203 protein-coding genes, 5 tRNA genes, 6 pseudogenes and 2 riboswitches are annotated in these 196,097 nt (G+C 69.2%); of the genes and pseudogenes, 120 read left to right on the plus strand and 94 right to left on the minus strand.

What is annotated here, in order from left to right:
• Positions 1-395 (plus strand): IS630 family transposase (locus ASG52_RS05155; RefSeq protein ID WP_056240018.1); only part of this gene is annotated, 395 nt, incomplete at its 5' end.
• A 12-nt stretch (positions 396-407) separates the two neighbouring features.
• On the opposite strand, the pseudogene ASG52_RS05160 reads toward ASG52_RS05155, so the two are convergent.
• From ASG52_RS05160 to ASG52_RS05170, 3 genes and pseudogenes are all read right to left on the minus strand, one after another.
• Positions 408-1,263: pseudogene (locus ASG52_RS05160) on the minus strand (ABC transporter ATP-binding protein).
• Complete coding sequence (locus ASG52_RS05165; RefSeq protein WP_056240020.1) at positions 1,257-2,252, minus strand: ABC transporter permease; 996 nt, start codon at positions 2,250-2,252, stop codon at positions 1,257-1,259. The pseudogene ASG52_RS05160 and the gene ASG52_RS05165 overlap by 7 nt, the downstream one beginning before the upstream one ends.
• 11 nt (positions 2,253-2,263) lie before the next feature.
• A complete protein-coding gene (locus tag ASG52_RS05170; protein WP_056240023.1) occupies positions 2,264-3,346 on the minus strand; it encodes an ABC transporter substrate-binding protein in 1,083 nt (360 codons plus the stop codon).
• A gap of 491 nt (positions 3,347-3,837) precedes the next feature.
• On the opposite strand from ASG52_RS05170, the gene ASG52_RS05175 reads away from it, so the two are divergent.
• The 8 genes and pseudogenes from ASG52_RS05175 to ASG52_RS27800 all read left to right on the plus strand — a co-directional run bounded on the left by ASG52_RS05175 (position 3,838) and on the right by ASG52_RS27800 (position 10,566).
• A complete protein-coding gene (locus ASG52_RS05175; protein ID WP_056240026.1) occupies positions 3,838-4,971 on the plus strand; it encodes an acyl-CoA dehydrogenase family protein in 1,134 nt (377 codons plus the stop codon).
• A 13-nt stretch (positions 4,972-4,984) separates the two neighbouring features.
• Positions 4,985-6,082: an LLM class flavin-dependent oxidoreductase gene (locus tag ASG52_RS05180; RefSeq protein WP_056240029.1), complete on the plus strand. Its 1,098-nt coding sequence runs from the start codon at positions 4,985-4,987 to the stop codon at positions 6,080-6,082.
• Positions 6,082-6,638 (plus strand): ABC transporter substrate-binding protein (locus ASG52_RS28205; RefSeq protein WP_353612452.1); only part of this gene is annotated, 557 nt, incomplete at its 3' end. The genes ASG52_RS05180 and ASG52_RS28205, both read left to right, overlap by 1 nt.
• Position 6,639: 1 nt before the next feature.
• Positions 6,640-7,123, plus strand: a pseudogene (locus ASG52_RS28210) (type 2 periplasmic-binding domain-containing protein); the annotation flags it as partial.
• Positions 7,124-7,142: 19 nt separating this feature from the next.
• Positions 7,143-7,661 carry a cupin domain-containing protein gene (locus ASG52_RS05190; protein WP_056240031.1) on the plus strand — a complete coding sequence of 173 codons (519 nt, stop codon included), beginning with the start codon at positions 7,143-7,145 and terminating at the stop codon, positions 7,659-7,661.
• A 397-nt stretch (positions 7,662-8,058) separates the two neighbouring features.
• Positions 8,059-9,381, plus strand: a complete 1,323-nt coding sequence (locus tag ASG52_RS05195; protein ID WP_056240034.1) for an O-acetylhomoserine aminocarboxypropyltransferase/cysteine synthase family protein — start codon at positions 8,059-8,061, stop codon at positions 9,379-9,381.
• Position 9,382: 1 nt separating this feature from the next.
• On the plus strand, positions 9,383-10,405 hold the full coding sequence (locus ASG52_RS05200) for an isopenicillin N synthase family dioxygenase (protein WP_056240475.1): 1,023 nt from the start codon (positions 9,383-9,385) through the stop codon (positions 10,403-10,405).
• Complete coding sequence (locus ASG52_RS27800; protein WP_200945574.1) at positions 10,402-10,566, plus strand: hypothetical protein; 165 nt, start codon at positions 10,402-10,404, stop codon at positions 10,564-10,566. The genes ASG52_RS05200 and ASG52_RS27800 overlap by 4 nt, the downstream gene beginning before the upstream one ends.
• 128 nt (positions 10,567-10,694) lie before the next feature.
• Here the strand turns inward: ASG52_RS27800 and ASG52_RS05205 are convergent, their stop codons facing one another.
• From ASG52_RS05205 to groES, 3 genes are all read right to left on the minus strand, one after another.
• A complete protein-coding gene (locus tag ASG52_RS05205) occupies positions 10,695-10,967 on the minus strand; it encodes an usg protein (RefSeq protein ID WP_056240037.1) in 273 nt (90 codons plus the stop codon).
• Between the two features lie 158 nt (positions 10,968-11,125).
• Entirely contained in the window at positions 11,126-12,748 is a 1,623-nt protein-coding gene (gene groL, locus ASG52_RS05210) for a chaperonin GroEL (protein WP_056240040.1), read from the minus strand.
• 34 nt (positions 12,749-12,782) lie between these two features.
• Positions 12,783-13,073, minus strand: a complete 291-nt coding sequence (groES, locus tag ASG52_RS05215) for a co-chaperone GroES (protein ID WP_056240043.1) — start codon at positions 13,071-13,073, stop codon at positions 12,783-12,785.
• A gap of 374 nt (positions 13,074-13,447) precedes the next feature.
• Here groES and ASG52_RS05220 point away from each other — a divergent pair, with 374 nt between their 5' ends.
• A complete protein-coding gene (locus ASG52_RS05220; protein WP_056240046.1) occupies positions 13,448-14,566 on the plus strand; it encodes an MBL fold metallo-hydrolase in 1,119 nt (372 codons plus the stop codon).
• Positions 14,559-15,167, plus strand: a complete 609-nt coding sequence (locus tag ASG52_RS05225; protein ID WP_082552363.1) for an SCO family protein — start codon at positions 14,559-14,561, stop codon at positions 15,165-15,167. The genes ASG52_RS05220 and ASG52_RS05225 overlap by 8 nt, the downstream gene beginning before the upstream one ends.
• On the opposite strand, the gene ASG52_RS05230 is transcribed toward ASG52_RS05225, so the two are convergent.
• Complete coding sequence (locus tag ASG52_RS05230) at positions 15,133-17,517, minus strand: hypothetical protein (protein WP_056240049.1); 2,385 nt, start codon at positions 17,515-17,517, stop codon at positions 15,133-15,135. The genes ASG52_RS05225 and ASG52_RS05230 overlap by 35 nt on opposite strands.
• Before the next feature lie 145 nt (positions 17,518-17,662).
• Here ASG52_RS05230 and ASG52_RS05235 point away from each other — a divergent pair, with 145 nt between their 5' ends.
• Genes ASG52_RS05235 through ASG52_RS05260 form a run of 6 tightly spaced genes read left to right on the plus strand, consistent with a single transcriptional unit; the run spans position 17,663 to position 23,891 of the window.
• The gene (locus ASG52_RS05235) at positions 17,663-18,703 is read left to right on the plus strand and encodes an ABC transporter substrate-binding protein (protein WP_056240052.1); all 1,041 of its coding nucleotides are present in this window, start codon (positions 17,663-17,665) and stop codon (positions 18,701-18,703) included.
• Positions 18,704-18,715: 12 nt separating this feature from the next.
• Entirely contained in the window at positions 18,716-19,924 is a 1,209-nt protein-coding gene (gene soxC / locus ASG52_RS05240) for a sulfite dehydrogenase (RefSeq protein ID WP_056240054.1), read from the plus strand.
• Positions 19,914-20,480: a c-type cytochrome gene (locus tag ASG52_RS05245; RefSeq protein WP_056240056.1), complete on the plus strand. Its 567-nt coding sequence runs from the start codon at positions 19,914-19,916 to the stop codon at positions 20,478-20,480. The genes soxC and ASG52_RS05245 overlap by 11 nt, the downstream gene beginning before the upstream one ends.
• Complete coding sequence (locus tag ASG52_RS05250; RefSeq protein WP_056240059.1) at positions 20,477-21,433, plus strand: aliphatic sulfonate ABC transporter substrate-binding protein; 957 nt, start codon at positions 20,477-20,479, stop codon at positions 21,431-21,433. Before ASG52_RS05245 ends, ASG52_RS05250 begins: the two co-directional genes overlap by 4 nt.
• A gap of 5 nt (positions 21,434-21,438) precedes the next feature.
• The gene (locus ASG52_RS05255) at positions 21,439-22,485 is read left to right on the plus strand and encodes an LLM class flavin-dependent oxidoreductase (protein ID WP_056240060.1); all 1,047 of its coding nucleotides are present in this window, start codon (positions 21,439-21,441) and stop codon (positions 22,483-22,485) included.
• Entirely contained in the window at positions 22,482-23,891 is a 1,410-nt protein-coding gene (locus tag ASG52_RS05260) for a nucleobase:cation symporter-2 family protein (RefSeq protein WP_056240063.1), read from the plus strand. The genes ASG52_RS05255 and ASG52_RS05260 overlap by 4 nt, the downstream gene beginning before the upstream one ends.
• On the opposite strand, the gene ASG52_RS05265 is transcribed toward ASG52_RS05260, so the two are convergent.
• From ASG52_RS05265 to ASG52_RS05280, 4 genes are read right to left on the minus strand one after another with little or no spacing between them, the layout of a single operon-like run.
• Complete coding sequence (locus tag ASG52_RS05265; RefSeq protein WP_056240066.1) at positions 23,807-24,481, minus strand: 2-hydroxychromene-2-carboxylate isomerase; 675 nt, start codon at positions 24,479-24,481, stop codon at positions 23,807-23,809. The genes ASG52_RS05260 and ASG52_RS05265 overlap by 85 nt on opposite strands.
• A gap of 33 nt (positions 24,482-24,514) precedes the next feature.
• Positions 24,515-25,357, minus strand: a complete 843-nt coding sequence (locus tag ASG52_RS05270) for an ABC transporter ATP-binding protein (protein WP_056240068.1) — start codon at positions 25,355-25,357, stop codon at positions 24,515-24,517.
• Positions 25,354-26,211 (minus strand): ABC transporter permease, encoded by an 858-nt coding sequence (locus ASG52_RS05275; protein ID WP_056240071.1) that lies wholly within the window; start codon positions 26,209-26,211, stop codon positions 25,354-25,356. Before ASG52_RS05275 ends, ASG52_RS05270 begins: the two co-directional genes overlap by 4 nt.
• Positions 26,208-27,650, minus strand: a complete 1,443-nt coding sequence (locus tag ASG52_RS05280; protein WP_056240075.1) for an ABC transporter substrate-binding protein — start codon at positions 27,648-27,650, stop codon at positions 26,208-26,210. Before ASG52_RS05280 ends, ASG52_RS05275 begins: the two co-directional genes overlap by 4 nt.
• 288 nt (positions 27,651-27,938) lie before the next feature.
• Here ASG52_RS05280 and ASG52_RS05285 point away from each other — a divergent pair, with 288 nt between their 5' ends.
• Together ASG52_RS05285 and ASG52_RS05290 are read left to right on the plus strand one after the other, a co-directional pair.
• A complete protein-coding gene (locus tag ASG52_RS05285) occupies positions 27,939-28,703 on the plus strand; it encodes a Crp/Fnr family transcriptional regulator (RefSeq protein ID WP_056240077.1) in 765 nt (254 codons plus the stop codon).
• A gap of 70 nt (positions 28,704-28,773) precedes the next feature.
• Complete coding sequence (locus tag ASG52_RS05290; protein ID WP_056240080.1) at positions 28,774-29,394, plus strand: pyridoxamine 5'-phosphate oxidase family protein; 621 nt, start codon at positions 28,774-28,776, stop codon at positions 29,392-29,394.
• 6 nt (positions 29,395-29,400) lie between these two features.
• Here ASG52_RS05290 and ASG52_RS05295 read toward each other — a convergent pair whose 3' ends face one another.
• The 4 genes from ASG52_RS05295 to ASG52_RS05310 all read right to left on the minus strand — a co-directional run bounded on the left by ASG52_RS05295 (position 29,401) and on the right by ASG52_RS05310 (position 32,829).
• Positions 29,401-30,360, minus strand: a complete 960-nt coding sequence (locus tag ASG52_RS05295; protein ID WP_056240082.1) for a HEAT repeat domain-containing protein — start codon at positions 30,358-30,360, stop codon at positions 29,401-29,403.
• Positions 30,361-30,365: 5 nt separating this feature from the next.
• Positions 30,366-30,599 (minus strand): 4Fe-4S dicluster domain-containing protein, encoded by a 234-nt coding sequence (locus tag ASG52_RS05300; RefSeq protein WP_056240084.1) that lies wholly within the window; start codon positions 30,597-30,599, stop codon positions 30,366-30,368.
• A gap of 182 nt (positions 30,600-30,781) precedes the next feature.
• Positions 30,782-32,518, minus strand: a complete 1,737-nt coding sequence (locus ASG52_RS05305; RefSeq protein WP_056240087.1) for a fumarate reductase/succinate dehydrogenase flavoprotein subunit — start codon at positions 32,516-32,518, stop codon at positions 30,782-30,784.
• Between the two features lie 11 nt (positions 32,519-32,529).
• Positions 32,530-32,829, minus strand: a complete 300-nt coding sequence (locus ASG52_RS05310) for a gamma-butyrobetaine hydroxylase-like domain-containing protein (RefSeq protein WP_056240090.1) — start codon at positions 32,827-32,829, stop codon at positions 32,530-32,532.
• Positions 32,830-33,138: 309 nt separating this feature from the next.
• Here ASG52_RS05310 and ASG52_RS05315 point away from each other — a divergent pair, with 309 nt between their 5' ends.
• Genes ASG52_RS05315 through ASG52_RS05335 form a run of 5 tightly spaced genes read left to right on the plus strand, consistent with a single transcriptional unit; the run spans position 33,139 to position 37,598 of the window.
• On the plus strand, positions 33,139-33,873 hold the full coding sequence (locus ASG52_RS05315) for an ABC transporter ATP-binding protein (RefSeq protein ID WP_056240092.1): 735 nt from the start codon (positions 33,139-33,141) through the stop codon (positions 33,871-33,873).
• A 30-nt stretch (positions 33,874-33,903) separates the two neighbouring features.
• Positions 33,904-35,130, plus strand: coding sequence for an ABC transporter substrate-binding protein (locus ASG52_RS05320; protein WP_056240096.1), 1,227 nt, complete (start codon positions 33,904-33,906; stop codon positions 35,128-35,130).
• On the plus strand, positions 35,127-35,957 hold the full coding sequence (locus ASG52_RS05325; protein WP_056240098.1) for an ABC transporter permease: 831 nt from the start codon (positions 35,127-35,129) through the stop codon (positions 35,955-35,957). The genes ASG52_RS05320 and ASG52_RS05325 overlap by 4 nt, the downstream gene beginning before the upstream one ends.
• A 14-nt stretch (positions 35,958-35,971) precedes the next feature.
• Positions 35,972-36,517, plus strand: a complete 546-nt coding sequence (locus ASG52_RS05330; RefSeq protein WP_056240101.1) for an OsmC family protein — start codon at positions 35,972-35,974, stop codon at positions 36,515-36,517.
• A gap of 7 nt (positions 36,518-36,524) precedes the next feature.
• Positions 36,525-37,598 (plus strand): acyl-CoA dehydrogenase family protein, encoded by a 1,074-nt coding sequence (locus ASG52_RS05335; protein WP_056240103.1) that lies wholly within the window; start codon positions 36,525-36,527, stop codon positions 37,596-37,598.
• Positions 37,599-38,481: 883 nt separating this feature from the next.
• On the opposite strand, the gene ASG52_RS05340 is transcribed toward ASG52_RS05335, so the two are convergent.
• The 11 genes from ASG52_RS05340 to ASG52_RS05390 all read right to left on the minus strand — a co-directional run bounded on the left by ASG52_RS05340 (position 38,482) and on the right by ASG52_RS05390 (position 52,137).
• On the minus strand, positions 38,482-39,003 hold the full coding sequence (locus tag ASG52_RS05340; protein WP_056240106.1) for an AAA family ATPase: 522 nt from the start codon (positions 39,001-39,003) through the stop codon (positions 38,482-38,484).
• Positions 38,996-39,961, minus strand: coding sequence for a DUF6925 family protein (locus ASG52_RS05345; RefSeq protein WP_056240107.1), 966 nt, complete (start codon positions 39,959-39,961; stop codon positions 38,996-38,998). The genes ASG52_RS05340 and ASG52_RS05345 overlap by 8 nt, the downstream gene beginning before the upstream one ends.
• Positions 39,939-40,754 carry an ABC transporter ATP-binding protein gene (locus ASG52_RS05350; protein ID WP_056240112.1) on the minus strand — a complete coding sequence of 272 codons (816 nt, stop codon included), beginning with the start codon at positions 40,752-40,754 and terminating at the stop codon, positions 39,939-39,941. Before ASG52_RS05350 ends, ASG52_RS05345 begins: the two co-directional genes overlap by 23 nt.
• Positions 40,751-41,797 carry a FecCD family ABC transporter permease gene (locus ASG52_RS05355; protein WP_056240114.1) on the minus strand — a complete coding sequence of 349 codons (1,047 nt, stop codon included), beginning with the start codon at positions 41,795-41,797 and terminating at the stop codon, positions 40,751-40,753. The genes ASG52_RS05350 and ASG52_RS05355 overlap by 4 nt, the downstream gene beginning before the upstream one ends.
• Positions 41,794-42,639, minus strand: coding sequence for an ABC transporter substrate-binding protein (locus ASG52_RS05360; RefSeq protein ID WP_056240117.1), 846 nt, complete (start codon positions 42,637-42,639; stop codon positions 41,794-41,796). Before ASG52_RS05360 ends, ASG52_RS05355 begins: the two co-directional genes overlap by 4 nt.
• A 7-nt stretch (positions 42,640-42,646) precedes the next feature.
• On the minus strand, positions 42,647-44,566 hold the full coding sequence (locus ASG52_RS05365) for a TonB-dependent receptor plug domain-containing protein (RefSeq protein ID WP_502691030.1): 1,920 nt from the start codon (positions 44,564-44,566) through the stop codon (positions 42,647-42,649).
• A gap of 184 nt (positions 44,567-44,750) precedes the next feature.
• Positions 44,751-44,947, minus strand: a riboswitch (cobalamin riboswitch).
• 102 nt (positions 44,948-45,049) lie between these two features.
• Positions 45,050-46,183 carry an acetyltransferase domain-containing protein gene (locus tag ASG52_RS05370; protein ID WP_286158948.1) on the minus strand — a complete coding sequence of 378 codons (1,134 nt, stop codon included), beginning with the start codon at positions 46,181-46,183 and terminating at the stop codon, positions 45,050-45,052.
• 107 nt (positions 46,184-46,290) lie between these two features.
• Positions 46,291-47,778 carry an ABC transporter permease subunit gene (locus ASG52_RS05375; protein WP_056240124.1) on the minus strand — a complete coding sequence of 496 codons (1,488 nt, stop codon included), beginning with the start codon at positions 47,776-47,778 and terminating at the stop codon, positions 46,291-46,293.
• On the minus strand, positions 47,775-49,169 hold the full coding sequence (locus ASG52_RS05380; protein ID WP_056240127.1) for a DUF3526 domain-containing protein: 1,395 nt from the start codon (positions 49,167-49,169) through the stop codon (positions 47,775-47,777). Before ASG52_RS05380 ends, ASG52_RS05375 begins: the two co-directional genes overlap by 4 nt.
• Positions 49,166-49,909, minus strand: a complete 744-nt coding sequence (locus ASG52_RS05385; RefSeq protein WP_056240128.1) for an ABC transporter ATP-binding protein — start codon at positions 49,907-49,909, stop codon at positions 49,166-49,168. Before ASG52_RS05385 ends, ASG52_RS05380 begins: the two co-directional genes overlap by 4 nt.
• Positions 49,909-52,137, minus strand: coding sequence for a TonB-dependent siderophore receptor (locus tag ASG52_RS05390; protein ID WP_056240481.1), 2,229 nt, complete (start codon positions 52,135-52,137; stop codon positions 49,909-49,911). The genes ASG52_RS05385 and ASG52_RS05390 overlap by 1 nt, the downstream gene beginning before the upstream one ends.
• 106 nt (positions 52,138-52,243) lie before the next feature.
• Positions 52,244-52,450, minus strand: a riboswitch (cobalamin riboswitch).
• A 362-nt stretch (positions 52,451-52,812) separates the two neighbouring features.
• On the opposite strand from ASG52_RS05390, the gene ASG52_RS05395 reads away from it, so the two are divergent.
• The 6 genes from ASG52_RS05395 (at position 52,813) to ASG52_RS05420 (ending at position 59,321) form a co-directional block, all read left to right on the plus strand.
• Complete coding sequence (locus ASG52_RS05395; RefSeq protein WP_056240131.1) at positions 52,813-53,319, plus strand: RNA polymerase sigma factor; 507 nt, start codon at positions 52,813-52,815, stop codon at positions 53,317-53,319.
• An 87-nt stretch (positions 53,320-53,406) separates the two neighbouring features.
• On the plus strand, positions 53,407-54,357 hold the full coding sequence (locus tag ASG52_RS05400; RefSeq protein WP_056240134.1) for a FecR family protein: 951 nt from the start codon (positions 53,407-53,409) through the stop codon (positions 54,355-54,357).
• A 119-nt stretch (positions 54,358-54,476) separates the two neighbouring features.
• Positions 54,477-57,038, plus strand: a complete 2,562-nt coding sequence (locus ASG52_RS05405; RefSeq protein WP_286158949.1) for a TonB-dependent receptor — start codon at positions 54,477-54,479, stop codon at positions 57,036-57,038.
• A 62-nt stretch (positions 57,039-57,100) separates the two neighbouring features.
• A complete protein-coding gene (locus tag ASG52_RS05410; RefSeq protein ID WP_056240137.1) occupies positions 57,101-57,403 on the plus strand; it encodes a hypothetical protein in 303 nt (100 codons plus the stop codon).
• A complete protein-coding gene (locus ASG52_RS05415; RefSeq protein ID WP_056240139.1) occupies positions 57,400-58,977 on the plus strand; it encodes a PepSY-associated TM helix domain-containing protein in 1,578 nt (525 codons plus the stop codon). Before ASG52_RS05410 ends, ASG52_RS05415 begins: the two co-directional genes overlap by 4 nt.
• A complete protein-coding gene (locus tag ASG52_RS05420) occupies positions 58,974-59,321 on the plus strand; it encodes a DUF3325 domain-containing protein (RefSeq protein ID WP_056240142.1) in 348 nt (115 codons plus the stop codon). The genes ASG52_RS05415 and ASG52_RS05420 overlap by 4 nt, the downstream gene beginning before the upstream one ends.
• Positions 59,322-59,424: 103 nt before the next feature.
• On the opposite strand, the gene ASG52_RS05425 is transcribed toward ASG52_RS05420, so the two are convergent.
• A complete protein-coding gene (locus ASG52_RS05425) occupies positions 59,425-60,063 on the minus strand; it encodes a response regulator (RefSeq protein WP_082552366.1) in 639 nt (212 codons plus the stop codon).
• 391 nt (positions 60,064-60,454) lie between these two features.
• Between ASG52_RS05425 and ASG52_RS05430 the strand changes: the two genes are divergently transcribed.
• The 18 genes and pseudogenes from ASG52_RS05430 to ASG52_RS05520 all read left to right on the plus strand — a co-directional run bounded on the left by ASG52_RS05430 (position 60,455) and on the right by ASG52_RS05520 (position 74,430).
• Positions 60,455-62,395, plus strand: coding sequence for a PQQ-dependent methanol/ethanol family dehydrogenase (locus ASG52_RS05430; RefSeq protein WP_286158950.1), 1,941 nt, complete (start codon positions 60,455-60,457; stop codon positions 62,393-62,395).
• Positions 62,396-62,501: 106 nt separating this feature from the next.
• Entirely contained in the window at positions 62,502-63,191 is a 690-nt protein-coding gene (locus ASG52_RS05435; protein ID WP_056240151.1) for a pentapeptide repeat-containing protein, read from the plus strand.
• Positions 63,188-63,610 (plus strand): hypothetical protein, encoded by a 423-nt coding sequence (locus ASG52_RS05440; protein WP_286158951.1) that lies wholly within the window; start codon positions 63,188-63,190, stop codon positions 63,608-63,610. The genes ASG52_RS05435 and ASG52_RS05440 overlap by 4 nt, the downstream gene beginning before the upstream one ends.
• 55 nt (positions 63,611-63,665) lie before the next feature.
• A complete protein-coding gene (pedF, locus tag ASG52_RS05445; protein ID WP_210170404.1) occupies positions 63,666-64,106 on the plus strand; it encodes a cytochrome c-550 PedF in 441 nt (146 codons plus the stop codon).
• Between the two features lie 8 nt (positions 64,107-64,114).
• On the plus strand, positions 64,115-64,429 hold the full coding sequence (locus ASG52_RS05450) for a hypothetical protein (protein ID WP_056240158.1): 315 nt from the start codon (positions 64,115-64,117) through the stop codon (positions 64,427-64,429).
• Positions 64,426-64,983 (plus strand): cytochrome b, encoded by a 558-nt coding sequence (locus tag ASG52_RS05455; protein WP_056240161.1) that lies wholly within the window; start codon positions 64,426-64,428, stop codon positions 64,981-64,983. Before ASG52_RS05450 ends, ASG52_RS05455 begins: the two co-directional genes overlap by 4 nt.
• A complete protein-coding gene (locus ASG52_RS05460; RefSeq protein WP_056240164.1) occupies positions 64,980-65,552 on the plus strand; it encodes a rhodanese-like domain-containing protein in 573 nt (190 codons plus the stop codon). Before ASG52_RS05455 ends, ASG52_RS05460 begins: the two co-directional genes overlap by 4 nt.
• 14 nt (positions 65,553-65,566) lie before the next feature.
• Positions 65,567-66,382 (plus strand): quinoprotein dehydrogenase-associated SoxYZ-like carrier, encoded by an 816-nt coding sequence (locus ASG52_RS05465; protein ID WP_082552367.1) that lies wholly within the window; start codon positions 65,567-65,569, stop codon positions 66,380-66,382.
• On the plus strand, positions 66,382-67,344 hold the full coding sequence (locus tag ASG52_RS05470) for a quinoprotein relay system zinc metallohydrolase 1 (RefSeq protein ID WP_056240166.1): 963 nt from the start codon (positions 66,382-66,384) through the stop codon (positions 67,342-67,344). The genes ASG52_RS05465 and ASG52_RS05470 overlap by 1 nt, the downstream gene beginning before the upstream one ends.
• 142 nt (positions 67,345-67,486) lie before the next feature.
• Positions 67,487-68,092: pseudogene (locus ASG52_RS05475) on the plus strand (ATP-binding cassette domain-containing protein); the annotation flags it as partial.
• Between the two features lie 116 nt (positions 68,093-68,208).
• Complete coding sequence (locus ASG52_RS05480) at positions 68,209-69,843, plus strand: ATP-binding cassette domain-containing protein (protein ID WP_056240167.1); 1,635 nt, start codon at positions 68,209-68,211, stop codon at positions 69,841-69,843.
• 82 nt (positions 69,844-69,925) lie between these two features.
• Positions 69,926-70,294 carry an SPW repeat domain-containing protein gene (locus ASG52_RS05485; RefSeq protein ID WP_056240169.1) on the plus strand — a complete coding sequence of 123 codons (369 nt, stop codon included), beginning with the start codon at positions 69,926-69,928 and terminating at the stop codon, positions 70,292-70,294.
• A gap of 22 nt (positions 70,295-70,316) precedes the next feature.
• Positions 70,317-70,547, plus strand: a complete 231-nt coding sequence (locus tag ASG52_RS05490) for a hypothetical protein (RefSeq protein ID WP_056240171.1) — start codon at positions 70,317-70,319, stop codon at positions 70,545-70,547.
• A 93-nt stretch (positions 70,548-70,640) separates the two neighbouring features.
• Entirely contained in the window at positions 70,641-70,853 is a 213-nt protein-coding gene (locus ASG52_RS05495; RefSeq protein ID WP_082552369.1) for a hypothetical protein, read from the plus strand.
• 27 nt (positions 70,854-70,880) lie between these two features.
• A pseudogene (locus ASG52_RS25975) lies at positions 70,881-71,593 on the plus strand (alcohol dehydrogenase catalytic domain-containing protein); the annotation flags it as partial.
• A gap of 332 nt (positions 71,594-71,925) precedes the next feature.
• Entirely contained in the window at positions 71,926-72,168 is a 243-nt protein-coding gene (locus ASG52_RS05510) for a hypothetical protein (protein ID WP_056240182.1), read from the plus strand.
• Positions 72,165-73,490, plus strand: a pseudogene (locus ASG52_RS05515) (NRAMP family divalent metal transporter); the annotation flags it as partial. The gene ASG52_RS05510 and the pseudogene ASG52_RS05515, both read left to right, overlap by 4 nt.
• A gap of 208 nt (positions 73,491-73,698) precedes the next feature.
• Positions 73,699-74,430 (plus strand): Crp/Fnr family transcriptional regulator, encoded by a 732-nt coding sequence (locus ASG52_RS05520; RefSeq protein ID WP_056240486.1) that lies wholly within the window; start codon positions 73,699-73,701, stop codon positions 74,428-74,430.
• Between the two features lie 8 nt (positions 74,431-74,438).
• On the opposite strand, the gene ASG52_RS05525 is transcribed toward ASG52_RS05520, so the two are convergent.
• The 14 genes from ASG52_RS05525 to ASG52_RS05590 form a co-directional block, all read right to left on the minus strand.
• Positions 74,439-74,747 carry a c-type cytochrome gene (locus tag ASG52_RS05525; RefSeq protein ID WP_056240184.1) on the minus strand — a complete coding sequence of 103 codons (309 nt, stop codon included), beginning with the start codon at positions 74,745-74,747 and terminating at the stop codon, positions 74,439-74,441.
• Positions 74,747-75,559 (minus strand): universal stress protein, encoded by an 813-nt coding sequence (locus ASG52_RS05530; protein WP_056240185.1) that lies wholly within the window; start codon positions 75,557-75,559, stop codon positions 74,747-74,749. Before ASG52_RS05530 ends, ASG52_RS05525 begins: the two co-directional genes overlap by 1 nt.
• Positions 75,560-75,676: 117 nt before the next feature.
• Positions 75,677-76,927, minus strand: a complete 1,251-nt coding sequence (locus tag ASG52_RS05535) for an acyltransferase family protein (protein ID WP_056240188.1) — start codon at positions 76,925-76,927, stop codon at positions 75,677-75,679.
• Positions 76,924-77,787, minus strand: coding sequence for a glycoside hydrolase family 16 protein (locus tag ASG52_RS05540; protein ID WP_056240190.1), 864 nt, complete (start codon positions 77,785-77,787; stop codon positions 76,924-76,926). The genes ASG52_RS05535 and ASG52_RS05540 overlap by 4 nt, the downstream gene beginning before the upstream one ends.
• On the minus strand, positions 77,784-79,190 hold the full coding sequence (locus ASG52_RS05545; protein ID WP_056240192.1) for an O-antigen ligase family protein: 1,407 nt from the start codon (positions 79,188-79,190) through the stop codon (positions 77,784-77,786). Before ASG52_RS05545 ends, ASG52_RS05540 begins: the two co-directional genes overlap by 4 nt.
• Positions 79,177-80,400 (minus strand): polysaccharide biosynthesis/export family protein, encoded by a 1,224-nt coding sequence (locus tag ASG52_RS05550; RefSeq protein ID WP_162249972.1) that lies wholly within the window; start codon positions 80,398-80,400, stop codon positions 79,177-79,179. Before ASG52_RS05550 ends, ASG52_RS05545 begins: the two co-directional genes overlap by 14 nt.
• Before the next feature lie 98 nt (positions 80,401-80,498).
• A complete protein-coding gene (locus ASG52_RS05555; protein WP_056240197.1) occupies positions 80,499-81,866 on the minus strand; it encodes a polysaccharide biosynthesis protein in 1,368 nt (455 codons plus the stop codon).
• Positions 81,863-82,951: a glycosyltransferase family 2 protein gene (locus ASG52_RS05560; RefSeq protein ID WP_056240198.1), complete on the minus strand. Its 1,089-nt coding sequence runs from the start codon at positions 82,949-82,951 to the stop codon at positions 81,863-81,865. The genes ASG52_RS05555 and ASG52_RS05560 overlap by 4 nt, the downstream gene beginning before the upstream one ends.
• A gap of 22 nt (positions 82,952-82,973) precedes the next feature.
• Positions 82,974-84,320 (minus strand): GumC family protein, encoded by a 1,347-nt coding sequence (locus tag ASG52_RS05565; protein ID WP_056240201.1) that lies wholly within the window; start codon positions 84,318-84,320, stop codon positions 82,974-82,976.
• A 37-nt stretch (positions 84,321-84,357) separates the two neighbouring features.
• Positions 84,358-85,209, minus strand: coding sequence for a glycosyltransferase (locus ASG52_RS05570; RefSeq protein ID WP_082552371.1), 852 nt, complete (start codon positions 85,207-85,209; stop codon positions 84,358-84,360).
• Positions 85,210-85,220: 11 nt separating this feature from the next.
• Complete coding sequence (locus ASG52_RS05575) at positions 85,221-85,961, minus strand: sugar transferase (RefSeq protein WP_082552372.1); 741 nt, start codon at positions 85,959-85,961, stop codon at positions 85,221-85,223.
• 459 nt (positions 85,962-86,420) lie between these two features.
• Entirely contained in the window at positions 86,421-88,046 is a 1,626-nt protein-coding gene (locus tag ASG52_RS05580) for a family 16 glycosylhydrolase (protein WP_056240204.1), read from the minus strand.
• Between the two features lie 331 nt (positions 88,047-88,377).
• Entirely contained in the window at positions 88,378-89,724 is a 1,347-nt protein-coding gene (locus ASG52_RS05585; RefSeq protein WP_286158952.1) for an HlyD family type I secretion periplasmic adaptor subunit, read from the minus strand.
• Positions 89,721-91,556: a type I secretion system permease/ATPase gene (locus tag ASG52_RS05590; RefSeq protein ID WP_082552374.1), complete on the minus strand. Its 1,836-nt coding sequence runs from the start codon at positions 91,554-91,556 to the stop codon at positions 89,721-89,723. Before ASG52_RS05590 ends, ASG52_RS05585 begins: the two co-directional genes overlap by 4 nt.
• Positions 91,557-91,907: 351 nt before the next feature.
• On the opposite strand from ASG52_RS05590, the gene ASG52_RS05595 reads away from it, so the two are divergent.
• From ASG52_RS05595 to ASG52_RS05645, 11 genes are all read left to right on the plus strand, one after another.
• Entirely contained in the window at positions 91,908-92,936 is a 1,029-nt protein-coding gene (locus ASG52_RS05595) for an AraC family transcriptional regulator (protein WP_156383798.1), read from the plus strand.
• Positions 92,937-93,132: 196 nt separating this feature from the next.
• The gene (gene asnB / locus ASG52_RS05600) at positions 93,133-95,094 is read left to right on the plus strand and encodes an asparagine synthase (glutamine-hydrolyzing) (protein WP_056240211.1); all 1,962 of its coding nucleotides are present in this window, start codon (positions 93,133-93,135) and stop codon (positions 95,092-95,094) included.
• Positions 95,095-95,159: 65 nt separating this feature from the next.
• Positions 95,160-95,426, plus strand: a complete 267-nt coding sequence (locus tag ASG52_RS05605) for an acyl carrier protein (protein ID WP_200945580.1) — start codon at positions 95,160-95,162, stop codon at positions 95,424-95,426.
• An 11-nt stretch (positions 95,427-95,437) separates the two neighbouring features.
• Entirely contained in the window at positions 95,438-96,970 is a 1,533-nt protein-coding gene (locus ASG52_RS05610; RefSeq protein ID WP_056240215.1) for a class I adenylate-forming enzyme family protein, read from the plus strand.
• 2 nt (positions 96,971-96,972) lie between these two features.
• A complete protein-coding gene (gene nadE, locus ASG52_RS05615; protein ID WP_056240217.1) occupies positions 96,973-97,971 on the plus strand; it encodes an NAD(+) synthase in 999 nt (332 codons plus the stop codon).
• 28 nt (positions 97,972-97,999) lie between these two features.
• A complete protein-coding gene (locus ASG52_RS05620) occupies positions 98,000-99,058 on the plus strand; it encodes a thioesterase domain-containing protein (protein WP_082552375.1) in 1,059 nt (352 codons plus the stop codon).
• A gap of 75 nt (positions 99,059-99,133) precedes the next feature.
• On the plus strand, positions 99,134-100,333 hold the full coding sequence (locus ASG52_RS27605; protein ID WP_056240221.1) for a hypothetical protein: 1,200 nt from the start codon (positions 99,134-99,136) through the stop codon (positions 100,331-100,333).
• A gap of 26 nt (positions 100,334-100,359) precedes the next feature.
• Positions 100,360-101,427: a class I SAM-dependent methyltransferase gene (locus tag ASG52_RS27610; RefSeq protein ID WP_162249973.1), complete on the plus strand. Its 1,068-nt coding sequence runs from the start codon at positions 100,360-100,362 to the stop codon at positions 101,425-101,427.
• 571 nt (positions 101,428-101,998) lie between these two features.
• The gene (locus tag ASG52_RS05635) at positions 101,999-102,862 is read left to right on the plus strand and encodes a response regulator transcription factor (RefSeq protein ID WP_156383799.1); all 864 of its coding nucleotides are present in this window, start codon (positions 101,999-102,001) and stop codon (positions 102,860-102,862) included.
• A 413-nt stretch (positions 102,863-103,275) separates the two neighbouring features.
• Positions 103,276-104,094 (plus strand): universal stress protein, encoded by an 819-nt coding sequence (locus ASG52_RS05640; protein WP_056240229.1) that lies wholly within the window; start codon positions 103,276-103,278, stop codon positions 104,092-104,094.
• Positions 104,095-104,186: 92 nt separating this feature from the next.
• Positions 104,187-104,546 carry a host attachment protein gene (locus ASG52_RS05645; protein ID WP_286158953.1) on the plus strand — a complete coding sequence of 120 codons (360 nt, stop codon included), beginning with the start codon at positions 104,187-104,189 and terminating at the stop codon, positions 104,544-104,546.
• A gap of 115 nt (positions 104,547-104,661) precedes the next feature.
• On the opposite strand, the gene ASG52_RS05650 is transcribed toward ASG52_RS05645, so the two are convergent.
• Positions 104,662-105,522 carry a universal stress protein gene (locus tag ASG52_RS05650; protein ID WP_056240239.1) on the minus strand — a complete coding sequence of 287 codons (861 nt, stop codon included), beginning with the start codon at positions 105,520-105,522 and terminating at the stop codon, positions 104,662-104,664.
• Positions 105,523-105,651: 129 nt separating this feature from the next.
• On the opposite strand from ASG52_RS05650, the gene ASG52_RS05655 reads away from it, so the two are divergent.
• From ASG52_RS05655 to ASG52_RS05670, 4 genes are all read left to right on the plus strand, one after another.
• Positions 105,652-107,574, plus strand: coding sequence for a heavy metal translocating P-type ATPase (locus ASG52_RS05655; protein WP_082552376.1), 1,923 nt, complete (start codon positions 105,652-105,654; stop codon positions 107,572-107,574).
• 164 nt (positions 107,575-107,738) lie between these two features.
• Positions 107,739-108,005, plus strand: coding sequence for a c-type cytochrome (locus tag ASG52_RS05660; RefSeq protein ID WP_286158954.1), 267 nt, complete (start codon positions 107,739-107,741; stop codon positions 108,003-108,005).
• A gap of 46 nt (positions 108,006-108,051) precedes the next feature.
• The gene (locus ASG52_RS05665) at positions 108,052-108,453 is read left to right on the plus strand and encodes a BLUF domain-containing protein (RefSeq protein ID WP_056240244.1); all 402 of its coding nucleotides are present in this window, start codon (positions 108,052-108,054) and stop codon (positions 108,451-108,453) included.
• 342 nt (positions 108,454-108,795) lie between these two features.
• Complete coding sequence (locus tag ASG52_RS05670) at positions 108,796-109,557, plus strand: tyrosine-type recombinase/integrase (RefSeq protein WP_056240247.1); 762 nt, start codon at positions 108,796-108,798, stop codon at positions 109,555-109,557.
• A 55-nt stretch (positions 109,558-109,612) separates the two neighbouring features.
• Here ASG52_RS05670 and ASG52_RS05675 read toward each other — a convergent pair.
• From ASG52_RS05675 to ASG52_RS05690, 4 genes are all read right to left on the minus strand, one after another.
• Positions 109,613-109,688, minus strand: a tRNA-Phe gene (locus tag ASG52_RS05675).
• A gap of 113 nt (positions 109,689-109,801) precedes the next feature.
• Complete coding sequence (yacG, locus tag ASG52_RS05680; protein ID WP_056240250.1) at positions 109,802-110,005, minus strand: DNA gyrase inhibitor YacG; 204 nt, start codon at positions 110,003-110,005, stop codon at positions 109,802-109,804.
• On the minus strand, positions 110,002-110,694 hold the full coding sequence (locus tag ASG52_RS05685; protein WP_082552377.1) for a Maf-like protein: 693 nt from the start codon (positions 110,692-110,694) through the stop codon (positions 110,002-110,004). The genes yacG and ASG52_RS05685 overlap by 4 nt, the downstream gene beginning before the upstream one ends.
• Positions 110,695-111,029: 335 nt before the next feature.
• Positions 111,030-111,260 (minus strand): hypothetical protein, encoded by a 231-nt coding sequence (locus ASG52_RS05690; RefSeq protein ID WP_056240253.1) that lies wholly within the window; start codon positions 111,258-111,260, stop codon positions 111,030-111,032.
• Positions 111,261-111,319: 59 nt separating this feature from the next.
• On the opposite strand from ASG52_RS05690, the gene ASG52_RS26900 reads away from it, so the two are divergent.
• Entirely contained in the window at positions 111,320-111,433 is a 114-nt protein-coding gene (locus ASG52_RS26900; protein WP_162249974.1) for a bacteriocin, read from the plus strand.
• A gap of 115 nt (positions 111,434-111,548) precedes the next feature.
• On the opposite strand, the gene ASG52_RS26905 is transcribed toward ASG52_RS26900, so the two are convergent.
• On the minus strand, positions 111,549-111,716 hold the full coding sequence (locus ASG52_RS26905) for a hypothetical protein (protein ID WP_156383801.1): 168 nt from the start codon (positions 111,714-111,716) through the stop codon (positions 111,549-111,551).
• A 102-nt stretch (positions 111,717-111,818) separates the two neighbouring features.
• Here ASG52_RS26905 and ASG52_RS05695 point away from each other — a divergent pair, with 102 nt between their 5' ends.
• From ASG52_RS05695 to ASG52_RS05705, 3 genes are read left to right on the plus strand one after another with little or no spacing between them, the layout of a single operon-like run.
• A complete protein-coding gene (locus ASG52_RS05695) occupies positions 111,819-112,778 on the plus strand; it encodes a lysophospholipid acyltransferase family protein (RefSeq protein WP_056240256.1) in 960 nt (319 codons plus the stop codon).
• 49 nt (positions 112,779-112,827) lie between these two features.
• Positions 112,828-114,141: an HlyD family secretion protein gene (locus ASG52_RS05700; RefSeq protein WP_056240259.1), complete on the plus strand. Its 1,314-nt coding sequence runs from the start codon at positions 112,828-112,830 to the stop codon at positions 114,139-114,141.
• A 46-nt stretch (positions 114,142-114,187) separates the two neighbouring features.
• Positions 114,188-116,332 carry a peptidase domain-containing ABC transporter gene (locus tag ASG52_RS05705; protein ID WP_056240262.1) on the plus strand — a complete coding sequence of 715 codons (2,145 nt, stop codon included), beginning with the start codon at positions 114,188-114,190 and terminating at the stop codon, positions 116,330-116,332.
• On the opposite strand, the gene ASG52_RS05710 is transcribed toward ASG52_RS05705, so the two are convergent.
• A complete protein-coding gene (locus ASG52_RS05710) occupies positions 116,292-117,785 on the minus strand; it encodes a TolC family protein (RefSeq protein ID WP_056240264.1) in 1,494 nt (497 codons plus the stop codon). The genes ASG52_RS05705 and ASG52_RS05710 overlap by 41 nt on opposite strands.
• A gap of 339 nt (positions 117,786-118,124) precedes the next feature.
• Here ASG52_RS05710 and ASG52_RS05715 point away from each other — a divergent pair, with 339 nt between their 5' ends.
• Both ASG52_RS05715 and ASG52_RS05720 read left to right on the plus strand, forming a co-directional pair.
• A complete protein-coding gene (locus ASG52_RS05715) occupies positions 118,125-118,379 on the plus strand; it encodes a hypothetical protein (protein ID WP_286158955.1) in 255 nt (84 codons plus the stop codon).
• Positions 118,380-118,887: 508 nt separating this feature from the next.
• Entirely contained in the window at positions 118,888-121,035 is a 2,148-nt protein-coding gene (locus ASG52_RS05720) for a helicase-related protein (RefSeq protein WP_056240266.1), read from the plus strand.
• Between the two features lie 219 nt (positions 121,036-121,254).
• Here the strand turns inward: ASG52_RS05720 and ASG52_RS05725 are convergent.
• Positions 121,255-121,329 (minus strand) — tRNA-Glu (locus ASG52_RS05725).
• A gap of 194 nt (positions 121,330-121,523) precedes the next feature.
• Here ASG52_RS05725 and panE point away from each other — a divergent pair.
• Positions 121,524-122,456, plus strand: coding sequence for a 2-dehydropantoate 2-reductase (gene panE / locus ASG52_RS05730; protein ID WP_056240269.1), 933 nt, complete (start codon positions 121,524-121,526; stop codon positions 122,454-122,456).
• Between the two features lie 6 nt (positions 122,457-122,462).
• Here the strand turns inward: panE and ASG52_RS27805 are convergent, their stop codons facing one another.
• Complete coding sequence (locus ASG52_RS27805; protein ID WP_200945576.1) at positions 122,463-122,639, minus strand: hypothetical protein; 177 nt, start codon at positions 122,637-122,639, stop codon at positions 122,463-122,465.
• Positions 122,640-122,803: 164 nt separating this feature from the next.
• Between ASG52_RS27805 and ASG52_RS05735 the strand changes: the two genes are divergently transcribed.
• Together ASG52_RS05735 and ASG52_RS05740 are read left to right on the plus strand one after the other, a co-directional pair.
• Entirely contained in the window at positions 122,804-124,096 is a 1,293-nt protein-coding gene (locus ASG52_RS05735; RefSeq protein WP_056240508.1) for an RsmB/NOP family class I SAM-dependent RNA methyltransferase, read from the plus strand.
• Between the two features lie 115 nt (positions 124,097-124,211).
• Positions 124,212-125,228, plus strand: a complete 1,017-nt coding sequence (locus ASG52_RS05740; protein WP_056240272.1) for an alpha/beta hydrolase — start codon at positions 124,212-124,214, stop codon at positions 125,226-125,228.
• Positions 125,229-125,272: 44 nt separating this feature from the next.
• On the opposite strand, the gene ASG52_RS05745 is transcribed toward ASG52_RS05740, so the two are convergent.
• Positions 125,273-125,503, minus strand: a complete 231-nt coding sequence (locus tag ASG52_RS05745; protein ID WP_056240274.1) for a hypothetical protein — start codon at positions 125,501-125,503, stop codon at positions 125,273-125,275.
• 169 nt (positions 125,504-125,672) lie between these two features.
• On the opposite strand from ASG52_RS05745, the gene guaA reads away from it, so the two are divergent.
• The 4 genes from guaA (at position 125,673) to ASG52_RS05765 (ending at position 130,474) form a co-directional block, all read left to right on the plus strand.
• On the plus strand, positions 125,673-127,253 hold the full coding sequence (guaA, locus tag ASG52_RS05750; RefSeq protein ID WP_056240276.1) for a glutamine-hydrolyzing GMP synthase: 1,581 nt from the start codon (positions 125,673-125,675) through the stop codon (positions 127,251-127,253).
• A 338-nt stretch (positions 127,254-127,591) separates the two neighbouring features.
• A complete protein-coding gene (locus ASG52_RS05755; RefSeq protein WP_056240279.1) occupies positions 127,592-127,921 on the plus strand; it encodes a hypothetical protein in 330 nt (109 codons plus the stop codon).
• A 40-nt stretch (positions 127,922-127,961) separates the two neighbouring features.
• Positions 127,962-129,140 carry a S1C family serine protease gene (locus ASG52_RS05760; RefSeq protein WP_056240280.1) on the plus strand — a complete coding sequence of 393 codons (1,179 nt, stop codon included), beginning with the start codon at positions 127,962-127,964 and terminating at the stop codon, positions 129,138-129,140.
• Between the two features lie 218 nt (positions 129,141-129,358).
• Positions 129,359-130,474 carry a hypothetical protein gene (locus ASG52_RS05765; RefSeq protein ID WP_056240283.1) on the plus strand — a complete coding sequence of 372 codons (1,116 nt, stop codon included), beginning with the start codon at positions 129,359-129,361 and terminating at the stop codon, positions 130,472-130,474.
• A 59-nt stretch (positions 130,475-130,533) separates the two neighbouring features.
• Here ASG52_RS05765 and ASG52_RS05770 read toward each other — a convergent pair.
• The 5 genes from ASG52_RS05770 to ASG52_RS05790 all read right to left on the minus strand — a co-directional run bounded on the left by ASG52_RS05770 (position 130,534) and on the right by ASG52_RS05790 (position 134,696).
• Positions 130,534-130,609 (minus strand) — tRNA-Thr (locus ASG52_RS05770).
• Between the two features lie 99 nt (positions 130,610-130,708).
• Positions 130,709-131,215, minus strand: a complete 507-nt coding sequence (locus tag ASG52_RS05775) for an ureidoglycolate lyase (RefSeq protein WP_056240287.1) — start codon at positions 131,213-131,215, stop codon at positions 130,709-130,711.
• Positions 131,212-132,051 carry a bifunctional allantoicase/(S)-ureidoglycine aminohydrolase gene (locus ASG52_RS05780; RefSeq protein WP_056240290.1) on the minus strand — a complete coding sequence of 280 codons (840 nt, stop codon included), beginning with the start codon at positions 132,049-132,051 and terminating at the stop codon, positions 131,212-131,214. Before ASG52_RS05780 ends, ASG52_RS05775 begins: the two co-directional genes overlap by 4 nt.
• A 24-nt stretch (positions 132,052-132,075) precedes the next feature.
• Entirely contained in the window at positions 132,076-133,437 is a 1,362-nt protein-coding gene (locus ASG52_RS05785) for an 8-oxoguanine deaminase (RefSeq protein ID WP_056240294.1), read from the minus strand.
• A complete protein-coding gene (locus ASG52_RS05790) occupies positions 133,434-134,696 on the minus strand; it encodes a urate hydroxylase PuuD (protein ID WP_056240299.1) in 1,263 nt (420 codons plus the stop codon). Before ASG52_RS05790 ends, ASG52_RS05785 begins: the two co-directional genes overlap by 4 nt.
• A gap of 173 nt (positions 134,697-134,869) precedes the next feature.
• On the opposite strand from ASG52_RS05790, the gene ASG52_RS05795 reads away from it, so the two are divergent.
• From ASG52_RS05795 to ASG52_RS26915, 3 genes are all read left to right on the plus strand, one after another.
• Positions 134,870-135,802 carry a LysR family transcriptional regulator gene (locus tag ASG52_RS05795; RefSeq protein WP_056240302.1) on the plus strand — a complete coding sequence of 311 codons (933 nt, stop codon included), beginning with the start codon at positions 134,870-134,872 and terminating at the stop codon, positions 135,800-135,802.
• A 243-nt stretch (positions 135,803-136,045) separates the two neighbouring features.
• The gene (locus ASG52_RS26910; RefSeq protein ID WP_156383803.1) at positions 136,046-136,402 is read left to right on the plus strand and encodes an effector-associated constant component EACC1; all 357 of its coding nucleotides are present in this window, start codon (positions 136,046-136,048) and stop codon (positions 136,400-136,402) included.
• A 2-nt stretch (positions 136,403-136,404) separates the two neighbouring features.
• A complete protein-coding gene (locus ASG52_RS26915; protein WP_156383804.1) occupies positions 136,405-137,469 on the plus strand; it encodes a M48 family metalloprotease in 1,065 nt (354 codons plus the stop codon).
• A gap of 199 nt (positions 137,470-137,668) precedes the next feature.
• Here ASG52_RS26915 and puuE read toward each other — a convergent pair whose 3' ends face one another.
• Positions 137,669-139,093, minus strand: coding sequence for an allantoinase PuuE (puuE, locus tag ASG52_RS05800; RefSeq protein WP_056240305.1), 1,425 nt, complete (start codon positions 139,091-139,093; stop codon positions 137,669-137,671).
• A 214-nt stretch (positions 139,094-139,307) separates the two neighbouring features.
• Between puuE and uraH the strand changes: the two genes are divergently transcribed.
• The 11 genes from uraH to pyk all read left to right on the plus strand — a co-directional run bounded on the left by uraH (position 139,308) and on the right by pyk (position 153,431).
• Positions 139,308-139,679, plus strand: a complete 372-nt coding sequence (uraH, locus tag ASG52_RS05805; RefSeq protein ID WP_056240311.1) for a hydroxyisourate hydrolase — start codon at positions 139,308-139,310, stop codon at positions 139,677-139,679.
• Positions 139,680-139,798: 119 nt separating this feature from the next.
• Entirely contained in the window at positions 139,799-141,208 is a 1,410-nt protein-coding gene (locus tag ASG52_RS05810; protein ID WP_056240313.1) for a nucleobase:cation symporter-2 family protein, read from the plus strand.
• A 12-nt stretch (positions 141,209-141,220) separates the two neighbouring features.
• Positions 141,221-144,052, plus strand: a complete 2,832-nt coding sequence (locus ASG52_RS05815) for a xanthine dehydrogenase family protein molybdopterin-binding subunit (RefSeq protein WP_056240315.1) — start codon at positions 141,221-141,223, stop codon at positions 144,050-144,052.
• The gene (locus ASG52_RS05820; RefSeq protein WP_056240318.1) at positions 144,049-144,594 is read left to right on the plus strand and encodes a (2Fe-2S)-binding protein; all 546 of its coding nucleotides are present in this window, start codon (positions 144,049-144,051) and stop codon (positions 144,592-144,594) included. Before ASG52_RS05815 ends, ASG52_RS05820 begins: the two co-directional genes overlap by 4 nt.
• 8 nt (positions 144,595-144,602) lie before the next feature.
• Complete coding sequence (locus ASG52_RS05825) at positions 144,603-145,907, plus strand: c-type cytochrome (protein ID WP_056240320.1); 1,305 nt, start codon at positions 144,603-144,605, stop codon at positions 145,905-145,907.
• 102 nt (positions 145,908-146,009) lie between these two features.
• On the plus strand, positions 146,010-146,987 hold the full coding sequence (locus ASG52_RS05830; RefSeq protein WP_082552378.1) for a LysR family transcriptional regulator: 978 nt from the start codon (positions 146,010-146,012) through the stop codon (positions 146,985-146,987).
• A 39-nt stretch (positions 146,988-147,026) separates the two neighbouring features.
• The gene (gcl, locus tag ASG52_RS05835) at positions 147,027-148,832 is read left to right on the plus strand and encodes a glyoxylate carboligase (protein WP_056240322.1); all 1,806 of its coding nucleotides are present in this window, start codon (positions 147,027-147,029) and stop codon (positions 148,830-148,832) included.
• Positions 148,833-148,978: 146 nt separating this feature from the next.
• Complete coding sequence (hyi, locus tag ASG52_RS05840; RefSeq protein ID WP_056240325.1) at positions 148,979-149,758, plus strand: hydroxypyruvate isomerase; 780 nt, start codon at positions 148,979-148,981, stop codon at positions 149,756-149,758.
• A 193-nt stretch (positions 149,759-149,951) separates the two neighbouring features.
• Positions 149,952-150,875, plus strand: coding sequence for a 2-hydroxy-3-oxopropionate reductase (locus tag ASG52_RS05845; RefSeq protein ID WP_353612459.1), 924 nt, complete (start codon positions 149,952-149,954; stop codon positions 150,873-150,875).
• Positions 150,876-150,958: 83 nt separating this feature from the next.
• Positions 150,959-151,966 carry a hypothetical protein gene (locus ASG52_RS05850; protein ID WP_056240331.1) on the plus strand — a complete coding sequence of 336 codons (1,008 nt, stop codon included), beginning with the start codon at positions 150,959-150,961 and terminating at the stop codon, positions 151,964-151,966.
• A 52-nt stretch (positions 151,967-152,018) separates the two neighbouring features.
• On the plus strand, positions 152,019-153,431 hold the full coding sequence (pyk, locus tag ASG52_RS05855) for a pyruvate kinase (RefSeq protein ID WP_056240334.1): 1,413 nt from the start codon (positions 152,019-152,021) through the stop codon (positions 153,429-153,431).
• A gap of 158 nt (positions 153,432-153,589) precedes the next feature.
• Here the strand turns inward: pyk and ASG52_RS05860 are convergent, their stop codons facing one another.
• Together ASG52_RS05860 and ASG52_RS05865 are read right to left on the minus strand one after the other, a co-directional pair.
• Positions 153,590-154,576 (minus strand): DUF808 domain-containing protein, encoded by a 987-nt coding sequence (locus ASG52_RS05860; RefSeq protein ID WP_056240336.1) that lies wholly within the window; start codon positions 154,574-154,576, stop codon positions 153,590-153,592.
• A gap of 81 nt (positions 154,577-154,657) precedes the next feature.
• Entirely contained in the window at positions 154,658-154,900 is a 243-nt protein-coding gene (locus ASG52_RS05865) for a DUF6894 family protein (protein ID WP_056240338.1), read from the minus strand.
• 198 nt (positions 154,901-155,098) lie between these two features.
• On the opposite strand from ASG52_RS05865, the gene ASG52_RS05870 reads away from it, so the two are divergent.
• Complete coding sequence (locus ASG52_RS05870; protein WP_056240341.1) at positions 155,099-155,890, plus strand: TSUP family transporter; 792 nt, start codon at positions 155,099-155,101, stop codon at positions 155,888-155,890.
• 107 nt (positions 155,891-155,997) lie between these two features.
• Positions 155,998-156,276: a hypothetical protein gene (locus ASG52_RS05875; protein WP_056240343.1), complete on the plus strand. Its 279-nt coding sequence runs from the start codon at positions 155,998-156,000 to the stop codon at positions 156,274-156,276.
• A 127-nt stretch (positions 156,277-156,403) separates the two neighbouring features.
• Here the strand turns inward: ASG52_RS05875 and ASG52_RS05880 are convergent.
• Positions 156,404-156,479 (minus strand) — tRNA-Asn (locus ASG52_RS05880).
• Positions 156,480-156,717: 238 nt separating this feature from the next.
• Here ASG52_RS05880 and ASG52_RS05885 point away from each other — a divergent pair.
• Positions 156,718-156,791, plus strand: a tRNA-Cys gene (locus tag ASG52_RS05885).
• A 29-nt stretch (positions 156,792-156,820) separates the two neighbouring features.
• On the opposite strand, the gene ASG52_RS05890 is transcribed toward ASG52_RS05885, so the two are convergent.
• The 11 genes from ASG52_RS05890 to ASG52_RS05935 form a co-directional block, all read right to left on the minus strand.
• Complete coding sequence (locus tag ASG52_RS05890; protein WP_056240346.1) at positions 156,821-157,870, minus strand: tyrosine-type recombinase/integrase; 1,050 nt, start codon at positions 157,868-157,870, stop codon at positions 156,821-156,823.
• Positions 157,871-157,890: 20 nt separating this feature from the next.
• Positions 157,891-158,049 (minus strand): hypothetical protein, encoded by a 159-nt coding sequence (locus tag ASG52_RS28215; RefSeq protein ID WP_286158956.1) that lies wholly within the window; start codon positions 158,047-158,049, stop codon positions 157,891-157,893.
• A 106-nt stretch (positions 158,050-158,155) separates the two neighbouring features.
• Positions 158,156-158,584, minus strand: coding sequence for a hypothetical protein (locus tag ASG52_RS05900; protein WP_056240351.1), 429 nt, complete (start codon positions 158,582-158,584; stop codon positions 158,156-158,158).
• The gene (locus tag ASG52_RS05905) at positions 158,577-158,915 is read right to left on the minus strand and encodes a hypothetical protein (RefSeq protein ID WP_056240352.1); all 339 of its coding nucleotides are present in this window, start codon (positions 158,913-158,915) and stop codon (positions 158,577-158,579) included. The genes ASG52_RS05900 and ASG52_RS05905 overlap by 8 nt, the downstream gene beginning before the upstream one ends.
• Positions 158,905-159,174, minus strand: a complete 270-nt coding sequence (locus ASG52_RS05910) for a hypothetical protein (RefSeq protein ID WP_056240355.1) — start codon at positions 159,172-159,174, stop codon at positions 158,905-158,907. The genes ASG52_RS05905 and ASG52_RS05910 overlap by 11 nt, the downstream gene beginning before the upstream one ends.
• Positions 159,171-159,326: a hypothetical protein gene (locus tag ASG52_RS26920; RefSeq protein ID WP_156383805.1), complete on the minus strand. Its 156-nt coding sequence runs from the start codon at positions 159,324-159,326 to the stop codon at positions 159,171-159,173. The genes ASG52_RS05910 and ASG52_RS26920 overlap by 4 nt, the downstream gene beginning before the upstream one ends.
• Positions 159,323-159,694 (minus strand): hypothetical protein, encoded by a 372-nt coding sequence (locus ASG52_RS05915; RefSeq protein ID WP_056240357.1) that lies wholly within the window; start codon positions 159,692-159,694, stop codon positions 159,323-159,325. Before ASG52_RS05915 ends, ASG52_RS26920 begins: the two co-directional genes overlap by 4 nt.
• Positions 159,691-160,044, minus strand: coding sequence for a hypothetical protein (locus tag ASG52_RS05920; RefSeq protein ID WP_056240360.1), 354 nt, complete (start codon positions 160,042-160,044; stop codon positions 159,691-159,693). The genes ASG52_RS05915 and ASG52_RS05920 overlap by 4 nt, the downstream gene beginning before the upstream one ends.
• A 3-nt stretch (positions 160,045-160,047) precedes the next feature.
• Positions 160,048-161,202 carry a Thoeris anti-defense Tad2 family protein gene (locus ASG52_RS05925; protein ID WP_056240363.1) on the minus strand — a complete coding sequence of 385 codons (1,155 nt, stop codon included), beginning with the start codon at positions 161,200-161,202 and terminating at the stop codon, positions 160,048-160,050.
• On the minus strand, positions 161,199-161,489 hold the full coding sequence (locus tag ASG52_RS05930; protein WP_056240367.1) for a hypothetical protein: 291 nt from the start codon (positions 161,487-161,489) through the stop codon (positions 161,199-161,201). Before ASG52_RS05930 ends, ASG52_RS05925 begins: the two co-directional genes overlap by 4 nt.
• Position 161,490: 1 nt before the next feature.
• Entirely contained in the window at positions 161,491-161,886 is a 396-nt protein-coding gene (locus ASG52_RS05935; protein WP_056240369.1) for a hypothetical protein, read from the minus strand.
• Between the two features lie 621 nt (positions 161,887-162,507).
• Between ASG52_RS05935 and ASG52_RS05940 the strand changes: the two genes are divergently transcribed.
• On the plus strand, positions 162,508-162,873 hold the full coding sequence (locus ASG52_RS05940; protein WP_056240372.1) for a hypothetical protein: 366 nt from the start codon (positions 162,508-162,510) through the stop codon (positions 162,871-162,873).
• A gap of 56 nt (positions 162,874-162,929) precedes the next feature.
• Here the strand turns inward: ASG52_RS05940 and ASG52_RS05945 are convergent, their stop codons facing one another.
• The 9 genes from ASG52_RS05945 to ASG52_RS27615 all read right to left on the minus strand — a co-directional run bounded on the left by ASG52_RS05945 (position 162,930) and on the right by ASG52_RS27615 (position 165,975).
• Positions 162,930-163,298 (minus strand): hypothetical protein, encoded by a 369-nt coding sequence (locus ASG52_RS05945; protein ID WP_056240373.1) that lies wholly within the window; start codon positions 163,296-163,298, stop codon positions 162,930-162,932.
• The gene (locus tag ASG52_RS05950; RefSeq protein ID WP_056240375.1) at positions 163,292-163,636 is read right to left on the minus strand and encodes a helix-turn-helix domain-containing protein; all 345 of its coding nucleotides are present in this window, start codon (positions 163,634-163,636) and stop codon (positions 163,292-163,294) included. Before ASG52_RS05950 ends, ASG52_RS05945 begins: the two co-directional genes overlap by 7 nt.
• Positions 163,637-163,667: 31 nt before the next feature.
• Entirely contained in the window at positions 163,668-164,060 is a 393-nt protein-coding gene (locus ASG52_RS05955) for a hypothetical protein (RefSeq protein ID WP_056240377.1), read from the minus strand.
• Positions 164,057-164,266 (minus strand): hypothetical protein, encoded by a 210-nt coding sequence (locus ASG52_RS25990; RefSeq protein ID WP_082552379.1) that lies wholly within the window; start codon positions 164,264-164,266, stop codon positions 164,057-164,059. The genes ASG52_RS05955 and ASG52_RS25990 overlap by 4 nt, the downstream gene beginning before the upstream one ends.
• Positions 164,263-164,562 (minus strand): hypothetical protein, encoded by a 300-nt coding sequence (locus tag ASG52_RS05960; protein ID WP_056240378.1) that lies wholly within the window; start codon positions 164,560-164,562, stop codon positions 164,263-164,265. Before ASG52_RS05960 ends, ASG52_RS25990 begins: the two co-directional genes overlap by 4 nt.
• A gap of 2 nt (positions 164,563-164,564) precedes the next feature.
• A complete protein-coding gene (locus tag ASG52_RS05965) occupies positions 164,565-164,936 on the minus strand; it encodes an XkdD/Y8K6 family phage-associated protein (protein WP_156383806.1) in 372 nt (123 codons plus the stop codon).
• Between the two features lie 111 nt (positions 164,937-165,047).
• Positions 165,048-165,242 (minus strand): hypothetical protein, encoded by a 195-nt coding sequence (locus tag ASG52_RS05970; RefSeq protein WP_056240384.1) that lies wholly within the window; start codon positions 165,240-165,242, stop codon positions 165,048-165,050.
• Complete coding sequence (locus tag ASG52_RS05975) at positions 165,239-165,592, minus strand: hypothetical protein (protein WP_056240386.1); 354 nt, start codon at positions 165,590-165,592, stop codon at positions 165,239-165,241. Before ASG52_RS05975 ends, ASG52_RS05970 begins: the two co-directional genes overlap by 4 nt.
• A gap of 5 nt (positions 165,593-165,597) precedes the next feature.
• Positions 165,598-165,975: a hypothetical protein gene (locus ASG52_RS27615; protein WP_056240389.1), complete on the minus strand. Its 378-nt coding sequence runs from the start codon at positions 165,973-165,975 to the stop codon at positions 165,598-165,600.
• On the opposite strand from ASG52_RS27615, the pseudogene ASG52_RS05985 reads away from it, so the two are divergent.
• The 6 genes and pseudogenes from ASG52_RS05985 to ASG52_RS06010 all read left to right on the plus strand — a co-directional run.
• A pseudogene (locus ASG52_RS05985) lies at positions 165,920-166,282 on the plus strand (terminase TerL endonuclease subunit); the annotation flags it as partial. The gene ASG52_RS27615 and the pseudogene ASG52_RS05985 overlap by 56 nt on opposite strands.
• Positions 166,283-166,291: 9 nt before the next feature.
• Complete coding sequence (locus tag ASG52_RS05990; RefSeq protein WP_056240393.1) at positions 166,292-166,492, plus strand: hypothetical protein; 201 nt, start codon at positions 166,292-166,294, stop codon at positions 166,490-166,492.
• A complete protein-coding gene (locus ASG52_RS05995; RefSeq protein WP_056240395.1) occupies positions 166,492-167,406 on the plus strand; it encodes a phage portal protein in 915 nt (304 codons plus the stop codon). The genes ASG52_RS05990 and ASG52_RS05995 overlap by 1 nt, the downstream gene beginning before the upstream one ends.
• A gap of 166 nt (positions 167,407-167,572) precedes the next feature.
• Positions 167,573-167,785, plus strand: a complete 213-nt coding sequence (locus ASG52_RS06000; protein WP_056240397.1) for a hypothetical protein — start codon at positions 167,573-167,575, stop codon at positions 167,783-167,785.
• Positions 167,785-168,006: a hypothetical protein gene (locus ASG52_RS06005; protein WP_056240399.1), complete on the plus strand. Its 222-nt coding sequence runs from the start codon at positions 167,785-167,787 to the stop codon at positions 168,004-168,006. Before ASG52_RS06000 ends, ASG52_RS06005 begins: the two co-directional genes overlap by 1 nt.
• Positions 167,999-168,268 carry a hypothetical protein gene (locus ASG52_RS06010; RefSeq protein ID WP_056240401.1) on the plus strand — a complete coding sequence of 90 codons (270 nt, stop codon included), beginning with the start codon at positions 167,999-168,001 and terminating at the stop codon, positions 168,266-168,268. Before ASG52_RS06005 ends, ASG52_RS06010 begins: the two co-directional genes overlap by 8 nt.
• Before the next feature lie 38 nt (positions 168,269-168,306).
• Here ASG52_RS06010 and ASG52_RS26930 read toward each other — a convergent pair whose 3' ends face one another.
• Positions 168,307-168,717 carry a hypothetical protein gene (locus ASG52_RS26930; protein ID WP_156383809.1) on the minus strand — a complete coding sequence of 137 codons (411 nt, stop codon included), beginning with the start codon at positions 168,715-168,717 and terminating at the stop codon, positions 168,307-168,309.
• Positions 168,718-168,987: 270 nt separating this feature from the next.
• On the opposite strand from ASG52_RS26930, the gene ASG52_RS06020 reads away from it, so the two are divergent.
• Entirely contained in the window at positions 168,988-169,731 is a 744-nt protein-coding gene (locus ASG52_RS06020) for a phage antirepressor KilAC domain-containing protein (RefSeq protein ID WP_056240405.1), read from the plus strand.
• Here ASG52_RS06020 and ASG52_RS26935 read toward each other — a convergent pair.
• Positions 169,711-170,295, minus strand: a complete 585-nt coding sequence (locus tag ASG52_RS26935; protein WP_156383810.1) for a hypothetical protein — start codon at positions 170,293-170,295, stop codon at positions 169,711-169,713. The two genes, ASG52_RS06020 and ASG52_RS26935, sit on opposite strands and share 21 nt — an antisense overlap.
• A gap of 95 nt (positions 170,296-170,390) precedes the next feature.
• Between ASG52_RS26935 and ASG52_RS06025 the strand changes: the two genes are divergently transcribed.
• Positions 170,391-170,648, plus strand: coding sequence for a hypothetical protein (locus ASG52_RS06025; protein WP_056240406.1), 258 nt, complete (start codon positions 170,391-170,393; stop codon positions 170,646-170,648).
• 9 nt (positions 170,649-170,657) lie between these two features.
• On the plus strand, positions 170,658-170,993 hold the full coding sequence (locus ASG52_RS06030) for an HNH endonuclease signature motif containing protein (RefSeq protein ID WP_056240408.1): 336 nt from the start codon (positions 170,658-170,660) through the stop codon (positions 170,991-170,993).
• A gap of 17 nt (positions 170,994-171,010) precedes the next feature.
• On the opposite strand, the gene ASG52_RS26940 is transcribed toward ASG52_RS06030, so the two are convergent.
• Complete coding sequence (locus ASG52_RS26940; RefSeq protein ID WP_156383811.1) at positions 171,011-171,370, minus strand: hypothetical protein; 360 nt, start codon at positions 171,368-171,370, stop codon at positions 171,011-171,013.
• Between the two features lie 473 nt (positions 171,371-171,843).
• On the opposite strand from ASG52_RS26940, the gene ASG52_RS06035 reads away from it, so the two are divergent.
• The 7 genes from ASG52_RS06035 to ASG52_RS06065 all read left to right on the plus strand — a co-directional run bounded on the left by ASG52_RS06035 (position 171,844) and on the right by ASG52_RS06065 (position 178,282).
• A complete protein-coding gene (locus ASG52_RS06035; RefSeq protein ID WP_056240411.1) occupies positions 171,844-172,275 on the plus strand; it encodes a hypothetical protein in 432 nt (143 codons plus the stop codon).
• Positions 172,276-172,331: 56 nt separating this feature from the next.
• Positions 172,332-173,009: a hypothetical protein gene (locus ASG52_RS06040; protein WP_056240412.1), complete on the plus strand. Its 678-nt coding sequence runs from the start codon at positions 172,332-172,334 to the stop codon at positions 173,007-173,009.
• Positions 173,009-173,971: a signal peptide peptidase SppA gene (gene sppA, locus ASG52_RS06045; RefSeq protein ID WP_056240415.1), complete on the plus strand. Its 963-nt coding sequence runs from the start codon at positions 173,009-173,011 to the stop codon at positions 173,969-173,971. The genes ASG52_RS06040 and sppA overlap by 1 nt, the downstream gene beginning before the upstream one ends.
• A 2-nt stretch (positions 173,972-173,973) precedes the next feature.
• Entirely contained in the window at positions 173,974-174,297 is a 324-nt protein-coding gene (locus ASG52_RS26945) for a DUF6074 family protein (protein WP_056240416.1), read from the plus strand.
• Between the two features lie 34 nt (positions 174,298-174,331).
• Positions 174,332-174,952 (plus strand): hypothetical protein, encoded by a 621-nt coding sequence (locus ASG52_RS06055; protein ID WP_056240419.1) that lies wholly within the window; start codon positions 174,332-174,334, stop codon positions 174,950-174,952.
• Positions 174,953-175,106: 154 nt separating this feature from the next.
• Positions 175,107-175,616 carry a hypothetical protein gene (locus tag ASG52_RS06060; protein WP_056240422.1) on the plus strand — a complete coding sequence of 170 codons (510 nt, stop codon included), beginning with the start codon at positions 175,107-175,109 and terminating at the stop codon, positions 175,614-175,616.
• Between the two features lie 32 nt (positions 175,617-175,648).
• Entirely contained in the window at positions 175,649-178,282 is a 2,634-nt protein-coding gene (locus ASG52_RS06065; RefSeq protein ID WP_056240424.1) for a pectate lyase family protein, read from the plus strand.
• Positions 178,283-178,315: 33 nt separating this feature from the next.
• Here ASG52_RS06065 and ASG52_RS06070 read toward each other — a convergent pair whose 3' ends face one another.
• On the minus strand, positions 178,316-178,630 hold the full coding sequence (locus ASG52_RS06070; RefSeq protein WP_056240428.1) for a hypothetical protein: 315 nt from the start codon (positions 178,628-178,630) through the stop codon (positions 178,316-178,318).
• 173 nt (positions 178,631-178,803) lie between these two features.
• On the opposite strand from ASG52_RS06070, the gene ASG52_RS06075 reads away from it, so the two are divergent.
• From ASG52_RS06075 to ASG52_RS06105, 7 genes are all read left to right on the plus strand, one after another.
• Positions 178,804-179,463, plus strand: a complete 660-nt coding sequence (locus ASG52_RS06075; RefSeq protein ID WP_056240429.1) for a lysozyme — start codon at positions 178,804-178,806, stop codon at positions 179,461-179,463.
• A gap of 77 nt (positions 179,464-179,540) precedes the next feature.
• Positions 179,541-179,783, plus strand: coding sequence for a hypothetical protein (locus ASG52_RS06080; protein ID WP_056240431.1), 243 nt, complete (start codon positions 179,541-179,543; stop codon positions 179,781-179,783).
• A gap of 13 nt (positions 179,784-179,796) precedes the next feature.
• A complete protein-coding gene (locus ASG52_RS06085) occupies positions 179,797-180,162 on the plus strand; it encodes a DUF3307 domain-containing protein (RefSeq protein WP_056240433.1) in 366 nt (121 codons plus the stop codon).
• A 55-nt stretch (positions 180,163-180,217) separates the two neighbouring features.
• Positions 180,218-180,976, plus strand: a complete 759-nt coding sequence (locus ASG52_RS06090) for a hypothetical protein (protein WP_286158957.1) — start codon at positions 180,218-180,220, stop codon at positions 180,974-180,976.
• Between the two features lie 4 nt (positions 180,977-180,980).
• Entirely contained in the window at positions 180,981-181,409 is a 429-nt protein-coding gene (locus tag ASG52_RS06095) for a hypothetical protein (RefSeq protein WP_056240435.1), read from the plus strand.
• 14 nt (positions 181,410-181,423) lie between these two features.
• Positions 181,424-181,723, plus strand: a complete 300-nt coding sequence (locus tag ASG52_RS06100; RefSeq protein ID WP_056240438.1) for a hypothetical protein — start codon at positions 181,424-181,426, stop codon at positions 181,721-181,723.
• On the plus strand, positions 181,720-182,313 hold the full coding sequence (locus tag ASG52_RS06105) for a hypothetical protein (protein ID WP_162249975.1): 594 nt from the start codon (positions 181,720-181,722) through the stop codon (positions 182,311-182,313). Before ASG52_RS06100 ends, ASG52_RS06105 begins: the two co-directional genes overlap by 4 nt.
• Positions 182,314-182,389: 76 nt before the next feature.
• Here the strand turns inward: ASG52_RS06105 and ASG52_RS26000 are convergent, their stop codons facing one another.
• The 10 genes from ASG52_RS26000 to ASG52_RS06155 all read right to left on the minus strand — a co-directional run bounded on the left by ASG52_RS26000 (position 182,390) and on the right by ASG52_RS06155 (position 192,106).
• Positions 182,390-183,064, minus strand: a complete 675-nt coding sequence (locus ASG52_RS26000) for an FkbM family methyltransferase (protein WP_082552382.1) — start codon at positions 183,062-183,064, stop codon at positions 182,390-182,392.
• 246 nt (positions 183,065-183,310) lie between these two features.
• Positions 183,311-186,205 (minus strand): AMP-binding protein, encoded by a 2,895-nt coding sequence (locus ASG52_RS06115; RefSeq protein WP_156383812.1) that lies wholly within the window; start codon positions 186,203-186,205, stop codon positions 183,311-183,313.
• Between the two features lie 419 nt (positions 186,206-186,624).
• Positions 186,625-187,326 carry a class I SAM-dependent methyltransferase gene (locus tag ASG52_RS06120; RefSeq protein ID WP_056240448.1) on the minus strand — a complete coding sequence of 234 codons (702 nt, stop codon included), beginning with the start codon at positions 187,324-187,326 and terminating at the stop codon, positions 186,625-186,627.
• A gap of 103 nt (positions 187,327-187,429) precedes the next feature.
• The gene (locus ASG52_RS06125; protein WP_056240451.1) at positions 187,430-187,693 is read right to left on the minus strand and encodes a hypothetical protein; all 264 of its coding nucleotides are present in this window, start codon (positions 187,691-187,693) and stop codon (positions 187,430-187,432) included.
• Between the two features lie 390 nt (positions 187,694-188,083).
• Positions 188,084-188,404 carry a hypothetical protein gene (locus ASG52_RS06130; RefSeq protein WP_056240454.1) on the minus strand — a complete coding sequence of 107 codons (321 nt, stop codon included), beginning with the start codon at positions 188,402-188,404 and terminating at the stop codon, positions 188,084-188,086.
• Positions 188,405-188,698: 294 nt separating this feature from the next.
• Positions 188,699-189,580, minus strand: coding sequence for a hypothetical protein (locus ASG52_RS06135; protein WP_156383813.1), 882 nt, complete (start codon positions 189,578-189,580; stop codon positions 188,699-188,701).
• Positions 189,581-189,832: 252 nt separating this feature from the next.
• Positions 189,833-190,237, minus strand: a complete 405-nt coding sequence (locus ASG52_RS06140) for a hypothetical protein (RefSeq protein WP_056240459.1) — start codon at positions 190,235-190,237, stop codon at positions 189,833-189,835.
• Positions 190,230-190,679, minus strand: a complete 450-nt coding sequence (locus ASG52_RS06145) for a hypothetical protein (RefSeq protein WP_156383814.1) — start codon at positions 190,677-190,679, stop codon at positions 190,230-190,232. The genes ASG52_RS06140 and ASG52_RS06145 overlap by 8 nt, the downstream gene beginning before the upstream one ends.
• Entirely contained in the window at positions 190,679-191,653 is a 975-nt protein-coding gene (locus ASG52_RS06150; protein ID WP_082552384.1) for a DUF5131 family protein, read from the minus strand. The genes ASG52_RS06145 and ASG52_RS06150 overlap by 1 nt, the downstream gene beginning before the upstream one ends.
• A gap of 3 nt (positions 191,654-191,656) precedes the next feature.
• Positions 191,657-192,106: a hypothetical protein gene (locus ASG52_RS06155; protein WP_156383815.1), complete on the minus strand. Its 450-nt coding sequence runs from the start codon at positions 192,104-192,106 to the stop codon at positions 191,657-191,659.
• A gap of 452 nt (positions 192,107-192,558) precedes the next feature.
• Between ASG52_RS06155 and ASG52_RS06160 the strand changes: the two genes are divergently transcribed.
• The 3 genes from ASG52_RS06160 to ASG52_RS06170 all read left to right on the plus strand — a co-directional run bounded on the left by ASG52_RS06160 (position 192,559) and on the right by ASG52_RS06170 (position 195,823).
• Complete coding sequence (locus ASG52_RS06160) at positions 192,559-193,209, plus strand: protein-L-isoaspartate O-methyltransferase family protein (protein WP_056240467.1); 651 nt, start codon at positions 192,559-192,561, stop codon at positions 193,207-193,209.
• A 480-nt stretch (positions 193,210-193,689) separates the two neighbouring features.
• Positions 193,690-195,087, plus strand: a complete 1,398-nt coding sequence (locus ASG52_RS06165; protein ID WP_056240470.1) for a TolC family outer membrane protein — start codon at positions 193,690-193,692, stop codon at positions 195,085-195,087.
• Between the two features lie 118 nt (positions 195,088-195,205).
• Positions 195,206-195,823, plus strand: coding sequence for a PopZ family protein (locus tag ASG52_RS06170; RefSeq protein ID WP_286158958.1), 618 nt, complete (start codon positions 195,206-195,208; stop codon positions 195,821-195,823).
• Positions 195,824-196,097 lie beyond the last annotated feature (274 nt).

Here is a 196,097-nt window from a genome sequence, read left to right on the forward strand (position 1 = left end):
CCGCCCTGCGCACGAGCGGGATGGCGGCCATGGCCCTGTTCGACGGAGCCACCAACGGCCAGCGCTTCCGGGCCTATGTCACCGACACCTTGGTGCCCGYGCTGAAACGGGGTGACACGGTGATTATGGACAACCTCGCTGCTCACAAGGTGGCCGGCGTGCGCGAAGCCATTCAGGCGGTGGGCGCCAAGCTGCTCTACCTTCCGCCCTACTCGCCGGACCTCAACCCAATCGAGCAAGTCTTTGCCAAGCTGAAGGCTGACTTGCGCAAAGCCGCCGCGCGGACGCTTCCAGATCTGAGGGCGGCAATCCGATCCGCCTTCGACAGCCTCACCCCAAAGGCCTGCCGCAACTGCCTCACAGCGGCCGGATACGACGCATACGATCCAACCTGATCGGCAATAGCTCTAGATCGGTTGGCCGAGGATGCCGAGGATCGTGCGGCGCAGGCGCACCAGTTCGGGGTCGTCGCGGTGGCGCGGATAGGGGAGATCGACGGGCAGGTCCGCGCGGATCGCAGCCGGACGGTCGGAGAGCACGATGACGCGTTCGGCCAGCACCAGGGCTTCCTCCACGTCGTGGGTGACGAGGAGCGCGGTGAAGCGCGTCTCCTGCCACAGCCGCAGGATTTCGGCCTGGAGCGCGAGCCGGGTCAGGGCGTCGAGCTTGCCGAGCGGCTCGTCGAGCAGCAGCAGGCGCGGCGCGTTCACCAGCGCGCGGGCGAGCGCCGCGCGCTGCGCCATGCCGCCGGAGAGCTGGTGCGGGAACACCTCAGCGAAGCCGTCGAGCCCGACGAGGCGGAGCGCCGCCCGGACTCTTTCCGCGCGCTCGAGCCGTGGGACACGGCGCGCCTCCAGCCCGAGCATCACGTTCCCGCGCACCGTCCGCCAGGGATAGAGCGTCGGGTCCTGGAACATCCAGCCCGAGCATCACGTTCCCGCGCACCGTCCGCCAGGGATAGAGCGTCGGGTCCTGGAACACGAGGAGGCGCGACGGGTCGGGGCCTTCGACCCGGCGTCCATCGACGGCGATGCGGCCCGCGCCCGGCGGCTCCAGCCCGGCGACGAGGCGCAGCAGAGTGGACTTGCCGCAGCCGGAAGGGCCGAGGAGCGCCACGAAGCCGCCCGGCGCCACGTCCAGCGAGATGCGGTCGAGGACGGGCAGGGCCGTGCCACGGATGTCGAAGGCGTGGGAGACGGCCTCGACCGCGAGGCGCGATCCGGCCGCAGCCGTGGCGGGGCGTTCGAGGATCGCGGCTACCATTGCACCAGACCCTTCTGCCAAGAGAGCACCCGGTCGCGTAAGCGAAACAGCAGGGAGATGAGCCCGGAGCACATCAGCGCCATCACGATCAGCGCGGCGTAGAGGTTGGCGTAGGCCGCCCACCCTTGCGCCCATTGCAGGTACCAACCGAGGCCGGCCTTCACGCCGAGCATCTTGGCCACCACCAGCACGGCGAACGCGCCGCCGAGCCCCATGAACAGCCCGACGAAGACGTGCGGCAGCGCCGCCGGCACTGCCACCCGCAGCACGAGGAAGGCGGGCGAGGCGCCCAGCGTGCGCGCCACATCGAAATAGGCCTTGTTGACGCCGGCAACGCCGGACCACGTCAGCACCGTCACGGGAAAGCCGGTGGCGAGCGCGATCAGGAAGGTGCTGGCCGACCACGACGAGGGGAACACGAAGAAGGCGAGCGGCAACCACGCGGTCGCGGGCAACGGCCCGACGAAGCGCAGGATCGGATGGGCCCAGTAGCCCACCGCCTTCGACCAGCCGATGGCGACGCCGAGCACGAAGCCGAGCCCGGCGCCAATCAGGTAGCCGCCGGCCAGCAGCTTCAGCGAGGCCAGGATGGAGCCGCCGAGCCGGGGCCAGTCGTCGAGGAAGACTTCCAGGATCGCCTGGGGCGGGGGGAAGAACGGCATCGGCAGGAGCGCGAACTTCGCGGTGATCAGCTCCCAGGCGAGGAAGCCCAGCGCCACGAGCGTGAGCCACGGCGCCCAGTGTGCGAGGGCGGCCCCGGCCCGGCCGAGGCGGGCCGAGAGGGCAGCGAGCGGCGCCAGGGCGAGACCGAGGACGAGCTCACCGCCCGCGAAGGTCACGGTGTAAGGAAAGTCGCCTTCCTCTGGCAGGGCGTAGGTCGCACCCGCCAGCGCGAGCCACGCCGCCCCGAGGGCGAGCGCCCGCAGCGGCGGGCCGGGCAGACGCATCGCCCTCGGCAGGGTACCGGCGAATCCGGTGAGATGGGTCATGGGGGGCGCCCTCAGCTCAGTACATCGGCGTAGACGCGCTCGGCGAACTTCGCCGTATCGGTCGAGCGCTTGAGGACGTTCACCTGTTTCAGCTCGTCGCCGTAGAGCACGAGCTGGCGCTTGAGGTCGGCGCCGACCGGGCGGTCACCGTGGTGCTGACTCCTCAGCATCGCAGCGAGATCCTCGACCGAGCCCCGTCCACCGTAACTGGAGAAGATGCGGGCGGCGTCCTCCGGGTCCGCGTGGACGCGGTGACCGGCCTCCAGCACGGCGCGAGTGAGCGCGCCCGCCGCCGCGCGATCCCCCCGGATCAGGCTGCCGCGCACGGCGACCACGCAGCAGGTGCGGTCGCCGTAGTCACCCGACAGGTTGGTCGCGACCTCCGTGAATTTCGGGTCCTTCAACCAGATCCACGTGCGGGGATCGGAATCGGCCAGCGCCTGCGCCTCGCCCTTCTCGACCGCGAGGTTGAGGAGGTCGGCCGGGTATTGGCGCCACTCGACGCCGGTCTCCGGATCGATGCCGGCCTTGGCGAGCAGGAGCGCGAAGAAGTTCTTGGCGGGGCTCGCGTGGTCGCTGATCGCGATCGTTCTGCCCTTGAGCGACGCGATGTCGGTGATGCCGGCGGATTTGGCCGCCAGCAGGCGCAGGCAGCCGCCGTGCAGGCCGGCGGTGATCTTCACGTCGAAGCCCTGCTCCAGGGGCTTGAGCCAGCGGAGCGCCATGCCGATGCCGGCATCCGCCTTGCCGGTGGCGATGGCCTCCAGCAGCGCCTCGGTCGAGCCGCCGAAATTGACGAACTCCACGTCGAGGCCGTGGGCGGCGAAAATTCCGCGCTCCTTGGCGAGAGGCGCGGCGGCGGTGCAGATCGCGGTGGCGTTCCAGGCGAGCTTGATTGGTTTCAGCGGGCCCGTGGCGGCCCCCGCGGCAGTGGGGCGGCAGATCGGGCCGGGATCGAACGGCACCGGGCCGGGCCCCCAGGCGCGCACGCCACCCATCCCGAACCCGAGCGGCAGGGCCGCCGCCGCGGCGCCTGCGCGCAGCAGGGACCGGCGCGACGGCAGGAGGCCGGGGCGCGGGGGCTCGTCGGTCATGGTCGTCTCCAAGAAGGGGCACGCGCGCAGGCCTCCGCCCGGTGAGCCGGGACGGCGTGGCGCATCGAAAGGGGGGACGGTCTCGTTGGTCGGGCCGATGTATTCAATCTTCAATCGCGCAGCGATGAAGTCAATCGAAGTATATTTCTAAGATGCGGCGCATCCTGCGATAAAACTTCCTGAGACCAGCCCGGACGAGAAGATTTTCCATCCGGCAGCTCGGCTCGTCGAATATCGGCGACGATCGGAAGGATTTCGGCGAACTCCTATCGCATCTGCGTATGCAGCAGATGTCCTGCGCGTACGCAACAGAGCAGAGCGTGATCTTCCGACAATCCGAGGTGGGCGGGCAGAACCTCCTTCCGGCGGCCTCGACTTTGGAAACACGTTTCGTTGACCGCGCGAGGCCGCGCCCCGAGCATAGGGACGCCGCCTGCCGATCGTCCACGCACGCCGCCCGGCACTTCTCAACCGCACCCCATGCCCCCTCGATGAATACGGCCGCCGCGCCCCTCGACACCGCCCACACCATCGCCGAACGCTTCGCCGCCGGCGCGGCGGAGCGCGATCACACAGCCGCCTTCCCGCACGCGCCCCTCGCGGCCCTGCGCGAGGCCGGCCTGATCGGGATCAGTGTGCCGGAGCGGCTCGGCGGCGGCGGGGCCGGGCTGGCGCGGGCGGCGCAGGTGGTGGGGGCCATCGGTGCGGGCGATCCGGCGGTCGCGCTCGTCCTGGCGATGACGCTGCTCCAGCACGGGTTGATTCATCGCGAGGGCACGCCCTGGCCGCGCGCGCTCGCCGACCGGATCGGGCGCGAGGCCGCGACGGACGGCGCCCTCATCAACGCGCTCCGGGTCGAGCCCGATCTCGGCACGCCGGCCCGCGGCGGGCTGCCGGCCACCGTCGCCCGACGCGACCGCCTCACGGGGCGCAAGATCTATTCGACCGGCGCGCCGGGGCTCGCCTACGGCCTCGTCTTCGCCCGCACCGACGAGGCCGAGCCGCGGATCGGCAACTTCCTGGTGCCGATGTCGTCCTCCGGACTGCGCATCGAGGAGACCTGGGACCATCTGGGCCTGCGCGCCTCGGGCAGCCACGACGTGGTGTTCGAGGATGTGCGCGTGCCGGATGCGTACGCGGTCGATCTGCGACGGCCGGAGGAATGGCGCAGGCCCGATCCGCTGCAGCAGGCCTGGAGCTGCGCGCTGCTCGCCGCCCTCTACGACGGCGTCGCGCGGGCGGCGCAAGCGTGGTTCGCGACCTTCCTGCACGAGCGCGTCCCCGGCAGCCTGGGGGCGCCGCTCGCGAGCCTGCCACGATTCCACGAGGCGGTTGGCGAGAACGAGCGGCTGCTCTCGGTCAACGCCCGGCTCGTGGCGAGCTTGGCTGCCGAGACCGACGCGGGCGCGCCGCCCGCGCCGCAGGAGGCGGGCTTCGTCAAGCTGACTGTAACCGAGAACGCGATCCAGGCGGTGCAGCGGGTGTCCGAACTCTGCGGCAACGCCGCGCTCTCGCGAAAGAATCCGCTGGAGCGGCACCTGCGCGACGTCCTATGCGCGCGCATCCACTGGCCGCAGGGCGACGCGGTGCGGGTCGCCGCCGGCCGCGTCGCGCTCGGCCTTTGACAAGGAGAACCCCATGAGCCCGCTGCCGCCGGACGCCACCGAGTTCATCGGCTTCGTCGCCCCGCACGAGGTCTCCGAGTCGCGCGCACCGCGCGGCCCCGCGATCGAGCCGGACTATCTCCGCCTCCTGGCGCAGGCGCACGAGCGCGGCGGGTTCGACCGGGTGCTGGTGGCCTTCTACGCGACCGCGCCCGACCCGCTGCCGATCGCCGCCGAGATCGCCGCCGCGACGCACCAGATCGGGCTGATGATCGCCCACCGCACCGGCTTCACCGCGCCCACCGTCGCGGCGCGCCAGTTCGCGACGCTGGACCGGCTCACCGGCGGGCGGGTGGCGATCCACGCGATCAGCGGCGGCGACGACCGCGATCTCGCCCGCGACGGCGACCACCTCACCAAGGACGAGCGCTACGCCCGCACGAGCGAGTTTCTCGACATCCTGCGCCTGTCGTGGACTTCGGACACACCGTTCGACTACGCAGGGACACATTACCGGATCGCGGGCGGCTTCTCCGAGGTGAAGCCGGTGGGGGCGATCCCGGTCTATTTCGGCGGCGCCTCGCCCGCCGCGCTCGCGGTGGCGGGCCGGCACGCCGACACCTACGCGCTCTGGGGCGAGACCCATGCGCAGGTGCGCGAGCTGATCGGCCGGGTGCGCGCGGCGGCCGCCCCGCACGGGCGCGCGCCGCGCTTCAGCCTGTCGCTGCGGCCGATCCTGGCCGAGACCGAGGAGCGGGCCTGGGCGCGGGCGGAGGCCATCCTCGCCGAGACCCGGCGGCTGCGGGCCGCCCGCGGCGTCGGGCCGGCCGCGGCACCGCAGAACGAGGGTTCGCGCCGGCTGCTGGCCGCGGCGGCGCAAGGCTCGCGCCTCGACAAGCGGCTCTACACGGCCATCGCCGCCGAGACAGGCGCCTCGGGCAACTCGACGGCGCTGGTCGGCACGCCCGAGCAGGTCGCCGACGCACTGCTCGACTATCACGATCTGGGCGTACGCACCTTCCTGATCCGCGGCTTCGACCCGCTGGAGGATGCGATCCAGTACGGGCGCGAGCTGCTGCCCGCCTTCAAGGATCTGCTCGCCCGCCGCTCCGCCGCGGCGGAGGCCGCCTGATGGCCCGCCTCCTCGTCCTGATCCTGCTCGCGCTCGCCGCCCTCGCGCCGGCCCGCGCACAAGAGACCCTGCGCGTCGGCGACCAGCGCGGCAACGCCCGCGCCCTGATGGAGGCCGCGGGCGTACTCGACGGCCTGCCCTACCGGCTCGAATGGAGCGAGTTCCCCGCCGCCGCCCCGCTGCTGGAGGCGCTGAACGCGGGCGCGATCGACGCAGGTGGCGTGGGCGACGCGCCCCTCACGTTTGCCGCCGCCGCGGGCGTACCGGTCAAGGCTTTCCTCGCCTTCCGCAACCGGCAGGACGGGCTTGCCATCCTGGTGCGGCCCGATTCCGCGATCCGCAGCGTGAGCGACCTCGTGGGCAAGCGCATCGCCACCAACCGCGGCTCGATCGGCCATCAGGTCGTGCTCGCCGACCTGGAAGAGGCGGGTTTGCCCGCCGACGGCGTGCAGTTCCGCTTCCTGCCGCCCGCCGACGCCAAGCTGGCGCTGACCTCCGGCGCGGTCGATGCGTGGTCGACCTGGGAGCCCTACACCTCCGCGGCCGAACTCGCCGGNCTTCCTGCCGCCCGCCGACGCCAAGCTGGCGCTGACCTCCGGCGCGGTCGATGCGTGGTCGACCTGGGAGCCCTACACCTCCGCGGCCGAACTCGCCGGGCTCGTGCGGGTGGTCCGCGACGGCAACGGCATCACGCCGGGCCTCAGCTACGCGGTGGCGAACGAGAGCGCGCTCAAATCGAAGCGCGCGCTGCTCGCCGACTACGCCGCCCGCCTCGCCAAGGCCCGGGCCTGGGCCCTGACCGACCCGGCGCCCTACGCGGCCGCGTGGTCGCGGCTGATCGGCCTGCCCGAGGCAGTGCCCCTGCGCTGGTTCGGGCGGGCGCAGTACCGCACCGTGCCGATCGACGAGAGCGTCATCGCCGACGAGCAGCGCATCATCGACCTCTACGTGCGTGCCGGCCTGATCCCGGCGGCCCGCGCCCCGCGCGCCGAGGCGATCCTCGACGCGGGGTTTTCCGACGCGCTCGCCGTCATGCGATGATCGGGCAGGAGATTTTTTCATGCACGACGACGGCCCAAACCACGACCACGCGCACGATCATGATCACGACGAGGACGCCGCCGCGCGCTGGAAGCACGACGGCGTGCGGGTGATCCCCGGCGACCGGCTCGACCCCAACACGGCTCAGACGCCGGGGATGTTCCGGCAGGCGGCGGTCAACGCCGCCCGCGTCGGTGCCCAGAAGATCTGGGCCGGCACCGTGGCGATCGAGCCCGACGCCAAGACCGGCGTGCACCATCACGGTGCCCTGGAGAGCGTGATCTACATCGTCTCCGGCCGCGCCCGAATGCGCTGGGGTGAGCGGCTCGAATACGTCGCCGAGGCCGGCCCCGGCGACTTCATCTTCGTGCCCCCTTACGTGCCGCATCAGGAGATCAACGCCTCGACCGACGAGCCCCTGCACTGCGTGCTGGTGCGCTCGGACAACGAGGCCGTCGTGGTCAACCTGCCCGACGTCGAGGCGGCGGAGGCTCCCGAGACGGTCTACTGGGTCGATCCGATCCACAAGCAGCCGTGAGGCTCCAAGGCTCTCAATCCGAGCAACGAAGCAGTCACCCACGATCCCCCATTCTGCACCGTCATTCCGGGGCCGCGCAGCGGAACCCGGAATCCACCCGTGATGCGACGCCGCACGATGCGTCACGGCCAGTCGAGGATTGCACGCCGCTGGCGCGCCCCTTCGGGTCTGGGTTCGCCTTCTGCGCCCCGGAATGACGATGGGGGATGTGCGGTCGGTCGAAGCTTTCGGATCGAGGGGCTCTCGCGGCGATTAGAAATTTCGTGAATGAATTTCGCCAATCGATCCCCTATTGCGAATAAAATTATCCAACTCCTACAAACAACGAAATCCGCTTTCATTGACTTAGTGCTGGATCCGCCGATCATCTTGGACTGTTCTTCCAAGGGAGCCGCCGATGTCGAGCCAGACCCCCGCCTCCATCCACGCCGAGACGCTGGCGCTGCATGCCGGCTGGCGGGCCGATCCGCAGACCGGGTCGGTTGCGGTGCCGATCCACCAGACGACCTCCTACCAGTTCCGCGACACCGATCACGCCGAGAGCCTGTTCGCGCTCCAAGAGCTCGGCAACATATACACCCGCGTCACCAACCCGACCGTCGACGTGCTGGAGCAGCGGCTCGCCGCGCTCGAAGGGGGCGCCGCAGCGCTGGCCCTCGCCTCGGGGCAAGCGGCGTCCGCGCTCAGCGTGCAGAACCTTGCGCGCGCCGGCGACAACATCGTCTCCTCGACCGACCTCTACGGCGGCACGTGGAACCTGTTCGCCCACACGCTGAGGGAGCAGGGCATCGAGGTCCGCTTCGTCGACCCCACCGACTCGCACAATTTTTCCCGCGCGACCGATGGGCGGACACGGGCCTACTACGCCGAGACCCTGCCGAACCCGAAGCTCACGGTCTTTCCCATCGCGGAAGTCGCGGCGATCGGCCGGCCGCTCGGCATCCCGCTCATCGTCGACAACACCGCCGCGCCCCTGCTGGCGCGGCCGCTCGACCACGGCGCGGCGGTCGTCGTCTACTCGACCACGAAGTATCTCGGCGGCCACGGCATCGCCATCGGCGGGGCGATCGTCGATGGCGGGCGCTTCGACTGGGCGGCCCATCCCCACCGCCAGCCGGCGCTCAACACGCCGGACGACAGCTATCACGGCGCGGTCTGGACCGAGGCCGCGCGGCCGATCGGCCCGGTCGCCTATGCGCTGCGCGCCCGCGTGCGGCTGCTGCGCGATCTCGGCCCCGCGGTCTCGCCGCTCAACGCTTTCCTGACGCTTCAGGGCATCGAGACGCTGCCTTTGCGCATCGAGCGCCACAGCCGCAACGCGCAAAGCGTCGCCGACTGGCTCGGGCGGCGCCCCGAGGTCGCGCGGGTGATCCACCCGTCCGTCCAGGCCGGCGCCGCGCGCGAGCGGGCCGACCGCACCCTGAAGGGCGGCTATGGCGGCCTCGTCGGGTTCGAGTTGGCGGCGGGCCGCGCCGCCGGGCGGCGCTTCATCGACGCGCTCCGGCTGTTCTATCACGTCGCCAATATCGGCGACGCCCGCAGCCTCGCGATCCATCCGGCCTCGACCACGCACTCGCAGCTGACGCCCGAGGAGCAGCGGGCCACCGGCGTCACCGACGGCTATGTCCGCCTCGCGGTCGGACTGGAGCACATCGACGACATCCTGGCCGATCTCGATCAGGCGCTTGCCGCCGCCGGCTCCCTGGCGCGGGCGGCCTGAGATGACGGCGTCGCTCCCGATCCTCGACCTCGCCCGGCTCGATGCGGGCGAGACGGAAAGAAGAAGCTTCCTCGAAGACCTGAGACGTGCGGCCCGCGAGGTCGGCTTCTTTTATCTCGTCGGCCACGGCATCCCGGAATCGCAGATCGCAGGCGTGCAGACGCAGGCGCGGCGCTTCTTCGCCCTGCCCGCGGAGGAGAAGCGGGCGGTCGCGATGGTGAAGTCACCGCATTTCCGCGGCTACACCGAGGCCGGCGCCGAGATCACCCGCGGTCGGGCCGATTGGCGCGAGCAGTTCGACATCGGCGCCGAGCGCCCCGCGCTCCCGCGCGAGCCCGGCGCCCCGGCCTGGACCCGCTTGCAGGGCCCGAACCTCTGGCCCGCGGCGCTGCCGGAACTGCGGCCCGAATTACTGGCGTGGCAGGAGGCGGTGACGCGGGTCGGCATCCGCCTGCTCGAAGCCTTCGCCTTGGCGCTCGGCCAGCCAGCCGAGGCCTTTGCGCCGATCTACGCGGGCGCGCCCAACCAGCACATCAAGATCATCCGCTATCCCGGCCGCGAGGCGACCGACGACGACCAGGGCGTCGGCGCTCACAAGGACAGCGGCTTCCTCACGCTCCTCGTGCAGGACGGCGAGGGCGGACTCGAAGTGGCCGACGATGCCGGCGGCTGGATCGCGGCGAGCCCGGTGCCGGGCGCCTTCGTGGTCAATGTCGGCGAACTGCTCGAACTCGCCTCGAACGGGTATCTGCGCGCCACGATCCACCGGGTGGTGACGCCGCGGGCCGGGCGCGACCGGCTCTCGGTCGCCTTCTTCCTCGGCGCCCGCCACGACGCCACCGTGCCGCTCCTCGACCTGCCGACGGACCTCGCCGCGCAGGCGCGGGGGGCGGCCGGCGACCCGGACAACCCGCTCTTCCGCGAGGTCGGCCGCAACTATCTCAAGGGCCGCCTGCGCTCGCACCCGGACGTGGCGGCCGCTCACTACGCCGATCTGCTCGCCAAAGAGGCGAGGGCCGCATGAAAGACGTTCTCGGTCGTATCCGCGCCCTCCTGCGCGCCATCGAACTCCCCGCCGAGGCCGGCCCGCTCCCGCTCGCCGCGGGCACGATGCTCGGCAACGAGTGGCTGGCCCCGCATCTCGCCCGCCTGCCGGTCCGGACGCGGGGAATGGAGCGGTGCTGAATCCCGGGTTCGAAGGGCAAGCCCTTCGCGGGTCCAGGGCGGAGCCGTGGTCGGCGAAGCCATTCATGGGGCTCCGCCCCAAACCCCGCCAAAGGGATGATCCCTTTGGGATCTCGGGACTCGCCGCCTCAGTGCAGGTGGAACTCGCCGGAGACCGTTTTCAGCTCGGCCGGCTTGATCAGACGGCTATGCATGACCCGCACCGAGTGTAGCGGCCCGTCCAGCCGCTCCTGCCAGAAGGCCAGGAAGCGTTTCAGCTCGGGGAAGCGCGGGAAGAGGTCGAGCTGCTGCCAGACGAAGGTCTGGAGCAGATGCGGGTGATCGGGCAGGTGATACAGGATCTCAGCCGTGGTCAGGCTGTAGCCTTCGAGCCTGCGGCGAAACTCCGATGACAGGGCCATGCATCCACCTCGTCGAAGCAGGGTGACCCGACGCAACTCCGACCGGGGCCGCGTCGTGACGCGCCCGACCCTGAGCGGATCGGGCAAGATCGCTGAGCAACAACGGTGCCGCCAAGCTTGCCGGGCGGCGGATCGGGCCGCCGCCCGGCGAGCGCCGGTCAGAAGTCCGGGCCGCCGGGGAGGGCCGGCTGCGCTTTCTCCTTCGGCCGGTCGGCCACCAGCGCCTCCGTCGTCACCAGAAGTCCCGCGACCGAGGCGGCGTCCTGGAGCGCGGTGCGCACCACCTTGGCGGGATCGACGATGCCGGCCTCGACGAGGTCGCGGTAGGTCTCGGTCTGCGCGTCGAAACCGAAGGTCTCGGACGGATTCTCGAGGACCTTGGACACCACGATCGAGCCCTCGACGCCGGCATTGGCCACGATCTGGCGGATCGGCGCTTCGAGGGCCTTGAGCACGATGTTGATGCCGGCCCGCACGTCGGCATTGTCGGTCGTGAGCCCCGCCACCACCGCCTTGGCCCGCAGCAGCGCGGTGCCGCCGCCCGGCACGATGCCCTCCTCGATCGCCGCGCGGGTGGCGTTGAGCGCGTCGTCGACCCGGTCCTTCTTCTCCTTCACCTCGACCTCGGTCGCCCCGCCGACCCGCAGGACCGCGACGCCGCCCGCGAGCTTGGCGAGGCGCTCCTGCAGCTTCTCGCGGTCGTAATCCGAGGTCGTGTCCTCGATCTGCGCCTTGATCTGGCCGACGCGGGCGTCGATCTGCGCCTTCTCGCCCGCGCCGTCGACGACCGTGGTGCTCTCCTTGTCGATGCGCACGCGCTTGGCCTGCCCCAGCAGCGGGATCGAGACGTTCTCCAGCTTGATCCCGAGATCCTCGGAGATGACCTGCCCGTTCGTCAGGATGGCGATGTCTTCCAGGATCGCCTTGCGCCGGTCGCCGAAGCCCGGCGCCTTGACCGCCGCGATCTTCAGGCCGCCGCGCAGCTTGTTCACCACGAGGGTGGCCAGCGCCTCGCCCTCGACGTCCTCGGCGATGATGAGCAGCGGCCGGCTCGACTGCACCACCGCCTCCAGCACCGGCAGCAGCGGCTGGAGCGAGGACAGCTTCTTCTCGTGGATGAGGATGTAGGGATCGTCGAGTTCGGCGATCAGTTTTTCCGTGTTCGTCACGAAGTACGGCGAGAGGTAGCCGCGGTCGAATTGCAGGCCCTCGACCACGTCGAGTTCGGTCTCGGCGGTCTTGGCCTCCTCGACAGTAATGACGCCTTCCTTGCCGACCCGCTCGACGGCTTCCGCGATGAGCCGGCCGATCTCGGCGTCGCCGTTGGCCGAGATGGTTCCGACCTGGGCGATGGCGTCGGAGGCCGTCACCTTGCGGGCGCGGCCGGTGATGTCCTTCACCGCCGCCGCCGTCGCGAGGTCGATGCCGCGCTTGAGGTCGAGCGGGTTGAAGTTCGCCGCCACCGCCTTGGCGCCCTCGCGCACGATCGCCTGGGCCAGCACCGTCGCGGTGGTGGTACCGTCTCCCGCGAGATCGTTGGTCTTGGAGGCGACCTCGCGCACGAGCTGGGCGCCGAGATTCTCGAACCGGTCCTCCAGTTCGATCTCCTTGGCGACCGTCACGCCGTCCTTGGTGATGCGAGGCGCCCCGAAGCTCTTCTCGATGACGACGTTGCGGCCCTTCGGCCCCAGCGTCACCTTCACGGCATCCGCGAGGATGTCGACGCCGCGCAGCAGACGCTCGCGCGCGTCGCCGGAGAATTTCACGTCTTTCGCAGCCATTCCAGTCTCCCGATGTCGTTGCGGTGGTGTCGTGTCAGGCGGCGATCACGCCCAAAATGTCGGATTCCTTGAGGATCAGGAGGTCCTGACCATCGACCTTGACCTCGGTGCCGGACCATTTGCCGAACAGCACCCGGTCGCCGGCCCGCACGTCGAGGGCGTTGACGCGGCCCTGCTCGTCGCGGGCGCCGGGGCCGACGGCGACGACCTCGCCCTCCTGCGGCTTCTCCTTGGCGGTGTCGGGGATGATGATGCCGCCCTTGGTCCGCTCGTCACTCTCGACGCGGCGCAGCAGGACGCGGTCGTGCAGGGGTCGAAACGCCATGGTTTGGGCCGTCCTCTCTCCGTCGAGGGCCGGGTGAAAGCCCGACCGATGCCGTCAGGGTGTCAACGAGCGTTCGTCAAGTCAACGGGATTGTTCTTTTTAAAGAACGGCACGCGAGAGTGTCGGTGATGCTTTGCGACGAGCTTCGAGAGAAGATTTGCGCAGAGCCGCGTCGGCTTATCGGCTTGTAAGGGCGGGGAATCGCATTGGACGATCTTCGGCAGGTTTCAGGGCTCCGGGTGGGTCCGGCGAAAACCTTCCGCGTCGCAGCGTGATCTGCGAAGTTCCTTCTCACCAGCCTCAGAAAGAAAGAAATCCGTTTCGGCCAAGCTCCGCTATAGGTTGGATACGATATCCAACGGCGGAGGCATGCGATGACCGGGGCTCTCGACAGGCGCGGTTTCCTCAAACTGTCGGCCGCGCTCGCCGCGGGCTCGGCGGCCGGGTTCTCGTGCATCGAGGTGGCGCGCGCCGCCCCCGTCGAAGTTCCGACCGTCGATACGTTGTCCCTGCGCGTGCTGATCGATTCCGCGCACGACCAGTTCCTGAAGCCCGCCACCGTCCAGGGCGTGCGCCACCAGCCGCCGGGCAATGGCCGCGGCGCCGACTATCGCAAGGTGCTACACAACCAGTGGGGCCTCTCGCTCTTTGCCGAGTCGAAGGCCGGCGAGGAGGCCCGCACCATCCTACTCGATTTCGGCTACAGCCCCGAGGCTCTGCTCAACAATATCGAGATCCTGAAGGTCGATCCGACCAAGGTCGATGCCCTGATCGTCAGCCACGGCCATCACGACCATTACGGTGGGCTCACCGGCTTCCTCGACAGCTACCGCGACCGGCTCCAGCCCGAGCTGAAGCTCTATGCCGGCGGCGAGGACAATTTCTGCCACCGGCTGTCGCCCAGCGGCGTGCAGGGTCAGTTCACCGATTTCGGCCAGCTCGACCGGCGCGAATTGACCGCGCGCCGGATCAGCACCGTGCTGTGCGAGGCGCCGACGGTGGTCGCCGGCCATGCCTTCACCACGGGCCAGATCAAGCGCACTTCGTCCGAGCGCATCCTGCCCAACACCTTCGTCGAGCGCGGCATCAAGGACGGGCTCGGCTGCGACGCCAGCCACTATTCGCCGGCCGAGCTACAGGGGAAGATCATCGCGGACGAGCACGTCCACGAGCACGCCACCTGCTACCACGTGCGCGGCAAGGGCCTCGTGGTGATCTCGTCCTGCGGCCATGTCGGCATCGTCAACTCGGTGCGGCAGGCACAGGAAGTCTCCGGCGTGGAGAAGGTGCATGCCATCGTCGGCGGCTTCCATCTCGGACCGGCGCCGAAGGACTACCTGACCCAGGTCGTGGCCGAGATCGGCGCGCTGAAGCCCGACGTGGTGATCCCGATGCATTGCAGCGGCCTGAACTTCGCCCTCGAAGCCCAGGCGCAGCTGCCCGACCACGTCATCGTGCCGACCACCGGCAGCCGGCTCACCTTCGGTGCGTAGGCGCCTCGCAGCGGCGTGCCTGCTCGGCCTCGCGCTCCCCGGGCCCTTGTGCGGCCCCTTGCGGGCCGAGGAGGCGCCGCGCCGGTCGGCCGCCGAGCTGATGGACATGCTGATGTGGAACCGCGAGCCGGTCGGCGGGCCGTTCGCGCTGATCGATCAGGATGGGCGCCCCCGCACCGACGCGGATTTCCGCAGCAAGCTCGTCCTTCTCACGTTCGGCTATACCGGCTGCCCCGATGTCTGCCCGACCGACCTGATGCAGGTCGCCCGCGCGCTCGATCTCCTCGGCGCGGCGGGCGAGGCGATCCAGCCGGTCTTCGTCACCCTCGACCCGGCCCGCGACACGCCGGCCGTGCTCGCGGAGTTCGTGCCGAGCTTCCATCCGCGCCTGATCGGGCTCACCGGCAGCGAGGCCGCGATCCGGCAGACGGCGGACGCCTTCAAGGTGTTCTATCGGCGGGCCGAGGACGCCATCGAGCACTCGGCCTTCGTTTACCTGCTGGACCGTCAGGGCCGCTATCTCGGCTTCTTCCCGCCCGGCACCTCGGCCGAGCGGATGCTGACGATCATCCGGCCTCACCTCGCGCCCCTTCAAAGGTGATGAACTGCGCCGAGGACCAGACGCGGCTGCCGTCGCGCTGGCGCCCGGAGAAGTACACGGGGCGGAAGCCGAAACCTGCGTTCTCCGGCTCGACCGTGATGTGGCCGGCGACATCGCGCGGCAGCGCCGCCTCGGTCATCCGCTCCAGCGCGAGAAAAAGCCCGGCCCCGCCGAGGTCGCGCCGCAGGGCGCCCGCCTCGATCAGTTCGCGGCCGGTGATGTCCCACAAGAAGTCGGGCGCGTGGACGAAGGGCGCGGGCCGCCGCGGATCGCCGACCTTCACGAAGCCGCCGATCGTCCCCTCGACGCGGATACGGCACGCATCGAGATCGCCGATGTCGATCTCGATGGCGTCGCTGTCGCCGTAGGTCTCGGAGCGGAAGGCGATCTCGGTCGGGCCGGCGCGCCACGCGGTCTCTTCCGGGTGCTCGAAGCCCTCGGTCGCGACCCGGCGGATCGTGCCGTTGAGGATGCGGATGCGCCCCTCCCAGGCGGCCCAGCGGTAACGGTCGCGGATGCGCGCGCCGCCGAAGCGCAGGCGCACCAACCGTTGCGAGAACCCGAGTTCGGCATGGAGATCGCGGCGCCAGATCTCGCCCGTGTGGTCGTGGGCGCTCAGTTCCTCGAAGCCGGCCTCGCCGAGGAAGCGGTAATCGAGCCGGGCCGGGCCCTCGTGGGCGAAGGCGTCGCCCTGGCGGTGGGGGCCGCAGGTGACGAGGAGCGCGCTGCGCTCGCCCGTGGTCGCGAAAGTGTGGCGCGCCCGCAGGGCCCGGCCGACCGCGCGGCGGTCGAGCGTGTCGGCGAGGATGCCGGTGAGGCCGCCGCGCACGCCGAACACCTGGACGCCGGGCGCGCCGCCGCCGGGCCGCCCGCGATGCTCGTCGCCGTTGGCGCAGACGCCGAGCCGATAGCCGCGGGCGATCACGTCGCGGTAGAGCCACTCGAACTGGCCCCAGGCCGAGGCGATCTCGACGAGGCGCTCCAACTCGGGATGGTGCCAGTCCGGGATGTAGCGGCGCCCGCCGACATGCGGGATGACGAGGTGGTTCTCCGGATCGTGCGCGTAGGCCGCCCACAGATCCTCGACCGGCCAGCGCCCGACCTCGACGCCGGTACTCCCCATGCTCTCGTTCCACAGGAAGGTGCGGTTGTGCTCACCCCGCTCGTCGAAGGGGAAGCCCGGCGGGTCGTCGCCGAGGAACAGCACCTGATGGTCGCCGCCCGCGGTCGAGCTGCCGCACCATTCCTGCACCGCGTAGGCGACGAAGCGGCCGGGCGCATCGAAGCCGGCGGTGACCCTGACGCCTTCGCGCCAGCCCTCGTCGGTGATCTGGAAGTCGTTTACGGTGTAGCCGTAGACATCGACGCCCGCCACGTCGCGGGCATAGGCCGCGTTGTAGGCCGGGCTGTTGGTGCCGACCGTGTCGTGGGCGTGGACGTGCAGGTCGCCGTAGATGGCACGGGGGACGGGGGCATCGGGTAGGCCCGTGACGAAGGCGACGCCTTGCGCGCCCTCGTGGGCGGCGGCGATGCGCAGCTCGCCGGAGAAGGCCGGCCAATCCTCGATCCTCAGGCGCGCCCAGCCCTCCACGGGCAGTTCGTGCCGGCGGGCGTAGACCTCGCGCTCGCTCGAGAAGGCCGTGAGATCGAGCGCCCCGCCGCAATCGCGGGCGACGTTGCCCCAGCGGTCGAGGAGTGCCACCGTCACGGGCGGCGCGACGCCCTCCGCGACGAAGCGGGGCGCGCCGATCTGGACCCGCTCCGGCGGCCCGGCGACGAGCGCGATCACCGGGTCGTTCGGCACCGCGACGTAGCGCGAGGTGCCGAGCGGATCGACGTAGCAGCGGAAGCGGAAGCCGTCCTCGACGAAGGTCTGGACGCGGGTGCCCGGTCCCCCGGCCCGCCGGTCGCCCAGCCGGATGACGATGCGGTCGCCCGCATTCAGGTAGCCGTCGATGACATCGACGATCACGGCCTTCTGGAACGGGCGCTCGTGGCCCTTCTGGTCGAAGCGCACGCTGAGCGACTGCACCGTGGCGGGCGATTGGCCGGGCAGCAGCGGGCCGGCCTCGTACTCGGCACTGACGTAGTTGGCGGCACTCGGGTCGGCGGTCTGGAACAGGGCCCAGTCGGAGTAAAATTTGAAGGTCGCCTTGAAGGTGGCCCCGTCGGCGATGCCGCAGGCGCCGACCTCGTAGATCAGCACGATCTCGTGCCAGCTGCCCGCCACCAGCCGGTCGTGGCTGCACTGCACGGTGCCGAGGAAGGGCCGCGCCTTGATCGCCGCGTAGAGCCCCTCCGGCGCCACGTGCGCGCCCAGCCGCCTCCGGCGCTCGCTCTCGTCCTGCATCGCCCGTTCGTCCCGCTCTCGCCCGCTTATCGGCGGAGGCTATAGCTTTGATTTCGCAAGATGTCTTGCGCGTCCGCATGATCTGTACATAATACAAATGGATCTAGATAGATCTACTTGCGATCTCTCAAATAAAAGAACGATCATGTCGTCGCGCATAATTCGGTGGGCTATTCTTCTCTTCGCTCTTCTCGCTGCCTCCGCCGCCGCCCGGGCACAAGGCCAGGGCCAGCCCTTGCCTGTGCGGATCGGGGCGATTCCGGTGCTCGGCGCCGCGCCGCTGTTCGTGGCCGAGCGGGAGGGCTGGCTGTCCGCGGGCGGCCTGAAGCCGGTCGTCGCGCTCTACGATTCCGGACCGAACGCCGTGCAGGCGGCGGCGAGCGGCACGCTGGACGTCTACGTCGCCGGGATCACGCCGGTGGCGATCGGGCGGACCCGCGGGGTCGATCTCAGGGTCGTGGCCGCGACCGCCATCGGCGAGAACGTGCTGGTGGCGGGCCCCAAACTCGCCGGGCCGCTCACCGGCGGCACCGCGCCGGCGGAGGTGTTTCGGCGCTTCCGCGCGGAGACCGGACGGCCCGCCAAGATCGCGACCCAGCCGCCGGGCTCGATCCCCTACACCAACCTGTCCTACTGGCTGCGCGAGGTGCACCGGGTCGATCCCGCCGACGTGCAGATCCTGACGCTCGGCATCGACGCGGCGCAGCAGGCGATCCTGGCCGGCGCGGTCGAGGCCGCGACGGTGCGCGAGCCGGGCCTGACCATAATCCGCGAGCGCAACCCGCAGATCCGCCTCGTCGCGGGCGGCAGCGACCTGTTTCCGGGCCAGCCGGGCACCGTGGTGGCGGTGCGCGGCACCTTCCTCGAACAGAACCCGGAGGCGGTGCGCACCCTCGTCTCAGGCATCGTGCGCGCCGTCGATCTGATCAAGCGCGAGCCCGAGCAGGCGCTGCCCGCCGTCGAGGCCGCGCTCGGTAAGGGCATCGTCACCGCGGCGACGCTCCGGGCGGCGCTCGCCTCGCCCGCCACCCAATACGTCGCCGATCCACGCACCCTCGTGGCGGCGACGCGGGCGATGCTCGCCTTCCAGACCACGCTCGGCATCAGCGAGACGCCCCCGCCGACGGACGGCCTGTTCGATCCCCGCTTCTTCGAGGCCGTCCAGGCCGAGGCGAGCGCGAAGTAGATGAGCCAACGAATGGAAAACCGCCGCAGCTTCCTGCGCCTCGCCGGGGTCGGCGCGGCGACAGGTGCCGCCACGGGTGCCCTCGCGGAGGCAAACGCCCTCAATGTGCCGCCCTGGACCCGCGAGCAGGGCGCCACCGCCCCCGGCTACGGTCGACCTGCGCCCGAGGAAAAACTTGCGCGTTATCCGCGGCTGCCGCCGCGCTTTCCCGGGGCGACCTCCACGGTGACGCCGCTTCAGGGGCTACACGGCATCGTCACACCGAACGGCCTGCATTTCGAGCGCCACCACGCCGGTATTCCGGCCATCGACCCGGACCGGCACCGCCTTGCTATCCACGGCCTCGTCGAGCGCCCGCTGATCCTGACCATGGACGACATCGTCCGCTTCCCCGCGGTGTCGCGGCTGCACGTCCTCGAATGCTCGGGCAACACGCCCTGGCTCGGGGCCAAGCCCGACTGGACGGTACAGGACAGCCACGGCCTGATCTCCTGCGCCGAGTGGACCGGCGTCGAACTCGCGACCGTGCTGGCCGAGGTCGGCGTGAAGCCCGGCGCCGCCTGGCTTCTCGCGGAAGGGGCGGATGCATGCGCCATGACCCGCTCGATCCCGCTCGATTCCCTCGACGGGGCGATCCTCGCCTACGCCCAGAACGGCGAGAGGCTGCGGCCGGAGCAAGGCTATCCGCTGCGGCTGTTCCTACCGGGATTGGAGGGCAACCTCAGCATCAAGTGGCTGCGCCGCATCAAGCTCGGAGACCGGCCGTTCCAGACGCGGGAAGAGACCTCGAAATACACCGACCTGATGCCGGACGGCACGGCGCGCCAGTTCACCTTCGTGATGGAGGCCAAATCCGTCATCACCGCGCCCTCGGGCGGTCAGCATTTGCGCGAGCCCGGCTTCCACGAGATCCGCGGGCTGGCCTGGACCGGGCGCGGGCGGATCGCGGGCGTCGAGGTCTCGACCGACGGCGGCGCCTCCTGGCGGGAGGCGCGGCTGGAGGGGCCGGTTCTGCCGCGCTGCTTCACCCGCTTCCGCCTGCCCTGGCACTGGGAGGGCGGGCCCGCACGGCTGCTGAGCCGGGCGCGGGACGAGACCGGCTACGTCCAGCCCTCGCGCGAGGCGCTGGTCGCGGTGCGCGGCACCCGCTCGTTCTACCACAACAACGCGGTGTTCGGCTGGAGCGTCGGAGCGAACGGGGCGGTGACCTATGCGGCGTGAAGCTCTTTTTTCGCTCACCCTTAGCGTCGGTCTCGTCGCTCCCGTCGCTGCCCAACCGCTCGGCATCGGCCGCCCGGCCACGCCGGAGGTCGTTGTCGCCTGGGACATCGACGTGCGGCCCGACGGCCAGGGTCTGCCGCCCGGCCACGGCAGCGTGCGCGACGGCGCGGCGCTCTACGCCGCGCGCTGCGCCGGCTGCCACGGGGCCCGCGGCGAGGGCGCCGCCGCCGAGGCGCTCGCGGGCGGGCAGGGCAGTCTGGCGAGCGCAAAACCCTTGCGCACGGTCGGCAGCTACTGGCCCTACGCCACGACCCTGTTCGACTACGTGCGTCGCGCCATGCCGTTCGACGCGCCGCAATCGCTCTCGGCGGACGAGACCTACGCGGTCAGCGCCTACGTGCTGCACCTCAACGGCCTGCTGCCGGAAGAGGCGAGCCTCGATGCCGCCGCACTGCCGCAGGTCGCCATGCCGAACCGCGACGGCTTCACCGCCGATCCGCGACCGGACGTCCCGGCGCCCGCGGCCCGCCCCACCGATCGCACGGAGGCCCGATGAGTCTCACCCGCCGCCATCTCGCCGGGGCGCTCGCCGCCGGTCTCGTCCTCGGCCGATCCGGCCCGGCCCGCGCCGGGCGGACGGTGCGCCTGAGCTACCAGCGCTCCTCGACGCTGCTCACCGTGCTGAAAGCCAAGGGGACCCTGGAAGAACGGCTCGGCCGCCAGGGGCTTGGGGTGAGCTGGCACCTGTTCACCAAGGTGCTGGAGCCGATGAACACCGGCGCGGTCGATCTCCACGCGGATGTGGCCGACGCGGTGCCGATCTTCACCCAATCGGCGGGCGCACCCCTGACCTTCTACGCCATGGAGGCCGGCTCGCCGCGGGCCGAGGCGATCATCGTGCCCGAGGAATCATCGATCCGCACGGTCGCGGACCTGAAGGGCCGCAGCGTCGGCGTGTCGAAGGGCTCGGGCTGCCACTTCATCCTCGCGGGCGCGCTCAAGCGCGAGGGCCTGCGCTTTTCCGACATCCGCCCGGCCTATCTGGAGGCGCCCGACGGGCTCGCGGCGTTCGAGCGGGGCGGCATCGAGGCGTGGGCGATCTGGGATCCCTTCCTCGCCATCGTCGGGGCCAAGCGCCCGGTGCGGGTGCTGGCCGACGCCACTGGCCTGTCGAGCTACAACCGATACTACACGGTCAACGACAGTTTTGCCGCCGAGCAGCCAGAGGTGATCGCCACCGTCTTCGCCGCGCTGGTCGAGGCCGGGCAATGGGTGAAGGGCAATCCCGAGGAGGCCGTGGCGCTGCTCGCGCCGATCTGGGGCGACCTGCCGCCGGACGTCGTCGCCACCGTCAACGCGCGGCGCTCCTACGCGGTCGGGGCGGTCGAGCGGGCGGCGCTCTCCGAGCAGCAGGCCATCGCCGACACCTTCTTCGAGGCCGGGCTGATCCCGCGCCGGCTCGACGCCACCGCGGTGCGGCTGTGGCAGCCGCCGGGCGGGCGGGGTTGAGACCGATGGCACATCCGCTCCGCTTCGGCGTCTGGGCCCCGGTCCACGGCTCGCGCGCCGCCCGCCACGATCCGGACGAGCCGCACGACGCCTCCTGGGCCCGCAACCGCGCGCTCGTGCTGGAGGCCGAGCGGCTCGGCTACGACAGCGTCCTCGTCGCGCAGCACACGGTGAACCCCTACGACGAGACCCGCGACCAGCTGGAGGCCTGGACGGCGTCGGCCGCGCTCGCGGCGCTCACCAGCCGGATCGAGATCATCGCGGCGATCAAGCCGGGGCTCTACCACCCGGTCGTGCTGGCCAAGATGGCGCTGCAGATCGAGTATGTCAGCGGGGGCCGGTTCGCGCTCAACCTCGTCAACGCCTGGAACCGCGCCGAATTCGAGCGGGCGGGCCTGCCGTTTCCGGCGCACGACGAGCGCTACGCCTACGGTCGCGAGTGGATCACGCTGGTGGACCGGCTGTTGCGGGGCGAGCGGGTCACCCACGAGGGTCGCCACTTCCGCGTCAAGGATTACCAACTCAAGCCCGCCGGCACTTTTCGGGCGCGACCGACGCTTTATGTGGGCGGCGAGTCCGAGCCGGCCCGCGCGCTGGTCGCCGACCACGGCGATGTCTGGTTCATCAACGGCCAGCCGCTCGACGCGGTCGCCGGCCTCATCGCCGACGTGGCGCGCCGCCCAAATGCTGCGAGCCGCCTGCGCTATGGCCTCTCGGCCTTCGTGATCGCGCGGGAAACGGAAGCCGAGGCCCAGGCCGAGTTCGCCCGCCTGCTCGATTTGAGCCGCAGCGACGAGGCCATCCGCGCCGACACCCGCGCCCGCACCGACGCGGCCAGCGTGATGTTCGCCAAGACCGATGCGGCGGCCTCGCACCATGTCGGCACCAACGGCGGCACCGCGGCCGGACTCGTCGGCAGCTACGATGGGGTCGCGCAGCGCATCCACGCCTTCCACGCGGCCGGCATCGAGCTGTTCATGCTGCAATTCCAGCCGTTCGAGGCCGAGATGGCTCGGTTTGCCCAAAACGTCGTTCCGCGGGTGAGAGGATGAGGCCGGTCGATCCGATCTCCGGCGCCGCGCTCCGCGACGGCGTCGATGCGGTCCCGCCCGCACCGCGGCTGTTCGTGCTGGGGCTCCAGCACGTGCTCGTCATGTACGCCAACGCCATCGCGGTGCCGCTCATCGTCGGCGGGGCGCTGCAATTACCCAAGGACCAGATCGCATTCCTCGTGAACGCCGACCTGTTCGCCTGCGGCATCGCCACGCTGATCCAGACAGTCAGCATCGGCCCGTTCGGCATCCGGCTCCCCGTCATCATGGGCGTGACCGCGGTGGCGATCCAGCCGCTCTTGGCCATCGCGGCGATACCCGGCGTCGGGCTCACCGGCATCTACGGCGCGGTAATCGTCGGCGGCCTCTACGGGCTCCTCGTCACGCCCTTCATCGGCCGGGTGATGCGCTTCTTCCCGCCCGTCGTGACCGGTACGATCCTCCTGATGATCGGCATTGCCTTGACCCGCGTCGCCGTCGGCTGGGCGGGCGGGGGCGCGGGCAAGCCGGACTTCGGCGCGCCCGCCACGATCGCGGTGGCGGCCTTCGTGCTCGCCGCGACCCTACTGATCGCCCGGTTCGGACCGGGCTTTCTCGGGCGCATCGCCGTGCTACTCGGAATCGGGCTCGGCACCGTCGTCACCGTGACGCTCGGCTGGACGAGCTTCGACGGGCTTGCCGCCGAGCCGTGGCTGCGGGTGGTATGGCCGCTGCAATTCGGCGCCCCGACCTTCCACCTTGTGCCCTGTCTGATCCTGTGTCTCGTGATGACCGTCGTGTTCATCGAGGCGACCGGCATGTTCCTGGCGCTCGGCGTCATGACCGGGCGTCCGGTCGGGACGGAGGACATCCGCCGGGGCCTGCGCGCCGACGCCCTGGGCACGCTGATCGGCGGCCTGCTCAACACCTTCCCCTACCTGTCGTATTCGCAGAATGTCGGCCTCGTCGGGCTCACCGGCGAGCACAGCCGCTGGGTCTGTGCCATGGCCGGCGCGATCATGCTGGTGCTCGGCCTCGTGCCGAAGGTGGCCTTCCTCGCGGCCTCGATCCCGCAGGCCGTGCTCGGCGGGGCGGCACTGGTGATGTTCGGGATGGTCGCGGCGACCGGCATCCGCATCCTGGCGCAGGTCGACTACGCTCGGCCCGGCAGCCGCGACGCGCTAATCATCGCCGCCTCGCTCGGGATCGGCCTGATCCCGATCGTGCAGCCGCAATTCTTCCGCGCGGTGCCGGACGCCTTCGGTCCGATCGTCAAGGACCCGATCCTGCTCACCGCGATCGCGGCCATCGCCCTTAACGCGCTCCTCGGGGAGACGCGGGCTCAGCCGGAACCGGAGAGATCCGGCAGCGGGATCGGCGCCTCCGAGCCCGAGATCGCCGCCTCCAGTAGGTCGAGCCTGTCCTGACCCCAGAACGGCTCGTCCCGAAAGAAATAGAACGGTGCCCCGAACACCTGCCGCCCAATCGCCTCGCGGGTCAGCGCCGCCTCCCGCTCGCGCAAGGACGGCTCGTCGGTGCGGGCGATCAATCGTGCCCCGTCGAGCCCGGCGGCCTCGGCGAGGCGGATGATGGTGGCGGGATCGGCAATGTCGAACTCGTCCGCCCAGACGGCGCCGAGGCCCGCATGGACGAAGTCGGCGACGTCGGCGCCCTCGTCGAGGGCGGCGAGCAGGACGCGGTGGGCGAGGGAGGGATCGGCCGGGTAGAACTTCGGATGCAGATTGAGCGGGATGCCGCGGATGCGGCGCCAGCGCTGCATCTCGACGAGGCGGTATGCCTGCCGCTGCAGCGGCCGCTCCTTGACCGGCTTGCCGCCGCCCGCCGCGAAGACGGCGAGCAGATCGACCGGCTTGTAGACGATCTCCGCACCGGTGCGCTCGGCCAGCGCCCGGAAGGCGCGGCTGCCGACATAGGACCACAGCGACAGGAAGCTGAAATAGTAGGTGACGCTCGGCGTCGAGGAACCCTGCGCGACCACGGGCGGCACCTCCGGCATGCGACAATCCTTACGGCGCAGAAACGGAGCGATTTATACGCCGATGGGGCTCAGCCGCGCGAGCGGCACACCGCCCGGCGTGCCCCGCAGCAGCGTGAGGCAGCGATGCTTGATCGCCGTGAAGCGCGGTTCGGTGATCAGCCCGCGCTCTCGCGGGCGGCCGAACTCGAGGGGGATGTCGTCGAGGATGCGCCCCGGGCGCGGCGTCATCACGATGAGCCGGTCGGCCAGGAACAGCGCCTCGTCGATGTCGTGCGTCACGAACAGGATCGTGGTGCGGTGGCGCGTCCAGATGTCGAGGAGCAGTTCCTGCATTGTCAGCCGGGTCTGCGCATCGAGCGCCCCGAACGGCTCGTCCATCAGCAGGACGCGCGGCCGGTTGATCAGCGCGCGGGCGATCTCGACGCGCTGCTGCATCCCGCCCGATAGCTCCGCCGGGTAAGCCTCCAGGAAGTCGGACAGTCCCACCTGGGCCAGCAGCGACCGGGCGCGCTCCCGGCGCTCGGCACGGCTGACGCCCTTCATCTTCGGGCCGAAGGCGACGTTGTCGAGGACTCTGAGCCAGGGAAACAGCGTGTGCTGCTGGAAGACGATGCCGCGATCCGGGTGCGGGCCTGTCACCGCCCTCCCATCGAGGCTGACGCTACCGCGCGACAGCGCGAGATGGCCGGCGACCGCGCCGAGCAGGGTCGACTTCCCGCAGCCCGAGGGCCCGAGAATGCAGACGAACTGGCGAGCCGGAATGTCCAGGTCGATACCCTCGACGACATCGAAGGCCGAAGCGCCCTGCCCGAGGCGGATCGCGCCGCCGCGGATGGCCACGTGGCCGTCATCCGCCCTGTCGTCCACTTGGAGTTCGGCGAGTGCGGCGCTCATCGTTGGACTCCCGCGCCGGCCCACGGCGTCGCCCAGGCGCCGAGCCGGCGCACCACGAGGCTCGATCCCATTCCGAGCAAGCCGATCAGCAGCATGCCGACGACGATGTCGTCGTAGTTCTGCAGGGTGTAGGATTCCCAAGTGAAGTAGCCGATCCCGTACTGGCCGGAGATCATCTCAGCGGTGATCAGGCAGAACCACGCCGTGCCCATGCCGATCGCCGTGCCCGTGACGATGCTGGGCGCCGCACCCGGCAGGATCACCTCACGCAGGATCGCGGCGTCCCCCGCCCCGAGGCTGCGGGCGGCGGCGACCAGCCGCGGATGGACCGATTCCACCCCGTGCACGGTGTTGAGTAGGATCGGAAACAGCGCCCCCGTGAAGGTGATGAAGGCCATCGACACCTCGGAGGACGGGAACATCAGGATCGCCAGTGGAATCCAGGCGACGGCGGGGATCGGCCGCAAAACTTCGAGCGGCGGCAGCAGCAGGTCGTGGGCGCGCTTCGAGCGGCCGATGGCCAGTCCCAGGACGACGCCGACGCCGAGCGCGGCAAGGAAGCCCGACAGCACCCGGGCGAGGCTTGCCGCCAGATGCGTCGGCAGCGCGGGCGCGTGTAGCAAGGCCCAGGCGGCCTGCGCGGCCGCCGTCGGTGTCGGCACATTGCGGAAGGTGACGACGCCGAGATCGAGCCGGTAGGTGGCCGCGAGATGCCACGCGGCGAGGCTGAGTGCCAGGGCGAGGGCGCGGAGCGCGAGGCGCCCGAGTGGCAGCGCCCGCAGGCTCCGGGCCCGGACCGTGGACCGGCGCGCCGCGCGCAGGGCCGGCGCCGTCTCGATCGCGGAGGCGCTCATCGGGCGGACAGCTTCGGATGGCCGGCTCGCGCGCCGGCGAAGTCGAGCACCTCGCCGCCCTGGGCCGCGGCGTAGCCCTGCGCGTCGCCCTTGAGCAGGAAGGCGCTCAGGCCGCCCTGTCCGTCGCGCACGTACCAGGCCTGCGTCGCGAACAGCTTGATGCCGGTGCCCCGGTCCTGCGCGTAGACCGCGCGGGCCTCGCGGCCCTGGCGTTCGATCTCGGCGAGCGCCGCGAAGGCGGCCTCCGGCGCGGCGTAGTGGCGGACATGGGCCTCGCCGCGCACCCAGACCTGCGCCACGCGGGACGGATCGGTGATCGGCTGCCCCGTGGCGGCGTCGTCGGCCTTGAGCGCCAGCGGCGCCTCGTCGGTCAGCCGTGCCTCGTAGTTGAGCCCGGCCTGGGCGCTCGCCGCGCGGATGAAGCGGTCGTCGACGAAGCGGTCGAGATCGATGTCGGAATCGGCCTTCTTCAGGAGTTTCAGCGTCTCGAACGAGGTCTTCACCGCCTGCCGGTAGGCGGGCTTCCACGTCACGTCGCGGGTCTGGAGGCCAAGCGGCCCGTGGAACAGGTAGGCGACCTCCGCCTCGATCCCGGTCACCCGCTCGATCAGCTCGGCATACTTCTCGGGCTCGGCCGCGATCAGCCGGTCGGCCTCGATCGCCGCGCGCAGGTAGGCGGTGACGATCTCCGGGTACTTGTCGGCGTAGTCGCCGTCCGCGAGCGCGCCGTGGAAGGTCGGGGCGTTCGCCTGCGCCCCGTCGTAGATCTTGCGGGCGAAGCCGCGCCACGGAAACAGCTCGGCGAAGGGCACGAAGTCGGCATGCGCCTCGATCTTGTTGGCGAGCAACGCCGCGCCCGCGACTTCCGGCGCCTGGGTGATGATGGTGACGTCGCGGCCCGGCTCCCAGCCTTGCGCCCTCACCGCCCGCAGGAGCAGTCCGTGCGCCGTCGAGGCGAACGGCACCGAGATCGTCTTGCCCTTCAGGTCACTGAAGGATTGTACGGGCGACTTTCTCGGCACGACGATGCCGTTGCCGCTGCCGCGCAGGCTTCCCGAGAGCACCGAGATGAACAGCGAGCGGCGCCCGGCCTTGGCGAAGGCGTAGCCGTTGAGCGAGCCGGGGAAATCGGCCATCGCCCCGAGATCGAGCTTGCCCGCCACCATCTCGTTGGTGAGTGGCGCCCCGCTGCTGAAGTTGCGCCACTGGATGTCGTAGGTCGCGTCCTTGTACTTGCCGTCCCGCGGCAGGAACTTTTCCAAGAGCTTCAACTCGCGGATCAGCAGCCCGCCGGTGGCGCAGTTGATCGTGGTGTCCTGCGTGCCGACGGCGACCCGGATGGTCTCGGCCCGTACCGAGACGGGCGCCGCCGCGCCGAGCGCGGTCGCTGCCAGCAGGAGGGTGGCGAGGCGGCGGGTGAGCGGGAAGCGTTGAGGCACCGGGGGCTCCGTGGACGGTTTTCGTCGGCCGCTCGGAAAGACGGCGACGCCTCCGGTGTGCCCTCCGCACGGTCGCCGCAGCGAGCAATTAATTTCGTCGGTGGGATGGGAATTGTTCGGTCCTGCTGTTGTTGTTGCCAATTAAAAAATATCTTCCCGCAAAATTCTGCGCCGGAGAAGAATGCGTTCAATCGAGCCCCTAATTTGGAATTGCTCTCAAGTACGCCGCGCCGACAATCGAACCGGGAGACGGGCCGAAGACCGGACGTCGCCCCGAGGTCTCTCCCCATGTCATCGGCCCCCCTCGCGCTTCCCGAACCCCGCCGCCCGGCGCCGCTGATCGCGAGCGCGCTGTTCCTCAGCGAGACGGTCGAGGGGCTGGACGACGGCGCGAGCTTCCTCGACGGACTGACGCCGGCCGAGATCGCCCGCGTGCGCGCCGCCGGCCGCTCGGTGAGCCTTGCGCCCGGCGAGAGCGTGTTCACGCAAGGCGCGCCACACGAGGGCATCTTCCTGATCGAGGAGGGCCGCGTGCGGGTGTTCTATTCCGGCCCGTCCGGGCGGCAGGTGACGCTCGCTTACTGGACGCCCGGCCACTTCATCGGCGGGCCAAGCATCCATGGCGGCGGCTGCCATCAATGGTCGGGGGTGGCGATCGAGCCGGTACGGGTCACCGTGCTGTCGAGCGCGACGCTGCGGGGCCTGATCCGTCAGATGCCGGCCTTCGCCCTCTGCCTCATCGCCGCCTTGGAGGCCAAGGGCCGGTGCTACACCGCGATGGCGCAGATGCTCGGCACCCGTTCCGTCATCGAGCGGCTGGCGCAGTTGCTCCTCAACCTCGGCGACCTCTACGGCACCCCGGAGAACGGAACCGTCGTCATCCGCCGCCGCATCACCCACGACGAACTCGCGGCGCTGGTCGGCTCGACCCGGCAATGGGTGACGATGATGCTCAAACGCTTCCAGCGCGAGGGCATTGTGGCGATCGACGCCGCGCATATCCGGCTGGTGCGGCCGGGGCGGTTGCAGGAGATCGTGCTGACGGAGGGGTGAGGCCGGCCCCACCCTCGGATTTGCGGCCGTGCCCGCATCGGCTAAGCCGGTCCGTCACGGGGGATGGGTGATGGCGGCGATCCGGACTATTGCGGAGTTGGAGCGCATCTACGGCGCGCTCGGTGAGGTTGCCGTGCCATCGACCACGAAGGTCGTCGACCACGTCACGCCGCATTACCGCCGCCTGATCGAGGCCTCGCCGTTCTTGGCACTCGCCACTGCCGGTCCCGGCGGGCTCGATTGCTCGCCGCGCGGCGACGTGCCGGGCTTCGTGCGCGTGGCCGATCCCCGCACGCTCCTGCTGCCCGACCGGCGCGGCAACAACCGGATCGACAGCCTGCGCAACGTGATCGAGGACCCGCGCGTCGGCTTGATGTTCCTGATCCCCGGCCTCGGCCATGCGCTGCGCGTCAACGGGCTCGCCACCATCGACGGCGACCCGGACCTCTGCGCGTCCTTCGCCGTGGAGGGCAAGGCGCCGCGGACCGTGATGGTGATCGCGGTGCGCGAGGTCTATTTCCAGTGCGCCCGCGCCCTGATCCGCTCCGGCCTGTGGCGGGCCGGGAGCCAGGTCGATCCGAAGACCCTCCCGACCCCAGGGCAAATTCTCGCCGAATTGAGCGCCGGGAGCATCGGCGGCGAGGCCTACGACGCAGCCTGGGCCGAGCGGGCGCGCCGGACGATGTGGTGAAGGGTCCTATGCCGCCAACCGGTCGAGGGCCCAGCGCGCGGTCTTGCGCACGTCCGGGTCTGGGTCGTTCGCAATCCCCTCCAGCCCCGCCCGCGCCGCCGGGTCGGCGATCTCGCCGAGCGCGGCCGCCGCCTCCTTGCGCAAGCCCGCCATCGCGTCGGAGAGTGCGACGAGCACCATCGGCACCGCGCGGCGCGCCTTGAGCCGGCCGAGGCTGCGCAGCGTCTTCTGGCGGACCTGCCACGCGGCGTCCCCCAGAGCCGCGATCAGCACCTCGGCGGCCTCCGTATTTCCCGCCCGGCCGAGCGCCTCGGCGGCGGTCTCGCGCACGCTCCATTCGGGATCGCGCAACGCGCCGGCGATGGCCTCGACCGCGCTGGCGTAGCGCGAGAAGGCGAGGCCGCCGATGGCGGCACGCCGCACCTCGGAATCGGCGTCGCGGGTCGCCGCGACGAGCGAGGGCAGCGTCTCCTCCCGCTTCAGATAGGCGATGACGCCGACGCCCTGCGCCCGCACCGCCGGCTCCACGTCGCCGAGCGCGGCGACCGCCGGGCCCAGCGCCTCGGGCAGGCGCAGGCCTCGCAACGCCCGCAGGGCGGCGGCTCGCACGAAGGCGTCGGCATGGCCCACAAGCGGCAGCAGCGGCACGCCGGCCGACGAGTCCTTCAGCTCGGTCAGGCTCTCGGCGGCGGCGGCCGCGACCGACCGGTCGGGATCGGTCAGCGCACCAGCCAGCGCGGCGGCGGTGTCGGGCCCGTCGAAGCCGCCGAGCGAGAGGGCTACTTGGCGCCGCACGTCCGGGTCGGCGTCCGCTGCGGCGCGCGCCAGATGCGGCACCGCCTCCGGGTCGGCGGTCTCGGCGAGCGCCAGCACCGCGACGCGGCGCACCGCCGGGTCCGCGTCGGCGAGGCCCTCGGCGATCTCGGCGACGTCGCCGAAATCCTCGAACGGATCGGTGATGGGCATCGGGCTCACCGCAGCAGGTAGGGGATCTGGACGGTGACCGCGCCGGTCGGGCAGTCGGTCTCGCAGGGCATGCAGTACCAGCACTCGTCGTATTTCATGTGGGCCTTGCCGGTGAGGTCGCTGATCCGCAGCACGTCGAGCGGGCAGACATCGACGCAGACCGTGCAGCCCTTGTCGGCGATGCATTTGTCCGGGTCGACGGTAACCGGGACCGTGCTGGGCTGGTGGGCGAGGGGCATCGGTGTCTCCTGAAACGGGTGCCTTCCTTCCATCCCCACCCTCATCCTGAGGTGCCCGCCTCGGCGGGCCTCGAAGGAGGGCTCCAGAAGTCGCGCGATACGCTGGAGCCCTCCTTCGAGGCCTCCGCTTCGCTCCGGCACCTCTGGATGAGGGTGTTGGGGGGAATGAGGCGTGTCGCTCTTCAAGCCTGCTTGCGGACGCGCTGGCGGTCGTAGGCGCCGCGCTCGCCTGCCTCGATCGGCACGATGTACGGGGTGATCGGGCGCTTCTCGCTCACCATGCGCCCGTCCACCTTCCGCAGGAGAGTGTGGCAGAACCACTCCGCGTCGTTCTTGCTCGGATAGTCGGTGCGGTTGTGGTAGAGGCCCCAGCGACTCTCGGTGCGGAACAGCGAGGCGTGGGCGGCCATCTCGGCGCAATCGAGGATCGAAGCGGCCTCCAGCGCCCGCATCAACTCGTGGCTGTCGCGGGCCACCATGCGGGTCTCCAGATCCTCGCGGATTTCACCGAAGCGGCGCTGGCCGATCTCCATCTTGGCCGTCACCTTGGGCGGCTGGAGGTAATCGTTGACGAAGCGGCGGGTCTTGTACTCGATCTGGTTCGGCGGAATGCCGTCCTCGCGCTTCGTCGGGGCAAGCACCCGCTCGCGCTCGTAGGCGACCTGCTCGGCGTCGATCGCCGGGAGATCGATCTCGCCCGCGAAATCGATGGCGTGCTCGCCCGCCACTGCGCCGTTGGTGAAGGCGCCGAGCATGTAGTTGTGGGGAACGTTGGCCATGTCGCCGGCCGAATAGAGCCCCGGCACGGTGGTGCGGGCGAATTCATCGACGAACACGCCCGACGCGCTGTGGCCGGAGCAGAAGCCGACCTCCGAGATGTGCATCTCGACCATGCGCTCGCGGTAATCCGTGCCGCGGTTCTCGTGGAAGCGCCCGCGCGAGGGCCGCTCGACCTTGTGCAGGATCGTCTCGATCTCCGACACGGTGTCGGCGTGCAGGTGATCGAGCTTGAGGAAGACCGGGCCGTTGCCGCTCTGAAGCTCGTTGTAGAATTCCTGCATCATCTGGCCCGACCAGTAGTCGCACTCGATGAAGCGGTTGCCGGCGCTGTTGGCGGTATAGGCCCCGAACGGGCCGGCGACGTAGGCGCATGCGGGGCCGTTATAGTCCTTGATCAGCGGGTTGATCTGGAAGCATTCGAGGTTCGCGAGCCCCGCGCCCGAGTGGTAGGCCATCGAATAGCCGTCGCCGGAATTGGCGGCGTTCTCGTAGGTGCCCCAGAGATAGCCCGAATGCGGCAGGCCGAGCCGCCCGGCCGCCCCCAGGCACAGGATCACGGCCTTGGCGCGGATGGTCAGGAACTCGGCGGTGCGGGTGTTGACCGCGACCGCACCCGCCACCGCGCCGTCGGGCGCGTTGAGCAGGCGGGTCGCCATGAAGCGGTTCGAGATCAGCACCTGCGCCTTGCGCAATTGCCGGTAGAGCGCCTTCTTGACCGTGTCGCCGTTCGGCATCGGCAGGACGTAGGTGCCGAGATGATGCACCTTCTTGACGTCGTAATCGCCGTTGTGATCTCGCTGGAAGCGGATGCCGAACCGGTCAAGTTCCTGGATGATCTCGAAGCAGCGCTCGGCGTACCTGTAGACCGGCGCCTGATCGCAGATACCGTCGTTGGCGATGGTAATTTCCTTGGTGTACTGCTCCGGCGTGGCGTAGCCGGGGATGACGGCGTTGTTCAGCCCGTCCATGCCCATGCTGATCGCGCCCGAGCGCTTCACGTTGGCTTTCTCCAGCAGCACCACGCGGGCCGCCGGGTTGCGCAGCTTGGCCTTCAGCGCCGCCATCGGCCCGGCGGTGCCGCCGCCGATCACCAGCACGTCGCAGGCGACCTCGGAGGTCGCGTCGCGAATCTCGTCCATAGCCAAGGCCCTCAAGCCGCCGTGCCGTCGGAGAGCGCCCGCAGGTACGGCCAGGGGAAGATCCCGCGGTCGTGCCCGTCGGAGAAGGCGAGGTTGACCGCGTAAGTGCCGACCGGCTCGACCGCGGTGATGGCGAGGTCGTCGGGCAGCGCGGGCGGCAGCCCGTCGATCCCGGCCCGGACGGTCTCGGCGCTGCGGCTGTGCGCCCGCAGGGTGGCGGCCGCGAGGTGCGAGGCCGAGCCGTCCTCCCAGATCACGTCGAGGCGGCGGCGCCCCTCGGTGAGCCTGATCTCGCGCGGGATCGCCGCCATGTCCGTCCTCCTCGACCAAACGTCTCGACCAGCGCGGTTAGACCGCCGGGCGGAGGGCGATTGAAGCAAGGAATTGCCTTCCGGCACCGGAAGGGGGGGCCTGCGAGGCTTGTCGAGCCCATAAGGACGAAACGCATCATCGCTGCGTCGTTGCGCGGAAAAATCTCCCCGGAGCTGAGCAATATTTGGATTCTGCATTCATTGATCTTGCCGCCGTCGATCGGTCATCTTGACCACACGCGGCCCACGGTGCCGACCGCAGGCCTTCGAGGCCGGGGAGGTGCGGGCTGCGCCCAGTTTCCGGAACCGATGACGCGTCTCATACCCCATCTCGCCCTCGCTTCGGTCGCCTACCACTACGGCCCGGCACCGGTGTTCGAGCGCGTCGATCTCGCGGTCGACGCCGGCGAGCGCGTCGGCATCCTCGGCCGCTCGGGCGTCGGCAAGTCGACGCTGCTGCAGGTCCTCGCCGGGCTCGCCGCCCCGTACTCCGGCACGGTGCGGGTCGATGGCGCGGATGTGCGCGGCCCGGTGCCCGGCTGCACCGTGATGTTCCAGCGGCCAGCGCTGCTGCCCTGGGCCACCGTCCTCGACAACGTGCTGCTGCCGGCCCGCTTCGGCAGGCGGCTCGGGCGCACCGACGCCGTGGCGGAGGCCCGCCGCTTGCTCGACGATCTCGGCTTGAGCGAGCGGGCAGGGGCCAAGCCACACCAGCTCTCCGGCGGCCAGCAGCAGCGCGTGGCGCTCGCCCGCGCACTGGCGAGCCGGCCGCGCATCCTGCTCCTCGACGAACCGTTCTCGGCGCTCGATCCCGAGATGCGCGCGAGCCTGCGCGCCGACGTGCTGCGGCTGGCTGAAATCCGCGGGCTGACCCTGATCGTCGTCACCCACGATCTCGCCGACGTGGCGGCGCTCGCCCGCCGCGTCGTGGTGCTCGCCGGCCGCCCGGCCCGCATCGCCGACGATTTCTTGTTGGGTCACGACGCCGAGGCCGAACTTCGCCGCCGCCTCGGCCCGACCACGCCTCAGCGCGCCGCCGCCTGACCTCCCAAAAAGTAAAAAAAACGAGACCCGATGAGCGCCCCCGACGATCTCTCCGCCCTGTGGACGCACGAATGGACGCGGGCCGACTGGACCCGGCGCGACACCCTCGACGCGCTCGCCCGCGGCGGGCTGGCCGCCCTCCTCGGCGGCGGGACGCTCGGCCTGTCGGGCCGGGCAGCGCATGCGGCCGACGACGAGACCGTGCGCATCGGCTACCTGCCGATCACCGATGCCACGGCACTGCTGGTGGCCCACGCCAAGGGTTACTTCGAGGAGGCCGGCCTCAAGGTCGCCGAGCCGACGCCGGTGCGCTCGTGGTCGGCCCTGGTCGAGGGGTTCGCGGCGGGCAAGTTCAACCTCGCCCACCTCTTGAAGCCCATTCCGGTCTGGATGCGATACAACAACAAGTTCCCGGTCAAGGTGCTCGCTTGGGCCCACACCAACGGCTCCGGCATCGTCGTCGGGGGAAAGAGCGGGATCGAGGACTTCAAGGGCCTCGCGGGCAAGCGCGTCGCGGTGCCGTACTGGTACTCGATGCACAACGTCGTGCTGCAATACGCGCTGCGGGAATCCGGCGTGACGCCGGTGATCCGCGGCGAGGCGGCTGCAGGCGAGTGCGCCCTGCAGATCCTGCCGCCGCCGGAGATGCCGGCGGCGCTGGCGGCGGGCAAGATCGACGGCTACATCGTCGCCGAGCCGTTCAATGCGCTGGGCGAACTCAAGGCCGGGGCGCGGATGCTGCGCTTCACCGGCGATATCTGGAAGAACCACCCCTGCTGCGTCGTCGTCGCCCACGAGCGGCAGGTGACGGCCAACCCCGAATGGACTGGCAAGGCGGTCGAGGCCATCGTCCGCGCGCAGGCCTATTGCGTGAAGAACCGCGAGGAAGTCGCCCGCCTCATCTCCAAGGAGGGCCGCGGCTACCTGCCGATGCCGGCCGACGTGGTGATCAAGGCCACCACCGATTACGGGCCCGCCTACGAGCGGAGCGGCGCAATCCGCCATCCCGATTGGGCGGCACGCCGCATCGACTTCCAGCCCTGGCCCTACCGCTCCGCGACGAAGCTCATCGTCGAGGCAATGGGCCAAACCGTGGTCGAGGGCGACGCCACCTTCCTCAAAGGCCTCGATCCGGACTTCGTCGCGCGCGATCTCGTGGACGACCGCTTCGTCGCCGCCGCGCTCAAGCGCTATCCCGAATGGCCGGGGGCGAGCGATCCGGCCGCGCTCACCCGCCAGGAGACCTTGAGCCTGTGAGCGGGGGCGTTACCCTCGCCGCCGAGGCCGCGACCGTGCCGCCACGTCGTCCGGCCCGGATCGGCCCCGCGCTCGACCGGCTGGCGACGCTCCTCGGGCTCGCCGGGCTCGGCCTCGTGTGGTTCGTCGCCGGGCTCGTGCTGGAGAGCGTGCCGGGCTACGCGGCCTTTGCCGGCTTCGCGCCCGGCCCGGCACTGGCCTCCTTCGCCGAACTCCTCACGTCCGGCGAGGCGTGGCGCGCCGCCGCCCCGAGCCTCTTACGGATCGGCCAGGGGCTCGGCGTCGCCTTCGGGCTCGGCGCGCCGCTCGGGCTGCTGATGGGCTCGTCACCACTCGCCGAGCGCATCCTCCAGCCGCCGTTTCAGCTCCTGCGGATGATCTCGCCGCTCGCCTGGATGCCGGTGGCGGTGCTGGCCTTCCCGAGCTGGGACGGGGCGATCGTCTTCCTGATCGCGGCGGCCGCGATCTGGCCGATCCTGTTCGCCACGACCGCCGGGGTGAAGCGGGTCGATCCGGTCTGGCTCGCCATGGCGCGCAACCTCGGCGCCGGCCGCCTCGCCACGTTGCGCACCGTCGTGGTGCCCGCCGTGCTGCAGGATATCCTAACCGGACTGCGCCTCGCGCTCGGCGTCGCCTGGATCGTCTTGGTGCCGGCCGAATATCTCGGGGTCACGAGCGGGCTCGGCTACGCCATCAACGACGCCCGCGACACCCTCTCCTACGACCGGCTCGCCGCCCTCGTCCTGCTGATCGGACTGATCGGCTTCGCCCTCGACAGCGGGCTCGGACGGCTCGCCGCCCGCGCCCGCTGGACTCCCGCCACCTGAAGGATTTTTTCGAGATGACCGTGAATGCCGTGAGAGAGATCGTTCAGACCTTCGAGACAATCGACCGCGACAGGCTTCAGGCGCTGTCCGAGCGGGGCCGCGCCGACCCGTCCGTGGTGAAGACCGTGCGGGCCAAAACCATCGCGGAGGGGCGCCGCTTCCGCCATCTCAACTACGTCCGCAACCTCGACGCTCACGTCGTCGACGAGCCGCCGGCGCTTCTGGGCGACGACACCGCCCCGAATCCGACCGAGGCGCTGCTCGCCGCGCTCGGCACCTGCGTCGCGGTCGGCCTCCAGGCCAATGCGGTGGCCCGCGGCTGGACCGTGCGCGGCATCACGATCGAGTCGGAAGGCGACATCAACATCACCTCGGTCTGGGGCACGGGCGACCTCTCGGAGAAGCCGGTCGGGCTCACCACTGTCCGGCTCAAGGCTCATCTCGACATCGACGGCGCGAGCCCGGAGGAACTCGACGCCCTGGTGGCGCATGCCGCGCAATGGTCGCCGGTGCTCAACACGGTGCAGAACCCGGTCTCCGTCACCCTGGCCCGGGCCTGACCCCGCCATGGTGGCAAGTGCCCGTATCGCGCCCTCGCCCCGCACGGTCGCGGAGATCGTGCGCGAGGACCTGCGCCCCCGCCTCGCGGCGATCGATGCCGGGCGATACCCGGACGACGTGCTGCGGTCGCTCGGGGCAGCGGGCGCCTACGCCCACCATATCGAGGGCTCGCCCGCGGGCCTGCGCGCGGCGATCGATGCGATGGCGCAGGCCGGTGAAGCCTGCCTCTCCACCGCCTTCTGCATGTGGTGCCAGGATGCGCTGGTCTGGTATCTCGCCCGCTCCGAGGAGGCCGGCGCGCGCCGCCACCTCGCCGCCTTCGCTGAGGGCGCGGGCCTCGGCGGCACCGGGCTGTCGAACCCAATGAAGGCGTTTTCCGGCATCGAGCCGCTGGCGCTGCGCGGTGAGCGCGAGGGCGCCGGCTACCGGGTGCGCGGGCGCCTGCCCTGGGTCTCGAACCTCGCCCCCGGCCACCTTTTCGCCGGCATCTTTTCGTTGCCCGACGGCCAGAGGGTAATGGGCCTGTTCGAGGCGGGCAGCGAGGCGGTCGCGATCACCGCCAACGCCCGCTTCGTGGCGTTGGAGGGCACCGGCACCGTCACGGTGATGGTGCGCGACGCATACCTGCCCGACGCCGACGTGATCGCCCACGACGCGGGCGCCTTCGTGCCGCGCATCCGCAACGGCTTCGTCCTGCTCCAGACCGGCATGGGGCTCGGCCTCGCCCGCGGCGTCGCCCGCCTGATGCGCGAGGACGCCCGCGGCCGCCACGACGGCCGATCCCTGCCGCTCGGGCCCGAGGCCATCGAAGCGCGGGCCGAGGCACTCCGCGAAAGAATCGCCGCGGCGGCCGAGCGTCATGCCGAGACCGACCGCGCGACCTTCCTCGACACCCTGCGACTTCGCCTCGACGTGTCGTTCCTGACGCTGGAGGCGGCGCAGACCGCCATGCTCCAGTTCGGCGCCCGCGGCTATCTCGAAGGTTCGGAGCCGTTCCGCCGCCTGCGCGAAGCTCAGTTCGTCGCGCTGATAACGCCTTCGGTGAAGCACATCACGACGGAACTCGCGAGGGTGGCCTGACTCGCCGGGACCGTGTCTGACCCGTACCCGGTAGCGGTGCCATCGCGGAACCCGTGTCGCATGTTCCGACGCGATCTCGGCCCCTGGACCACTCCCTCACGTCAACGCGCGGTCACGAGCGAATACTCCGCCCCCTCGCCCAAAGCGGCGCTGATACGCCGATGCTGGTGCGTTTCCCTCCACGTCGACTTGCGTATCCATCTGCCGGCTAAGCCGCCAGCCTTTGTCGATTGCGGGGTGAGGTGTTCAAGGCGGAACAGCTGGCAGAGCGGTTCTTCAGCAGCCTGGAATGACTTATCGGACCACCGACCTGGCCGGCGAAGATTAAGAAACACAAGCAGCTTATTTGTGCGAACCTGCTGATATTATGAGTGTCGTCAATAGATCTGCTTCTTGCTCTATCAAAGACATCTTAATCGGCTAAGCTGATAGTCCGCTTGGGGCGAAAGCGGCGGTTCGGCGCATGTCAGTCCAAGGTCGGCTAATGGCGCGTAGCCGACCAGTCGGCATGCGAACTCCTGACCCTTTGCAGACTTAGCGGCTGGACGGATGCGGCGTCTGCTTCGCGGAAAGAAGCGGACCTCCCCGCGTCGGTCACGATATCAGCGTGTCGTGGCCCACTTTCGTGAAATACGATTCCGGGAGGAATTCGCTGCAATCCAAGGGATACACGCCGCCCAAATCCCTCCCCACTTGACGGCTCGGAGGCGCTGTACGGAAGCCGCGATGACGCCAAACCGTGGCATGCTCCGCAGCGCTCTCGGAGCCGCAGCCAGTCCCAGGTCGGGCCATTCCCTCCGGCGGCCGCGATATGACCCGGCACGATCGAACATCCGTTGCGCCTGCCATTCTCAGATTTAGCCCCGGCGGCGTGGTTCGACGGCTACGTTTCGATAAATTCGACCTGATCGGGGGGAAGCGCCCGCCACCAGGCGTCCGGCGCATGGAACGCATCGTAAGTGAACCTCAGCACGTTCTCGGGCTGGACATGCAACGGGTCTGTAGCTCCTCGCGCCGCGTTGCGAGCAACAAGCACCTCCCATGGCACATCGAACACCTTCCACTCGACGGTAAGGCCGTGTCGTTCGACAACATCAAGCTCGTCCTCGAACAGGTCGCGCGTCAGATGGGTGTCGGCCATCACAACGCTGAAGCCCTGGGCGAGGGCGGTGTCGAGGGCGGCGACCTTCACGGCATGGAGGAGTCGATGGGCTTGGCCGTCCAGGCCACCGCCGCGCACAGCCCAGTAGACTTGCCGGTCCGGTGGCCAGAGCGACTGACGGAGGTCGTCCAGGGTCAGATGCACCCAGCCGTCCAGCGGGCCGAACTGACGCGCGTAGGTTGTCTTGCCCGCTCCGGGACAGCCGATCAGCCCGACCACCCGCTGACGAACAGGCTCAGGCATGGTCGGCGGCGGCCTCGTCCTCGTCGGCCACGGGATCGGCCTCGATGGCCTCGCCCCGGAGAATGCGGGCCTGGACCTCGGCGACGCGCCGGGCGCCCTGCGCGTGACGGCTCGACACCGGGCCGTCCGGGCGATGCTCGCCGCCCCGCTTGATCGCGAGCAGGTCCGGATCGCCCCAGCGATCGAGCAGGACCTGGAAGGCTTCGTACCGGGCGGCGTCGAAGGCGATCCGTTGGCCCATCATGTCCTTGTAGGGATGGGCCGGATGGAGGGCGGCGAAGGGCACCCAGCCCGCCGGGATCGGTGTCGCCGCCGCATGCGTGCGCCCGCTGCGCAGGAGCTTGGGCAGGACGTGGGTGTGCGGACCCTCCGGACTCGTGCCGCCGGGGCCCGGAATCGGGGCGTAGACCTCGATGCGCCCGACCCGGGCGAGGAACACGCGATGCGGGCGCATCGCGACGAGGTGCCGACCGATCGGGTTGGCGTGGTCGAACAGGGGCTGCCCGACGCCAGAGCGAAGGCAGGCGATGGCCTCCGGGTCGCTCGTGCGCACGCAGGCATCGACCGCGAGCAAGTCGAGCCCGAGGTCGAACAGGACGGCGTCCCGGTCCCGCTCGCGTGCGGCCTCCCGGTCCGGACCGAGTTCGGTGACCACGCCGCGCCGGCTCATGGCGCAGGCCGCCTCCGGCAGGCAGAGGGCGACCGCATGGTTCCAGCCGGAGGCGACCGCGGTCTCGTAGGCCACGGGGCGTAAGGCAGGGCAGGCGCTCAGGGCGATGGCGCCGCGCCCGGTCGCCATGCCGAGGCGGTCGTCCGGCAGGCCCGCGACCGCCTCGTCCGGGTCGCGCATGAACTCGGCGATGGCACCGAAGCTGCCGAGGCTCCAGGCGGTGCCCACGTCCTCCAAGGCGTCGCGCAGCAAGGCCGAGACTGCCTCAACTTGGGATGATGACGCCATCGTTCGTCTCCGTCAGCGCCCCGGACCGCGCCCAGGGCAGGATGTATCGGGTTCCGTCCGCGGCCTGCCCCCGCTCCACCGTCACGCCGAACACGCGGGCGAGCAGGGAGTCGGTCAGCGCCTCCTCCGGCTGGCCGTCCGTGACGAGCCGGCCGCCGGACAGCACGACGATCCGGTCGCAGAACCGCGCGGCCAGCGCTAGGTCGTGCAGGACGGCGACCACGCCGGTGCCGTCACGCGAGGCGGCGTGCAGCAGCGCCATGGCGTCGAGGCCGTGGGCGGGGTCGAGGGCGGTGACCGGCTCGTCGGCCAGCAGCCAATCGGCCTCGACCGCGAGCGCTCGGGCGAGCAGCGCGCGCATGCGCTCGCCCGAGGACAGGGTCGGCTCGGTCCGGCCGGCGAGGTGCCCGACATCGGTGCGCGCCATCGCCCGCGCGACCGCGTCCTGATCGGCGTCCGAGAGCCCCGCGAAGGCGCGACGGTGCGGCAGGCGACCGAGCGCCACGATCTCGCGCACCGTCATCGGCCACTCGACCCCGGCGCCCTGGAACAGGGCCGCGATGCGTCGCGCCCGCTCGTCACGGCTCAGGCTGGACAGCGCATGGCCTTTGAGGGTGACGCGGCCTCGTGCAGGCGCGATCAACGCCGCTAGGACGCGCAGCAGCGTGGTCTTGCCGGCTCCGTTCGGCCCGACGAGTCCAACGAACCGTCCGCGCTCCAGGACGAGGTCGATGTCCGACAGGATCGTTCGGCCACCCAGCGTTACCCGGACTTCGTGGAGGGCGAGGCTCATGCCCGTCCCCCGCGGTTGCGTAGCAGGAGGACGATCAGGAACGGGGCCCCGACGAGCGCGGTGACCACGCCGAGCTTCAGCTCGGGGCGGGTGGCGAGGAGGCGGACGCCGATGTCTGCGGCGAGCACGAGGACCGCGCCGGCGAGCCCGCTCGGCAGAAGGACGGCGCCGGGACGGGCTCCGACGAGCGGGCGCATCAGGTGCGGCACCACGAGGCCGACGAAGCCGATGGCGCCGGAGACCGCCACCCCGCTTCCCACCGCGAGCGCAGCGCCGGTGACGAGCCGTAGCCGCAAGGAGACGAGATTGACCCCGAGGCTCGCGGCGGTGTCCTCGCCGAGCGTCAGGGCGTCGAGCGCGGAACCGGTCGAGAGCATCAGGCCCCAGCCCAACACCATCAGCGGCAGGCAGAGGAGGACGTGGTCCATGCTGCGGTCGCTGAGCGATCCCATCAGCCAGAATACGATCTCCAGGGCAGCGTACGGGTTGGGCGAGAGGTTGAGTGCCAGGGCGGTCAGCGCGCCCGCAAGGCTCGACAGGGCGACGCCGGCCAGGATCAATCCGAGCGTGGAGCTGCCGCGGGCGGCGAGCGCGTTGAGGAGCAGCGCCGCCACGCCTGCGCCGGCGATGCCGCCGAGCGGCAGGGCGAGGCTCAGCGAGGCGGCGAGCCCGCCGTAGAAGACCAGCACCGCGCCCAGGGCCGCAGCCGAGGAGATGCCGAGGATGCCGGGATCGGCCAGCGGGTTGCGCAGGTAGCCCTGCATCGCCGCCCCGGTCAGGCCGAGGCTGAACCCGACGAGGCCACCGAGGAGCGCACGCGGGATGCGCAACTCCCACAGCACCATCGCCGGTAGCGTGGCCTGACCCGCGACGATGTCCGCGAAGGCGGCCGGCACATCGAAGCGCGCGTAGCCGATGGCGACCGACGCGAGCGTCAGGGCGATGACCGCGACGGCGAGGAAGGCGACGGCAACACGGTGGAGGCGCGGCGTGTCCACGCGCCGCAAGACGGGATCGGCGATGGCTCGAACCGGTGCGTTCATGGCCGAGGCGCCCGCGCGTTCGCGGCGGCCGCCAGCCGAGCCACGACCTCGGCGACCTGGGGGCCCGGGCAGGTCCAGAAGCGGTTCGGGATGGCGACCGTCCGGCCCTTGGCCGCGAGCGCCCGGAAGACGGGATGGTGCAGGAGCGTGTCGGCAAGCGAGGGCATGCCCGGCGCGCCTTCGTCCACCACGATGAGGTCCGCGTTCGCGAGCGCGGCGGCTTCGAGCGGAACCTGCCCGAACCGGTCGCGTCCGATCTCGGCTGCGACGTTGACGAGGCCGGCGGCCCTGATGAGCGCATCGCCGAGGCCGCCGGGTGCGACCGTAAAGGCGTTCGGGCGCATGACGAGGGCCCGCAACGGCCGGGTCGACGGGGTGAACGATGCGAGCCTGGCATCGAGATCCGCGACCAAGGCTTCCCCCCGCTCAGGGTGCCCGAGTGCTTGCGCGACCTGCCGGATCTGGGCACGCACGCCGTCGAGGTCGGCCGGCACGCCGAGTTCGAGCACGGGCGAGCCAACGTGCTTGAGCATGCCGACGGTCGTGCGCGTCGTGAAGGCGCCCGCAATGACCAGGTCAGGGCGAAGCGCGACGACCTCCTCGGTCAGGCCGCGGGTGACCGGAACTCCAGCGGCCTTGGACGCGACCGTCGATCCGCGAGGGTCACTTGCGAGATAGGTGACGGCCATCACCTGAGCGCGGTCGGCGAGCCGCAGGACGAGCTCGTCCGCGCACAGGTTCATCGAGACCACGCGCACGGGCGCCTCGTTCGTGCCCGCAGCGCCGGCTGCGGGCACGAAGGACAGGATGGCCCAGAATGCGAGGATGGCCCGTGGTGGCATCGTCACCTCAGAACGTGGTCATGCGCACGCCGCCGTAGACGGCGAGCCCTGGTCCAAGGAACCCCGTGGGGTTCTCGTAGCGGCGGTCGAACAGGTTATCGATGCGACCGAAAACGCTGACGGTCTCGCTGACGTCGTAGTTGACCGCGAGGTTGACGAGGGTGAAGCCAGGGTTCTTCAAGCGCGGGACGGAGAAGTCCCGGTTGCCGTCGACGAAGGAGCCGAGCACGACCACCGTGCCGCTGAAGGTCAGGCCCGGCAGCGGGTTCCAGAACGCCGTGGCGCTGCCCTTGTGTCGCGGCCGGCGCAGAAGCTCCTGGTTGGTGATCTCGTTCTTGGTGACGGTGTTGGTGTAGTCGACGCGGCCCGACAGCGTCTCCGAGAGTCGCACTGAGACGAACGCCTCCGCGCCGTAGGATACGGCCTTGCCGACGTTCTCGTTCGAGGTGAAGCTGGCGTTGGTGTTGATGAGGTTGGTGAAGTCGTTGCGGTAATAGGTGGCTCCGACCAGGACCCGGTCGCCGAGCGGCTGCTCGAACCCTACATCGTAGCCGAGGCTCTCCTCAGGCTTGAGGTTCGGGTTGGCGAAGAAGTTGAACGTCGGGAAGCTCTGGTAGAGTTGGCTCAGCGTCGGCGCCTTGAAGCCGGTCCCGACGCTGCCCTTCAGGCGCGTGTCGGTGAAGGGCAGTATGTAGCTCGGCGCGACCCGGAAGGTGGTGGCCGGGCCGAACTGGTCGTTCTCGTCATGGCGTAAATTGGCGACGAGGAAGGCGCGGTCGAACGGTGTAAGCTGCACCTCGCCGTAACCCGCGGTGTTGCCGTTCCTCGCGCGCAGGGAGTCGGGAACGGAGCCTGGTGAGGTCGTGAAGAGGCTCTCCTCGTCCCGCTGGGCGCCGAACAACACGATGTTGCCGGGGGAGAGCTGGTAGTCGCCGCGATACTCGAAGCGTGTCCGTTCGCCCAGGCCCGTGGTGGCGTCGGGCGTCGCCAGCGGGTCGAGCGGTCCCTGCTGCCGGTTGAACAGGTTCGAGTAGTTGATCGCCAGGATGTTGTGGAAGCCGGCGAACGGTGTCCACTCGGCCTCGTTGCGGGTGAAGACCTGCTGGACCGCCGCCTCGCTGCGGAAGGCCGCCGGTGCCGCCGGGAAGGTGCTGAAGTCGTCGCCCGTCAGCAGCAGCCGCGAGTTGATGAAGCGGGTGACCGAGTTGATGCGGAACGTGTCGGTGAACTGGTAGCCGAATTTCGCCGAGACGGTCTCGTTGTCGTAGAAGTTAGGATGGATCGGGCGTCCGAACGGCACGAGGTCGGGCGGTGTGACCGGTGTTGCGGCCGCCCGGAAATGGGAGACCGAGACCGAATAGTCGAAGCCGTTCTCGGAACCGCTGATCCGGCCCGACTGGTTGAAGGTCCCGAACGAGCCGCCCTCCAGGCGCAGCGACGCCCGCACCGGCCCTTCGCCGCGCTTGGTCGTGAAGGCGATCACTCCGCCGATGGCGTCCGAGCCGTAGAGACCGCTCTGGGGGCCACGCAGCACCTCGATGCGGGCAAGGTCGTCCGTCAGGAGTTGGCCGAAGTCGAAGGACCCGTTGCCGTTCGACGGGTCGGTGGCGTCGATGCCGTCGATCAGCACCTTCGTGTGGTTGGAGTTGGCGCCGCGGATGAAAACGGAGGTCTGGCCGCCGGGGCCACCCGTCTGTACGACGTTGAGGCCCGGCACCTGCTGGAGCGCATCCGGGACGGTGCGGCGCTGCTGCTGTTCGAGCGTGCGCTCGGTCAGGACGGTCACGCTTGATCCGACCTGTGTGGTCGGCGTCGGCACGCCGGTCGCCGCGACCGAGATCTCGTCGAGGGTGGTCTCGACGCCGGCTGGGGCGGCGGCGAAGGGCGCCGCGGTCTGTTGGGCGTTGGCGAAGGTTGCTGTGAGCAAGGCCGATCCGGCGCAGGATAGCGCCAGCACGCTCCGGAGAGCGGAACCAGGGGAATGGGGCACGGGAGACAAGCCTCGGGCGACGGCAGTGGCACGTCACCGCGAACGAGGCCTCGGCGCTCGCGTCCTCACGGGATCACGGCGCTTCGACACCCACCAGGACACCCCGCCCGATGCGTTTCGCGTGTGACCACGACTGACGGCAGGTCTCCTGGCTCGCGGGTCACTGCCCTCTCACCGTCTTCCCGGGCGAGGCTGCCCAGTGACATGGTGGCGGAAGGCTCGCCGCTTACAGTTGCGGGGGCAGCCGCGGCATCGAGCTTGCGCCCTCACCGCGTTCCCTTTTGATCCCCGAGGGGAACCGTCAAGCTCACGTTATTTCAGGGCCGCGCGTCGAGTCAATGTAATCGAAACCCCAGACTCCCTCCGACTTCGTGCCGAGGCGCCGATGAACAGCCATCGGCTCCAGTCCCGCCATCCGAGCTACAGATACTTGAGCCAAGCGATGTCGCGCCTCGACGCCTTGAAGCGCGAGAACCACGCCGTCGGCCAGTAGAGGGGCACGATCAGCCCGACGTACCAAACGAGAACCCACCCGTAATCGGCGACGCCGAACACAGCGCCCTGCGTCGCGCCCCAGGTGGCGAACGCGCCATGGAAGAGCAGCCTCAGCACCGTCAGGTGGAACAGGTAAAAAAACATCGGCGCGCCGCCGAACACCGCCAGCGCCGTCACGAGCGGGCGGTCGCCGATCCGCTCCAGCGCGACGATCAGCAGCGCCCCGGTCCCGAGCGTCAGCAGCAGGAACAGGAGCGAAGGCGGATATTTCGTCAGGGCGAAGAAACTCATCGCGGTCCGCAGGGCGCTGTCGTCCACGACGAACCAAGGCTTGTCGCCGTAGCCGTTCGCCAGACGCAGCAGCGCGAAGGCGACCAGCATCGCGCAACCGAGTACCGCGAAACGGCGCTGTCGCGTCTGGGTGTCGACACCCGGCAGGAACCACGGGCCGATGGCGTAGCCGAGCACGATGACGCCGATCCACGGCAGCACCGGATAGGTCGTCTTGGCGACCAGCCCGAGGGGAAGCGCGATGACGTCGCGCTGGTGCAGCAGGGCCCAGATGAAAAACAGCGGCTGGTCGGGTCGGAGCTGGATCGGGTCGAGGAGGTTGTGACCGCACACGGTCAGAAGCCCGACCGCGAGGAGACCTGAGCGCGGCAGGCCGATTAGCGCCGCCAGGACGATCATGCATACGCCGATGCACCAGATCACCTGAAGCCAGAGCGTCGGGCTGGCCACGCCCCAGTACAGTTCGGAGAGGTAGAACACCTCGAAGGCCATCAGCACGAGACCGCGCTTCACCAGATAGGCGCGCGTCTCTGCCAGCGTATGCCGGGTGCCGAACAGGTACGCGGCCACGCCCGTCAGCACGATGAAGATCGGCGCGCACAGGCTGACCGCGAGACGGGCCAGATACAGGGCCGGCAGGGCGGTCCTGGCGTCGATCGGATCGGCGACCGGCACGTGCAGGAACCAGGTTTCGCGCAGGTGGTCGAGGAGCATCAGCACCATCACCAGCCCGCGCAGGGCATCGATCGAGACGATGCGGGCCTGCACGGCCGGCGATGCGGCCTCGCACCCGGCATCCCCGCGGCCGGCGCCGGGATCCATTGGATTCGTTGCGGTGGACGACGGTCGGGAAATCGGTTCGGCGTGCGGGGCGATCATGCCGGCCATTGCTTGAGGCGCCGCACGGCAAGCGCCGCGAGGAGGAAAGCCGCCGCTCCGAGGCAAACCAGGGTCAGGAGCGCCTGACGCGCGGCGGCCGCGCGCGCGTCGGCGGGCGCGAAGGCCGGTACGGCGTCGTAGGCGTCGAAGTCGAGCCGTGCCGGGCAACCCGCGCAGACGGGTGCCGGATCGACGGCCTGAGCGAGGATGCGCGGTTCGAAGAAGGCGCGCAGGCTTCGCCGGTAGGCGGCGGCATCAGTGAGGAAGGCCGCATGCCGCCCGGCATCGGTGCCGGATGCGGTCTCCAGGGCGAGCGTGAGGGCGGTGGCGGGCGAGAGCAGGGCGAGGCGCCGGCTCCAGGCCGAGGCCGCGAGCGCCTGCGCGCCCGCCGCCCTGTGATGATCGGCCAGGGCCTCGTCGTAGTAGTCATCGCGGGCGAGGCGCTTCAGTTCGGGCGCGTCGGCGAGTTCGGGCCGGCGCGCGTCCTCCGGGCGTTTTGTGGCGAGCCACGCGGCCGTGACCCTCGGGGCCTCTTCCCCGGCGTAGAAGCGCGCCTGCGCCTGCCGGCTCGCGTCGATCGCGGCGATCCGCGACGGGACCGGTGCCAGGGCATCGACCGCGAGGCCGAGCGCGGTGGGCAGGGCGATCGTGAGGCAGGCCCAGGCCAGCACGAGGCCGGCCAGCGCCGTCACCGCCCCGCGCCACAGGCTCGCCGCGAGCGCGCAGGCCGCGACCCAGAAGACGACGTAGGCCGCAAGCGCCGCCGCGAGCAGCGCCGCCGCGCCCGACCAGTCGGCGAGATCGCCGAGACCGCCCGAGAGCAGGAGGGCGAGCATCGTCCCGCCGAGCGTCGCAGTGAGGGCGACAAGGGCGGCGGCGCCGAACTTGGCGCCGGCCACGCGGCGCGGACGCGCGGGCTGCGCCGCGATCATCCGCAGGATGCCGCTGTCGTGCTCCGAGGAGAGCCGCGTGCCGGCGAGCGCGATGATCGCGAGCGGAACGAGGACGACCAGGACGAAGGCGAGATCGAACGGGCCGAGCCGCAGGGCGGCCGCCGAGCCGATCTCGGTGGCGGTGTCGTCGAACACCGTGCTGAAGCCGAAGCCGACCTTCGTCACCGCCGGCTGCACGTCGGACTGGCCGGCGGCGAGCACGGCCAGCGGCGTCGGCGGCTTCACCGCGTAGGCCGCCATGAAGTAGGTCATGTAACCGAAGGCGTCGGTCGGGTCCTGCCAGTAATTCACCTTGATCGCCGCCGGCCGGCCGTAGCGGAGATGCGCGGCCTTCGCCTCGCGGACGGCGCGTTCGCCGTCGGCGGCGGCCGCCGCCAGGGCCGTCCGCGCGGCGGCGACACGCCCGGCGCCGGTCCAAGCGGCGAGGCAGAGCGCCGCGACGAGGGCGGCGAGGATAGCCCAGGTGAGGCGCTCGCGCAGGATCAGGCGGAGTTCGGCCGCGAGCAGCAGGGGAAAGCGGGCGGCGCTCACGGCTTCAGCCTCCGGACCAGGGGCACGCACAGCCCGGCGAGCCCGGCGAGCCAGAGGGCGAGCACCAGGGCCGGCACGACAGCATCGGCCAGTCCGCGGCTGAGCGGCAGCGGCGCGTGAGCGAAGGGCGGGATTTCCCGCCACAGCTCGGGTCCGGCCACGAGCGTCGCGCCCCCGCGCTGCGGACGGTCGCGGATCTCGGCGTTCATCCGCTCGGAGATCGCGCGGCGATAGGCCTCCGCGGTCCAGACGAAGTGGGCGTGCTGGGCGAAGTCGGTGCCGGCGAGCGTCTGCGACAAGGCTTGCAGGGCGACGCGCGGCGAGAGGAGGCCGGCCCAGGCGAAGGCCCGTTCCCGCGCCGCGAGACCGTCGAACAGGGCGCCGAACTCGCGGTCGTAGAGGTCGAAATGGTGCTCGTCGTTCTCGACCATCATCAGTCCGCGCAGGTCGACGGGCAGCGCGTCGGCCTCGCTCACGCCGTAGCGCGCCAGGACCTCGCGGGTGCGGCTGTCGTTGGCCTCCGCCGTCCTGTGGGGGCGCAGTTTCGCGTCGATGCGCGCGCGGACCTCGCGGTGCGACACGGCCGGCACCGAAATCTCAACCGCGGCGGGGGCGAGGCGGGGCGCGGCGATGCACAGCCCGACCCAGATCGCGAGCGCGGCGGCGAGCGCGTGGCGGGCCGTGCGGGCGACGAGCGACACGAGCATCGCGACGAGAAGGAACACGGCGGCGTAGGCGAGCTGCACCGCGATCCAGGCGAGCAGGCGCGGCCAGGCCTGCCATCCCGCAGCGTCCCGGCTCAGGGCCGCCAACGCGCCGATGCCGAGGAGCGGCAGGCCAACGACGAGAACGAGAGCGAGCAGCAGCGCGGAGAACCGCCCGGCGAAGAGCGGTCCCGGCGCGATGCCGTTGCCCAGCGCGAGACGCAGCGTGCCGCGCTCCCGGTCGGCCGCGAAGGCCGAGAAGCCCAGCAGGATCGCGGCGAGCGGCACCACGAGCCCGACGATGTCGGCGACGCTGCCGAGGCCGGCGCGGGCGAGCGGGCCGGCATCCTGCACGGCGCGGTAGACCGCGTCGTTGAAGACGTGGGCCTCCACCCGCACCATCCGGCCGGTATAGGGCTCGCTGCCGGGATCGAGCACGGCGAGCGGCGACGAAGGCTTGAACACCCACAGGCCGAAATGGTCGGCCGAATGCGGGTTCTTGGCATCCTGCCCGAGCCAGCGCGCGCGCTCGGCGGCGGTGACCGCATCGACTTGGTGCCCGTAGCGCACGGCGTCGCGCCACGCGCCGAGCCCGGCGACGCCGAGCAGCAGGACGAGCACCGCGCCGATCCAGCGCAGCCGCGCGTCGTGCAGGCACAGCGCGAGTTCCGCCCCGATCCGCCTCACGCCGCGCGCTCCGCGAGCCGGTCGATGTAGAGCCGCTCCAGGGCGACGTGGTCGAGGGTTCGGGGGTCGATCTCCTCGACGATCCGCCCGCCGCTGAGCACGCCGACGCGGCCGGCCATCTCGCGCACCCGGTAGAGGTCGTGGGTCGCCATCAGGACCGCGGTGCCCCGCCCGGCCGCCGCGCGGATGGTGGCGGAAAAGTCCGCCGCCGCGCTCGGATCGAGGCCGGAGGTCGGCTCGTCGAGGAGGAGGAGCTGGGCGCGACGGGCGAGCGCCACCGCGATGCCGACCTTCTGGCGCATGCCCTTCGAGTAGGCGCCGGCCTTCCGCCCATAGGCCTCCGGGGCGAGCCCGGCCTCGGTGAGCAGGGCGCGCGCCTCGTCCTTCGATAGTTCGAGGCCGGCGAGCGTCGCGAAATAGCGCAGGTTTTCCACGCCCGAGAGGCCGGGATAGAGCGCGACCTGTTCGGGGATGTAGGCCACGTGCCGGCGCGCGCCGACGGGGTCGGCGCCGGCATCGATCCCGCAGACCCGGATCGTCCCAGAATCCGCCCGGAGGAAGCCGAGGATCAGGTTGATCGTCGTGGTCTTGCCCGCGCCGTTGGGTCCGAGCAGCGCGAACACCTCGCCGGCGTCGAGGCGCAGGTCGAGCCCGCTCAGAGCCGTGCGGGCCCCGAAGCGTTTGACCGCGCCGCCGATCGCCAGGACCGGCTCGTCGGCCGGAAGAACGGAAGCGCCCATCAGAACCGCACCGTCATCGTGCCGGTGAAGCGGCGCGGCGCGCCCGGATAGACCCGGAACCGGTTGAGCGAGCTTTCGTAATACTCGCTGTCGAACACGTTCTCGACGTTCAACCCGAAGCGGAAGTTTTCGTAGCGCCAATAAGCCAGGGCATCGACGGCGACGTAGGCCGGCAGGCTGAAGCTGTTGGTCGAATCCGCCGCCCGCTCGCCGACGCCGCGGATGCCGCCGCCGATGCCGAACCCTTTCCACGGCCCGGCCTGCACCTCGTGGACGGCGAGCAGGCTGCCCGAATGGCGCGGTACGTTGATGAGCGGCGTACCGACCGGCAAGGACGGGTCCTCGGTTACTACGGCGTCGGCGTAGACGTAGCCTGCCAGAATCTTGACCTCCGGGGTGAGCTGGCCCGCCGCCGTTAGTTCGATGCCCTGGCTGCGCACGCCACCGACCGCCACGGAGATGCCGCTGCCGCTCGCTTGCGGCGTCAGCACGTTCTGCCGATCGACCCGGAACAGGGCGGCGGTCAGGCCGAGCGCGCCGTCGAACAGGTCGAACTTGGCGCCGACGTCGTAGCCGATGCCGGTCTCCGGCGCGAAAGGACCGGATGCCGAGGAGGCGGCCGCATCGGGGCCGATATTCGGCCGGAAGCTCGTGCCGACATTGGCGTAGAGGGCGAGTTCGGGCGTCGGCTGGTAGACGAGGCCGGCGCGGGGCGTGGCCGCGAAATAGGTCTGATCGACCTGGGAGCGCGGGGTGCGCTCGCGGAACGACTGCTCGAAGAAGTCGAAGCGCGCGCCGACCAGCGCCTTCCATTCCGGGCTTAGCGCGATCTGGTCCTGCACGTAGAGGGCGGTGTTGGTGATCCGCTCCAGGTTGTTGCGGAAGCGGTCGATCGGCGGCAGCGCCTGCCCGTATTGCGGATTGTAGATGTCGATTTCGTAGGTCGAACCCGGTCGGATCGTGGCGCGGTTGTAGACCGTCCGGCTGTCGGTGCTCTCGCGCTCGAAGCCGAGGAGCAGGGTATGGCCGATCCCCGCCGACTCGAAGCGGCCGACGAGTTCCGCCTGTCCGATCGCCACGTCCCAGCGGTAGTCGCGCACGTTGCGGTCGCGCGACGCGACGCCTCTGTCGGTGATGGCGCGGATCTCGGCGGACTCGCCCTCCAGCGAACCGGTGTTGAAGTAGGTAGCGAGCCGCATCTGCCAGTCGGCGTCGAAGCGGTGATCGACCCGCACCTGCATCGCGTTGTTGGTCTGGTAGGTGCTCTGCCCCGGCTCGCCGAGGAAGCGCGAGATCGGGAGGGCGCCGAGCCGTCCGTTCACCGCGACGACGCCGCGGTCGAACACGATGCGGTTGCGCAGGAACTCGGTCTCGACGGTGATCTTGGTGTCGGGCGTGACCTGCCAGGAGATCACGGGGGCGACGAGCAAGCGATCGCCATCCACAAAGTCGCGAAAACTGTTCTGGCGGCCCGCCGCGAGGTTGAAGCGGTAGAGCAGCGTGCCGTCCTCGTTCAAGGCGCCGCCGGAATCGACGGTGCCGCGGACCTGCTCGAACGAGCCCCAAAGGCCGCCCATCTCGACGAAGCGCTCACGTGTGGGCTGCTTGGTGATGATGTTGACGAGCCCACCCGGATCGCTGCGCCCGAACAGGCCGCCGCCGGGGCCTTTGAGCACCTCGATGCGCTCGACGTTCTGGGCGTCGGGCGGGGGCGGCGTGCCGCGGTTGAGCGGGAAGCCGTTCTTGTAGATCTCCGAGGTGGTGGTGCCGCGGATGGCATAGCTGAAGATCGACAGGCCGCCGAAATTGTTCTGCTGGGCGAGGCCGGGCGTGTAGTTGAAGACGCGATCGACGCGGGTGGCGGCGAGATCGGTGATGACCTCGCGCGGCGCGACGGTGACGATCTGGGGCACGTCGCGCTGGGGCGTGTCGGTCTTGGTCGAGCTGACCGCCCGGTCGGCGCGGTAGCCCGGCGTCGGCCCGATCAGGCCGATCGCGCCGGGGGCCATTGTCCGTCCGGAGGGAGGAGCGTTGTCGGCCGCTCGACCCGAGCCCTCTCCGGCGACCGAAATCTCGTCGAGCGTCGTGCTCTCCTGCGCGCGGGCCTCGAAGCCGGATGCGCCGGCCGAGAGGATCGCGGCCAGGGCGAGGCGTGGGACGCGGCGGCGTCCGGCGGAGGCCGCGGCCGGCACGGAGTCCGGGGCAATCGGGTTCGAACGAACGGTCACCAAGACGCTCAAGGTTGTCGAGCGGCGGCCGTGCGGGTGCCCTCGCGGGCGCCGGCATGTTCAGCCGGGCCCGCTCGTGCGCTCCGCCGGGACACCCCGCCCGAGAGACGTTTCGTTGCCCAAGGCAGGTCTCCTGGCTCGCGGGTCCGCACCCCGGCCTGGCCTTCCCGGTGCGTGGCACCAGTGACCCGGACGGCAGGGGCTCGCCGCTCACAGTTGCGGGGGCAGCTTCGGCCTCGCTCCGGAGAGCCCACCGAATTCCCTCTTCGCCCACGGACCGAAACCCGCGGGAACCTTGGCCCTTCCAACCTTGCCGATGGAGCCGGTCCGGTCAATGCACTGCGACGCACAATGCAACAATGTTACATCTTTTGTGTCCATCGAGACACAGGCGGCTCGGCTCGCTGGGCAACCGGCGTCAAGCGATGGCTCACCCTTCCTGTCACATCGATGCAACAGTGATGCGATTTGAATTCATCATTTTAATTATTCCAAATCCTGCCTCCCCGCCATGCCAAGTTTTTATTCGAAATACCAACATCTTGGCTAGCCAGGAAGAACAGTTTGGAAGCCGTATAAACTATCCGAGCATCTGCACAAGTCTTGCTCCATCGCTCCCGCGACCGCAGGAGAACGGCAGCGACGCGAGGGGCCGTGAGCGACAGGACTTGGGGAATGGACGGCGTATCAGTCGATGCTCTTCATCGCCGCGAGGGATCGAAGCTGCAGCGTTTCCTTCTGCGCAGGCTCGGCAACCCGGCCGACGCCGCCGACGCGACGCAAGAAACCTATCTGCGCATGCTCGCGGCCCTGTCGCGTACGCGCGTCGAGCATCCGACCGCGCTCCTGTTCCGGATCGCCCACAACGTCGCCCTGCGCACCCGCAACCGCCGCCGGCTCGAGCACCGGCTGTTCGCCGACGAGGGCGAGGTGGACCTGGCGGATGCCATCGACGGCTTCGCGCTGCCCGAGCGGCAGCTGATCGCGCGGCAGGAGCTGAAGCGCCTCGCCGCGGCCGTCGATGAATTGCCGCCGCGCTGCCGCGAGGTGTTTCTGCTGACCCGGTTCGATGGTCTCGCGAACGGGGAGATCGCGACGCGTCTCGGCATCTCGCGCAACATGGTCGAGAAGCACATCATCAAGGCGCTGCTGCATTGCCGCCGCCGGCTCGACGATTTTTGAGACCACGACCTCAGGATGTCGGCGCCTCGTTGATCTAAAGGACGGAGCACATCGCCGGGCACACGGCGAGATCCGGGGGAAGACGGCGTGGCCGGCAGCGAACAGACCGACGCGGGCGACGACCCGATCCTCGAGGCCGCCGCGGGCTGGGTCGCCCGTCTGTCCTCCTCCGACGCCACCGAGGCCGACCGGGCCGCGTTCGAGGCTTGGCGGGCCGCCGACCCGGCCCATGCTAGAGCCCATGCCGAGATGGAGAGCCTGTGGCGCCGGCTCGGGCAGTTGCCCGACCGCCGCCCGGTGCCGTCCGAGACACGGCGCGGGCGGACCTCCAAGATCGTGCCGGGCCTTGCCGCCGCGGCACTCCTGGCATCCGCCCTGTCCTACCAGTACGGCCTGATGGATCGCCTGCGGGCGGACCTGTGGAGCGGCGTCGGCGACATCACCCACGCGACGCTGCCCGACGGCAGCCGCGTCGATCTCAACACCGACACCGCCCTGGCGCTGCGCTTCACCGCGGGCGAGCGCCGGATCGAGTTGCTGCGCGGCGAGGCGAGCTTCGACGTGGTACCGGACCCGAGCCGGCCGTTCACCGTCGAGGCCGGGGGGTTGAGCGCGCGGGCGGTCGGAACCCGCTTCTTCGTGCGCGCCGACGGGACCGACAGCCCGGTCGGTGTCACGGAAGGCCGCGTCGATGTCGCAGAGGCGGGCCGCCGGGCCCTGGTCTCGGCGGGGCAAGCCGTCCACCGCGGCGAGGATTCTTCGCTCACCGCCACAGCGGCGAACGTGGAGCGCAGCATGGCTTGGCGCGAGGGCCGGCTTCTGTTTGCCGGCCAGACGCTCGCGACGGTGCTGACCGAACTCGGCCGCTACCGCCACGGCCGCATCCTCCTGCTCGACCGCCGCCTCGGCGAGCGGCGCGTGACCGGCGCGTTCGACACCCGCGACACCGATGAGGCGCTGGACGTCATCGCCGCCACCATGGGCGCACGCATCGGGCGTGTCTCGCCCCTGCTGGTCCTCGTCGGATCGCCGCTTTGAGAACTTGCGAAAAAAATCGGCGTGCGACGTCAGGAGATACCGCCCCCGTTGATCTTGATCGGTGAAGGGGGAGAGAGCGCGAAGCGCGCCGCCCCTCGACGGATCGATGGGGCACGAACATGGCGTTTCGCGGCGGCAAGGTTTTTTCACGGGGTCGGATCGCGGGGATCGCGCTGGCGGGCGTATCGTGCGCGGTGATGATGCAGGCCGCCGCCGCGCAGACGACCGCGCCGGCCATGCGCTCCGTGACGGAAGGGACCAGCGTCCGGCTCGCCATCCCGAGGGGGTCGCTGGAGAGCGGCCTCGTCGCCTTCACCGAGCAGGCCGGGGTCAAGCTGGTCTATCCGACCGAGCTGACCGCGATGCTGGAGACCGGCGGCATCGAGGGCGAGTTCTCTCCGATCGAGGCCCTGACCAAGCTGCTGGAGGGCACCGGCCTGATCCATCGGCCGGCGGGTGCCTCGACGATCACCCTGATCAACCCGCGCTACGTCCAGCTCGGCCCGGAGCCGACGACGGCCGTGCGCCTCGACGAGCTCAGCGTCGCGGGCGAAGGCCGGGGAACGGTGATAGCCGCGGCCGGCCTGCCGCCCCGCTCCGGCACCGTCGGCCAGCCCCCGGTGCCCTATGCCGGCGGGCAGGTCGCGACCGGAACCCGGATCGGCCTTCTCGGCAACCGCTCCGTCATGAAGACGCCGTTCAGCACGACCGGCTTCACCGAAAAGCTCATCCGCAACCAGGAGGGGCGCTCGGCGGCCGACATCGTCACCAACGACCCCTCCGTGCGTTCGGACGCGCCGGTCTTCAGCGACCGCGACTCGTTCTTCATCCGCGGCTTCTCGGTCACCAGCGTCGACACCGCTTTCGACGGCCTGTTCTACCTCGCGAACCCACGCCGGATGCAGCTCGACGGCATCGAGCGCGTCGAACTCCTCAAGGGGCCGACGGCGCTGCTCACCGGCGGCGTCGGCCGCGTCGGCGGCACGATCAACCTCATCCCCAAGCGCGCCTACGACGAGCCGCTGACGCGGATCACCAACTCCTACTTCAGCAACGCCAATTTCGGGACGCATCTCGACATCGGTCGTCGCTACGGCGACTTCAAGGAATGGGGCGTGCGCTTCAACGGCGCCTATCGCGCGGGCGACACGGCGCTGGACAACCACGCCCTCGAAGTGAGCAATGCGACGCTCGGGCTCGACTATCGCGGCGAGCGCTTCCGCGCCTCGCTCGACATGAGCCATCAGCGGCAGAACGTCACCGCGCCGGCCTCGCTGTTCAGCGCGGTCGCGCCCGGCATCGTCATCCCCCGCGCCCCGAACGGCCGGATCAACACGGCGAGCCGGTTCGAGTACAACGACAGCGTCTACGACATGGTCGCCGGCCGGGTGGAGTACGACATCCTGCCCGAGACGACGGTCTACATCGCGGGCGGCGTCAGCCGCTTCCGCGAGAACTCGCTGTCCTCGTTCTTCACGATCACCAACCCGAACGGTAGCGCTCTCAACTCCTACGCGATCGCGCCGACCGGGATCGAGGGTTACACTGGCGATGTCGGGATCCGCAGCCGCTTCGAGACCGGCTTCATAGGACATTATCTCACGGTCTCGGCCGTCGAGGCCAACAACAAGATCTTCCGGAACGGCTTCATCCCGGGAGCCTTGGGCTTGCCGCGGGATGTGCCGACCAACATCTACGATCCGGCCTACCTGCCGTTCGGCAGCATTCCGAACGTCTTCCCGCGCGCCGGCGCGCAACCGCTTCAGGCCGACGGCCTGTACCGCAGCGTGGGCATTTCCGACACCCTGTCCTTCATCGACGATCGCATCCTGCTGACGCTCGGCGGTCGCTTCCAGGAAATCGTCTCGAAGGCATTCCAGACCCGGCCGGGTGGTTCCGACCCCGTGGGGACGCAGACGTATGGCTACGCCGAGAGCCGCTTCAGCCCCGCCATCGCACTGGCGGTGCAGCCGTTCGACAATCTCACGCTCTACGGCAACTATATCGAGGCGCTCCTCGAGGGGCCGACCGCGCCCGGCGTCGGCGTGGACAACCCCGGCGCGGTCTTCGCCCCGATCGTGAGCAAACAGAAGGAGGTCGGCGTCAAGATCGACTTCGGCACGGCCATGCTTACGACCGGTCTGTTCGAGATCGAACTGCCCAATGCCTTCGCTGCCCCCTCCGCCGTTCCCCAGCAGCTGCCAATCTTCGGGGTGAACGGTCTGCAGCGCAACCGTGGCGTCGAGGTCAACCTTTACGGTGAACCCCTGGAAGGCGTGCGCCTGCTCGGCGGCGTCTCCTTCATCGATGCGAAGCTCGCCAAGACGGCAGGTGGCACCTTCGACGGCAACGACGTGCCCGGTGTGCCGGACACGTCGATCAGCCTCTATGGGGAGATCGATCTGCCGCCGTGGATGCTTCCGGGACTGACCCTGACCGGCCGCGTCCTCTATTCCAGCAGCGTGTTCTACGATCAGGGAAACACGCAGGCCGTGCCGGGCTGGGCCCGGTTCGACGCGGGGGTGCGCTATGCCTTCGAGGGCTATGCCGGCAGGCCCGTCCTGCTCAGGGCCACAGTCCAGAACCTGTTCGACGAGGCGTATTATGCCTCGGCCGCGCGGGGCTTTCTCGGTATCGGCGCGCCGCGCACCTTCATCCTGTCCGCATCGGTCGATTTCTGATGTCACCTGCGGATCGCCGGACATGATCGGCGCGACGCTGCACGCGCGCCGGTAGGAGACCGATGGCCACACGAGCCAGACCGACATCCCTCCGCGAGCGGGCCTCCGTCGCCAGCCGCGTCGTGCTGGCGGCGGGCGGCGGCTACGGGATCGCGGCGCTCGCCACCGCGCTCCTGTCGCTGACGCTGCCGCTGGCGCGCCCCGAAGCGGTGGCCGTAGCGACGCTCGTCAGCTTTCTCCTGATGCCCGCCATCGCCGTCGCCGTCTTCGCGATGCGCTCGCTCCGGCGGGCGGCGCTCTCGCTGGCGGGTGTGGCCCTCGTGCTCGGCGGCCTGCTCGGGCTGGCGATGCGGGGCGCGCCGTGAAGGGCCGTTTCCGCACGTCGATGGCGTGGCTGCACGTGTGGTCCGGCCTCGTGGTCGGCTGGGTGCTGTTTGCGATCTTCGTCACCGGCACCGCGAGCTACTACCGCGCCGACATCACCCGCTGGATGCGGCCCGAGTTGGCGCAGGCCCCGCCCGTCGCGGCAGCCGATCTGCCGAAGGTGGCCGAGCGGGCGGTCGCCTATCTCGAACGGCATGCCTCGAAGGCCAAGACGTGGTTCATCGGGATGCCGCAGCCAGAGCGGCCGCTCCTCGACCTGTTCTGGCGCACCCGCCCCGGCGCGCCGCCCGGCCACGTGCTGCTCGACCCGCGGACCGGTGCCGAGGCGATGGTGCGCGATACCGAAGGCGGCGATTTCCTTCACCGCTTCCACTACGAGCTGCACATACCGCCGCTCTGGGGGCGCTGGATCGTCGGCATCTGCGCGATGATCATGCTGGTGGCGCTGATCTCCGGCATCGTCACCCACAAGCGGATTTTCGCCGACTTCTTCACCTTCCGCCGGGACAAGGCGGCGCGGCGCAGCTTCCTCGACGCCCACAACGTCACCGGCGTGCTGGCGCTGCCGTTCCACCTGATGATCACCTATACCGGTGTCGTCGCGCTCGCGACGTTCTACATGCCCTGGGGCGTCACGACCGCCTACAAGGGCGACACCCGCGCCTTTTTCAGGGAAGCTAACTGGATCACGGCGCCGCGCCCGCCGATCGGCCGAACCGCTCCGCTCGCGCCCCTTGGGCCGATGATAGAAGAGGCGCTGGCGACCGTGCCGGAGCGGCTCGAACGGCTGACCGTCACGAATTTCGGCGACGCCGGGGCCACCGTCGTCGCGATGTTCGAGGAGCCGCACGGCCTCGCCCACACGCCGACCCACATCGCCTTCGATGGCGCGAGCGGAGCTTTGCTGGAGATCCGCGGCGGCGATCTCAAGCCCGCGGCCAAAACGATCTCCACCCTGATCGGCCTGCACGTGGCGCACTTCGCCGAACCCGGCCTGCGGCTGCTGTTCTTCCTCTGCGGCGTGATGGGCTCCGCCATGGTGGCGACTGGCCTCGTGCTGTGGTCGCTCGCCCGGCTGCCGAAGCTGGACGTGACACCGTCCTTCGGTCTGCGCCTCGTCCAGGCGCTCAACGTCGGCAGCATCATTGGCCTGCCCGCGGCGGTCGCGGTCTACTTCCTCGCCAACCGGCTGCTGCCCCTCGGGCTCGCCGACCGCGGGGAGTGGGAAATCCGTGCCTTCTTCGCCGCCTGGATCGTGGCGGCCCTGATCCCGCTTGCCCGGCCGCATCGCCGGGCCTGGAACGAGATGTCGATGCTGGTCTCCGGCCTCTGCCTCGCCGTCGTGGCGGCCGACCTCGCCATGATCGAGGCGCATCCCTTACGCCGGCTCGGCGAGGGCGAGGCCCTTTTCCTGTGGTTCGACGGGGCGATGCTGGCGCTCGCCGCGCTGTTCGCGTTCGCCGCCCGCAGGATCGCGCAGTACCGCGGCCCGTCCCGCACTGACCGTTGGCACGAGCCGGTGCTCGCGGCCCCGGCGGAGCGGGCCCGCGCATGACGCCCGCCATCCTCGCGCTCAATCTCGGCCTGAGCTTCGCCGCGCTCGTCGCGCTCTGCCTCAGCCTGAACCGCCACCATGCGGAGATTTTCGGGACCAAGCCGAGCGGGCGACGGGTCGTGCTGCTGCGCGTCCTCGGCTGGGGCGGCCTCGTGCTTTGCCTGCTCGTCGCCGGGGAGGCGGAGGGCTGGGGCTTCGGGCCGGTGCAGTGGGTCGGCGCGGTGTCGGGCGCCGGCGCCGGCCTCGTCCTGCTGCTGTCCTACCGCCCCCGCCTCGTCGCGCCCGCCGGCGTCGCTGCCGTCGGTCTCGCGATGACGGCAGGCCTGCTCCTGCACGTCGCTTGACCGCGGGTCCCGCAGCGGCGTCCCGCCTTCCTATGCGTGACAGTTGTTTTTCACCGCGTGCAGCGCATTTGCCCATCACGAGATGCGCCGCGACGATGGCGGATCACATCCCGACGCGGTCGAAATCCAGCGCCGAGGCGCAGAGCGCCACCTGGGTCCGGTTGCGCACGCCGAGCTTGCGCATGATCTCGGAGACGTGGGCCTTCACCATCGAATCGCCGATGCCGAGTTCGAACGCGATCTGCTTGTTGAGCTTGCCCCGCTTGATCATCGACAGCACGTTCATCTGCGCAGGCGTCAGCGCGGCGATCCGGGCGGAGGCATCCGCGGTCTCGCTCGCCTCGTCGTGGGCATGAGCGAGGTCGGGCACATAGATCGAGCCGCGCATGATGCTGTCGAGCGCCTCCATGTAGGTCGCCCGCGTCGCCGATTTCGGCACGAAGCCCGCCGCCCCGAGCCGCAGCGCCTCGCGCACGATCCGCCCCTCTTCCAACCCGGAGCAGACCAGGATCGGGATGCGGGGGAAGCGGATGCGCAGGGACATCATCCCATCGAAGCCGGTCACGCCCTTCATCGACAGGTCGAGGACGATCACGTCGATGCCGGGGCGCTCGGCCAGCACGGCTTTCGCCGCCCCGATCGAGTCCGCCTCCTCGATGCGGGCATGCGGCAGCCCGAGGCGGATCGTGCTGCGCAGCGCCTCGCGGAACAGCGGATGGTCGTCCACCAAGATGATGTGCATCGCGCCAACTCGTTCGGGCGCAACCCGCGGCGCCTCGACCGTAAAAGTGATGATCGCCCCGCAAGACGAGCGTCAAGGGCGCGATTTCAAACAAATTCATTATGGTCATCGAGCGAGATCGCAATTCTGATGTGGCAAATTCGTTCGGGACGAACTTGCAATTCTAAGACTTCCCTATGAGGCATGGACGAAAGTTAGCGTGCGGCGGGCAATCTTTCCCGCCATACCTCCATTCGAGCCCGGCTTCGGGACGCCAAGCTCTCACGAAGTATTCTGGTCGCCCGCTCGCCGCGGCGGATCGTCGGATGCTTGTCGTGAGGCTCCCGCCGACTGGCTCCCTATCAGAATCGAAAGACGCGGCGCGGCCCACGCGACCGCCAGGGAGAGACGCATGGCCAGGAAGACAGCGGGGCACGGCCCCCGCACGCTGATGCTCGCCACCGCTTCGTCGCTGATCCTGTCCGGCCTGCTCATGGCGGCGCCCGCCTCGGCCCAGAAAGCCGAGACCAAGGATGCCCCCAAGGCCGAGAAGGCCTCGACCGGCGCAGCGGTGACCTGGGAGGACATCCTCAACGACCAGAACACCGACAAGGACGTACTCATGTACGGCATGGGCATCAAGGCCCAGCGCTATTCGGGCCTCGACAAGATCAACACCAAGAACGTCAGCCTCCTGAAGCCGCGCTGGTCGTTCTCCTTCGGCGACGAGAAGCAGCGCGGCCAGGAGGGCCAGGCGCTGGTGCATGACGGCGTGATCTACATCACCGCCTCCTACTCGCGCATCTTCGCGCTGGACGGCAAGACCGGCAAGAAGCTGTGGTCGTTCTCGGCCCGCCTGCCCGACGACATCCGCCCGTGCTGCGACGTGGTGAGCCGGGGTGCGGCGATCTACAACGGCAAGATCTACTTCGGCGCGCTCGATGCCTCGATGTATGCCCTCGACGCCAAGACCGGAAAGGTGGTTTGGAGTAAGAAGTTCGACGACCACGCCGCCGGCTACGCCTATACCGGCGCGCCGAACATCATCAAGGACAAGAAGACCGGCAAGGTCGTCCTCATCCACGGCAACTCGGGCGACGAGTTCGGCGCGCAGGGCAAGCTCTACGGCCGCGATCCCGAGACCGGCGAGGAAATCTGGATGCGGCCGCTGGTCGAGGGCCATATGGGCCGCCTCGCGGGCAAGGACTCGACGCCGACGGGCGACGCCAAGGCGCCGTCCTGGCCCAACGACAAGGACGGCAAGAAGGTCGAGGCGTGGAACCACGGCGGCGGCGCCCCCTGGCAGACCGGGGTCTACGACGAGAAGACCAACACCTTCGTCATCGGCACCGGCAACCCGGCCCCGTGGAACCACCATTACCGCTCCGGCCCCGGCGGCGACTGGAAGCCCTACGACAGCCTCTACACCTCGGGCCAGATCTACATCGACCCGTCGAACGGCGAGCCGGTGGGCTTCTTCCAGCACACCCCGAACGACGCGTGGGATTACTCGGGCAACAACGAGATCATCCTGTTCGACATGGAGAAGGACGGCAAGACCATGCGCCTCGGGGCGCACGCCGACCGCAACGGCTTCTTCTTCCTCACCGACACCGACAAGCTCACGGCCCGCGACGGCAAGATCAGCAAGCAGACCGCTTTGGTCGCCGCCTATCCCTTCGTCAAGGACATCACCTGGGCGACGGGCTGGGACCTGAAGACCGGCCGTCCGATGGAGGTCGAGGGCCAGCGCCCGCCCGCGCCCGAGGAGGGTCAGGCCAAGGGCAAGTCGATCAAGGTGACGCCGAACTTCCTCGGCGGCAAGAACTGGAACCCGATGTCCTACTCGCAGCAGACGGGTTTGTTCTACATCCCGTCGAACGACTGGACCGAGGATTACTGGACCGAGAACGTCACCTACAAGGCCGGCTCGGCCTATCTCGGCCAGGGCTTCCGCATCCAGCGCAAGTTCGACACCCATGTCGGCGCGCTGCGTGCCCTCGATCCGAAGACCGGCAAGATCGTGTGGGAGCACCTGGAGGCGATGCCGCTCTGGGCCGGCACCATGACGACGAAGGGCGGGCTGGTCTTCACCGGCACCTCGGACGGCTTCGTGAAGGCGTTCGACGCCAAGACCGGCAAGCAGCTCTGGGCGTTCCAGACCGGCTCGGGCGTGGTCTCGGTGCCGAGTACCTGGGAGATGGACGGCAAGCAGTACATCGGCATCTCCTCGGGCTACGGCGGCGCGGTGCCGCTGTGGGGCGGCGACATGGCCGACCAGACCAAGCTCGTCTCGCAGGGCGGCTCGTTCTGGGTGTTCGAGCTGCCGACCGATACCGCCTCGGCGCAGTGACCCAATGTGCGGGAAGGCTTGACCTTCCTGCCACCACGGCCGGGCCGGCGCCACTGCGCCGGCCCGATGCGCCACATCCAAGAATCGGAAGAAGGGAGCTGACCCGATGTCGGCCCGGACCCGCGGCGCGCGGCGCGCCCTCCTGATCGCCGGCCTGCTCGCGCACGCCCTGCCGGCGGCGGCGCAGACGGTGGTTCACAACAAGGACGAGCGGCCCGATCCCTGGGTGGTCGGGACCTGCACCATCGCCCCTGGCGCGAAATGCGCGGGCGCCGACCTGCGCCACGCCGACCTTAAGAACGCTGACCTCGGAGGCGCCGACCTCACCGGTGCCAACCTCGCCCGCGCGGACCTGCGCGGGGCGAACCTGCGCGGCGCCATATTGGAAAAGGCCAATCTCAGCGGCGCCCAGCTCCAGATCGCCTTCATGCAGGGCGTGAAGGCCAAGGATGCCCGCTTCGTCGGGGCCAACCTCGACCATGCCCGCATCGTCGGCGGCGATTTCAGCGGCGGCGACTTCACGGTGGCCGACCTCGAAATGGTCCAGGCCAAGCGCGCCCAGTTCGTCGGCGCCCGCTTCATCGACACCGACCTGCAGGAAGCGAAGTTCTACGAGGTGAATCTCACCGGCGCGGTGATGGAGGGCGCCAAGATCCGCTTCGCGATCTTCCAAGATGCTTGGATGCAGGATTGCAAGGGCTGCCCGGTCCACTGGCAGACCGACAAGCCGGTCTGGGAGGCCTATCCGGCCGCGACCGCCCTGAAGCACGAGGACGAACCGCAGGCGGGCAAGTGACGGCGCGGCCGATGGCGCTGGCGATGCTCGGCACGGCCTTCTCTCTGCCGGCGCTGGCCGCGGGCGAGGCGGAGGCCGGGATGCGCGCGGCCTTCGCCAAGTGCCGCGCCACAGCCGAGGGCACCGAGCGGCTCGCCTGCTACGACCGGCTCGCCGCGCACCTCGCCCCGCCCCGCTTCCAGGGCCGCCTGACTGCGCAGACCGAGCCATTCGAGATCACCGCGCCGACGCTGCTGCGCTACGAGAGCGATGGCCCGATCTTCGTCCTGTACCTTAAGGACGCGGACGGCGGCATCGACCAGAACCTCCACATCGGCGGCGGCGGCAGCGCCACCCACCGCATCGACGCGCCCGGAACCTACTCGCTGCAGGTCAGCGGGTCGGAGACGTGGCGCATCTGGCTAGACCCGACCCCGTGAGCCGCTCGGCCGAAAACTTCCCCATCGAGACGAAAGGCATCCGCCGATGATCCGCATGCTCCGGGCCGCCGCCCTCGCCCTGCCACTGGCGCTCGCCGCGACCGCGCTCGTCCAGGCCCACGGCGACGGCGCGCCCTCGGCCATCGACACGACCGGCCTTGAGCCGCTCGGCGAGAACGACCGCGACAAGAACCCCTATGTCGGCAACGCCAAGGCGATCGAGATCGGCGCGTCCGGCTACAACAAGAACTGCGCCCGCTGCCACGGCATCGACGCCAAGTCCGGCGGCATGGCCCCGGACCTGCGCGAACTCGACAAGACCGAAGCCTCCGACATCTACTTCCTCACCCGCGTCCGCGGCGGCGCCCAGCGCGATGGCCGCTACCGCATGCCCCCCTTCGCCGACATCCTGAGCCAGGAGGCGATCTGGGCGATCCGCACCTACATCGAGAGCGAGGCCGGCAAGGATCCGGCCATCGCGGCCAAGATCAATTGATTCCGCGGATGCTCGCGCATTCGGCCTCGGCGCTCGCGCTGGCGGGGGGATTGCTCCTGCCCGCGCCCGCGTATGCCGAGGTCAAGGAATACCAGATCCGGCGCATGCTGATGCTGAAGACGGAGTGCACGGTGACCGGGCTCGACACCGCCCGGATCGCCGACGATCCGCGCCTGCGCGAGCGCTTCCTCGCGACCTGCGAGAACGTCAGCCACTATCCCGACGGGGTCGAGATCGTCTGCCCCGACACCGAGGACGAGCGCGACTGCACCCTGCTCACCGCCAAGCGCGAGTTTCCCCACCTGAGGCTGCTCGCGCGATGACGGCCCCCGCGCCCTGGCCCGGCCGCCTCTCGCTCGGCCTGCACTGGGGCGTCGGCGTGGGCGTGCTCGGATTGATCGCCTTCGGCTTCTGGCTGCGCACCGTGCCGGGCGGGCCGGACAAAACCGCGCTCGTCCAGATCCACAAATCCGTCGGCGTGCTCGTCTTTGCCGCCGCGCTCGCCCGCGTGGCGTGGCGGATGCGCGAGGGTTTTCCCGCGCCCGCCGGGCCGCACGCGCCCTGGGAGCGGCGCGGGGCGATCGCGCTCCACGTCTTCCTCATCGTGGCGACGCTGCTGATGCCGCTCTCCGGCATCCTGCGCTCGCTCGCCTATGCCCGCCCGGTCTCGGTGTTCGGGCTGCCGGTGATCCCGAAGCTGTTCGAGGCCAAGCACGAGACGCTCTACGCGGTGGCCTCTAACCTCCACGACGGGCTGGCGCTCGCCTTGAGTGCGGCGCTCGCGCTCCACGTCGCGGCGGCCCTCAAGCATCACTGGATCGACCGCGACGCCACGCTCACCCGCATCCTCGGCCTCGCCCGGAGGACCGGGCGATGAGGCGCGCCGCTCTCGCCGCCGCGTTCGGTCTCGCCGTCCTCGCGGGCGCCGCCCGGGCCGATGCCGCGTCCGACTTCGACAGCGACGAGACCACCGGCTACCGGGTGCAGAACTACCGCGCCCCGGTGACCCGCCCGGTCGAGGGCGGGACGCGAATCGATCTTCCCGCCCTCGACCGCCTGCGCGACGAGGGCGCGGTGCTGATCGACACCATGCCCCAGCGCGGCGGCTTCGACCCCGCCACCGGCGCGTGGCGCATCGTCGATCGGCGCGAGACGATACCCGGCGCGACGTGGCTGCCCGAGACCGGCCGCGGCCGGCTCGAACCGCGGCTCGCCGCCTACTTCGCCCGCCATCTTGCCCGCCTGACCGGTGGCGACCGGGGGCGCGCAATCGTGTTCTTCTGCCTCGCCGATTGCTGGATGTCGTGGAACGCGGTCAAGCGCGCCGCCGCGCTGGGCTACACCCGCCTCTCCTGGTTCGCCGACGGCACCGACGGCTGGACGGATGCCGAGCGCTCGCTGGTCGAGGCCGTCCCACCGCCCGTCCTACCCCTCGAAGACCGCTGAGCCGAGGCCCCGCGATGCCGTTCCTGTCCCCCTTCAGGCCCTTCATCGACCGGCCGCTCGCCCGCGCGGCGGCCCCATCCAGCGGCAGCCGCGACCCGCTCGATTCGCCGCTCTGGCCGATCATGGCCGAGCGCTATCTCGGCCGGCGCCGCGCCGTGTTCGACGACGCGGTGCAGGTGGTGCTGCCCCCCGTGACCGAGGACCAGACCCAGGTGCCGGTGACCGTCGATGCCCGCGCGCTGGGAAGCGCCGACGAGGTGCTCGTTATCGCCGACCTCAACCCGTTCCCGCTGACCCTGCGGCTGGAGCCGGTGGCGGCCAAGCCCTTCGTGGCGTTCCGCATGAAGATCGAGCAGGGCACGCCGATCCGCGCCGCCGTGCGCCGGGGCGACGTGTGGCACGTCGGCGGTCGCTATCTCGATGCGGCGGGCGGCGGCTGCTCGGTGCCGCCGGTGGTGGAGAAGAAGGTCGATTGGAAGAGCCTCGGCGAGACCCGCGCCCGGGTCTGGAGCGAGGCCGACGACCTTCGCCTGCGCCTTCGCATGACGCACCCGATGGACACCGGCATGCTCGCCAACATCCCGCTCTTCCTGATCGAGGAACTGAGCGTGGCCGATGCCGCGGGCGCGGTGCTGGCCCGCCTCACCCTGCAGGAGCCGGTGGCCGACAACCCGACCCTGACGCTCCTGCCGGACCGGCCGGCGGCTGGCGAGGCGCTGACACTGAAGGCGCGCAACACCAACGGCACGGTGTTCACGGCGCGGGTGCCGATCCCGCCGAATACGGCTTCCGCGGCCGCTCCGGCCGCCGGGCAGAAGGGACGGCTGTGATGCGCGAGACCACGCTCACCCGCCGCGCTGGCCTCGCCCTCGGGCTCTGCGCCACGGCCCTGCCCTGGCTCCCGGCCGAGGCCGCGCCGCTCGCCTACCCGCTCGCCCCGGTCGAGATCGCCCCCCGCGTCTGGACGATCTACGGCGCGCCGGAACCGATCACCCGCGCCAATGGCGGGGCGATCGCCAACATCACCGTGCTCGACACGAGCGACGGCGCGGTCCTGATCGATGCCGGCCCTTCGCATCGATACGGCACAGCGCTGAAGGCGCTGGCCGAGCGTCTGACCGGCAAGCCGGTCGTGCGGGTCTACCTCACCCACATCCACGCCGACCACGTGCTCGGCGCGACCGCCTTCGCCCCCGGCACGGTGAGCGGCGGCCCGGCGCTCCGCGGCGACCTGAAACGCGCCGGCACCGACCTTACCAACGGCATGTACCGGGTCGCGGGCGACTGGATGCGCGGCACCGGCGTGCCCGAACCCGGTCGGGTCGCGGAGGCAGGCGTCGAGATCATCGGCGAGCGCCGCTTCCGCATCCTGCCGCTCGCCGGCCACACCCGCGAGGACCTGTGCCTGTTCGAGGAATCGTCCGGCCTGCTGTTTCCAGGCGACCTCGTCTTCCTCGACCGTGCCGCCACCACCCCCGATGCCGATCCCGAGCGCTGGCGCGGCGCGCTGGCGAGCCTCGCCGAGATCGATCACCGCCTGCTGATCCCCGGCCACGGTCCGGTTGAGGCCGGGCGCCGCGGCATCGATCAGACGCGGCGCTGGCTCGACACGGTCGAGGCGCGCATCGGCGACGGCTTCTCACACGGGCTCGATGTGACCGAACTGATGGAAACACCCCTGCCGGACTGGACCGCCGGGCTCGCCGTGGCGCGCTACGAGTTCGCCCGTTCGGTGATGCATCTCCTGCCGGCCCTGGAACGCCGCGACCTGCCGCGACTGACTCCAGCTTGATCTGCGGCTCTGTCAGCCTGCCATACCCCTGCGAGGGGGAGCGCCTCAACTGCTGACGATATCTGAGGCTGTCACCAGGGGAATCGCGCTGCTTCGTCCAAAGGTCCGGTTAGCTCTGAGAACGGCAATTTAGTGTTGGCAAGCAGAATGTCTGCTCCTGGCGCACAGCCGAACAAGCCGGGGGCGAACTCCTGATTTCGACCTGCCGCCGACGGGTCTCTTCGCGCTGACGGGGCCGAGCGGAGCCGGAAAGTCGACCCTGCTGCGGGTTCTTGCCGGGATCGAGGCGCCGCTCGCCGGTACGGTACGATGGCCCGCGGACGGGCCGCCGACATGGGTCTCCGTCGAGAATCCGGTTCCGGCCGGAACGCTGCGCCGGGCGCTGGCGGAAGGTTCGCAGGCGACGCCCGAGGCGGTGGCGCGTGCCGCCGCGCGGCTCGGCCTCAGAGACGATCCGCACTGGCCCGGCGGCCTCGACGCCCCGATCCGGGCGGGTGCCGAGAACCTCTCCGGTGGACAGCGGGTGCGGATCGCGGTCGCCCGCCTGCTGCTGCGGCCGGGCCTCGCCTTCTGCGACGAGCCGACCGCCAAGCTCGATCCCGTGAACGCGGCCCGCGTCCGGCAGGCCCTGTGGGAGGCATCCCGCACCCGCCTCGTGATCGTCGCGACACACGATCCCGCGCTGGCGGCGCTCGCCGACCGGCGCGTGAATCTCGGGGACGCCCCTGCCGAGAGGCAAGCCGCATGACCCGTGTCCAGGTGGCTGCTCCGGAGAAGTCCGGGTGTCGAGAGGGCGAGCCCTCTCGCGGGTCCAGGGCGGAGCCCTGGAAGATCCGGGGCGCTGCCCCGGTCCCCGCCGAAGGGATGATCCCTTCGGGATCCCGTGACACGGCCCACCCCTGGCGCCTCGCCTTCGGTCTGGCCGCCTTGGCGGTCGCGGCCAACCTCGCGCTCGCCGGCACGGCCGCGTCCTTCCTGGCGGCGGTGGCGCTGGCCGGCGCCGGCCCGGCTGCGCTGGCCTTCAACATCCACCATCCGGCCGGGCTGGTGCGCCTGTTCGCACTGCTGCGCACCGGCGCGCGCTACGGCGAGCGCATGGCCGGCCATCGGGCGGCGCTCGCCGATCAGGTCCGCCGCCGGTCGCGCCTGTTCGCCGCCCTGGCGCGCGCACCGGAAAGCCGTGGCGCCGGCTGGCAGCTCGGCCGCCCGGAGCGGCTGGCCGATTACATCGACGACGTGGCCGACATCGATTTCGCCCGGCTGCGCGTCGGCTTCCCCCTCGCGACGACCGGCACGGCGCTGCTGGCGCTCGCGGTTGCCACGGCCTGGCTCGCCCCGCTCGCCCTCGTGCCGCTTGCCGGGTTGGCCGTGGCCGGCCTCGCCCGCGCCCGCGTCACCGCCCGCCGTCTGGCTGCGGGCGAGGTGCGGGTCCGGGCTGCCCGGCGGCGGGGTGCGGCGGATCTCGGCGCGGTGCTCGCCGGCGCCGTACCGCTGACCGCAGAGGGCCGGCGCGGGGCCGCCCTGAAGGCGGCCCTCGATCCCCTTCGCGACGCGGAGCGGGAGACGGCCGACGGGCGCCGGGCGCTCGCGCGGTTCGAGGCCCTGCTGGGGCTCGCCGGCCCTGGCACCGCCCTCGCCGTGCTGCTGGCGGCCTGGGCCGCGGGCCAGCGCGGCACGGGGCTGCTGCCGGCGACGTTCCTGGCCTTCGCGTGGCTCGGGATCGCCGAGCCGGTGCTCGCGCTGGCCCGCTCGCTCCTCGGCGCCGTTCGGGCCCGCGCCGCCCGCGCGGCCCTCGGAGACGGGGAGGGCGCACCGCCCAAACCGGAGTCGCCGCCCGTCACGGCTGCAGGGGCGCTCGCCCTGCGCGGCGTCCGCCTGCGGGCCCCCGGCGGGCGCGACCTCGGCCCCGCGCCGGACCTGACGATCGCCCCCGGCCGCCAGCTGGTGCTCGTCGGCGCCAGCGGATGCGGCAAGACCAGCCTGCTCAAGACCCTCGCGGGCTGGAGCGACGACCGGCCGGGCGAGGCGATCCGGCTCGGCGGCGTGTCGCTTCCGGCGCTCGGGCGACGGGCCGCGACGCATCTCGCCCTGCACGACGCGGCGATCCTCGCCGACACCGTCCGCGAGAACCTGTTCGCGCCGGGCGCGGCCGATTGCGACCTCTGGGCGGCGCTGGCCATGGTCGAACTCGCTGGCCGCATCCGCGCGGGCGGCGGCCTCGACGCCTGGATCGGGGAGGGCGACCTGTCGCTCGGCGAGGCCCAGCGCCTCGCTCTCGCCCGCGCGGCGCTCAGCCCGGCCCCCGTGATCCTGCTCGACGAGCCGGCCGAGCATCTCGGTGACGATCAGGCGGCGCGCATTCTCGCGCGCCTGCTGGCGGCCTGGGCCGATCGCGCCGTCGTGCTGACGAGCCATCGCCCCGATCTCGCGCTGCCCGCGCGGATCGTGTCGTTGGACGCAAGGCGCGACGCTGCCGACCGAGCCGTGAGCGCGGTTTGATCCATCGCAAGGGCCCGCGCCCGGAGACGGCGCACCGTTCGGACACGGCGATGTCGGCGCCGGAGTTCGGAGGGAGGCCAGCATGCGCACCATCTCCAACGGAGCCGAGGAAGCCTTCCTCGGCGTCTGGAACCTGTGTCTCGCCGCAGGGATGATGCTCGCTCCCTGGGCGCTGAGCTTCCTCGATCAGGCGCAAGCCACCTGGAACCTGTGGCTCTGCGCAGGCGCCGTCCTCGGGCTGGCGGTGCTGTCCCTGCTTCAGACCTACGACGTGGAGGAAGTTCTCCTCGCCCTCATCGGCGTCTGGGTCTGCGCGGGCCCGTGGGTCATGGGCTTCGACGACGCGCAGGTTCCCCTGATCATCCATCTCGGCTTCGGCCTCGCCCTCGTGGTCTCGGCGCTCGCCGAATTGTGGCGCCTGCGCGAGGCGCCGGACGCACGCTCGTTCTGACGATCTGGAGCCGGCCCGGACGATGACCCCGCCCAGCGATCTCCTGAACCTCGTCCTGGCGCTGGTCTTCGTCGCGGGCTGCCTCGGCATCCATGCCGGGCGCCATCGGCCGGGCGACGTCACCCTCCTCCTCGTGCTGGCCTTGATCGGGACCGTGAACCTGTTCGGCGTGGCGGTGCTGTCCCGGCTGGGGCCGGCGATGGACCCGCATCAAGCCGCCCTGATCGCGAGCGTTCGCCCGCGACACGACTGATCCGCGGCCTCGGATCGAAGCCTTGCGCTGGATCAAAGCCGGCCTCGCCCGTCGCCCTCACCATGGCCATGCGTGAAATTTGGAGGGACGACGATGACATCGGTCGCGAGAGCCGTGTCGGGGATGACGGTGCGGGCCGTCGGGATGCCGCGGGGAGCCGGCCGCTGGGCGCCTCCGCGGGCGGCGAACGCCCAGGACACGATCGAGGACGGATACCGGCATGAGAGCATCGGCAGCCTGCAGGCGCTCGGCCTCGCCGTCGCCGCCTCGATCCTGCTGACCGGCCTGCTCTGGGTCGCCCTCTGATCCGGGCCGGCGAACCGCGGCGCGCTTGTTCCGATGCAGGCCAAGGTGCTCCGCCGGGTCGAGGCCTGCGCCGTCTGCCGGACGGAACGCCACCTTATCGAAGGCGAACTGCCTCAGGCGGTCTATCCCGCCGTCACAGGGCACGAAATCGTCGGCACGGTCGAGGTCCTCGCACCCAGCGTGCGGGAGCCGCGGCTCGGTGTGCCGGGCTGATCGGATGGCGCACCCTGGGGATGGCGGGCGAGGCCCGCACGGTCGGGCTCTACGGCTTCGGCGCCGCAGCCTACATCGTCGCCCCGCTCTGCCGCCGGCAGGGCTGCCGGGTCTTCCCCTTTCCCCGTCCGGGCGACGGCTCGACGCAGGACTTCGCCCGCGCGCTCGGTGCCGAATAGGCCGGCGGCGCGGACAAGGCGGCGCCCGAGCCCCTGGACGCGGCACAGATCTTCGCCCCCGACGGCCGGCTGGTGCCGGTGGCCGTTGCAGCGGGGCGCAAAGGGGACCGGGTCGTCTGCGGCGGCATCCACATGAGCGCGATCCCCTCCTTCCCCTCCGCGCGGCGGTGGGGTGAGCGCGCGCTGCTCTCGGTCGCCAACCTCACCCGGGCCGACGCCCGCCCCTTCTTCGCTGCCGCGACGGCCGGGATCGTCACCCGCACCCATCCCTTCCCGCTGGCGCGGGCGAACGAGGCCATCGCCGGCCACCGCGCCGGTTCGCTCAACGGCACCGCAGTGCTCGTGCCGTTGCCGAGGGCCTTGCGCTGGATCAAGGCCGCGTCATTGCCCCGCGCCCAGGCTGTGGCCATCGTCAGCAGCGGAGGCCACGCGATGCGCCAGTACCTCGTCAACTTCTACAAAGTCGTCACCGACGACCATGGCCACGACCGCAGCATCCTCCAGCATCAAGCCCTCGTCAGGGCCCGGTCGGAGGTGTCGGCCCTGTTCGAGGCGAAGGCGATGTTCCGCGAGGCGATGGGCGTCGCCGATTGGCGCTTGCGCGCCGATGCCTGCGAGGCCGTCACGCTGGCGGACGTCGCCGCCTGAAGCGGCGGGAGGAGGAAGATGAGGAGGGAGACATGGACCGCGAACTCACCGAACCGGTTCATTGGCGCGGGCGGCATTGGGCGGTGACCGGCTACGGCATCGAGGCCCTCGACGGCCTCTACCACGTGCCGGCCTCCGACATCTGGCCCGAGGGGGCGCCGCCGCCGGACTGGATTCAGGCGCTGCGCCGCCGCTACGGGACCGATTGCGACGATCTGGACGAGGCCGTCCGCGTCGCCCGTCTCGTCTTCGCGCCGGAGGCCGGCACACCGTGAGCGACGCGCGTCTCGACAGCCCGGCCGGGGAGGGCGACGCGCTCGCGGGCGAGGACGACGATGCGGAGGAGAGCCCGGTCGTTGGCCCGTCGAAGCCGCGCCTGCTGCGCGTCCTCGGCCCCGGCCTGATCACCAGCGCCTCCGACGACGACCCCAGCGGAATCGCGACCTACGGCCAGGCCGGGGCCCAGCTCGGCTACGGCCTGTGCTGGACCCTGCTCTACAGTCTCCCCCTGATGGTGGCGGTACAGATGATCTCCGCCCGGATCGGACGCACCACCGGCCACGGCATCGCGGGCGTGCTGGCGCGTCACCATCCGGGCGCCGTGCTGCAAGGCGTCGTCCTGCTGCTCTTGGCGGCCAACGTCCTCAACCTCGGGGCCGATCTCGGCGCCATGGCCGACGCCGTGACCCTGCTGCTGCCGGGGCCGCGCTGGGCCTACGTCGTCGCCTTCGCGCTCGGCTGCACGCTGATGCAGGTGGGCCTGCGCTACGCACGCTATGTCGCCGTGCTCAAATGGTTGACGCTGAGCCTGTTCGCCTATCCGGCGGTGCTGGCCGTCGCCCACGTCTCGTGGCGCGACCTCGCCCTCGGCGTGCTGCTGCCGCGGCTCGACGCCAGCCGGGAGACGCTGACCACCCTGGTCGCGCTGTTCGGCACCACCATCAGCCCGTACCTGTTCTTCTGGCAGGCGGCCGAAGAGGCCGAGGACCTCGTCGCCTATCCGCGGCGGAGCGACCTGCTCCACGCACCGGACCAGGGTGGGCCGGCGCTGCGGCGCATCGAGATCGACACCCTCGTCGGCATGGGTTTCTCCAACCTCGTGGCGCTCGCCATCATGGCGACCACCGCCGCCGTCCTGCACGCAAACGGCGTCGCCGACATCCGCACCTCCGCCGACGCCGCCGAGGCGCTGCGGCCGCTCGCCGGACCGTTCGCCTCCGGTCTGTTCGCGCTGGGCATCGTCGGCACCGGTCTGCTGGCGGTGCCGGTGCTCGCGGGGTCCGCGGCCTACGCGATCGGCGAGGCCCGGCGCTGGCCGGTCGGCTTCGGCCGGCGTGTCCTGGAGGCGCGCGCCTTCTACGCCACGGTCGCCCTCGCCACCGGATTCGGCATGGCGGTGAGCCTCGGCGCCATCGATCCGATCCGGGCGCTGTATTGGAGCGCTGTGGTCAACGGCGTGGTCGCGGTGCCGATCATGGCGGTGATGATGCGGATCGCGGCCCGGACCGGCATCATGGGCGCCTTCGCGATCCGCGGTCCCCTGCGGGCGCTGGGCTGGATCGCGACCGTCCTCATGCTCGGTGCCGTCCTCGCGATGTTCGGGATGGTCTGGCTGAACCGAGTGGTTGCCTGCTCAGGATGTCTACAGTCGCCACCAATGGGACTCCGAGCAGATCATCTTGTCGGCAACGTAGATAGACCAAATGGCCTAATCTTTTTGTGGTGTATGATTCTCGATACTTCTCACAGATTGGAAGTCGGGATAGGTATTTGCATGGGGGCGACCCCGATTCGGGAGGTGAGACGTGTTGAGTTCGACCGGACCATCCACGCGCCCCTGCCTCCATGATCATACGGACGGCGGTTGCGCCACCTGCAAGGTCCGCCTCCTCAGCGTCTGCGGGGCGCTGACGGGCGAGGATCTCGACGATTTGGAGGCGCTGAGTCAGTCCCTCCATCTGGCACCGCATCAGGCACTGTTCCGGCAGGGTGACCCGGTTGACGCGGTCTACAACGTGACGGAGGGCATAGTGCGGGTGTCGCGCCTGCTCCCGGACGGGCGCCGTCACGTCATGGGCTTCGCCATGGTGGGCGACTTCCTCGGTCTCGCACTGCCGGAGCGCTACACCGTCACCGCCGAGGCGCTCGGCCCCACCAGCCTGTGCCGGTTCGAGAAGCGCGCCTTCGCCGGCCTCGTGGCGGGCAAGCCCCGCCTCCTCCAGCGCCTGCACGAGCGGGCGGGCTACGAACTCACCCTGGCGCAGGACCACATGACCCTGCTCAGCCGCCGCACCGCCGAGGAGAAGGTCGCGAGCTTCCTTCTCGCGCTCCGCGAGCGCTACATCCGCATCGGGCAGACCTCGGTGACCGTCGCCCTGCCGATGGGCCGGCAGGACATCGCCGACCACCTGGGTCTCACCATCGAGACGGTCAGCCGCCTGCTGACCCGGCTCGATCGCGAGAAGGCGGTGCTGATCGTGCCCGGCGGGGTGCGCCTCGTCGATTTCGGCCGACTCGAACGCCTCGCCGCCGCCTGAAGGAGGCGTCATCGTTCGAGGGTCTTCAGATAGGCGATGAGATTCTGCGCCTCGTCCGGGTCGAGCCGGAACTCCGGCATGGTCGGGTGCCCGGTGACGATGCCCTCGGCCAACGCCTCGGCCAGATCCTCGACGGGATATCGCCGGTGCAGGTCACGGAAGGGGGGCGCTTCCGTGAGCGGGCTGACGCCGACGCGTCCCACGGCGTGGCAGCGGGCGCAAGTCGCGAGCGCGATGCTTTCGCCGCGCCGCGTGCTCGGCCCGGCCTGCGCGGCAAGTGGCAGCAGCGCAAGCGCGATGGCGAGGACACGGCGCATCAGTGGCACATCAGGCAGCAGACGGTGCTGCTCCGCAGGACGTCGCGGGTGACGCCGCCGAACACCCATTCCCTCAGGCGGGAATGGCCGTAGGCACCCATCACGAGGAGGTCGGCGTCCTGAGCCCGCGCGAAGCGCAGGATCTCGGCGGCGTCGGTGTCGACCGTGCGCAGGAAATGGGTGGTGACGGCGGCGCCGTGCCGGGCGAGATGGGCGGCCACGTGCTCGCCGCCTTCCAGCCGGGCATCCGCTCCGGTGGTCACGACATGGACCTGATCGGCGTTGCGGATGAAGGGCAGGACCGCCGAGACGGCGCGGCGCGGCGCCGGACCGTCCTTCCACGCCACCACGATGCGGGCGCCCTTGAGGTGCTCGAGCCCCGGCGGGACGACGAGCACCGGACGGCCGGCCTCCATCATCACCGGCCCGGGCGGCACGTCGAGCTGGCGCGGTGTCTCGTCCTCCGGGCCCCGGCGGCCGAGAACGACGAGGTCGGCCGCCCGCGCCTCGGCCACGAGATGGATCACCGGGCCGGCCAGCGCCGGATGCCACTCGCTCCGCACCCCCTCGCCGAGGTTGCCGGAGAAGATCTTTCCGGCCTGGTCCAGCACCGCGCGGATCTTCGCGGCGTTCTCCTCTTCCTGGCGCTGGGCATCGTAGATGTCGTGGACGAGCAGCGGCGCCGGCACCTTCCCGGCAGCGGCCCCGGTCAGCATGGCCTCGAACCGCCGCGCGAGCCCCGCGGCGAGCCGGATCCGACCCGCCGCCGCCTCCGTGAGATCGACCGAGACGAGGATGTTCGCGTAGCTCATGACGGTCTCTCCCAGGGCCGCTCGACCGATCCCGCGGACGATCCTCGCCGTCGAGGAGCGACCGGGCCTTGATCCAGCGCAAACGCTCCGGTCCCGTCTCAGGCCGAGAGGGGCCTCTCAAGCCTTCGGCGCGGCCGGCTCCGCCGGGACGGCGCCGGATCCGACCGCGGTCGCCGACGGAGGAACCGGTGCCGCCGAGCCGGCCCGGCGGCGCAGGCGCAGCATCGGCCGCTCGATCGCGAACCAACCGAGCGCCGACAGCAGCCCCGTCAGGGCGAGGTAGGCCGTGACTTGGAGAAGGGGCGTCGGTGCGAAGGCATAGGCGGCGATCATCCCGGCGAGCCAGTGCCAGAGATAGATCGAGTAGCTGAGGCGTCCGATCAGGACCGGAATCCGCCGCTCCAGCATGCGGCGCAGGCCCGAGGTGCCGACGAGGAGCGCGGGGACCAAGATCAGGAAGGCGAGGCCCTGGACGGTGTAGCGGGAGACGTCGCGGAACGTCTCGTCGCGCACGAGAAACCCCGCGGCGAGGAGACCGAGCGCGGCCGCCTGCGCGCTGCGGGCGCGCAGGATCAACAGGAAGCGCCGCGTCTCGCTCTGGACGACGAGCAGAGCGGCGAGCGCGCCGAAGGCGAGGGAATCGAAGCGCGTGTCGGTGGCGGCGTAGATGCGCAGCTCCGGCGCGGCCCCGCAGGCGGTCGCCGGCTGTGGGTCCTGGCAGAGCGCGTGGAGATGGGCGCGCCAGGCCGGCTCCACGAGGCAGACGACGACGAGGAACCCGGCGGAGGCCCGCCATCCCCCCCAGCGCAGCAGCGCGAGCAGGGTGAGCGGCCAGACCAGATAGAAATGCTCCTCGACGGCGAGCGACCACAGGATGCTGAAAGGGTGCGCCACCGCCACCGGGCCGTGGGCGCCTGCGACCGTCAGGTCCGAGCGGTAGCCGGCGACGATGTCGTAGTAGTTCGCCCCGTAGAGCAGCGCCGAGGCCCATTCGGCGGCGGTGAGCGATCCGCCCATCGCCCGGAAGACCGCGCCGGTGACGACGATGAAGACGAGGGCGGCGGGCAGGAGCCGCAACATGCGCCGCAGGTAGAAGCCGAAGAAATCGATGCGGCCGGTGCGGAGATACTCGTCGGCGAGCTGCCCGGTCAGCAGGTAGCCGCTGATGAAGAAGAACAGCGTCACGCCGAACCCGCCGGGCACGATATGGGCGGGTGCCGCGTGCGAGGCCACGACGAGGAGCACGGCCACCGCCCGCAAGCCGTCGAGCGCCGGAAGGTAGCGGGTCGGCAGCAGGGCCGCCCGGTCCCGCTCGGGCTCGGTGGCGGCGGCGATCCCGGCCGGGAGAATGATGTCGGCCCCGCTCATCGCCGTGCCTCCTCCGCCTCGCCCGGTGGAACGAAGACGCGGATGCGGTCGATCTCGAGCTGCGCCGGGAACGACGTCGTCGCGTCGGGGCTGCCGGTCCACGTGCCGCCCACCGCGAGGTTGAGGAGCAGGAACATCGGCTGGTGCAGGTCGGCGGGGGTCGCCGCCGCGAAGACCGGCGCGCCGTCGAAGGACCAGACGATGCTCTCAGAGGTCCACGTCACCGCGTAGGTGTGGAACGCCTCCGACAGGTCGGGCACCGGCACCTTGCGCTGTTCCTGCCGGTGGCGCCCGCCCTCGTTCGTGTGCAGCGTGACGTCGAGCGTGGTGGTGCGGTCCCCGTAGACCTCGAGGACGTCGATCTCCGGCGGCCATCCGCCCGCCCGCGCGAGCAGCCAGAAGGCCGGCCATAGGCCCTTCCCGCGCGGCATCCTGGCCCGGATCTCGGCATAGCCGTAGCGGAAGGCGAAGCTCCCGTGCGTCGTCAGCATGCCGGACGCGTAGGACAGGCCCTGGGCCGCGCGGCGCTCCGGGACCGAGAGCGGCCACGCCCGGATCGTCAGCACGCCGTCTGTAACCGAGAACGGGTTCGCGCCCGCGAGCGGCACCATCTCCCGGTCGGGGCGGGGATCGACGTAGTATTCCAGCTCCCGGTTGCCGCGGTTGGTCCGCCAGCCGTCGGGATAGGCGAAGGCGAAGCGGCCGGGCGCCATCACCGATGTGTCGAGGCTGTCGAACGCCTCCGAGAAGGCGAGGCGCCAGCCCGCGGGCGGGCCCGGCGCCTCCGCGGCCGGCAGCGGCCCACCCGCAAGGAGCGCGACGAGGGCGAACGCACCGATTTCCCGACATCTCGCGCTCATGGGACTGCGCCCTCCCGGCCCGCCTGCGGGGGAGGCCGCACCCGCCACGAGGCGTCGCGCGCCAGCACCGAGAACACGACGAGGTTCTGCAGGGCCGGCATGATGAAGATCGGCGCCTCGCTCAGGCCCGAGACGGCCATCAGCAGGGTCACCTGATCGCGGGTCGGGTCGGGCGAGCGGACGAGGCGCCACAGCAGGCCGGCGACGAAGCCGAGGCCGGGCAGCGCGCCGAGGAAGCCGAGGCCGAGCACGAGCTGGACGCTCATGTTGTGGGTGTTGACGTGGCTTCCGTAGAAGGTGGTCGGAACGCTGTCGGCGATGAGCTGCTCGGTGCCGTTGTAGCCCCAGCCCAGCAGCGGGCGCTGCGCGATCAGGTCGGCGGCGACCGCCCATATCTCGGTGCGCCCGGTCAGCGTTGTCAGCTCGCTCGCCGACCCGCTGCGGGTGAGGCCCCCGAACAGCCCGTCGAACCCGGCGAGGCCGCCGAGCGAGACGACGAGCAGGGCGAGCGCCGCCGCGACGGCGACCGGAACAGCCAGTACCTGCAGGCGCCCGCGCTCGCGCAGGGCCACCAGCGCCCAGGCGAGCAGGCAGGCGAGCAGCGTGGTGCGGCTGTTCGACAGCAGGATCGCGGCGACCGCCACGACGAGGCAGGCCAGGAAGGCGCCGCGGGTCAGGTGCCGCTCGCGGCGGGCACAGACGGCGAGCGTCAGCAGGTAGCCGGCCTGCTGCGCGCAGACGTTCGGCTGGCCGGACACGCCCTGGAAGCGCCATTGCGGCTCCCCGTGCGAGGGCGGAATCCAGCCCATGTCCGGCACGAGGTTGCCCACCACGAGGCCGCCGCCGATGAGCGCGAACAGGCTGCCGGTCATCACCCGCAGGGCCGTCCGCTCGGGCAGGCGGACGGCGACGAGGCAGGCGAGACCGAGATAGCCGATCAGCCCGATCCCGTTGACGAAGGTGTAGAGTGGCGCGAGCGACCACGCGGCCGAGACCGTGGCGAGGACGACGTGCAGACCGGCCAGCGCCAGCACGGGATCGCGCAGCAACCAAAGGAAGCGGCGGGCCTGGAGCAGCGTGACGGCGGCGAGGAACAGCCACGCCATCAGCTTCAGGGCGTTCTGCGGGGTGAGGCCGACCTCGCCCTCCTCACGCTGGTCGAACGCGACGTTGAGGCCGGCGAGCACGATCACGAGCACGAGGGCGAGGCCCACGGGCCGCGCCGCCGCGGCTCCGGCGAGCACCAGCGTCAGGACGGCCAGCAGCGCGGCGAGCGCGGGCGCGGCGTAGACCGCGGACCCGAGACGGGGCCCGAGGGCGACCGCGCCGGCCCAGGCCGCGCCGATGAGGAGCGGGATCAGGAGGAGGCTGCGGTCGAGGGAGGCCGCGTCAGCGCGCGGCATCGGCGACCGCTCCCGCTCTCGCGCCGACGACGAGCTGATCCGGCCGGATCACGATCTCGATCACGTCGTCGGGCAGGATCGCCGTGTCCTCCTCGGCGGCGAGGCGGACGGTCCCGTCCGGGCCCTTGCGGTGGATCAGGATGTCGGGGGCGCGGCCGGTGCCGCGCAGCTGCGCCTTGAGGGCGCCGGTATAGATCAGGCGCTCGCCCGCCGAGCGAACCTGCGCGCGCTCCCGCTCCATCTCGACCACGGTCGCCTGGAGGTTCTGGAGCAGGGCGGAGCGGTGCTCGTCCGCCGTGCGGTCGAGGCGGCGCTCCAGCTCGGCGAGTTCGCGCCGCGCCTGCGCCAGACGGGTGGTCGCGTCGGTCTGCTGGCCTTTCAGCATGGCGACCGCGCGCCGTTCGTCCTCCAGGCGGTAGGTCGGCGAGATGCCGCGGGCGGCGTTGGCCGCGGTCCGCTCGATCGCCAGGACCTGCTGCTCGACAGTCGCCTGGCTCTCGCGCAGCGACCTCTCGAGGCCGGCGACGGTCGACTTGGCCTGTCCGATCAGCGCCTCGATGGACTGGCGTTCCTTGCGGAAGTTGGAGACGCGGGTGGCGAGGTCGCGGCTCTCCAGGCTGGCGATCTGCTCGATGACGCGGGGCTCGACCGGGGCCTGCTTCAGGACGGCGAGATCGATGCTGTCGCGCCCGTCGATCTCGGCCTGGAGGCTCAGCACCCGCGCTTGGCGGCGGACGAACTCGACCCAGTGCGAGTCGTATTGGCTCTGCATCTCGGGGGCGGCGAGAAGCGGGTTCTCGGCGCGGAAGCGCAGCGCGTCGTAGCCGCCCGCGACCGTCACCGCGTGGCGCACCGTCATGCCGGGTCGGTAGGGCAGGGCGCCGGGGCGGGCGACGTCGCCGCCGATGTAGAACGGGCGGTGCTCGACGAGTTCCACCGTGACGTCCGGGTTGCGCACGGTCCCGCTCGCCTCCAGCCCGGCGGTCACCGCCCTGCGCAGCTCCGCGAGGCTGAGGCCCGCGGCCCGCGCCTCGCCGAGGAAGGGCAGGGAGACGCTGCCGTCAATGTTGACGGTGACGCGGCGGCGGTAGTCGGCCATGCCGAAGATCGCCACCTCGACGATGTCCCCGGTCCCGAGCCGGTACTGCGCCAAGGCGCCGTTGATGCCGAACGGCATCAGAAGAGCCGCGAGCCAGATCCGGGTTCCCAAAGGGATCATCCCTTTGGCGGGGTGTGGGGCGGAGCCCCATGACCGACCAGGGCTCCGCCCTGGACCCGCGAAGGGCTTGCCCTTCGAACCCGGACTTTTCATGGGGTGGCCTCCCAGACCGTGAGAGCGAGCGCGAGAGCGGCGAGCAGGGTCGTCTGAGTCAGGACCGCGCGGCGCGCGGCCTCCGGCGACAGGATGTCGGCACGGCGGAACAGGCCGATCAGGCCGGCGAACAGGAAAAGGCCGGCGCCCGCGCAGGCCGCGCCCTGCCCGGTGATGCCGGCGAGCGCGTCGCCGGCCGCCATGCCTAAGGCGAGCAGGGCGAGGCTCGACCCGAAGACGCGGAGCGCCTCGCGCAGGGGCGAGGCCGTCAGCACCAGGGCCATCGGGACGATCCAGGCGGCGGTGCCGAGCGGCACGCAGGCCAACGCCAGCCAGACCGTCGCGCCCGCGGCCCCCTCGTAGCCGGGAAACAGCAGCGCGATGACCGGCGCGGTCAGGGGAATGGCGGCGAGCGCGACCGCGGCCAGCGCGAGGCCCGCCCGGCGAATCTCGCCCGCCAGCAGCGCACTGCGCCCCTCCGGCGCGAGGGCCATCGCGCCCAGAAGCTTCGGATAGCGCACCTGCGCCACGGTGCCGACGATGGCGAGCCCGACCATGGCGAGGTTCGCCCCGAAGGCGAACAGCCCGAGCTGGTCCGGCGCCGAGAGCAAAGCCGCGATCCAGCGGTTGGCCGTCGTCGTGACGAGCCAGAGGGTGTTGAAGGCAAACAGCGGCAGCGCCGCCCGCACCATCGGCAGAACGATGGCGGGGCGCCACGCCCACGCATGGCGCGGCTGCGCGAAGGCCGCGGCCAGCAGCCCCGACCAGAGAGTGAGGGCGGCGAAGCAGCCGGTCACGCCACCGAGGAGCAGGCCGGCGAGCCGCGGGGCGGTGAGGCCGGCCTGCTGCAACAGGGCGAGCAGGGCGAAGTCCCAGTGCTGGCTGGCCGCCCGGTAGATCGAGGTCGGGGCATGAGCCACCATGCCGAGCACGCCCGCGACCACCGCGAGCGCGGCGTCGCCCGGCGCGAACCGGCCGCTCAGCACAGCCCCCAAAACGGCGAGCGGGGTGAGGATCAGGAGCGCCCCGAGGCCGAGCGCCCAGGAGGCGCGCAGCAGCTCGACGCCGCGGGCCGCCGCATCGGGCGCGCCGCCCGCCAGATCGCGGTCGGCGAGTTGCGACAGGCCGAGATCGGCCCGCGCCGCGTACTGGAACAGCGTGCCGAGCAGAGCGAAGGCGCCGAAGGCGACCGGGTCGAGCAGGCGCGGCACGATCAGCGTGGTGGCCATGCTGAGCAGGCTGACGAAGCAGACGCCGACCGCGTAGGCGGATGGATGCCCGAGGAAGGAGAGACCGATCCGCCGCCGTACGCCCCGTAGTGCAGCGGAGCGGGGCAGGTCGACGCATTCGAGGTCCGTGCTCACCGGGCCGCTCCCCGCGACAGGGCGCTTGGCAGCGAAAGGGAGGCCGGCTCGGCGGCCACCGCCTCGGGGAAGCCCGGAGGAGCGTAGAGATGACCCAAGGCGAGGAGCTGGGTGGAGGAGCGATAGGTTTCGCTGTCCTCGTAGAAGAAGCTCAGATCGGGCTGCGCCTCGGCGATGGCGCAGTAGCGGGCGTATTCGGCCGCCCCGTCCCAGTGCTGGCCGCGCTGCGCCTCCACCATCGCCCGGGCGTGGAAGTCGGAGAAGAACTTGAAGTGGAGGAGCGCAGCGGTGACCGGCGCGGGCCGGAACGGCGTCGTGGCGTGGTTGCCGGTCCAGTGGAGGCCCGGCCGCACCTTCAGCAGCGCTACCTTGCGCAGTTCGGGCGGGAGCGCCCGGCCCCAGGGCAGGCGCGAGAGGCCGAGCCGCTCGCCCAGCGGATGCAGGCGGGCCATCCGCCACGCACGGCGCGCCAGGAGCCCGGCCCGGCCGACCTCCCGCAGTTCGGGGTAGAACACCCGCAGCCGCGGGCCGCCGACATACTCGACCGGCGCGGTGCGCGAGCCGAGGCGGCGGCTTCGCGCGTAGGCGCGGTCGAAATGCGGGCAGACGGCGAGAAAGGGCAGGCCCGCCGCGTAATGCGCCCGATGGACCGGGCCGCGGCTGTACATGTCGAGCATCAGCGTCTCGACGCCCTCGCTGCCCGTGGCGTCGAGGAAGGCGCAGAACCGGGACAGCCGCAGGGTCTCGCAGAACGGGTAGACCAGGAGTTCGTCGGCATCGACGAACAGGCACCAGCTTCCGACCGTCAGGAAGGCCAGGAGCGCGTTGATCCACGCCATGCCGCAGCCGGCCTCGCGAAAGCTGTCCCCCGTCGCGAAGACGTGGCAGTCCGGTTGGGCGAGGAGCCAGTCGCGGCTGCCGTCGGTCGAGCCGTTGTCGACGACGAAGAAGCGGTCGATCCCGAGGCCGCGGTGATGGTCGAACACGTGCGGAAGCCGGATCGCCTCGTTGCGCACGACCATCAGGGCGGACACGGCCGAGCGGGCCGGTGAGATCGGTTTCCGGTCGAGGCGCGTGAGCGGCATGGCACTCCTCCGGGCGGCGCTGTCAGAGTTCGAGGAAGCGGCGGGCGCGACCCAGGAGCCGGCGCCCGTTCATCGCCGCGCCCGCGAGGCAGGCGGCGAGCAGGGTGCCGAGGCCGTAGAGCGGCAGGCTCGGGAAGGCGGGATCCCGCGGCGTCTCGGGGCGGGACACCACCTCGACGTCGGTGCGCTGCGCGCCGCCGCTGGCGGTCTGCCCCTTCATCCGCGTCAGGGCGTCGGCCAGCGCGGTGCGGTCGCTGGCGGCCTCCTGCTGCAGGCGCTCCAGCACCATCGTGGCCCGTTGCCGCTCGGTCAGCGTGGCGCGGATCGCCCGGATCTGCCCCTGGAGCGCGGCCTCGCGCCGGTTCCAGTTCTCGGCCTCGGCCGCGGCGCTGCGGACGATGCGGTTCGATTCCGCCGCGATCTGCTCGGTGACGGCGCGCTGCTCGGGCGACATCACCACGGTGCGGCCGAGCGCGTTGCTGAGGCTCTGCTTGAGCGCCTGGATCGTGGTGGAGGCCAGCACCTCCGGGGCGCCGTCGAGGCCGTTCGCGGCTTGCAGCGCGGCGAGCGTACCGGCCCGCGTCGTCAGTTCGATCGCGCGCGCCTTGGCGAGCGCCGCCTCCTGGCTCAGCGTGACGAGCTGCGCGTCGAGCGAGATCTGGTCGCCGCGGTCCACGAGGCCGGAGCGGGCCATGTAGTCCTCGACCGCCTGGGTGCTCGCCTGCTGCCGGGCGCGGATCAGCCCGACGCGCAGCTCCAGCCACTGGAACAGGGCCTCCGCCGCCCGGCGTTTGCGGGCGACCTGATCGGACAGGTAGGTCGAGACCAGGGTCTGCGCGATCGCCTCGGCCTTGGCCGGGTCGGCGGACCAGAACCCGACCCGCAATGTGTAGGAGCGCCGGTCGCGCGCCACGACGAGGTGGCGCCGCACAGCCTCGCGCAGTTCGGCGTCCGTGGGCGCAACGGGATCGGGCACCCAGCCGAGCCGCGCGAGGAGCGGGGGACGCGCGAATTCCGGGTCGTCCGCGATGGCGTGGCGCGCGATGACCGCGTCGAGTACCGAGGTCGCCGAGACGAGGTCCATCTCCGACTGCACGGCGTTGTCGTCGAGCGGCTGGCGCATGCTGAGCGCCGAATCGGACTGCCCCTCCCGGTCGGTCGGGCGCAGGATGACGCTGCCGGCCGCCTCGTAGCGGCGCGGCAGGAACGGCCACGCGACCGCCGCCACGCACAGGACGAGGAAGAAGCCGGCGAGGAAGCGCCGCACGATCGCCGAGGCCGGCGCCATGCGCTGGGGCAGATCGCCCGGCAGGAAGCGGACGGTCTGCCCGAACGGCGGCGGAATGCGGCGCGAAGTCAGGTCGTCCACGGGGGTTGCCCTTCGGGTCGGAGGGGGAAGCGGTTGGTCAGGTCCGCGCCAGGGCGTAGAGACGGTTGCGCAGGCCCCCCGAGATCAGCCGGAACACCGTGTAGAGCGCGGTGATCACGAGGAACTGTCGGGTGTCGAGGAAGCCGGCGCGCAGGCAGTCGCGCCGGAACCGCAGCTCGTTGAGGGCGTAGCGCAGCCCGCCGCGGCGGCGGCGCTGGTCGATGCTGGCGCGGATGTGAACCAGCACCTTGGGGATCACCCGGAAGCGCGCGCCGTAAAGGGCGAGGCGCACGAACAGGTCGTAATCCTCCAGCAGGCCGTACTTGGCCCGGTAGCCGCCGACCGCGCGCAGGGTGGCCGTGCGCACGAAGATCGTCGAGTGTTGGATGACGTTGCGCCAGCGAAGCGCCGCGATCAGCGCCTCGTGCGTCACCGGGGCGACCTTGAGGCGGACGGGGCCGCCGGCATCGAAGAACTCGTCGTTCCACGAGCAGAGGAAGTCGCGGTCCGGGGTCTGCATCGCGCAAGCGCCCTGCAGCTCGATCCGGTCGGGCAGGCAGAGGTCGTCGCTGTCCATCCGGGCGGTGAAATCGCCGGTGCAGCGGTCGAGCCCGGCATTGAGCGCGTGGGCGAGGCCGACATTCTCGGGCAGACGGATCACGTCGAGCCGGGCGCCGTGCGGGCCGACCGCGTGGCGGGCGATCACCGCCTCCTGCTCGTCGCCGACGGGGCCGTCGAGGACGAGCACCACCTGATCGGGCAGCACGGTCTGCGCCCACAGGCTGTCCAGCGAGGCCTCGAGGTTGGCCGCGGTCTCGCGGGCATAGGTGGACATCAGCACGCTGACGCTGGGGCGCTCGGGGAGGGCAGCCGGGATCGGGGGCGACATGGGCATCGCCCTCACTTGGCGCCGCAGCGGCGCAGCACCGCCCGAGGGGTGGCCAGCAGGATCCTGAGATCGAGGCGCAGGCTCCAGCCCTCGATATAGGCGCGGTCGAGGGCGACGCGGCGGTCGTAGCCGAGGCTGCTCCGCCCGCTGACCTGCCACAGCCCGGTCATGCCCGGCACGACGGCGGTGTAGAGGCTGGCCACCGGCCCGTAATGGGTCATCTCCGGCCGCGTCACGGGCCGCGGGCCGACGAGGCTCATCTCGCCGCGCAGGACGTTCACGAGTTGCGGCAGCTCGTCGAGGCTCCATCGCCGCAGGAAGGCGCCGACCGGCGTCACGCGGGGGTCGCGGTCGAGCTTCTGGCTGAGGCGCCACTCGTCGTTGGCGTGCGGGTGATACGAGAGGTACTCAGGTAAGCATTCCGCGGCGCCGGGGATCATGGTGCGGAACTTCAGACAGTCGAAGCCCCGCCCGCCCTGGCCGATGCGGCGGTGGCCGTAGAACACGCTGCCGCCGTCGAGAGAGACCAGGGCGGCGATGACGAGGAAGAGCGGCGACAGCAGGACGAGCAGGCAGGCCGCCCCGCCGACATCGAGCGCCCGCTTCGCGCCTTGGGCGAGCTGATGCGCGGTCGGATGGACCCGCGGCGCGATCAGGCCGACGGCCGCGGGACCGCCAAGCGTGTTGCCAAGAATGTCCGCCCCGGACACCGGGTCGAGATCGATCTTCGTGCGTGCTGAACCCTTGTCCATCCCACGTCCTCCCGGTTTACGGAGAGGTCAGGGCGCGCGACCGCCGATCGAAAGCGGACGTCCGGTCGGACTCAACGAACACGGTGCGTCCAGCACGTCCGGCGTGCATCGTCCATGCTCGAAACTCTGAAGAACGGCCCTGCGAACGATCGAAGATCGCACCGGATCGTCTGAAGAGGCGCCCTGTATCCCGGTCCCTGACCTACGCCAATGCAGGCAAGCAGGACCGGTCTGGCGGCGATTCACAATCTATGCTGAAGCGGTAATTCCGACGTGCCGACGTGTTCGAATGATCGTGGCGGTTCCGCCTCGCGATGACGGGGTGAAGCGGAGCCCGAGGGGGGCGGCCGGAGGCCGTGCACGGCTCTTTGCCCTCCCGTCCGAACCGAGGCTAGCCCGTCGGGATGAGCGCATGGGGCCCGGAGCGGTGTCCCGCGCCGGGCCGTCGTTCGTCGGGGATCAGGCGAACATCCAATCCCCGTGGTGGAGCTGCGTGGGCTGGACGTGGTCGAGCGTGGTCAGCGGGGTCGGGCCGCTGCCCCAGGCGTCGAAGGCGACGTCGGTGCCGCCCGCCGCGTTCTGCGTCAGCGTCAGGTGACCGTCGGCGAGCGGGTCGCCACCGGTGTAGCCCGTCGCCTTCAGCAGGTTGCGCAGGTCGATGACGTCGGTGCCGGACTGGAAGTCGGTGACGTGGCCGGCCTGCCAGGGCAGTTCGTCGAAGCGGAAGCTGTCGCCCCCCGCGCCGCCGGTCATCGTCGCTGGGCCGTGCTTGGCCACCAGCGAATCGTCGCCCGCCCCGCCCGACAGGTGCGCCTCGTTCCAGGCCGAGGCTAGGAGGTAGTTGTTGCCGGCGTTCCCCGTGGCCGTCTGCGGGCCGCTGCCGTTGAGCTGCAGGTTCTCGACGTTGTCCGCGAGGGTGTAGTCCGACAGGGTGGTGCGCACGAGATCGACGCCGCCGCCCTTGGCCTCGGTCACGTGAGCTGACGCGTTGGTCACCATGTAGGTGTCGTCGCCGGCCGCCCCCGTCATCGTGGCGGCCTTTCCGCCATCGACGAGCAGGTCGTTGTCGGCGCTACCGCCGAGCGTGGACCCCGAGGCGGTGAACGTTTGGGTGGGGTCGGCGGTCCACGGCAGGTCCGTGTGGGACGCGGCCGGCTGGGTCGTGGGCGTCGGCGTCTCGGGCGTCGTCGTCTCGGGCGCCGTCGGCGTCGTGGCGGGCTGGGTGGTGGCTGGCGGCGTGCTGGGCTGCGTGGCGGGCTCGGACGACGGCGTGGTCGTGGCCGGCTGCGAGGCGCCGGTCCCGGTGTCGGCGGGCGGAGGCGTGCCGCCGCCGGGCATCTCGGAATAGGCCCGGATGTAGTCGATCAGCATGTGGTTGGTGCTGCCGTCCGGCTGACCGGCCCACTGGCCGCCCGCCGCGAGGTTGGCCAGCATGTACATCGGCTGGTGCATGTCGGCGGGCGTCGGCGCCTCGTAGACCTGCTTGCCGTCGAGGTACCACGTGATCGTATCGGGCTGCCAATCGACGCCGTAGGTGTGCATGCCGCCGCTCGACAGGCCCGGCACCTCGGTCGCCTTGTTGACGAATTGATGCCCGTTCTGGTCCCAGTGGACGGTGGTGACCAGCGAGTTGGGGGACGAGCCGACGACTTCCATCACGTCGAGCTCGGGCGGCCACGCGCCGCCGCCCTGCAGCAGCCAGAAGGCCGGCCACATGCCCGCTCCGTCCGGGATGTCGGCGCGCATCTCGAAGTAGCCGTAGGTCTGGCTGAACGACTTCTCGGAGTTCACCATCCCGGAGGTGTACTGGTAGCCGTTGACCAGCGACTGCGTCGCCGCGTCGGCGGGCGCCTCCTTGATGTCGAGGACGCCGTTGGCGACCGTGTAGGTCCCGAGATGCGCCGTCGGGGCGTAGTCGGCGTTGATGTACCACTCTGCCTCGCCCTGCGAGGTGTTGGTGCTGCCGTTGGCAGCCCCCCAGGGGTAGCCAGTCCCCCATTTGGTCGTGTCGAGCGTCTGACCGCTGAACTCGTCCGAGAAGGTCAGCGAGGCGGTGCCGGCGAGGTTGTTGGGATCGATAGCCATGAATCTCCTCATGCGGCCTCGTTCCCGGCGGGACGCCGAGGCCGGATCGTTCGTGTGGGAAAGGTTTTCGGAATGCCGGACGGCGGCGGGACGCCGAGGTCGAGAAGGGACGCAGGGTTCGGCCGCGTCGGATCGGAGCGCATCGCGTCGGATGCGCTTCAGGGCATCGGTCCGAAAGCAGGAGGGAGGCCGCGCGATCCGGGGCGGATCGGCGGGACGGGAATCGCGTTTCAGGCCAGCCGCATGAGCACCTCCTTCGATGGTGGCAAGGGGCCGCGCGCGCGGCGGCGTCCTCGGAAGAGGGCGCGGCGCGCGGGCGGATGGGGGGCGGTCACTTCTCCCGGAAGGCCCGGGCGACCTGATCGGCGAAGGGTTTGGTGACGTAGGAGAGCACGGTGCGGGCTTGCGTCTGGACGAAGACCTCCACCGGCATGCCGGGCTGGACCTTCACGTCGCCGAGCCGGGCGAATTGCTCCTCCGGCACCGAAATGCGGGTGGTGTAGTAGACTTGTCCGGTCTTGGGATCGGTCGTCACGTCGGCCGAAATCATCGCCACGCTGCCCTCGATCTCCGGCGTGGTGCGTTGGTTGAGCGCCGAGAACCGCAGGATCGCCCGCTGGCCCGGATGGGTCTGGTCGCGCTCCTGCGGCGGCAGCCGCGCCTCCACGGTGAGGCGGTCCTGCGCCGGCACGACCCGCATCAGGGTCTCGCCCGCCGCGATGACGCCGCCGACGGTGTGAACGGACAACCCATCGACGATGCCGTCCTGCGGCGCGCGGATCTCGACCCGGCTCAACTGGTCCTGCGCCGAGACCTTGCGCTCGACGAGTTCGGCGACGCGGTTCCAGGTCTCGCTGAGGTCCTGGCCGACCTTGGTGCGCAGGTCCTGATCGAGCTGGATCAGCTGGAGCTGCGTCTCGCTGATGCGCCCGCGGCTCTGGGCGACCTCGGAGACGAGGGCGCCGCGCTCGCCGCGGATGCGCACGAGGTCGCGCTCGAGCGCCGTCACCCGCTGGATCGGGATCAGCTTCTTCTCCCAGAGTTCGCGCACGCCCTTGATCTCGCTCTCGATCAGCTCGACCTCGCGGCCCTTGGCCTCGATCTGCTCGGACAGGCCTTTGATCTGCTCTTGCGACTGGGCGATCCGCTCGGTGAGCTGCGCCTTCTGGCCGTCGAGGGCCGCGCGCCGGATCGCCATCAGGTTCTCCTCCGCCTCGATCACGCGGCCCGCCTCCTCCTTCCGGGCGAGGAGTTCGGCCGGGAAGGCGATGGTGTTTGCGCCCGCCTGCTCGGCCTGGAGCCGGGCGCGGCGCGCCAGCGCCTCGTCGAGCGCCTTCGAGACGATGGCGAAGTTCGCCTGAAGCAGGGTCGCGTCGAGGCGCACCAGCACGTCGCCCGCATGCACCGCGCTGCCGTCGCGCACCCGCAATTCGCCGACGACGCCGCCGGAGGGGTGCTGGACCTTCTTGACCTGCGATTCGACGACGAGGAGGCCCGAGGTGACGACCGCGCCCGAGAACTCGACCCGCGTCGCCCACAGGCCGAGGCCGAAGACGAGCGCCGCGAGCCCCGCCGAGGCGGCCGCGACTTGCGTGCGCAACCGCCGCGCGATGGCCGGGCTGAGCCCGTCCGACACGGGCGAAGGCAAGGGCAAGAGGAGGGTGCCGAGACCGATCACGAGGCGGCTCCCGCGGCTTGAGGATGGGGCATCGGTGCAGCGGCTTGCGAAGCGGCTTGGCCCGCGGGCGGGACCGCCTTGAGGGTGTGGGCGAAGATCGTCTCCTTCGGACCCACCGTGAGCATGCGCCCCTCGCCCATGACCAGCACCCGATCGACCGCGGCGAGCGCGCTCGGGCGGTGGGCGACGACGACGACGATGCCGCCGCGGCGGCGCACCGCCATCAGGGCGTCGGTGAGCGCCTGCTCGCCCTCGCCGTCGAGGTTCGAGTTCGGCTCGTCGAGGACGACGAGGAACGGGTTGCCGAACAGGGCGCGGGCAAGCGCGATGCGCTGGCGCTGCCCCGCCGAGAGGTCGGTGCCGCGCTCGCCGATCCGGGTCTGGTAGCCCGAAGGGAGAGCCTGGATCATCGCGTGGACGTTGGCGGCTTGTGCCGCCGCGATGATCGCCTCGGCGCTGGCGTCGGTGCGGAAGCGGGCGATGTTGGCCGCGACCGTGCCGGGCAGAAGCTCGGATTCCTGGGGCATGTAGCCGACATGGCGGCCGAGCTGATCCGGGTCCCAGTCGCCGAGCGCCGAGCCGTCGAGGCGCACCGCGCCCCGCACGGGGGTCCAGAGGCCGACGAGCAGGCGGGCGAGGCTCGACTTACCCGAGGCGCTGGGGCCGACGATGCCGAGACCTTGGCCCGCTTCCAGGGTGAAGCGGATGTCGGCGGCCGTCAGCCGCGCCGCGCCGGGGGGCGCCACGCTGGCATTCTCGACGCTCAAGCTCGTCCGCGGCGCCGGCAGCGCCATCCGCGGCGGCGCCTCGGGGGTCGCGAGCACGGCCGCCAGGCGCCGGGCGCTCTGGCGGGCCATGGCAAAACCCTTCCAGTGGCCGATCGCCTGATCGACCGGCGCCAGCGCGCGGGTCGCCAGGATCGAACTCGCCACGATCACGCCGCCGGTGGCGTCGCCCCGCAGCACGAGGCAGGCGCCGAGCCCGAGGACGAGGGACTGGATCAGCATCCGCAGGACGCGCGACAGCGCGCCGAGGCCGGCGGTCGTGGCGGCGGCGCGCTCCTGATAGAGGCGGTGGGGCCGGTTGGCCCGGTCCCAGACGCGGGTCAGCTCGGGCAGCATCCCCATCGCCCGGACAGCCTCGGCGTTGCGGTTGAGGCAGGCGACGACGTGGAGCCGCACGCTTCCCGCCGCCGTGGCCTGTCGCGCGGGGCCGCGCACCGCGGCCTCGGCCGCGAGCGTCAGCCCGATCATCAGGAGCGCGCCGACCAGCACCGCCGCCCCGATCCAGACGTGGAACAGGAAGCACAGGGCCAGATAGACCGGCAGCCACGGCAAGTCGAAGAACATCGCCGGACCGCCGCCGGTGAGGAAGCTGCGAACCTGATCGAGGTCGCGCACGAGCTGCGCCCCGTCGCTGCCGACGGAGGCCTCTCCCGGTCGCAGCACGGTGGCGCGGAAGACGCGTTCGCTCAGCGCCTCGTCCACATGCGTGCCGACCGTCAGCAGCAGCCTTCCGCGGATGAGGTCGAACAGGCCGTGGAAGGCGTAGAGCAGGACGATCAGGGTGGTGAGCCCCATCAGCGTCGGCAGGCTGTGGCTCGGCAAGACCCGGTCGTAGACCTCCAGCATGTAGAACGAGCCGCTCAAGGCCAGCAGGTTCAGCACGCCGCTCAAGAGGCCGACGAAGAGAAGCGCGCCGCGGCAGGGGCTGATCGTCTCGATCAGGGCATGGCCGCGGACGCGGTGGAACCCGTGCCCGACCCGGTCGAAGGCCCTGGCGACACGCTCGGATATTCCGTCGGCGGTCGGATATGGCGCCCTGATCTGCATTGACCCTCGTCCATCAGGATTTTAATTCCCACCTCTGTGAGAAATACTGAAATCTTACTTGAGAATTAACCAAGATCAGCATCGCGAACTTCGGTTCGGAACATGGCGAGGCTTGGGCTCGGCCGTAGGCCAGGATCGGGATTTCCCGCCAAAATCCCGGCAAAGGCGGCCAAGCCGGCTGCTGCGTGCGCCCACGTGCGGCGGCGATAGCCCGAAGGGCGTAGACAGCCTTGGCGATTGCGCCGGTGCGGGCCGGACATCGATCATGCCGCCCTGAAATCGGTCGTGCGCCGACCCCGCCTTGGCCGGCGCGAGGACGGTGCAGCCCGTCCGCACCGGCAAGAGGGCACCATGGTCGAGACCCCGTTCGGCCCCTCGCCGCTCACGGATTCCACGCTCGCCCGGCTCGCCTGCGATCACTTGCTGAAGGAGGGGCGCCCGGCCCGCACGCTGCTGCGCGCGTCAGACCTGCCGCTCTCGGTCATGGAGCGGCCGGAGGTCGTCGGCGCGGTGCAGCAGGCGAGCTTCCTCGAACGCGCCGCGCGCGAACTCGACGACGACCTGCTCGGATTCCATCTCGCCAGCGGCATCGACGGCCGGGTGTTCGGGCCGTTCTTCCATCTCCTGGCCTCCTGCGCCGATCTCGGCGAGGCCTTGTCCAAGCAGGCGCGCTACCTCACCACAGTGAACCGGGCGCTCCGCTGTCACGTGAGCGAGGGCGCCTCGCCGTTCACCCTCAGCCTTGGCCTGGAGGGGGTCGATCGGGCGCTTGCCGGGCAGGAAATGGCGTTCTGGATCACCTTCGTGGTGCAGATGGCCCGCACCCTGACGACGCTGAACCTCGTGCCGACGGGCGTGTCGTTCGCGCAAGGCGCCCCGGTCGGCGGCTTCGCGATGGACGACTACTTCCGGTGCGAACCGGTCTTCGGCGCGGCCGTCGACGGCGTGGCCTTCGAGCGTCAGGTGCTCGCCCTGCCGCTGATGCGCAGCGATCCCTACCTCAACGCTTTCCTGACCGCGTTCCACGAGGAACGGCTGGCGCGCGACGTTTCCGCCGCGCCCGTCCTGGCGGCCCGCGTCAGCGACGTGCTCACCTCGCTGCTAGCGCAGGGGCAGGCGCGGCTGATGACGGTGGCGGGCGAGTTCGGCATGAGCGCGCGAACCCTCGGGCGGCGGCTCGCCGAGGAGGGCGTGACCTTCCGGGCGATCCTCGACCGCCTGCGCGCCGACCTCGCGACCCGCTACGTGCGGGACACGTCGATGCCGCTGTCCCAGATCGCGTGGCGGCTCGGCTACAAGGACCCAAGCGCCTTCATCGTCGCCTTCAAGCGCTGGACCGGAAAGACCCCCTCGGCCCTGCGGCGGGAATACCGCCCCTGACCGTAGCGGGCGGGCTCGCCGGAGGGACTACCCCTTGCGGGGGAATTGCGAGCCGCACGAACCCCTTGCCACTCTGCAACCGTCGAAGCGGGGCGGCACTCAGCAAATCCGCCTCGCACCGAAGCGTCCTGAGGGAGTCCGCCTTCGGGTTCCGACAGACGATCTCCCGGAACGACGGCAGCAGGAGGCGGCCCCGATGTGCGGAGTGGTCGGCTACGTGGGCGATCCCGGTCCGGAGGAAAGCTCGGCTCTCCTGCGCGGCATGTGTGAAGCCCTGCGCCACCGGGGGCCGGACGATGAGGGCGTCATGGTCCTCGACGGCGCCGGCCTCGGCCACACGCGGCTCTCCATCGTCGACCTCGCGGGCGGGCACCAGCCCATGGGGTCCGAAGACGGGCAGGTCGTCGTCAGCTTCAACGGCGAGGTGTTCAACTTCGTCGAGCTGCGCCGCGAGCTGGAGGCCAGGGGCCGGCGCTTCCGCACCACGTCGGACACCGAAGTCCTGCTGCAGCTGTACGAGGAATTCGGCCCGGACTGCGTGGAAAAACTCAACGGCGACTTCGCCTTCGCAATCTGGGACGCGCGGCATCGCCGGATGGTGCTGGCCCGCGACCGGATCGGCGTCCGGCCGCTGTTCCTCACGCGGCACCGCGGCCTCCTCCTGTTCGCCTCGGAGATCAAGGCGCTGCTGAGCGTGCCGGGCGTCGAGGCCGAGATCGATCCGGTCGCCCTCGACCAGACCTTCACCCTCTGGGCGCCGATCCCGCCGCGCACCGCCTTCAAGGGCATCGAGGAGCTGCCGCCCGCCCACATGCTGATCGTCGAGGACGGCCGGGAGAGTCTTCGGAGCTACTGGGACCTCGCCTTCCCGCCGCAGGGCGTGCCGGCGCCGGCCCGGCCCGAAAGGGAACTGCGGGCGGAGGTCCGCCTGCTCCTCGAAGACGCCACCGCGATCCGGATGCGCTCGGACGTGCCGGTCGGCGCCTACCTCTCGGGCGGGCTCGATTCCTCGGCGGTGGCGGCGCTCGCCGCGCGCCGGGCGCCCGCGGGACTGAACACCTTCTCGGTCACCTTCGACTCGGCCGAGCACGACGAGAGCGCGTTCCAGGCCGTGATGGCCAAAAACCTCGGCACCCGCCACCACGCGGTCGCCTGCGACGGCGGCGCGATCGCGGACGCCTTCCCGGCCGTGGTCGCCCATGCCGAGCGGCCGATCCTGCGCACCGCGCCCGCGCCGCTGTTCCTGCTGTCGCGGCTCGTGCGCGAGAGCGGCATGAAGGTCGTGTTGACCGGTGAGGGGGCGGACGAGGTCTTCGCCGGCTACGACCTGTTCAAGGAAGCCAAGCTCCGCCGGTTCTGCGCCCGCCAGCCGGAATCGCGGCGGCGCCCGCAGCTCCTGCGCCGCCTCTATCCCTACCTGCCCGGCCTGCAGCAGCAGACGCCGGAATCCCTCGCCGCCTTCTTCGGCTCCGGGGCGGACCCGCTCGACGATCCGCTCTATTCCCACCGCCCGCGCCTGCGCGGGACGGCGGCGGCCAAGATGTTCTTCGGCGCCGACCTGCGGGCGAGCCTCGGCGGCTACGACGCGGCCGAGGAACTCGTCTCGCGCCTGCCGGACGCCTTCCGGGCCTGGCACCCGCTGCATCAGGCGCAGTATCTCGAAACCCGCTTCCTCCTGCCGGGCTACATCCTGTCGAGCCAGGGCGACCGGATGGCGATGGCCCACGGCGTCGAGGGCCGCTTTCCCTTCCTCGATCACCGCCTGATCGAGCTGGCCGCGACGATCCCGCCGGCGATGAAGCTCAGGGGCCTGCGGGAGAAGCACATCCTGCGCGAGGCCGTGCGCGACTGCGTGCCGGCCGCGATCCTGGACCGGCCCAAGCAGCCCTATCGGGCCCCCGACAGCGCCGCCTTCTTCAGCCCCGGAGCGCCCGACACGGTGAGCGCCCTGATGGAGCCGGACGCCGTGCGCCGCACCGGCCTGTTCAACCCGGCCGCCGTCGCGCGGCTCGCCGACAAGTGCCGCGGGGGCAAGAGCGGCGGCTTCCGGGACAACGTTGCCTTCGTCGGCATCCTCTCGACCCAGCTCTGGCACCGCGCCTTCGTCGAGCGCCGGGCGAGCGAGGCCCCGCCGCGCAGCCGCGCGAGCGCGATCTGACCACACCGGCCGTCAGCGGCCGTCTTTCAGCACCGCCACCGAGGAGGGGGACCATGCCGAACGGTATCCAAGATCAGGTTCGCGATCAGGTTCGTGCCTTCGTCGTCGAGACCTTCCTGTTCGGCGACGCCGCGACCGACCTGCCCGAGCAGGGCTCGTTCATCGAGCAGGGCATCATCGACTCGACCGGCATCCTCGAACTCGTGGCCTTCGTCGAGGACACCTTCGGCCTCGTGGTGGCCGACGCCGAGATCCTGCCCGCCAACTTCGACTCGGTCGCCCGCGTCGCGGATTTCGTCGCGCGCAAGCGCATGACGGCGCAGGCCGCGTGAAGGGGCATCCGATGCGCATCGAAACGTACCTCCGCGACAGCGCCCGCCGGCTCGGCGACAAGGTCGCCCTCGTGACTCCCGAGCGGCGGCTGACCTACACCGAGCTCGACGCGCTGTCGGATTCCCTCGCGGCGGCGCTCCAGGCCCGCGGCGTCGAGCGCGACGACCGCGTGGTCGTCCAGATGGGGAACGGCTGGCAGGCGGTGGTGTCGCTGTTCGCGATCCTGAAGGCCGGCGCGGCGCTCAGCCTCGTCAATCCGACGGTCAAGCCGGACAAGCTCGGCTACATCCTCGACAATTGCGAGGCCCGCGCGCTGCTGATCGAGGGATCGCTCGCGGCGGCCGCCGCCGAGCGCATCGCCGCCAGCCTCAGCCTCGCCGTGACGATCGCGGACGGCGCGGTCGCCGACTTGCCCGGGGCCGTCGCGTTCGAATCCTGCCTGGAGCCGGCGCGACCGGGCCCGCATGGCGGCATCGATTCCGATCTGGCGATGCTCGTCTACACCTCCGGTTCCACCGGCCGGCCCAAGGGCGTGATGATGACCCACCGCAACGTCGATGCGGCAGCGGGTTCGATCACCACCTACCTTCGAAGCGATGAGGACGACGTGGTCCTCTCGGTCCTGCCGCTCGCCTTCGATTACGGCCTGTATCAGGTGCTGATGGCGGTCCGCGTCGGCGCCCGGCTCGTGCTGGAGCCCTCCTTCGCCTATCCGCAGGCGATCTTGGCGCGGATGCGGGAGGAGGGGGTGACGGGCCTGCCCCTCGTGCCGACCATGGCCGCGCTGCTGCTGCGGATGCGCTCGCTCGAACCAGGCAGCGTGCCGACGCTCCGCACCCTCACCAACACCGCCGCCGCGCTCCCCGTGCCGCATATCGAGCGGCTGCGGCAGCTGTTTCCGGGCGCGGCGCTCTACTCGATGTACGGCCTGACCGAGTGCAAGCGCTGCACCTACCTGCCCCCCGAACATCTCGACGGCCGGGCCGGCTCGGTCGGCATCGCGATCCCGAACACGGAGGCGCGGGTCGTCGATGACGACGGGCAACCGGTCCCGCCGCACGTCGTCGGCGAACTCGTGATCCGCGGCCCCCACGTGATGCAGGGCTACTGGCGCGACGAGGCCGCGACCCGCGCGGCGCTCCGCCCCGGCTGGAACCCGTGGGAGCGGGTGCTGCACACCGGCGACCTGTTCTTCTCCGACGCCGGCGGGTTCCTCTACTTCGTCGGCCGCAAGGACGACATCATCAAGACCCGCGGCGAGAAGGTCGCGCCGAAGGAGGTCGAGGCCGTCCTGCACGCCCTGCCGGGCATCGCCGAGGCGGTCGTCGTCGGCCTGTCCGACGCCGTGCTCGGGCAATCGATCCTGGCGCTCGTCGTCGCCTCCGATGCGAGCCTGACCGCAGCCGACGTGCTGCGCCACTGCCGCGGGCATCTTGAGGACTTCATGGTCCCGCATGCGGTCGAGTTCCGGACCGAATTGCCGAAGACCGACACCGGCAAGATCAGCCGCCGGCTCGCCGCCGAAATCCTGATGGAGGCCTGATCATGACGCCGGCTCTCGCCCTCAAAGCCGTCACGCCACCCTTCACGGCCGAAGCGCTCCGGCTCGACGCCGAAGCCGCCGTGGCACAGATCACCGACAGCCTGCGCCGACAGGTGCGCGGACGGTTGCGCAAGCGCGGCCTCGTGCTCGGCCTGTCGGGGGGCGTCGATTCGAGCCTGTGCGCGGCGCTCGCCGCCCACGCCTTCGGGCCGGGCCGGGTGCTCGGGCTGATGATGCCCGAGCACGATTCCGACGACGACAGCCTGACGCTCGCCCAAGCCGTCGCGGATGCCTTCCGGATTCCCTGGCTGATCGAGGATATCGGCCCGATGCTGGACGCCATGGGCTGCTACGCGCGGCGCGACGCGGCGATCCGCAGCGTCGTGCCTGAATACGGCGCGGGCTGGACCTCGAAGGTCGTGATCGCCGATCCGTTGGCCGGCGCCGAATACGGCATCTCCTCCCTCGTCGTGCGCGCGCCGGACGGGGCGACCCATCGGCTGCGGCTGCGGGCGGAGGCCTATCAGGCGCTCATCGCCGCGACCAACATGAAGCAGCGCACCCGAAAGCTGATCGAGTACACCCATGCCGATCGGCTGAACTATGCCGTCGTCGGCACGCCGAACCGGCTTGAATACGACCAGGGCTTCTTCGTCCGGAACGGCGACGGGGCCGCCGACGTCAAGCCGATCGCCCACCTCTACAAGACCCAGGTCTACCAGTTGGCCCGCCATCTCGGCGTGCCGGACGCGGTGCTGCAACGCCCGCCGACGACGGACACGTGGTCGCTGCCGCAGACGCAGGAGGAGTTCTACTTCGCGCTGCCCTGGCCGACGATGGACCTATGCCTCGCCGGCCTCGCAGCAGGGGCGCCGCCCCACGAGATCGCCGCCTGCACCGGGCTCACCGAGGCGCAGGTGGCGCAGGTCGCACGCGACATCGCGGCCAAGCGCCGGGCCACGGCTCCCCTTCACCTGCCACCGCTCCTCGTTGGCGATTGAGGTGCGCACCGCCGGGGGAGGGCCCATCATGGAACCGGACGGCCTGGAATCGGACCGAGCGCGGGAGCACATTCGCGCCCGACGCTTGGAGAAGCTGCGCTTCTGGCGCACGGCCTGCGCCGACGGCATGCCGGTGGCGACGCGCCACAACGACGAATCCGGGGCGGCGCCGCTGTTCTTCTTCCACGGCGACTGGGACAACGGCGGCCTCTACATGGCCCGGCTCGCCGCCGAGCTGCCCTGCCCGGTGATCGGGCTCGCCCCCCATCTCGACCCGGTGCCGCCGACCGTGCGCGCCATGGCGCAGGACCGGCTGCCCGCGATCCTGGCCGCGCAGCCGGACGGCCCCATCCGGATCGGCGGCTTCTGCAACGGAGCGCTCGTCGCCTACGAGGCCGCGCGCCTCCTGATCGCGCAGGGCCGGGCGGTCGAGGCGGTGCTGCTGGTGGCCCCGCCTTCCCTCAATGCCCGGCGGCGCTATCGCGGCCTCCTCGCCGGGGCCGAACGATGGCTCGGGGCAGGGCCGGACGCGGCGCCCGCGCGGCGGCACCGCCTCGTGCAACTCATGGGCCGCCTGATTCAGCTGTGGCGTCTGAGCGGATACTCGCCCGCCGCGTTCGGGACGGTGCTGACCCGCAAGCGGCGGCTGCGCGCGGCGGCTCGCGCCCGGCTCCACCCGCGGCAGGTGCGCAAGCCGAACGAGATCGCCGCGGAGGCCGCGATCCTCCACCGCCGCCGGGCGCTGCTCGCGGCCTACGAGTCGGCGGTCTACCCCTACGCGCCCGCACCGATCCCGGCCCGGCTCGTCGTGTTCGGGACCGGCCTCGACGCGGCGGGCCGCCCCGCCCCCGGCTACGATGCCGCCTATGACGGGCGCGCCTGGTCCGAACTGTGCCCGCAGGCCGTCTGCGTCCCGGTCGCGGGCGATCACTACACCTGCATCGCCGACCACGTGTCCGACCTCACGCGGGCCATGAGCCTGGCTCTACGCGCTGGCCCTGACGCGGAGACCGAGACGGCGCGCCGCGGTGCGTGGCTCGGCCCCGTCCTGGCGCCCGTGCCGGAACGGGCGCGGTTCTCGGGCTGAAGCCCGCCGCCATCACACGAGGGCCGCCACGGCCGACATCCGGGGACCGATAGCGAAGGGTAGGGGAGCGAAACAATGATCGGCACCGTCGCCAACGACGCCTATGGGCGCGTGATCCGCCTGCTGCGGGCGGGCGGCCCGCCCTTCGCCGAGGGTCCCCTGAAGCCAACCGCCGCGCCCGCCCGCGCCGGACCGGACGAGGCGAGGCCCCCGGAGGGCCTCCTCGTCGCGCCGAGCACGGCCTCGGCGCGGGAGTGGGACGCGTTCGCGCAGGACTGCGACGCCTCGTTCTGGAGCAGTTGGGGCGGAGCTTGGATGTGGCAGCTCAAGCTCCATACGCGCTTCCGGCTGCGGCGCTTCGATCTGATCCTGACCGGGCCGACGGGCGAGAGCCGCAAGATCGGTCAATGCGCCGTCGGCCTCGGGACCCGCCTTCGCGTGGTCTCGGACGGCCTCGTCCTGCAACCCGAACACGCCGACCTGTGGCCGGCGGCGATGGAGGGCCTGCTGCGGCATCTCGGCCCCGGCCGCACCGTCTATGGATCGTTCTGGAGCCTGGAGCCGCCGCGCCACGAGGCGATCATCGCGTTGCCGGACATCCGGGTCGTCGCCGTTCGGCGCCTCGTCGTCGAGGCGATCGATCTGCGGCCGGCCGATCCCTGGCCCGACTTTTTACGACGGATCAGCCGCAACGTCGTGCGCAACGCCAAAAGCTTCGGTCAGGCCCATGCCGACCGGATTTTCGTGACCCGGCACGGGGTGCGCTGCCTCACGCTTCTGCCGGCCATGATCGAGCTGCGGGCCAGGATGTACGACCGCAAGCAGGTCGGCTTCAGCCGGACGCGGGCGGTGGTCAACTACGCGCTCCGCGGCCTGCTGCTGCGGTCCTACGTGGCGATGCGCGTGTCGGCGGTGCGCCGGCGCCCCCTCGCCGCCGTCGGCACGGTCGCATTCGGACAATCCGTCGCCTTCCTCGACGGAGCCTCGGCCTCGCACCCGGCAGGCGCCGGATGGGACGTCCTGCTCCACGTCATGGAGGATGCCCACCGCGCCGGCCGGACCCGCTTCCTCCTCGGCTACACCGACGTGCCGGAGGATTACGCCGGGCCGGCCTGGGAGAGCCCAGTGCGCTATCGGCGGGACTGCCGGGCGCGAGGCATCGAGACCAGCCTGTTCGCCTTCGACTACGCCGTCGCGGGCGGCGGCGACCGCACCCTTCCCCCGATCCTGCACGAGCGTACCGACCCGTGCTGGACGGGCGGGGCGCAGACCTGAAGCGGCGGCCGACGGAGATAGCGACGATGGAACACCTTCACCGCTTGCAAGCCGTCGCCGCGGCTCCGCCCACTCCCGAAACCTTTTCAGCCAGCGGCGAGAGCCCGCTCTTCGTCGCGCGAAAACACTGCCCGGTCTGCGACGGCGACCGTCTCACGACCCTCTACGAGTCGACCTACGACAGCCCCCCGATCCGGGGGCATGTCGAGAGCCATTATCGGAGTCAGGGCCAAGTCGATCACGCCCTGCTGCGGGGCGTCGATTTCACGATCCTCGAATGCCGGGACTGCGCGCTGATCTTCCAGAAGATGGTCCCGACGCCGGAGATGATGCACCACCTCTACGACCGCTTCATCGATCCGGAGAAGCTCAAGGCTTACGAGCAGTCCCGCCTGACGCTCGACAACCACCACGACGTCGCCGCCCGGCTCGGCCGCTTGCTGCTGCGCATCGGCAAGGAGCCGAAGGACACGACCCTGCTCGATTTCGGCTTCGGCTACGGCCGCTGGGCGCGGGTCGCGGTGGGGATGGGCATGAAGGTGTTCGCCACCGAGATCTCGCCGGAAAAGATCGCCTTCGCCCGCTCCATCGGCGTCACCATCCTCGACGAGGCCGAGTTGGAGCGGCGGCGCTTCGACATCGTCCACACCGAGCAGGTGTTCGAGCACCTGACCGATCCGGCGGCGGTGTTCGCGATGCTGGCGCGCTGCATCGCCCCCGGCGGCGTGCTGAAGCTGGCGATGCCGCGGCAGGGCCGCATCCGGCAACTCATCGCCCGCCACGGCTTCATCGACTGGTCGCCCTACGAGCGGGATTTCCGGTGCGGGGCGTTCAACGACTACAACGCGATGCTGCCGCTCGAACACCTGAACGCGTTCTGCCGGCGCTCGGTCGAGTTGCTGGCGGATCGCCACGGCCTCGTCGTCGAGACCGGAAGCTACGGCGGCAGCGCCGTCCTCCTCGACGCGGCGGACCGGGGCCGCCTCCTCGCCTCCGCCCGGCACTCCGCCCGGCGCCTCCTCAAGGATATTTACGTCCGGCTCGGGCCGGGACGGGCCGACACCGGCAGCTACGTGCTCGCCCGCAAGCCCTGAGCGGCGGTCGATCCGCCGGATTTTGGTGGCGCATCGGCTTCCTTCGACGAGCCGGCGGCTCCCTTTCGGTCCGATGCTCGAGCCGGTGGACCGAGCTCCGGGCCGGCTCCAACCGAGCCGCTCCTCCCTCTCGTCCTGCCGGTCGTGGCGCCGGCCCTCGTCTCGCGCCGATCCATCGTCGTCATAGATGTCGGGTCGGAGGCAGCTCGATCCGAACCGTCCCTACGCATTCAAAAGCGCTTATGCGAAAGCCACCATGCAAAAGCGCCCCGGCCGGGCCGCCTCATTCTTTCGGGCTATGCATAAAATCCGCCAAATTGATGTGGATCAAATTCCAATGGAAAGATAAATATCAAATATGCTTGTTGAACTTGGAGGAAGCAAATTAGATGCAGACGAAATATATCCAATGATAGAATATCAAAAATCTATTAAATGATAAAATCGTCCATGTCCATCTCGCTCATCGTCGTCAACAGAATCTCCGCATTCGATTTTCCATCGCCGCATCTCACGAAGCCCGCGGCTCAGAAGCCTCGAATCGAAGATTGCAGAATAGGAAGCGACCGACATGACCGCCAAACCCAAACTACCCGCATCGGACAAGACCAGAAGCCAGTCACAGCGGCGTGATTGGGACCCGATCCGCAAGGACACGTGCAGCGTGCTGCTGGCGACGTCGAACGCGATCCTCCGCGAAGGGCTGCGCAGCATGATCGCGCAGTGCGGCTTTCGCGTCTTCGAGTGCCCGGTCACCGAGCGCGGGCTCACCCTCGACGAGGCGAGCGTGCGGAAATGCCGGATCTTCGTCATCGATGGATCGGAGGACGCCGATTTCAGCCGCACCAAGGCGTTTGTGGCGCAGATCCGCGAGCGGAACGCGCTCGGGCATATCGTCGTCCTGATCCCGCCGCACCTCGTCCCCGATCCGGTGATCGTCGTGGAGGCGAGCGCGATCGTGACCACCGATGTCACGGCCTACGCGTTCGGCAACCTGCTGCAACTCGTATCGCAGAACTACGTGATACGCTCAGGCAACGTGGCCGTCGCGCCCGTTGCGGACCCGGCGAAGACCATCAACGCCGCGGTCCCGACGCTTCGCATCGGACCACTGCCCCCAATCGACACCAGGACGGTCACGGGATTGTCCGGTCGCGAGAGCGAGATCCTGCTCCACGTGATCCGCGGCTCCTCGAACAAGGTCATCGCCCGCGCCCTCGGGATCGCGGAGGCCACCGTCAAGATCCACGTCAAGGGCATCTTCCGGAAGATCGGCGTCGCCAATCGGACGCAGGCCGCCTTCCATGTCTTCAATCAAGGCTGGCTCGGCGCAGACGAGGCGAGCCGACGGGAGGCCGTCGTCCCGTCGGCGCAGAAGAACAACTGCTTCCCGACCGGACTGGACATCATCGTCCCGCACGACCTGCTGCGGTGACGGCGGTCAACGGCCGCAGGGGCCGGTAGGCGTCGTTGTAGAGGAACGTCAGGCGCTCGCCCCAGGCGGCCAGCGCCATGTTCGCCGCCCCGAGCATGATCTCGACGGCGGTCTTCAGGCTCTACGGCCATGATCGCGTCGGCCCGAGCGGAGAGTTCGTCCAATCGTACGCATGGATGGCTGCGGCCATCGGGCCGTTTCCGACAGGCGCGTGCAGCATCGAATCAGAACACCTGTAGTTCCGCGCGAACTATGTCCGCCCGCATCCTGAACGGCAATGCGTCGTCAGGGCCGAGCGTCCGAACGTTCGTTTCCGTACGATCGGCCGGTAGAGCGACGACACTTGATTCAGGTCAAAGCGCGCCGCCCCCGCCGCTCCAGTCTCGCCGACCGCCACGGGCCGGAGCGTTCCCATGACCTATGCGAGCATCATGGTCGCCGTCGATCTCACCGCGCCCTCGCGGGAGCGCGTACGGCTCGCCGGGCACCTCGCCGACGATTTCGGGGCGGGCCTGATCGGCGTGGCGGCGGAGGAGCCGGCTTTCGCGCTCGCTCCGGTCGGCCCGACCCCGGCCAGCGCCTACGCGCTCGCCGCCGCGAGCGAGAGCGTGCTCACCGATCTCAAGGCCGCCCACGCCGCCTTCCTAGAGGCGGCCGGCCCGCGCAGCGGCGTCGAATGGCGCTCCAACCTCGACTTCCCGCTGCCCTACCTGATCGCGCAGGCGGCCTGCGCCGACCTCGTCGTGGTGAGGCGCCGGAGCGAGACCGGTCCGCCGGCCTTCACGCTCGATCCCGGCGACCTCGTGATGCGGCTCGGCCGGCCGATGCTGCTGGTGCCGCCGGGGACCGACCATCTGGAGGCCAAGCGCGTCGCCATCGCCTGGAAGAACACCCGCGAGGCACGCCGGGCGATGCGGGATGCGCTGCCTTTCCTCCTGCGTGCCTCCCACGTCGCCGTGATCACCGTCGACGAAGGCAAGGGGCGGGACGACGAGGACGGCCGGGACACCGTCCGCCTCCTCCAGGCCCACGGCATCGAGGCCAGCGCGGTGCAGGGCGGCAGCGGCGACGCCACCACAGCGGAGGCGCTCCTCGACGCCGTCGGCGAGCAGGGCGCCGACCTGATCGTCGCGGGCGCCTACGGCCACGGCCGCCTGCGCGAATGGGCCTTCGGCGGCGTGACCCGCGACCTGCTGCACGGCGCGCCCGTCTGCTGCCTGCTGAGCCACTGACGCGGCGAGAGCATCGTCACGAAAGGTGGTTTCCGGCTTCCGGAAAAAGACGATGCTCGGGGAGCCTTCCGATGCCGGGCAAGCGGCCTTTCTTGATACCGCACGCGGCCGACATCCTCGTCTGCGACGGAAGCCGGGCGCTGGTCCTGCGCAATGCGGGCACGCCTCAGTCCCTGGACATCCAGGTCCGGCTGACGTTCGATGCGCCGCCCAACCCGCCTACCCGCGAGCAGGGCGCCGACCGGCCGCCGCGGGTCCGCTCCGGCGACCGGCGCAGCGCCATCGATCAGACCGACCGGCACGATCTGGCCGAGCCCCGGTTCGCCGAACAGGTCGTGGGTGCGTTGGAGCGCCTCGGCGCGCCCTGCCCGAGCGTCTGCGGCGGGCGGTGGTGGCCGAGATCGACAAGGATCTCACCCGGCACACGGTCGGGGAGATCGGCCGCTGCCTGAGCCATGCCTGACGCCTCGCCGAGCTGAGACCGCCGAGCGAGGGAGCCATCAACCCAGGACCGTCGGCTTGCCGGGGTACCCGACGAGCGTCGGCCGGGCGATCAGGAAGCGGCGGTCAGTGGGCCATGAACAGCGGCAGGTCGCAGCGAGCGAGCAGCGACTGGGTCACGCCGCCCAGGATCCATTCCCGCAGCCGCGAATGCCGGAAGGCCCCCATCACGATCAGGTCGGCCCGGAACCCGGCCGCCGCGCGGCGCAAAGCCTCGGCGGCGTCTCCGTCCGCGGGCCGGTCCTCGACCGTGACGGTGACGCCGTGGCGGGCAAGGTGGGGCGCGAACTCCACCCCCGGCACGCGGTCCTGCAGCCGCTCGGGCTCGTCCACGCAGACGAGCGCGACCGCCTCCGCCGCCCGCAGGAAGGGGAGGGCGTCGTTCGCGGCGCGCGCCGCCTGGGCGCTGCCGTCCCAGGCCACGATGATCCGGCGCGCCTGGAACGTGTCGCCGCCGGGGGGAACGACGATCAAGGGGCGCCCGCTTTCGAACAGCAAGCCCTCGATCACGTCGCGGTCGGGCAGCACCGCCAGCGGCTCGGCGTCGAGGATCGTCAGGTCGTGAAGCCGCGCCAGCGCCGAGAGGCGGGCCACCAGGCGGTCGTACTGGAGGCTCGGCGACTCGGTCGTACAGACGACGCCCGCTCGGGCCGCATCCTGCGCGATCCGCTCCGCGGTGCTGCGCGCGAGGGAGGCCATGCGCCGGTTCTCGGCCCCGACGAGTTCGTCGACGAAGTTGCCCAGCACCAATCCGGTGGTCACGAAGCGGATGGACGCGGATTCCACGGTGAGGTGGGCGCCGGCGTCTCGCGCGAGCGTCAGGCCGTAGCCGAGCGAGGACGCGACTTCGTCTCCGCGCCCTTCTTCCGTGAGGGCGACCATGACGTCCCGGACGCCCGTGAGGACAGGAGAGGAGGAGGCGGGCATGGTGAACTCCGTTGGACCGACCGTCCGACTTGTCACCCGTCACCGCCGCTCCGCCTTGATCCAGCGCAAGGCCCGGCGGCCTGTCGGCCTGATGTTGGACCCCGCGAGAGAGACGCGGAAGCGACCGAGATGACGACGAGCGTCCACCCAGTTCCGGCCGCGCGGGAGGCGGGCCAGCCGACGTTCGCCCACCTGGCGGAGCAGGTGCGGGGATGGCTGGCCCTGCTGCCGCTCTCCGGGCTCGGCATCGGCCTGTCGGCGCAGGCGCTCGGGCGGCCCGACCTCGCCTTCCTCGCCTTCGCGGTGCCGACGCTGGCGGTGCTCACGGTGCTCGCCGTCCAGATCGCCGCGCACCTCGCCCGCGGCGATGTCGGGCTCGATCTCGTCGCCCTGCTGTCGATGGGCGGGGCGCTCGCCCTGTCGCAGCCGCTGGCCGGCGTCGTCATCGCGCTGATGTATGCCGGCGGCCAGTCGCTGGAGGCCTATGCCGCGGGCCGGGCGGGCGCGGCGATGACGGCGCTGATCGCCCGCCAGCCGCGCACCGCCCTGCGGGCGGAGGACGGCACGATCCGCGAGGTGCCGCTCGCCGCCGTGATGCCGGACGACCGCATCCTCGTGCGCGCGGGCGACGTCGTCCCGGTGGACGGGCGCGTCGCGGCCGGGCGCGCCGTCCTCGACGCCTCGAGCCTGACCGGCGAGGCCTTGCCGGTCACGGTCGACCCGGGCGCGGAGGTGCTCAGCGGAACGCTGAACGTCGGCGCGCCCTTCACGCTGATCGCGCAACGGCGGGCCGACGAGAGCACCTATGCGGGCGTCGTCCGACTGGTCGAGGCCGCCCGGTCGAGCAAGGCGCCGATGGCCCGGATGGCGGACCGCTACGGCCTCGCCTTCCTCGCGCTGACGCTGCTCGTCGCCGGCACCGCCTGGGCCGCCACGGGCGATCCGTTGCGGGCGCTCGCCGTGCTCGTCGTCGCCACGCCCTGCCCGTTGATCCTGGCGGTGCCGGTCGCCCTCGTCTCCGGCCTGTCGTCGGCGGCCGGCCTCGGCGTCCTCATCAAAGGGGGCGGCGCCCTCGAAGCGCTCGCCCGCATGCGCGTCCTCGTGATCGACAAGACCGGGACGCTCACCCACGGACGGGCGTGCCTGAGCCGAGTCCGCACCGTTCCCCCCTTCGCCGAGACCGAGGTGATGCGGCTCGCCGCCTCCCTCGATCAGGCCTCGGGCCATCCGATCGCGCGAGCCCTGGTGGCGCTGGCGCGCGCGCGCGGCCTGACGCTCGCCCAGCCGTCGGACGCGGTCGAGGAGGCCGGTGAGGGCCTCGTCGGCTGGGTCGAGGGCCGCCAGGTCCGGGTCGGCGGCCCGCGCCTGATGCACCGACACGGCCTCACTTTCCCTCCCTCTGAAGCCGGGCCGGAGGGGGCGGCCGTCGCGACGGTGCTGATCGCCGTCGATGGTCGGCCCGCGGCAATCCTGGACTTCGCCGACCCGCTGCGGACCGACGGGGGCCGAACGCTCGCGGCGTTGCGCGCCTGCGGCATCGAGCGGGTGGTGCTCGCCACCGGCGACCGGCGCGCCGTCGCGGAGGCTCTCGTCGCCGGCCTTCCCATCGACGATCTGACGGCCGACCTCGACCCGTCCGGCAAGACCGCGATCGTGGCCCGCGAGCGCCGCCACGGCCCGGTGATGATGGTCGGCGACGGGATCAACGACGCGCCCGCCCTCGCCGCCGCCGATCTCGGCGTGGCGCTCGGGGCGCGGGGCGCGGCGGCGGCGGCGGAGGCCGCGGACATCGTCCTGCTCGTCGATACGCTCGATCCGCTGCCGCAGGCCATGCGCATCGCCCGGCGGGTCCGCGCCATCGCGCTGCAAAGCGTGCTGGCCGGGCTCGGGCTGTCGCTCGCCGGCATGGTCGCGGCGGCGCTCGGCCATCTCACCCCGCTCCAGGGCGCATTGCTCCAAGAGGCCATCGATGTCGCCGTCGTGCTGAACGCGATGCGGGCGCTCGGCGGCGCGCCCCGTCCGGCGGCGCAGGAGGGGCCGCCTGTTCCGTAACGGGCGATCCGGTCTCCGTTGCGGTGGATCAAGGTGCGTCCGGCGGCGGTGGAGCACGATGCAGACAGGCCGGTGCGGCGGGCTCCGGCGTTCCTCGCGGGTCAAGGCCGATGCGTACGACCACATTCGTCCTCGCCCTACTCCCGGCAGCGTGCCGTCCCGCCATGGCGGCCGGTGAGGCGTCGGCGCCACGCGGCCATGCCTTTGCCCAGGCTCACTGCGCGCGTTGCCATGCCCTCGGTCTCCGTGGGGCGAGCCCGTTGCATGCGGCACCGCCGTTCCGGGGTCTCGCCCGGACCTTTCCCATCGACGACCTCGCCGACGTACTGGTCGAGGGCGTCGAGCGGCGTCATCCGGCCATGCCCGATATCCGGCTCGACCCGACAGCGGCCGCGGATCTCTCGGCCTATTTCCGCTCGTTGCGGCCATGAGCGCCGACATCGCAACGGCGGCCGTGGCTGCGCCGGGGAGGACGCCATGGACGGTTCGTTGCTCTATGTCAGCCGCCGGATGTGCACCGAGGCCGAGATCGGCGACATCGTCGCCGTGTCCCGCGTCAGGAACGCCAGCCTCGGCGTCAGTGGCGCCCTTATCGCCTCCCGGACACGGTTCGCGCAGTTCTTCGAAGGGCCGCCGGCCGGCATCGCTACGTTGATGGACAGCATCCGCCGCGACGACCGACACACGGGAATCGACGTCGCCCTCGAGGCAACCACGGAACGCCGCCGTTTCTCCGGATGGGCGCTGGCCTATATCGGCAGCTCGGTCTTCATCGACGGGCTGATCGTGACCATCGCGGAGCGCGCCACACCTTGCCCGGATCCGGGCCATCTCGAGCGCCTGATCCGGGCGATGCAGGAATTCGCGCAGGGTCGGTAGAGCGCATCCCGACGAGGTGGAAACCGGTTCGCCGCAAGAATGCACGGCTAAAGCACCGTCCCGAAAGGTGGTTTCCGGCTTTCGGAAAAAACGATGCGGCACAACACCATGGAGCATCGTCCTGGATCCCATATCTAGCCTGCCGACGACGCCCGCAGCACGTCCTCCGGCGCAGCCGGGCACGTGGCGCTGGCTCTGCGAGCGCTACTTCGCTGCCCCTGAGTTCACGGAGGGCTGGATCCGCGCACGAAGAAGGTCCGCCGAGCCCTCCTGGAGGCGACGTTCGCAGAGCCGATCGCTCCGGACTCGTCTAAGGTCTTCGCTGATCTTCCACTCTCCCGGATGAGCGCCAAGGCCATCCGCGTCCTGAGCGATCGCCGCGCCGACAAGCGCGAGGCGGCCAACGGCAGGCTGAAGGCGGTGCGTCAGGTGTTCGCTTACGGGGTCGAGGCGCAGCTCACCGACGCCAACCCGGCTCGGGATGTACCGTACCTGCGTGGCAAGACGGACGGGTTTCATACCTGGAGCGTCGAGGAGGTGGCGCAGTATGTCGCCCGCCATCCGCCCGGCTCGAAAGTCTATCTCGCCCTGGCACTTCTGCTCTTCGTAGGCTGCCGCCGCGCCGACGTGGTGGCCCTGGGCCGACAGCACGTCCGCAAGGGGTGGCTGCGCTACACCCAGCACAAGAACCGCAACCGCGCGCCGGTCACCTTGGAGCTGCCGGTGCTGCCGATCCTGCAGCGGTCGATCGACGCCTTACCTGTGCCGGCGACCGAAACGATCGGTCTGACCTTCCTGGAAACCGAGTGGGGGAAGCCATTCACGGCGAACGGCTTCGGCAATTGGTTCCGCAAGCGCTGTACCGAAGCCGGCTTGCCTCACTGCACCGCCCACGGTCTGCGCAAGGCAGGCGCGTCGCTCGCAGCCGAGAACGGCGCGACGGAGAGCCAGCTCATGGCAATCTACGGCTGGACCAACCCGAAACAGGCGGCGCTCTACACCCGAAAAGCGCGCCAAAAGGTGCTCGTTGGGAACGCCATGCACCTGATTAATCTGGCTGGATCGGGAGAGGAGAGTGCCCCACCGAAAGCAGCGGTAGGATGAAGTGGGACTTTTGAGGGGACTAAGTGCTTGTAAGTATTGAGCTCTGAAAAGCTTATGGTGCCCAGGGACGGAGTCGAACCGCCGACACTGCGATTTTCAGTCGCATGCTCTACCAACTGAGCTACCTGGGCATCAGCCGCTGCGCTGTGCGCTGCGACGAGCGGGGGTATAAGGAAGGCTCCCGATCCTGTCCAGCCTGGTTTTGCATCGGCGCCGCGGGTTTTTTGACGTTCCTGCGATGGCCTCAGCGGGAGCGGTCGTCGTCGCTCTCCGGCCGCGGGGGAGGGGTATTTTCGTCGGGCGGGCCGGGGATGACGTAGCGCTCGCCGAGCCAGCGGCCGAGGTCGATGTCGGCGCAGCGGGGCGAGCAGAACGGCTTGGCCTCGGGCGTCGCCGGGCGGCCGCAGATCGGGCAGGGCGGCGCCTTCTTCGCGGGGGCCGCGCTCACGCCGCCGCCCCCCAGGCGCCTCGCACCGGAAAGCCTTCGCCTTCGAGCAGGCTCAGGGTCTCGTTCAGCGGCAAGCCGACGACGGCGCTGTAGGAACCGACGAGCTTCACCGCGAAGGCGCCAGCCAATCCCTGGATGGCGTAGCCGCCGGCCTTGCCGCGCCACTCGCCCGAGGAGAGGTAGCCCTCGATCTCGCGGTTGGAGAGGCGCTTGAAGCGCACCCGCGTCTCGACCATGCGCTCGCGCAGGCGGTCCTTGGCCGAGAGCACGCAGACGCCGGTATAGACCCGGTGCGCCCGGCCCGAGAGCAGGCGCAGGCAATCGGCGGCCTCGTCCAGCGTCTCGGCCTTCGGTAGCACGCGCCGGCCCACCGCCACCACCGTGTCGGCGGAGACGAGGTAGGCGCTGCGCAGGTCCTCCCGCCGCCGGGCCGCGGCCTGGGCCGCTTCCAGCTTCTCGCGGGCAAGGCGCCGGGCGAGTTCGCGGGGCGATTCCGACTTGCGCGGTGTCTCGTCGATGTCGGCGGGCAGGAGCGCGTCCGGCTCGATCCCGACCTGCTGGAGCAAGGCCAGCCGCCTCGGTGAGGCCGAAGCCAGCACGAGGAGCGGGCGGGCCAAGGAGCCGGAAAGGGGGCTGGCCGGGGCGCCGGAGATCGGCGGCTGGCCTTTAAGGGTCGGATGGTCGGTCATCGCCGTGGTCTTACGCGCAAGCCCGCCGACACCGCAACGCGGGCCGATGCGTCGGCAGATTTCAGGCCGAGTGCGGCCGGGCAGGGCGCCGTCCCGTGTTCGCGCCGGACGACGATACGAATTTTCCACAGATCGGCGGAGGAAAGCAAAAACGTCCTAGATCGGGAAGCTTCGACCCGAACCAGGACAGGCCGCACTTCCGCGACAAGCCGATCGACTGAAAATAGCACAAAAATATCTGACAACGAGCAAATAATGCCAGAATTGTTGCACTGAATGACAGGATCGACATTAACTTTTATTGGACTTCAGTAGTTAATACCGTTACGAACCTCCTAATCACCCGTAGACAGCGCGGTCGAAAAACGAGACAGATTGGGGGCGAGACGGCGACCGGCCGGCTCACAACAACGGACGACAGCCATGAAGAAGCTCGACACCAAGACCCTCAAGACGGTTTCCGGCGGCACCTTCTGCTTCACGGTCAAGACCAGCTGCAACAGCCCGTGCAGCAGCAAGAAGTCTTCCAAGTGCTGATGCTCTGAGAACTTCGCCTTGAGGGCCACTGCCGGCTCTCGGCGATGTTCTCGGTTTCAAAATTTCCTCTCGAACCAGGATGACGATCATGAAGAAGCTCGACACCAAGGCCCTCAAGACGATTTCCGGCGGCACCTTCTGCTTCACCGTGAAGACCGGCTGCAACAGCCCGTGCAGCAGCAAGAAGTCCTCCAAGTGCTGATCGCGCGAGAGCCGTGATCGGCTCTCTGCACGCTCCCTTCCTCTCGACCAAGGATGACGACCATGAAGAAGCTCGACACCAAGTCCCTCAAGACCGTTTCCGGCGGCACCTCCTGCTACACCCCGAAGAACAGCTGCCACAGCCCGTGCAGCAGCAAGAAGTCCTCGAAGTGCTGATGCACTGAGAGCCGCGCCGCGCCGACCCAGAACGGTCGGCCGCGACGACGCTCCGAGAGGCCCGCCCGGCTGCCGCCGGCGGGCTTTTTGCTGTTCTGGGCTCGCATCGGCCGGATCCGCGCGACTTTTCGATTCGCGCCTTAAGTCCTCCTTCGCATCCCATCCGTCACATCGTGGGCGGGGAGACCGATCGGGCGAGGGAGGCCGGCATGGCGGGGGACGCGTTCGGACTGGGCATGGCGGGCCGCAGCCTCGTGCGCCTGCCCCTGCCGCTGCGCCGCCGCGCGGTCCTGCTGGTTCATCACTGGACCGACGCCGTCGAACGGCTCCGGGGCCGCGACACCGGGACCGGCCACGCCGCGCTGTTCATGCGGATCCTGCGGATGCCCCGCGCCGAGGCCCTGCGCCTGGAGCGCGCCGCCGCGCTGCACGACCGCATGACCGAGACCGAGTGGGCCGCTTTGCTGCTGCGCGACATCCGGGCGAGCCAGCGCGACCTGCGCCACATCCGCGTCGAGGAACCCGAGACTCTGACGCGCCTCGCCGAGACCGGGCGCCCGGTCATCCTCGCGCCGCTGCATATGGGCGCCTACGTCGCCGGCCTCGCCCACACCATGCTGAGCTACTTTCCTGGTCGTCCGATGCTCGTCCTGCGCCAGCGCGACGACATGCCGATGGAAACCGCGGTGATCGAGCGCATCCGCGAGGTCGGCGTCGAGATGCGCTTCCTCCAGGTCGGCAACCGCAAGGATTTCCTCTCAGCGGTGCGATTCGCCCGAAAGGGCGCGGTGATCGTCGTGTTCTGCGACCTCGACCCGAGCTACGGCGCGCCGGCAGCCATGCCGATCTTCGGGATGCCGACGCGATTCGCCTTCGGCACCGACACGCTGGCGCGGCTCACCGACGCCGTGGTCGTGCCCTGGGTGACCGAGATGGAGCCGGGGGGCGACACGGTCCGCATCGGCACGCCGTTCGAGGTCTACGCCGACACGGCCGAGGAGCGCGCTCGCGCCGCCGGGCTGATGCGCCGCCACATCGAGGATGCCCTGCGGCGGCGCCCGGAGCAGTGGCATCTGTGGCCGATGCTGTCCGATTATTTACCCCCTTCCGACATCCTGCCCGGCGCCGCCTCATCGGCCGTGCCGGACCCCGTCCGGGACGCGGCGTGAGCCTGGGTCGGCACGCCCCGTGCCGACGAGCGATGCCCGAATCGATCCCATGAGCGACCCCGACACCGACACGCAAGATACCGACTTGCAAGAGGCTCAGCCCGCGAGCCCGACCGCCGCGTTCCAGAAGCGGCGCCCCGGCGCCACGATCCACCTGCGCCAGGACCGCGGCGCGGTGTGGATGACGTGGTTCTTCGGGGCGATCATCGTCTCCGTGGTGGCGGCCCTGTTCCTCGGCCGCTTCGCCCGCACCGAATCGGTGCGCGGCTACGTCTCGGCCTCGTCCGGCCTCACCCGTCTCGACGCGCAGGCACCCGGCATCGTCCAGACCATCGACGTGCGCCAGGGCGATCGGGTCCGCCAGGGCCAGCGCATCATGCAGATTCAGCTGCGCGAGCAGACCACCGGCGGCGTCTCCACCGTCTCGGCCAATCAGCGCAGCCTGCGCGAGCGGCAGGCCAACCTGAAGCGCGAGCAGGCGCGGCTCTCGGCCTATCTCGACTCGACCCGCGACGACGAGCGCGACACCGAGGCGAACGTCGCGGGCGTGGTCCGCTCCTTCGACGAGCAGGAGAAGGTTCTGCGTGAGGGCCTGCGCCAGCAGGAGGACATGGTCCGGCGCATCCAGAAGTATCTCGACCAGGGCTACGCCACCCGCGAATCGCTCAACAGCCAGCAGCGCATCGCCCTTGACTACGCCCGCCAGCTCAGCGAGCTGCGCGCCCGCCGGGCCGAGCTGAAGCAGGAGACCGCCGAGCGCCTGCGGGCGCAGCGCACCAACGTCACCGAGAAGGCGGCGCAGCTCGCCTCGGCCGAGAACGATCTCAGCGCCGTCGAGGCGCAGTTGACCGGCGTCAATGCCCAGTCGCGCCTCGACATCGTCGCGCCGGCCGACGGTCAGATCGCCGGCCTGTTCGTCGAGCCGGGCGCCTCGGTCTCGGGCGATCAGGTGGTGGCGATCGTCGGCGAGGCCGGGGCCGAGCCGCTGATTGTGCTCGAAGTGCCGGCCCGCGCCATTGGTCTCGCCAAGGTCGGGCAGGACGTGGTGCTGAAATACGACGCCTTCCCGTTCAAGACCTTCGGCATCGCCCACGGCACCATCACGGTGATCTCGGACACGCCGCTGCGCTCGCCCACCGTCGCGGTGGCCGCGGCGGGCGACGTGTCGATCAGCCCCGAGAGCCTGAGCCGCCAGTCGAGCTACCGCGTCGAGGTGCGCCCCAACGCCCGCACGGTCCGGGCCTACGGCGTGGACGAGCCGATCCGCGTCGGCTCGACGCTCTCGGCCGACATCGTGGTCGAGAAGCGAAGGCTGATCGACTGGATGCTCGACCCGATCCAGGCGATGCGGGGAAGAGGTTGATGAACACCCGCCGCACCATCCCGATCCTGATTGCGAGCAGCCACCCATGAACGACTGGCTGAAAGGCATCCTTACCGGGCGGCGGCGGGTCCGCACCCTGGTGCAGAGCGAGACCAACGAGTGCGGGCTGACCTGCCTCGCCATGGTGGCGAACTATCACCGCCACGACATCGACCTCAGCTACCTGCGCGCCCTGTTCCCACTCTCGCGCACCGGCATGACGCTGGGCGACATCGTCGAACTCGCCGACGGCTTGGGGCTGGACGCCGGCGGCTACGCGCTCTCGAACGTCACGGAACTCGCCAACGTCGCGCTGCCCGCGATCCTGCACTGGAACGGCAACCACTTCGTGGTGCTCGAATCGATCAAGGGCGGGCGCTACCGCGTCCACGATCCCGAATTCGGCCTGCGGCTCTACGATCAGGCCGACATGGAGCGGATGTTCTCCGGCATCGTGCTGGAATTCGCGCCCCGGATGGACATCAAGCAGTTCAAGTCCGAGCGCAAGCTGACCCTGATCGAGCTGGTGCGCGCCACCCGCGGGCTCGGCAGCACGCTTTGGCAGATCGCGCTCGTCTCCGCGGCCATCGCGCTCCTCGGCCTCGCCACCCCGGTGCTGCTGCAGGTCGCCCTCGACGTCGTGATTCCGCAGGTCGATCTCGACCTGTTGCAGGTGCTCGCCGCGGGGCTCGCGCTGATGATGGTGTTCGAGGCGCTCGGGCGCTGGCTGCGCGATTTCGTGACCCTGCGGGCTTCGACGCTGCTCGAGTTGCAATTCACCCGCAACGTCGTCGGCCACGCCTTCCGCCTGCCGCTCACCTATTTCGAGCTACGCCATCCCGGCGACTTCGTCGCCCGCGTCGACTCGATCGACCACGTCAAGACCTACCTCGTCGGCGGCCTCGTCACGGCGTTCGCCGACAGCCTGACCTCGGTCCTGCTCGTCGGGATGATGTTCTACTACGCGCCGCCGATGGCCTTCGCGACGCTGCTGACCCTCGCCGCCATCTTGGCGATGCGCTTCCTCACCTTCCCGAAGCTGAATCAGGCCACCGCCGGCTCTCTCGAAGCGCGCTCGGAGGAGCGCGGGCGCCTGCTCGACGGCCTACGCCGGGTCGACAGCCTCAAGGCCCACAACGGCACGGAACTGTTCGCGCTGCGCTGGTTCGAGAGCTTCACCCGCTTCGCCAACCTCGATTTCCGCGCCCGCAAGGCCGGCCTCGACGCCGAGCTGATGATGCACGTCGTCATCGCCTTCAGCACCGTAACGACCCTCTACATGGGCATCACCGGCGTGCTCTCGAACGCGCTGACGATCGGCACGCTCTACGCCTTCTTCGCGCTCCGCACCGACTTCTTCGAGCGGGTCAACCTGCTGACCCACAGCCTGATGCAGCTTTCGGCGCTCAAGGTGCATCTCCAGCGCCTCGACGACGTGGTCGGCCAGGACCCGGAGCCGGGCGTCGAGGATTCGAAGTTCCAGCGCCAGCTCCGCAAGGAGGTGCGGCTGGAGGACGTGACGGTGCAGTTCGGCCGCGGCGACGAGCCGATCCTGACGGGCGCCAGCCTCACCATCGACATCGAGCGGGCCGAGACCATCGCGATCATCGGCACCTCCGGCTCGGGCAAGTCTTCGCTGATGAAAATCCTGGCGAGCCTGCATGAGCCGGCCCACGGCCGCGTCGTGGTGGACGGCCTGCCGCTCGACCAGTTCGGCCGTCGCGCCTTCCGGGACAATCTCGGCGTGGTCTTCGCCGATGACGGGCTTTTTTCCGGCACGGTCGCCGACAACCTCTCGCTGTTCGACCCCTCGGTGTCGCGGGCCGAGATGGAGGCGGCTCTGGTCCGCGTCGGGCTGGCCGACGAGATCGAGCGGCTGCCCCAGGGTTTCGCCACGCAGATCTCGGAGGAGAACGGCCTGCTCTCGACCGGCCAGCGCCGCCGTCTGGTCCTCGCCCGCGCGCTGTGCCGCCGCCCGCGCCTGCTGCTGCTCGACGAGGTGACCGCCAACCTCGATCCTACCACCGAGGCCGCCCTGGTGGAGAGCCTGCGCTCGGTGCGCGCCGCCAAGGTGTTCGTCACCCACAGCGAGCGGCTGCTCGATCAGGTCGATCGGGTGCTGCGCATCGAGGACCGCCGCCTCGTCGAGGTCACGGCTCCGCCCGCGACACGCGCAGCGCTCCGGGGTTGATCCCGCCGGCGCGGGGCACGACCGGCAGCGCCGCGCGCCGGGCCGGCTCGGTCCGCGAGCCGCGCAGCGCCGGCACTGCGGCCTCCCGCGGGACCGGGCCGACATCGGTCATGACAGGGGCGCTGCCGCTGCCGCGCAGAGCCAGCGGGGCAGGGCGCTCCGGCACCGGAATCGGATCGAACCGGCGGGAAGCCGGCACGCTCGTGCCGACGTCGAGCTGTCCGACCGCGGCCGCGAGTTGCAGGCTCAACACGTCGCGCTCGGTCGTCACCGCCGCCGCGGCGACCTCCGCATCGGCGAGTTCGGCCCGGATGTTCAATTCGTCGAGGACAGTCCGAAAACCCGCGCCGCGCTCGATGGCGAAGCCCCGCATGGTCGCCCGCAGGTAGCCGACCCGCTCGGTCAGCCGGGCGAGCTGCGCGCCGATGCCCGCGCGCTTGGCGTAGGCCGTGCGGGCGGCGGTGACGCGGGTCAGCTCCTCGTCCTGCACCTCGTAGCCACGCTGGCGGGCCACCGCCGAAGCCTCGGCGAGCTTCGGGAAGGCGCCGGGCTCGTAGAGCGGCATCCGGGCGACGACGCGGGTGGTGGTGTCGGCGAGCCGGTCGAGCGCTGGGCTGTAGCGCGACTGCGCCGTATGGCCGAACTGGAGGTCGACCCGCGGCAGCAGCGCGCCGACGCTCGCCTGCGCCTGCTCCTGCGCCGATTGCGCGTCGAGCCGGGCGGCGGCGAGTGCCGGATTGCTGGCCAGCACGAGGTCGGCATAGGCGTCCTCGCTGCGGGGCAATTGATCGGGCAGGCGCGGCGGCACCATCCGCTCGGGCTCGATCCGGGTCAGCCGCTTCAGCTCCAGCCGCGCGGCGGCGAGCTCGATCCGGGCGCGCTCGCGGACGGCCTCCGCCTCCTGTACCCGTGAGAGGGTCAGGGCCACGTCGGTGCGGGTCGCGTCGTTGAACTCGAATTGGCGCGTCGTCGCTTCGTTGATGCGCCGGATCGCTGCGACCTGCGCCTCGCGCGCCGCGAGGATGCGGCTATCGCGCAGGACCGCGATGTAGGCGACTGCGGTGTCGAGCAGCACCTGCTGGCGCTGGCTCAAGGTGATGAAACGCCCGGCCTCGCTGAGCGTGCGGGCGGATTTCAGGTTGTTCCAGCGCTGGAACCCATCGAACAGCGGCAGCTCGGCGGTGAGGCCGAACTGGTCGGGCGCGCGCCGCGGCGTCGCGTCGAGGCCGACCTGGATCGGTTCGATCTGCGGCGAATAGGTGTAGCGGCTGTCCAGCGGCCGGTCGATGACGACGCCGACCTTGGGCATGAACGCGTCGATCGCGCCCCGCAGCCGCGCGTCGGTCGCATCCTGCCGCGCCTTGTCGGCCCGCAGGACGAAGCTCTGCTCCAGCGCGGAAGCCGAGGCCTCCTCCAGGCTCTGCGCCGCAGCGGGACCGCTGAGCACCGGCATCAGGCACAGCCACGCGGCGGATCGAACCGATATCGGACGCTTCGATGCCACAGCCGCCGGCCGCCCCCCGCACCGCGTCCGAATCCGGCGCGGCAACGGGATGGTTATCGGCGGGTTATGCTTAACATTAATTTACGCGAGGCACCGATCTCGGCGGACGACGCGCCACCCTCGATGTCGAGACGAGCGCGCGTGGCATGGTCGGCGTACTGGAATCCCGACTCGGCCAGCGCGGCTGCGTCTACCTCGACGACACCGGGGAAACGGTGCCCAGGTGAGGCCGCCCGGCTGCGGCATCGGAGCCCGCGAACCCGAGCGAAACCCACCGGTTGATCGCGCATGAGCGCATCAGACCCGACCCAAACCCCCTCCGACACCGCCGAGGTGATCGACGCCCGCCGCCGCGAGATGGCGGTGGAGCACATCCTGTTCGGCGCCCTGCGCCATCTCGCCGGCCGCCATCCCGAGATGCTGGACGAACTCGACGCCAGCCTCGACCATCTCTGGGACCGATCGGAGGGCACGGCGCGCGACGACGAGGCGGTGCGTGAGATCGCCCGACGCTTCATCAAGAGCCTGCGGGCCGAGACATGACGCCTTCGCAATTCGTTCGTCATCGAGCTGAAAAATCGGACGAATCGCCGAAGGCACGGCATTGAGGGGCGATCCGAGAGGACCGCCCCTGACAGAGCCTCACACCACGAGGAAGTCGCCCGCGCTCAGCGCCGCCTTGGTGTCGAGAACCGCGAACGTCACCGCGGCCCTGCGGCCCGAGCCGTCCGCGTCGTAGAGTAGCTCGCCGGTCGTCTGCTTGTAGAGGAGGCGGTCGTCGGCATCCGCACCACCCGCGTCGAGGTTCTTGAACGCGCTCTCGGCCAGCTGCCCCGGGGCCAGCGCCGTATGTCGGACCGGGCGATGTCGTGATCTTCGCCGAGGGCAACGAGCACGAGCCGGTGGCGGATCACAACGCCACCGACATCGACGAGCGCTGCTGTAGGAGCCAGAGTGGAGGCCATGCGCCGAACCCTGAGCCGGTCGTACCCGTTGCTCGCCTGACCCGGGCCGATCGTCCCGCCTTCCGTTTCAGCCGAGACCCGCCTTCATGGCCCGCAAGCGCCTGCGCCCCACGATCGAGAGCCTGGCCGAGTCCGTCGCGAGGCTCGGCCTGCCCGCTCGCAGCGTCGATCTCGAAGCGCTGCGGACCCATCTCGAACTGCCGGAATTCGGGGCGGAGGTCGAGGACGAGCGCGTCGCCGGCGCCTTGCGCGAGAGGGCGGCGGCGCGCGCCTTCGTCGAGACTGGCATCCCCGCGCTCAAGCGCGCCATTCCCGCCCTGAGGGCCTCGGTCGCGAAGGACGGCGGGGTCGGTTGGACCATCCGCGTCGCGATCCCGCTGTTGGACGCCGGCCGGATGGATCTGCGGGTGGAGGCGGCGCCGGAAGGCGAGGCGGCCGAAATCCTGGCGGAGATCGCCGCGCGCAACGATCCGACCCACCGCCTCGACGCCCTTCGGGCCGCCCTGACGGGGGCCGAGGCCGAGATCGTCGGCGCTCTGCGCAAGCCCATCGACCGGCTGAGGGGCCAGATCCTCGCCGACCTGCGCGAGGTCGGCGCCGACGCAGCCGCCTATCTCGAACACATGGACCGCTCGCTGCGCTCCCGCGCCTTCCGCTTCGGTCCCCGGCTCGCCCGCTCGCTTGCGGACGCCCTGACGCCGGTACGCCAGCGGGCCAAGGCGGTCGCGCGCGAGGGCTCGCGCCTGCGGCGCCTGCGCGATCAGGTCGGGTTCGGGGCCTACATCGAGAAGTTCGGCGCGGCGCGGCGCCTGAACCGGCGCATCCTGTTCCACATGGGGCCGACCAATTCGGGCAAGACCTATGCGGCGCTCCAGGCGCTGACGGATGCGCCAACCGGCGCCTACCTCGCGCCGCTGCGGCTGCTGGCCCTGGAGAACTACGAGGCCCTGCGCGAGCGCGGGCTGCGGGCCGGCATGGTCACCGGCGAGGAAGTTTTGGGCGAGATCGACCCGACCCACACGGCCCGCACCATCGAGACCGCCGACCTGACCCGACCGATCGACGTCGCCGTGATCGACGAGATTCAGATGCTCGCGGACCCGGACCGGGGCTGGGCCTGGACGAACGCCCTGTTCGGTGTGCCGGCCCGGACCGTCATCGTCTGCGGCTCGGACGACGCTCTCGCCTATGTGCGCCGCGCGGCGGAAGCGGCCGACGAGTCGCTGGAGGTGATCGCCTTCGAGCGCAAGTCGCCGCTGTTGCTGCAGGACGAGGCGGTACCGCTGGAGACGGTGGAGCCGGGCGACGCCGTGGTCGCCTTCTCCCGCCGCGCCGTGCACGAGAACCGCGAGATCCTGGTCACCCGCGGGCACCGGGTCGCGACGATCTACGGCGCGCTCTCGCCCGAGGTCCGCCGTGCCGAGGCCGCGCGGTTCCGCTCGGGCGAGGCCAACGTCCTCGTCACCACCGATGCGGTCGGAATGGGTCTCAATCTCGGGCCGCTGAAACGGATCGTGTTCTCGGCGGTGCGCAAGTGGGACGGCACCAGGGAGCGGGCGCTCACGAATTCAGAAATCCGCCAGATCGCCGGCCGGGCCGGGCGCTACGGGCATCAGGAGGTCGGCTACGTCGCGGCGACCGAGCCGACCGCGCTCGAACCGATCCGCCTCGCGCTGTCGGGCGCGCCGACGGCGCCGGCGGCCGACACCCGCTTCTTCGTGCGCCCCGACCTGACCGCGATCCGCTCCGTGGCGGAGGAGATGCGCACGAACAGCCTCACCGAGGTGATGACGCATTTCGCCCGCGCCACCTTCTACGCCGGCTCGCCGTTCCAGCCCTCGGCCCTGGAGGAAATTCTGGACGTCGCGCGCACGATCGACCGCGCCCGCCTGCCGATCGAGGAGAAGTTCGTGTTCTCGGTCTGCCCGATCAACCGGCGCGACGAGATCGCCATGGGGATGCTGGAGCGCTGGAGCCAGGCCCGCGCCCTCGGCGCGAGCGTCCCGGCCCTGCGCGCCAACATGGCGGGCGAACTCGATTATCAGGAGCGTACGGTGAAGCTCGCCAGCGCCTATCTCTGGCTCGCCCGGCGCTTTCCCGAGACCTTCGACGACGTCGAGGCGATCCGGCAGATGCGGGGGCGCGCCAACGACGCGATCGAGCATCACCTACGGGAGACGGCGACGCGCAAGGCGGAGCGCCGGACGCGCCGCGTCGTCGAGGCACGAAACTGAACGGAACCATAAGGGGAGGCGTGCCAGGGTTCGATGGCTGGCAGCCCGCTCGATGTCGCGGAACGCCACCGTCTCGTGCTCAGGGTAAAGGCGGTGGCCTGAAGGCCGTCTCGCTCGGGCAGGTGGCCCGTGTGCACACATCTTGAGAAGCCACAGACACGCGTTCGACAACGAAGTTCGTGTCGCGCCAGCCGATCAATGCAAGGTGATTGATGGGACTGGCGCGCCCTGCGGGAATCGAACCCGCCTTTTCAGCGTGAAAGGCTGACGTCCTAACCGATAGACGAAGGGCGCTGGCGCTGGGCCTGCGGCTCTATAATCGGCTCAGGCCTCGGGGGCAACGGCCGTGTTGCGGTCTTTCCGACGTCGGATGCGGAAATCCGGGGGGCCGCGCCCTTGCGCACCCTCGCACCCTTGCGCCGGACCCGTCCCGGCGCGCAGATGCCGCATGAACCCGCGGGCGGCGGGGCGAAGGGCGGGGAGGAACCATGCGGATACTCGTGGTCGGGGCCGGGGCGACCGGCGGCTATTTCGGGGCGCGGCTCGCCGAGATCGGGCGCGACGTGACGTTCCTGGTGCGTCCGGCGCGCGCCGAAAAACTCGCCGCCGAGGGTCTGCGGGTGAAGAGCCCGGTCGGCGACGTGCACATCGCCGCCCCGAAGACCGTCACGGCGGACACGCTGAGCGAGCCGTTCGATCTCGTGATCCTCTCGGCCAAGGCCTACGACCTCGACGGAGCGGTGGCCGACCTGCGTCCTGCCGTCGGGCCGCGGACGGCGGTGCTGCCGATCCTCAACGGGATGCGCCATCTCGACGTGCTCGACGCCGCCTTCGGGACGGAGCGGGTGCTCGGCGGCACCTGCTCGATCGTGGCGACGCTGACGAAGGCCGGCGAGATCCGCCAGATGAGCGAGTTGCACAGCTTCACCTACGGCGAGCGCGACGGCGCGCGCTCTGAGCGCATCGCGGCCATCGAGGCGCAGATGGAGGGCGTGCGCTTCCAGGCCCGGTCCAGCGACAAGGTGGTGCTGGAGATGTGGGAGAAGTGGGTGTTTCTGGCGACGCTGGCCGGCGCGACCACGCTGATGCGCGCGAGCATCGGCGACGTCGTCGCAGCACCCGGTGGGCCGGCCTTCATCGAAGGGCTGCTCGACGAGTGCCAGGCGGTGGCCACGGCCAACGGGTATGGATCGCGTGAAAAAGTGCTGGCGGGGGCGCGCAAGATCCTGACGGCGGAACGCTCGCCGATGACCGCCTCGATGCTGCGCGACATCGAGGGTGGTGCGCGCATCGAGGCCGACCACATCGTCGGCGACCTGATCGAACGCGGGCGGAAGGCCGGCATCGAGACGCCGATCCTCGCCCGCGTCCTCACCGGGCTGAAGGCCTACGAGAGCCGCAGGGCGCGCGAGGCGGCCTGAGCCGCTTCAGTAGCGGCCCGGCGGGGGCGGCGGCGGGTTGCCGTATTCGAGCTGGGTCTTGGCATCGGGGCGCCGCGCCGGGGGCGGGGCCGGATCGTAGGCCGGCGCGGCCGGCGCCGTCGCGCAGGCGGCGGTGGTGACGGCGAGCAGGGCGGCGCCCACGAGCAGTTTCAGGGTCGGCATCGGCGTTGTCTCCAGGGGCGTCCCGACAGGCTCTGCTTGACGGACGGCGCCATCCTGCCGTTCTGAGGGGCCAACCCGCCGGAAGCTCGGCCGTATCGTGACGGCCTTCGGGTCGAAGCGTGGCCGTACGGTGGCATGTTAAACGCAATGTTTCGGAGCCGATCCTGACCCCCTCCGCCCGCATCTCCGCCGCCATCGAAATTCTGGACGACATCCTCGCGCGCCGCCGCCCGGCCGCGGATGCGCTGAAGGATTGGGGCCTCGCCCACCGCTTCGCCGGCTCGGGCGACCGGGCGGCGATCGCCAGCCTCGTATATGACGGGTTGCGGCGGCGCGCCTCCGCCGCCTTCGTGATGGGGGCCGAGACTGGGCGCGCCGTGACGATCGGCATGCTGCGACTGCAGCGCGGCTTGGCCGAGCCGACGATTTCGAGCCTGTTCGACGGCGCCCGCTTCGCCCCCGAGCCGCTGACTGAGGACGAGCGCGCCCGGCTGAAGGAAGGCGGCCTTGGCGAGGCCCCGCCGGAGGTGGCGGGCGATGCCCCGGCCTTCGTGCTGCCCTCGCTCCGGGCGGCCTTCGGCGACGCCCTGATGGAGGAATTGAAGGCCTTGGGGCGGCGGGCGCCCCTCGACATCCGCGTCAACGCCCTGAAGCAGACCCGGGAGGCGGCGACCGCCGCGCTCGCCGATCTCGGTGCCGAAGCGACGCCGCTCTCGCCGCTCGGCTTGCGCGTGCCGATGGGCGAGGACGGGCGGGGCCCGGCGCTCCACGTCGATCCGCTTTTTCTGGAAGGCGGCTTCGAGATTCAGGACGAGGGCTCACAGCTCGCGAGCCTGCTGGCCGGCGTGAAGGCCGGCGAGACCGTGGTCGATCTCTGCGCGGGCGGCGGCGGGAAGGCGCTGGCGCTGGCGAGCCTCACCGGCAACGGCGCCCGGCTCATCGCGACCGATGCCGACCCGCGCCGGCTCGCCCCGATCCACGAACGCCTGCGCCGCTCGGGCGCCGAGGTGGAAGTCCGGACGCCGCGGACCGGTAAGGCGCGGGCCGACGTGCTGGTCGATCTCGACGGCACGGTCGATCGCGTGCTGGTCGATGCCCCCTGCACCGGCACCGGCACGTGGCGCCGCAACCCCGACGCCAAGTGGCGGCTGCGCCCCGGGAGTCTGGCGAACCGCATCGCCGAGCAGGCCGAGGTGCTCGACCGCGCGGCCCGGCTCGTCCGGCCCGGCGGCACCATCGTGTACGTCACCTGCTCGGTCCTGCCCGAGGAGAACGACGCGGCCGTCGATGGCGTGCTCGCCCGCAGTGGCGGCGCCGTCGCCTCGGTCGCGACCGATCTGTCGAGCGTGCCGGGCCTCTCCGAAAAAGTCCGGCGGACGGGGCGGGGCGTGCAGATGAGTCCGGCGCTCACCGGCACCGACGGCTTCTATGTCGCGACGATGACACGCATTTCGTGATCGTCGCACCGGGATCGGCCCGGCGCTTGCCTCGTTGATGGCGTGACTGCACGTCGCGCGGACGATCCCGCGCGGCTGCCGCCGAGACGGGACCGACCATGACGAGGCACCTTCCATGACGTTGCACCGGCGCGCGCTGCTCGCGGGCACGGCGGCGGTGCTCACCGGCGAGCGGGCGCTCGCCCAAGGCACCATCCAGGCGCGACCGCCCGTGCGCGTCTCCGACGACGTGGTCCAGCCCCTGCCGAAATCGGCGCCGGGCTCGGACCTCGAAGTCATCGATCTCTGGCCCGAGCTGCCGCCGGGCGGGGGCGGGCCCTTTCGCTCCGAATACCGCTTCGACGAGACCCTGACCGGCGTCGTCACCGGCGTGGTGCGGCCCTGCCTGCTGGTGATTCGCCCGGAACGCCCCAACGGTGCCGCGATGGTCGTGGCGGCGGGCGGCGGCTATCGGCGGATCGATATCGGCAACGAGGGCCTGCCCGTCGGGCAATGGCTCGCCAAAGCCGGCATCACCGCCTTCGTGCTGATCTACCGGCTGCCGGTGGAGGGCTGGCGCGACGGCGCCGACGCCCCGCGCCAGGATGCGCAGCGGGCCATGCGGCTGGTGCGCTGGCGGGCGGAAGAGTTCGGGCTCGATCCCGACCGCATCGGCGTGCTGGGTTTCTCCGCGGGCGGTCATCTCGCGGGCACCACCGCCACGGACGCCGAACAGGATCTCTACGACGACCTCGACGAGGCCGACGGCCTCAGCGCGCGGCCGAGCTTTGCCGGGTTGATCTATCCGATCATCACCATGCGGGCGCCCTACGACCGCACCATCTCCAGCCGCAAGGTGCTGGTGGGCGACGATCCGCCGGATGCGCGCCGCCGGGCCTATTCGGTGGAGGTGCAGGTGAACGCGCGCACGCCGCCGATCTTCATGGTCCAGGCCTCCGACGACAGAATCGCGGTGACCGACCATCCGCTGCTGATGCACGCGGCGCTCCGTCAGGCGGGCGTGCCGGTGGAGATGCACCTGTTCGAGCGCGGCGGCCACGGTTTCGGCCTCGGCGTGCCGGGAAGCCCGGCCTCGGCCTGGCCCGGCTTGTTCATGGCGTGGATGCGCGGCCACGGCTTGCTCAAGTCATGAAAAAGGGCGGCCCCGCGGGGCCGCCCTCTTCGTGTCGGATGGGATCAGAAGCAGCGGCGCTTGCGCACCACGGTCACGCGGCCGAAAGGACCGCGGCGCTTGGTGATTACGGTCTTGCAGCGGGGCCCGCGGATCACCTCCCGGCGAACGACGCGAGCCTGCTGGAACAGCCCGTCCGAGACCGGAGCGGCGCCGGCGAGGGGGAGGGCGGAAGCCGGCGCGGCGGCGCCGAGGCCTGCGAGCGTGACGGCAAGTCCGAAGAGAGCGGCTCTCATGGTCGGAAGTGACTCCTGTCCGTTTCGAGGGGCGGTGGGTGTCGCCCCGGCGGCGTGAACGTCCGATTAACCGGATGGGTGCCGCACGAACCGCACGGGGGACACGACGCCGCACGCGTTGCGCCGCCGGGATGCGTCGTCTAACCGGGTCGCAAAGGGCTTGGATCGCATGACCAACGACATTCCCGCCGTCGACACCTCCCACCACGACAAGATCCTGATCGTGGATTTCGGCTCACAGGTGACGCAACTCATCGCTCGCCGGGTGCGCGAGGAGGGGGTCTATTGCGAGATCGTACCCTTCACCAAGGCGGAGGCCGCCTTCGAGGCGCACCGGCCCAAGGGCGTGATCCTGTCGGGCGGGCCTGAATCGGTCACGACCGATCTCTCTCCGCGAGCCCCGCAGAAGATCTTCGAGGCCGGCGTGCCGGTCTTCGGCATCTGCTACGGTCAGCAGACCATGGCGGCGCAGCTCGGTGGGCAGGTCGAGGGCGGTCACCATGCCGAGTTCGGCCGCGCCGAGGTCGAGATCCTCTCCGACTCTCCGCTCTTCAAGGGCGTCTGGCACGTCGGAGAAAAATACCCGGTGTGGATGAGCCACGGCGATCGGGTGACGAAGCTGCCCGACGGTTTCACCACGGTCGCGATGTCGCGCAACGCGCCGTTCGCCGCCGTCGCGGACGAAGCGCGGAGATATTACGCAGTCCAGTTCCACCCGGAGGTGCACCACACCCCCCACGGCGCGCTGCTGATCCGCAACTTCGTGCGCGACATCGCCGGCTGCTCCGGCGACTGGACCATGGGCACCTACCGCGAGGAGGCCATCGCAAAGATTCGTGCGCAGGTCGGCAAGGAGAAGGTGATCTGTGGCCTGTCCGGCGGCGTCGATTCGTCGGTCGCCGCCGTGCTGATCCACGAGGCGATCGGCGACCAGCTCACATGCGTCTTCGTCGATCACGGCCTGATGCGGATGGCCGAGGGCGAAGAGGTCGTGCGCCTGTTCCGCGACCACTACAACATCCCCCTCGTCCACGTGGAGGCGCAGGACCTGTTCATCGGTGCGCTGGAGGGTGTCGACGACCCAGAGGTGAAGCGCAAGACGATCGGACGGCTGTTCATCGACGTGTTCGAGGCCGAGGCGAAGAAGATCGGCGGTGCCGCGTTCCTGGCGCAGGGCACGCTCTACCCCGACGTGATCGAGAGCGTGTCGTTCTCCGGCGGCCCCTCGGTGACGATCAAGAGCCACCACAATGTCGGCGGCCTGCCCGAGCGCATGAACATGCGCCTCGTCGAGCCGCTGCGCGAACTGTTCAAGGACGAGGTGCGCCTGCTCGGCCGCGAACTCGGCCTGCCCGAGAGTTTCGTCGGTCGCCATCCCTTCCCCGGCCCCGGCCTCGCGATCCGCTGCCCCGGCGTGATCACCCGCGAGAAGCTGGAGGCCCTGCGCAAGGCCGACGCGATCTACCTCGACGAGATTCGCCAAGCCGGTCTCTACGACACGATCTGGCAGGCCTTCGCGGTGATCCTCCCCGTCAAGACCGTCGGCGTGATGGGGGACGGGCGCACCTACGACCACGTCTGCGCGCTGCGCGCCGTCACCTCGGTCGACGGCATGACCGCCGACTTCTACCCCTTCGACATGGCCTTCCTCGGCCGCGTGGCGACGCGGATCATCAACGAGGTGAAGGGCATCAACCGCGTAACCTACGACATCACCTCGAAGCCCCCCGGCACGATCGAGTGGGAGTGAGCGCGCAGCGCTCGGGCGAGACATTTCGCGATCGAACGAAGCCCCGCCGACCGGCGGCGGTTTCGATGCAAGGGCCTGCGGCGATCCCCGCAGCCCGCGATCCCGCACGCGTTGCAACCACCGGAACACACACGCTCAACCTTAATCGCGGCGAGCTTGGCCGGATTACGAAAAAAATGTGGCACGACGCTTCACAAGCCTGACGCTTCAAGTAAGCTCGATTCCGCGCCAAGGTTGAATCGGCCGCGAGCGAATCGACCAGACCCCGTTTCAAGCGGGCGAATGAATTCGCGCGATGCTGCGGCTCCTCGGCATTTCCCATATCTGGAAAAGCCACCATGAGCATCGTGTCGAAGTCTCTCTTCGCCGTCGCGGCAGTCCTGCTCGTCGGTATCGGGACAATGCCGCGCGCGGCGGCCGGGCCTCTGGACGGACTTGCCGGCGCCGCCGTCGGGTTTGCGCTCGGCGCGATGGTGGCTGCACCGCGCCCGCAATACTATTCGGTCCGACCCAGAACGGTCGTCGTCTACCGCAACAGGCGCGCGCGAGGCACTTATGCTTCCGCGTCGGCGCGGCGTCAGAGCGGCAGCGTGATCCCGGCGCGCATCAACACCGCGTCCGACCCGTTCTCGGGCTCAGCCCAGCCGATCCCGGTGCGCGGCAACTGAACCTCGCCCCCCGCAACCCCGCTCACGGGCACCCGCACGCATGCGCAGCGCACTCGCCGCCGCCTTCGGCCTCCTGTTCGCGGGCGCCGCGCAGGCGGGCCCGATCCTGAACATCGACAAATCGATCGAGAAGGTCGCCGGCTGGTCGATCGGCGTCAGCAAGGCGCTGAACGGCTGCCTCGCCTCCGCCACCTACCAGGACCAGACGACGGTCTGGATGGGATTCGACGGGGACAAGAACGAGGACTTCCTCGCCTTCACCAACCCGCGCTGGAAGTCGATCGAGCCCGACCGCGTCTACCGTCTCGCGATGATGACGGGGCGCGGCCGGTGGAAGGGCCCGTTCACCGGCGTCGAGCGAACGAACGAGCGCGGCCTGTACGCCTCCGGCCTCAAGAAGGGCTTCGTCCTCGACATTGCCCGGGCGGGCGCCATCGATGTGATCTTCGAGCAGAAATCAATCGCGCGCCTGTCCCTGTCCGGCTCGTCCGACGCGATCGATGCGATGCACGATTGCCAGAAGGCCGTGGTGGAGGCGAAGGCGTCCGCCGGCAAGGAGGGCGCCAAGGCCGAGGCCTCGCCGAAGAAGGGCGGCGGCTCGTCCGGCACGGGCTTCTTCGTGTCCGATGTCGGGCACATCCTGACCAACCACCACGTGATCGAGAATTGCAGAGAATTCTACGTGGCGAAGTTCGGGGTGCCGTCGATACCCGCGCGCTTGGTCGCGAGCGACGCGCAGAACGATCTGGCCGTGCTCGGCACGGGCATCGAGAAGCCCGTGGTGCCGGCGATGTCGCTGCGTCCGCGGATCGGCGAGAGTGTCTACGCCTACGGCTTTCCGATGCTGCATCTGCTCGCGGCGTCGGGCAACTTCACCGTCGGAAACATCACGGCGTCGGCGGGTGTCGGGGACGACACGCGCATGCTGCAGATCTCGACGCCGATCCAGCCCGGCAACAGCGGCGGCCCGCTCCTCGATCAGTACGGGGCGGTCGTGGGCGTCATCAACTCGAAGCTGAACGCCCTGAACGTCGCGCTGGCGGGCAAGGGCGATATCCCGCAGAACATCAACTTCGCGATCAAGACGATGATCGCCCTCAACTTCCTCGACGCCAATGGCATCCCGCCCGCGGTCGGCACCAAGAGCCCGACCCCGCTCGACGCCGCCAGCGTCGCCGAACAGGCCAAGCTCTTCACGGTCCACGTCACCTGCCGCTGAGAGGTACCGGCGAGCGTTCCGACGTTCGGACCACGTCTCTCTGGATCTGCTCGACCGTGCCGGAAGCGCCGACGCTCGACCGCGCGGTGGCAGCGACGACACCGATCAGGTGATCGCCGACTGCCAGGCACCATCGCCCTGCTCGATCGCTGCGGCTACAAGGAGAGCGGCAAGCCCCTGACGTCGAACGACAGCGTCCGCTCGATGAGACCCGCCCGATGATCGTCGCCGGTTCGGCACCCCTGCGTCTCGCAGCGATGGGCGTTCTCCTGGCTGCCGTGATCGTGGGCGGCGCGTTGACCCTGCCGGAGGCCGCCTCGAGCGTCGGCCTTCTACAGGCCGCCGACGACCCGGCCCGCCTCTCGACGCTTCGCCTCGCCTCCGTCGCCACCGAACAGCGGATCGCTTCCGAGATCGACGACGCCGTGAGCCGAGGCGATGGCGATCTCGCGCGGAGCTTCCTCGATCTCGCGGCCGCTCAAGGCTCGACGGTCGATGCGGATCGCCGTGCCAGGGGCGCGGCTCTGGCCGTGCCGCCGGAAGGCAGCCCCGGAGCGGCATTTCTCGACGGTGCCACGACCGGCGCCTCCGACACATGGATGGGGGTGGCGGGGTCGCTCTCGGCCGACCTCCTCGGGATCGGCGACGTGCGCGACCTCTGGCAAGAGGGTGGCAAGCTGATCCAGGGCGAGCCCTACGACACCGTCATTCTTGGGCTCTCAACGGCGGGTCTTGCCCTGACCGGTCTGACGGTGGCCGCCTTGGTGCCGAGCGGCGGCACCAGCATCGTGGCCAAGGCGCCCGTGACACGGGGCTTGAGCTTGCTCAAGGGCGCTCGTCGAGCAGGCTTTCTTTCGCGTGAGTTGATCGAGAAGGTGGGTGGGATGGCGGTCGGGGCCCTGGACAAGGCCGCTCTCAGGCAAGCCGTTGCAGGCGCTCGCGCCTTTGACCTTCCCGCGGTGCGGTCGGCGGCTCAGCGGGTGCTCCGGCCGGGCGCCGTTCGTACGATCTCCGGCATGGGGCAGGATGTCGTCGCGCTGGAAGCGCGGATCGGCCAGCGCGGCACGGCTCAGGTTCTCGGTATCGCGCGGAATGCGGGAGAGCTTGGACGCGCCCGCCGTCTGGCCGACGCCATGGGCGGGAGAACACGGGCGACGCTCAAGCTGCTCGGAACGGCCGCGCTCGTTCTCGGGGACGTCGTGGGGCTGCTTCTTCAAACCGTCTGGCTTGCGGTCGGCTGGATGGTGGTGGCCGCACTGGCCGCGCGCAGGCTGGGGCTGACGCTTGGACGCATGATATGGGGCCCAGCCCCGGCTCGCCGATCAGCAGTGTGATCCACCGCGCATTCCAGCCCGCAAGCCGCTGGGAGAAACAACGATCTTCGAAGAGGAAATGGTGCCGCAAGAGGGATTCGAACCCCCGACCCCCTCATTACGAATGAGGTGCTCTACCAGCTGAGCTATTGCGGCGTCGATGGCGGGACGGGCGTGTTAAGCGGTCCGCGATCGTGGCTGGGTCTTAGACGGATGGGGTGATCTTGGCAAGCCTCAGCGTGGCGTTCGAAGCGTTCAAGCGGCGTCCGGCGGGGCGATGGTCCAGGGCACTTCGAAGACATGTTCTTCGAGATTCGGGCCGCGTCCGCCGCGGTCGATCACGAGGAAGTTCTGGGGGGCACCGAGTGGGGTGAGGACGCCGTGCCAGATGCCCAGACCGTAGCAGACGCCCTGGCCCGCCGCGGTGACGAAGGCGAGCGGCCTGCCCGGACGGCCGTCCTCGTCGGGGCAGACCACCACGAGGAACGGGGCGGGGCTCAGCGGCACGAAAGCCTGAGCGCCGAGCGGGTGGCGTTCGACGAGTCCGAGCGACAAGGGCAGTGCGTAGGGCTCGGCCTCGACATGGCCGATCACCACGCGGCTTCCCTCGCCCGAGACCGGGATCTCGGCGAGGTCGTGGTAGCGGCGCGCCTTACCGGCGTTCATCGGGCGCGGCGCGACCGCCGCCTTGTCGATCACCGTGCCGAACGGGGCGAAGGCCTCCGTGGTCAGCGGCGCGACGAAAATCGTGCGTGCGCTCATCGGGCCGACCGGACGATGCTGAGGGCAGGGTGGCGGTTCACGTCCTTGTAGAGCAGGTAGCGGAACGGGCCGGGGCCGGCGGCGTAGCAGGCCTGCGGGCAGAAGGCGCGCAGCCACATATAGTCCCCGGCCTCGACCTCGACCCAGTCGCGGTTGAGCCGGTAGACCGCCTTGCCCTCCAGCACGAACAGGCCGTGCTCCATCACGTGCGTCTCCTCGAACGGGATCGAGCCGCCCGGCTGGAAGGTGACGATGTTGACGTGCATGTCGTGGCGCACATCGTCGGGCGAGACGAAGCGTGTGGTGGCCCAGGCGCCGTCCGTGCCCGGCATCGCGACGGGGGCGCTGGTGCGCTCATCGGCGACGAAGGCGGGCGGCACCTCGATGCCCGGCACGCGCTCGTAGGCCTTACGGACCCAGTGGAAGCGGGCGGGCTCAGACCCATCGTTGCGCAGGCTCCAGGCAGCGCCCGGCGGCAGGTAGACGTAGCTGCCGGGATGCAGCGCGTGCGCCTTGCCGTCGAGCACGAGGCGCAAAGCCCCGCCGACCACGAACAGCACGCCTTCGGCTTGCGAATCGGGCTCCGGCCGCTCGCTGCCGCCGTTCGGCGCCACTTCCATCAGGTATTGCGAAAAAGTCTCGGAGAAGCCCGAGAGGGGGCGCGACAGCATCCAGGCCCGCGTGCCCTCCCAGAACGGAAGCACGCTGGTGACGATGTCGCTCATCACGCCCTTGGGGATCACCGCGTAGGCCTCGGTGAACACGGCGCGGCCGGTCATCAGCGCGGTCTGGGGCGGGAGGCCGCCGCAGGGCGGGTTGTAGGGAGAGGCGGTCATCGGAAGGGCTCCGGGGGAGGGGGCTTACCGGGCCTCGTCACGCACGAGGTCGGCGGCGAGCGCGTTGTGGCGGGCTGCGAGCGCGCGGGTATCGACGGTGGTCAGCCGCCCTTCGCGCACGACCACGCGGCCGTTGATGATACTCCAGGCGACCCGCTGCGGCGCGCAGAAGACTAGAGCGGCGACCGGATCGTGCAGGGCGCCTGCGGTCTCCAGCCCGCGCATGTCGAAGGCGACCACGTCCGCCGCCATGCCGGGGGCGAGCGCGCCGATGTCGTCGCGGTCGAGCACCTGCGCGCCGCCGCGCGTGGCGATCTCCAGCGCCTCGCGGCCGGTCATCGCGGCGGGGCCGAAGCCGACGCGGGCGAGCAGCATGGCTTGGCGCGCCTCGCCCAGCATGTGGGAGCCGTCGTTGGAGGCCGAGCCGTCGACGCCGAGGCCCACGCTGACGCCTTCGCAGCGCATTTGTCCCACCGGGGCGATGCCCGAGGCGAGCCGCATGTTCGAGCAGGGGCAGTGGGCGACACCCGTGCGGGTACGCCCGAACAGCTTGATCCCCGCGTTGTCCAGCTTGACGCAGTGGGCGTGCCAGACGTCGCGCCCGGTCCAGCCGAGTTCGGCCGCGTATTCGGCCGGCGTCATCCCGAATTTCTCGCGGCTATAGGCGACGTCGTCGGCGGTCTCGGCCAGATGCGTGTGCAGGCCGACGCCGTAGGCGCGGGCGAGGATGGCGGATTCGCGCATCAGGTCGCGGCTGACCGAGAAGGGCGAGCACGGCGCCACAACGATGCGGCGCATGGAGTAGCGCTCGGCATCATGCCAGCGCTCGATCAGCCGGCGAGTCTCGGTCAGGATCGCGCCCTCGTCCTCGACGACCGCATCCGGCGGCAGGCCGCCCTTGCTCTCGCCGACGCTCATGGAACCGCGCGCCGCGTGGAAGCGCATGCCGATGCCCTCGGCGGCCTCGATCGAATCGTCGAGCCGGCAGCCGTTCGGGTAGATGTAGAGATGGTCGCTGGACGTCGTGCAGCCGGACAGGATCAGTTCGGCCATCGCGGTCTGGGTCGAGACCCGGATCATCTCCGGCGTCAGCCGCGCCCAGATCGGGTAGAGGGCCTTGAGCCAGCCGAACAGCTCGGCGTCCTGCGCGCCTGGCACCGCGCGGGTCAGGGTCTGGTACATGTGGTGGTGGGTGTTGACGAGGCCGGGCATCACCACGTGGCCGGCCATGTCGATCACTTCGTCCGCCGTCTCCGGCAGGGTGTCCATGGCACCGACCGCGACGATGCGGTTGTCCTCGATGTAGACCCCGCCGCCGCGGATCTCGCGACGCCCCTCGTCCATCGTCGCGACGATGTCGGCGTTCTTCAGAAGCAGCGCGCTCATCGCGTGGTGTCCTTCAGCCAGTCGGCGAGAACCTGTCGTTCGTCCGCGGTCATTTCGGTGATGTTGTTGGGCGGCATGTTGTGGGTCAGCACCGCGTGGCGGCGGATCGCCTCGGCCTGACGGCCGATGGCGGGGCCGGTATCGAGCAGGACGCCCTTCGGAGCGACGCCGATCCCCTCCCAGGCCGGCTCGGCGGAGTGACACATGGCGCAGCGCCCGGCCACCAGCTCGACCACGTGGTCGGGCGGGCTCGCCTTCGCCAGCGAGAGGGCGGCGTCGGCTGAGGCGAGCTTCACCTGCGCGGGCGCTTCCGCCTGCGGCGGCAGGCCCAGCATCGAGCGGCCCCCGGCGGTGCCGGCGAGCGCGACTGCGAAGGCGGCCCCGAGGCCCGCGGTCGCCGCGGCCCAGGCCCACCAGGGCGAGCGGGCGTGGTCGGCATGCCGCACGTTGTAGAAGAAGCGGATCACCGCGCCCGAGGCCGTGATGAGGGCGACGATCAGCGGGATCGTCGCGTTCGCGCCGAACAGCATCGGGTAGTGGTTGGAGATCATCAGCAGCACGACCGGCAGGGTCAGGTAGTTGTTCTGCGCCGAGCGCTGCTTGGCCTGCTTGCCCAAGTTCGGGTCAGGCCGCTCGCCCTTCATCAGCGCGGCCACGACCTTGCGCTGGTTCGGGATGATGACGAGGAAGACGTTGCCGGCCATCCACGTCGCCATCAGGGCACCGGTATGGATCAGCGCGCCGCGCCCGCTGAACACCTGAGCGAAGCCGAAGGCCGCCGCCGTGATGACAAGGAGGCCGACCGCGGCAAGGCCGGATTCGCTTTGGCCGATGGGCGAGCGGCAGATGCGGTCATAGACCAGCCAGCCGAGCGCGAGCGCACCGATGCCGACCGCGGTTGCGGCCGGGGCGGAGAGGTCCATCACCGCCGGATCGACCAGATAGAGCTTCGACTGGGCGTAGTAGATCCAGGCGAGCAGCACGAAGCCCGACAGCCACGTCGTGTAGGCCTGCCACTTGTGCCACGTGAGATCGGGCGAGAGGTGCTCGGGCGCGACGAAATACTTGCGCATCTCGTAGAAGCCGCCGCCATGCACTTGCCACGCGGCCGCGCCTTCGCCGGCCGGGATGTCGGGCGTGCGCTTCAGCGAGGCATCGAGATGCATGAAGAAAAACGACGAGCCGATCCAGGCCATCGCCGCCACGATGTGCAGCCAGCGCAGCAGCAGGCTGCCCCACTCCCAGACGAAGCTCTCCATGGCCGTCCCCTCCGAATGCTTTCCCCGATCCTAGCGATGCCGGGCCGCTTGTATGCCCGCCGAATTCCTTGTCAGTTTTCGAATTTTTCGTAAGCTGACACGGGGCCAGGATCGTCCGACCATGCGATTGTCCTGCCACGGCGCGTCGCCGTCCGACTCTCCGGAGCCTCGCGATGTTGTCGCTGGAATCGATCCGCATTTTTATGCGCGCGGCCGATACGGGCAGTTTCTCGGCGGCCGGGCGCTCGCTGCGGCTGTCGCCGTCCGTGATCAGCTACCGCATCCAGACGTTGGAGGAGCATCTCGGCTGCCTGCTGCTGACGCGTACCACCCGGCGGATGAACCTGACCGAGGCCGGCCGCGTCTTCTACGACCGCTGCCTCGATGTCGCCGCCTCGGTCGAGCGCGCCGAGAAGAGCGTCGAGACGCAAGGCGCCGCCCCCCGCGGCACCCTGAAGGTCACCGCCCCCCTGAGCCTCGGGCGGCGCGTCGTGGCGCCGCTGATCCCGGCCTTCCGCGAGCGCCATGCCGAGGCCGACGTGCACCTGCGCCTGTCCGACCATCTGCTCGACCTCGTGCAGGAGGCGGTGGACGTGGCGGTGCGCCTGTCGCAGATGCGCGATTCGACCTTCACGCTGCGCAAGGTCGCCGATGTCGAGCGGATGCTGTGCGTGTCACCCGGTTATCTCGACGCGCACCCGGCGCCAGAGACCCCGGCCGACCTCCTCGACCATTCCTGCCTGCTCCTGCGCTTCCCCGGCTCGGAGCAGTTCCGCTGGACCCTGCTCGACGGCGACGAAGCGGTGACGATCCCGGTCTCCGGCCGCATCGACGCCGACGACAGCGACGTGCTGACCGAATGGGCGCTCCAGGGCCAGGGCATCGTGCTCAAACCGGTCTACGAGGTGGCGCCCTACCTTGCCGACGGGCGGCTCGTGCCGGTTTTGGCGGACACGCCGCCGACTTCCGTGACGCTTGGGGTGGTGTATCCCTCGCGAAAAATGCTGCCGAACCGGGCGAAGACGTTTGTCGAGATGACGACGGAGGCTTTGCGGGGGTATGTTGGGGGGCAGTTAGGGTTGGTGGGGAAGCGGGTGGTGCGGTAAGTTTCAGTATCCAGGCGGCTTGACCGAGTGAATAACCGCGGAGTAAAAACAGGCTTAGATTTCTTGATGTAAGATAGACGACCGGTTGCGGCCCCATCCAGGAACCGGTGCCGTTATTATTTCTGATCAATTCATAATCGAAAAAATGTTCGTTTTGACGTCCTATGCAAGGCGTTTTAGGAATCTATATTGTCTCTTTTGCGTTAGCTAAACGTCCACCATGGCATGCCAGGAGAAATTATTATGAGCGATGGACAAAGCAAGATTCTTGCTTCTTTAGAATTCACCGATGATTCCGAAAAATTGAAGGAAGATTTGAGTAAGTGCCTCGACGGCGAAAGCAAATTAATCAGTGGGGCAACCGCTGAATTGATGGGCACTGGTGCCGACACAATCATTCTTATCCTAGGAACTAGTGGAGCGATTGCTGCAGTGAGCCGGACCATCATTGCGTGGATTACCGCCAATAAGGCACGAACAGTCAAAATCAACGGATCTCAATTTAATGGATATTCTGCTGAAGACGTGGCAAAAATGTTATCGGCAACTCCGCAACTAAATCAGTCGCAGAGCAAGGCAAAAGAGGAGAAAAACCCGTGATAATGAACGACGCCGATATAGCTCGTTTGTTTGCAGCACGCGTCGCTCAGCCGTTGCTGATGACAAAAGAAGATCAAACATCAGAAAACATAATCAACTCCACACGGCTTCAGCATTATCGTAAGGCGGGGCTTTTTGCAAGCCACCTTCTTGACAAGGAAATCGCTGACCAGATAGCGGCCTATGCTGTGCCTGGTCTATCAGGATGGCTTGGAAAACTACGCCAAATGCTTGTAGACGCCAATCCAACTTTGTCAAACGCGTCACGTCAAGCGCCTATAATAATAGTCGAGTCATATGATCGATATACATCAGTGAAAAAATTCACAACAGATGAGGCCTACATATTTGTCGATAATGGTCTAATACTTTTTCTTTGGCAGATGAATAAAGCATATTTATCAATAGAGCCGTCGGGAGTTCATTCAACGCATGCGTTAGCAACTGCAACTCTTGCGCATCACGCTGTACAATTGAAACCACCGGCGTGGGCAGAAGCCAGAAGGAATACGCAGCGTCTATTCCCTCCTCCTCCATACAGACCACCACAGAATCGAGATTCATTCGATCTACTTCTTGGACTGACGATACATCACGAGCTATTTGTAATGGCTCACGAGATTGCACACATTGAACTAGGACATCTAGATCCAAATTGGAAACCAAGTGCAAAGATTGAGCTACCTTTAACTGCTAGCACATTTCTCGAAAATGGATTAGATTTGAATGCAATTAAAGAATTCGAGGCTGATGAACTCGCATTGGATTTAGTTGTGAAATTTCTCGGACAAGGACTTGATTACAATATCGAAGCAACCATTGTATATTTGTTCCAATTTTCTCGTTACCTTCTATATCTTGAAATGGTATTGCGCGAGTGCAATGATATTGGCGGCAGCTTTGTTTGGGCAGCTCGCCACTTCTATCTGCGTGATCGAATGAGTAAATATGACAAAAACATTGGAAGTGCGATCGTAAATCACTCGGAATTTCTCGAAGAAAAGCTTGAGCCTGCGATGTATGAAGCAACAGAATTATATTGCGATATTCTCAATAAAGATCCTTAACACGCTCGAGATTAAATTTACTTTCATCGCGTCTTTATTTATATAATAACAAATTCGGTAAATTATATCAACTATGGTTGTTGCGCCTGACGATTAAACGCATTGATTTACTTCAGAACTGTTGCGCCTGAATTGCTTCGGCCTCGCCTCGCGATGACAGCGTGAGGCGAAAGCCGAAGCGTTCAACCAAAACAAAAAATCACCCCGCCGCCGGCAACCGATCCTTCAACCGCAGCCAAGCGATCCGCTCGATCTGCCGCAGCGCCTCCGCCAGCTCCTGCTCCGCGTCGTTGCGCAAACGATCCTCGAACGCCGCCAGAATTTCTTCACGCGAGCGACCCTTGATCGCCATGACGAAGGGCAGGCCGAAGCGGTCGCGGTAGGCGGCGTTCAGGCGCTCGAACTGGGCGAGTTGCTCCGGCGTCAGCGCGCCGAGGCCCGCGCTGCTCTGTTCGGCGGTGGAGGCGTCCGTGAGGCCGCCCGATTGGGCGAGGCGGCCGGCGAGTTCGGGGTGGGCGAGCACCAGGGCGCGCTGGTTCTCGGCCGGCTGGTGGCGGAGTGACTGGACCAGAGCGGCGTGCAGGCCTTCCGCCGTGTCCTCGCGGGCGGTGAGGCCGGAGGCCCAAGCCTGGAGCGCGATCTCCGGCGTGTCCTCGAAAATGTCGCCGAAGCAGGTGACGAACTGCGATGCGCTCATCGTGCTAGGCTTGAGAACCGGGGCCGGGTGGCGCTCGGCCCAGTGGCGGGCGATGTCGATGCGGCGGGTCAGCCACACGCCGTCGTGCGCCGCGACGTGGTCGAGGAAGCGGGCGATGGCCGCGATTCGCCCCGGCCGGCCGACGAGCCGGCAATGGAGGCCGACCGACATCATCTTCGGCGCGGTGGCGCCCTCGGCGTAGAGCGCGTCGAACGTGTCGCGCAGGTAGGTGAAGAAGTGCTCGCCGGTGTTGAAGCCCTGGGGCGTGGCGAAGCGCATGTCGTTGGCGTCGAGCGTGTAGGGCACCACGAGCCCGGTGCCGGCCTTGCCGTGCAGCCAGTAGGGCAGGTCGTCGGCATAAGCGTCGGAGAGGTAGGCGAAGCCCCGCTCCAGGCCGAGTTCGAGCGTGTTGACCGAGGAGCGGCCGGTGTACCAGCCGAGCGGGGCCGAACCGGTGACCTCCTCGTGGAGCCGGATCGCCGCGTCCATCTGCGCGGCTTCCTCAGGCCGCGTCATGTCGCGGTGGTCGATCCACTTGAGGCCGTGGCTGGCGATCTCCCAATCAGCCTCGCGCATGGCGGCCACAACCTCCGGGTTGCGGGCCAGCGCGGTGGCGACGCCGAACACGGTGACCGGCACCTTGCGCTCGGTGAAGAGCCGCCACAGCCGCCAGAAGCCGGCGCGGGAGCCGTACTCGTAGAGCGATTCCATGTTCATGTGGCGCATCCCCGGCCAGGGCTGCGCGCCGACGATCTCGGACAGGAACGCCTCGGAGGCCGCGTCGCCGTGCAGGAGGCAGTTCTCGCCGCCCTCCTCGTAGTTGAGCACGATCTGCACCGCGATCCGCGCGCCGCCGGGCCAGTCCGCCTGCGGGACGGTGCGGCCGTAGCCGATCATGTCGCGGGTGGTGTGAAGCGATGGGTTCATGACGGGCCCCCGTGTTGCAGCCGGCGGAACGGTTCGTGCAAGCACGATACCGCCGCCGGCGCGGACGCATTGTTCGGAGTTTTTCGAAGCTGTTCCCGAAAAGCCGGGATGGTGCGCGCGGCCCGATCTGCAAGTGTCGCAGGGCAGGTTCGCCGAAACCGCATGCCTGCCAAGCTTGCCGCCGCCGGGCGGCCACCACGAGGGGAACCGGCCGATGACCCAAGCATCGCATGAGACGCAAAGTCCGCCCCGCCGGCTCACGACCCACGTGCTCGACACCTCGACCGGCCGCCCGGCCGCGGGGCTTACGCTGCATCTCACCCGCATCGAGGGCGAGACGAGGCACCACCTCAAGACGGTGGCGACCAACGCGGACGGGCGCTGCGACGCGCCGCTGCTCGCTGGCAAGGAGATGGCGCCCGGCGCCTACGAGATCGCCTTCGAGGTCCAGAACTACTTCGGCGGCGATGACGCCTTCCTCGACATCGTGCCGGTGCGCTTCCGCATCGCCGCGCAGGGGCCGGCCCACCTGCACGTGCCGCTCCTGATCTCCCCCTACGGCTACAGCACCTATCGCGGGAGCTGAGCTGCCTGCCGGATCGCCAGAGGCGCGGACGAAAAGACGCCCGACGATCCACCGCGCATCCCGAGGGATGCACACAGCCAAGACGCCACAAGACCTTGGCCCACAGCGAGGAACGTCCCATGACTGACGCCCCCAAGGCGGCAGCGGAGACCAATGCGGTCGACGCGATGCTGCCGATCCCCAAACTCGCCGCCTACGGCATGCAGCACGTGCTGGTGATGAGCGCGGGCGCGGTGGCGCCGCCGCTGATCATCGGCGCGGCGCTCAACCTCTCGGCCGAGACGGTCGCCTTCCTGATCAATTGCGATCTCTTCGTCACCGGGCTCGCGATCCTGATCCAGAGCCTCGGGATTCCGGGCTTCGGCGTGCGCCTGCCGATCATCATGGGCGTCAGCTTCGCCTCGGTCGGGCCGATGGTGGCCATGGCCCAGGACCCGACGATCGGGCTGCCGGGCATCTTCGGCGCCACCATCGCCGCCGGCCTGTTCGGCCTCGCCATGCGGCCGTTCTTCTATCGCCTCGCGGCGTTCTTCCCGCAGCTCGTGACCGGCACGGTGATCCTGATCATCGGCGTCACGCTGCTGCCGGTCGGCATCAAGTGGGCCGGCGGCGGCGCGGCTGCCACCGATTTCGGCGCGCCGGTGCATCTCGCCGTCGCCGGTCTCGTGCTCGGCGTGATCCTTCTGGTCAGCCGCTACGCCAGCGGGTTCGTGGCCAACATCGCCGTGCTGATCGGCCTCGTCGCCGGGCTTCTGGTCGCGTGGCCGCTCGGGCTGTTCAACCTCGAAGGCCTCGCCGCGCGCCCCGTCATCGAGCTCGTCGCGCCGTTCAAGTTCGGCTGGCCGACCTTCCACCTCTCGGCGGTGGTGGCGATGTGCATCGTCATGATGGTCACGCTGGTGGAATCGACCGGCATGTTCCTCGCGGTCGGCGACATCGTCGGCAAGCCGGTCGACAAGCCGACGCTGACCCGCGGCCTCATGGCCGATTCGCTCTCGACGCTGATCGCGGGGGTGTTCAACACCTTCCCGCACACCTCGTTCTCGCAGAACGTCGGCCTCGTGAACATGACGCGGGTGCGCAGCCGCTACGTCACCGCGGCCTCGGGCTTCATCATCCTGGCCGTCAGCCTGTTTCCGAAGCTCGCCTTCGTCGTCGCCTCGATCCCGCCGGCCGTGCTGGGCGGCGCCGGCATCGTGATCTTCGGCATGGTGGCCTCGGCCGGGCTCAAGATCGTCGGCGAGGCCGACCTCGGCGACCGCCGCAACCAGATCGTCGTGGCGGTCTCGATCGGCCTGTCGCTGATCCCGATGGCCGCGCCGAACTTCTTTTCCGCCACCATGCCGGACTGGACCGGGCCGATCCTGCACAGCGGCATCACGCTCGGCTGCATCAGCGCGATCCTGCTGAACCTGTTCCTCAATTCCGACCGCCTCGGCCAGCCGGGCAAGACCCACGACGCCGACGCCGCACCCACGCCCGCGAACTCGGCGACGCCGGGCCCGGCCGCGCTCGGCCGCGCGGCCTGAGGGGAGGGGACGATGGAAGCCTCGACCCCCAACCTGTCGCGCCGGGGCTTCCTGCGGGGAAGCGCGGCGGCCGGCATCGCCATCAAGGTGTCGCTGCTGCGCGGCACCGCGGAGGCCCGCCTCGTCGAGGCGTCGCCCGGCCCCGGCTGGATCGCGGGTGGCAAGCCCCGCACCCGGCTCGACGCCGTCGCGAAGGTCACCGGCGCCAAGACCTTCACCCGCGATTACCGCGCCCGCGACATCGCCGGCTGGCCCGACAATCAGGCCCACGCCTTCCTGATCGCCGCGACCAAGGCGGATCGACGCTTCGAGGGGCTCGACCTCTCGAGGCTCGGCGAAGGGCTCCAGCCCGACCGGCTGGTGCTGCACGAGGATCTCGTCGCCGACGGGCTCGCCGTGCCGCCGCATGCCGACTTCTTCGGCGACCGCTTCCTGGTGCCCAAGGGCGAGACCCCGCGGCTGCTCGGCCAGCCGGTGGCGCTGCTGATCTACCACGACTACCCGCGCTGCGCGGCGGCCAAGCGCGCTTTGCGCTTCAACGAGGACGTGGTGCGCTACGGCGAGACCACCGCCTACGCCGCACCTGCGCATTACGGCGCGACGCGCTGGGTGCGGATCGAGGGCGAGAGTCCCGAGGCCGAGGACCGCTTCTCGCCGTTTCGCGATGCCCCCATCTTCACCGGTTTCAAGGGCGACGAGCCGGCTTGGCCCGCCGCTGGCACCGAGGGTCCGGCGGCCCGCGGCATGGCGGCGGCTGAAAGCATCGCCGCCGAGATCGCAGCGGCGGGGGACGACGCGCTCGTCCTCAAACGCTCCTACTTCTCGCAATCCGTCGATGCCTCGGCGATGGAGGCCGACAACGGCAACGTCTGGTACGACGCGAACAGCGGCACGCTCCACCTGATGATGGCGACGCAAGGCCCCTACGAGGTGGCCGAGCAGGCCGCCGCGCTGGTGAAGGCCTCGCGCTTCGCCGTCTCCGAGATCGACCTGAAGGCCGGATACACCGTCGGCTACGGCACGAAGGACCACCACCTCCATCCTCTGCTCTGCGTGCTCGCCGGGCTCTACGGCGGGGGACGGCCGGTGCGGCTCGCCAACGACCGGTTCGAGCAGTTCCAAAACGGCCTGAAGCGCCACAGCTTCACCATGGACACCGCCCTGATGATCGACCGCGCCAGCGGCCGGTTCCGGGCGATGACCGGGCGTTACGTGTGCGACGGGGGCGGGCGCCCCAACTTCTCGATGTCGGTGTCGTTCGTCGGCGCCACCGCGGCGCAGTCGATCTACTATCTGCCGAAATCCGACTTCCAGGCGGTGGCGCTCGCCTCGCGCGCCGTCGAGGCCGGCTCGACGCGGGGCTACGGCACGCTTCAGACCATGTCGGCCACCGAGATGCTGGTGGACGAGGCGGCCGAGCTGCTGGGCCGCGACGCGATCGAATTGCGGCTCGCCAACGTGTTCCGCTCGGGCCAGCGCAACAGCCAGGGCGCGGTGCCGGCGGGTGCGCTCCGCAACGACGAAATCCTCGAAAAAGCCGCCGCGCATCCGCTCTGGCGCGAGCGGCAGGCGAAGAAGGCGGCCTACGAGGCCGCGCATCCGGGCAAGCGCTACGGCGTCGGCTTCGCCCAGGTCCACAAGGATTACGGCACCGGCGCCGAAGCCGCGCTCGCCTCGCTCGAGATCGACGGCCAAGGCCGGCTGACGCTCCGCCACGTCGCCCACGAGATGGGGCCGGGCGTCACCACCTCGCAGGCCGTGATGGTCGGTGAGATTCTGGGTCGCGTGCCGGAGACGACCGAGTTCGGCGTCGTGCGCTGGCCGCAGATGCCGCTGGAGACCACCGACCAGCCCTACACCACGCCGCAGGCCGAAGAGGACCGGCTCTCGAAGAACCCGCGCTGGACGCCGCGCTTCACCTCGCCGATGAGCGCGACCAACTCGGCCTACTACCTCGGCCACGCCACGCGCAGCGCCGCCCGCATCTTGCGCGATCACGCCCTCTGGCCGGCCGCCCGCTCGCTCTGGGGCCAAGGCTTCGGCGGTGGGGCGCTCGCCTCGTACCACACCATGCGCCCGGACGAGCTTCGGCTCGCCGATGGCAAAGTCTCGGGCGCGGGCCTGCCGCCGCTGAAGCTTGAGGCAGTGGCGGCGGAGGCCCACCGGCTCGGCCTGCCGGTCGGGGTCACGCTCCACACCTTCAACCGCTGGCAATGGACGGAAGCCGAGTTCGAGCTTCCGGGGACGGGCCGTACCCGGCTGCCCATCGACGCCCTGGCGCTGCGCTACGGCGCAGGCGCCTCGCCGGAGCGGCAGGCCCTGATGACCACCGGCGGCTGGCATTTCGTCGAGCGGTCGGCGGTGTTCTATCCGCCGACCCAGCGCAACAACGTCGGCACCACCTACTACGCGCCGATGGCGACGCTGGCCGAGGTTGCCGTCGATACCGGCAGCGGCACGGTGACGATCCTCTCGCACCACTCGATCCTCGAATGCGGGCGTCAGATCGTGCCCGAACTGGTCTCGGGCCAGATTCAGGGCGGGCTCGCCATGGGCATCGGCCACGCGCTGAAGGAGTTCCTGCCGCTCTACGAAGACGGGCCCGGCGACGGAACGTGGAACTGGAACCGCTACGAGCTGCCGCGCGCGAAGGACGTCGCGGTCTGGAACCAGACCGTCGAGATCCTCCCCCCGCTCTCCGAGACCGATCCGCCGAAGGGCATCGCCGAGGTGGTGATGATCGCGGTCGTGCCCGCGCTCGCCAACGCGGTGGCGCACGCCATCGGTTACCGCTTCCACGACCTGCCCATCCGCCCCGAGCACATCCGCGAGGTGCTGGCATGACCGCCCTGCCGAAACCCCAGACTCTCTCGCTCACCGTCAACAGCAAGCCGGTCTCGATGCCGGTGCCGCAAGGCGTCTCGATGCAGGAATTCCTGCACGAGTGGCTCGGCCTCACCGGGGCCCGCATGGGCTGCGGCCAGGGCATCTGCAACGCCTGCACCGTGATGGTCGAGGAACCGGGCAAGCTGCCGCGGGAAGTCCGCACCTGTATCACCGGCGCCCACTGGTTCGAGGGCAAGACGGTCCGCACCGTCGAGGGCCATGCCCGGCAGAACGCCGACGGCAGCCTCACGCTCTCGCCGGTGCAGCAGGCCTTCGTCGAAGGCTTCGCGTTCCAGTGCGGCTACTGCACGCCGGGCTTCGTCACGGCCGCGACCGTGCTGATCGAGCGGCTGAGGGCGGCACCCGTGCCGCGCGAGGCGGTGGAACGCGTCGTCAGCGAAGCGCTCGACCCGCACATCTGCCGCTGCACCGGCTACGTCCGCTACCATACGGCGGTGCGCGACCTCGTGCTCGCCACCCCCGGCCTCGTGACCGCGTGAGGCCGCCGATGCGCACATTTCTTCTGACTCTCGCCGGCCTCGCCATCGGCGGCACCGCGCTCGCCGGCCTCGTCTTCTCCGGCGCGCTCAACCGCAGCGTCGTCTCCCGCACCGTCGAGACGCCGCTGACCGCCGAACAGATCAAGGCCCTGGCGCCCCAAGGCGCAAAGGTCGCCGCGGCGGCCGATTGCTATGCCTGCCATACGGCCCGCGGCGGGGCACCCTGGGCCGGCGGCATGCCGTTCGAGACGCCCTTCGGCGTGATCCACGCCACCAACATCTCGCCGAGCCGCGAGGGCATCGGCGGCTGGAGTCGGGCCGAATTCCACCGGGCGCTGCGCGACGGCATCGCGCCGGGCGGGCGCCATCTCTACCCGGCGATGCCCTACACCTCGTATCGCGGCATGACCGAGGGCGACGTCGATGCGCTCTTCGCCTACATGACCACCCGCACACCGATGCCGGTGGGCAACGCCAAGAACGGCCTCGCCTTCCCGTTCGACCAGCGCTGGACGCTGGCCGCCTGGAATTTCTTGAACCTTCCCGCCTCAGTCGCAGAGCCCAATCCTGAACGCTCCGAACTGTGGAACCGAGGTCGTTACGTCACGGAAGCGCTCGGCCATTGCGGCGAGTGTCACACCCCGCGCGACCTCACCCAGGGCTTGCGCACCAGCAAGGCGCTGACCGGCGCGGTGATCGAGGGGCTGGAAGCGCCCGACATCACCCCCGCCGGCCTGACCCACATGGGCTTTTCAGCCGCGAGCCTCGCGACCTTCATGGGCTCGGGCCTCTCGGCGCAGGGCGCGGCCACGCACCAGATGTTCGACGTGGTGCATTTTTCGACCCGCCACATGGACCGGGCCGACCTCCTGGCGATGGCCGCCTACTTCTTCGACCGCGATGCTTTGACTGACGAAGCACCCGCCGTTCTGCCCGAACCAGCACCGGTGGCGGCGGATGTCGCGGCGCGGGCGCAGGCGACCTATGCCGGCCTCTGCGCCGGCTGCCACGGCGCGATGGGGGAGGGCATTCCCCACGTCTCGGTGGCGATGCGCGGCAACGCCTCGCTGCGGACTGCCAGCCCCTCAGGGTTCGTCCGCGCCGTGCTCGCCGGCCTGCCGGCCCAGAGTTTTCCCGACGGCGAGCGCATGGAGGCGATGCCGAGCTTTGCCGCCGACCTCGACGACGCCGCGATGGCCGACCTGACGAACTGGATGCGGGCGGAGTGGGGCGGACAGGCGCCGACGGTGCAGACGCGGGACGTGGCGGCGGTGCGGGCGACGCTGACCACGCGGCATGCGGCGGGTGATTAGGGCGATGCCGGTCCCAAACGCTTCAACCCGACCGGTGCGCATCCCCTCTCCCCACGTGCGGGGAGAGGGGGGCGCCCGCCCGTTCACGCTGGAGCCCGCGCCATGGACCAACTGACCGGCATGCGCGTCTTCGTCCGCGTGGCGGAGCTGAACAGCTTCTCCCGCGCCGCCGAGGATCTGGAGATCGCCCAATCCACCGTCACCAAGACGGTGGCATGGCTGGAAAATCGGCTCGGCACCCGGCTGATCAACCGCAACACCCGCGGCCTCACCCTCAACGAGGCGGGCAAGCTCTATTACGAGACCTGCCGCGCCATCCTGCGCCAGATCGAGGAGGCCGAAGGGCTGGTGCGGCGCCACGACGCCGAACTCGACGGCACCCTGCGCATCTCCACTTCCGTCGCCTTCGGCGAGGCGGTGCTCGGGCCGATGCTGCTGCCGTTCATCGCGGCCAACCCGCGCCTCAAGGTCGATCTCACCTGCGAGGATTCCTACGTCGATCTCATCGCGCGGGGCATCGACGTGGCGCTCCGCATGGGTCGGCTCACCGATTCCTCGCTCGGCGGGCGCTATCTCGGCGCCAACCCGTGGGTGATGGTGGCCGCCCCCGCCTACCTCGCCCGCGCCAAGCCGCTCACCACGCCGGACGATCTCGGCGGACACGATTGCATCGTCTATTCGAGCGTCCAGGGCGACGCCGTCTGGCAGATGCGCAGTACCGACGGGCGCACCCATGCGGCGAGCGTGCGCGGCTGCCTACGCTCCAACAACCTGCCGACGCTGCTCTCGGCGACGCGCTCCGGCCTCGGCGTGGCGATCCTGCCCCGCTACGTCGCGCAGGGCGCGCTCCAGGCCAGCGAACTCGCCGAGTGCCTGCCTGGATACGTCCTGCCCGATCAGGAACTCTACGCGGTGTTCCCCTCGCCCAAGCTCGTGCCGCGCAAGGTCACCGCGCTGATCCGCCACCTCGCGCCGCGCCTGCGCGGGGCGTGGTGGCAGGAGCGGGACGGCAATACTCAGATATTCTCAGGCGGAATAAATCAAATCGAACTACCGGTCTTCAGCGATCAATCCAATTAGAGTAAAAACAAACCGTCACAAAAAACTCTGGAGGACACCGTGCCCAAGATGCGCGCGATCGATGCCGCGGTTCTCGTCCTGGAACGCGAGGGCGTGACCTGTGCCTTCGGCGTTCCCGGCGCCGCGATCAACCCGCTCTATTCGGCGCTGCGGGCGCGGGGCACGATCCGGCACGTGCTCGCCCGCCACGTCGAGGGCGCCTCGCACATGGCCGAAGGCTACACGCGGGCCAAGGCCGGCAATATCGGCCTGTGCATCGGCACGTCCGGGCCGGCCGGCACCGACATGATCACCGGGCTCTACTCGGCCTCGGCCGACTCGATCCCGATCCTGTGCATCACCGGACAGGCCCCGCGGGCGAAGCTCCACAAGGAGGATTTTCAGGCCGTCGACATCGAGTCGATCGCCAAGCCCGTCACCAAGTGGGCCGTCACGGTCCGCGAGCCTGCGCTGGTCCCGCAGGTCTTCAGCCAAGCGTTCCACCTGATGCGCTCCGGGCGCCCCGGCCCGGTTCTGATCGATTTGCCGATCGACGTTCAGGTCGCCGAGATCGAGTTCGACGCGGAGGCTTACGAGCCGCTGACGCCCTACAAGCCCGCCTGCTCGCGCCGTCAGGCCGAGCGCGCGATCGCCATGCTCCAGGCGGCGGAGCGCCCGCTGATCGTCGCCGGCGGCGGCATCGTCAACGCGGATGCCTGCGAACTCCTGGTCGAGTTCGCCGAGTTGACGGGCGTGCCCGTCATCCCGACCCTGATGGGCTGGGGCGCGATCCCCGACGATCATCCGCTCATGGCCGGCATGGTCGGGCTTCAGACAAGCCACCGCTACGGCAACCGCACCTTCCTCGAATCCGATTTCGTGCTCGGCATCGGCAACCGCTGGGCCAACCGCCACACCGGCTCGGTCGAGGTCTACACCAAGGGCCGCACCTTCGTTCACGTCGATATCGAGCCGACCCAGATCGGCCGCGTGTTCGGCCCCGATCTGGGTATCGTCTCGGATGCCGGCGCGGCGCTCCGCGAGTTCATCGCGGTGGCCCGCGACCTGAAGGCTCGCGAAGAGCTGCGCGACCGCGCCGTCTGGGCGTCTTCCTGCGCTCATCGCAAGCGGGCGATGCTGCGCAAGTCACACTTCGATCAGGTGCCGCTGAAGCCCCAGCGGGTCTATCAGGAGATGAACGAGGCGCTCGGGCGCGACGTCTGCTACGTCACCACTATCGGCCTGTCGCAGATCGCGGGCGCGCAGTTCCTGCACGTCCACCATCCGCGCCATTGGATCAATTGCGGGCAGGCCGGCCCGCTCGGCTGGACGCTGCCCGCGGCGCTCGGCGTCCGCGCCGCCGACCCGGACCGCAAGATCGTCGCGCTGTCGGGCGATTACGACTTCCAGTTCCTGATCGAGGAGCTGGCGGTCGGGGCGCAGCACAAGCTGCCCTACCTCCACGTCGTCGTGAACAACTCGTATCTCGGCCTGATCCGGCAGTCGCAGCGCGGCTTCGGGATGGATTTCGAGGTGAGCCTCGCCTTCGACAACATCAACGCGCGGCCCGAGGGCGATGCGGTGCCCGGCTACGGCGTCGATCACGTCGCGGTCGCGGAAGGGCTCGGCTGCAAGGCGATCCGGGTGAAGAGCCCCAACGAGTTCAAGGACGCCTTCGCCCGCGCCGAGGCACTGATGGCGGAGCATCAGGTCCCGGTCGTGCTCGAATTCATCTTGGAGCGCGTCACCAACATCAGCATGGGCACCGAGGTCGACGGCATCAACGAGTTCGAGGAGATTCTATGCCTCGACCCCGAGCTGTCGCTGAAGTCCAGCCAGATGCTTCCCGCGCCCGTCGCGGCCTAAAAACCCACCACCGTCATTCCGGGGCCGCGAAGCGGAATCCGGAATCCATGATTGGGCGTAGCGCTGGACCTTGGATTCCAGGTTCTCGCCTGCGGCGAGCCCCGGAATGACGGCGCCAGTGCGACGAAGACAACGAGAGCCGAACCATGCCCAATTTCGCTGCCAACCTCACCTTGCTCTTCAACGAGCACGCCTTCCTCGACCGCTTCGAACAGGCCGCCCGCGCCGGCTTTCGCGGCGTCGAGTTCCTGTTCCCCTATGACTTCGGCAAAGAAGCGATCCACGAACGCCTCGTGCGCCACGAACTCACGCTCGCGCTACACAACTTACCCGCGGGCGACTGGGCGGCGGGCGAGCGCGGCATCGCCGTGCTGGCCGAGCGCCGGGCGGAGTTCCGCGAGGGCGTGGCCCGGGCCATCGACTATGCCGGCACGCTCGGCTGCGCGCAGATCAACTGCCTCGCCGGCATCGCGCCGGAAGACATCGAGCGCGCCCGCCTGCACGATACTTTCCGAGAAAACCTCGCCTTCGCGGCAGGGGAGCTGAAGAAGGCCGGCATCCGCCTCTTGATCGAGCCGATCAACACCCGCGACATTCCCGGCTTCTTCCTGACGAATACAGCTCAGGCCGCGGCGCTGATCGAGGAAGTCGGCTCCGACAACCTGTTCGTGCAGTACGATATCTATCACATGCAGATCATGGAGGGCGACCTCGCCCGAACCATCGAAGCGAACCTGCCGCGCATCGCCCACATCCAGCTCGCCGACAATCCCGGCCGCCACGAGCCCGGCACCGGCGAGATCAACTATCCGTTCCTGTTCAACCACCTCGACGCCATCGGCTACCGCGGCTGGATCGGCTGCGAATACCGCCCGGCCACCACCACGAGCGACGGCCTGAGCTGGTTCGCGCCGTATCGAGGCTGAGCGCCCTTTCCACCGGCTCTTCCCCGCCCACTCCCCCTCATCCTGAGGTGCGCAGCGAAGCGAAGCCTCGAAGGAGGGCTCCAGCGTAGCGCGCGCGTTCAGGAGTTCTCCTTCGAGGCCGCTCCGCGGCACCTCAGGATGAGGGAAGTGGGTGGGAGAAGCCGCCGCATTGCACGGCTGGCCTCGACGCGGCCTGGAGCCGCCCCTCACTCCAAGGACACATCACATGGCGACCATCGGATTCATCGGACTCGGCATCATGGGCCGGCCCATGGCAGAGAACCTGATCAAGACCGGGCACACGCTTTTCCTCAAGAGCCGCCGTGAGGTGCCGGCCGAGCTGATCGCGGCCGGCGGCACAGCCTGCACCTCCGCCCGTGAAGTCGCCGAGCGGGCCGACATCGTCATCACCATGCTGCCCGACACGCCGCAGGTGGCCGAGGTGCTGTTTGGCGCCGACGGCATCGCCGAGGGCCTGAGCGGCTCAAAGATCGTGATCGACATGAGCTCGATCGACCCGATCGCCACGCGGGGCTTCGCTCAGCGCATCAACGAACTGGGCGCGGCTTATCTCGACGCGCCGGTCTCCGGCGGCGAGGTCGGGGCAAAGGCCGGCAGCCTCACCATCATGGTTGGCGGGCCGGAAGACGCCTTCGCGCGGGCCAAACCCCTGTTCGAAGCGATGGGCAAGAACATCACGCTGGTGGGCGGCAATGGCGACGGCCAGACCACCAAGGTCGCCAACCAGATCATCGTCGCGCTCACCATCGAGGCGGTCGGCGAGGCGCTGGTCTTCGCCTCCAAGGCGGGCGCCGATCCGGCCCGCGTCCGCGAGGCCTTGATGGGGGGCTTTGCCGCCTCGCGCATCCTCGAAGTCCACGGCGAGCGGATGGTGAAGCGGACCTTCGATCCGGGCTTCCGGATCGACCTGCACCGCAAGGATCTCGGACTTGCGCTCCAGGGCGGGCGCACCCTCGGCGTGGCCCTGCCCAACACCGCGACCGCGCTGGAGCTGTTCAACGCCTGCGCGGCGAACGGCGGCGGCGATCAGGACCATTCGGCGATGGTGCGCGCACTGGAGCGGATGGCCGCGCACGAAATCGGCCAAGGCAAGTGATCGAGACCCATCGGGCGGCGTGACGACGCCGCTCGATGGGGGAGGGGGACCGGCAAAAGCCGGCGCAAACGAGGGGGGATTTCATGCTCGCACGATGGCTCGTCGCCGCTTCGCTCGCGCTTCTACCGGTCTGGCACGGCGTGACAGGTCAGGCCTGGGCCGCCGATCTCCCCTCAGGAATCGTGCCGCCCGACGCGCGGCCGGTGAAGGAAATCCCGTTCTTCGTCTTCAGCGACACGCAGATCAGCTACCGTTATCAGTACCCCTCGGCCAATCCCGGCAGCCAGGTGCGCGAGGCCGACGGGAGTTTTCGCAACCGGGACGCGCCCAAGCACATCCTCGGGATCGCCCATGCCGACGCCTGGGCCTACGGCACCAACTTCTTCGCCCTCGACATCCTGAAATCGGGCTCGCAATTCCCGGCCGGCACCACCAATGCGCCGGGGGGCTTCGCGGCCTACGATTACGGCAACACCGAAGCCTACGGCCTCTACCGCGGCACGCTCAGCCTCAACGCGCTCTCAGGCACCAAGGCCTTCACGATCCCCGGGATCGTGAAGGACGTGTCGCTGTCCTACGGCTTCGACGCCAACGCCCAGAACTCGCCGTTCGGCCCGAAGAAGCGCGACGTGGTCGGCGGGCTGAACTTCGCCTTCGACGTGCCCGCGGGCTTCCTCAACCTGTCGGTCCACGCCTACAAGGAATGGAACCGCAACGGCTTCAACCTCGGCACCGACCGCTCGGTGAGCTTCGACACGGTGCCGGAGTTCGAACTCGTCTACAGCTTCCCGCTGACCTTCACCGGCCTGCCATTGCGGATCGCGGGCTTCAACAACGTCGTCCTGCCAAAGGGCCGCGGCGTGACCAATCCAGCGGCCTTCGCCTTCAACCCGAAGACCGGCCTCGAATTCCTGTCGCGCACCAACCTCGTGCTCGATCTCGGCCAACTGTTCTACGATCAGCCCAACCGGGTCGATGCCTTCATCGGCTTCCAGTACTGGCACAACAAGTTCGGCAACATCGAGCGCGTCGACTTCAAGGGCACGGAAGAGAAGAGCTTTTTGGCGGGCGTGTCGTTTCACGTGTTCTGAGACGCCCGACCACGTCATCATCGCGAGAGGCGGCCCACCGGCCGAGCGAACCATGCGCCGTCACCGCTACGCCAAGATCGTCGCCACCGTCGGCCCGGCGACCCACTCGCCGGAGATGCTGAAAGCCTTGTTCCTGGCCGGCGTCGACACCTTCCGCCTCAACTTCAGCCACGGCGTCCAGGCCGACCACGCCAGGGTTCACGCCGCCATCCGTGCGTTGGAGGCCGAGGTCGGGCGCCCCATCGGCATCCTGCAGGATCTGCAGGGCCCAAAAATCCGCGTCGGCACGGTGCGCGACGGACGGCTCGACCTGAATGCGGGCGAGCGGGTGCGCTTCGTCCTCGAAGGGAATGAGGGCGGCAAGGACGCGATCCCACTGCACCACCCCGAGATCTTCGCCGCCGTGGTGCCGGGCCAGGATCTGCTGATCGACGACGGCCGGGTGCGGGTACGCGTCGTCGGCGTCGAGGCGCAGGCGATCGAGGCCGAGGTCGTCACCGCGGGGGTGATCTCGAACCGCAAGGGCGTGAACCTGCCGGGCACGCTCCTCGACCTCTCGCCGCTCACGGAAAAGGACCGCGCCGACCTCGCCTTCGGCCTCGAACTCGGCGTCGATTGGGTGGCGCTCTCCTTCGTGCAGACGCCCTCCGACGTGCTGGAGGCGCGCGGCCTGATCGGCGACCGGGCCGGCATCATGTCGAAGATCGAGAAGCCGCAGGCGCTCGACCGGATCGAAGACATCATCCGCCTGTCGGATGCCGTGATGGTCGCCCGCGGCGATCTCGGCGTCGAGATTCCGCACGAGGATGTGCCCGGCCGCCAGAAGGAGTTGATCCGCGCCTGCCGGCTCGCGGTGAAGCCTGTGGTTGTGGCGACCCAGATGCTCGACTCGATGGTCGCCGCCCCCGCGCCCACCCGCGCCGAGGCCTCGGACGTGGCGACCGCGATCTACGACGGGGCGGACGCGGTGATGCTCTCGGCGGAATCGGCCACCGGCCGCTATCCGGTCGAGGCGGTGGCGATGATGGACCGCATCATCCGATCAGTAGAGGGGCACAAGCTCTATCGCTCCATCGTCGCGGCCTCCGAGCCCGGCGAGGAGGAGACCCCGCCCCACGCCGTCGCGACCGCGACCGCGGTCCTCGCCGAGGCGATCCAGGCCCGCGCGATCGCCGCCTACACCACCAGCGGCACGACCGCGGCGCGGGTGGCCCGCAAGCGCCCGGCGGTTCCGATCCTGGCGCTGACCCCGAGCCGCGCCACCTCGCGGCGCCTCAGCCTGCTCTGGGGCACGCACAGCGTCCACACGGCCGACGTCGATTCCTATGAGGAGATGACGAACGAGGCCGCCCGCCACGCTCGCGAGGAGGGTTTTGCGAAGGAGCACGACATGATCGTGGCGGCGGCCGGCATCCCGTTCCACACGGTCGGCAACACCAACAACATCCGGGTGATTCAGGTCTGAGGAACGCCCCCGCTCCAACCCTCACCCTCATCCTGAGGTGCGGAGCCGAAGGCGCAGCCTCAAGGGAGGGCTTCTCCGATCGCTGAGCGAGCTGGAGCCATCCTTCGAAGTCCGCTTGCGCGGGCACCTCAGGATGAGGGGGGTTGGAATGGGAAGGATCAGGCCGCCTTCTGCCGCAGCCCCGCCACGGCATTCCACGTCGGCGCGATGACGTAGCTCGTCACCGGGATCAGCAGCGCACCGACGGCGAGGCCGACGAGGCCGGAAGCGGCGGCGGTCACGAGCCATTCGACGAAGCCGTGAGCCGCCGGGACGAGGCCCGCCACCGAGGCCGCCGCGTCGTGGATCACGTGGGCCGGCGCCTTCACGCCGTACTCTTCGAGGCCGTGGATCAGGATGCCGCCGCCGACCCAGATCATCGCCGCGGTGCCGACCACGGCCAGAACTTTCAACAGATACGGCATGCCCTTCACCACCGCCCGGCCGATGCCGCGGCCGAGGCCTCCCACGAAGGACTGGTTGGTGTTGGCGGCGAGCGCCATGCCGGCATCGTCCGCCTTCACGATGAGCGCGACCGCGCCGTAGACCGCCACGGTGATGCCGATGGCCACGACGGCGAGCACCGCCGCCTTGGACCAGAAACTGCCCTCGGGTATCGCGGCGAGCGTGATCGCCATGATCTCGGCGGACAGGATGAAGTCGGTCTTGATGGCGCTGGCGACCCGGCGGTCCTCCATCGCGCTGTCCGGTCCGCTCGTCACCTCTTCCTCGTGGCCGTGGGCCTTGTGAGGAAACAGCGCCTCGTAGACCTTCTCGGTGCCCTCGTAGCAGAGGTAGGCGCCACCGAGCATGAGCAGCGGCGTGATCGCCCAGGGGGCGAAGGCGCTGAGCGCCAGCGCGCCGGGCAGCAGGAACAGCAGCTTGTTGCGCAGCGACCCCAGCGCGATCCGGCCGACGATCGGCAGTTCCCGCTCGGCGGCGAAACCGACGACGTAGCGCGGCGTCACCGCGGCGTCGTCGATCACCACGCCCGCGGCCTTCGCCCCGGCCTTGGCGGCTTGGCCCGCGACGTCGTCCAGCGAGGCCGAGGCCATCTTGGCGAGCGCCGCGACATCGTCCAGCAGCGCGATCAGTCCAATACTCAACGATGGCTCCCCGGCACGGCTCCGCTCTGAAGACGAGCGAGCGGGCGATTTGATCCGCGGCTCTTACGCGAATCGCGGGCCTCAGGCGCTTTCCACCGCCTCCATGTCCAGGGACAGGTGGGCGCGAAACAGCACCCGGCCCTCCTCGTCGCGGGCAATGGCGAAAAAGTCCTGGCGGTCGTCGGAGGCCGTCACCCCGCGCACGACCTTGGTCATGATCCGGGCGAGCCGCTCGCGCACGGCGTCGGGGCCTTCCAGGTCGAAGCCCTCCTCGTCCTTGACGAAGTTCGTGCCGTCATGAAGATCGAAAAAATATAGGGGCATGTGACGCTAGGTTGTGGGATTATGTCCCACATTAACACTCCTCGCGCGCGCGTCGCCAGAGCCGGCGAGGTCGCAGGATGGCCTAGGCCGGCCAGGATGGTGCCGGCTCAAGCGAACCGCTAGGGACGGGCGCCCACCTGATACTCCGCAACAGGCGCTCCCGATGTCCGCAATTTCTTCGACCACCCCGCGGCGCGCGTGGTGATCGATCCCGAGACGATCGCCGGCCTGTTCGGCGTCGCGGTGGTGGCCGGCGCGGTCGATGCCATCGCGGGCGGCGGCGGGCTGATGACGCTCCCCGCGCTCCTGCTCGCCGGGCTCGATCCGGTGAGCGCGATCGCCACCAACAAGCTCCAGGGCACCGCCGGCTCGACCTCGGCGACGCTCGCCTTCGCCCGGCGCGGCCTGATCCGCTGGCGGGAGGCCGGCCCGGCCGCGCTCGCCGCGGGCCTTGCCGCCATCGGCGGCTCGCTCTGCGTCAGCCTGCTGCCGCGCCCGGTGCTCGACGCGATGGTGCCGGTGCTGCTCGTGGGCATCGCGCTCTACTTCGCCACCGCCCGGCGGATGAGCAGCGAGGACGCGACCGCGCGGATCGGCCCCGGCCTGTTCGCCCTGACGCTCGCCCCGGCGGTCGGCTTCTACGACGGCGTGTTCGGTCCCGGAGCGGGCTCGTTCTACATGATCGGCTTCGTGACCCTGCTCGGCCTCGGCGTGGTGCGGGCGACCGCGCACACCAAGCTGTCGAACGCCGCGAGCAACATCGGCAGCCTCGCCCTGTTCACCATCCAGGGCGTGGTGGTCTGGCCCGTCGGCCTCGCCATGGCGGTGGGTGCCTTCATCGGGGCGCAGGTCGGCTCGGCGCTCGCCGTGCGCCTCGGCGCCCGGCTGATCCGCCCGCTCCTCGTCGTGATCGCCTGCGCGATGGCCCTGCGGCTGCTGTCGAACCCGGCCAATCCCCTGCGGCAGGCCGTGGCCGGGTTCTTTGGCTGATCGCCGGGGCTGCGACGCGGCGCGGACTCGCGCCGACCGTCTTCCAGAACTAGAACAAAAATAGTACGAATGGACCGGGGCGCGATCGGCCCGAACAGGAGAACCCCATGGCCTTCAAGCCGAAATCCGCCGCCGAGACCAAGGCCCGCGACCTCGGTCTGGCGCTTGCCCGCCTCGCCGAGAACGAGGGCGTGCCGGCCAGCATCGGCATCGACGCCCTGCGTCGCGCGAGCCCGCGCCTGACGCCGCTGGCGATCGAGCAGATGGTGCGCAAGCAGCGCGACACGGTGGAGGCGACGCTGGCCGAGCGCGGGCTGGCGCTCACCGACTACGCCGACCAGGGGCCGAGCCGAGGCATGGAATTCACGATCGAGTCGGCGGCCTGAACGCAGGCGAAGTGCGCCGACCAAGGGCCGGCGCGACGATCCGAACGTCTGGCCGTGAGACGGACCGACGACGACACACGGCGCAGCTCTGCACCTGATCGACCGTTCGTCCAATTGTGGAAAGGTTTGGCTCCCCGAGCAGGACTCGAACCTGCGACAAAGCGATTAACAGTCGCTTGCTCTACCAACTGAGCTATCGGGGATCACCCGGCCGCCTCGGCGGCGCTGGGGGGTCATTAGCCTCGCTCGATTGCCGGCGCAAGGGTCTCGGGCGATTCCGGCGGCGCTTTTTTGCGAATGGCCGCGGTTGCCTCGCCGCACGACGGTTCCGTGACGATCGCGCCGGAAAGGGCGTTGCCGAACGGCCCGCGGCTCTGCTAAGGACGCCTCGCTCCGGGCCGGCCGCCCCGCCGGAGCTTCGCGCTTTCGAGCCGCGAACGAGGCCTCGTGGCGGAGTGGTTACGCAGAGGACTGCAAATCCTTGCACCCCGGTTCGATTCCGGGCGAGGCCTCCAACTTACACCTAAACTGCTTGAAAACATAGCTAAATCTCCTCAGTTTGGGTGCCCGATCCGATTTGGGTTGGAACCTTGCGCGGCGCGAGCTTGGAATTTGCCACGCTGTTGAGGTGCCGCTGCTCAACCGCACGGGTGTATCGCTCGACCTCGGCCAGCGATTTGTGCCCCGTGATGCTCGCGATTTCGTGAGGACTGCATCCGGCCTCGGCGAGGCGACGGGCGGCCGCCTTTCGTAGCCCATGGGCCACACAGTCGTCCGAGAGACCCGCTGCGTCGATGGCGTCCGCCATCTTGTTGCCGAGCCCCTTGGTCGAAAAGGCCTTGCCGTGCGCGGTCGCGACGATGGGGCCGTTGTTTTTCGGCCACGCAGCCAGCACCTCGAGCAAATCGGGGTGAAGCTGTAGCTCGAGCTTCGTGCCAGTCTTCTCTTGCTGGACGTGGATCCATCTGCCGTCCAGGCTCACGTCGCGCCACGCCATGCGCGCGACATCGACCACGCGTTGGCCGGTGTAGAGGAACAGGGCGAACAGGGTCCGCTGCTGCGTGCCGAGGGGCCAGCGGGCTTCGAAGGCCGCGACCTCCTGCTCGGTCCAGGTGTGGTGCTCGCCCTCCTTGAGCTTTTTGATGTGGAGGGTCGGGTCGTCCTTCCGGTAGCCCCGGTTGATAGCGAACTTGACGAGGATGCGCAGCTTCTTGAGCGCATCGTTGGCCGCCGACGGCCGATCCACCCGCTTCGCCATGATCCGCTCGACCACGACGCGCTGCATCCCAGCGACCGGCCGGCGACCGATGTCCTCGAGCAAGAACAGGCGCTCGTAGGCCAGCCGATAGGCTCGGCGGGTCGGCGCCTTGAGCGAGATGAACTGCGCGCTCTCGAAATACTCGGCCAGCAGCCGGTCGAAGGTGCCGGGCCCGCCGCGCTCCTTCACCTTCTCGACCGTCGTCATGGCCAGCGCCGCCTGATACGCGACCATGAACGGCTCGGAGCCGGGCAGGCCGGGCAGCGGCGTGCGTTTGCCGCCGGGGCGGCGGAAATAGTATCGCACCGTCCCGTGCCCGTCGCGGAAGTGATCCACGTATCGCAGTCGCAAGCGGGTCACTGCCAGTCTTCCCAGCCGTCTTGCTCCGCGGGGTTTATGCCGCGCTCGGGCAGGGCGGCGAAGAACGCCTCGATCTTGCGCCGATCCCACAGGATGCGCGTGTTGACGACCTTCGGCTGCGGCATGCGCCCGTCCCGGACCATCTCGTCGTACATGGCGGGAGAGACCCCGACGTAATGGGCTGCCTCGACTCTCGAGAGGCCGAGAGGCAGGAAAGCCAGTTCGGCGCTCGTGTCTCGAGGCGTGGGAGAGGTTTTTACCCTACCCATCCCGACCCCCTCCGTCCTCGTCTCTTCCGCATCCCTGGGTGAGGGCGGTACGGCGAGCGTGTACGGCCGCGCGGCGCCGGATTTCGCAATCATCACAGTGCAGCGTTCGCTTGGCGGCGACCATGTGCGCCTCGCAGGCGAAGCAGCGACCGGAATACATGCCGGGATGCAGGACGCTGATGCGCGGCGCGGTGAAGGCGGCCCCGAGCGCGTCGGGCCCTGGCCTGGCAGGCTCCCACTCAACGGGCTCCAGCCACATCCTGTCGGTCGCTCTGGCGACCTCGCCGATGAACCGGGCGAGCGTCTCGTCGGGCATCGGTTGATCCGGCTCGTCCAGCGTTTCGCCGGCCCATCGGCTGATGTTCGCGGCGAGAAGAGTGGCGCGCTTCGCAAACAGTCGGTTCGTCAGCTTCTCACGCATCCCGCCCCTCCTGCTCTTCGAGAGCGGCGCGGCCGGCGTTCAGAAGGGCGACCAGTTCGGCCGCCTCCGCTTCGGTCCTGGCCATGAAGATCCCATCGTCGCCGCGGTAGACGTTGCGGAGCATGCTGTGACCGACGCGGAACTCGGGTTCCTCCCGCGCCCCGTCCTCGCGCTCGCGGTCCTTCGACCGGAGGGCGGCGATAGCGGCGGCGGCTTCGGGGATGCCGGTGACGCCGTTCTCCAGTGTGTCGGCGAGATAGATCGTGCAGGGCTTGATGTGCTCCCGCAGGATCGCCTCGATCTCGGCGATGGTCTCGCGCTCACTGGCCATGGCTAGTCTCCGCGGGCGTGACCTCAGCAGGCTTCGGCGCCGCCGGTCGGAGCACCAACATCGTGCTGTGATTGTCGTGCGGCCTCTCAATGCCGAAGTCGCGGAGCCAGCCGCCGCGCGTTTCGGCGAACTGGCCCTTGCAGACCGTGATTTCGCGCAGGCCGTCGTGCAGCGTATCGAGGATCGCAGTCTCGGCCTTGGTCTCAGGCGTGAGCACCACCTGAGTGAGGCCATCCGCGAGGTAGAAAGCGCATTTCATGGCTGGTCCTTCACGAGAGCGAGCGCATCTTTCAGCGCCTTGATGCGGATGGCACAGGCGAGGGCGTCGATGCCCCGCCCGGCGGCGACGTGCTGGATGCGCCAGCCCTCGGCCTGCTCGATGAGCTTGCGGATGCCGGCTTGGGGGCTCATCGCGTCTGCCCCTCCTGCGTCGAGGCATCGGCGGATGCGGGCGCTTCCGTGGTGGCGGGCTGGGCTGTGGCTGCGGCGTACCGGCCCTGCTTCAGGCGTCGGATCGCGTGGCGGCGGGTGAGGTAGCCCAGCGCGTTGTAGACCTGCTTTTGCGTGACGGTCGGGTCGCGTTCCTGTGCCGCCGCCACGATGTCGCCGACCCGCAGGTCTGCACCTGGGCTGAAGAGGCCGCCGACGAAGCGCAGCAGATCGCTCGCCAGCGGCAGTGGGGCGGCCCTTTGGCTCGCGAGATGGGCGGCGACTGCCTCTCGCTCGTCGTGGTTCATCGCGTCGATCAGGAGCGCGCAGGCTCGAACGATGCTGCTCACCGCTTCCCCTCCGTGCTGTCGGGCTGGGTGGCGGCGAGGGCGGCGCGGACTTGCTCGGCAATCAGCCTCGCCAAGCCTTCGCGCAGGTTGTCAGCTTCCTCCCGCGCCTCGTCCCGCTCCTTCTCCGCGGCATCGACCCGCCCGGCCTTGGCGATGAGATCGGCGACTTGCGGAAGATCGAGCGCGGCGCCCGCCATTCTTCGGGCGACGCGGACCCGAGCGCTTGGGGCGGACAGGATTGGTTCTGGGCCGTAGTACTCCGGCCTGCCAAGATGGTGTGCGTCCGGATCGATGATGCGGGCGATCTGATCGACCAGCCCCTCCCGCAGGGCGTCGAGATCAATCGCCATGGCCTACTTCCCCTCTGCGGGAGTGGAGGACGTGGCGGGGGTGGGCAGAACGATCCAATCTTCCTCAAGCTGATCGCAGCGCGTCGGAGTCCAAGGGGTGATAACGCCACTGTCATAGACCAGTGCAAGGTAGGAGAGCGCTGGAGATTTTGGCCTAGTCAGCCGAACGCTCTTGCCGGGCTTCCAAGCTTTTCGCCGGCAGGATGCGCCCCGCTTAATCGCCGCAAGAGCGAATTCGTAGCCCTCGCCGCCCGCGCTTCCGTGTGCCGGGGCGGCGAGGAATTCGGACGATCTGCCGGCTATCCCGGCGCCGGCAGCCATCAGCGCCAGCCAGGTCTCCTCAAACGTCGCCAGCGCGCCTTCCATCTCCTCCGGCAACTCGGGCGCACGTTCCCAGCGAACGATCAGAACTCGCCCCGCTTCGTACAAGTCGTTCCACGCCGGTCGGACGATCTCCCGCCCGCCGCCCGCCGCGGGCTCGGGTGCGGCGGCTGTTTTCCAGCCGTGATGCCAGCAGAAAGCGGCGTAGGCGGCCACGTCGAGCGGATCGCCCTTGCCGACGTGGCGCAACAGATCGCGTTGGCAGTCGGTGGCCCAATCGTCCTTGAGCCAGCCGTTCTGCCAGCCGTACTTTGCCTCGGACGCGCGTAGCTTCGACTTCAGCGCCGCCGCAAAACGGTCAACGAGATCGTCAGTAGCGATCTGCTCCGCCGCCCCGCCCCCGGCCGGAGGGGTGTCTGGTCGCCCGGACGGGGTGGCGAGGAGGCGTTCAACGTGCGGCAAGATTTGCCACAGAGCTTCGGCGCCATCGTCGGCAGTCCCAGGGTATTTATCCCAAACCTCAATGGTGTCCTTGATCGTCTTGACCAAGCTCTCAACATTTCGCCGCATCTCATCCGGCACCGGCCCTGCGGACGACGCGAGGGCGGCGGAAGCTTCCGACAACGTGCCAACCCAGGCCCGCAGCGCGCCATGACTCGGCCATGACGGGGGCGCGATCAGGTGAGTGTCGCGTGTGGTTTCTAGACCCTCACGAGAGCGCTGCTCGGTGTCGAAGTCCAGCCAGTATTCTATCAGCTTCGCGATGACCCGGAGCTGGCTAGCGATCGTCACCGGATCGGAGGCGCCGGCCTCCAGGGTGTGGGGCTCGGACATCATGCCAGCACCCCTTCGCGACGGGCGATGGCCATGTATTTCGTGATCTTCGCTTCTTTCGCCGCGACGGTCTCGGCGGCCGGGATCGGGTTGCCGATGTCGCCGTGATTGTGGAGGATCCGCGCCACCGCGATCAGGTCATGCAGCTCTTCGACGATCCGCTCCGCGTTGGTGAGCGGCTGGCCCGCCTGGACCTCGGCAAGGCCGAAGCGCAGCGCCTTCATCACGCGCTGGCCGACCTCGTCGCATTCCTCGGCGAGGCACAGGAATAGGTGCTCGGTCTCGGTCATCTCAGCGCGCTCCAGTTGAGAGCGCCTGAGCGCTCAGGCGTGACGGGTCGTTCGGTGAAGTCGTGTCCCGACCCCCATCCGCATCGCTCTTCGTGGGGCGGGGGGTGTCGCAGACGATGGGGCGATGGCTGTGGTTGGCGAAGCCCCAGTTGCCGTTCGGCTGAGTCGCGTCGGTGAAGCCTTCGCAGGCGTCGCAGAGCGGCGTGCCGCAGACGAACTGTCCGGTGTGGCTGCACTCGGTCACGGCCTGCTCGCCGCACACACCGCAGCGGATGCCCCGATGCTTCTCGCAGAACTGGCCTTCGACCACGGGCGCGCCGCAGCGGCTCTGGTAGGCGGGGACATATCGGCAGGAGGGCACCACCCCCTCACCCGCCTCTTGGATGCGCGAGGTCATGGGGTGTCTCCGAGCTGCGATAAATCTGGTCGGAAGAAGCCGTGCAAACTCTTGCATGAGGCAAAGGGAACTGAATTAGAATTTGAGCCCTTGTTATTGTATGTGGAAGGTAAATCCCGTGCCCGGGCGCATCTTAATGTCCTTTGTATATTTTGGATTAGCCGTAGGTCCCGCGCTGTCACAAGCGCCTGACATGCATCAGCATAGTCGTTCACAGGCGCCGAATATGCCTCCTGTGCGTGAGACGGTGCCGGATAGTGTCCGTCCAAGCACTCCATGGACAGATCCAGAAACAACGCGCGACCTTGGAGAGAATCGGCAACGAGGTGCTGTCCCCGAAGCTGATAAATAGCTTTACCTGCAAATCTTTCGATGGCCAGAGGGCTAGTCATGTCTCTTGGCCTCCACGCTGGCCGGATGGCCGGGCGATGAGACAGGGCGGGCGGAGAGGACGGCGCTCATGGGCAGAATTGAACGTTCCGCCAAGCAGTTAACATCTGATAGTCGGCAATTTTCCGGCAAGCTCCACGCAAGCAATTTATGATTGCTGCTATTCGTGTGCTGGACCCAACTCCTGTGACTGCCAGGACGAGATGATCCGCTGTACGGGAAGCTGCGCCGATGACCGACCTGTCCGCCGACGACAAGAACGCACTCAACGAGCTTGCCTTCTACATGCTCAAAGAGGCCTACACCGCCTCTGTGCAGGCGTTCGTTCGAAGTGATGCAGAAGCCGCGCGCAAGCTTATCGATGGTGTCGAAACGATCCTGACGGCGGCTGTGCAGGCCATGCACAGCGCTGAGACTGAAGGGCCGCGCTCGCGTGAGATCGCCTTGGCGCTCGGATCGAAGCTGATGGGCGTCTTCGAGAGCGCGCATCATCTGCCGGCGGTCGTCCGAACACCTGAAGCAGTAGCGTCGGCGCCGACGGACCTGCTGGCCGGACGGCAGGCCTTTGCCTTCTTCGCGACGCTGAAGGCTGCCTGAGGCGCAGGCCACTTGCGGCAGGCCGCCCGCGAAGCTATCGATGACGAGCGAGCGCATCAGATCGCTCCCCGAGTCGGAGAGGTCTCTCGGATGAGGGTGCGGCAGTGACGGGCGGGCGGGGCGCCGGAGATCGCGGCCAGGGCTCTCGCTACGAGGCTGCCGGCCGAGGGTGAAGCCGGTGCGGGCCGCGCCGCATTCTCGTCGGCGGCGAACAGGCGGACCGTGAGGACCAATCGCTCCAGCTCGGCGAGCACGGCGGCATCACGCTCGGCCGCCTGAACGAGGCTGTAGGTCTCGGGGCAGTCGGGGCGAACACCGATGCTGACCGCCTCACGGCGATAGCGGTCCTGACGCACCACCATACTCTGGAGGCCGGAGGATAAGCCGGAGAGGTCGAAGTCGGCGAGGTCGGACGCGCTCAGCATGTGCGCGCCTCCGGGCAATCGACAATGCGCTCCAGGGCTTCGCGGCGGCCGGGCGTGAGCCGGCGGTAGTTCTCGACCAGCCTGACCTCGCGGGGCGAGAAGGCGCCGCGGCCCGCGACGCCGGTCAGGAGGAAGCCGGGATCGATGTCGAAGAAGCGGGCGACCTTCGCGACTTCGGCCGCGCTGAGGGATTGCGTGCCGCGCTCGACCTCGCTGAGAAGAAACGGCGCCCATTCGAGCGCGACGGAGGCCTCCCGCTGCGGCAGGCCCTTCCGCTTCCGAGCTGCGTAGATGCGCCGACCGATGGCGCGATCGTCAGGGTTAACAGGCCGGGGCATCGATGCGCGCCTTTCCTGATGCGAGACTGGTTCATCGGCGGGTGACGCGGCCGTCGAAGCCGCGCTTGAGGCCGGAGGCTTTGGAGCCCGGCATGGGCCGGCCCTTGGGCCGCTCGAAGCCGAGGATGGAGCGCTTTTGCGCTTTGGCGTCGGCGATCACCGCGAGGTCGCCGGTCGGTCCGTGCGTCTTGGTCTGGGCGCACAGCTCGTGGACGATCGCCCGGTTGCCGAAGTCGTTGGTGCCGCCGAGGCCGAGCGCGCGCAGGTGCTCGTCGATCAGCCTCTTGCCCGGCCGCATGAAGAGGCCGCACAGCGGGCAGATGCCCTTCTGCTGCTCGTAGAGCTCGAGCTTTTGCGAGGGCGTGAGGGGCCGGCGCGCGGTGGTGCCGACGTCCTCGTAGGTGACGGCGTCGCAGCGGATCATAGCGCGCTCGCCTCCTGTGGCGTGCGGCAAGCGGTCCACCAGCGCCTCACGTATTCCTGCAGGAAGACCTCGCGCTCGCACTTCGGGCAGTCGAGGCAGGTGATCCGCTCCTGGCCCCAATAGGTGACGTGGCCTTGAAGAACCTCGCCGTCCGTCATCGGGATTTCGTGCCGACAGTGCGGGCAGGTGACGCTGTCGCCGCTCACGACCGACTCCCCATCGCAGCAAGGGCGACCTCGACGGACTCGCAGGCAGCGTTTGGCAGGACGCAATGCGCGTCCGGATCGCGGTAACTGCTGCGGACGGCTTCCAGGCCGGCGCCGGCCGGGCCGAAGGCGTTCACGGCGCGGCAGATGTCGGCGGCGGCCTTCGCGCTGAGCGGGCCGTCAATCTGCATGTGCTGGCCCTTGGCGGGATCGCCGAAGCTGATCCACGTCGTGCCGTCGGGGCGCTGGCCGAAGGTGGCCGGGAGCGGGAGATGGGCGAGGCGGGCAGCGGCCATAATCAGCGACCCTCCGCCTTGGCGACGGCGGCCTCGCTGCGCTCCAGCAGGAGCGCGAGCGGCACTTCGGCGACGGACTCCCCTCGGTTCTTGAGGACGACCTTCGTCTGGTCCGCGTCGATGTTGAGCCCCGAGACGATGAAGCGGGCGAAGCCGAGCAGGCCCTTGAGCTGCACCAGCATCTCGGGCGCCGCCGCCAGCACGCGACCGTTCGCCTCGCACTCGGCAGCGAACGCCCCGTCCTTCTCCTGATCGCGGCAGAGGAAGTCGTCGGGCGCGCTGACCCGGGCGATTACCATGCTGCTTTCGTCGTGCTGGACGTCGTGGTTCTCGACGTCGAACACCCACGGTCCTGCTGTGTGCTGCGCGCTCATCACAGCCACCCGAGCGTGCGAGCGCAGAGGACGGCGCCGACCGCGGCGGCGACCCACGCGCCCGGCCCGGCGATCACGACGGCCAGGACAGTGCTCGGGTTCAAGCGCGGCTCAACAGCCGCCGACGGACGCGGATTCATCGTAGACCTCGGGGCAGGGGGTGTTGCCGTTGGCGGCGACCGGGCGGCGGCGCTCGGCCGCGTCCAGCAGATGCGTTTGCGAGACGACGAAGAAGGTGACCGTCGCGAGCACGAAGGCGGCGCAGGCGACGGCCAGGGCGAGGCCAGCCATGAACTCGGCGGTCATGACGCCCGAGCCTCGGTCAGCTCGGCCCGCAGCGCCCGGATCGTGGCGTCGCGCTCGCCGACGATGGCGGCGTAGCGGTTGGCCAGCGCCCGCTCATCGTCCCGCTCCTGCGCGATGTCCTCGACCTGCTTGGCGGCAGAGAACTTCGGCGGGAACAGTGCGGCGCGGAACAGCTCCTTCGCCGCCTCGGGAAGGGCGTCGTACTGCCCTTCCCGGTCGACGATCTCCAAGCCGCGCCGCAGCAGGATCGCGACGGCGACGGGGTCGGTGAGGCCGTCCGGAACCTCGGTACGCACCGGCGGCGACAGGTCGATCGAGCCCTGCACGATGGCGATTGCAGCGGAGCCCATGGCGGTCAGGCCGCGGCGGGGCTGACGAACCCGGTCTCGTAGGCGCCGCGGGCGAACGAGGCGTCCGCAGCAGCACCCGACCGGCCGTAGGCGAACTGCTCCTCCGCACGGGCGAGATCGGCACAGGGCGCGGTTTCCGTGGTGCCGTAGAGAGCGGCGGTGACGGCGGCGCCGCGGTCGTGGGCGGCAGCGGTCAGCGCGGCGTCGGCGGCCTCGGCCGTGTCGGCCCGGCGCATGGCGGTCGAGAGGATCGCCCGGTTGTTGCGCTCGATGCGGGTCTTCAGGGCGTCGGCGAGATCGGTCTCGCTGGCGTAGGTGGTCGAGGTTGTCGATCCGGCGGGCTTGGGCGAGCTGATCGAGGCCTTCGCCGAGGTCGGAATCACTCAGGACGACAAGCTGCTGATCGGCGTGAGCCAAGGCTATGGCCTGATGAACGCGATCAAGACGGCGGAGCGGAAGTTGGCGTCCGGCACGCTCCGGCACTCGGGCTCCGGCCTTGCGGCGTGGTGCGTGTCGAACCTCAAGATCGAGCCGACCGCGACCGCGATCCGAGCGACGAAGCAGAACGCGGGCGACGCCAAAATCGACGCCATCATGGCGGTATTCAATGCGGTGGCGCTGATGGCGACCAACCCCGAGCCGGCCAACACCCGCTCCGTCTACGAAACGCGCGGCCTGCGGGTCGCCTGAGGAGGCGACATGGCCCCACAGGACGAGCGGCCCGCCAAGGCGCCGCCGATCACCATCAGCATCCAGGTGTTTCGCGAGATCGTCGGCGCGCTCGGTGCTGGACTTGCGGGATACGGCGCATGGCTGCACTACCCGCCGGCCGGGTTCATGGTGGGCGGCGGCGTGCTCGTCGGCCTCGCCATCGTCGGGACACTGCGCGGTAGCGCGTGATGGCAGGCCTGTTTGCGACCATGCTCGGCGGCGGAATGCGCGCGGCTGAGCGCGAGGTCACATCGTGGTCGCCGGACGACGACCGGTGGTACGGCGACCCGGGCGGTGCGGCGACCTTCGCCGGTCGGCGCGTGACCCCGGACATCGCGCTTCAGTTCTCGGCCTTCTATGCCGGCACGCACCTGCTCGCGAAGACGGTCGCCTCGCTGCCGCTGCGCATCTACCGAAAGGACCCGGCGACCGGGAAGAGCTACGAGGCGCCCGAGCACCCGCTCAACGACCTGCTGGAGTACCAGCCGAACGGGTGGCAGACGGCGTGGGATTTCCGGGCCATGCTGATGATGCACCTCGTCATGCGCGGGAACGCGTATGCCGAGATCATCGCCGGCCCCCGCGGATTCGCCGACCGGCTGGAGCCGATCCATCCCGACCGGGTCGCTGTTGACCGGCTGCCCGACCGGACGCTGCGTTACACGATCTCGGACGAGATCGGCGGCACGCGGCGCCTGCTGCAGGATGAGGTGCTGCACCTGCGCACCGCCTTCGCGCCGGGCTTGGTCGGCATCGGGCCGATCGCCTACGCTCGACAGACGGTCGGCCTAGCGCTCGCGACTGAGGAGCACGGCGCCCGCCTGTTCTCGAATGGCGCGCGCCCGTCCGGCGTCGTCACGGTGCCGAAAGCCTGGAGCGACGAGGCGTTCCAGCGCTTTAAGGAGGACTGGCGCCGGACCTACAATGGGCTCGCCAACGCGGGTGGAACGCCGATCCTCGAAGAGGGCGCTAAGTTTGAGGCGATCAGCCTGACCGCCGAGGACGCGCAGTTTCTCGCGACGCGCCAGCATCAGATCGAAGAGGTGTGTCGCTGGCTCGACGTTCGAACGGCACAGTCAGCCTACAGCTTCATAAGACATTGATTTGACTTGCGATTGGCCGCCTCTGAGCGGCCTTTTGCTTGGCCGGCAGGGCGTTCCCTGATCGGCGTCTAAGTACCTGAAAAGATTAGGAACGGCGCCATTGGGCGGCGAGCGGCGGCGGGCGAACGCGACATGAAGCGCGACATGGATGCGACGAGAGGCGAGCATGAGCAACGAGCAAAATTCCGATCTGCTGCAAGGCTATGAGGCCATCGGCAAGCATCTTCACATGAGTCCCGATGCGACAAGGCACCGGGTGAAGTCGGAGGGCATCCCGGTCTTCCGGATGGGCCGCATCGTCTGCGCCCGCCGCTCGACGCTGAATGCGTGGCTCGTCGAACGCGAGGCCAGGGCCGGCAAGCCGGAGGTCCGCCCCTAATGCGCGCGCCCTCAGTCCAGCATTTCGAGGTGGTGGTGAATGGGACCGCCATCGGGTCCGTCACGCAGCTCCCGTCCGGCGACTGGTTCGGGGACGTGGGCGGCGAGCGCCGGCTTGGGCCGTATCGGACGCCTACCGAGGCGCGGGCCGCGGTGGTGGCGCGAAGCGAGGCGCAGGCCGCCGCCCGCGACACGAAGCCGGGGACCGGCCCCGATGCGTGACCTCGGCGCCGTCGATGCCCTGTGGTTCGCCTCGCACCCGGAGGAGACCCACCGCATCCGCCCAGCGACCGAGGAGGAGGCCGCCGCCTTCCGAGTCGTGCGGCTGGCCTTCCCGAAGCTTATGACGGTGGTGCGCCGATCGGACGGGGCGAGCACGAGCGTCGCGGTCCCGGCCGGCGACGACATCGAGCGGGCGGCGGATTTCGAGCTGGCCGGCTGGTTCGATGCCGACCTCGACGCCGCGGCGGACCTTCCCCCTTAAGGCACCGCCTTAGAGCGCGAGCAACAGTTACCCCGCGGTCAGACCCTACCGAAATACTTCTCGGCCTCTTTGAAGATGACCGCGACGGCCAAATCCGAGGCAGGGGGGCCAAAACTCGCAATTTCCTCGCCGGCAGTAGTAGTTGTATTAATTATCCCGTGATCCGGATATAAGGTAATCACCAACTCAAAGATATCTGAGGGAGCCCTGCGAAACATGAGACGTTGAGCCCAAAACTTTCCTGTTAGATCTGATCTGATATGATATAGACCTGTCTCGTAATCCTTAGATAAAGATCGAACTTCGGCATCGATCTGCTGAACTGCCTCAAAGATTGGCTTATACAAATTCCTTAGCCGCTGAATCAGCATGGCCTCGGTTTCAACATCAGGTCTAATTGCTTGTGACGCGCTCGCGCGAAGCGAGGCAAGGCGGCTTTCGTTTGACATGGCTCGGTCCCCATTATTTGAGGTGGGCGGTCTGATCCTCGAAGAACGGGCGGTCAATCCCCTCCGTTTGAACTCGGGCGAAACTTACCGCTCGTTGGATGTCATGACCTATCGCGCAACCAAAGCGTGACAAGGCATGGTTTACCCGCATTTAGAGCGATGCACCGCCTACGGCTCGAGGGCCTTGAGGCGACGCCAAAATTTCGGCCCCGCGCGCCGGCACCGGCTCCTACGCGACGCGCCAGCGACGCACTCCCCGAGGAATTGGCCATGTCCGACCGCGAACCACCCCACCGTGGGGCGCTCGTGCCGCTCACCTATGGCGGCAAGCCCATCCACGACCGCGGCGAGATGGTCAGCCTCACCGACATGTGGCGGGCGGCCGGGGCGGACCCGAGCAAGCAGCCGGCAAAGTGGCGCGAACTGCCATCGACGCGGGATTTCGCGGCCCACCTCGCGGACGTAATTCTCCGAAAATCGGAGGATGGGCTGTTCGAGAGCCGGCGCGGCGTCGGCGGCGGCACCTGGGCGCACTGGCAGCTCGCCTTGGCCTATGCCCGATACCTGAACCACGACTTCCACGCCTGGGCCAACAAGGTGGTGCGGGAGCGGATGCAGGAGATGCACGAGGCGCCGCGGCTCGCAGCCAAACCCAGCGACCCTGAGATGGTCCTGCAGGTGATCCAGCACCTTCAGGCGCAGATCGCGGCGCAGAACCCCCGCGTCGCCGCGCTCGACCGGCTGGAAGGCGCCGAGGGCTCGCGCTGCATCACCGACACGGCGAAGCTGCTCAAGATGTCCAGGGACGCGCTGACGCGCTGGCTCGTGGCGAACCGCTGGATTTACCGGCGGCCCGGAACCGAGACGTGGTTGCCCTACCGGGACAAGGAGCAGGCACTGCTGCTTGAGAGCGTGCCCTACCACTTCACCGGCACGGACGGGACCGCGCGGGTGCGGATGCGCCTCCTTGTGACGCCGAAGGGGTTGGCGAAGCTAGCGATTTTGCTTGATTAGAACCGCAACAAGCCAGTCGCCTACCCAATTAAATTTTTGTCTCAATACCTTCCACTTCAGAGTGAATTTTAACCTCGGCAGCTTGGCATCCATCCGCATGTATGGGGCGACTAATTCGTCGAACACATCATTGAACTTGACAATTTCTAACGTAAATTTGTCTTCATCGTCTAACAGCTCTTGGGTTGCAAGATCGAAGCCTAAGAGTGCCTGCCTGCGGCCATTACTAGATAATCTGTTGGCCGCCCTCCAAGCTCGCTCAATTGCGATGATTACTTCTGGACCGAATAAAAATTTTGATTTCAAGCTACCTTGAGCTAGCCGACTTAGCACCGTGGAGTCGGCACCACCTGTGCCTCTCTGTATAATTTCCATTGTGGCGCTATTTACTAAGTCGTAAACCTCTAATCTTTGCTTAAATAAGTCTAGCACAACCTTTTCTTTTGCGGTCTGCCATTGCCGATATGCAATAAGACTAGCTATGCCGCCCGCCACTAAGGCGACAAACGGCGTTCCAATAGCCTGAACATAAGCTGTCCAATGGGGCTCTAAGGGCGGGCACATGCTGCTCTTGGTCCTGGGCTCGATGCCCACACCTTAGCCTTTATGGGCAAACCTAACCAAGCGACCATCTATGCGAGCAGCCCGGAGACGCGCCGATGCCGAACGCCAAAGGCGATCTAAGCCCCGAGGAAGAGGCCGAGATCGAGACGGTCTATGTCGAGGCCAAGGCGTGGGCGCTGGCCGCCGCCGAGCGAGCGGACCCGAATGCGGTCGCCTCCGCCCTGCTTCTGGTGGGGATGCACGTCTACGAAGATAGTTTGGGGACCGTGGCCATTGCCGAGCTACTGACCGAACTCGCCGAGGGCGCCCGAGCCAAGGCCGATGCCGGACCCTCCGGCAAGCACCGACACTGAGGCCCCGCCATGCCGATCAAGACGCTCGCGCCGAGACTGCGCGCCGCGGATCTCAGGACCGCCAAGCCGCCGGCCTACACATGGGCGACTCGCAAGGCGACGGAGGCCAATCAGGAGTTCTACCAGACGCCCGAGTGGAAGGCGCTGAGAACCCGCCTGACCCGAGAGCGCGGCAAGCGGTGCGAGGACTGCGGTCGCACAGGAACCCGCATCTACTGCGACCACGTGGTGGAGCTGAGGGACGGCGGCGCGGGGCTGGACCCGAGCAACATCCATCTGCGGTGCGGATCGTGCCACGTGAAGAAGACGGCGGACGCCCGCGCGAGACGACTCGGCCTTCGATAGCTACGCGCGCCTAGTCGCTAGTCTTCGCCCGTGTAGCTTCTAAGCGTGATAATGCCCTCCGGTGTTATGTTCGCGTCCATACGCTCAGCGGTAAATTCCACGAGCTTACCGTCAAGCCGATATGTAAGCCGCACCTCTCCTCCGTTCGCGAAACGGATATGATGGCTGCGAACTTTCTCAGTGCTATCGATGTTGTGATACAGCACTTCAGTAAGATCACCGATGACTACCGATTTTATTTTATCTAATTTCATTTTAACGGTGCCGAATTCATCGACGCTTATAGCTCCTGCAGTGGTTTGTAGCTCGACGGAGCCGTCCTCGCGCTCAACGCCGGTCACGTGCGGGCCGCTAATCTTCTTGTCGCCGTCTGACATTCGGGTCACTCCTCCGATGATTCGCTCTGCACTCTAGGATGGTGCGCATAAGAGGGCGAGCGCTCGTCGCATGGGGGAGAGGGGCAAAACTCGAACGGGTGAGGGGGTCGGCATCGCAGGGGTATCCATTCGCAGATTTTTTTGCTGTGGGGCGCGTGATGGGTGCGGAGTTGCTGCGGATTTGCCAATGCCGCGAGCGGTTTAGCCCTTTTGAAATCAGCGATTTTAATCAATTCGGGCAGCGGCTTAGGTCTGCTTTGACGCACCCAAGTTTGGCTAAGGTCTGCTAACTCTCAACTCCGCAGCAACTCCGCAGGGTACGCACCCGGTACGCGCCGGCTGAGCACTGCTTACTGGCGGCCTCGGTTCGCCCTCAACCGACCCCCCCCTTCCAAAATTGCATCGCAGTGCGCACGGACCTCCCCATCCGGTCCCGGTCCCTGATGCCTGCGAGATTGGACCCGCCCGCACCCATGACAGACATCGGCCTGCTCCGGCGGGTCGCCGAGCGCCGAGAGTCGGAGGCCGACCGCGAGGCGCTGGCCGACCGCCTTCGCTCCTACCTCGACGGCGCTTCCGCCGGGCTCAGCCTGGACGCGGCTTTCGGGCTCGTCCCTGGCGCGGGGTGCATTGCGTGGTGGCGCGTCGAGGCGCTGGCGAAGCGAGACGCCGCGCTCCGGGCGCTGGCCGCTCGCCACTACGACAGCCTGACGGTGCGGGCGCAAGCATCCGCGATCCGAGCCACGCTCAGTGCCTACGCCTCGGGGTGCTGGCGCTTCGATAGGGCCAGCCTATCGGCACCCATCACGTACATCGGCACCGAGCGCGAGATGCTCTTCGACGTGATGAAGGCGCGAGCCGCGGTTCCGAGCGCACGTCAAATCCGGCGCGTCCTCAGTCCCTAAGCGTGGGCCATCAACCCCCGCTTTTCATGGCCCACGCAGGCACTCAGGTTCGCAGCATGTACCAGCCGCCCCACCTCGCGCCCTACAGCATCCTCGACCGAACCGCCGTGACGGCGAGGGGGGTGATTGCCCGGCTGCGCGGCATTGCCGGGATGGGAGAGGCGCCCGAAACGACGGAGCAGGCCGCAGAGCGCCGCAGGTCGCAGCGGAGTGCGGCCGGGGCCGAGATAGCCCGGATCGAGGCCGAGCGCGACGCCGAGTTGCCCCGCCTCGCAGCCGCTGAGGAAAGGGCTCGGAAGCATCTCGAAAAGCTGACGCCCGGCTATCAGCAGGCCGTCGCGGACTTCGATCGTGCGCAGGCCGTGCATAGCCGCCGAGCCCACGATTTCGCCTATGCGCGCGAGCTGGCCGGCCGGCGGATCGTGGCGAACGCCGATCCGGTCATCGATGAGTTCCGGCAGGATCTCTTCGCGCTGTTGGAGGCCAACAGGCTCACGCCCATCGACCGCGACATCCGCCGCACGGATCGCTGGGACGTGAAGGCGCAGAAGTACGACTGCGAGGAGTGGAGCAACGTGCCCGCGATGAATGCCCGGCGCATCGCCATCCTCGACGCGATCAACGAGGCCGAAGGCATGAAGGGCGAACCGGATCAGACGGGCATCCGCGACCGGCTGGTGAAGCTCGTGGAGGCGCTGCCGGACAACACCGTTCTCACGAAGGTCGCAGGCTGATGAGCATTGATCGCATCCTCGCCGCCGCCGCCGCACAGCCTTGGGCGCTGATGCCCGAGAAACTGGCCGAAATCCGCGCCTTCTTGGAGCTGCGCAGCGAGGGCGTGCGCTTCACCGCCGCCGAGATCGAGGCTCGGGTCGGGCCCGGCCGGACGGGCGAGAGCGGTGTGACGGGGCCCGGCGCCGTCGCGGTCATTCCGATCATCGGCATCATGACTCAGCGCGCCAACATGCTCGACGCGATCAGCGGGCCCGGCGGCACCTCGACCGAGATGGTGGGGGCGCAACTCCGGCGGGCCATCGCCAACCCCGACGTCAAGTCGATCCTCTTAGAGATCGATAGCCCCGGCGGCTCGACCTACGGGGTGCAGGAGCTGGCCGACGAGGTGCATCGAGCGCGGGATCGCAAGACCGTCGTCGCGCAGGTCAACAGCCTCGCGGCCTCCGCCGCCTACTGGGTTGCATCCGCCGCGAGCGAGGTGGTGATGACGCCGGGCGGCGACGTGGGTTCGATCGGCGTCTACGGCACGCACAGCGACATGTCGGGTGCGATGGAGAAGGCCGGCATCCGCAAGACCTTCATCTCGGCCGGGAAATACAAGACCGAGGGGCATCCGTTCGAGCCGCTGACCGATGAGGCCAGGGACTACGCGCAGCGGCGGGTGAATGAGGCCTACGAGACCTTCGTCGGCAGCGTCGCCCGCGGGCGCGGCACGACCTCGGCGCAGGTCAAGGCCGAGTTCGGGCAGGGCCGGACGGTCGGCGCGCGCGAGGCGGTGCGGCTCGGCATGGTCGATCGCATCGGCACCATGCAGGACACCTTCCGGCGGCTGAGCACGGCCGCGCCCGTCGGCTCGCCGTCACGTGCGCTCGCACCCGCCGGGATGCTGGCCGCCGATGCCCTGGCCGCCTCCGGGCGCGACGAACTGCGCCGCCGCCGCCACCGCCTAAGGACGCTGTGACCATGCGTGAGGTCCATCTGTTCCCCGGCCACGCCCGCCGCGCAGAGGTGCTGACGACCGCGCAGGCCGCCGCGGCGCTGCCCCTCGCCGAGGGTTTCCACCACGTCCGCGAGGCTGCTGCCCGGCACGCTGCCGAGGTGCGCACCTTCGGCGACCACGAGGCGGTGATTGCGGCCGACGCCGCGGGGTTTGAGCGCGCCGTGACCGCCGCCGTTGCCGACCTGCGCGTCGATGCCCTGATCGCCGATCCAGAGGAGCTGCGGGCAGCCCGCGGGATCGTGGGCGACCTGTTCGCTGTGATGCGAGGCCGACGCCATGCCGAATGAGCCCAGGGGGGTCCATCTGGCTCTCGAAAGCCTCATGGCGCCCGAGCCGCGCCGCCGCCTCATCCAGGCCGTGGCCGACAACATGCTCGAGCGCACGAAGCGCGAAATCCGCGCCGCCGGGGTCAACCCCGACCGCTACAAGACCTTCCTCGACGGGCGACAGGTTCAGAACCTCGACGGGCTCAATCCCGACCACTGCACGATCACCTACCAGTTTCAGGCAGGGGTGCCGCCGGAGGTGGTGCATGGCTGCCTCGACCTGCTGCGCGCCAACTCGCCCGCCGTGACCGGCCGTTACCGCGAGTCGCACCGGGTCTATGCCGACAAGGCGGACGTGACCGACGCGCTGCCGCTCGCCGACGACAAGGCAGAGGCCGTCAAAGAATACGTCATCATGCCGACCGTCCCCTATGCTCGAAAGGTCGAGAAGTGGGATGGCGTCTATGAGGGCGTGACGGTCATGGCGCAGCGCCGCTACGGGAACTCGGCCGAAGTTTACTTCGAATTCCGCTCGCCGATACTGCCCTACGTTCCCGGCGCCTGGGGTAAGGCCGACCGCGCCGCACTGCGCGAGCAACCGAACCGCATCAAGACGATGCAGCGCGAGCGCGAGACGCGGCTGCCCTGCATCTTCATCCGACCCTTGGGGGCGTAACCATGTCAGGCGTTCGCGTCGAACAGCTTCGTCTCGAAGTCGAGACCCACGGCTACGACGAAGCAAAGCGGCAGTCGGACGGCCTCGCGAAGTCGCAGGACGGCCTCGCCAAGTCGAGCGTCTGGTCACGGGGGGTGTCGACAACACCTACACCGTGCTCACGAATGGCCGGCTGACCGAGTTCGGGCCCGGCCTCGCGCTCCTCCTGAAGGTAGACCGCGGCAACACCGGCCCGGCTTTTCTCGCGCCTGACGGCCTTGCGGCGCGCCCCTGGCTCGATGCGGCCGGCACTCCCTTCGCCGAGGGCCAGCTACAGGCGGGCCGCTTCGTCTGGGCGATCCCCGACCCGGACCGTAACGCGTGGATCTCCGACCTGTTCGGCGGTCTCACCGTGGCGCTGTTCGATGCCGTGATGCGGAGTTGGTGGATCTCGCTGTCCGATGACCCGCGCGGCATCGGCCCGAACGCGCCCTGGCGCAACGGCGGCACCGTTGGCTGGACCGGCGAGGATAACCCGGCCTTCACGATCACAAGCCCCGAGGGTCGCCGCCTGACCCTTCAGCTGATCCGCGAGGCGCTGCCGACCTCACCCGATGGGTTGCGACCCGGCGAGCCCTGGCTCAACGGCGAGACCATCGCCTTCGTCCCCGACCCGAACGCCTGACACCGTCGAACGCTCGCACCGAGGAAGCCCCCATGCGATCCATTCTCTTGCGCGCCCTGGTGGTCGGCGCGATCCCGCTGGCCTTGACGCCAGCCGTCGCGTTCGACCCGGCGAAGCTGCCGTCCCCGACCTACAACCGCCTCGGCGTGGATCGTCTGACGATCCAGGGCCCCGGTTCGACCGGCGACGCATCGAGCCTCAGCGTCCGCCCGCCGAACACGATCACCGCGGCGCCGCTGTCGGACCTGCTGAAGAACGTGCCCCGCGTCGGCGACGACGGTGCGGTCTCAATCCTCAACGGACCGACCCTCGGTACCTTCCTCAACGGGCGGTTCACGGCGCAGCCTGGCGCGTTGGTTCTGCCGCCAACGGACCAGGGGTCCAGCGGCGACGTGTCGGCCATGAGCGTGGTGCCGAACCCGGCGGCCCCCGACGCCAGCCTTGCCAAGCGGCTCCACACGCCGATCTTCGGCGGCCCCGTCACCGCGCCCAGCCTCACGCTGAGCGCGCCCGGCTCGACGGGCGATGTCTCGGCAATGAGCGTCGCCCCGAGCGCGACCGCGCCCGACGGCAGCCTCGCCAAGCGACTGCATACGCCGACCTTCACCGGCCGGGTGACGGCGCCGGCCCTGTCGCTGACGGCGCCCGGCTCGACCGGCGATGTCTCAAGCATGACGGTGGCGCCGAAGCTCGGCCCGCCCGCGGCTCCCCTCGACACGCTGCTCAGCGCCGTGCCGGTGCCGTTCTCGAAATACGGCCCCGGCGGGCAGCCCGGCGTCGATGCCACCGCGACGTTCGCCGCGATCCGCGCCGACACGACTTCGCCGACCGTGTTCCTGCCGCCGGGGCAGTACGAGGTCAGCGAGTGTCCAACGGATCATTACTTCCGCTCCAACACTACCCTGGTCGGTGCCGGCATGGGCCGGACCCGGATCAAGTTCACGGGCACGAGCTGCGCCATCAATCTGTTCGCCTGGGGTGGCGGGCGAGCGGACTTCGGCGCCCGCGACCTGACCATCGACTGGAACGGCGCCACCTGCGCGAACACGGGCGGCGTGTGCGGCGCCTTCTACATCACCGACAACACCCGCGCCCGGATCGAGAACGTCGAAATCGTCGGAACCACGGGCGACCGGTGGTTCCACGCCCAGGTCGTGGGCTCGACCAACGGCGTGCTCCGCAACAACCGCATCCAGCCGCGCGACTGCGTCGCCGACTGGCTCTCGAATACCGGCATCTTTATCGGCGGCAGCTACTCGCTGTCGTCCTATCGAACCGCCTCGATCTCGGGTAACACGCTGACCGTGGCGGACCCGCCCGACCCGACGAAGCCGCCCCACGCCATTAAGGTCGGGCAGGCCGTCGTGGGCGGCCCGTCCCTGCCGCGCGATCTCTACGTCACCGCTCTCGGCACCGGCACGGGCCAGGGCGGCACCTACATCCTCAGCAAGGCCGTGCCGGCCCCCGTGGCGAGCGGCACGCTTCACCTCACCTCGACCTACGGCTGGACGATCGAGAACAACCGCATCGTCAACACCAACATGAGCATCGACTCGCCGATGCACACGACCCGGAACAACGAGATCGGGCCGTTCTGCACCGGGCCGGGCATGAACACCTCGAAGCAGGCGACCTACCACACCAGCATCGGCGATTTCATTCATGACGGCCCGTCCGATGCGGGCGGCGACAGCCTCTACGACACCGGGCTGGAGTTCCACGGCGCGAACACGCTGATCGCCGACTCGCGGGTGTCCAACGTCTCCAGCGCGTGCCTGTCCTATTCCGGAGGGCGCACCATCGTCCGGGGCGGCAGCTGCGAGCGCTTCAACACCGGCGCGATCGAGGACTCGGCCTTCACGGGCTCGATCTCGGGCAGCACCCTGACGGTCACGAGCGTCGCAAGTGGCAAGATCCAGCGTGGCCAGAACGTCACCGGCTCAGGCGTGGTCGCGAGCACGATCAAGGCCGGGGGCACCGGTACGGGCGGCGTCGGCACCTACACGCTCGACAAGGAGCAGGCCGATGTCGCCAGCACCGCCATGACGGGGACGCTCACCGGCAACGGCGGGGCGCTCTACGCCTCCAACGGCGACGAGAACGGCTCCAACGCCTACATCTCGAACTACACCGTCCGCGGCAGCGGCACCGCGGGCGAGAAGGCTTGCTTTGCCGACAACGTCGGCGCCACGAACATCCGCATCCAAGGGCTCCAGTGCTCCGGCACCTCCGGCACCTCGCCCTACCGCATCTTCGGCGGGACGACGGTGGCGAACATCGGCACGATGTCGGCCCGAGGCCTGACAGTCTACGATGGCAACCCCTTCACCACCTCGCCGAAATACGCCGCGGGCATCGCGACCGAAAACGGCGGCGACCGACTGGTAATCGGCATCAACGACAGCCGCGTCGGCACGCAAATTACGGCGGATCAAGGGTCGTATATGCTGATGCAGCCGGGGTTCCTTCCCTTCCAATTGTATACCCGTGCGGCAGGGGCCGCCACCGCATCGTCTGTCCTAAACTTTACGCTGACAGGCGGTATCTATGCGAGCGACAATATCACGGCTTCCCGCTTCACTGCGGGATCGTCGGCCGGCGTCTCCTGCAACGGTCCGCCAACGGCGAATTTTCAAGTCACGGGCGGTATCGTGACCCGCTGCTGACAACACCTAGGTGCTGGCCCGCCCTCCCAGCGCCTAGTCCCTCCGCTTCGTCACCACGTATCCGCGCCGGCCCAAGCACTCGATCATCTCGGACAGCGCAGCCGGATCGATCTCGCCTGCCTCGCAGGCTCTCACCGCCCCGGCTTTCCCAACGATGACGACCTGGGTCTGGTCGGCCGGGCCCTGCCAGATGAGACGGCCATAGCCGGTCTCCAGCACGGTCGGATCTTGGTCACGCACGGGCCACATCTGCACCGCGTCGGCGATCCGGTGACCGAGGGTTCCGCCCTCAAGTCGCAATTCGCCGACCTGCTTAATATTCAATGAGATAAGAGAGATTTCCGTCATAAATTATTCTCCGTCCCATGCCGGGGGCGGATCTCATATCACAGAGTAGGTCGGGCGTCCTGCCGCAGCTTGCTCTGATCTCGCCTGCCGTCACCACCGGAGAGCACCACCATGTACGTCGCTGCAATCCAGCGCGCTCTGATCGCGCGCGGGTATGACGGGGAGGGCCGCTGATGGCCGCCTCCTCCATCATGACGCCCCTCGGCATCGCCGCCCTGAAATCCCGCGAGGGCGTCCGGCTGAAGGCCTACCTCGACAGCGTCGGGGTGCCGACCATCGGCTACGGGCACATCAAGGGCGTGGCGCTCGGGCAGAGGATCACCCAGGCGCAGGCGGATGCCTTCTTCCTCGACGATCTGGCGAGCCACGCCCTGCCGATCCTGTCGAGCATCAAAGTGCCCGTCGCGGATCACGAGCGGGATGCCCTGATCTCGATCGCCTTCAACATCGGTGTCAGCGGCTTCCGCGGATCGACCTTCCTCAAGCGGTTGAACGCGGGCGACCGCAGGGGCTGCGCCGAGGCGATCATGATGTGGCGCAAGCCGCCGGAGATCGTCAGCCGCCGCACCGCCGAGCGGGACCAGTTCCTTACGCCCTACAGCAAGGCCGCGCCCAAGGCCCGCAGCGTGGACGCCCGGCCGGTTAGCGTGCCGCTCTCGACGCTGACGCCGATGGACATGCCGCCGGTTTCCGGCCCCGTCTTCGCCCCCGCGCCGCGCAACCCTGGCGCGCCGGCTCCGATGCCGCCCTTGCCCCCAGCCATCGTCCAGCCAGCGCGGCCGTCTTGGAGCGACCGGCTCGTATCGTGGCTGAGCCGTCCGTGGTTCGGGTGATCCCCGCCCCGCACACGCTGCCGACGACGATCGCCGGGGCGCGGTCGGGGGTGAGCGAAGCCTGAGAGGAGATCACCATGCCGAAATTTCGCAAGAAGCCCGTGGAGATTGAGGCCGTTCTGTATTGCGGCCAGTTCAACACCGAGATCAGGCCGTGGCTCATCAGCGCGAATGTCCAATGCAAAAGCGATCACGCGATCATCCGCACCCTCGAAGGCGACATGAGATGCGAGGTCGGGGACTGGATCATCCGCGGCGTGAAGGGTGAACTGTACCCCTGCAAGCCGGACATCTTCGCCGCGACCTACGATCCGGTGTGAGCAGGGCTCGGTCATGTTCACCGCCGACCAGATCGTCGCCCATCTCGTCGGCGACTACCTCCTGCAAAGCCACTGGATGGCGACGGAGAAGACGAAGCGCAGCCTCGCCGCGGCGATCCACGCCGTCGCCTATACGGTGCCCTTCGCCTTCATCACACTTGACCCGCTGGCCCTCACGCTCATCGCGGCCCTTCACTTCCCGATCGACCGCTGGCGCCTCGCCCGCTTCGTCGTCTGGCTGAAGAACGGTGCCCGCGGCCCAGTGACGGCGACCGGCTACACCGACGACGTGCCGCCGTGGCTGGCCGTCTGGCTGCTCATCATCGCCGACAACGTGCTGCACATCCTCATCAACGGCGCCGTCCTCGCGCTCGTCTGATCCCCGCCGCCGGCCGGACCAGCCGCGCACCCCTCCCACATCGAGAGACACCCCCATGATCCGCGCGCTTCTTCTCGCGGCGCTGGCGCTCGCCTGCGTCGGTTCTCCGGCTATGGCTGGAGCCATCGGCGTCAGTACCAGCGAGCGCCTGTACGCCTATGCCGTGCCCGCCTCTGTCATCTTCGCGCTCGCCTGCTGCGGCATGATCCTGCGCGCGCATTTCCGCGGTCGCGTCCCGCCGCCCGACGCGCGCATCTGGCTCGTCCCGCTCGCCTTCATGCTGACCATGCTGGTGGGGCCGGCGCTCGCAGAGACCGTCACGGTCAACGGCCAGCCCGTGGTCATCCTGCCCTGGGGCGATCAGATCGCAGCCTTCGCCGTCGCTCTGCGTGAGCCGATCCTGACCGTGCTCCTGCCGATCGTCGCGGCCTACGCCGTCCAGGCCATCCGCCGGGTTTACCCGTGGGCCGCGCTGTTTCTGTCGCAGAAGCGGGTGGAGATGATGCTGGAGGCCGCCGTTGGCTACGGTCTCAACGCCGTCCAGGGCGCCGCCAAGGGCAAGACGCTCTCGGTCGAGGTCGCGGTGCCCGTCATCGCCAAGGGCACGCAGTACGTCATCGACACGGCCCCGGCGGCGGTCATCAAGGCGGCCGGCGGCAGGGACGGCATCGCCGCCCGCATGTTCCGCAAGCTCGATCTGGACGAGGGCGGCAGCGAGGCGACCGTGCTGGCGCCGGCTGTTGAGCGGATGGACCGGTTCCCGCCGCCCACCGCCGAGGAACTGCGCGACGCGGAGCTCATGACGCGAGGCTGATCCGGTGCTCGTCTCCGAGGCCGCCGCCCAAGCCCCGAACCCGCAGGCGGTCATCGATCAGACCGCCTCGTTCTACCTGAATCAGGGCGTGCTGGGCGCGACGTGCCTCGTCTTCATCGGCCTGTTCATCGGCGCGTGCCTCGTCATCCGGGCCCTCTACAAGGATCTGAAGAGCAGCCACGCCTCCGCGCTCGCGGCGCAGATCGCCGATCGCGAGAAGCTGGTGCTCGCCCTGAACGCGGCGGCTTCGGCTGCCGAGAAGGCGGCCACGGCGCAGGCCAGCCTCGCCTCCGCGCTCGAGACCAACAAGGACGCCAGCGAAGACCTCACGAAGCAGGTGGAGCTCGCGGCACAGGAGACCCGGCACGCCGTCGGCAACATCCTGGCCGCCATCAACGGCCTTGCCACGCAGGCCGCTCGGGGGCGCCCATGATCTGGAGGCGCGTCATGCTGTGGTTGTTCCCAAGGCCGCCCGCGCCCCCCGATCCGGCTGTGCTCGACGCGCTGCTGGCGCAGACCATCGAGGCGCAGCGGCGGGCTGGCGACGCGGCCGAGGACGTCACGCAGGCCGCCGACGACAACCGCGAGCATGTCGGGGCCGCGGTCGGCGCCCTTAAGGAGCGGTCGGCCGAGCGTCTGCGCCACCGCGGGCGCGGGCACCTGTCCAGCGATGTGCGCGCCGTCGTCGAGGCTACCCTTCAGCAGATGGACGAGCGCGCCCGCCACGGGCAGGAGAGATCGCGGTGATGGTCTACAACGAGGGGCCGACCGGTATTCGGCAGCTGCTCTACCTGACGGCTTTCGTGCTGTTCATCGGCTACCAGTGCGTCAACATTTTCGTGCCCAACGCCGACATGATCGTGGCGACGCGCATCCTCGCCGCGGCTTTCTACAGCGTCGTCGTCTACGCCTATCTCGGCGACGCCTGGGCCGCCGTGCGCCGGCCCGTGCCGACCAAGGCCGACTTCCTCATCGTCGGCATCTGGCTCTCGTTCCTGTCGCACCTGATGCAGACGGTCTACGCGGCAATCTACCGGCTCGCGGACGCGCCGCAGTGGCTCCTCAACGCTGAGATCGTGCCGGTGATCGTGCTGCTCTCGATGCTCGGCGCGGTGTGCCACGTCGCAGCGACCGGCTCGGTCAACGGCGAGGTGCCGCGCCGCAGCCGGATCGCCCTCGGGATCGGCGTCGGAGCGGCCGTGCTGATCGTCGGCGCCGTGGTGGCGACCCGTCCGGATATCGGCCCGGCGGTCGAGCGGGCGCGCCCGTGGATCGGCGACTGGTGGCGCACCGGGTTCGTGCCGGGCGGCATCCCGACCGGGCCGCCGCCGGCCTAATCCGCCCCACCCCTCCGCCCACCACAAGGCGCCCAGCTTCGGCCGAGGCGCCTTTTTCGCGTTCAGGCACAATCGCCTATCTGCGCACCGCGGCTTCCCGCATGAAAATCACGTCGGCAGAGCGCAAATATGGAATGTGAGAAGACGTTTGATTCTTGATCGAGTCCAATTTATATCCGAGCGGATAAAAGAAGTCCTCGAACTTCCAAATATTAATATGGTCCGTGGCATCCTTCGATATTCCCGCTTCGACCTGAATAAAGTCGATTGCGCCTGCGCTCAACATCGGGCCAAAGCCGATGAGGGCCTGGAAGTCGTCTCCTTTGGTGTCAATCTTTAAATAGTCGATATGAGAGACGCCGTTATCCGCGCAAAAGCTGTCGCCGCGAACCATGCCCACCTCAATTGAGTCGGGGGTCCCTGGCGGAACTAGTTTGTTGTTGGCAGAGTCTGGGCCAGAAATGGTTGTAATAAAAGCTCTCTTGTTCTCGGAACCAAGAGCTAGGTCGTAAAACTTCACGCGATCAGGCTCGCTGGATCTAGCAATATTTCCTTTCATTTCAACGAGTGTGCTCGGCACAGGTTCGAACGCCCAAACCTTTGCCTCTCTAAAAGCGCTCAGAAAGTTAGCCGTTACCAGCCCGACGTGCGCGCCGACATCAAAAACATTTTTGATTTTTAGCCTCGGCCACTTCTTCTTGACATATGCAGCAACATTGTCGTCAAGATCGCTATTTTGCAGTTGCGCCATGTTCGAACCTGCCAAGGATTTAGCCGCCGATTTAGCCGACGATGAAGCATTCCCGTCGGGTTACCGAGGGCCGCGCCACGGGGCAAGTCCGGTCGCGCTGGCTGCATTAGGCGCATCGCGGCTTCGTTGCCGCCGGGCGCCCGCGCGCAGCCTTCAATACGATCCACCGACGGAGACGCGCCATGACGGCGCTGGCTCCCCCTCGCGCTCTGATCGTACGGCTGCATAACGGGGGGCGTCAGGCCGTCACGTCGGGCCCCACGTGCTCTCCAGCCACTTTCGCTTGCTCTCCTCCCGTGCGATCTTCCCGCTCGTCGACTTGATCAGGAAGCCGCGCGGTAGGACCGCGACGTAGGTCGGGGCGATGCCGCAGATCGCCAGGACAGCGTCGCGTAGGGCGCTCTTGAGGGCGTTTTCGTCTGCATCCTCACTTGGCTCGGCCAGCAGCGACAGTCGGCCCGACCCGACCGCCTGATCGTGGGGCGCGCAGAGCAAGACACGACCGGGGGCGATGCCGGGCAGGCGGGACACCTCGTCCTCGACCTCGTGGGCGATGATGTTGCGGCCGTTGACGATCAGCATGTCGTCGTTACGGCCGTAAACGGTGAGCTGCCCGTCCTTCACCCGGCCGATGTCGCGGGTGTCGTACCAGCCATCGCGGATGCGTTCGGCGGTCAGGTCGGGCTGGGCGTGGTAGCCCTCGAACAGGAACGGGCCGCGCAGATAGATCGTACCGACCCCGCCCTCCGCCATGGGGCTCCCGTCCTCTCCGCGGACCTCGATCTCGACGCCTGGCAGCAGCGTGCCGGACGAGAGATAGGGCGAGTCGGCATCGCGCGCCGTCGGTGCCCCGAGATCGGTCTGGGTTACAGCGAAGACGTTCTCGGCCATGGCATAGCTGACGCCGAGTTTGTCCGGGCCGCAGCCCATCGCGGCGTAGCGCCCAGCGAAGGCATCGAAGCTCGCGCTGCGCGCCGGCTCCGAGCAACTGATCACCCCCCGCAGCGAGGTCAGGTCGAAGGTCCGCGCGCCGTTATCGGCCCGAACGATGTGGTGGAACGCGAAGTTCGGCAGCCAGACGAAGGCCGCGCGCTGTTGCTCGATAAGGTGCAGCAGCAGGGTTGGGTTGGCGACCCATTCCATGGCGTCGAGGCTAACGATCGGGTTGCCCATGATCGTTGGCATCAGGAAGCTCGTGATGAGGCCCATGTCGTGATAGAGCGGCAACCATGAGGCGATCCCGTCGCCCGGCTTCAATCCGATGCTGCTCGCATAAGCTTCCACGTGCCGCCGCACGGTGGCGTGGCTCAGCATCACCCCCTTCTTGTGGCCCGTCGTGCCCGAGCTGTGCTGAAGGAAGGCGGTCGCGGTCGGAACGGTCGCGGGCAGAGCGTTGACGGACTCCGCCAGCGTCTCGGCGGTGACGGGCTCGATCTCCTCGATCCGCTGGACCGGCACGGAATCCGGCAAGGTTCCCTCGAGCGCCCGCGTCGTGAAGACGGCGCCGGGGCGGACGCGCTGGAGCAGGACGTCCATCGAACGCCGAAACACCTCCGGGTCCTGCTTCGACGTGAGCGGCGGCAGGATCGTCGGGACGAGCCCGGCCAGAACGCAACCGATGAAGGTGGTGTAGATGTGCTCGGAATGCGGGAGCATGATGCCGACGATCGCGCCGCGCGGCAGGTGATCGAGGCGGCGGGCGGCACCGAGCGCGTGGCGCAGCATCCAGCCGCAATCCAGGGTCCGCTCGGCGCCGCGGCTCACGAACAGCGCGAAGCGTGCGTCGGGCGTGCACAGGGCCCGATCGACGAAATCGGCGAACAGGTTGGTCGCGGGCAGCTTCACCTGGGACAGGTCGACCGGGGGCATATTGGCCTCTGGATCGGGCGTGACCGCCGGCTCGGCCAGGGCCTGCGCGACCGCAGGCGCGCTCGACGCCGCATCGGGCGGCGTGTCCGGCTCATCCGAGGCGACGAGGCCGAGATGGCGCAATGCCGCGCGGATGGCCCCGACGGTTCTGGCATCGGCCGTGTCGTCGAAGGAGAACTGGATGCCGAAGACGGTTTCCAGATGGGCCATGATGTTGAGCTGGCTCAGGCTGTCCCAGCCATCAACGGTGTCCGAGCCCGAAGCCTCGGTGACGAGCGTCGGCGCGACCTTGAGGTAGTCGGCGATCGACCCCGTGAGGGAGATCGGGACGGTCGAAACCGTGTCCGCGGCCGGACCGCGGCCGTAGCTCCGGATCCCCATCGGCGCCGTGTCCGCCCCCGAATCCTCGTCCGCGGGCGGTGGTGCCGCCTCCTGCGCAGGCGGGGGTGGCGGATCGGATCGAACGGGTGCGGCGGCCAGCGCGGAGGGCGCCGGTTCGAAGGCGACCGGCGCGGCCACACCGGGATCGAAGGCGATCGGGTTGGCCGGCAACCCGTCGAACTTCGCCACGGTGGTGAGGTAAATGTGTCCCGCCAGTGCCCGGTAGATCGGATTGTCGAAGTGATCCATGTCGGGAAGCTTGTAGAGCTTCGGCGGCAGCTCAATCGGCGGGATGATGGTGATTCCGGACCCGGCCATCCGCTTGGCGAATAGCGGATAGAATGTGCGCGCCCGTTCCTGCCGGAACGGATTGCTGTCGGCATTATGATAATGCGTGCAGAAGAACACGATCCGCGCATGGGGCTGCAACGCCCTTAAATATTTGATGATTGTCGCCCAGCTCTCGACCGAATCCTCGGTCTCGATGAAGGGGGTATATTTGCAAAGCGGCCAGAACTCCTTGAGTCGCGCGCTTTCCGCTACGGGAAAGTTCACCTTGAACTCGCCGAGGTCAGCGTTGTTGTAGTGCACCAGCTGATGGCCAATATCTCCCAAATTATCCATCATCAGTAGATCGAATTTTTCGTAGACCAAATTGTGTATAAAGGGCTTCGTCTCCGGCGGCAGATTGTTTCGGCCTGACAATTCCCGATAGTTCTCGGCTAGTGCGCCGTCGAGCCATGCTTCTTTCGGATGGCCCTGGTACGAAAATAACTCTCGAAGTTTTTCAAATTCTGGAAGCTTGCTCCGCTGCTCAATGAAGTACTCAACGAAGTGATCGCTACGAACTATGCTGACGGCGTTGAGCCTCGCGCAGCCAAGATCGGTCATCAAAGCTGTCGGAAGGCTGGACAGACACGTTCCCAGCGATGCGATTTTGAGCATTATCGTAATGAACTTCTTCGCAGATGATCATGCCTCGGCGCGCACGGTGCGACGGGCGGCTTTGTAGAGCATGGTTCCGCGAGCCTTAAAAGGGAGGCTCCTTCTAGAGTGAGGCAGCCTTCGCGCGCATCGTCGATAATGCCGTCGCCCCCCCGCCCGCTGCAGGCGCCCGGCTTCTGCTAGGCGCCTTTTTCGTTTCAGGCGTGCAAATTGCACTCTGCTCCCTGGCAAACCCGCTGCCCCCAGGCCCAGCCTGCGGGCCATCAAATGTTCCCTCCGCCGGCGTCAACCGGCGTGGGACCATCTGGTATCGCGGCGCATCCGGAGAAGCTGAATTCCTTAATTTGCTGGCGACAACCAGGGCGTTAGCGACCTGATGCCGCCCATTCGGCGCAGGATTGCTTGTACTCGCCGATGATGGACTCCAGGCTGCTCGTAGTGAAGTTCTGCTTAGAAAGCAGAAATTGCGGGTACTGCGCTGTAGCGATCTCGTATAAGCGCGAGGCGAAAGGCTTCTCAATCAGGCGTGACTTGGTACGCTTCCAGCAGATCACCTGATTAGGAGCTTCGGCGGATATGCGCATCTCGATCGAGGGAAAGAAGGTCTCAATGAGGTAGAGCAGCTTAAACACGTCCCCAGTCCAGCCGGTGTAGCTTCCGTCGGTCATTGGCACGACCTTAAGCCACAAATCCAAGTGGAGAGCTTCGCACCAGTTGGCCGGCCGAATGTCGTCGATAATGACGACGGCGTCGTTCTTAGTGAAACTCATAACGTTGGTGAAGTCACGCAGCGTCTGCTCGGCAGTATGCAGACCGTCGATGAAAGCCACATCAAACGGCTTGCCGATCTCAACATGATCGGCAAAGTATTTATCCGACGGAATTCGAAACATTTCAAAATCTTCACCGAGAAATGATTCGTCCTCAAACTTGGGCTGAGGATCAACGCCGACCCTCCAATCTGCCTTAATCTCTTTAAATGTAAGACCTTTCTCAACGCCAATTTCCAAATAACGCGGCTGGTCAAACAGAGACAGGAAGCTGTTGATTAATTCGGGCCGCTGCATGGTGTCCCCCGCCGTTATTAAAAACGAATCATGCCTGGCTCGGGTGGTACGGAAACGCCTTAAGGAACGCAAGCGCGCGGCGCGGGGCCGGGCGGCTCCTGCATCACTCCCTTTCCACCCGCGCCAACACGATCGCCGTTCGGGCCGCGCTCCACTTGGTCGCCAGGCCACTGTCCTTGTCGCCGAGCACGGAGGCCGCGAACGCGCTGGCCTGAACGGCGGCGCCGAGATCAACCACGTAGCCCTCAGTGAGTGGCGCCTTGTCCGTCGCGCCGTTGAGCACCGCCTTCACGAGGCGGACTACATCGTCCTCAGTGACGGTTTTCGATTTGTAGAGGTCGGAGACGGTGGGAGAGGATTCGGCCATTCCCCGACGCTATCGCTTCCCTTGGTCCTTGGCGACGGGGGAGGGGAGGTCAGGGCGCCTCGGAAAACGCAGCCCATGCTTGCTGTCGGGCAACCAGCCCCGCTGCGATGTGCTGCTAGGGTGTCGGTGCGCTCGGATGCAGGGCCGAGACTGCCAGAGCCATTTCCCTCCGGTGTGGTGCCCGTAGACCTTGTGGGCTCGACCGCCGCGCCGGATGCGCTCCAGCCATTCGCGCGTCGTCATCCAGACCTCAGTCTGGTCCCACGCGAGTGCCTCAAGCGGATGGGTCATCGAGCAAGGGCGCCGAAAGTCGGCGTGGTAGTAGCTCGGCTTTCCGGCGATCGCAGCCTCGGCGCGCTGGATGCGCCGCTCTCGTCGGGTCGTCATCCCTCAGCGCCCTCCCGCAGGAGGAAGGGCGGCGACCCCGTGGAGATCGACCGGCGGCCCCAGATAGACCGGCGGCATGGCCTCGGATCGGACGTAGTTGAACTGGTCCGCAGTCGGGTCCAGCACGCGCCCGTCAGGCAGCCGCAGGAAGAAGTGGTTGCATTCGCCGAGATCGCTTTCGGCAAGCTCGGTCTCGACGCCGTACATGCGCAGCAGGGCCTCCAGCGGCGCGCTCACGGCCCAGCACATCATGCGCGGAGAGCCGCCGTCGAGGATGCCTTCACGGAACTCTGAGGCGAACCAGACAAGCTGCTTGTCGTCCATCGTTCAATCTCCTGCCTTCAGGGTTGCGAGACCGGACTATTGGTGCGGCGGCCCGCGCCGGACCTTCTTCTTCCGCCCTTCGAAGGATGCGACGTTGCCGTCATCGAATAGCTTGTCGGCGTCACGAGCCGGGTCGTAGCTAGCGCAGGTGACGCCTAGACAATTGTCCCACTCGTCCAATCGAGTTCTATCGCTCAGAGCCGGGCACACCGTATATACCCAGCCGCAAGCATCGCATTTAAACCGGTCCACAGGCGTACCGTATTCGTTTTTTTCTGGTCCGAGATACATCGCCTAATCTCCTGCCTTCAGGGTTGGATCGGGGTGGGGCGCTCCGGTTTCAGGGGAGGGCGCTGGCCCAACGGCATGATCCGCCAAAGCCTCAAGCTGCTCCCGGCTCAACTCGGGATGCTCGATGCCCATCTCGCCGATGATCCAAGATCGGCGCTGGGCGTGGTGCTCGGCCGGGGTCATCTCGCGCTGGGCGGCGCGCTTCAGCCTTTCCAGCAGGGCGGGGTCTGTGGTGATGCCGGCGAATGGATCGGGGAGGGGGTGGGCGTCTCCCTCTGCGAGGGGCGGGGTATCGTTGGGCGTCCCCTCTGCGAGAGCCGGGCTCTTGCCTTCGGTCAGACCCTTCGGTTCTGACCCCTTCGGGGCGGCGATCCCTGACGCGGGCGCCATGTATTTGAGCGTGGACTGCCACCATTCGGCCTCGCCCAGCCGGCCGTTGCAGTAGCCGCCGGACCACGCCGCATCGTCGCCGATCGGCGTGTAGGTCAGGCCATCTTCGCTGATGCCGTCGTCTCTCGACTTCTCGGCGGCCATGCGCTTGCGCCAGTAGGCCATCTGGTCGTCGGCCTTGGCGCGGAGGGTCTGCATCTGGGTCTCAAGCCGCTCGGCAACGCGGCGCCACGAGGTCGCCTCTTCCCGCCAGCGCTGCCGATCCGCTGCGAGTCGCAGGGTGCCGTCGAGGCCCTGCTTCATCTGCCGAACCAGCGCGTCGGGGTCGTGCCCTTCGGCAACAAGCTCGGTACGTAGCTCGTCACCGCTCATGGCGAGGATGCGGTCGATCTCGCGGTCGCCAGCCTCGTGGCAGTCGCGGGATTGGGTCGCCTTCTCTGTGCGCATGGTCAGATTGTTCCACTGTGCAGGAGGGGAGACGAGGGCCGAGAGCATCGGTCATCGGCCGCGGCAAAGGCCTCGGGGTCATCCGTCCAGCGCGTCGCCGAGCCTTTCATGCCGGGCCAGCACATCTGGCCGCATCGCTCGCAACAGCGCCGAACGCTGCCGTAGGGCTGGCCGCGCTGCGTCACGAGGTGAAGGGGCTCGACGCCGCGCGAGGGATCGAAACCCGAAGGGGCGGGATGCGGAGCAGCCCGATCCGTAGGATGAGAGCCCGACCCCCTCGGGGCGCGCCCTGAACCTCTCTCACTCACGATTGGCCTCCTCTCGCTGAAGGGGGAGGGGACGGGGAGAAGGATTAGGTGCCCGCGGCATGACCCCGAGGTCCACGAACCGTGGGTCGCCGAAGCCGGGAAGCACCAGCGTCCAGGCGCGGCGACCGTGTGGCTTGGAACGGCCGGGTCCCTCGACGACGATCCGAAGGCCGGCCGCTTCCTCAATCCGTCGCACCAAATGCTCTGGCTCGCAGGCATGCTCGACCCACGGCACAGCCAAGAGGTCAAGATCGCGCGTGAACGACCCGTGCATCATCAACGCGTAGCCCTCGGCCCATGCGAGGCAGCGGGCGATGGTGAAGATCTTGGCGTAGTCGGGATCTATGACCCCGTAGGGCAGCGCGTCTGCTGGGGCTGTTGCAGTGACCTCACTCACGGCTCCCCTCCCTAGCGAGAGGCGCGGGCCGGGCGGAGGGGTCGGAGGCCTTGCGTAGTGCTCGGATGCGCGCGCGCTCTTTCCGCTCGGCCTCGTCACACTCATCAAGGATTGGGAGCATTGCTGTCCGCCGCTCGGCAGGGGTCAGGCCGTCGTAGTCGGGCGACCAAAGGAAGCCGATAGTCTCGGCGGCCTCATCCAGCAGCGCGCCATACTGGAAGGTCACCTCGTCCCAGTTCACGCATCCAGACAGGCGAAGGGATGCGAGGTAGCGATCCGCGAACGCGTGGCACGGCTCACACATGAGGCCAGAGACGAAGCCCTCGTCGGAGGCGCCGACCTCGCGCACGTAGGTCTGCCCAGTTGCAATTACCTCGCCGCACTCAGGGCACGTCCGATCCATGCGGCTGCGACGACGGGTCGTTGTCCAAAACTCGCCCATCAGCCCATCCTCCCCGTGCCGCACACAGGTTGCCGGTCAGGGCCGATCCGGGGGGAGAGGGGAGCGGAGAGCGCCACGGGAAAGCCGTCGTGCGTCACGCCGTCGAGCGTGCGGCCTGCCTTGCGCTTGCCGACGCGGCGGACGTTGCGGCCGTCGGCGAAGGTGTGGATCTCGCCGGGTCCTTCGACCTCGCTGACGGAGACCCACTCGCCGTTCTGCTTGTGGAGATACGGGATTTCCGCCTTGGCGCACTGGTCGCGGATCGTGCGGAACCATGCCGGGTTCGTCGGCCGGGCAGCGTGCGCGCCCTGGCTCGTCTCTCCGCCCGTAATCACCCAATCGACGCATTCGAGGTGGTCGGGCGAGGGCTCGTCGTAGCCGGGCTGTCCGCCATCGTCGTAGGTGCCGCCGGGGAGCCAGCGGATCGCGTCGGCCTCCCAGAGGCAGATTGGCCCGAGCATCGGCTCGACCGACAGGAAGATGAACCGCGGATCGAGGTACCGCCGAGCCCGCTTCAGGTGCGGCACGTTGCGGTTGGCGCGCTCCTGATCCTCGCAGGTCGTCCCGAGCGCGGCGTTCGCCGGCAGCCCGCCCGCAGCCTCCGCCATCTCGACCGCGTTCTGCGGGCGCTTCGATAGCAGGAGCCACAGCAGGCTCGGCGTGTCCCGCATCAGGTCGAACCATTCGCGCCGAATGCCGGGGTCGGGCCGGTTGTCGAACGGGTCGCACAGGCTCGGGAACACGCTGATGGTGCGCCCCGCGGCTTGGGCCTCGCGGTTCCAGGCGAGCGGCTGGCGCCAATAGCTCTTGCTGGTGCGGCTGCGCTCGCCGTGCGGGCCCCATTGAACCCGACCCATGCGGGTGTCCATCAGGTGCTCGGCGTAGCAGCCGTCGCACGCAGGGCTGACCTTGGTGCAGCCGATCCAGGGCGACCACATCCGGTCGGCCCACTCGATTTTCGTGGTCTCGGCCATGGCTCAGGCCTCCCCTGCGTGCTTGCGGGAGGCGGAACCGACTGTGCCGACTTTCGTGCTGGCGTCGGGCCCTGTTTGTTCGACAGGGAAGCGGGCGTCAGCGTCTCGAGCCGCCTGCGCGACCTGCTGGCTGAACTCCGGCGTCCACGAGAACTCGACGGCGATCAGCCGCCGCGCGGTGGTCTCGTCGTCCCAGGTCGCCCACTGGTACGGGATCAGGCTGAACCGAATCGGCTCGCCACTGGCGACGGCGGTAACGAGCTTCGAGACACCCGTCTTGCCGCACTCCGCGATCCAGGCTGCCGAGGGGCTGAACACGTCCGCCCGGCCGACGAGGCAGTCCACTTCCTCTCGAGCATCGGCGGCGTACTCACTCCGCATCCACAGCAGCGCCGCGCGCTTGAGGATCATATGCTCGAGGCTTTCGCGGGCTCGAGCCTTGCCCTTCGGCACGCGCTGCGCCTGCTCGCAAACCTCGAGCGGTAACCGCGTCCACGAAACCCGCAGGCCCGGCCCAGAGAAGAGGGGCAGGCCGTCGGCGACTGGTTCTCGAGGCCCCCACCCATCATCCTGTCGAGTGAACAGGCGCTGCAACCGCCGAGCGTGCCATCGAGCGACAGCCAGCGGGTCGGGCGGGTTGGAAGTCGGCTGAAAAGCCGTGCAATCGTATGAAGCCGATCCGCCGGGTTGGGAATTGTAAGCCATTGCAGGGACTTCCATGTGGAAGAACGGGCGAGGCCTCCAAACAAGCTTCTCCCGGCAATACGAGACGCGAGCGCCTCCGAGCCTGCGGCCTGAGCCGGGCAATAGCCTTGCAATTCCCCAGGCGATCCGTGAAAACCCCTGCCGCTCAGGGGGCGGCTCACGCGGCCGACCCGGTCCGGCGGTGAGGGAAATACGGCTCCATGCTCGATTATGCGCAGGCGCGACGCCTCATGGTCGATTGTCAGCTCCGGACCTTCGACGTCAACGACAACGCCGTGCTCGACGCCTTCGACGCCGTCCCGCGCGAGCGCTTCGTGCCCGCCGGCCGCGAGACCTTCGCCTATATCGATCAGGCCCTGACGGTCGCGACGCAGAGCGACGGCCCGCGGGTGATGGCGGCGCCGATGATCCTGGCCCGCATGATCCAGGCGCTGAAGGTGCGCCCCGGCACCCGCGTGCTCGATGTCGCCGCGGGCTACGGCTACAGCGCCGCCATCCTCGACCGGCTCGGCGCGCAGGTGACGGCGCTCGAATCGGACGAGGCGCTGGCCGGTGCCGCCCGCGAGCGGCTGGGCGGCCAGGTCGAGGTGGTACGGGGCGGCCTGACCGAGACGGTCGCGGGTGGCGCCTTCGACGCGATCCTCGTGGAGGGTCGGGTCGAGACCCGGCCGCAGGCGTTGCTCGACCAGCTCAAGGACGACGGCCGCCTCGTCTGCGTGCTCGGCCCGGACCGCAACGCCAAGGCCACCCTGTTCGTGCGCGCGGGCGACGCCTTCGGCGCGCGCCCCCTGTTCGACGCCAACCTGCCGGCCCTCAAAGCCTTCGCGACCGAGCCCGGCTTCGCGTTCTAGGAACACACGAGCCCGCCGCCCCGATTCCATCAGGTCGGCAGCGGCTCGAAACGATTCCTTAACCCTGTGGATCGTACCTGCCCTATCGTTGGGCAGATCGGCACCGGATCGGTGCATTTTCGGGCAGCCCACGTCGCTGCGCCGGCCGGCGATCGAGCCGGCGACATCGGCCTTGCGCCGAGTTCGACGGATTCTCGCTTCGAGCCCGGACGCGACCCCGGTCGGGTGTCGCTTTTATGAGCCACCCCACCGGCAATCCGATCACGCGGGCGTGCGTGGCCCTGTCCCTGCAGGATCAAGCTCGGCTATGCTGCGCCCCGAGGCGGGCAGGCTGTCCCGGCGCTTCAGGCGCGGGAGAGGCCGTGCCGACGAGCCCGGCGGACTTCGAACCGGCGACACCCTCTCGAGGGCGGACGCGGGGCGGAGACCGAGCCGGGCACGGCGAGACGGCGAATCGAGAAACCGCAAGGGCTGATCGACGTGAGAGAACGGAACCCTGCGGCGCGCTCTGCACTCCGGCTCGCCGGTGCTGTCGTCACGGCACTGGCGGTCGCGAGTCCGGCCGGCGCCGAGACCCTCGAGAGCGCGTTGTCGCGCGCCTACCAAGCCAACCCGGCGCTGAACGCCGCGCGGGCCAACCTGCGCGCGACCGACGAGGACGTGAACCGCTTCCAGTCCGGCTACCGGCCCAACGCCGCGATCTCGGCCGATATCGGCGTCTCGCAGTTCCAAGGCTCGATCTCCGGGATTCAGGTCGGCGGGCGACGGGGCTCGACCGTTCCCGCCGGCGCAGGTCTCACCGTCAATCAGAACCTGTTCGACGGCTTTCAGACCGACAACCGGGTCCGCTCGGCCGAATCGACCGTGCTCAGCACCCGCGAGTCGCTGCGCCAGACCGAGATGAACACGCTGTTCAACGCCGCCCAGGCGTACATGAACGTGCTGTCCGACACCGCGACGCTGGAACTCCAGCGCAACAACGTCGAGGTGCTGGAGGAACAGCTCCGCCAGACCCGCGACCGCTTCAACGTCGGCGAGGTGACCCGCACCGACGTCGCCCAGGCCGAGGCCCGCCTCGCGGGCGCCCGCTCGCAGGTGGCGACCGCGGAAGCGAACCTGCGCGCCTCGATCGGCATCTATCGCCAGATCGTCGGCGTCGAGCCGCGCCAGCTCGCACCGGGTCGCCCACTCGACCGGTTCGTGCCGGGCAACCTGGATCAGGCGATCCTGATCGGCCTCAAGGAGCACCCGCAGATCCTCGCCTCGCTCCATGCCGTGGACGTGGCCGAACTGCAGGTGAAGGTCGCCGAGGGCTCGCTCTACCCGCAGGCGCAGCTCACCGGCGCGGTGCAGCAGCGCTACGACCAACAGTTTCCCGGCGACAACGGCGTCACCGCCTCGATCGTCGGCCGCGTCAACATCCCGCTCTACCAGGGCGGCCAGGAATACGCGCTGATCCGGCAGGCCAAGGAAAACGTGGGTCAGGCCCGGCTCGTGGCCGACCGCGACCGCGACACGATCCGCGCCTCGATCGTCCGGACCTGGGGCAACCTGGAGGCCTCCAAGGCCCAGGTGATCGCCTCGCAGGCCCAGGTGCAGGCCAACGAGGTGGCGCTCAACGGCGTGCGCGAGGAGGCCCGCGTCGGCCAGCGCACCACCCTCGACGTGCTGAACGCGCAGCAGGAATTGCTGAACGCCCGCGTCAACCTGATCCTGGCCCAGCGCAACCGCGTGGTGAACTCCTACGACGTGGTGCAGGCGGTGGGCCGGCTCACCGTGCGCTTCACCTCGCTGCCGGTCACGCCCTACAGCCCGCGGGAGCACTTCGATCAGGTGCGCGATCTGTGGTTCGGCGTCCGCACCCCCGACGGACGCTGAGGCCGGACGGCGGAATCCTGTTGGCGGCGATGCGCACCCGGTTGATGTCGGAAGAGACGATGAAATAGTTGGTTAACCATTTCGTCGTCTTGTCAATCGTCACCGAGTATCGCCCGAGATGAGCGCAGCGAGCCTTAAGGTCCAGGACAAGACGCAGGAACCCTCCATGGAGGAGATCCTGGCTTCGATCCGCCGCATCATCGCCGACGATCAGGCCGCCAAGCCCGCCGAGGTGGCCGAGGCGCCGCCGCCGCCGCCGCCGGTCGAGGACGACATCCTCGATCTCGCCGAGGTGGCCGAGCCGGTGCGCAAGCCCGAGCCCGTGCCGTTCGAGATGCCGGAGATCGATTTCCGGATGCCGGAGTCCGAACCGGAGCCGGAACCGACGGTCGATTTCGATTTCGAGCCCGAGCCGACCTTCGAGCCGGAGCCCGCGCCCAAACCGGAGCCGGTCTTCGTGGCCCCGCCGCCTCCGCCGCGCCCGGCCGAGCGAATCCGAGCCGCGGTCGAGGAGGAGGTGACCGAACGCCTCGTCTCGTCGAGCACCGTCGAGAGCGTCGGCCAGAACTTCCAGCTGCTGGCCCACACCGTTCTGTCGAACAACGCCCGCACGCTGGAGGATCTCGTCAAGGAGATGCTGCGGCCGATGCTGAAGGGCTGGCTCGACGAGAACCTGCCGCTGATGGTGGAGCGGCTCGTGCGCGCCGAGATCGAGCGCGTCACGCGGGGGCGGTAGCCGCTTTCCTGCCCCCCACCACCCTCATTCCGGGGCCGCGCAGCGGAACCCGGAATCCACCCGTGATGCGACGCTCTGCAACCCGCTGCGGCCAGTCGTGGATTCCGGGTTCGCCTGCGGCGCCCCGGAATGACGGCGAGGTTTTCAGGAATGCATCGTCAGGCGCCCGAGATGCCGCTAGAGCTGTTGCCGACCGCTGCGAGTCGTTCGGGGTTCCCTGGCACGGCGTGATCTGATTCCCTTTGGTCCTCGACAGGAGGATTGATGGGCTCAG

The sequence above is a fragment of the Methylobacterium sp. Leaf456 genome, from assembly GCF_001425465.1.
Taxonomy (GTDB): Bacteria; Pseudomonadota; Alphaproteobacteria; order Rhizobiales; family Beijerinckiaceae; genus Methylobacterium.

What these genes read in the sequence shown, in the direction of transcription:
- ASG52_RS26000 (WP_082552382.1), bottom strand. Translation starts at nt 183,064, where the DNA reads ATGGCGCAACTGCAAAATAGCGATCTTGACGACAATGTTGCTGCATAT.
- ASG52_RS05780 (WP_056240290.1), bottom strand. Translation starts at nt 132,051, where the DNA reads ATGACCGCCTCTCCCTACAACCCGCCCTGCGGCGGCCTCCCGCCCCAG.
- ASG52_RS05335 (WP_056240103.1), top strand. Translation starts at nt 36,525, where the DNA reads ATGGTGGCAAGTGCCCGTATCGCGCCCTCGCCCCGCACGGTCGCGGAG.
- sppA (WP_056240415.1), top strand. Translation starts at nt 173,009, where the DNA reads ATGAGCATTGATCGCATCCTCGCCGCCGCCGCCGCACAGCCTTGGGCG.
- ASG52_RS05700 (WP_056240259.1), top strand. Translation starts at nt 112,828, where the DNA reads ATGAGCGACCCCGACACCGACACGCAAGATACCGACTTGCAAGAGGCT.
- uraH (WP_056240311.1), top strand. Translation starts at nt 139,308, where the DNA reads ATGACCCAAGCATCGCATGAGACGCAAAGTCCGCCCCGCCGGCTCACG.
- ASG52_RS05925 (WP_056240363.1), bottom strand. Translation starts at nt 161,202, where the DNA reads ATGATGTCCGAGCCCCACACCCTGGAGGCCGGCGCCTCCGATCCGGTG.
- ASG52_RS06005 (WP_056240399.1), top strand. Translation starts at nt 167,785, where the DNA reads ATGCGCGCGCCCTCAGTCCAGCATTTCGAGGTGGTGGTGAATGGGACC.
- ASG52_RS05260 (WP_056240063.1), top strand. Translation starts at nt 22,482, where the DNA reads ATGAGGCCGGTCGATCCGATCTCCGGCGCCGCGCTCCGCGACGGCGTC.
- ASG52_RS27605 (WP_056240221.1), top strand. Translation starts at nt 99,134, where the DNA reads ATGATCGGCACCGTCGCCAACGACGCCTATGGGCGCGTGATCCGCCTG.
- ASG52_RS05620 (WP_082552375.1), top strand. Translation starts at nt 98,000, where the DNA reads ATGGAACCGGACGGCCTGGAATCGGACCGAGCGCGGGAGCACATTCGC.
- ASG52_RS05470 (WP_056240166.1), top strand. Translation starts at nt 66,382, where the DNA reads ATGCGCGAGACCACGCTCACCCGCCGCGCTGGCCTCGCCCTCGGGCTC.
- groL (WP_056240040.1), bottom strand. Translation starts at nt 12,748, where the DNA reads ATGGCTGCGAAAGACGTGAAATTCTCCGGCGACGCGCGCGAGCGTCTG.
- ASG52_RS05355 (WP_056240114.1), bottom strand. Translation starts at nt 41,797, where the DNA reads ATGAACGCACCGGTTCGAGCCATCGCCGATCCCGTCTTGCGGCGCGTG.
- ASG52_RS05765 (WP_056240283.1), top strand. Translation starts at nt 129,359, where the DNA reads ATGATCGTCGCCGGTTCGGCACCCCTGCGTCTCGCAGCGATGGGCGTT.
- ASG52_RS05785 (WP_056240294.1), bottom strand. Translation starts at nt 133,437, where the DNA reads ATGAGCGCGCTGCTTCTGAAGAACGCCGACATCGTCGCGACGATGGAC.
- ASG52_RS05655 (WP_082552376.1), top strand. Translation starts at nt 105,652, where the DNA reads ATGACGACGAGCGTCCACCCAGTTCCGGCCGCGCGGGAGGCGGGCCAG.
- ASG52_RS05695 (WP_056240256.1), top strand. Translation starts at nt 111,819, where the DNA reads ATGGCGGGGGACGCGTTCGGACTGGGCATGGCGGGCCGCAGCCTCGTG.
- soxC (WP_056240054.1), top strand. Translation starts at nt 18,716, where the DNA reads ATGGAAAACCGCCGCAGCTTCCTGCGCCTCGCCGGGGTCGGCGCGGCG.
- ASG52_RS05425 (WP_082552366.1), bottom strand. Translation starts at nt 60,063, where the DNA reads ATGCACATCATCTTGGTGGACGACCATCCGCTGTTCCGCGAGGCGCTG.
- ASG52_RS05715 (WP_286158955.1), top strand. Translation starts at nt 118,125, where the DNA reads ATGAGCGCATCAGACCCGACCCAAACCCCCTCCGACACCGCCGAGGTG.
- groES (WP_056240043.1), bottom strand. Translation starts at nt 13,073, where the DNA reads ATGGCGTTTCGACCCCTGCACGACCGCGTCCTGCTGCGCCGCGTCGAG.
- ASG52_RS06130 (WP_056240454.1), bottom strand. Translation starts at nt 188,404, where the DNA reads ATGGACGACAAGCAGCTTGTCTGGTTCGCCTCAGAGTTCCGTGAAGGC.
- ASG52_RS05235 (WP_056240052.1), top strand. Translation starts at nt 17,663, where the DNA reads ATGTCGTCGCGCATAATTCGGTGGGCTATTCTTCTCTTCGCTCTTCTC.
- ASG52_RS28215 (WP_286158956.1), bottom strand. Translation starts at nt 158,049, where the DNA reads ATGTACGACGAGATGGTCCGGGACGGGCGCATGCCGCAGCCGAAGGTC.
- ASG52_RS05510 (WP_056240182.1), top strand. Translation starts at nt 71,926, where the DNA reads ATGGACCGCGAACTCACCGAACCGGTTCATTGGCGCGGGCGGCATTGG.
- ASG52_RS06010 (WP_056240401.1), top strand. Translation starts at nt 167,999, where the DNA reads ATGCGTGACCTCGGCGCCGTCGATGCCCTGTGGTTCGCCTCGCACCCG.
- ASG52_RS06085 (WP_056240433.1), top strand. Translation starts at nt 179,797, where the DNA reads ATGTTCACCGCCGACCAGATCGTCGCCCATCTCGTCGGCGACTACCTC.
- ASG52_RS05320 (WP_056240096.1), top strand. Translation starts at nt 33,904, where the DNA reads ATGAGCGCCCCCGACGATCTCTCCGCCCTGTGGACGCACGAATGGACG.
- ASG52_RS05205 (WP_056240037.1), bottom strand. Translation starts at nt 10,967, where the DNA reads ATGGCCCTGTCATCGGAGTTTCGCCGCAGGCTCGAAGGCTACAGCCTG.
- ASG52_RS05410 (WP_056240137.1), top strand. Translation starts at nt 57,101, where the DNA reads ATGGCCACACGAGCCAGACCGACATCCCTCCGCGAGCGGGCCTCCGTC.
- ASG52_RS05955 (WP_056240377.1), bottom strand. Translation starts at nt 164,060, where the DNA reads ATGATCCGCTGCGACGCCGTCACCTACGAGGACGTCGGCACCACCGCG.
- ASG52_RS27610 (WP_162249973.1), top strand. Translation starts at nt 100,360, where the DNA reads ATGGAACACCTTCACCGCTTGCAAGCCGTCGCCGCGGCTCCGCCCACT.
- ASG52_RS05525 (WP_056240184.1), bottom strand. Translation starts at nt 74,747, where the DNA reads ATGCGCCGTGTCCTCGCCATCGCGCTTGCGCTGCTGCCACTTGCCGCG.
- ASG52_RS05265 (WP_056240066.1), bottom strand. Translation starts at nt 24,481, where the DNA reads ATGCCGGAGGTGCCGCCCGTGGTCGCGCAGGGTTCCTCGACGCCGAGC.
- ASG52_RS05635 (WP_156383799.1), top strand. Translation starts at nt 101,999, where the DNA reads ATGACCGCCAAACCCAAACTACCCGCATCGGACAAGACCAGAAGCCAG.
- ASG52_RS05930 (WP_056240367.1), bottom strand. Translation starts at nt 161,489, where the DNA reads ATGACCGAGACCGAGCACCTATTCCTGTGCCTCGCCGAGGAATGCGAC.
- ASG52_RS06025 (WP_056240406.1), top strand. Translation starts at nt 170,391, where the DNA reads ATGCCGAACGCCAAAGGCGATCTAAGCCCCGAGGAAGAGGCCGAGATC.
- ASG52_RS05560 (WP_056240198.1), bottom strand. Translation starts at nt 82,951, where the DNA reads ATGCCGCTCACGCGCCTCGACCGGAAACCGATCTCACCGGCCCGCTCG.
- ASG52_RS05430 (WP_286158950.1), top strand. Translation starts at nt 60,455, where the DNA reads ATGGCCAGGAAGACAGCGGGGCACGGCCCCCGCACGCTGATGCTCGCC.
- ASG52_RS05460 (WP_056240164.1), top strand. Translation starts at nt 64,980, where the DNA reads ATGAGGCGCGCCGCTCTCGCCGCCGCGTTCGGTCTCGCCGTCCTCGCG.
- ASG52_RS05875 (WP_056240343.1), top strand. Translation starts at nt 155,998, where the DNA reads ATGGCCTTCAAGCCGAAATCCGCCGCCGAGACCAAGGCCCGCGACCTC.
- ASG52_RS06135 (WP_156383813.1), bottom strand. Translation starts at nt 189,580, where the DNA reads ATGCTCTCGGCCCTCGTCTCCCCTCCTGCACAGTGGAACAATCTGACC.
- ASG52_RS05640 (WP_056240229.1), top strand. Translation starts at nt 103,276, where the DNA reads ATGACCTATGCGAGCATCATGGTCGCCGTCGATCTCACCGCGCCCTCG.
- ASG52_RS05815 (WP_056240315.1), top strand. Translation starts at nt 141,221, where the DNA reads ATGGAAGCCTCGACCCCCAACCTGTCGCGCCGGGGCTTCCTGCGGGGA.
- ASG52_RS05970 (WP_056240384.1), bottom strand. Translation starts at nt 165,242, where the DNA reads ATGACCGCCGAGTTCATGGCTGGCCTCGCCCTGGCCGTCGCCTGCGCC.
- ASG52_RS05965 (WP_156383806.1), bottom strand. Translation starts at nt 164,936, where the DNA reads ATGAGCGCGCAGCACACAGCAGGACCGTGGGTGTTCGACGTCGAGAAC.
- ASG52_RS05865 (WP_056240338.1), bottom strand. Translation starts at nt 154,900, where the DNA reads ATGCCCCTATATTTTTTCGATCTTCATGACGGCACGAACTTCGTCAAG.
- ASG52_RS06065 (WP_056240424.1), top strand. Translation starts at nt 175,649, where the DNA reads ATGCGATCCATTCTCTTGCGCGCCCTGGTGGTCGGCGCGATCCCGCTG.
- ASG52_RS06125 (WP_056240451.1), bottom strand. Translation starts at nt 187,693, where the DNA reads ATGGCCGAATCCTCTCCCACCGTCTCCGACCTCTACAAATCGAAAACC.
- ASG52_RS05795 (WP_056240302.1), top strand. Translation starts at nt 134,870, where the DNA reads ATGTTGTCGCTGGAATCGATCCGCATTTTTATGCGCGCGGCCGATACG.
- hyi (WP_056240325.1), top strand. Translation starts at nt 148,979, where the DNA reads ATGCCCAATTTCGCTGCCAACCTCACCTTGCTCTTCAACGAGCACGCC.
- ASG52_RS06120 (WP_056240448.1), bottom strand. Translation starts at nt 187,326, where the DNA reads ATGCAGCGGCCCGAATTAATCAACAGCTTCCTGTCTCTGTTTGACCAG.
- ASG52_RS26940 (WP_156383811.1), bottom strand. Translation starts at nt 171,370, where the DNA reads ATGTCAGACGGCGACAAGAAGATTAGCGGCCCGCACGTGACCGGCGTT.
- ASG52_RS05310 (WP_056240090.1), bottom strand. Translation starts at nt 32,829, where the DNA reads ATGGCGGCGATCCCGCGCGAGATCAGGCTCACCGAGGGGCGCCGCCGC.
- ASG52_RS05950 (WP_056240375.1), bottom strand. Translation starts at nt 163,636, where the DNA reads ATGCCCCGGCCTGTTAACCCTGACGATCGCGCCATCGGTCGGCGCATC.
- ASG52_RS26930 (WP_156383809.1), bottom strand. Translation starts at nt 168,717, where the DNA reads ATGTCAAACGAAAGCCGCCTTGCCTCGCTTCGCGCGAGCGCGTCACAA.
- ASG52_RS05255 (WP_056240060.1), top strand. Translation starts at nt 21,439, where the DNA reads ATGGCACATCCGCTCCGCTTCGGCGTCTGGGCCCCGGTCCACGGCTCG.
- ASG52_RS05685 (WP_082552377.1), bottom strand. Translation starts at nt 110,694, where the DNA reads ATGACCGACCATCCGACCCTTAAAGGCCAGCCGCCGATCTCCGGCGCC.
- ASG52_RS05195 (WP_056240034.1), top strand. Translation starts at nt 8,059, where the DNA reads ATGTCGAGCCAGACCCCCGCCTCCATCCACGCCGAGACGCTGGCGCTG.
- ASG52_RS05245 (WP_056240056.1), top strand. Translation starts at nt 19,914, where the DNA reads ATGCGGCGTGAAGCTCTTTTTTCGCTCACCCTTAGCGTCGGTCTCGTC.
- ASG52_RS05570 (WP_082552371.1), bottom strand. Translation starts at nt 85,209, where the DNA reads ATGTCGCCCCCGATCCCGGCTGCCCTCCCCGAGCGCCCCAGCGTCAGC.
- ASG52_RS05995 (WP_056240395.1), top strand. Translation starts at nt 166,492, where the DNA reads ATGGCAGGCCTGTTTGCGACCATGCTCGGCGGCGGAATGCGCGCGGCT.
- ASG52_RS05360 (WP_056240117.1), bottom strand. Translation starts at nt 42,639, where the DNA reads ATGCCACCACGGGCCATCCTCGCATTCTGGGCCATCCTGTCCTTCGTG.
- ASG52_RS05755 (WP_056240279.1), top strand. Translation starts at nt 127,592, where the DNA reads ATGAGCATCGTGTCGAAGTCTCTCTTCGCCGTCGCGGCAGTCCTGCTC.
- ASG52_RS05285 (WP_056240077.1), top strand. Translation starts at nt 27,939, where the DNA reads ATGTCATCGGCCCCCCTCGCGCTTCCCGAACCCCGCCGCCCGGCGCCG.
- ASG52_RS06075 (WP_056240429.1), top strand. Translation starts at nt 178,804, where the DNA reads ATGGCCGCCTCCTCCATCATGACGCCCCTCGGCATCGCCGCCCTGAAA.
- ASG52_RS06160 (WP_056240467.1), top strand. Translation starts at nt 192,559, where the DNA reads ATGCTCGATTATGCGCAGGCGCGACGCCTCATGGTCGATTGTCAGCTC.
- ASG52_RS05710 (WP_056240264.1), bottom strand. Translation starts at nt 117,785, where the DNA reads ATGCCGGTGCTCAGCGGTCCCGCTGCGGCGCAGAGCCTGGAGGAGGCC.
- ASG52_RS27800 (WP_200945574.1), top strand. Translation starts at nt 10,402, where the DNA reads ATGAAAGACGTTCTCGGTCGTATCCGCGCCCTCCTGCGCGCCATCGAA.
- ASG52_RS05405 (WP_286158949.1), top strand. Translation starts at nt 54,477, where the DNA reads ATGGCGTTTCGCGGCGGCAAGGTTTTTTCACGGGGTCGGATCGCGGGG.
- ASG52_RS06055 (WP_056240419.1), top strand. Translation starts at nt 174,332, where the DNA reads ATGGCGCCCGAGCCGCGCCGCCGCCTCATCCAGGCCGTGGCCGACAAC.
- ASG52_RS06080 (WP_056240431.1), top strand. Translation starts at nt 179,541, where the DNA reads ATGCCGAAATTTCGCAAGAAGCCCGTGGAGATTGAGGCCGTTCTGTAT.
- ASG52_RS05610 (WP_056240215.1), top strand. Translation starts at nt 95,438, where the DNA reads ATGCGCATCGAAACGTACCTCCGCGACAGCGCCCGCCGGCTCGGCGAC.
- ASG52_RS26905 (WP_156383801.1), bottom strand. Translation starts at nt 111,716, where the DNA reads ATGCGAGCCCAGAACAGCAAAAAGCCCGCCGGCGGCAGCCGGGCGGGC.
- pedF (WP_210170404.1), top strand. Translation starts at nt 63,666, where the DNA reads ATGCTCCGGGCCGCCGCCCTCGCCCTGCCACTGGCGCTCGCCGCGACC.
- ASG52_RS05315 (WP_056240092.1), top strand. Translation starts at nt 33,139, where the DNA reads ATGACGCGTCTCATACCCCATCTCGCCCTCGCTTCGGTCGCCTACCAC.
- ASG52_RS05575 (WP_082552372.1), bottom strand. Translation starts at nt 85,961, where the DNA reads ATGGACAAGGGTTCAGCACGCACGAAGATCGATCTCGACCCGGTGTCC.
- ASG52_RS05580 (WP_056240204.1), bottom strand. Translation starts at nt 88,046, where the DNA reads ATGGCTATCGATCCCAACAACCTCGCCGGCACCGCCTCGCTGACCTTC.
- ASG52_RS05590 (WP_082552374.1), bottom strand. Translation starts at nt 91,556, where the DNA reads ATGCAGATCAGGGCGCCATATCCGACCGCCGACGGAATATCCGAGCGT.
- ASG52_RS26920 (WP_156383805.1), bottom strand. Translation starts at nt 159,326, where the DNA reads ATGAGCCCCCAAGCCGGCATCCGCAAGCTCATCGAGCAGGCCGAGGGC.
- ASG52_RS05385 (WP_056240128.1), bottom strand. Translation starts at nt 49,909, where the DNA reads ATGGGCGCTTCCGTTCTTCCGGCCGACGAGCCGGTCCTGGCGATCGGC.
- ASG52_RS05790 (WP_056240299.1), bottom strand. Translation starts at nt 134,696, where the DNA reads ATGGAGAGCTTCGTCTGGGAGTGGGGCAGCCTGCTGCTGCGCTGGCTG.
- ASG52_RS05435 (WP_056240151.1), top strand. Translation starts at nt 62,502, where the DNA reads ATGTCGGCCCGGACCCGCGGCGCGCGGCGCGCCCTCCTGATCGCCGGC.
- ASG52_RS06040 (WP_056240412.1), top strand. Translation starts at nt 172,332, where the DNA reads ATGTACCAGCCGCCCCACCTCGCGCCCTACAGCATCCTCGACCGAACC.
- ASG52_RS05165 (WP_056240020.1), bottom strand. Translation starts at nt 2,252, where the DNA reads ATGACCCATCTCACCGGATTCGCCGGTACCCTGCCGAGGGCGATGCGT.
- ASG52_RS06035 (WP_056240411.1), top strand. Translation starts at nt 171,844, where the DNA reads ATGACAGACATCGGCCTGCTCCGGCGGGTCGCCGAGCGCCGAGAGTCG.
- ASG52_RS05720 (WP_056240266.1), top strand. Translation starts at nt 118,888, where the DNA reads ATGGCCCGCAAGCGCCTGCGCCCCACGATCGAGAGCCTGGCCGAGTCC.
- ASG52_RS05395 (WP_056240131.1), top strand. Translation starts at nt 52,813, where the DNA reads ATGGACGGCGTATCAGTCGATGCTCTTCATCGCCGCGAGGGATCGAAG.
- ASG52_RS05850 (WP_056240331.1), top strand. Translation starts at nt 150,959, where the DNA reads ATGCTCGCACGATGGCTCGTCGCCGCTTCGCTCGCGCTTCTACCGGTC.
- ASG52_RS05340 (WP_056240106.1), bottom strand. Translation starts at nt 39,003, where the DNA reads ATGCCTGAGCCTGTTCGTCAGCGGGTGGTCGGGCTGATCGGCTGTCCC.
- ASG52_RS05745 (WP_056240274.1), bottom strand. Translation starts at nt 125,503, where the DNA reads ATGAGAGCCGCTCTCTTCGGACTTGCCGTCACGCTCGCAGGCCTCGGC.
- ASG52_RS26900 (WP_162249974.1), top strand. Translation starts at nt 111,320, where the DNA reads ATGAAGAAGCTCGACACCAAGGCCCTCAAGACGATTTCCGGCGGCACC.
- ASG52_RS05960 (WP_056240378.1), bottom strand. Translation starts at nt 164,562, where the DNA reads ATGGCCGCTGCCCGCCTCGCCCATCTCCCGCTCCCGGCCACCTTCGGC.
- ASG52_RS05545 (WP_056240192.1), bottom strand. Translation starts at nt 79,190, where the DNA reads ATGCCGCGCGCTGACGCGGCCTCCCTCGACCGCAGCCTCCTCCTGATC.
- ASG52_RS05920 (WP_056240360.1), bottom strand. Translation starts at nt 160,044, where the DNA reads ATGGCGATTGATCTCGACGCCCTGCGGGAGGGGCTGGTCGATCAGATC.
- ASG52_RS05305 (WP_056240087.1), bottom strand. Translation starts at nt 32,518, where the DNA reads ATGGACGAGATTCGCGACGCGACCTCCGAGGTCGCCTGCGACGTGCTG.
- ASG52_RS05295 (WP_056240082.1), bottom strand. Translation starts at nt 30,360, where the DNA reads ATGCCCATCACCGATCCGTTCGAGGATTTCGGCGACGTCGCCGAGATC.
- panE (WP_056240269.1), top strand. Translation starts at nt 121,524, where the DNA reads ATGCGGATACTCGTGGTCGGGGCCGGGGCGACCGGCGGCTATTTCGGG.
- nadE (WP_056240217.1), top strand. Translation starts at nt 96,973, where the DNA reads ATGACGCCGGCTCTCGCCCTCAAAGCCGTCACGCCACCCTTCACGGCC.
- ASG52_RS06000 (WP_056240397.1), top strand. Translation starts at nt 167,573, where the DNA reads ATGAGCAACGAGCAAAATTCCGATCTGCTGCAAGGCTATGAGGCCATC.
- guaA (WP_056240276.1), top strand. Translation starts at nt 125,673, where the DNA reads ATGACCAACGACATTCCCGCCGTCGACACCTCCCACCACGACAAGATC.
- ASG52_RS05945 (WP_056240373.1), bottom strand. Translation starts at nt 163,298, where the DNA reads ATGCTGAGCGCGTCCGACCTCGCCGACTTCGACCTCTCCGGCTTATCC.
- ASG52_RS06145 (WP_156383814.1), bottom strand. Translation starts at nt 190,679, where the DNA reads ATGGGCGAGTTTTGGACAACGACCCGTCGTCGCAGCCGCATGGATCGG.
- ASG52_RS05190 (WP_056240031.1), top strand. Translation starts at nt 7,143, where the DNA reads ATGCACGACGACGGCCCAAACCACGACCACGCGCACGATCATGATCAC.
- ASG52_RS06070 (WP_056240428.1), bottom strand. Translation starts at nt 178,630, where the DNA reads ATGACGGAAATCTCTCTTATCTCATTGAATATTAAGCAGGTCGGCGAA.
- ASG52_RS05705 (WP_056240262.1), top strand. Translation starts at nt 114,188, where the DNA reads ATGAACGACTGGCTGAAAGGCATCCTTACCGGGCGGCGGCGGGTCCGC.
- ASG52_RS05450 (WP_056240158.1), top strand. Translation starts at nt 64,115, where the DNA reads ATGCTCGCGCATTCGGCCTCGGCGCTCGCGCTGGCGGGGGGATTGCTC.
- ASG52_RS05660 (WP_286158954.1), top strand. Translation starts at nt 107,739, where the DNA reads ATGGCGGCCGGTGAGGCGTCGGCGCCACGCGGCCATGCCTTTGCCCAG.
- ASG52_RS05825 (WP_056240320.1), top strand. Translation starts at nt 144,603, where the DNA reads ATGCGCACATTTCTTCTGACTCTCGCCGGCCTCGCCATCGGCGGCACC.
- ASG52_RS05275 (WP_056240071.1), bottom strand. Translation starts at nt 26,211, where the DNA reads ATGAGCGCCTCCGCGATCGAGACGGCGCCGGCCCTGCGCGCGGCGCGC.
- ASG52_RS05290 (WP_056240080.1), top strand. Translation starts at nt 28,774, where the DNA reads ATGGCGGCGATCCGGACTATTGCGGAGTTGGAGCGCATCTACGGCGCG.
- ASG52_RS26945 (WP_056240416.1), top strand. Translation starts at nt 173,974, where the DNA reads ATGCGTGAGGTCCATCTGTTCCCCGGCCACGCCCGCCGCGCAGAGGTG.
- ASG52_RS05270 (WP_056240068.1), bottom strand. Translation starts at nt 25,357, where the DNA reads ATGAGCGCCGCACTCGCCGAACTCCAAGTGGACGACAGGGCGGATGAC.
- ASG52_RS05300 (WP_056240084.1), bottom strand. Translation starts at nt 30,599, where the DNA reads ATGCCCCTCGCCCACCAGCCCAGCACGGTCCCGGTTACCGTCGACCCG.
- ASG52_RS05175 (WP_056240026.1), top strand. Translation starts at nt 3,838, where the DNA reads ATGAATACGGCCGCCGCGCCCCTCGACACCGCCCACACCATCGCCGAA.
- ASG52_RS05905 (WP_056240352.1), bottom strand. Translation starts at nt 158,915, where the DNA reads ATGGCCAGTGAGCGCGAGACCATCGCCGAGATCGAGGCGATCCTGCGG.
- ASG52_RS05345 (WP_056240107.1), bottom strand. Translation starts at nt 39,961, where the DNA reads ATGGCGTCATCATCCCAAGTTGAGGCAGTCTCGGCCTTGCTGCGCGAC.
- ASG52_RS05200 (WP_056240475.1), top strand. Translation starts at nt 9,383, where the DNA reads ATGACGGCGTCGCTCCCGATCCTCGACCTCGCCCGGCTCGATGCGGGC.
- ASG52_RS05670 (WP_056240247.1), top strand. Translation starts at nt 108,796, where the DNA reads ATGAGCGCCAAGGCCATCCGCGTCCTGAGCGATCGCCGCGCCGACAAG.
- ASG52_RS06150 (WP_082552384.1), bottom strand. Translation starts at nt 191,653, where the DNA reads ATGGCCGAGACCACGAAAATCGAGTGGGCCGACCGGATGTGGTCGCCC.
- ASG52_RS05910 (WP_056240355.1), bottom strand. Translation starts at nt 159,174, where the DNA reads ATGAAATGCGCTTTCTACCTCGCGGATGGCCTCACTCAGGTGGTGCTC.
- ASG52_RS05465 (WP_082552367.1), top strand. Translation starts at nt 65,567, where the DNA reads ATGCCGTTCCTGTCCCCCTTCAGGCCCTTCATCGACCGGCCGCTCGCC.
- ASG52_RS05760 (WP_056240280.1), top strand. Translation starts at nt 127,962, where the DNA reads ATGCGCAGCGCACTCGCCGCCGCCTTCGGCCTCCTGTTCGCGGGCGCC.
- ASG52_RS05665 (WP_056240244.1), top strand. Translation starts at nt 108,052, where the DNA reads ATGGACGGTTCGTTGCTCTATGTCAGCCGCCGGATGTGCACCGAGGCC.
- ASG52_RS05420 (WP_056240142.1), top strand. Translation starts at nt 58,974, where the DNA reads ATGACGCCCGCCATCCTCGCGCTCAATCTCGGCCTGAGCTTCGCCGCG.
- ASG52_RS05900 (WP_056240351.1), bottom strand. Translation starts at nt 158,584, where the DNA reads ATGCGTGAGAAGCTGACGAACCGACTGTTTGCGAAGCGCGCCACTCTT.
- asnB (WP_056240211.1), top strand. Translation starts at nt 93,133, where the DNA reads ATGTGCGGAGTGGTCGGCTACGTGGGCGATCCCGGTCCGGAGGAAAGC.
- ASG52_RS05540 (WP_056240190.1), bottom strand. Translation starts at nt 77,787, where the DNA reads ATGAGCGCGAGATGTCGGGAAATCGGTGCGTTCGCCCTCGTCGCGCTC.
- ASG52_RS06100 (WP_056240438.1), top strand. Translation starts at nt 181,424, where the DNA reads ATGCTGTGGTTGTTCCCAAGGCCGCCCGCGCCCCCCGATCCGGCTGTG.
- ASG52_RS05530 (WP_056240185.1), bottom strand. Translation starts at nt 75,559, where the DNA reads ATGAGCTACGCGAACATCCTCGTCTCGGTCGATCTCACGGAGGCGGCG.
- ASG52_RS05535 (WP_056240188.1), bottom strand. Translation starts at nt 76,927, where the DNA reads ATGAGCGGGGCCGACATCATTCTCCCGGCCGGGATCGCCGCCGCCACC.
- ASG52_RS06020 (WP_056240405.1), top strand. Translation starts at nt 168,988, where the DNA reads ATGTCCGACCGCGAACCACCCCACCGTGGGGCGCTCGTGCCGCTCACC.
- ASG52_RS05490 (WP_056240171.1), top strand. Translation starts at nt 70,317, where the DNA reads ATGACCCCGCCCAGCGATCTCCTGAACCTCGTCCTGGCGCTGGTCTTC.
- ASG52_RS05810 (WP_056240313.1), top strand. Translation starts at nt 139,799, where the DNA reads ATGACTGACGCCCCCAAGGCGGCAGCGGAGACCAATGCGGTCGACGCG.
- ASG52_RS05595 (WP_156383798.1), top strand. Translation starts at nt 91,908, where the DNA reads ATGGTCGAGACCCCGTTCGGCCCCTCGCCGCTCACGGATTCCACGCTC.
- ASG52_RS05220 (WP_056240046.1), top strand. Translation starts at nt 13,448, where the DNA reads ATGACCGGGGCTCTCGACAGGCGCGGTTTCCTCAAACTGTCGGCCGCG.
- ASG52_RS06115 (WP_156383812.1), bottom strand. Translation starts at nt 186,205, where the DNA reads ATGACCGATCTTGGCTGCGCGAGGCTCAACGCCGTCAGCATAGTTCGT.
- ASG52_RS05830 (WP_082552378.1), top strand. Translation starts at nt 146,010, where the DNA reads ATGGACCAACTGACCGGCATGCGCGTCTTCGTCCGCGTGGCGGAGCTG.
- ASG52_RS05940 (WP_056240372.1), top strand. Translation starts at nt 162,508, where the DNA reads ATGACCGACCTGTCCGCCGACGACAAGAACGCACTCAACGAGCTTGCC.
- ASG52_RS05480 (WP_056240167.1), top strand. Translation starts at nt 68,209, where the DNA reads ATGATCCCTTCGGGATCCCGTGACACGGCCCACCCCTGGCGCCTCGCC.
- pyk (WP_056240334.1), top strand. Translation starts at nt 152,019, where the DNA reads ATGCGCCGTCACCGCTACGCCAAGATCGTCGCCACCGTCGGCCCGGCG.
- ASG52_RS06090 (WP_286158957.1), top strand. Translation starts at nt 180,218, where the DNA reads ATGATCCGCGCGCTTCTTCTCGCGGCGCTGGCGCTCGCCTGCGTCGGT.
- ASG52_RS05820 (WP_056240318.1), top strand. Translation starts at nt 144,049, where the DNA reads ATGACCGCCCTGCCGAAACCCCAGACTCTCTCGCTCACCGTCAACAGC.
- ASG52_RS05180 (WP_056240029.1), top strand. Translation starts at nt 4,985, where the DNA reads ATGAGCCCGCTGCCGCCGGACGCCACCGAGTTCATCGGCTTCGTCGCC.
- ASG52_RS06170 (WP_286158958.1), top strand. Translation starts at nt 195,206, where the DNA reads ATGAGCGCAGCGAGCCTTAAGGTCCAGGACAAGACGCAGGAACCCTCC.
- ASG52_RS26935 (WP_156383810.1), bottom strand. Translation starts at nt 170,295, where the DNA reads ATGTGCCCGCCCTTAGAGCCCCATTGGACAGCTTATGTTCAGGCTATT.
- ASG52_RS05740 (WP_056240272.1), top strand. Translation starts at nt 124,212, where the DNA reads ATGACGTTGCACCGGCGCGCGCTGCTCGCGGGCACGGCGGCGGTGCTC.
- ASG52_RS26910 (WP_156383803.1), top strand. Translation starts at nt 136,046, where the DNA reads ATGAGCGATGGACAAAGCAAGATTCTTGCTTCTTTAGAATTCACCGAT.
- ASG52_RS05170 (WP_056240023.1), bottom strand. Translation starts at nt 3,346, where the DNA reads ATGACCGACGAGCCCCCGCGCCCCGGCCTCCTGCCGTCGCGCCGGTCC.
- puuE (WP_056240305.1), bottom strand. Translation starts at nt 139,093, where the DNA reads ATGAACCCATCGCTTCACACCACCCGCGACATGATCGGCTACGGCCGC.
- ASG52_RS05250 (WP_056240059.1), top strand. Translation starts at nt 20,477, where the DNA reads ATGAGTCTCACCCGCCGCCATCTCGCCGGGGCGCTCGCCGCCGGTCTC.
- ASG52_RS05485 (WP_056240169.1), top strand. Translation starts at nt 69,926, where the DNA reads ATGCGCACCATCTCCAACGGAGCCGAGGAAGCCTTCCTCGGCGTCTGG.
- ASG52_RS05350 (WP_056240112.1), bottom strand. Translation starts at nt 40,754, where the DNA reads ATGAGCCTCGCCCTCCACGAAGTCCGGGTAACGCTGGGTGGCCGAACG.
- ASG52_RS05330 (WP_056240101.1), top strand. Translation starts at nt 35,972, where the DNA reads ATGACCGTGAATGCCGTGAGAGAGATCGTTCAGACCTTCGAGACAATC.
- ASG52_RS05230 (WP_056240049.1), bottom strand. Translation starts at nt 17,517, where the DNA reads ATGCAGGACGAGAGCGAGCGCCGGAGGCGGCTGGGCGCGCACGTGGCG.
- ASG52_RS05495 (WP_082552369.1), top strand. Translation starts at nt 70,641, where the DNA reads ATGACATCGGTCGCGAGAGCCGTGTCGGGGATGACGGTGCGGGCCGTC.
- ASG52_RS05975 (WP_056240386.1), bottom strand. Translation starts at nt 165,592, where the DNA reads ATGGGCTCCGCTGCAATCGCCATCGTGCAGGGCTCGATCGACCTGTCG.
- ASG52_RS05650 (WP_056240239.1), bottom strand. Translation starts at nt 105,522, where the DNA reads ATGCCCGCCTCCTCCTCTCCTGTCCTCACGGGCGTCCGGGACGTCATG.
- ASG52_RS05990 (WP_056240393.1), top strand. Translation starts at nt 166,292, where the DNA reads ATGGCCCCACAGGACGAGCGGCCCGCCAAGGCGCCGCCGATCACCATC.
- ASG52_RS26915 (WP_156383804.1), top strand. Translation starts at nt 136,405, where the DNA reads ATGAACGACGCCGATATAGCTCGTTTGTTTGCAGCACGCGTCGCTCAG.
- ASG52_RS06030 (WP_056240408.1), top strand. Translation starts at nt 170,658, where the DNA reads ATGCCGATCAAGACGCTCGCGCCGAGACTGCGCGCCGCGGATCTCAGG.
- ASG52_RS05935 (WP_056240369.1), bottom strand. Translation starts at nt 161,886, where the DNA reads ATGACCTCGCGCATCCAAGAGGCGGGTGAGGGGGTGGTGCCCTCCTGC.
- ASG52_RS05775 (WP_056240287.1), bottom strand. Translation starts at nt 131,215, where the DNA reads ATGAGCGCACGCACGATTTTCGTCGCGCCGCTGACCACGGAGGCCTTC.
- ASG52_RS05455 (WP_056240161.1), top strand. Translation starts at nt 64,426, where the DNA reads ATGACGGCCCCCGCGCCCTGGCCCGGCCGCCTCTCGCTCGGCCTGCAC.
- ASG52_RS27805 (WP_200945576.1), bottom strand. Translation starts at nt 122,639, where the DNA reads ATGCCGACCCTGAAACTGCTCGTGGGCGCCGCCCTGCTCGCCGTCACC.